Origin of the sequence: Plasticicumulans lactativorans, from assembly GCF_004341245.1 — a bacterium.
Classification (GTDB): Bacteria; Pseudomonadota; Gammaproteobacteria; order Competibacterales; family Competibacteraceae; genus Plasticicumulans_A; species Plasticicumulans_A lactativorans.
The window spans coordinates 1-207,207 of record NZ_SLWY01000009.1; the positions used below are offsets into that span (position 1 = coordinate 1).

Genomic DNA, 207,207 nt, shown 5'->3' on the forward strand with positions numbered 1-207,207 from the left:
AAGGGCTACCTGTACTTCGCGATGGCCTTCTCGGTGCTGGTGGAGGTGCTCAACCTCTGGGCCACCCAGAAGCGGCGCGCGGGACGGGCCGCCGCGCACGGGCAGGACGCGTGAAGGCGATCCCCGCCGGCGTCGCGCCGCCGCCGCCCGGGCACGCCTCGGCGGCCCGGCGCCTGCGCGGCATCGTGCTGATGTCGCTCGCGGTGCTCTGCTTCGCCGCGCTCGACGCGATGGCCAAGCTGCTGACCCGGCACTACCCGGTGGCCGCCGTGGTGTGGGCGCGCTACGCGGTGCACATGCTGCTGCTGCTGGTGATGTTCGGGCCGCGCCTGCGCGGGCGGCTGCTGCAGACCGCGCGCCCCGGCGCCCAGACCCTGCGTGCGCTGCTGCTGCTCGCCACCACGCTGCTGTTCGTCAGCGGCCTCGGTTACATCCCGCTCGCCGAGGCGACGGCGATCAACTACCTGACGCCGCTGATCGTCACCGGCCTGTCGGTGCCGCTGCTCGGCGAGCGCGTCGGCCGGCCGCAGTGGCTGGCGATGCTGGCGGGCTTCATCGGCGTGCTGGTGATCGTGCGCCCGGGCGGCGCGCTGATGACGCCGGCGGTGCTGCTGCCGTTCTCCGCGGCGATCTGCAACAGCCTCTACCAGATCGTCACGCGCAAGCTCAGCAGCACCGAGACCCCGGTGGTCACCAACTTCATCACCGGCCTGGTCGGCACCCTCGTGATGAGCGTGACGCTGCCGTGGAGCTGGCACACGCCGACGCTGCCGCACGCGCTGCTGATGGTCGGCGCCGGCGTCGCCGGGCTGTGCGGGCACTACCTGCTGACCAGGGCCTTCGAGTGCACCACGCCGGCGGTGGTGGCGCCGTTCAGCTACGGGCAGATCCTGTGGGCGGTGCTGCTCGGCTTCGCCGTCTTCGGCACGCTGCCGGACGCGGCCTCGTTCGCGGGCATCGGGATCATCGCCGCGAGCGGGCTGTACCTGGCGCGCCGCCACCGCGCGCAGGCGCGCAGCGAAGCCCGCCCACGCTAGCCGGCCACCGGAGTTGTCATGCTCGACGTCATCGCGGTCACCGCGCCGATCTTCATCATCATGGCCATCGGCTACGCCGCGGTGCGTGCCGACCTGCTCGCCAAGGCGGAGCTGCGCGCGCTCGGCAAGTTCGTCATCAACTTCGCGCTGCCGGCGCTGATCCTGAAGGCGTTGTCGCAGCGCCCGATCGCCGAGATCCTCAACGTGCCCTACCTCGCGGTCTACGCGCTGGGCTCGGTGACGGTGATGCTCGGCGGCGTCGCCGTCGCCTACTTCATCAGGCGCCGCAGCCTGCCGGTCAGCGCGCTGTACGGCACCGGCATGGCCTTCCCCAACAGCGGCTTCATCGGCTACCCGATCGTGCTGCAGGTGCTCGGGGCGCCGGGGCTGGTGGCGCTGACGCTGACGATGATCGTCGAGAACATGGTGCTGATGCCGCTGGCGATCCTGCTGATGGAAAGCCGCGCCGGCAGCGGCGACAAGGCCTACCGCGTGGCGCTGGCGGCCTTCGCGCGGCTGTTCCGCAGCCCGATCATCCTCGCCATCGTCGCCGGCTTCCTGCTCGCGAGCTTCGACCTGCACCCGCCGGCGCCGGTCGCGCGCGTCATCGACATGCTCGCCGCGGCATCCGGCGCGGTCGCGCTGTTCGTGATCGGCGGCAACCTGGTCGGGCTGGAGGTCAAGGGCATGTTCGGCGACGTCGCGCTGATCATGGTCGGCAAGCTGCTGCTGCACCCGCTGGCGGTGTTCGCGGCGCTGCAGCTGGTGCCGGCGTTCGACCCGACGCTGCAGCGCGCGGCGGTGATGTTCGCCTGCTCGCCGATGATGAGCATCTACCCCATCCTCGGGCAGAAATACGGCCAGGAGGGTTTCTGCTCGGCCGCGCTGATGGCGACCACGACGGCCTCGTTCGTGACCATCAGCAGCTTCCTGTGGCTGATCGAAGCGAGCGGGTACTTCGCCCGCTGACGGCCCGGCGGCACCCGCCGCGGACGTGCGCGGCGGGGCGGGCCTGGCGCCGCGCGCCGGTGCGCGGCGGCGGGACGGGCGCGTTCAGCCCGCCGCGGCGGCGTCGAGCTGCGCGAACACCGCTTCGGCCATGTGGAAGGTGGCGTTGGCGGCCGGCACCCCGCAGTAGATGGCGCTGTGCATCAGCAGCTCCTTGATCTCGTCGCGGGTCACGCCGTTGTTGGCGGCGGCGCGCAGGTGCATGCGCAGTTCATCCTCGCGGTTCATCGCGATCAGCATCGCGATGGTGATCAGGCTGCGCGTGTGGCGCGGCAGTCCCGGGCGGGTCCAGATCTCGCCCCAGGCGTGGCGCGTGATCTGCTCCTGGAACTCCTCGTTGAACGGGGTACGGTTGACCAGCGTGCGGTCGACGTGGGCATCGCCCAGTACGGCGCGGCGCACCTGCATGCCCTGCGCGTAACGTTCCTGCTCGTCCATGCGGGTCTCCTGGCGGTGGGGGTGGGGGGCGTGTGCTTGTGAGGCGCCCGTCCCCGCGGCCGGCCGGCCGCTGGAGTGGGGCGCGGAAGGCACTCTAGCGGCAGGAGGCGGGAAGCATCAAGGGCGATTATCGATTTATTGGCCGATAACCGCCCTTGATGCGGTTCAGTCGAGCCGGGCCAGCAGTGCGCGGGTCGCCGCGAGCGCGCGCCGCGCGCGTTCGAGCGCACCGACGCTGCGTGCCAGGCCGACGGTGGGGATCTCCACGCTGAGCGGCAGGTCGCGCGGCACGGCGCGCAGCAGGCCGAGCAGGTCGAGCCCGCCCTCGCCGGGAAAGCGCCGCTCGCCGCGGGCTTCGGTGAGGATCGCGTCGAGGTCCGCCGGCAGCTCGGCCGGGGCGTCGCAGAGCTGCAGGTAGCGCAACTGCCCGGGCGGGATCGCGGCGATGTCCTCGATGCGGCTGCGCGAGCGGCTGAAGTGCAGCGCGTCGATCAGCAGCCCGGCGTTGGCACGCTTGGCCGCCGTGACGATGCGCGTCGCCTGGCGCAGGTCGCGCGCGTCGGTCCACGGCATGAACTCCAGGCTGGGCGTCAGGCCGTAGGGCGCGGCGGCGTCGCAGAGCGCGGCGAAGCGCTCGATCAGGCGGGCCTCGTCGGGGTCGTTGCCGGCGACCAGCAGGCACTGCGCGCCGAACAGCGCCGAGGTTTCCAGCACCGGGCCGAAGTCGGCGACGCGCGTGTCCGGGCGCAGCCGCAGGATCTCGGTGTCGAACACCTTGACGCCGGTGTCGGCGAGGCGGGCGAGGGTTTCGCGGCGCAGCGGCGTGTCGTCGACGAAGGGGCGGTAGACCTCCTCCGGGGTGGCGGGGATCAGGCGCAGGCCGACGTGGCTGTATCCGGCCTCGGCGGCGCAGGTCACCATCTCCGGCGGGGTGAGTTCGAGCACCGTCAGGGCGGCGAGGGCGATCGGTCGGTTCATCGTCGGTTCTCCCCGGTCACTTCAGCGGCGAGAACGCCGTCGGCAGGCCGATCGTCGAGTGCATGGCGAGCAGCCGCGCCGGGCCGCCCTTGGGCGGCCACGCCCCCTGCGCGACCGAGTCGCTGCGCAGCTGCAGGCGCGCGTCGAGGCTCTGGTAGGGCCAGAGGTGGAAGATGCGCGGCGTGGTGCCGTCGAGCGCGTACATCGCGCCGAGCAGCGGCGAGAACGCGCTGCGCGGGCCGACCGCGTCGCGCCAGGCCTCGATCGTCGGCGCCAGCTCGCCGTGCTTGAGCTGGTAGCTGCGCAGCTCGTAGAAGCGGCCGTACTCGCCCGGCTGGATCGGCGGCATGAACGGGAACGGCGCGAAGGTCTCGATGCGCATGTCGCTCAGCAGCTCGGCGACGCCGAACGGGTCGGCGGCGAGCAGCACGCGCTCGCGCTCGGCATCGAGGGCGGCGGCGTCGGCGTAGCCGCGCAGGACCAGCACCTGGTTCAGCGTGCCGATGTCGGACGTCCAGCAGCCGAGCAAGGTGCCGCCGGCTTCGGGCGCCGTCAGCTGGTCGCGGAGGCGCGGCAGGGCCTGCGCCAGGGCGACGATGGGGAAGGTCAGGGTGATCAGTTCGTAGCGCTTCATCGGCAATCTCCTGCAGGGGGTGGTCGGGCTGGGCGCGCTCAGAGCGCCGCCTCGGGAATGGCTGCCCGCCCGGTGACGGACGGGATCGGCGCGGGTTCGGTCACGCCGGCGAGGTGGCGTCCGGCGATGTAGCCGAAGGTCAGCGCCGGGCCGAGGGTGATGCCGCCACTCGGGTAGTGGCCGGCCATCACGCTCGCCATGTCGTTGCCGACGGCGTAGAGCCCCGCGATCGGCGTGCCGCCGTCGCCGAGCACGCGCGCGGCGGCGTCGGTCTTCAGCCCGGCGAAGGTGCCGAGGCTCCCCGGCAGCAGCTTCACCGCGTAGAACGGGCCGCGTTCCAGCGGCGCCAGGCACGGGTTGGGCGTGTGTTCGGGGTCGGCCATGATGCGGTTGTAGGCCGTGCTGCCCTTGCCGAAGGCGGGGTCGCGGCCTTCGCGGGCGTGGTGGTTGTACTCCGCGACGGTGGTGGCGAGCCCGGCGGGGTCGATGCCGGCGCGCGCGGCCAGTCCTTCGAGGGTGGCGCCGCGCAGCAGGTAGCCCGAACGCAGGTAGGGGGCGAGCGGCACCGGGAAGGGCTTGGCGTAGCCCATGCCGTACTTGCGCAGGGTGCGGTGGTCGCAGATCAGCCAGGCGGCGACCTCGGCGCCGGGCGCGGTGGCGCGGAACATCGCCGCGCCGAAGTCGTGGTAGGACTCGCCTTCGTTGACGAAGCGCCGGCCGCCGGCGTTCACCGCGATGATGCCCGGCTTGGCGCGGTCGATCAGGTGCGGGAACACGCCGCGCGTGCCGTCGCCGCGGCGCACCTCCGACACCGGCGCCCACGCCGCGGGCTGGCCCACGCGGGTATCGACGCGCGCGCCGGCCGCCTCGCCGAGGCGCAGGCCGTCGCCGGTGTTGTCGACCGGCGCCGCCGTCCAGTGCTCGCGCCCGCTCGGGGTCTGCGGGTAGAGCTGCCGGCGCCGCTCGATGTCGTGCGGGAAGCCGCCGCAGGCGAGCACCACGCCACGCCGCGCGGTGATGCGCCGCTCGCCGTCGGCGCCGGCGACGATGGCGCCGCGCACCACGCCGTCCTCGATCAGCAGTTGCCGCGCCGGCGTCGCCAGCAGCGTGCGCACGCCGAGATCGTTGGCCGACTTGAGCAGGCGCGCGGCCAGCGCGTTGCCGTTGACCAGGTGCCGGTTGCGGCCGTGGCGCAGCACGTCGAGCAGGTGCCGCGCGAGGCGCCCGGCGACGTACAGCGCCGAACGCAGCGAGCGCGTGACCTTGAAGAAGTGCTGCAGGTCGGCGCCGGCCGACAGGCCCATGCCGAGGAAGGTCATCTCCGGCAGCGGCCGGCGCAGCCGCGCGAGGTCGGCACCGAGCGCGCGGCCGTCGAAGGGGGCGGCGCACAGCGGCCGGCCGATGCCGCAGCCCGCCGACTGCGGGTGGAAGTCCGGCGTGGCGGTGCCGGGCACGAAGGCGATCGACGTCTCGCGCTCGAAGAACGCCACCATGCGCGGGCCGTTGCTGAGGAAGGCCTCGACCAGTTCGGCGTCGAAGTGCTCGCCGAGTTCGTGGCGCAGGTACTCGCGCGCGGCGTCGACGTCGTCCTGCACGCCGGCGCGGCGCGCCACCGGGTTGCCCGGGATCCACGACCAGCCACCCGACACCGCGGTGGTCCCGCCGAACACCGGCGCCTTCTCGATCACCAGCACGTCGAGTCCGTGGTGGCGCGCGGTGATCGCCGCGGCCATGCCGCCGGCGCCGGAGCCGATCACCAGCACATCACATTCGATCGCAGCACTCGTCATCGTCGGTCCCGTCCCGCGGCGTGTTGTTAACGTTGTTCAATATTGGAACAACATTCAAAATAACGCAAGCGCCGGATGCCGGTGCGGGCTCGCGCGGTGCCGAGCGGCCGCGCACCCGCGATCCGCGGCGACGCGCGGACTAGCCTTGCAGCGGGTTCTGCCAGCGCGCGGGCCGACACAAAGGCATCGCGCACACAAGGCGCGTGGGGGGGCCAGCAGCGGATTGCGGCTCGTGCTGGTCATGTGAATGCGCAGTTTGTGCGATTAAAGAACATAAAGTCGCTAATCGAACTTGACGCTCAGATTAGCTCAGGTAAATTTCCCCCTTAGAAGTTCTATTATCAATCATAAGTGCGCTAATCGCACACAGGAGGAGAAGATGAGCCACCGCTTTCCTGCCCAGGTGACCTTCGGCCGCCTGCTCGCCACCGCGACGCACACCGCCACCCGCACGTTGCCGCGCTGACGCCCTGCCCCGTGCGGGCGGGTGTACACGGCCCGCCCGCATGGGGCGCAAAGAAAACTCAAGGGGAGCGCCGCTCGCGCGAACGGCCAGGGGCACCCCGAGCGATACCGCATCCGGCCCGCACCCAGGTGCGCGGACCGACCCGAAACCACCCGAGGGAGAGTCATGAAGAGAATCGTCGACGGGTACTTCAACCTGCTGAAATTCATCATCGCCGCCTGCCTGGCGATGATGGTGATCCTGGTGTTCGGCAACGTCGTGCTGCGTTATGCCTTCAACACCGGCATTTCCGTTTCCGAAGAACTGTCGCGCTGGTTCTTCGTCTGGCTGACCTTCCTCGGCGCCATCATCGGCCTGCGCGAGTACGGCCACCTCGGCGTCGACATGCTGGTGTCGCGGCTGGCGCCGACCGGCAAGAAGGCCTGCCTGATCGCCAGCCAGCTGCTGATGCTCTACGCGACCTGGCTGTTCCTGCAGGGCAGCTGGCAGCAGACCGTGATCAACCTCGACGTCATGGCCCCCGCGTCCGGGCTGTCGATGGGCATCTTCTACGGCGTCGGCGTCGTCTTCAGCGTTTCCGCCGGCCTGATCCTGTTCTATGACCTCTACCGCGTGGTGTCCGGCAAGCTCAGCGAGGCCGAGCTGGTGATGGTCAAGGAGTCCGAGGAGCTGGCCGAGGTCGAGGAACTGCAGAAGGAACTCGACGAGCAGGAACGCCACGCCCACGCCACCGATTCGCGCCGTTAAGCACGACCGCCCAGGAATCCGCCCATGACCATTCTCGTCTTTCTCGGGTCCCTGCTCGGGGCCATGGCGATCGGCATGCCGATCGCGTACGCCCTGCTGCTCTGCGGCGTCGCGCTGATGGTTCAGCTCGACATGTTCGATGCGCAGATCATCGCGCAGAACCTGATCAACGGTGCCGACAGCTTTCCGCTGATGGCCGTGCCCTTCTTCATGCTCGCCGGCGAAATCATGAACACCGGCGGCCTGTCCAAGCGCATCGTGCACCTCGCGCTGACCATGGTCGGCCACATCAAGGGCGGCCTCGGCTACGTCGCCATTCTCGCCGCCGTGGTGCTGGCGAGCCTGTCGGGCTCGGCGGTCGCCGACGCCGCCGCGCTGTCGGCGCTGCTGGTGCCGATGATGGTCAAGGCCGGCCACAACCGCGCGAGCTCCGCCGGCCTGATCGCCTCGGCCGGCATCATCGGCCCGATCATCCCGCCCAGCATCGGCTTCATCGTCTTCGGCGTGGCGAGCGGGCTGTCGATCTCCAAGCTGTTCCTGGCCGGCATCTTCCCCGGCGTGCTGATCGGCATGGGCCTGTGCGCCGCCTGGTGGTGGGTGTCGCGCAAGGAGGACCTGGAAACCCCGCCGCGCAAGTCACCCAAGGAGGTGTTCCAGGCCTTCGTCGACGGCATCTGGGCGCTGATGCTGCCGGGCATCATCATCTTCGGCCTCAAGCTCGGCGTGTTCACGCCCACCGAGGCCGGCGTGGTCGCCGCGGTGTACTCGCTGTTCGTCGCCACCTTCATCTACCGCGAACTGAAGCCGTCCGCGATCTACGCGGTGTTCGTCACCGCCGCCAAGACCACCGCCGTGGTGATGTTCCTGGTGGCCGCCTCGCTGGTGTCGGCGTGGCTGATCACCGTCGCCGACCTGCCCGGCCAGGTGGTCGAGCTGCTGGCGCCGTTCATGGGCAATCAGACGCTGCTGATGCTGATGATCATGCTGCTGGTGGTCGTCGTGGGTACCGCGATGGACATGACCCCGACCATCCTGATCCTCACGCCGGTGCTGATGCCGGTGGTCAAGGAAGCCGGCATCGACCCGATCTACTTCGGCGTGCTGTTCATCATCAACAACGCGATCGGCCTGATCACGCCGCCGGTGGGCACCGTGCTCAACGTGGTGGCGGGGGTCTCCAAGGTCAGCATGGACGACGTCATGAAGGGGGTGTGGCCGTTCATGCTCGCCGAGCTGATCGTGCTCGGCCTGCTGGTCCTGTTCCCCGCGCTGGTGATCGTGCCGGCCCGCTGGTTCGGCGGCTGAGGAAGCGTCTCATCGGCCCGCCGCGCCTGGTGCACGCGGCGGGTGTCTCGCAGCAGGGCGGCGTCCTGGGCGTCGCCGGCACCGCCGTACCCCGCGGTACCGGCATCCGGCCTCGCGGCCGTGGTGCCAGGCACCGTGCCGGACCAAAAACACAACGCCCAGACATCCACCGGGCACTGACGGAGAATCGACCATGAAGAACCTCAAGACCTGCATCGGCACCCTGGCCGCGGGCCTGCTGCTGGCCGTGGGCGTCAGCCACGCGGCGATCAACGAACGCAACTTCAAGCTCGCGCTGGTCGTCGACAAGGGCACCGCGCAGTACGACGGCGTCGAGAAGTTCGCCAGCCTGGTCAAGGAGAAGAGCGGCGGCAAGCTGAACGTCAAGCTGTTCCCGGGCGGCACGCTCGGCGGCGACCTGCAGGTGCTGTCCTCGCTGCAGGGCGGAACCATCGAGATGACGCTGACCAACGCGAGCCTGCTGCAGGGCCTGAGCAAGCCGATGGCGGTCTACGACCTGCCCTTCCTGTTCAACACCGCCAAGGAGGCCGACGCCATCGTCGACGGGCCGATCGGCCAGAAGCTGCTCGCGCCGCTGCCGGAGAAGGGCGTGGTCGGGCTCGCCTACTGGGAGCTGGGCTTCCGCCAGGTCCACAACAGCAAGCACCCGATCAACAAGGTCGAGGACTTCGCGGGGCTGAAGATCCGTGTGATCCAGACGCCGATCTACATCGACTTCATGAACACGATGGGCGCCAACGCGGTGCCGCTGCCCTTCCCCGAGGTCTACACCGCGCTCGAAACCAAGACCGTCGACGGCGCGACCAACCCGACGATCACCATGGTGGTGCAGAAGTTCTACGAGGTGCAGAAGTACCTGTCGCTCACCAACCACATGTACAACCCGCAGTTGCTGATGATCAGCAAGAAGACCTGGGACAAGCTGAACGACGAGGAGAAGAAGGTCATCCAGGACGCCGCCAACGAGGCGCGTGACTACCAGCGCCAGGTGTCGCGCAAGAAGGCGGCGGAGTCGCTGGAGGAGCTGAAGAAGCACGTCACCGTCAACGAGGTGGCGCCGGCCGAGATCGCCCGCATGCGCGAGAAGGCCCAGCCGGTGATCGACAAGTACAGCAAGGAAGTCGGCGAGGACCTGGTCAAGGAGATCAACGCCGCGCTCGAGAAGATGCGCGCGGCCAAGTGATGCCGGGCCGCCGCCCCGCCGGGGGCGGCGGCACCGCGGACGGCCCCCGCGGCCATCGACGCAGACCCGGGGCCCGCACCGACGCTTTCGGTGCGGGCGCCCCGCTCAGGAGACAGCAGCACATGAAAACACTCGGCACCCTGTTGGCGGCCGGGCTCGTCGCCCTCGCGCCGATGGCGGCGTGGTCGCAGCAGCCCCCCGTCAAGATCGTCGACATCGTGGAGCTCTCGGGCGACGGCAAGGTCGCCGGCACCCGCTTCAACGACGGCGTGCTCCTCGCGGTCAAGGAGATCAACGCCGCCGGCGGCATCCTCGGGCGCAGGCTGGAGGTGCAGACCTTCGACACCCAGAGCAAGCCTGAACTGGCGAGCGCGTTCGCGCGCCAGGCCGCGGCGGGCGACACCTACGCGGTGATGGGGCCGGTGTTCTCCGGTTCCATCCTCGAAAGCATGAAGGAAACGCAGCGCGCCGAGATCCCCAACTTCATCGGCGGCGAGGCCGACGAGATCACCGCGCAGGGCAACCCCTACGTGTTCCGCACCTCGCTGCGCCAGTCCGACTCGATGCCCAAGCTCGCGCGCTACATGCGCCAGGGCCTGCGCGCGAAGACGGCGGCGATGGTGTGGGTCGACAGCGCCTTCGGCCGCGGCGGCCACGAGGCGATGAGCAAGGCCCTGGCCGCGGAAGGCATCAGGCTGGTGGCCGACATCGTCACCCAGCCGCGGCAGAGCGACTTCGCCGACGCCGCCGCCAAGGTGAAGGCCGCCAATGCCGACGCGACCTTCGTCTACCTCACCGAGGACGAGTCCGCCGACTTCCTGCGCGCGCTCAGGCGCCAGGACTACCAGCGCTGGGTGGTGGGCGAGACCACGCTGATCGGGCAGAGCGTGCTCACCCGTGCGGGCGAGGCCGCGAACGGCATCCGCGGCCACGTCGGCCTCACCCCGCACGCGCTGTCGCCGACCATCCGCGCCTTCGACAACGCCTTCCTGCGCGAATACGGCTACCGCAGCGACCACAACGGCATGAAGGGCTACACCGCCGTGTACGTGCTGAAGGCGGTCACCGAGAAGATCGGCAGCTTCGACCGCAAGGCCTTCGCCGCGGCGATGAAGAACCTCACGCTCAGCGCCAAGGACCACCCCGGCGTGCTGATCGACGTGAAGTACGACGACAAGGGCGATCTCGCCCGCACCAGCTACATCGTGCGGATCAGCGGCGGCCGCCACGAGTTCATCGCGACGCTGCCGGCCGGGAACGCCGCGCAGCCCTGAGCCACCCCACGCCGGCCGGCCGCGTCGCGGCCGCGCCGCATCCGCCATCGCGCACGACGGAGGAACCCATGTACACCCACATCCTGCTGCCCACCGACGGCTCCGAGCGCTCGGAACGGGCGATCAGCACCGGCATCGAGCTGGCCAGGCGCCTCGGCGCGCGCGTCACCGGCCTGTACGTGCAGGCCGAGAGCCGCATCGCCGGCGGCCTCAACAAGTCGATGATCCCCGAGACCGAAGAGCACACCAACGCGCTCGCGCAGACCTTCCTCGCCCCGATCAGCGCCGCGGCGCAGGCCGCCGGCGTGGCCTGCGAGTGCTTCTACGTCCACGGCGAAACCCCGCACGAGGAGATCATCCGCGCTGCGGAAAGCCGCGGCTGCGACCTCATCGTGATGGCCTCGCACGGCCGGCGCGGCCTCGCCAGCCTGCTGGTCGGCAGCGAGACCCAGCACGTGCTGACCCTCTGCAAGGTGCCGGTGCTGGTCTGCCGCTGAGCGCGGCGGCGGCTCAGGCCGACGGCGGCTGGCGCGGGCCGGCCGCGGCGCGGCTGAACAGCGGCGAGGCGCCGCTGGCGGCGGCGAGTTCGTCGGCGACGGCGATGAGCGTCGGGCCGAGCGCGAGCATGCGCTCCTCGGTGAGGCGCACGTGCGGACCGGCGATGCTGAGGGTGCCGATGGCGGGCTGGCCGGGGCGGCGCACCGGCGCGGACATCGCCGCCATGCCGGGGGCGAAGGTCTCGCGGGTCAGGCTGAAGCCGCGCGCGCGCGCCGCGTGCAGGTGTTCGAGCAACTGCGCCACGGTGACCGGGGCGTTGACGCCGAACTGCTCGCGGCTGCCGAAGCCCTGGCGGGCGACGAGTTCGAGGGCCTGCTCGTCGGACAGCGTCATCAGCCAGGCGTGGCCGGAGGCGGAACAGGACAGCGGCGCCTCGGTGCCCATGTCCGGGTCGTAGCGCAGGCCGCTGCGCGCGCCCTGCGCCTTGGCGACGAAGGTCAGCGTGTCGCCGTCGATGACGGCGAGACGCACCAGCTCGCCGGAGGCCTCGGCGAGGCGTTCGAGCAGGGGCTGGGCGATGTCGACCACGCCGGAGCGCGACAGGAAGCTCAGCCCCAGCGAGACCAGCTTGGTGGTCAGCACGTAGTCGCCCTGCGCACGCAGCTGGCGCACGTAGCCGTGCTGGGCGAGTTCGGCGAGCAGGCGGTGCGCGGCGCTGCGGGGGATGTCGAGGTCGTCGGCGAGGCTGGCGAGCGGCAGGCCCTGGGGATGGGCGGCGAGGTGCTCGAGGATGCCGAGGGTGCGTCCGAGAATGCCGTTCATGGTAGGTGGCCCGGGAGTGGATGACGGGGGCGGGCGGCGGGCCGCTCCGAAGCGGAGCAGAAATACCCGAATCGGACCCGCTTGTCTGCCGCCGCCGCTCCCCGCCGCCGCGGCTAAACGGTCACCGTGAAGGCCCCGGCGAAGCCCGGGCGTTCGCGCGGATAGCCGTGCGGGTTGGCGACGACGCGGGTGCCGCCGACCGCGTAGTCGCAGGCGCAGTGGCTGTGCCCGTGTACCCACAGCGTCACCCGCACGCCGTCGAGGCAGGCACCGAGATCCGAGGCGAAGGCGGCGGAGACCGGGTCGTCGGCGTAGCGCGGTTCGAGCGAGGCCGGGTGCGGCGCGTGGTGCGTCAGCACCACGGTCGGCCCCGGCTGCGCCCGCGCGAGCCGCCCGGTGAGCCAGGCGCGGCTGCGCTGGTGCCAGCGCACGGTGTCGCCCGCGCGCAGGCTGCGCCGGCCGACGCGGATGCAGCGGTAGTCGGGCATGCAGGCGGTGGCGGCCGCCTGCGCCGGGGCCGGCGCGCCGAACAGCGCGAAGTCGGTCCACAGCGTCGCGCCGAGGAAGCGCACGCCGCCGATGCGTACCGCGCTGTCGTCGAGCAGCGTCACGCCGAGGGCGGCGGCACGCGCACGCAGGTGCGCGCGGATGCGCGCGTGCGTCCATCCCGGCGCCGGGGCGTAGAACTCGTGGTTGCCGGGCACGTAGAGCACCGGCAGCCCGGCGGGCAGCAGCGGCGCCAGCGCATCGAGCGCGTGCGGGCCGTCGGCGACGTCACCGGCGACCAGCAGCAGGTCGGCATCGCTGTGCGCGGCGTACGCGCCGAGCTCGGCGGCGCGCGCCGGAGGGTGGTGGTCCAGATGCAGGTCGCTCCACACCAGGAGCTTCATCGCGCCCGGCCTCCCGCCGTCGTGCGGCCGCGCGCGATCACGGCTGCGGTGGCGCGCGTTCCCGGCTCAGGCGGCCGGGGTGACGCGGTAGAGCTGGGAGAGGTAGGCGCGCGCGCTCGCCTCCCAGCCGAAGCGCGCGGCGGCGGCGGCGTCGCGCAGTGCCTGCCAGCGCGCGGCGTCGCGGTGCCAGTCGAGCGCGCGCTTCAGCGTGGCGACCAGCGCGTCGGCCTGCTGCGCCGGGCTGTCGCCGCTGAAGGCGAAGCCGGTCACGCCGTCCTCGACGGTGTCGCGCAGCCCGCCGACCGCGTGCACCAGGCACGGCTGGCCGGCGCGCATCGCCAGCATCTGGCTGATGCCGCAGGGTTCGAACGAGCTCGGCATCAGGAACAGGTCGCCGCCGGCGTAGAGCTGCGCCGACAGCGCGTCGGAGTAGCCGCGCAGGAAGGCGAAGTTGGCGTGGCGCGCGCTGGTCGCGGTCAGCCAGGCCTCGAGCGCCGGGTCGCCGCTGCCGAGCGCGAGCAGCACGCCGGCGTCGCCGAGGGCGTCGAGCAGCGCCACCAGCGCCGGGCGGCCGTCGCTGCCGGGCTGGCGCAGCAGGCGCACCTTCTGGTCGGTGACGCGCCCGACGCTGGTCAGCACGAGCGGCGGGCGCTGCGCGCGCGCGCGCCACTCGGCGAGCCGCGCCTGGGCGACGAAGTGCGCGCTCGGCACGCCCGGCGCCGCGGCCGCCCAGCCGAGCACGCAGTCGTGCGCGGCGCCGAGCAGCTGCGCCCAGCCCGGCGCCGGCGGCGGAGCGTCCGGATACTCGCAGCCGTTGAGGATGCCGAACAGCCGCCCCTGGGCCTCGGCGTGGCGCAGGTCGCCTTCGAGGCCCTCGCCGCCGTAGCGCCCGCGGTTGTCGACCTCGCTGGGTTCGAGGATCTCGCGGGCGTAGCTCGGCGACACCGCGTGCACCGCATCGGCGAGGCGGATCGCCGCCGCCAGCGGGTTCACGCACTCGGGCCAGCGCGGATCGGCGAGCAGCCCGTGCTCGTAGCCGAGCCCCGGGTACCACGCGGCGAGCGAGGAGGGGTGGCCGCCGAGCGGGCGCACCCCCTGCAGCGCCAGGTTGTGCAGGCTGAGCACGCAGCGCAGCCCCTGCAGCGGGGCGTAGGCGGGGTGGAAGCGGCGCAGGATGGCGAGGAAGGCCGCGTGCCAGTCGTGCAGGTGCAGCACGTCGACGCGGCCGAAGCGCCCGTCGAGCAGCGCGCGCCCGGCGGCGGCGCAGAACAGCGCGAAGCGCGTCGCATCGCTCGCGAACGGCGCATCCGGCGGGTCGTCGCAGTAGATGCGCCCGCCGGCGTCGAAGCGCGGGTGCTCGATCACGCAGTGGCGCACGCCGGGGTGCGCCCGCCGCCCCGGCACCTCGAACAGCATCACGCTGTGCGGGCTGCCGCCGAAGTCCACTGCCTGCGGGCCCAGGCACTGCGCCCCCGGCACCGTGGCGAGGAAGCCGTAGCCCGGCGTGAGCACGGTGACGGTGCAGCCGAGCGCGGCGAGCGCCGGTGCGATGTCGCGCACTACGTCGCCGATGCCGCCGACCTTGCCGCCGGGCAGGGCGTCGTTCTCGGCGGCGAGCATCAGGATGTGCGGGCCCTGGTTCATGGCGTCGGATGTCCTTGGCGGGGGAGGGGCGGCGCGGCGCCGCGGTCTAGACGTGCGGGAAGTCGGGGTTCCACGCGACTTCCCAGAGGAAGCCGTCGGGGTCGGCGAAGTAGCCCGTGTAGCCGCCCCAGAAGGCGGGCTGGCCGGGCTTGACGATGCGCCCGCCGGCGGCGGCGACCTCGGCGAGCAGCGCGTCGACCGCGGCCGCGGAGCGCACGTTGTGCGCGAGCGTGAAGCCGGCGAAGCCGCTGCCGGCCGCCGGCACGCCGGCATCGGCGGCGAGCTCGGCGCGCGGGAACAGGCTGAGCCAGGTCTTGCCGAGCTCGAAGAAGGCCACGCCCGCGCCGTCGGGCAGCGCGATGCGCGGCAGCTTCAGCACCTGCTCGTAGAAGGCCGTCGCGCGCGCCAGGTCACCGACGCCGAGCGTGACGAAGCTGAGCCGGGGCTCCATGCGCGTGCGCTCAGGTGATCACGTCGGCGCGTTCGCGCCCGGTGCGCGCGCGGATGCCGGCCAGCTCGCCGGCGAGCGTGACCAGGTCGGCCAGCGCCTCCTGCGGATCGAGGCCGTGGCGGGCGACGTCGGGCTCGTGGCGCTCGATGTACACGCGCAGCGTCGCCCCCTCGGTGCCGGTGCCCGACAGCCGGTAGACGATGCGCGCGCCGCTGGCGAAGCCGACGCGCACGCCCTGCGCGCTGGAGCGGCTGCCGTCGACCGGGTCGGTGTAGGCGAAGTCGTCGCCGAGCACCACGGTGTCGCCGCCGAAGCCCTGCCCGACCAGCGTCGGCACGCTCGCGCGCAGGTGCGCCATCAGCTCGGCGGCGGCGGCGCTGTCGATGCCCTCGTAGTCGTGGCGGGTGTAGACGTGGCGGCCGAAGCGCGCCCAGTGCGCGCGCACGATGTCGCCCACCGACTCGCCGCGCGCGGCGAGGATGTTGAGCCAGAACAGCACCGCCCACAGGCCGTCCTTCTCGCGCACGTGGTCCGAGCCGGTGCCGAAGGACTCCTCGCCGCACAGCGTGATGCGGCCGGCGTCGAGCAGGTTGCCGAAGAACTTCCAGCCGGTCGGGGTCTCGTAGCAGGGCACGCCGAGCGCCTTGGCGACCGCGTCCGCGGCCTGGCTGGTCGGCATCGAGCGGGCGATGCCGCGGATGCCGTCGCGATAGCCGGGCACCAGCGTGGCGTTGGCGGCGAGCACCGCGAGGCTGTCCGACGGCGTCACGTAGAAGTGGCGGCCGAGGATCATGTTGCGGTCGCCGTCGCCGTCCGAGGCGGCACCGAGGTCGGGCGCGGCGGCGCCGAAGAGCTTCTCGACCAGGTCGTGCGCGTGCACCAGGTTGGGGTCGGGGTGGCCGCCGCCGAAGTCCTCGAGCGGCACGCCGTTCATCACGCTGCCGGCGGGCGCACCGAGGCGCTCCTCGAGGATCGCCTTGGCGTAGGGGCCGGTCACCGCGTGCATGGCGTCGAAGGCGAGCGTGAGCTTGCCGCTGGCGATGCGCGCGGCGATCAGGTCGAAGTCGAACAGCGACTCCATCAGCGCCGCGTAGTCGGCGACCGGGTCGATGACCTCGACGCTCATCTCGCCGAGGCGGTGGCTGCCGAGGCGGTCGAGGTCGATGTCGGCGGTGTCGAGGATGCGGTAGGCGTCGATCGTCTGCGTGCGTGCGTGGATCGCCTCGGTGATCTTCTCCGGCGCCGGGCCGCCGTTGCCGATGTTGTACTTGATGCCGAAGTCGGCGTCGGGCCCGCCCGGGTTGTGGCTGGCCGACATCACCAGACCGCCGAAGGCGCCGCTGCGGCGGATCACGCACGACACCGCGGGCGTCGACAGCAGCGCCCCGCGCCCCACCAGCACGCGGCCGAACCCGTTCGCCGCCGCCATGCGCAGGATGGTCTGCGCGGCGGCGCGGTTGTGGTAGCGGCCGTCGCCGCCGAGCACCAGCGTGGTGCCGGCGGCACCTTCGAGGGTGTCGAACACGCTCTGCACGAAGTTCTCGAGGTAGTGCGGCTGCTGGAACTCGCGCACCTTCTTGCGCAGGCCCGAGGTGCCGGGTTTCTGCCCGGCGAAGGGAGTGGTGGGGACGGTGCGGATGGTCATGGGGGCTCCACGTTGCCTGATGCCGGTCGGGGAAGATGGAGGTGCCGGGTCAGGCGCCGTGGGTGTGTGCCAGGCCGAGCATCTCCGGCACCACCAGGATGACGCCCGCGTCGGTGACGCGGAAGCGCGCGCGGTCGGCTTCGGGGTCCTCGCCGATGACCATGCCCGGCGGGATCACGCAGCCGCGGTCGAGCACCGCGCGCCTGATGCGCGCACCGGCGCCGATCTGGGTGTTCGGCAGCACTACGGAGTCCTCGACCAGCGCGTGCTCGTGGACCCTGACGTTCGAGAACAGCACCGAGTGGCGCACCGTGGCCCCCGAGATCACGCAGCCGCCCGACACCAGCGAATTCAGCGCCACGCCCCGGCGGTCGTCCTCATCGAACACGAACTTCGCTGGCGGCAGCTGCACCTGGTAGGTGCGGATCGGCCAGTCGAGGTCGTACATGTTCAGTTCCGGCGTCACCGAGGCGAGTTCGAGGTTCGCCTCCCAGAACGCGTCGACGGTGCCGACGTCGCGCCAGTAGCCCTGCTTGCCGGTTTCGAGGTCGCGGAACGGGTAGGCGTACACCTTCCGCGACTCGATGATCGACGGGATGATGTCCTTGCCGAAGTCGTGGCTCGACTCCGGGTTGGCGGCGTCGGCCTCCAGCTGCGAGAACAGGAACTCGGCGTTGAACACGTAGTTGCCCATCGACGCCAGCGCCACGTCGGTGCGCCCCGGCACCGGCTGCGGGTCGGCGGGCTTCTCGTTGAAGGCGACCACGCGGTTGCTCTCGTCGACGCTCATCACGCCGAAGCCGCGGGCGTCGGCGAGCGGCACCTCCAGGCAGGACACGGTCATGTCGGCACCGCGCTCGACGTGCGCGGCGATCATCGGGCCGTAGTCCATCTTGTAGATGTGGTCGCCCGACAGCACCAGCACGTACTGCGGCGCGCGTTCGCGCAGGATGTCGAGGTTCTGGTAGATCGCGTCGGCGGTGCCGGCGTACCAGTCGTCGGAGGTGCGCTGCGAGGCCGGCAGGATCTCGACGAAGCCGCCGAGTTCGGGCGACAGCACGTGGCCCCAGCCGGCGGTCAGGTGGCGGATCAGCGAGTGCGCCTTGTACTGCGTGAGGATGCCGATGCGGTTGATGCCGGAGTTGACGCAGTTCGACAGCGGGAAATCGATGATGCGGAACTTGCCGCCGAAGTAGACGGCCGGCTTGGCCCGCCACTGCGTGAGTTCGTACAGACGCGAGCCGCGCCCACCGGCGAGCACCAGCGCGAGGGTCTCGCGCGTGAGCCGACTGACGAATCTGTGGTGTGCCTGTGCACTCATTGGTGTTCTCCCTTTGTGCTTCTCGTGGTGGGGCCGGATGCGTGGACATCGCGCTGCAGCACGCGCACCGAGCGTGCCGCCAGCGCCACCGCGCCGTGCGCCGGCGCCGGATCGGCACCGGGTTCGGCGCTGTCGAAAGCGCAGCTCCAGCCGCCGTCGGCTTCCGCCGGCAGCCGGAAGTCGCACGCGGCACCGGCGTTGAACAGCAGTACGAGTTCGCTGCCGTCGTCGCCCGCGCCGAGCCACAGCCCGAGCGCACGGGCCGCCGGCTGGTGCCAGTCGGCGTGGGTCATGTCGTGGCCCGACGGCGCGAGCCAGCGCAGCTGGCCGGGGCCCGGCCGCTGCGGCGCCCGCACCCCGTGCAGGTAGCGCGCGCCGCGCAGCGCCGCGCAGTCGCGGCGCAGCGCGACCAGGCGGCGCAGCGCGGCGGTGAAGGCGGCCTCGGCCTCGGCGCGCGTCCAGTCGAGCCAGGTGGTGGCGTTGTCCTGGCAGTAGGCGTTGTTGTTGCCGCCCTGGCTGTGGCCGAACTCGTCGCCGGCGAGCAGCATCGGCGTGCCCTGCGCCAGCAGCAGCGTGGCGAGCAGGTTGAGGCGGGTGCGCAGGCGCGCGGCGTCGACCGCGGGGTCGTCGCTCGGGCCCTCGACGCCGTGGTTGTCGCTGAGGTTGTCGCTGTGGCCGTCGCGGCCGTCCTCGCCGTTGGCGAGGTTGTGGCGGGTGGCGTAGCTGACCAGGTCGGCGAGCGTGAAGCCGTCGTGGCTGGTGACGAAGTTCACGCTCGCCGACGGCGCCCGCCCGGCCGCCTGGAAGCTCTCCGACGAGCCGTGCAGGCGCTGCGCGAGCTCGGCGAGCAGGCCGGGGTCGCCGCGCCAGTAGCGGCGCACGCAGTCGCGGTAGCGGTCGTTCCACTCGCGCCAGCCGGGCGGGAACTGGCCGAGCCGGTAGCCGCCCGGGCCGATGTCCCAGGGCTCGGCGATCAGCTTGAGGCGGCCGAGCAGCGGGTCCTGCGCGAGCACGTCGAGCAGGCCGGCGCCGGCGTCGAAGCCGTGGTCCTCGCGCGCCAGCACGGTGGCGAGGTCGAAGCGGAAGCCGTCGACGCCGAAGCTTTCCGCCCAGTGGCGCAGGCTGTCGGCGGCGAGCTGCACCACGCGCGGGTGCGAGAAGTTCAGCGTGTTGCCGCAGCCGGTGTCGTTGACGTAGTAGCGGCCCTCGCCCTGCAGGCGGTAGTAGCTGCGGTTGTCGATGCCGCGGAACAGGCAGGTCGGCCCGAGTTCGTCGCTCTCGGCGGTGTGGTTGTAGACCACGTCGAGGATCACCTCGATGCCCGCCTCGTGCAGCGCGCGCACCATCGCCCGCAGCGAGGTCGCCGTGCCGTAGTCGAGGTGCGGCGCGAAGAAGCCGAAGGTGTTGTAGCCCCAGTAGTTGACCAGCCCGCGGCGCAGCAGCGCGCGCTCGTGGGTGTAGGCGTGCACCGGCAGCAGCTCCACCGCGGTCACGCCGAGCGCGCGCAGCCAGTCGATCACCGCCGCGTGCGCCAGGCCCTCGAAGCGCCCGCGCGCGGCCTGCGGCAGCGCCGGGTGGCGCAGCGTGAAGCCGCGCACGTGCGCCTCGTAGAGCAGCGTGTCGGCCCATGGCGTGCGCGGGCGGGTGTCGGCGGCCGGCGCCTCGGGCGCGCACACCACGGCCTTCGGCGTGAAGGGCGCGCTGTCGCGGCGGTCGAAGCCGAGGTCGGCCGCCGGATCACCGGGGGTGTAGCCGCAGTGCTCGTCGCGCAGCAGCAGCGGGCCGTCGAAGGCGCGCGCGTAGGGGTCGAGCAGCAGCTTGTGCGGGTTGCAGCGCAGCCCGTGCGCCGGCTGGTAGGGTCCGTGGACGCGGTAGCCGTAGCGTGCCCCGGCGGCGAGCCCCGGCACCTGGCCGTGCCAGACGCCGTCGCTCGGCCCGGCGAGCGCGAAGCGTGCGGTCTCGCGTTCGCCCTGCGCATCGAACAGGCACAGCTCGACGCGTTCGGCGACCGCCGAGTACAGCGCGAAGTTGACCCCGTGCGCGTCGGGGGTGGCGCCCAGCGGCCAGGGGCTGCCGGGCTCGGGGACGGGGACGGGCGGCATGCGTCAGAGGTCCGCGACGAACACCACCGTCGCCAGCGGTGGCACCGTGATCGCCAGCGACTGCGGGTGACCGTGCATCGGCTCGGGCTCGCTGTGGACGCCGCCGCCGTTGCCCTGGCCGCTGCCGCCGTAGTCGGCCGCGTCGGTGTTCAGGCGCTCGCGCCAGCGGCCGGCGTGCGGCACGCCGATGCGGTAGCCGTGGTGGGTGTTCGGCGTGAAGTTGCTGACCACCAGCACCGGCGCGCTGCCGTCCGGGCCGAGGCGCAGCCAGGCGTAGATCGACTGCGCGGCGTTGTCGGCGCTCACCCAGGCGAAGCCCGCGGGCTCGCAGTCGAGCGCGTGCAGCGCCGGCAGCTCGCGGTAGAGGTGGTTGAGGTCGCGCACCAGGCGCTGCACGCCGGCGTGCCAGGGGCTGTCGAGCAGGTGCCAGTCGAGGCTGGCCTCGAAGTTCCACTCGCGGCCCTGGGCGAACTCGCAGCCCATGAACAGGAGCTTCTTGCCCGGGTGCGCCCACATGAAGCCGAAGTACGCGCGCAGGTTGGCGAACTGCTGCCAGGTGTCGCCCGGCATGCGCGCCAGCAGCGAGCCCTTGCCGTGCACGACCTCGTCGTGCGACAGCGGCAGCACGAAGTTCTCGCTGAAGGCGTAGAGCAGCCCGAAGGTCATCTCGTGGTGGTGATGGCTGCGGTAGATCGGATCGCGGCCCATGTAGGCGAGCGTGTCGTGCATCCAGCCCATGTTCCACTTGTAGCCGAAGCCGAGCCCGCCGGCCTCGATCGGCTGCGACACCGCCGGCCAGGCGGTGGATTCCTCGGCGATGGTCATGCAGCCGGGGTGCTGGCCGTAGACCTCGGTGTTGGCGCACTTGAGGAACTCGATGGCCTCCAGGTTCTGGTTGCCGCCGTAGCGGTTCGGCACCCATTCGCCGGCCTTGCGCGAGTAGTCGAGGTAGAGCATCGAGGCCACCGCGTCGACGCGCAGGCCGTCGATGTGGTAGCGCTCCAGCCAGAACAGCGCGTTGCCGACCAGGAAGTTGACGACCTCGGTGCGGCCGAAGTTGTAGATCAGCGTGTTCCAGTCGGGGTGGAAGCCCTGGCGCGGATCGGCGTGCTCGTAGAGGTTGGTGCCGTCGAACTGCGCGAGGCCGTGGGCATCGCTCGGGAAATGCGCCGGCACCCAGTCGAGGATCACGCCGATGCCGGCGCGGTGGCAGCGCTCGACCAGGTACTGGAAGTCCTCGGGGCTGCCGTGGCGGCAGGTCGGCGCGAACAGGCCGAGCGGCTGGTAGCCCCAGGAGCCGTCGAAGGGGTGCTCGGAGACCGGCAGCAGTTCGAGGTGCGTGAAGCCCATGTCGAGCAGGTAGGGCACCAGCGCGTCGGCGAGGTCGCGGTAGCCGAGCGGGCGCTCCGGGTGCTCGGGGCTGCGCCGCCACGAGCCCAGGTGCACCTCGTAGATGCTGACCGGCGCGTCGCGCCGCTGGCGTTCGGTGCGGCCGGCCATCCACTCGGCGTCGTCCCAGGCGTGGTGGTCGGTCCGGCGTACCACCGAGGCGGTCTGCGGGCGCAGTTCGCCGGCGAAACCGAAGGGGTCGGCCTTCAGTGGCAGCAGTCCACCGTGGGCGCCGACCAGCTCGTATTTGTAGACGGCGCCCTCGCCGATGCCGGGCACGAAGATCTCCCAGCAGCCGATGCCGGGATGCCGGCGCATCGGATGCAGGCGGCCGTCCCAGTGGTTGAAGTCGCCCACCACCGACACCCGCTGCGCGTTCGGCGCCCACACGCCGAAGCGCACGCCGCTGACGCCCCCGCACTCGACCACGTGCGCCCCGAGCAGCTCCCAGGCGCGCCAGTGCCGGCCCTCGCCGAGCAGGTGCAGATCGAGTTCGCCGAAGGTGGACGGGAAGCGGAAGGCGTCGTCGACGTCGCGCTCGCCGCCGGCATCGCGCACGCGCAGGCGGTAGTCGAAGCGCTGCTTGCGCCGCGGCAGCGCGCCGGCGAAGAAACCGGCATCGTCGACGCACGGCAGCCAGCCCAGCAGGCGCCCGGTCGAGGTCTGCACCACGCCGACGGCTTCCGCGCCGGGGCGGAAGGCGCGCACGACGATCCTGCCGTCCGCGGTGGCGTGCATGCCGAGCACGGCGAACGGGTCCGGCGCGCGCCCATCGACGATCGCCCGGATGGTTTCGGCGGACGGAACGATGCTCATCATGGGTTCCTCATGCTGTTCTGGTCCGACGCGCGCACGCCTCCCGCGGGCGCGCGGGACGGCTGGCGTGCAAGGTTACATCACATTTCGAAATGTTCGTTCCGTATAATGCAAGCGCGTCCGCCGATGTCAACCGCGCTTTGCTTTCGCCGCGGGGCTGTGGATGAATCCGCAGACACTGAAGAGGCCGGCAACGGGTGCAACCCGACACAGGGTTCCCGATGGCGCCGCCCACCGTCGAATCCGCAGGAGGATCACCCTTGACTCCACGCCCGATCGATTCGATGCGCCTGCGCGAGATCTGCGATCAGGTCGAAAACCTGATGCTGCAGCGCCAGGACGCCGTCACCGGCCTGCTGCCCGCCAGCACCGCCGTCACCAGCCACGGTGACTACACCGACGCCTGGGTGCGCGACAACGTCTACTCGATCCTCTGCGTCTGGGGTTGCGGGCTCGCGCTGCGCCGCCACTGCCGCGGCGACGCGCGCGCGTACCTGTTCGAACAGAGCGTCGTGAAGACCATGCGCGGCCTGCTGACGGCGATGATGCGCCAGGCGCACAAGGTCGAGCGCTTCAAGCACACCCTGCACCCCCACGATGCGCTGCACGCCAAGTATGGCAGCCGCACCGGCGACCCGGTGGTCGCCGACGACGGCTGGGGGCACCTGCAGCTCGACGCCACCTCGGTGTTCCTGCTGATGCTCGCGCAGATGACCGCCTCGGGGCTGCGCATCGTCTTCACCCGCGACGAGGTCGACTTCGTCCAGGGGCTGGTGCACTACATCGCGCTCGCCCACCGCACCCCCGACTACGGCATCTGGGAGCGCGGCGACAAGACCAACACCGGCGACCCGGAGATCAACGCCAGCTCGGTCGGCATGGCCAAGGCCGCGCTGGAGGCGCTGCGCGGCTTCGACCTGTTCGGCGCCGAGGGCGGCCCGGAGTCGGTGCTGCACGTGTCGGCCGACGACATCGCGCGCATGCGCAACCTGCTCGAGGCGACGCTGCCGCGCGAGTCGCGCTCGAAGGAGGTCGACGCCGCGCTGCTCAGCGTGATCGGCTATCCCGCCTACGCGGTCGAGGACGTCGACCTGGTCGAGCGCACCCTCGCCGAGATCGTCACCAAGCTGCAGGGCCGCTACGGCTGCAAGCGCTTCCTGCGCGACGGCCACCAGACCGTGCTCGAGGACCCCGGCCGCCTGCACTACGAGAGCGGCGAGCTGGCGCGCTTTGAGGGCATCGAGTCGGAGTGGCCGCTGTTCTTCACCTACCTGATGCTCGACGGGCTGGTGCGCGGGCGCGAGCAGCAGGCGCAGAACTACGCCGGGCGGCTCGCCGGGCTGTGCGTCGAGCGCGACGGCCTGCGCCTGCTACCCGAGCTCTACTACGTGCCGCACGCCGCGGTGGAGGCCGAGAAGGCCCGCCCCGGCTCGCAGAAGCGGCTGCCCAACGACAACGTGCCGCTGTACTGGGCGCAGAGCCTGTACTGGCTCGCCACGCTGCTCGACGAGGGCTGGCTGCACCCCTCCGACATCGACCCGCTGGCGCGGCGCGAGCGCATCGGCCACCGGCGCGAGTGCCTGGTGCAAGTGGTGCTGGTGGCGGCGAGCCGCGAGGTGCAGGCGACGCTGTCCGCCGCCGGGGTGCCGGCGCAGACCGCGGCCGAGATCGCCCCGGTCAGCGTGCGCCACGCCGACGACCTCACCCGCGCGCTCGCCCGCGTCGGGCGCAACGCCAAGCTCGGCCTCTCCGGCCGGCCGCGGCGCGGCGTCGGCACCCTGGTGACCTGCCAGGTGTTCACGCTGGGGGGCGAGACCGTCGTGTTCCTGCCGCAGTTCATGGCGCCGCAGGACTTCTACCTGAGCCTCGACAACCGCCTGCTGGTGGAGCGCTGCAAGGCCGAGTTCCGCCACGTGCGCCGGCACTGGGACCAGCCCGGCCAGCCGGTGTTCACGCTGCGCATCACCCCGGCGATGCTCGCCGGCGAGGGGGCCGACGAGCTGCTCGGTTTCCTGCGCGAGCTGTGCGCCGGCAATTGCGAGGGCCTGCCGGTGCGGGTGCGCCCGCTGTCGATGCTGCTCGCCAGCGCCGGGCGCAAGGATCTCGGCAGCCTGAACTTCGAGCGCCCGGCGCTCGATGTCGAGGCTGCCCGCGCCGAGGCGGCCGATGACGACGAGGCCGCGAGCCATCCGCTCGACGTCGGCACGATACAGCGCCTGGGTGAGCGCACCGACGACGAGCTGCTCGCCACGCTCGCTGCCAGCCGCAACCTCCACGAGCGCGTGGCGGTGCTCGAAACGCTGGTGCGCCGCCACGGCCCGGAGCACCCGCTGCCCGCCGGCGGCACGCTGCGCGGCGCGCTCGCCCGCGCCTACGCGCTCGCCGCCGAGGCGCGGCACTGGGGGCTGCTGCGCCGCTGTGCCGGCCTGCTCGATCGCCACGACCCCAAGTTCGAGGACGCCGTCGCCAACATCGTCGGCCACCGCAAGCAGCTCGCGCTGGGGCGTGCGTTCAGCGCCGAGTCGGTGGTGGCGAGCGCGCTGCCCAACCACGAGCTGATGGCGAAGCTGCGCCAGCTCGGCGGCGACGACCCGGCCGGGCGCATGCTGCTGCAGGAGATCGTGCTGTTCCTCGCCATGCTGCTGAAGGCCGACCCCGAGTCGTTCCGCCACACGCTGACGCTGCGCGCCTGGCAGCTGCTGCTGCTGATCGTCGGCCAGCACGCCTGGGAGGCCAAGGTGTCGCAGGCCGAGGCCTACCAGCAGGTGCAGGCGCTGAGCCCGTCGAAGCTGATGGCGCGGCTGCAGGCCGTGGTGCACACGCCCGACGACTCGGTCGGGCGCCTGGAGCGGCTCGAAGCGCTGCGCCGCGAGGACGCCGCCGGCACGCTGGCGGCCCCCGGCGCCGGCGGCTATGCCGCCGCGGCGGCGGTGCCCGGCGATGGTGCCGAGGCCGCCGCGGAGGTGGACTGGCTGGCCCGGCGCCAGCGCAGCGGCGTGCTCACGCGGCTGCCGCCGAGCTTCTACGAGCAGGTCTGGGAGGTCCTCGCGCACTGCGGCGGGCTGGTGATCGGCGAGCGCCTCGACATCGCGCGGCGCCTCGACAGCGCCAGCCTGCGCGCCGACATGACCGCCGCCGAGACCAACTTCGCGCTGACCGTCGAGCGCCTGCTCGGCGACATCCACAGCCCCGAGTACCGCCAGCTCTGCATCGAGGCGCTGCTGACGCTGGCCGAGATCTGCGTCGCCAACCCGGGGCTGCACGTGGCCGACGCGATCGTCCTCGACGTGCTGATCGGCCACGCGGTGCGCCTCGCCTGGATCGGCAGCGACGCGACGCGCGCCGCGCGCTACGACACCGAGCGCACGCAGGCCTGGGAGGCCTTCTACGCGAGCCCGCCCGAGGCGGTGCGCACCGCCTTCATCGCCGCCTTCGTCCACCTGCTCGGCGAAGCCCCGCTGCCGCCGGCGGCTGCGCCGGCCGAAGCGGCGGCGGCGTCCGCCCCGGCGTGAGCGGCGCGCTCAGGGCTCGATGCGGGTACCGAGCACGGCGAGGAACTGCGCGAGCCAGGCCGGGTGCGCCGGCCACGCCGGGGCGGTGACCAGCCGGCCGTCGGTGACGGCGCCGTCGATCGCGATGTCGGCGTACTCGGCACCGGCCAGGCGCACTTCGGGCGCGCACGCCGGGTAGGCCGACACGCGCCGGCCGGCGATCACCCCGGCGGCGGCGAGCAGTTGCGCCCCGTGGCAGATCGCCGCGATCGGCTTGTCGGCGGCGGCGAAGTCGCGCACCAGCGCGAGCACCGCCGGGTTCAGGCGCAGGTACTCGGGGGCGCGGCCGCCGGCGATCACCAGCGCATCGTAGGCGCCGGCCGCGGCCTGTTCGAAGTCGGCGTTGAGCGTGAAGCGGTGGCCGGGCTTCTCGCTGTAGGTCTGGTCGCCCTCGAAGTCGTGGATCGCGGTCTTCACGGTGTCGCCCGGGCGCTTGCCGGGGCACACCGCGTGCACGCTGTGGCCGACCATCGCCAGCGCCTGGAACGGCACCATGATCTCGTAGTCCTCGCCGAAATCGCCGACCAGCAGCAGGATCTTCTTCGCAGACATCGCGTTACCTCGGGATGCAGGGGGCGGCGCGGCCGCCCCGTGGGGGGAAAGCCGTGGCGGCTTCAGCCGCCGGCCTCGGCGGCCTGCCGGCGGCGCGCCAGCACGCGCGTGCGCCACTCGTGCAGCACCGCGCCCGCCACCGTCAGCGCGATCAGGATCAGCCCCAGCGCGTTGACCGCGGGGGTGACCCCGGTGCGCACCTTCGAGGCGATGTAGATCGTCAGCGTGGTGTCGAGCCCGCGCACGAACAGCGTCGTGTTGTAGTTCTCGAAGCTCTGCAGGAAGGCCAGGAAGGCCGCCGCGCCGAGCGCCGGGGCAAGGAAGGGTAGGGTGATGCGGCGCAGCACCTGGGCCTGGCTCGCGCCGAGGTCGAGCGCGGCCTCCTCCAGGCTCGGGTCGAAGCGCTCCAGCCGCGCCTGCACCAGCAGCATCACGTAGGCGCTGATGAAGCTCGCCTGCGCGATCACCGTCAGCAGCGCGCCGCCACCGAGGCCGAAGCGCTCGCGCCAGAAGATCAGCGTGGCGATGCCGATGATCACCCCCGGCGTCAGCAGCGGCGACACCATCACCGCGTAGACGAAGCCGCGCGCGCGCGGCGCCAGCGCGGCGAGCAGCAGCGCCGCGGCGAGCCCCACCGGCAGCGCCAGCACGACCACGCCGGCGCCGACCAGCAGGCTGGTGGCGAGCGCCTGCCACAGCTGCGCGTCGCCGGCGAGCGCGTCGAACCACTTCAGCGTGAACGCGCGCCACGGCACCACCGTCGGGAAGCGGCTGTCGTTGAAGGTGGCCGCGGCCATGATCGCGAGCGGCGCGAACAGGTAGGCGAAGAACACGAGCAGGTAGGCGCGCAGCGCCCAGCGCGGCAGGCGTTCGCGGTTCATCGCGCCAGCTCGCCCAGGCGCACGCGGAACAGCCGCAGCATCAGCACGATGAAGCCCACGCACAGCAGCAGCAGGATGAAGGCGTAGGCCGCGCCCTGGTGCCAGTCGCCGCCCTCGAAGAACCAGTTGTAGATGATCTCGGTGAACCAGCGACTCTTCGGCGAGCCGAGCAGCGCCGGCACCGCGTAGCTGCCGGCGGCGAGCATGAACACCATGATGCAGCCGGTGGCGATGCCCGGCTTGGCGTGCGGCAGCACGATGCGCCAGTGGATGCGCCACCACGACGCGCCGAGGTCGCGCGCGGCCTCGACCTGGTGCGGGTCCAGGCTCTCGATGGCGTGGTAGAGCGGGAACACCATGAACAGCAGGTAGGCGTAGACCATGCCGAGCATCACCCCGGCGTTGCCGTCGAGGAAGCGCACCGGCGCGTCGACGAGGCCGAGCGCGAGCAGCAGCGCGTTCAGCGGGCCGCTCCACGAGAGCAGGATGAACCACGCGAAGGTGCGCAGGATCTCGTTGATCCAGAACGGGACCACCAGCAACAGCAGGAGCCGGCGGGCGCGCCCGGCGCGGGCCAGGCGGGCGACGTGGAAGGCGACCGGGTAGCAGACGACGAAGGTGGTCAGCGTCACCGCGGCGGAGGCGAGGAGCGTCTTGACGAAGATGCCGAAGTGCACCGGGTTGCGCCACAGCGTGGCGTAGTTGGCGAGCGTGTAGACGTCCTGCGCGCCGCCGCGCTCGGCCGGCAGCAGGTTGGGGCGCAGCGAGAAGTCGAGCATCAGCAGTTGCGGCAGCAGCACCTGCACCACCACCCAGAAGGTGCTGAGCAGCACGATGAGGCCGGCGAGCGGCCAGCCGTAGCGGCGCGCCAGAGCCCTCACGGCGCCAGCACCGTGGCGTCGGCGGCGGCGAAGCCGACGGCGAGCGCGCTGTCCGCGGCGAGCGCCGGCAGCTCGCCGAGGTTGCCGAGCGCGAGCGTCAGCGGCGTGCCGTCGGCGCCGGCGGCGCCCACCTGCACGCTGGCGCCCTCGAAGCTGCGCGTGCGCACGCGCAGCTCCAGGCGGTTGTCGCAGGCGCCTGCGGGGTCGGGGCGCAGGCGCTCGGGGCGCACGAACAGCGCCGCGCGACTGCCCGCGGCGAGCGCCGCCGGGCAGCGCCCGACCAGCGGGCCGAGGGCGGTGTCGAGCAGCGCGCGGCCGTCGGCGCAGTGGCGCACGGTGCCGTCGATGCGGTTGTTCTCGCCGACGAAGCTCGCGACGAAGGGCGTGGCCGGGTCGGCGTAGACCACCTCGGGCGCGGCCACCTGCTGCAGCACGCCGGCGTTCATCACGCCGACGCGGTCGGACATCGCCAGCGCCTCGCCCTGGTCGTGGGTGATGTAGACGAAGGTCACCCCGGTGCGCCGCTGCAGCGCGCGCAGCTCGGCGCGCAGGTGCTGGCGCAGCTTGAGGTCGAGCGCCGACAGCGGCTCGTCGAGCAGCAGCACCGCGGGCTCGACGGCGAGCGCGCGGGCGATGGCGACGCGCTGGCGCTGGCCGCCCGACAGCTCGGCGACGCGCTTGTCGCCCTGGCCGGGCAGGGCGATCAGCTCCAGCAGCGCCTCGGCGCGTCGCCGCCGCGTGGTGCGGTCGACGCCGCGCACCTCCAGGCCGAAGGCGATGTTGTCGGCGACGCTCATCAGCGGGAACAGCGCGAGGTTCTGGAAGATCATCGCCGTCGGCCGCCGGTTCGGGCCGATGCCGTGCATGTCGCGCCCGCCGATGCGGATCCGCCCGGCGGCGGGCTCGATGAAGCCCGCGATCAGCCGCAGCAGCGTGGTCTTGCCGCAGCCCGACGGGCCGAGGAAGGAGAAGAACTCGCCGGCGCGGATGTCGAGCGCGACGTCGCGCACCGCGACGAAGTCGTCGAAGCGGTGGCTGACGTGGTCGAGCTCGACGTTCTGGCTCATGCGGGCGCGGCGGCGCGGGGCACCGTTCAGGCCGCGAGGTAGCGGTCCTGGTACTCGTTGCGCAGCTTCACGTACCAGGCCTCCTGCACCGGCCACCACCACAGCCTGTCGAGCGCGTCGCCGGGGTAGGCGGCGGCGAAGAAGCGTCGGGCGGCCTCGGGCAGGTGCGCGTCGGCCCCCCTGGCCACTGAGTTGGAGGCGCGCGCGGCGGCGAAGGCGGCGCCGTTGGCCGGGTCGAGGAACCAGTTGATCCAGGCGTAGGCCTGGGCGACGTTCTTCGCCTTCTTCGGGATGCAGAAGCCCTCCATCCAGGCGAACGCGCCCTCGGCCGGCGCCAGGTAGCCGATGTCGCGCCCGTCGGCGATCAGCGCCGCGGCGGTCTCGTCCCAGTTCTGGCCGATCACGCAGCCGTTGGTGACGAAGGCGGCGGTGGCCTCGTTGCCGTTGGACCAGAACTGCCCCACCGAGGGCTTGTTGGCGATCGCGACCTTGAGGATCGCATCCCAGATCGCCTTCATCCGCACCGGGTCGCGGAAGCCGTCGCTGAACGGGTGCGGCAGGCGGCCCTGGGCGTCGAGCCAGCGGCCGATGCCGGCGAGGCCGGAGTGCCCGCGCACCGTCACCCGGCCGCGGTACTCGGGCTTCCACAGCTCGCCGAGCGAGGCGCCGTAGCTGAGCGGGGCGGCCTTGCGGTCGAACAGCAGCGCCTCGGTGCCCCAGTGCACCGGCACCAGGTAGCGCGCGCCGCTGCCCACGCCGGCCTTGCCGGCGGAGCCCGCCAGCGGCCCGGCGAGCACCTTGTCGAGCGCCGCCTCGCGCTCGTCGATGGGGCGCACCAGGTCGAGCTCGACGTAGTTCGGCACGCGGTCGAGCGTCGGCATGATCACGTCGAAGCCTTCGCCCTGCACCGCCTTGAGCTGGTTGAGCAGCTCGTCGTTGGTGCCGTAGGGGGTGTAGCGGGCGGTGATGCCGGTGTCCTGGCGGAACTTCGCGAGGAGCTCGTCGGTGAAGTAGCCGGCCCAGCCGAACACCCGCACCTCGCCGGAACTGGCGTGCGCCTCGCGCACCACCCAGGGGCCGAGGGCGGCGACGGCGCCCGCCGCCAGCCCCGCCTTGAGGAAGGTCCGCCGATCGATACCACTGCGTCGTAGCTGTTGCATGGGGCCTCCGAAGGATGGGGGGCGGCGGGGTCGAACCGCCGCGTGCGGCGACGGATAGCACGCGGCGATGACGCGCCGGTGAAGCCGCCGCAAACATAGCCCATGCACGCAGCGCTGCCGCGGCTCCTGCGCCGTACCGGCGATATGCACGCATGTATCGGATTCGGAAAGCGGAACGGTTAAACTCGGAGTAAACCGCCGCGCACCGCCACGAGTCCCCTCATGTACCCGCGTCTGCTGCCTTCCCTAGTCGTACTCGCTGCTTCCGTGTTCTGTGCCTCCGGCGCCCGCGCCGACGACCGTGAGGTGGTGCAGCGCGAATTCGATCGCCTGAGTGCCCTCAACGCCCCCGAACCGGCCACCCCCGGCGCCTGGAAGCCGCATTCCGGCCCCAGGGCCGCGCAGCAGTTGTACGAGCGCCTGAACGAGATGGGCTATGCGCCGGCCGGCGCCGACGATGCGTCGGTCGCCGCCGCGCTGCGCACCTTCCAGCGCGCGCACGGCCTCGCCGAGAGCGGCGTGCTCAACGCCGCGACGCGCGCGCAACTCGTGCGCGACCGCGCCTCGCGCCTCGCGCGGCTGCGCCAGCGCCTCGACGCCGACGCCGCGCGGCCGGTCGACTGGAGCGCCGAGCGCCTGGTGGTGGTGAACGTGCCGGCCTACGAACTGCGCGCCTTCGACCTCGGCCAGGTGTTCCTGCAGTCACCGGTGGTGGTCGGCCGGCCCACGCGGCCGACCCCCGAGATGGCCGTGAACATGCGCGCGATCAAGTACAACCCCACCTGGACGCCGCCGCCGACGATCCTCAAGGAGGACCTGATCCCGCTGCTCGGCCGCGACCCCGGCGCGATCGGCCGGCGCGGCCTGGTGGTGCTCGACAGCCGCGGCCGCCAGATCGACCCCGCCGGGCTCGGCGCGATGAGCCCGCGCGGCTTCCACGCCGCCGGCTACAAGCTGTACCAGCCGGCCGGCGAGCGCAACGCGCTGGGCCGGCTCAAGTTCGAGATCACCAGCACCGACAGCGTCTACCTGCACGACACCAACCACCGCAACGACTTCGGCAAGCCGGTGCGGGCGCTGTCCTCGGGCTGCGTGCGCGTGCAGCGCTACCTGCCGCTCGCCGCGTGGCTGATGCAGCGCGACGAAGCCGCGATCGAGGAGCGCATCCGCCGCGGCCGCACCGTGGTCGAGCCTGCGCCGCAGATCCCGGTGTACCTGGTGTACTGGCTCGCCGACGTGCGCGAGGGGCACGTGGTCTACTACCCCGACATCTACGGCCGGCTCGATCGCGCCGAGCCGCCGCCGGCCGCGCCGCCGCGTCCGGCCGAACCGGGCGTCGTGGCGACGCAGGTCGCGAGCACCGCCGAGCCGCCGCCGGCGGGCGCGGTCGAACGTCCGGCCTTCGGCGGCACGGCGGTGCGCAGCGCGCTCGACTGGAGCGGCGTGCCGCCGGCCGCCGGCCTGCCGCAACTGCACTGAGCCGCCGTCCACCCCCGCCGCAGGAGCCCGCGATGAGCCTCGACGTCACTGCGCTGGTCCGTTTCGAAGGCGCCGCCACGCCGGCCGAGCATTCCACGGTCGCCGCCGAGCGGCGCGTGCGCGGCAGCGGTGCACAGGCGGTGTGGAACCACTACGCCGACGCCTCCGGGCAGTTCTTCGCCGGCGTCTGGCAGGGCGAGGTCGGCGCCTGGCGCGTGCACTACACCGAGCACGAGTTCTGCCACCTGCTCGAAGGCCGCGTGGCGCTGCACGACGAGGCCGGCGGCAGCGCGACCTTCGCCGCCGGCGACAGCTTCGTGATCCCGGCGGGCTTCAGCGGCACCTGGGAGGTGCTCGAACCGGCCCGCAAGCTCTACGCGATCTTCGAGCCGAAGGCAGGCTGAGGGCATCGAACTTTTCCGCCGCCGCGGCGTCTCATCATACGAGTGCAATTGCTGCGCTTGCCTGTCCCCTCTCCCTGGGCAGGCTCGACCCGGCCCCCTGCCGGGCCAGTTAACCCCGGAGCCCCCCCTTCCGGGGTTTTTTTATGCCCGCGGCAGCCGGTCGCTTGAAATGATGCGCCGCCGCACCCACAACTGCAGTCTGCGCGCGCCGTCCCCGGGCCGCTGCCATCGAGCCGGCGGCGCGCTTTCCGGCCCATTGGGCAGACGCGAGAGGCACCCCCCGCAATGGAACAGTTCCACGGCACCACGATCCTCGGCGTGCGGCGCGACGGCAAGGTCGTGATCGGCGGCGACGGCCAGGTCACGCTCGGCAACACGGTGATGAAGGGCAACGCGCGCAAGGTGCGCCGGCTCTACCAGAACAAGGTCATCGTCGGCTTCGCCGGCGGTACCGCTGACGCCTTCACGCTGTTCGAGCGCTTCGAGACCAAGCTCGAAAAGCACGGCGGCAACCTCACCCGCGCGGCGGTCGAACTGGCCAAGGACTGGCGCACCGACCGCCTGCTGCGCCGGCTCGAAGCACTGCTGATCGTCGCCGACGCGCAATCGATGCTGATCATCTCCGGCAACGGCGACGTCATCGAGCCCGAACGCGACGTCGTCGCGATCGGCTCCGGCGGCGCCTACGCGCAGGCCGCGGCCTGGGCCCTGCTCGACCACTCCACGCTGGATGCCCGCGCGATCGTCGAGAAGTCGCTGGCGATCGCCGCCGACATCTGCATCTACACGAATTCGAACCTGACCATCGAGGAGCTGTGAGGCTCGGCCCCTCCCCGGATACCGCCACGATGACCGAAATGACCCCCCGCGAAATCGTTCAGGAACTCGACCGCCACATCGTCGGGCAGGACGCCGCCAAGCGCGCCGTCGCCATCGCCCTGCGCAACCGCTGGCGGCGCATGCAGGTCGACCCCGCGCTGCGCGGCGAGATCACGCCCAAGAACATCCTGATGATCGGCCCGACCGGCGTCGGCAAGACCGAGATCGCGCGCCGCCTCGCGGCGCTCGCCAAGGCGCCGTTCATCAAGGTGGAGGCGACCAAGTTCACCGAGGTCGGCTACGTCGGCCGCGACGTCGAGACCATCGTCCGCGACCTCGTCGACAACGCGATGAAGATGGCGCGCGAGGGCGAGCTGCACAAGGTGCGTGCGCGCGCCGAGGAGGCCGCGCTCGACCGCGTGCTCGACGCGCTGATCCCGCGCCCGCGCCCGATCGGCTTCGGCAACGAGCCGGCGGCGCCCGACACCTCGGTGGCGCGCCAGAAGATGCGCGAGAAGGTGCTGCGCGGCGAGCTCGACGACAAGGAGATCGAGATCGAACTGTCGGCGCAGCCGCCCGGCGTCGAGATCATGGCGCCGCCCGGCATGGAGGAGATGACCAGCCAGCTGCAGGGGCTGTTCGCCAACCTCGCCCAGGGCCGCACCAAGTCGCGCCGGATGAAGATCGTCGATGCGCTCAAGGTGCTGCGCGAGGAGGAGGCCGCGCGCCTGGTCAACCCCGAGGACCTCAAGCAGAAGGCGCTGGAGGCGGTCGAGCAGAACGGCATCGTCTTCATCGACGAGATCGACAAGGTCTGCCGGCGCGGCGAGTACAGCGGCGCCGACGTCTCCCGCGAGGGCGTGCAGCGCGACCTGCTGCCGCTGGTCGAGGGCTGCACCGTCAGCACCAAGCACGGCACGGTGAAGACCGACCACATCCTGTTCATCGCCTCGGGCGCCTTCCACCTGGCCAAGCCCTCGGACCTGATCCCCGAACTGCAGGGGCGGCTGCCGATCCGCGTCGAGCTCGATGCGCTGACCAGCGAGGACTTCGTGCGCATCCTCACCGAGCCGCACGCGGCGCTGACCCAGCAGTACGCCGCGCTGCTCGCCACCGAGGGCGTCAGCCTCAGCTTCGCCGCCGACGGCGTGCGCCGCCTCGCCGAGATCGCCTTCCAGGTCAACGAGCGCACCGAGAACATCGGCGCGCGGCGCCTGCACACGGTGCTCGAACGGCTGCTGGAGGTGATCTCCTTCGAAGCCGCCGACCGCTCCGGCAGCGTGCTGACGATCGACGCCGCCTACGTCGACGCCCAGCTCGGCAGCCTGGTGCAGGACGAGGACCTCAGCCGCTTCATCCTCTGAGCCGCGGCGCGCGGCGCAGAGCCTCAAGCGAGGGCCACCGGCCCTCCCCGCAGGCTGTGGCGCCGCGCGCGGCGCCGGTGCGGTCTACGCTGCGAGGGGGGCGACCGGGAGGCCGGTCGACGCTCCTGAGCTGCGAGGGTTCCGCCGTGCATCTCCGACCGCTGCTGCACCTGCTCGAACAGCACGCCGAGGCGCTCGTCGGCGCGTGGCGCGAGGCCGTCGGGCGCAGTCCGCAGACCGGCTGCCTGCACCCCGCGGCGGCCGGGGCGCTGGCGCAACGGCTGGGGGCGGTGTACGCGCAGCTCGCCGACGAGCTCGGGCGCGGCGCCGACCCCGCGTGCGCGGCGGCCTGGTGGGCGCTCGGCGCGGCGCAGCGGCGTGCCGGGGTGCCGGTGGCGACGCTGGTGCATGCGCTGACGCTCGCCCGCGCCCTGCTGGTCCGCTGGGTGCGTCGCAACGACCTGGTCGACACCGTGTTCGAGGCCGACGAGCGTGACGAGGCGATCGGACTGATCGACGGCTACTTCGACGCCGCGCTGTACCGCGCGGTCAGCGGCTGGGAAGAGGGGGCGGCCGCATGAGCGACGCCCCCGACGCCGCCGCGCTGTTCGAAGGCTACGACGGCCTGCCGCTCGCCGCGGACGCCCGCGAGGCGCTGCGCTACGCGGCGTGGGTCGGTGCGCTCGGCGGCCTCGACGCCCACGTGCACTTCACCGCGCTGCTGCTCGGCCTCGCCTTCGCGCGCACGCCGCTCGGCGTGTCGCTCGAACGCTACCTGGAGCGCTGCAAGCCGGGCCTGCCGGCGCTGTTCGAGCGCCTGCGCCTCGCCGGCGGGCGCGCCGGCGAGGTGGAGAAGGCCTACGACAGCGGCGCCTGGCCGCCCGGCGGCAAGGCGCCGTACTCGGCCTCGGCGCAGGCGGTGCTCGCCGCCGCCGCGCAGGCCGCGCGCGAGGACGACCACCCGGTGATCGGCGCGTGGCAACTGCTGCGCGCCTTCGCGCTGCCGCACGCCGGGCACGAGCGCGACCTGCTCGCCTGGGGCATCGACCGCGAGGAACTGCTCGCGCTGCTGCGCGCAGCGCCCGCCGCCGCCCCGGCGGCGGGCACCGGAGTGCCCGAAGGCGGAGAGGACGCGCCCGCCTACGTGCACTCCGGTGCCGACATCGAGTCGGTGTTGCGCGCGCCCGACCTGCCGTCGGCCCCGGCCGGGCCGCTCGGTGCGCGCTGGAGCGACGAGGCGCGCCACGTGCTGCGCGCGACGCTGGCGCTCGCGCTGCCGCGCGAGTCGCCGCGACTCGCCGCCACCAAGCGGGCCGACGCGGCCACTGCGCCGACGGCCACCCCGGCGGCCACGCCGGTGATGGCGCTGCTGTGCCTGGCCGAATCGGGCTTCGCCGCGCCGCCCTTCGCCTTCGGCGCGGCCTTGCGCGAGGAGCTCGCGCGGCGCCCGCGCTACGCCGCGGAACTCGACCAGCTGCGGCTGCGCGCCGCGGCGTACGCGCCGCCGGCGTTCCCGTCGCCGCCGTTTACCGCCGGCGAGACGCTGCCGGGCGCCGACGCCGAGCTGCAGGCGGTGCTCGCGCGCGCGGTCGAGCTCGCCGCCGCGGCGCCGCACGCCGATGGCACGGTCGGCCCCGAACACCTGGCGATCGCGCTGGCGACGGCGCCCGGCTTCGCCGCGCTCGCCGAACGGCTGGAACTGCGCCCGGCGGAGTTCCGCAAGCGCCTGTACCGCCTGCTGCGGCGCGCGCCGCGGCCGCTCGCACGCGAGCGCCTCGCCGCCTGGCTGCTCGACGAGCGCCCGGCGGCGCCGGTGCGCTACTGCGCCGACCGCGTCGACCACGTCAGCGCCGACGACGACCGCCTCGACGTGCTGCGCTTCGCGCGTGCCTTCGCCGCCACCGCCGCGGCGCGCGCGGTCGAGCCACCGCTGTCGATCGCGGTGTTCGGCGACTGGGGTTCGGGCAAGAGCACCTTCATGCACCTGCTCGAAGGCGAGCTCGCCGCCTTCGCCGCGCGCGGTCGCGGCGGCGAGCTCGCCTACTGCGGCCACGTCGTGCCGGTGTGGTTCAACGCCTGGCACTACGCCGACGCCAACCTGTGGGCGAGCCTGGTGTTCACGCTGTTCGAGGAGCTCGACCACCACGTCGGCGGCCGCCAGGCCGATGCCGACGCGGCGACGCGCGCCGACTTCGGCCGGCTGCTGCAGACCTTCGAGGTCGCCGGCGTACTGCAGGCCGAGGCCGAGGTGGCGCAGGCGCTGGCGGCGGCGCGCGTCGACTCGGCCCAGGCCGGGCTCGCCGAGGCCGAGCGGACCGCCCGCGCGCGCGCGCAGGCGTTCGAGCAGCTGGCGCGCGACGGCGCCGTCGTCGCCTTCCGCCAGGCACTCGGCGGCAGCGACGACGTCGCGCGCGTGGCCGCGGCGGCCGATGCGCTCGGCCTCGGCGGGCTGGCGCAGGCGGTGCGCAGCGGGCAGGCGACGCACGCCGAGGTGCAGGTGCTGCTCGACGAGGCGCGTGCCGCGCAGTTGCGCGCGCGCGGCGCGCTCGACTGGCTGCTGCGCGCGCCGCTGCGCGCACGCGAATGGGCGCTGCTGGTCCTCGGCGTGCTGGCGCTCGGGGCCGGCGGCTACGGGCTCTACCGCGTGCTCGCCTTCGATCCGACGCTCGCGCGCTTCACCACGGCCTTCGGCGAGGTCGCCGCGGCGCTGGTGCTCGGCGTCGGCTGGGCGCGCGACAAGCTGGCGACGGTCGGGCGCGCGCTCGATGCGCTCGACGGCCTGCGCCAGCAGGTTGCCGCGCGCATCGAACAGCGCGTGCGCAGCGATGCCGCGGTGCAGGCCGCGCAGTGCGAGCTCGACGCCGCGCGGCTCGCCGTCGAGGCCGCGCGCGCACGCGTCGCCGAGGCCGAAGCCGAGCGCCAGCGCGCCGCGCAGGCGCTGAAGGCGGGGCTGCGCGCGGTGCGCCTGGCGCAGTTCATCCAGCAGCGGCTCGATGCGCAGGACTACGAGAAGCAGCTCGGGCTGATCTCGACCATCCGCCGCGACCTGACCCTGCTCGGCGCCTTCCTCAACCCGCCCGGGGCCCGGGCCAGCGCCGAGGAGCAGAACGCGCGCGCGCGGCTGCAGGCGGCCGGCATCGCGGTCGAGTCGCGGCCGGTCGACCGCATCGTGCTGTTCATCGACGACCTCGACCGCTGCCCGCCGGAGCGCGTGGTGCAGGTGCTCGAAGCCATCCACCTGCTGCTCGCGCTGCCGCTGTTCGTGGTCGTCGTCGGCGTGGACATGCGCTGGGTGGTCAACGCGCTGCACCAGCGCTTCGCCGACCAGCTCGACAGCAGCGGCGACGGCGGCAGCGAGCGGGCGAGCGCGCTCGACTACCTGGAGAAGATCTTCCAGCTCGCCTTCTGGCTGCCGCCGCTGGATGCCGGTGGCGGCGAGGAGATGCTCGACGGCCTGCTGCGGCCGTGGAGCGCGCCGGCGGCGGGCGATGCCGCCGTGCCCGCCGCGGCCGCGCCACCGGGCGTGGCGGCCGGGGCGCCGGCGGCGGCCATCACCACGGACGGCACCGCGACCGCGCCGTCCGCCGCAGCGGACGCGGCGGGGGCAGCCGGCGCCGGCGCTACGCCGTCCGGTGGCGCGGCGACGCCGGCAGCGGCGGCCGACGGGGCGACGGTGGTCACCGACCTGTCGGCCGCGGAGGAGGGCTTCATGCGCCTGCTCGCGCAGTGCGGCGCGCTGGGGCGCTCGCCGCGGCGGCTCAAGCGCTTCGTCAACACCTACCGGGTGCTGCGCGCGGCGGTGCGCGAGGACGAGCGCGAGCGCTTCTTCGGCGAACTGCCGGGGGCCGGGCACCGCCAGGCGCTGTGCCTGCTCGCCGCGAACATCGGCGCGCCGCAGTCCGCCGACGCGCTGTTCCACCTGCTGCGCGCGGGTTCGGCGGGCCTCGCCGAGGCGGTCGACGCGCTCGGCCCCGAGGCGCCCGCGGTGCTCGACCGCATCGCCTCGGCCTGGGCCGGCGGCGGCGCCACGCCGGTGCCGGCCTACCCGTGGCCGGAGATGGTCGAGCGCATCGCGCGCTTCGGCTTCCGCAGCGGCACCTGAGCCGCGCCCGCGGCTCAGCTCCAGGCGTCGAGGACGGCGTTGCGCACCGCCGCCACCGCGAGTGACAGGCGGTTTTCCGGCGGCGCGACCCAGCAGATCCAGGTGTGGCCGCGCCAGCCGTCCCAGATCGCCAGCTCGCCGTTGCGCTGTGCCTGCAGGGCCTGGTCGAGGCGGACGATGCCGAGGCCGAGGCCGCTGGCGACCATGCTGCGCACCCCGCCTTCGGTGTCGGCGATCGCCCCCGGCTGGTAGGGGCGACCGGCGGCGGCGAACAGGGCGTCGAGCTGGCTGCGCAGCACGCAGGTGGGCGGCGTGCCGACCCATGGCAGGCGCGTCAGCGCATCCAGCGTCGGGTCGGGGTAGGCCGTGGCGAGCGCCGGCGGCAGCGCGACGACGGTGTCGAGCGCGCCCAGGCGGACGATCTCCAGGCCGTCGACGGCCGCCGCGTCGGTCATGATGTAGGCGCAGTCGAGGCTGCCCTGCTGCACTGCCTGCAGCGTCGCCGCCGACAGCCCCTGCTGCATCTGCAGCGTGACCTGCGGATGCCGCTCGGCGAGCCTGACGAAGACCTCGCCGAGGCGCAGCGCCACCGGGTCGCTGACCGTGCCGAAGCGCACGACGCCCTGCGCCGCGCCGCGGATCTGCGCGGCGGTCGAGCGCAGGCGCGTGGCCGAGGCCAGCGTGCGCTGCGCCTCCTCGAGCAGGCGCGTGCCGGCCTCCGTCAGCACCATGCCGCGGGCGCTGCGGCTGAAGAGCTTGACCCCGAGTTCGTCCTCGAGCGCCTTGATCTGGGCGCTGGCCGCCGGCGGGCTGGTGAACACGCGCTCGGCGGCGCGCGTCAGGCTGTGCTCCTCGGCGACGGCGACGAAGGTCTTGAGTTGATAGAGTTCCATGGCCGCCAGTGTGCGACGGCAGCCGCACGCTGTCAGTTCGGAAAAACCGAGCGCCCGCTCCAAAGATACGAATGGTCCGCCGACCCGCCGGCGACGACGATTGCACCATCGTCATCCCGCTGGAGGGTCACGCCATGCCCGCACCGTCCCGCCCGCTCGGCATCGCCGCGCTGCTCGTCGCCACCTCGGCCTGGGGCAGCCTGTTCCTGGTCAGCAAGGACCTGCTCGCCCACCTCGACCCGGCGTGGTTCACGCTGCTGCGCTACACCATCGCCACGCTCACGTTCGCCCTGCTGCTGGCGCGCCGCGGCGCGCTGCCCTGGGCCCGGCTGCGGGCGCACCTGCGGCCGCTCGCGCTGTACGGTTTCGTCGGCTACGGCGTCTTCAGCATGCTGCTGCTCCACGGCCTGCGCCACACGCTGCCCGCGCACGGCGCGGTGATCATGGCGACGATGCCGCTCACCACCCAGCTGCTGCGCTGGCGGATCGACGGCATCCGCCCGTCGCGCACGCTGCTGCTGAGCGCGCTGCTGGCGCTGTGCGGCGTGGCGGTCGTCGCCGGGCTGTTCGCCGGTGCCGCCGGGGGCGGGCTGGCGACGCTCGCGGGGGACCTGACGATCCTCGCCGGCACGCTGGGCTGGGTCTGGTACACGCGCGGCAGCGCGGCGCTGCCGGCGTTCGACGCGCTCGAATACACCACGCTGACCGCGCTCGCGGCATGGCCGCTGCTGTTGCTCGCGACGCTGCTGGGCACCGCGGCGGGCATCGCCGGCGCGCCGACGACGGCCACCCTCGGCGCGGCCTGGCCGGCGCTGCTGTACATCGGGCTGGTGCCGACGGTGATCGCGATCGTGAGCTTCAACGTCGGCGTGCGCGCGCTCGGGGCGGTGACGGGCACCGCGTTCATCAACGTCGTGCCGCTGTCGGCGCTGGCGATGAGCGTGGCGCGCGGCGCGACGCCGGCGCCGCACGAACTGCTCGGCACGGCGATCGTGATCGGCGCGCTGCTGCTGCACACCGCGCTGCAGTTGCGCCGCCCGCCGGCGGTCGTGCCGCTCGCGCCGGCGTCGCGTTCCTGCCCGGCCTGAGCGGGCGCCGCGGCGGCCGTTCAGATGCCCCAGTGCAGCCCTGCCAGCACCAGCGCGGCGAGGAACACGGTTTCGGCGACCAGCGCGGCGATCGGCCGCCAGCCGACCAGCGCCAGGCGCTTCAGCGAGGTCCTGATGCCGAGCGCCGCGATCGCCGCGACCAGGCAGGCGCGCGACAGCTCGCCGAGCCCGCCGGCGATGCGCGCCGGGATCAGCCCCAGGCTGTTGACGACGACCAGCGCGACGAAGGCGAGCAGGAAGCCGGGCAGCAGCGGCGCCCGGTGCCCGCCGCCGGCGTGCCGCTGCCGGAACAGCCAGCTCACGCCGACCACCACCGGCACCAGCAGCGACACCCGCAGCAGCTTGACCACGGTGGCGATGTCGCCGGTCTCCGGCGCGAGCAGGTAGCCCGCGCCGACCACCTGGGCGACGTCGTGGATGGTGCCGCCGAGGAAGATGCCGGCCTCGACGTGGCCGAGGTCGAAGGCGCGCGTGACCATCGGGTAGATGATCATCGCCAGCGTCGACAGCGTGGTCACGCCGACCACGGTCAGCAGCGTGTCGCGCTCGCTGTCCGCGTGGCGCGGCAGCACCGCCGCGATCGCCAGCGCCGCCGACGCGCCGCAGATCGCCACGGCGCCGCCGGTGAGCAGGCCGAGTTCGCGGCGCAGGCCGAGCAGCCGCGCCACCAGCCAGCCGACGGCGAGGGTCGCGAGCACCGAGGCGACCGTCATCAGCAGGGTGCCGGCGCCGAGCGAGCCGATCTGGCCCAGCGTGATGCGCGCGCCGAGCAGGGCGACGCCGAAGCGCAGCACGCTGCGCGAGGCGAACTCCACGCCGGCGACGCAGCGCCCCTCCTCCGACAGGAAGTGGAAGGCCATGCCGAGCAGCAGCGCGTAGAGCAGCGTCGGCCCGCCGTAGTGATCGGCGATGAAGGCCGCGGCCATGCCGATGGTGCCGCTGGCCAGCAGCCCGGGGACGAGCGCGGCAGGGCGCCCGAGCAGCGGGGCCAGCGGGGAGGGGGCCGGGGTGGCCGGGGTCTGCGTCGGTTGCGTCATCGCCGTCGTCCGGGGGGCTGGCGCTGCGGGGAAGCGACAGAAACCACAAACGCCGGGGTGTGCGCCAGTACCCATCGGCGCACGCCGGCCGGACCCATGGCGGCGGCGTCCGCCGCGGAGGGTCGGGGCGATGCCGCGCCCGCCGGCGCCTGCTCCGGGCCGGGACGCCCCGGGGCCTCGCACGGGCGGCGTGCTGCGGCGCGGCTTTCCGCCCGCGGGCGGCTGTGCCTACACTGGCGCCGCTCGACGGGGTGCCCTGCGAGGGGGCCGAGAGGCGCACGCGCCAACCCGCTGAACCTGATCCGGGTCGTGCCGGCGTAGGGATCGACCGCTCGCGGCGCCGGCTGCACGAAGGAAACCGCCATGCGTCGTCTGCTCACTTGCCTCGCCCTGCTGCTGTGCGCCTGCGTCGCGCGCGCCGAGCCACCGGTGCTCACCGTGTACACCTACGGCTCGTTCGTCTCCGACTGGGGACCGGGGCCGGCGATCCGCCGCGCCTTCGAGGCCGATTGCGGCTGCCGCGTCGAGTACGTCGCGGTCGACGACGGCGTGGCGCTGCTGTCGCGGCTGCGCCTGGAGGGCGCGCGCAGCAAGGCCGACGTGGTGCTCGGGCTCGACGCGAGCCTGCTCGCCCCGGCGCGCGACAGCGGGCTGTTCGCGCCGCACCGCCAGGACCTCACGCACCTGCGCCTGCCGATCGCCTGGACCGACGACACCTTCCTGCCGTTCGACTACGGCTGGTTCGCCTTCGTCTACGACCGCACCCGGCTCGCCAACCCGCCGACCAGCCTGCACGAGCTGGTCGATGGCGACTGGCAGCTGCTGATCGAGGACCCGCGCAGCAGCACGCCGGGGCTCGGCCTGCTGCTGTGGCTGCGGCAGGTCTACGGCGACGCCGCGCCGCAGGCCTGGGCCAAGCTCAAGCCACGCATCGTCACCGTCACCCGCGGCTGGTCGGAGGCCTACGGCCTGTTCCTCAAGGGCGAGGCGCCGCTGGTGCTGTCCTACACCACCTCGCCGGCCTACCACCTGATCGCCGAGGGCAAGGACCAGTACGCCGCGGCGCTGTTCCGCGAGGGCCATTACCTGCAGGTGGAGCTCGCCGCGCGCCTCGCCGCGGCGCCGCAGCCGGCGCTGGCCGAGCGCTTCCTCGCCTTCGTGCTGACCCCCGGCTTCCAGGCCGCGATCCCCACCGGCAACTGGATGTACCCGGTGATCGAGCTGCCCGACGGCCTGCCGGCGGGCTTCGCCGCGCAGCCGCAGCCGCTGCAGTCCCTGCTCTACGCCCCCGACGCGCTCGCCGCCGGGCGCCGCGCCTGGCTCGACGAGTGGCTGGAGGTGCTCGGCCGATGAGCCTGCGCCTCGCCGCCGGCACGGGCGCGGCGGCGGTGGTGCTGCTGCCCTGCGGCGGCGCGCTGCTGGCGCTGCTCGGCGCCGGCGACGGCGCGCTGGGGGCGCTCGCCGAGCCGCGGCTGCTGCGCATCGCCGGCTTCACGCTGGGGCAGGCGGCGCTGTCGACGCTGCTCGCGGTGGGCTTGGCGCTGCCGGTGGCACGGGCGCTGGCGCGGCGCGCGGCGTTCCCGGGGCGGGCGGCGCTGCTCGCGCTGTTCGGCCTGCCGCTGGTGATGCCGACGATCATCGCGGTGTTCGGGCTGATCGAGGTGTACGGGCGCGCGGGCTGGGTGGCGCGGCTCGCCGCCGCCGCCGGCCGGCCCGGCTTCGGCTTTCCCTACGGCCTCGCCGGCATCCTGCTCGGCCACGTGTTCTTCAACCTGCCGCTCGCGGTGCGCCTGCTGCTGCCGCAGTGGCAGGCGGTGCCGGGCGAGGTCTGGCGCCTCGCCGCGCAGCTCGGCATGGGCCCGGGCGCGGTGTGGCGGCTGATCGAGTGGCCGCTGCTGGCGCGCGCGCTGCCGGGCGTGGCGCTGCTGGTGTTCGTGCTCTGCTGCACCAGCTTCGCGGTGGTGCTGGCGCTCGGCGGCGGGCCGGCGGCGGCGACGCTGGAGGTGGCGATCTACCAGGCGCTGCGCTTCGACTTCGAGCCGGCGCGGGCGGCGGCGCTCGCGCTCGCGCAGCTCGCACTGTGCCTGGGGCTCGCGGCGCTCGCCGCGCGTGCCGGGCGCCCGCTCGCGCTCGGCGGCGGCGAGCTGCGCGCCTACCCGCGCCCGGACGCCGCCGGGCGCCTCGCCGCTGCGCTCGACGGCATCTGCATCGCCGCCGCGGCGCTGTTCGTCGGCCTGCCGGTGGCGGCGCTCGCCGCCGCGGCGCTGCGCGTGCCGGCCGAACTGCTCGCCGATGCGCGGCTGTGGCGCGCCGCCGGCCTGAGCCTCGCGCTCGCGCTCGGCGCCGGCCTCGCCGCGCTGCTGCTCGGCTGGAGCCTGCTGCTCGCCGCGCGCGACCTGCGCCTGCGGCGCGGGCGGCCGCGCGTGGCGGCGGCGTTCGAGGGCGTCGGCCTCGCCGGGCTGGCGACACCGCCGCTGGTGCTCGGCACCGGGCTGTTCATGTGGCTCGCGCCGCACGTCGACGTGTTCGTGGTGGCGCCCGCGCTGCTGCCGCTGCTCGGCGCGCTGCTCGGCCTGCCCTACGTGCTGCGCGTGCTCGGCCCGCCCTGCGAGCGCGTGGCGGCGCACTACGACCGCCTCTGCGCGAGCCTCGGTGTCACCGGCTGGCAGCGCGCGCGGCTGGTCGAGTGGCCGCTGCTGCGGCGCCCGGTGGCGCAGGCGCTGGCGCTCGCCTGCGCGCTCGCCGCCGGCGACCTCGGCGCGGTCGCGCTGTTCGGCTCGCCGGCGACGACCACGCTGCCGCTGCTCCTGTACCAGCAGCTCGGCGCCTACCGCATGGACGCCGCCGCGCTCAGCGCGGCGCTGCTGCTGGCGCTGTGCCTCGCGCTCTACCACGGCATCGAGCGCGTGCTGGGAGGCGGCGATGCGCGTTGAGCTGGAGGCGCTGCGCTTTCGCTACGCGGCGCTGGAGATGTGCTTCGACCTCTCGGTGGCCACGGGCGAGTGCCTGGCGCTGCTCGGGCCGAGCGGCGCCGGCAAGAGCACGCTGCTCGGTCTGATCGCCGGCTTCGAGCGCGCGCTGTCGGGGTGCGTGCGCTTCGACGGCGTCGACGTCACGCAGGTGCCGCCGGCGCTGCGCCCGGTCAGCACGGTGTTCCAGGAGCACAACCTGTTCCCGCACCTGAGCGTCGCCGACAACGTCGGCCTGGGGCTGCACCCGGGGCTGCGGCTGGACCGCGCGCAGCACGCCGAGGTGGCGGCGGCGCTGGCGCGTGTCGGCCTCGACGGTCTCGGCGCGCGGCTGCCGGCGCAGCTCTCCGGCGGGCAGCGCTCGCGCGTCGCGCTCGCCCGCGTGCTGGTGCGCCGTCGTCCGCTGCTGCTGCTCGACGAGGCCTTCGCCGCGCTCGGTCCGGCGCTGCGCAACGAGATGCTCGACCTCGTCGACGCGCTGCGCCGCGACCGCGGGCTGACGGTGCTGATGGTCAGCCACCACCCGGACGACGCCCTGCGCATCGCCGCCCGCACCGCCTTCGTCCATGCCGGCCACGTGCTGCAGGTCGGCGCGACCGCCGCCGTGCTCGGCGCTGCCGCCTGCCCGCCGCTGCGCGCCTACCTCGGTACGGTGGAGGGTACCGCCACCGGCTAGGCCGGCCGCGTGCGCCGCGCCTACAATCGGCGCGCGGCACTTTCCGGGAGACGGAGCATGAGCACAGTCAGGCGCAAGGCGTACTTCGTGTCGGACCGCACCGGCATCACCGCCGAGGCGCTGGGGCACAGCCTGCTGACGCAGTTCGAGGCGGTGCCGTTCGAGAAGGAGGCGGTGCGCTTCGTCGACACGCCGGAGCGCGCCGAGGCGCTGCGCGAGCGCATCAACCGCGCCGCCGAGGAGACCGGGCTGCGGCCGCTGGTGTTCAGCACGCTGATCCAGCCGGAGACGCGCGACGTGGTGCGCGCGGCGAACTGCCTGTTCATCGACTTCTTCGATGCGCTGATCCCCGGCATCGAGGCCGAGCTGGGGGTGCGCTCCTCGCACGCGACCGGCCGCTCGCACGGCCTCACCGACATCGAGGAGTACTCGATGCGCATCGACGCGGTGAACTTCTCGCTGAGCCACGACGACGGCAGCACGGTGAGCCACCTGAACGAGGCCGACGTCATCCTGGTCGGCATCTCGCGCACCGGCAAGACGCCGACCTGCCTGTACCTGTCGCTGCACTACGGCATCCGTGCGGCGAACTTCCCGATGACCGAGGACGACCTCGAGCACATGAAGCTGCCGAGGAGCCTCGAACCGCACCAGGGCAAGCTGTTCGGGCTGACCACCGATCCGCAGCGCCTGGCGCAGATCCGCCAGGAGCGCATGCCGAACAGCAAGTACGCCTCGCTCGAACAGTGCGACTACGAGACGCGCCAGGCCGAGGCGCTGTTCCGCAAGCGTGGCATTCCCTATCTGCGCACGACGATGAAGTCGGTCGAGGAGATCGCCACCACGATCATCGACATGGCCGGACTGGAGCGGCGCAAGCTCAAGCACCAGCGCCCGCACCTGCACACCTGAAGCGTGTGGCGGCTGCGTTCGGTTCCCAATCACCGGCGCATCAGGCACGATAGGCCGCCTCCCCAGCGGGGGGCATACATGACGACAACGACTCGAGGGGGGTCGGCTCGCCGTCTTCAGCAAGGCTCGCCGCGCCTGGCACCGGTGCGCGACGAATCCTGCATGCACTGACCGTTGCAACACCTGCAGTCGCAATCTTTAGGAGCCCAGCCACATGAAGAACCCAGTTCGCGTTGCCATCACCGGCGCCGCCGGCAACATCGGTTACGCCATGGCCTTTCGCATCGCCGCCGGCGACATGCTGGGCCCCGATCAACCGGTGATCCTGCACCTGCTGGAAATCACCCCGGCGCTGCCCGCGCTGCAGGGGGTGGTGATGGAGCTCAACGACTGCGCGTTCCCGTTGCTCGCCGGTGTGGTCGCCACCGACGATCTCAGCGTCGCCTTCAAGGACGTCAACTTCGCGCTGCTGGTCGGCGCCCGCCCGCGTGGCCCCGGCATGGAGCGCAAGGACCTGCTGACCGCCAACGGCGCCATCTTCGGCCCCCAGGGCAAGGCGATCAACGACCACGCCGCGCGCGACGTGCGCGTGCTGGTGGTGGGCAACCCGGCCAACACCAATTCGCTGATCGCCCAGTGCAACGCGCCGGACCTCGATCCGCGGCAGTTCACCGCGATGGTGCGCCTGGACCACAACCGCGCGCTGTCGCAGCTCGCCGAGAAGACCGGCGTGCACTACAACCACATCCGCAAGATGACCATCTGGGGCAACCATTCCAGCACCCAGTATCCGGACATCTCGCAGGCCACCGTCGACGGCAAGCCGGCCGCCTCGCTGGTCGACACCGAGTGGTACCGCAGCACCTTCATCCCCGAGGTGCAGCAGCGCGGCGCGGCGATCATCAAGGCGCGCGGCGCGTCGTCGGCGGCCTCGGCGGCCTCGGCGGCGATCGACCACATGCGTTCGTGGGCGCTCGGCACGCCCGACGGCGACTGGGTGTCGATGGCGATCCCGTCGGACGGCTCGTACGGCATCGCCCCGGGCGTGATGTACGGCTACCCGTGCGTCTGCAAGGGCGGCAAGTACGAGATCGTGCAGGGCCTGCCGGTCGACGAGTTCAGCCGCCAGAAGATGGACGCGACCGACGCCGAGCTGCGCGAGGAGCGCGCGGCGGTGGAGCACCTGCTGGGCTGACCGGCACGGCCGGCATCGTGAACGGAAGGGGCGCTGCGGCGCCCCTTCTGCTTTTCGGGGGTCGGGTAGCGGTCTTCCGTGCACGTCAATCGGTGCCGGTCCCTATCCAGTTGATTGGCATTTCTCATATGACGAATGCGTCATGATTGAGTAGTCTTATTCACGCAGCGCGAAGTCTGATTTCGCGTCACGAAAAAACAGCCGGCCGGACGGCGTGTCGGCGGAGCGGAAAATCGTCGGAGGAGGAGCAGAGATGACGTACGAGTCGTTTCATCGTCGGTCGATCGACGACGCCGAAGGCTTCTGGGCCGAGCAGGCGGAACTGATCCACTGGCACCAGCGCCCGCAGCAGATCCTCGACTACTCCCGGCCGCCGTTGCGCAAGTGGTTCGTCGGCGGCGAAACCAACCTCTGCTACAACGCGGTCGACCGTCATCTCGCGACCCGTGCCGACCAGCCCGCGCTGGTCTACCTCTCGACCGAAACCGGGGAGACCCGCAGCTACTCGTTCGCCGAACTGCACCGCGAGGTCAACCGCGCCGCGGCGATCCTGGCCGCGCTCGGCGTCGGCAAGGGCGACCGCGTCGTCATCTACATGCCGATGATCGCCGAGGCGATCGTCGCGATGCTCGCCTGCGCCCGCCTCGGTGCGGTGCACTCGGTGGTGTTCGGCGGCTTCGCCGCGCACAACCTCGCGGTGCGCATCGACGACGCGCAGCCGAAGCTGCTGATCACCGCCGACGCCGGCATGCGCAACGGCAAGCCGGTGCCGTACAAGCACCTGGTCGACGAGGCCTGCCGCGTCGCCAAACACCCGCCGGCGCACGTGCTGATCGTCGACCGCGGGCTCGATCAGGCCATGCCGCGCACCCCGGGCCGCGATCTCGACTACGCCGCGCTGCGCGCGCAGCACCTCGACGCCGAGGTGCCGGTGACCTGGGTCGAGTCCAACGCGCCGAGCTACATCCTCTACACCTCGGGCACCACCGGCACGCCGAAGGGCGTGCAGCGCGACACCGGCGGCTACTGCGTCGCGCTCGCCGCGTCGATGAAGTACGTCTACGACGCCCGCCCCGGCGAGACCATGTTCACCACCTCCGACATCGGCTGGGTGGTCGGCCACAGCTACATCGTCTACGGCCCGCTGATCCACGGCATGACCACGATCTGCTACGAGGGGCTGCCGACCCGCCCCGACGCCGGCATCTGGTGGAAGATCGTCGAGGAGTACAAGGTCACGACGATGTTCAGTTCGCCCACCGCGGTGCGCGTGCTGAAGAAGCAGGACCCGGAGTACCTGCGCCAGTACGACCTCTCCAGCCTGCGCTACCTGTTCCTCGCCGGCGAGCCGCTCGACGAGCCGACCTCGCGCTGGATCTCCGACGCCCTCGGCGTGCCGGTGGTGGACCACTACTGGCAGACCGAGACCGGCTGGGCGATGTTGACCTACCTGCCGGGCGTCGAGCTCAAGCCCAACCGCTTCGGCTCGCCGGGCTTTCCGAACTACGGCTTCAACATCCGCGTGATCAACGAGGCCACCGGCGCCGACGCCGCGCCGAACGAGAAGGGCGTGCTGGTCGTGGTGCCGCCGCTGCCGCCGGGCTGCCTCTCCACCGTGTGGGGCAACGACGACCGCTTCGTGAAGAGCTACTTCAGCCAGTTCAAGGAGTTGCTGTACACCTCGTCGGACTGGGCGGTGCGCGACGACGACGGCTACTTCTTCATCCTCGGGCGCACCGACGACGTCATCAACGTCGCCGGGCACCGCCTCGGCACCCGCGAGATCGAGGAGGCGGTGCAGGCCCACGCGGCCGTCGCCGAGGTCGCCGTGGTCGGCATCGCCGATCCGCTGAAGGGCCAGGAGGCGGTCGTGTTCGCCACGCTGAAGGACCCGAACCTCGTCGCCGAGGAGGCCGGCCGTGCCCGGCTCGAAAAGGAGGTGCTGGCCAAGGTGGTCGAGCTGCTCGGCCCGGTGGCGCGCCCCAAGCACGCCTACTTCGTCAACGCCCTGCCCAAGACGCGTTCGGGCAAGCTGCTGCGCCGCTCGATCCAGGCGCTCGCGGAGGGCCGTGACCCGGGCGATCTGTCGACGCTCGACGATCCGAATTCACTCGAAGAAGTGCGGCGCGCGGTGGGCTCCACGGGGCACTGACCACCGGCGACTCGCATCGGGGGGGACGCGCCGGCCATGACCGGTGCGCATGAGCGGGACCGCGCCGGATACAGCCGATTCCAACGGCGCGCGAGACCCGCAACCGGGCCGGCCGAAACAGGGGCGGGCGGTTCCGGGGGGTTGCCGGGCGCGGGGGGCGCGCACGGTGGCTGGTGGGGGCCCCCGTCGGAGGCGACGGGGGCCGCCTTTTCCACGGCTCAGCAGGGCGCGCGCCGCGCGTCCGGAGTTTTCGAGGTGCTGCGCATGAGTGACATCAGATCCGCCGGGGCCCGCTTTCGCGCGGCCGTGCAGGCCGAGCGTCCGCTGCAGGTGGTGGGGACGGTCAACGCCTATTTCGCGCGTATGGCCGAGCGCACCGGTTACCGTGCCCTGTACCTGTCGGGCGGGGGCGTCGCCGCGTATTCCTGCGGCATTCCGGATCTCGGCATCACCACGATGGAAGACGTGCTGATCGACGCGCGCCGCATCACCGACGTCACCGACCTGCCGCTGCTGGTCGACATCGACACCGGTTGGGGTGGCGCCTTCAACATCGCCCGCAGCGTGCGCGAGATGATCCGCGCCGGCGTCGCCGCGGTGCACATCGAGGACCAGGTGGCGCAGAAGCGCTGCGGCCACCGGCCGAACAAGGCGATCGTGTCGCAGGCCGAGATGGTCGATCGCATCAAGGCCGCGGTCGATGCCCGCAGCGACCGCGACTTCGTGATCATGGCGCGCACCGACGCGCTCGCCGTCGAGGGCCTGCAGTCGGCGATCGACCGCGCCTGCGCCTGCGTCGAGGCCGGTGCCGACATGATCTTCCCCGAGGCCATCACCGAGCTGGCGATGTACCGGCAGTTCAGCGAGGCGGTACGGGTGCCGGTGCTCGCCAACATCACCGAGTTCGGCGCCACTCCGATGTACACCACCGGGGAGCTGGGCGCGCACGGCGTCGCGCTGGTGCTCTACCCGCTGACGGCGATCCGCGCGGGGGCGAAGGCGGCGCTCAACGCCTACCAGGTGCTGCGCCGTGACGGCACCCAGCAGGCGGTGCTCGACACCCTGCAGACCCGCGCCGAGCTGTACGACTACCTGGGTTATCACGCGTACGAGCAGAAGCTCGATGCGCTGTTCGCGAAGGAGGAACGCTGAGATGAGCGAGATCGTCGAGCCCGTGCTGCCGAAGGCGAAGAAGTCCGTCGCGCTGTCGGGCATCACCGCCGGCAACACCGCGCTGTGCACCGTGGGGCGCAGCGGCAACGACCTGCATTACCGTGGCTACGACATCCTCGACATCGCCGACCGCTGCGAATTCGAGGAGGTCGCCCACCTGCTGATCCACGGCAAGCTGCCGACGGCGAGCGAGCTCAAGGCCTACAAGGCCAAGCTGAAGGCGCTGCGCGGCCTGCCCAACCCGGTCAAGGCGGTGCTGGAGCAGATCCCGGCCGCCGCGCACCCGATGGACGTGATGCGCACCGGCGTGTCGACGCTCGGCTGCGTGCTGCCGGAGAAGGACGACCACAACACCGCCGGCGCGCGCGACATCGCCGACCGCCTGGTGGCCTCGCTCGGCTCGATGCTGCTGTACTGGTACCACTACAGCCACAACGGCAAGCGCATCGAGGTCGAGACCGACGACGACTCCGTCGGCGGCCACTTCCTGCACCTGCTGCACGGCACGGCACCGAGCGCGCTGTGGGTGCGGGCGATGCACACCTCGCTGATTCTCTACGCCGAGCACGAGTTCAACGCGAGCACCTTCACCGGGCGCGTGATCGCCGGCACCGCCTCCGACATCTACTCGTCGATCACCGGTGCGATCGGTGCGCTGCGCGGGCCCAAGCACGGCGGTGCCAACGAGGTCGCTTTCGACATCCAGAGCCGCTACGACAACCCGGACGAGGCCGCCGCCGACATCCGCCGCCGCGTCGAGGCCAAGGAAGTGATCATCGGCTTCGGCCACCCGGTCTACACGATCGCCGATCCGCGCAACAAGGTGATCAAGGAGGTCGCGCGCCGCCTCGCCGCGGACGCCGGCAACTTCAAGCTGTTCAACATCGCCGAGCGCCTCGAAACCGTGATGGACGAGGCGAAGAAGATGTTCGCCAACCTCGACTGGTTCTCGGCGGTGTCCTACCACCTGATGGGGGTGCCGACGGCGATGTTCACGCCGCTGTTCGTGATCGCGCGCACCACCGGCTGGAGCGCCCACGTCATCGAGCAGCGCCAGGACGGCAAGATCATCCGCCCGAGCGCCAACTACGTCGGCCCCGAGGACCAGGTCTTCGTGCCGATCACCGAACGCCGCTGAACGCCCGCACGACCACCGCGAACCACGAGGAAACCGCATGTCTTCCCATGACTTCCGCGACGCCAAGCGCCCCGATTACGACTCGGTGATCCAGGACATCGCCGACTATGTGCTGAACCACCGCATCGACTCGGCGCTGGCGCTCGACACCGCGCGCAACTGCCTGATCGACACGCTCGGCTGCGGCCTCGAAGCGCTGTCCTACCCGGCCTGCACCAAGCTGATGGGCCCGATCGTTCCCGGCACCGTGGTGCCGAACGGCGCCAAGGTGCCGGGCACGCAGTTCCAGCTCGACCCGGTGCAGGCGGCGTTCAACATCGGTGCGATGATCCGCTGGCTCGACTTCAACGACACCTGGCTCGCCGCCGAGTGGGGGCACCCGTCGGACAACCTGGGCGGCATCCTCGCCACCGCCGACTGGCTGTCGCGCAACCGTGTCGCCCAGGGCAAAGCGCCGCTGACGATGCGCGCGGTGCTCGGAGGCATGATCAAGGCGCACGAGATCCAGGGCTGCATCGCGCTGGAGAACAGCTTCAACAAGGTCGGGCTCGACCACGTGCTGCTGGTCAAGCTGGCGTCGGCGGCGGTGTGCTGCGCGCTGATGGGCGGCAACCGCGAGGAGGTGATGGCGGCGATCTCGCAGGCGCTGGTCGACGGCCAGGCGCTGCGCACCTACCGCCACGCCCCCAACGCCGGCAGCCGCAAGAGCTGGGCGGCGGGCGACGCCACCTCGCGCGCGGTGCGGCTGGCGCTGTTCTCGATGAAGGGCGAAATGGGCATCCCCGGCGTGCTGTCGGCGAAGACCTGGGGCTTCTACGACGTGCTGTTCAAGGGCAACCCGTTCAGCTTCCAGCGCCCGTACGGCTCGTACGTGATGGAGAACGTGCTGTTCAAGATCAGCTTCCCGGCCGAGTTCCACAGCCAGACCGGCGTCGAGGCGGCGATGACGCTGCACCGGCAGCTCACCGGGATGGGCCGCAGCGCGGCCGACATCCGCAAGGTGACGATCCGCACCCACGAGGCGTGCATCCGCATCATCGACAAGAAGGGGCCGCTGGCGAACCCCGCCGACCGTGACCACTGCATCCAGTACATGGTCGCCGTGCCGCTGCTGTTCGGCCGCCTGACCGCCGCCGACTACGAGGACAACGTCGCCGCCGATCCGCGCATCGATGCGCTGCGCGAGAAGATCGTCTGCGTCGAGGACCCGCAGTTCACCGCCGACTACCACGACCCCGAGAAGCGTTCGATCGCCAACGCGCTCACCGTCGAACTCGCCGACGGCACGCGGCTGCCCGAGGTCGTCGTCGAGTACCCGATCGGCCACAAGCGCCGGCGCGCCGAGGGCATCCCGCTGCTGGTCGAGAAGTTCAAGGTCAACCTCGCGCGGCGCTTCCCGGCCCGGCAGCAGGCCGCGATCCTCGCCGCCTCGCTGGATCAGGCTACGCTCGAAGCGATGCCGGTCAACGAGTACGTCGACCTCTATGTGATCTGACCGCGCTCCTCCCGTGCGCACGGCCGGCGCGGATTCGCCGGCACGGCGCGCGGCTTAGGGCCGCGACGGTGTGAACCGTCGCGGCCGTTTCCTTTTCGGCCCGCGGCGGGCTCAGCTCGCGGTCGCGACCGGGGGGAAGGCGAGGTGGGCGTTGATCGCCGCCGCCGCCTGCGGGCGCCCGAAGTGGAAGCCCTGCGCATGGGTGCAGCCGAGCGCCACCAGGCGTTCGGCCTGCTGCGGCTGCTCCACCCCTTCGGCGGTGACCCCCAGGCCCAGGCTGTGGGCGAGGCCGATGATCGCCGCGACGATGGCCTCGTCCTGCGGGGTGTTGCCGGCGAGGTCGCGCACGAAGGAGCGGTCGATCTTCAGCGTGTCGACCGCGAAGCGCTTGAGGTAGCCGAGGTTGGAGTAGCCGGTGCCGAAGTCGTCGATGGCGAGGCGCACGCCCAGCGCCTTCAGGCGGTCGATGGTCGTCACCGTGGCCTCGGACTCGCCCATCAGGATGCTCTCGGTCAGCTCGATCTCCAGCCAGATGGGCGCGAGCCCGCTCGCCGCGATCGCCGCGTCCACCCGCTCGACCAGGTCGGCCTGGCGGAACTGCGCCGCCGACATGTTCACCGCCACCGGCACGCGGGGGAAGCCGGTGTCCTGCCACTCGCGGTTCTGCCGGCAGGCCTCGCGGATCACCCAGTCGCCGATCGGCACGATCAGCCCGGTCTCCTCGGCCACCGGCACGAAGCGCCCGGGCGCGACCAGGCCCCAGTCCGGGTGCTGCCAGCGCAGCAGCGCCTCGAAGCCGGTCAGCCCGCCGTCGACCAGGCTCACCTGCGGCTGGTAGTGGAGCACGAACTCGCCGCGCTCGAGCGCCCGCCGCAGGCCGTTCTCGAGCGCGAGGCGCTCGGAGGCGCGGCGGTCGAGGTCGCGGGTGAAGAAGCGGTAGCCGTCGCGCCCCGACTCCTTGGCGAGGTGCATCGCCATGTCGGCGTTGCGCAGCAGCGTCTCGACGTCGGTGCCGTCGTCGGGGAACAGCGCCACGCCGACGCTGCACGAGGGGCGTAGTTCCTCGTGGTCGAGCGTGAGCGGCGTGGCCAGCATCGCGCGCAGCTTCTCGGCGACCAGGCCGGCCTGCTCGGGCGAGCGGATGTCGTTGACCAGCACCACGAATTCGTCGGCGGCGATGCGGCAGACGGTGTCGCCGGCACGCAGCGTCCCGCGCAGGCGGTTGGCGAGCACGCGCAGCAGGCGGTCGCCGGCGGCCCGACCCAGCGAGTCGTTGACCAGCTTGAAGCGGTCGATGTCGATGTAGAGCACCGCGAGCCCGCGGCCGTGGCGGCGCGCCATCGCCAGCGCCTGGCGCAGGCGGTCGTTGAGCAGCGAGCGGTTGGGGAGGTCGGTGAGCGGATCGTGGCTGCTCAGGTAGGCGGCGCGCTCCTCGGCCTGGCGCCGCGCGGTGACGTCGTTCAGCAGCACCAGCAGCCCCGGGCGGCCCTCGAAGACGATCGCGTGGGCGTGGACCTCGAAGGCGAGCGCCCGCCCGCCGGCGACCTCGGGCTGCCACGGCAGCGGCGCCGTCGTGGTCGCCTCCGGGCCGCAGTGGGCGAGGTGTTCGAGCAGCGGGCGCAGCGACGCCGGCGCGCAGAGTTCGTGCAGGGTCGCGGCGAGGAAGGCGTCGCGCGTGCGGCCGAAGGCGTTCACGGCCGCCGTGTTGACCATCAGGAAGGCGAGGCTGGCGGGGTCGAGGACCCACATCGGCGTCGGGTTGGCATCGAACAGCTGGCGGTAGCGCGCCTCGCTCTCGCGCAGCGCCGCCTCGGTGCTGGCGCGGGCGTTCTCGCGCGCCAGGTTCTCCAGCGCGAAACCGATGTCGTCGGCCATCTCGCTGAGCAGCAGCAGCATGTCGCGGTCGAAGAAGCCGACGCTGCCGGCGTAGAGCGTGAACACGGCGACCACCGTGCCGCCCACGTGCACCGGCACCGACGCCGTCGAGCGGATGCGGTGCTCGCGCGCGCGCGCGTGCCAGGGGGCGGTGCGCGGGTCGCCCAGGTAGTCGTCGATCACCACCGTCTCGCCGCTGCGCAGCGCGGTCGCGCTCGGGCCGCGCCCGCGCGGCTGCGTCGGGTCGAGCGGCAGGCGCTCCTGCCCGGCGATGAAGGCCGCTTCCGTGCCCCAGGTGGCGGCGATCTCGATGTGCTCGCCGCGCGCATCGGGCACGCCGATCCACGCCGCCGGCAGCTCGCCCAGCTCCACCGCGAGGCGGCAGATGCGCTCGAACAGCGCGCGCCGGTCGCGCAGCAGCATGATCGCCTGGTTGGATTCGCTCAGCGTCGCGTACAGCCGCGACAGGCGGCGCAGGTGCGCGTTGCGCTCGTCGAGGGTGTCGAACAGCGCGTCGAGCGCCGCGGCGACCGTGGCGATCTCGTCGTCGCCGCCGAGGCGGGTGCGGACCCCGCCATCGCCGTGGGCGCGCCGCTCCAGCGCGCGCTGCAGCGTGTCGAGCGGGTGCAGCACGCGGCGCGTGAGCAGCCGGTAGTACACCGCCAGCAGCAGCACGGTGCCGAGGACGAGCACCGCGGCGATCTGCAGCACGGTGGTGCGCACCATCGCGCGCTGCGCGGTGGCGTCGAGGCGCAGCGCCACCGCGGCGGCCATGAGCCCGGCGCCGCGCGCGAGGTCGAGCGGGCTGGCCACGCACAGCGCGGCCGCGGTGGCGTCGCTGCAGTCGCTCGCGCCGTCGCCGTCGCCGTCGACGAGGCGGGCGAGTTCGGGCAGCGCCGCGACCTCGCGGTCGCGCCAGGCGGGGCGCGAACTGGCGATGACCCGTGCGGGTTCGTGCGCGCTCACGGCGACCCAGTCGATGTCGGCGCTGCTGCCGAGGGCGGCGACCAGGAGCTGCAGGCGATCGGCCGGCTCCAGGTTGGCGCTGGCATGGTCGACGATCTCGACCATCGCCCGCGCGCGTGCCAGCAACTGGGCGTCGAGTTCCTTGCAGACGACGATGGACACCACCGCGAGCACGGCGAGCGAGACCAGTGTGCCGAGGGCGAGCAGCGGCAGGACCAGCCGGGTGCGCAGCGAACCGCGCGCGTTGGCCAGCGGCGTCATACGGGTCGGCATCCTTGCAGCGGGAGGGGCGGGGCGTCGCCGGCGCGCGGCACCGCGGAGCGGCAGGGGCGGGTGCGGTGGCGTGGCCGGGCGGAGGCGCCGGGAAGCGCCCGGCAGGGCGCGCGTGGAACGGTGCAGGCCATCGCCGCCGCGGGTGGCGGGCCGCAGGCCGCCAGCGCGAGTTCGGCGACCAGGGCCGTGATCACGGACATCGTTTGCGGACGGCGCATCGCGTCGATGGGGTTCCTGCCGAACGGGGCGCGCTTCCAGGGCGCCCGCGGATGATACGGGTCGACGCCACATCGTGAAAGGATTCGGCGCGCCGTCCGCATGGCGGAAGGCTGCGCGGCCTCAGCCGCCGGCGTCGTCGATCAGGCGGTAGCCCACGCCGGGCTCGGTGCGCAGCCAGCGCGGGCGCACCGGATCGGGCTCCAGCCGGTGGCGCAGTTCGTGGATGGCGATACGCACGTAGTCGGGGCTCGCGTCGCTGGCCTCGCCCCAGACCTCGCGCAGCAGTTGCGCGTGGGTGACGACGCGCCCGGCGTGGCGCGCCAGCACCGCCAGCACGCGGTACTGGCGCGGGCTCAGGTGCAGCGGGACGCCGTCGCGCGTCACCGCGCGGCTGTGCAGGTCGATGCGCAGTCCCGCGTTCGCGTACACGCTGGCGGGCGCGGCCTCGCGGTCGCCGTGGCGCAGCGCCACGCGGATGCGCGCCGCGAGCTCGGGGACACCGAACGGTTTGCCGAGGTAGTCGTCGGCGCCGGCGTCGAGCCCGCGCACCTTGTCGGCCTCCTGCCCGCGCGCCGACAGCACGATCACCGGCACCGTGCTCCATTCGCGCAGGCGCGCGAGCACCTCCAGCCCGTCGATGTCGGGCAGGCCGAGGTCGAGCAGGATCACGTCGGGTGCGGCGCTGGCGGCCAGCGCGAGGCCGTCGGCGCCGTTCGCGGCCTCGACCACGTGCAGTTGCTGCGCGCCCAGCGCGGCGCGCAGGAAGCGGCGGATCGGCAGTTCGTCCTCGATCACCAGCACGGTGCGGCGCGGTTCATCCATCGTCGCGGTCTCCGGGCGCCGCGGCGGTGGCCGCGAGCGGCAGCGTGAAGCGGAACCGCGCGCCGCCGCCGGGGCGGTTCAGCGCGCGGATCTGGCCGCCGTGCAGCTCGACGATGCCGCGGCAGATCGCCAGCCCCAGGCCGACCCCGCTCGGCTGGCCGCTGCCGGCGCTGCGCCAGAACTTGTCGAAGACGCGCTCCAGCTCGGTGCTCGGCAGGCCCGGGCCGCGGTCGGCGACCTCGATCACCACCTGCCCGGGTTCGGCGTGCGCCTCGACCTCGATCGCGCTGTCGGGCGGGGTGTAGCGCAGCGCGTTCTCGAGCAGGTTGACCAGCACCTGTTCGACCAGCAGCGCGTCCATCGGCACCAGCGGCAGATCGGCGGCGATGCGGGTCTGCACCTCGCGGCCGTCGAGCGCGCGGACCAGGCGCGCCAGCGCCGCGCCGATCACCGCTTCGAGGTCGTGCGGCTCCTTCGCGGCGGCGAGCGTGCCGGCTTCGAGCCGGGTCGCCTGCAGCAGGTTGGCGATCAGCCGCGACAGGCGTTCGGCCTCGCTGTGGATGTTCAGCGCGAGTTCGCGCTGCACCGCGGCGTCGAGCGTGGGGCCGAGTTCGGCCAGGCTGCTCGCCGAGCCGATGATCGCCGCCAGCGGCGTGCGCAGGTCGTGCGACACCGAGGACAGCAGCGAGCTGCGCAGGCGCTCGGTCTCGATCTGCACCTGCGCCTGCCGCGCCTGTTCCTGCAGGCGGTCGACCTCGAGCGCCAGCGCGGTCTGGTTGGCGAAGGCTTCGAGCAGCAGCAACTGCTCGGGCAGCACCAGCCGCTGCGGGTCGGCGGGCTTCACCCGCAGCGCGCCCACCGCGCCGCGCTTGCCGGCGAGCGGCACGTAGACGGCGTCGACGAAGGGCAGGGTCTGGGTGCCGAGGCCGGCCATGCGGCCAAGGTCATAGACCCACTGCGCGACGCTCTGTTCCTTGGCGTTCATCGTGAACTCGGCGTGGAAGCCCGCGCGCACCAGCAGCCGCCCGTCCGCCTGCGGCAGCAGCGCCAGCACCTGGGCCTCGAACACCTCGCCGATGTGGCGCACCGCCACCGTCAGCAGCTCGTCGACACCGCGGCAGGTGGCGAGGGCCTTGGAGTGCGCGTGCAGCGCCGCGGTGCGGCGCTCGCGCAGGCGCGCGTGGGCGAGCTGTTCGCGTGACTGCACGGTGAGCTGGCTGATGATCAGGCCGACCAGCAGCATCACCACGAAGATCACCAGGTACTGCGTGTCGCTGACGGCGAAGGTCAGGTGCGGCGGCACGAAGAAGAAGTCGAAGGCGAGCACCGCCGCGACTGCGGCGAAGATCGCCGGTTCGCGCTCGCCACGCCGCGCCACCAGCACCACGCCGAGCAGGTACACCATGATCAGGTTGGCGAGCTCGAAGAACGGCGCCATCGCGAAGCACACCAGCGTGGCGGCCGCCACCCCCAGCGCGGCGATGCCGTAGCCGCGCCAGGGCGTCGGCGCCGCAGGGGCGGGACTGGTGGCGGACGCGGGGGCGTCGGCGGCGGCGGGCACGGCGTGGATCTCGATGTCGCCGCTCGCGCGCAGCAGCGCGTCGACCAAGCTGCGGTGCAGGCGTGCGCGCCAGCGCGTCCGGTGCGGCTTGCCGACGACGATGCGGGTGACGTTGCGCGCGCGCGCCCAGGCCAGCACCTCGTCGGCGACCGACAGCCCCGACACCGTCACGGTTTCGCCGCCGAGCTGCTCGGCGAGACGCAGCGCGTCGACCACGGTGCTGCGCTGCGCCGCCGGCAGGCGCACGTGGGCGGGGGTCTCGACGTGGATCGCCGACCACTCGGCCTTGAGCTGTGCGGCGAGCCGGCGCGCCGCGCGCACCGTGCGCAGGCCGCCCGCGCCGGGGCCGATGCAGGCCAGCACGCGCTCGCCGCTGCGCCAGATGGCGTCGGGCGCCTCGCCCTCCTTCAGCGTCAGCACCTGCTCGTTGACCTTGGCGGCGACGCTGCGCAGCGCGAGCTCGCGCAGCGCGCTCAGGTTGGCCTCGCGGAAGAAGTGCTCGCGGGCGAGCTCGGCCTGTGCCGGCAGGTACACCTTGCCCTCGCGCAGCCGCACGATCAGCTCCTCGGGCGGCAGGTCGACCAGCTCGACCGCATCGGCGCGTTCCAGCACCGCGTCGGGTACGGTCTCGCGCACGACGATGCCGGTGATGCCGGCGACCACGTCGTTGAGGCTCTCCAGGTGCTGGACGTTGAGCGTGGTGTAGACGTCGATGCCGCGCGCCAGCAGCTCCTGCACGTCCTGCCAGCGCTTGGCGTGGCGCGAGCCCGGCGCGTTGCTGTGCGCGAGCTCGTCGACCAGCAGCAGTTCCGGGCGGCGCGCGAGCGCGCCGTCGAGGTCGAACTCGGTGAGCGCCTGGCCGCGGTAGTCGAGGCTCTGGCGCGGCAGCAGCTCCAGGTCGGCGAGCAGCGCCTCGGTTTCGACCCGGCCGTGGCACTCGACCACGCCGGCGACCACGTCGGTGCCGGCGGCGCGCTGCACGCGCGCGGCTTCGAGCATCGCGTAGGTCTTGCCCACCCCCGGCGCGGCGCCGAGGAAGACCTTGAGGTGGCCGCCGCGCTGGCGGCGCTCCTCCTGCTGTGCCAGTGCGAGCAGCGCGTCGGGGTCGGGGCGGCGCTCGTCCAGGCTCACGCGGCGCGCCCGCGGGCCGGCGCCGCCGTCACGGCTGCAGCCCGTCCAGCGCCAGGTTCAGCGCGAGCACGTTCACCCGCGCCTCGCCGAGCACGCCGAGCACGCGCGGCTCGGTGTGCGCGGCGACCAGCGCCTGCAGCTGCTGCGGCGCGAGCCCGCGCGCGCGCGCCACGCGCTCGACCTGGTAGTCGGCGGCGGCCGGCGAGATGTGCGGGTCGAGGCCGCTCGCCGAGGCGGTGACGAGGTCGACCGGGATCGGCCGCGGGTTGCCGGGGTCGGCGTCGCGCAGTGCCTGCACCCGCGCCGCCACCGCCGCGGCCAGCGCCGGGTTGCTCGGTGCGAGGTTGGAGCCGCCCGAGGCCGCGGCGTTGTACGGGAAGGGCGCGGTCGCCGAGGGGCGTGACCAGAAGTGCCCGGGGTCGGTGAAGGCCTGGCCGAGCAGTTGCGAGCCGCGCACGTGCTCCTGCACGACGATCAGGCTGCCGCCGGCCTGGTGCGGGAACAGGAGCTGCGCGAGCGCGGTCACCGCGAGCGGGTAGACGAGCCCGGTGAGCAGCGTCAGCCCCGCCAGGGCGACGATCGCGGGACGGCAGGCGCACAGCCAGGTACGGAGCATCGGGGGCCTCCTTTTATATAAGGTGTGTGCTCAGACCAGGCCGAGCCCGGTCAGCACGAGATCGATCGCCTTGATGCCGACGAACGGCACCGCGAGCCCGCCGAGCCCGTAGATCAGCAGGTTGGTGCGCAGCATCTGCGAGGCGCCGGTAGGTTTGTAGCTCACGCCGCGCAGCGCCAGCGGGATCAGCGCGACGATCACCAGCGCGTTGAAGATCACCGCCGACATCAGCGCGCTGCGCGGCGAGGCGAGGGCCATCACGTTCAGTGCATCGAGCGCCGGGTAGGTCGCGGCGAAGGCCGCCGGGATGATCGCGAAGTACTTGGCGACGTCGTTGGCGAGGCTGAAGGTGGTCAGCGCGCCGCGCGTCATCAGCAACTGCTTGCCGATCTCGACGATCTCGATCAGCTTGGTCGGGTTGGAGTCGAGGTCGACCATGTTGCCGGCTTCCTTCGCCGCCTGGGTGCCGCTGTTCATGGCCACCGCGACGTCGGCCTGCGCCAGCGCCGGCGCGTCGTTGGTGCCGTCGCCGGTCATCGCCACCAGCCGCCCTTCCTGCTGCAGCTGGCGGATCAGCGCGAGCTTGTCCTCGGGCCTGGCCTCGGCGAGGAAGTCGTCGACGCCGGCTTCGGCGGCGATCGCCGCGGCGGTCAGCGCGTTGTCGCCGGTGATCATCACGGTGCGGATGCCCATGCGCCGCAGCTCGGCGAAGCGCTCGCGGATGCCGCCCTTGACGATGTCCTTGAGGCGGACCACGCCGAGCACCTCGCCGCCGTCGGCGCCGCGCTCGGCGACGATCAGCGGCGTCGCCCCCTGGCGCGAGATGGCATCGGCCGCGTCGCGCACCAGCGGGGCGAGGCCGCGGCCCTGCGCGCGCAGCCAGCGCTCGATCGCCTCGACCGAGCCCTTGCGGATCTGCCGGCCGGGGAGGTCGACGCCGCTCATGCTGGTCTGCGCGGTGAAGGGCACGAAGTGCGCGTCGAGCTCGTGGATCTCGCGCCCGCGCAGCCCGTAGCGCTCCTTGGCGAGCACCACGATGGAGCGGCCCTCGGGGGTCTCGTCGGCGAGCGAGGCGAGCTGCGCGGCATCGGCCAGGCGCTCGGTGCCGACGCCGGGGGCCGGCACGAACTCGGTCGCCTGGCGGTTGCCGAGCGTGATCGTGCCGGTCTTGTCGAGCAGCAGCACGTCGACGTCGCCCGCCGCCTCGACCGCGCGCCCGGAGGTGGCGATCACGTTGGCCTGGATCATCCGGTCCATGCCGGCGATGCCGATCGCCGACAGCAGCCCACCGATCGTGGTCGGCGCGAGGCAGACGAACAGCGCGATCAGCACCGTCAGCGGCACCACCTGGCCGCTGCCGCTGGCCTCGACCGCGTAGCGCGAGTACGGCAGCAGCGTGGCGGTGACCAGCAGGAAGATCAGCGTCAGCGAGGCGAGCAGGATGGCCAGCGCGATCTCGTTGGGGGTCTTCTGTCGCTTCGCCCCCTCGACCAGCCCGATCATGCGGTCGAGGAAGCTCTCGCCGGGGTTGGCGGTGATGCGCACGACCAGCCAGTCGGACAGCACCGTGGTGCCGCCGGTCACCGCGCTGCGGTCGCCGCCGCTCTCGCGCACCACCGGCGCGCTCTCGCCGGTGATCGCCGATTCGTTGACCGAGGCGATGCCCTCGATCACCTCGCCGTCGCCGGGGATGATCTCGCCGGCCTCGACCAGCACCACGTCGCCGCTGCGCAGGCGGTCGGAGGGCACGGCTTCCTGCGGCGCACCGCGCTGCGGCGCCTGCAGCCGCCGCGCGCGGGCGTGGGTGCGGGTGCGGCGCAGGCTCTCGGCCTGCGCCTTGCCGCGGCCCTCGGCCATCGCTTCGGCGAAGTTCGCGAACAGCACCGTGAACCATAGCCACAGCGTCACCGCGAGGATGAAGCCCGCCGGGGCCTCGCCGGCGCCGCTGAGCGCCTGCAGGAACAGCAGCGTGGTGAGGGCGCTGCCGACGTACACCGTGAACATCACCGGGTTGCGCAGCTGGTGGCGCGGGTGGAGCTTCTTCAGCGCGTCGACCAGGGCCTGGCGTACCAGCGCCGCATCGAAGCGCGGGTGGGGTTTGCGGGACATCGTGGCGGCCCTCAGTGCGCGGCGAGCTGGAGCTGCTCGACCAGCGGGCCGAGCGCGAGCACCGGGAAGAAGGTCAGCGCGCCGACGATCACCACGGTGCCGATCAGGAACCCGACGAACAGCGGGGTGTGCGTCGGCAGCGTGCCGGGGCCGGCCGGCACGGTCTTCTTCGCGGCGAGGCTGCCGGCGATCGCCAGCACCGGCACGATCGTGCCGAAGCGCCCGAGCAGCATCACCGCGGCGCCGAGCAGGTTGTAGAACGGCGTGTTGGCGTTGAGGCCGGCGAAGGCGCTGCCGTTGTTGTTGCCCATCGAGGTGAAGGCGTAGAGCACCTGGGCGAAGCCGTGCGCGCCGGGGTTGGAGAGCGAGGCGAGCGCCGCCGGGGTGACCGCGGCGACGGCCGTCGGCAGCAGCACCACGGCCGGCATCAGCAGCACCACGATCGCCGCCATCTTCATCTCGAAGGGCTCGATCTTCTTGCCCAGGTACTCCGGCGTGCGCCCCACCATCAGCCCGGCGACGAACACCGCGACGATCACGAACACCAGCATGCCGTACATGCCGGCACCGACGCCGCCGAGGATGGTCTCGGAGAACTGCATCAGCGCGAGCGGCACCAGCCCGCCGAGCGGCGTGAAGGAGTCGTGCATGCCGTTCACGGCGCCGCACGAGGTGGCGGTGGTGGTGACGGCGAACAGCGCCGAGCGGGCGATGCCGAAGCGCACCTCCTTGCCTTCGAGGTTGCCGCCGGGGCTGGCGTCGCCCGCCTGCTGGTCGACGCCGAGCGCGGCGATGCGCGGGTTGCCGGCGCTCTCGGCGGCGTAGGCCGCGAACAGCGCGACCGCCAGCACGATCAGCATCGCCGCGAGGATCGCCCAGCCCTGCCGGCGATCGCCGGTCACGCGCCCGAACAGCAGCGCGCACGCGGCCGGGAGCGCGGTCTGCGCCAGTACCAGCAGGAAGTCGGTGAGCGCGGTGGGGTTCTCGTAGGGGTGTGAGGCATTGGCGTTGAAGAAGCCGCCGCCGTTGGTGCCGAGGTGCTTGATCGCGAGCTGCGAGGCGACCGGGCCGAGCGCGATCACCTGCCCGGTGAGCGGCTGGCCGCTGGCGCTGTCGACCGTCGGCTCCAGCAGCGTGGCGGTGACGTAGGGGGCGAAGGTCTGCACCACGCCCTGGGCGGCGAGCGCCAGCGCGAGCACGAACGCCAGCGGCAGCAGCACGTAGAGCGTCGCGCGCGTCAGGTCCACCCAGAAGTTGCCGAGGGTGGCGGTCTCGCGCCGGCTGAAACCGCGGAACAGCGCCAGCATCACCGCCAGCCCGACCGCCGCCGACAGGAAGTTCTGCACCGCGAGGCCGAGCATCTGCGTCAGATAGCTCAGCGTCGACTCGCCGCCGTAGCCCTGCCAGTTGGTGTTGGTGACGAAGCTCACTGCGGTGTTGAGCGCCGAGTCCGCCGCCACCGCGCCAAAGCCCTGCGGGTTCAGCGGCAGCGCGCCCTGCAGCTCCTGCAGCGCGAACACGGCGAGCACGCTGAAGGCCGAGAACACCAGCACGGCGGCCGCGTAGCCGCGCCAGTCCTGCTCGGCGTCCGCCGCCGTGCCGAGCAGCCGGTAGAACGCCCGTTCCAGCGGCCCGAACGCCCGTTCGAGCGGGCCGGCGCGGCCGTCGCCGACGCGTTCCAGCCAGGCGGCGAGCGGTACCGCCACCAGCACCAGGGTGACGAGGTAGAGGCTGATCTGGGCGATGCCGTTGGCCGTCATGACGGGCACCTCAGAAGCGTTCGGGCCACAGAAGCGCCGCCAGCAGGAAGCCGGCGAGCGCGACCGCCACCACCGCGGCGAGCAGATGCAGGACAGCCATGGACGATCTCCGCTATCAGGTTGGTGCGGAGCGCCTCCGCGGGTTCGCCCGGCGCCCTGCCGGACGGCGCAAACCCGCCCGTCCGGGCGCGGTGTCGTTGCCTGGCATCGTCGTCGCAGCCGCCGTTAAGGTTCCGTAAACACGGGCGCCCGGGGCGGCCGTGATACACTCCGCCCGCTTCGCCAGCCTGCGCGGAATCGCCCGCCCCGCCATGACCACCGAACACGCCATCGCCGACGGTCTGCAGCAACTCGGTTTCGCGTTGCCGCCCGCGCTACCCGCGCGTCTGGCCGCCTACCTGCGGCTGCTGGAGCAGTGGAACCGCGCTTACAATCTGACCGCCGTGCGCGAGCCCGCGCAGATGGTGCCGCGCCACCTCCTCGACAGCCTGAGCGTGCTGCCCTGGCTACGCGGCGCGTCGCTGCTCGACGTCGGCAGCGGCGCCGGCCTGCCCGGCATCCCGCTGGCGCTCGCGCGCCCGGACCTGGCGGTCACGCTGCTCGACGGCAACGGCAAGCGCAGCCGCTTCATGACCCAGGCGGTGCTCGAACTCGGGCTCGACAACGTCACGGTGGTGCAGGCGCGGGTCGAAGACTGGCGTGCACCCGCGCCCTTCGCCTGCGTGATCTCGCGTGCCTTCGCGGCGCTGGCGGAATTCGTCGAGGCCGCCGGGCGGCAGTGCGCGGCCGACGGCCGCCTGCTCGCGATGAAGGGTCAGCTGGCGGCCGACGAACTCGCGGCCGTGCCCGCCGCCTGGCGCATCGCCGGCGTGCACCGGCTCACCGTGCCCGGACTCGAAGGCGAGCAGCGTCATCTCGTCGAACTCGTGGCCACGCGGCCTGCCGCCGCGGCGGCGCCCTGACTCAACAGCGAACGGTTGCCGTCATGGCCAAGATCATCGCGCTAGCGAACCAGAAGGGTGGGGTCGGCAAGACCACCACCGCCGTCAACCTCGCCGCCTGCCTCGCGCTGGCGCGCAAGAAGGTCCTGCTGGTCGACCTCGACCCGCAGGGCAATGCCACCATGGGCTGCGGCGTCGACAAGCACGCCATGTACCGCACCAGCTACGACGTGCTCCTCGGCGAGGCCGGCATCGCCGAGGCCGTGCAGCGCGGCGTGCCCGATCGCCTGCAGGTGCTGCCGGCGAACACCGACCTCGCGGCCGCCGAGGTCGCGCTGCTGAACGCCGAGCGCGCGCAGTACCGCCTCGCCGAGGCGCTGGCGCCGGTGGCCGCCACCTACGACTTCATCTTCATCGACTGCCCGCCGTCGCTCAGCATGCTGACGGTCAACGCGCTCGCGGCGGCCGAGACCCTCATCATCCCGATGCAGTGCGAGTACTACGCGCTGGAGGGGCTGACGGCGCTGCTCGACACCGTCGAGCGCGTGCGCCGCACCGTGAACCCGGCGCTGCGCATCGAGGGGCTGCTGCGCACGATGTTCGACAACCGCAACCGGCTCGCCAACGAGGTGTCGCAGCAGCTGCTCGATCACTTCGGCGACACCGTGTTCGAGACCGCCATCCCGCGCAACGTGCGCCTCGCCGAGGCGCCGAGCTACGGGCAGCCGGTGATCATCTACGACCCGTCCTCGCGTGGCGCCGAGAGCTACCAGGCGCTCGCGCGCGAGATGCTGCGCCGCACGCGCCGCGCGGCCGGCGCCCGCGCCCCGGTGTGAAGGAGAGAGCAGCGATGGCGATACGCAAGGGCGGCCTGGGGCGTGGTCTCGATGCGCTGCTCGGCAGCAGCAGTGCCAGTGCCGTGGTGCCGGCGACCGGCGATGGCGTGCTCAAGCAGTTGCCGGTGGAGCTGATCGAGCGCGGGCGCTACCAGCCGCGCGTCGACATGCGCGCCGAGACCTTGCAGGAGCTGGCCGACTCGATCCGCGCCCAGGGCGTGGTGCAGCCCGTCGTCGTGCGGGGGCTGCCCGGCGGGCGCTACGAGTTGATCGCGGGCGAGCGCCGCTGGCGCGCCGCGCAACTCGCCGGCCTGGCCGAGGTGCCGGCGCTGGTGCGCGACGTGCCCGACCAGGCCGTCGTGGCGATCGCGCTGATCGAGAACATCCAGCGCGAGGCGCTGAACCCGCTGGAGGAAGCCGCGGCCCTGCAGCGGCTGATCGAGGAGTTCGACCTCACCCACCAGGGCGCCGCCGAGGCGATCGGTCGTTCCCGCACCGCCGTCACCAATCTGCTGCGCCTGCTCGATCTCAGCGCCGAGGTGCAGAAACTGGTCCAGGAACGCAAGCTCGAAATGGGGCATGCGCGTGCCTTGCTGCCGTTGCCGGCGGCGCTGCAACTCGAAGCCGCACGCCAGGTTTGCCTGCGTGGACTCTCGGTGCGCGAAACCGAAGTTCTCGCGCGCCGGCTGGCGCAGGGCGGCGCGGCGCCGGTGGCGCCGAAGAGCCTTCCTGATCCTGACATCAACCGTTTGCAGGACGATCTCGCGCAGCGCCTGGGGGCGCGTGTGCAAGTGCAGCACGGCGCCGGCGGCCGCGGGCGATTGGTGATTCATTACAATGATTTGGATGAACTCGACGGGATACTCAAGCATCTCCATTGACGCTTTTGGCGATTAAGTTGCCGATTGACCGTCCAGATACTCATTTCTATAATGCGCCGCGCGCTGCGGGTGCTCGCCCAAGCACGAGATTACGATCCGAGATTGCAGTTTTAGCATGCAGAACGGTCGCAATTCGTGGGTAGAGCGGCTTCCTGTGAATAACGACACGAATGCGGTCATGGGTGCAATTAAGGCAGCGCGCCGAGTCTTGGTTTTCCAGTTGTTGGTTACGCTGTCGGCGGTGGTGGCTGCTGGGTTCGTCGCGGGGCCCAGGGCGGCGCTGTCGGCCGGCGTGGGTGGGGGAATCAGCGTCGTGGTGACGGCGGTGTTCGCGGGCCTGGCCCTCGCCGCCGGTCCCGGAGCGACGGCGGCAAGGGTGGCGCGGGCGCTGTATCTCGGCGAGGTGGTGAAGTTCCTGCTGACGATCGCGCTGTTCGCCGTCGCCTTCGTCCTGATCGATGTGTCGTTCGTACCCCTCATCCTCACGTATGCAGCGACGCTGATGGTGTACTGGTTGGCCCTTCTTCTTACCTTGGATGCTCGGTGAAGACGCTATGAGTGCTGGTGCAGGTCCCCAAACGGCTTCCGAATACATCGTTCATCACCTGACCCCGCTGAGCGTCGGCCACGGTTTCTGGTCCGTCCATCTCGACACCCTGCTGTTCGGCGGCGGTCTTGGCGCCCTGTTCGCCTGGCTGTTCTACAAGGCGGCGGCCAACGCCACCTCGGACGTGCCCGGCCCCCTGCAGAACTTCTGCGAGATCCTCGTCGAGTTCGTCGACGGTCAGGTCAAGGATTCCTTCCACGGCCACAACCCCCTGATCGCGCCGCTGGCACTGACGATCTTCGTCTGGGTGTGGCTGTGGAATTTCATGGACCTGATTCCGGTCGACCTGCTGCCGGCGCTCGCCAGTGTCTTCGGTGTGCATTATCTGCGCGTCGTGCCGTCGACCGATCTGAATTCGACGTTCGCGCTGTCGATCAGTGTTTTGTTTCTGGTTTATTACTACAGCATCAAGGTCAAGGGTGGCAGCGGTTTTGCGCACGAGGTGTTGGGGCACCCGTTCGGTATCAAGGCGGCGCCTGCTAACCTGCTGCTCCGAATCGTCGAGGACCTGGCCAAGCCGATCTCGCTGGCTCTGCGTCTGTTCGGCAACATGTACGCCGGTGAGCTGATCTTCATCCTGATCGCTCTCTTGCCCTGGTGGGTACAGCCCCTCCTGAGCTGGCCGTGGGCGGTGTTCCATATCCTGGTCATCACCCTGCAGGCGTTCATCTTCATGACCCTGACCATCGTCTACCTGAGCATGGCGCACGAGGATCACTGATCCCCGGCGCCACCCCGTCGTCCGGTAGGTCTGTTTCGCTTCACCTGTCGTCCAACCTCAATCCGACTTGAAAATCTGGAGGAATCATGGAAATCGCCAAGCTCGTTGCTGACGTCCAGGGCATGACCGTCATTGCCGTGGCTCTGATCCTGGGTCTCGGTGCGCTCGGCACCGCCATCGGCTTCGCCCTGCTCGGTGGCAAGTTCCTGGAGGGCGCCGCGCGCCAGCCCGAGATGATCCCGACGCTGCAGGTGAAGATGTTCATCGTCGCCGGCCTGCTCGACGCCGTGACGATGATCGGTGTCGGTATCGCGCTGTTCTTCACCTTCGCCAACCCCTTCCTCGGCCCGGTCCAGGCGCTCGTCAAGTAAGTGTGCCGGGCTCGCCGGGCAACCACGGCTAACGTGTTTACGGGGGTACTAGCGTGAATATCAATGCCACTCTGATCGGGCAGATGATCACGTTCGGCCTTCTGGTGTGGTTCACGATGAACTTTGTATGGCCGCCGCTGATCAAGGCCATGCAGGATCGCCAGAAGCGCATTGCCGAAGGCTTGGCGTCAGCGGAACGCGGCGTCCACGAGCAGGAGCTGGCCAGGGCCAGGGCTGCCGAGATGCTCAAGGATGCCAAGCAGCAGGCCGCCGAGATCATCGCCCAGGCGCAGCGGCGGGCCGTCGAGCTCGTCGAACAGTCCAAGACCGAGGCCCGTGCGGAGGGCGAGCGCCAGCTCCACGCCGCCCGTGCGGAGATCGAGCTTGAGGTCAACCGGGCGCGCGAGCACCTGCGCACCGAGGTGGCGGGTATCGCCGTCGCCGGCGCGAGCAAGATCCTGAAGCGTGAAATCGACGCCAAGGCGAATGCCCAGTTGCTCGACGACTTGGTGTCGCAGCTCTAATCCGGACAGGACCATCCCATGGCTGAAACGACAACAGTAGCTCGGCCCTACGCCCGGGCCGCTTTCGAGTACGCCCAGAGCAAGAAGGGCGGCTTGAAGAAGTGGTCGGAGGCGCTGTCGGCGGCTGCCACGATCGCGTCGGATGCCGGCATGCAGGCTCTGCTCGCGAGCCCCACCCTTTCCGCCGCCGACAAGACGTCGCTGCTCGTCGACCTGTGCCGCGCTGCCGCTGGCGACAAGGCCATTTCCGATGAGTTCTGCAACTTCGTCCGCTTGCTGGCCGACAACGGCCGCCTGCGCAGCCTGGTGGACATCGCGGCGCTCTACGAGGTGTTCCGCTCGGAGGCCGAGAAGACGATCCATGCCGAAGTCATCTCCGCCTTCGAGGTCGACGACGAGCAGAAGGCGCGGATCGTCACCGCACTCAAGAAGCGCTTCAACCGCGACGTCGCACTCGAATGTCGCGTCGATCAGTCGCTGATCGGTGGCGCGGTCATCCGGGCCGGGGACGTGGTCATCGACGGTTCAGTGGGGGGCCAGTTGGCCAAGTTCGCCACCGCCCTGCGCCAGTAAGGGGAAAATAGGCTCATGCAACTCAATCCATCCGAAATCAGCGAACTGATCCGCAGCCGCATCGAGAAGTTCGAGGCGGTCGCCGAGGCGCGTACCGAAGGGACCATCGTCAGCCTGACCGACGGCATCGCCCGCATCCACGGCCTGCAGGACGTGATGCAGGGTGAAATGATCGAGTTCCCCGGCGAGGTCTTCGGCCTTGCGCTGAACCTGGAACGCGACTCGGTCGGCGCGGTCATCCTCGGGGCCTACGAAGGCCTGTCCGAGGGCGACAAGTGCCACTGCACCGGCCGCATCCTCGAAGTGCCGGTCGGGACGGAACTGCTCGGGCGCGTGGTCAACGCCCTCGGCGCGCCGATCGACGGCAAGGGGCCGATCAACGCCGCGCTCAGCTCGCCGATCGAGAAGGTCGCGCCGGGCGTGATCGAGCGCCAGTCGGTGGCGCAGCCGGTGCAGACCGGCCTGAAGGCGATCGACGCGATGGTGCCGATCGGCCGCGGCCAGCGCGAACTGATCATCGGCGATCGCCAGACCGGCAAGACCGCCGTCGCGATCGACGCGATCATCAACCAGAAGGGCACCGGCATTAAGTGCGTGTACGTCGCGATCGGTCAGAAGAACTCGACCATCGCGAACATCGTGCGCAAGCTCGAGGAGCACGGTGCACTCGATCACACCATCGTCGTCGCCGCCGGCGCCTCGGACTCGGCTGCGATGCAGTACATCGCGGCCTACTCCGGCTGCGCGATGGGCGAGTACTTCCGCGATCGCGGCGAGGATGCGCTGATCGTCTACGACGATCTGACCAAGCAGGCCTGGGCCTATCGTCAGATCTCGCTGCTGCTGCGCCGTCCGCCGGGTCGCGAAGCCTACCCCGGTGACGTGTTCTACCTGCACTCGCGTCTGCTCGAACGCGCCGCGCGCATCAACGCCGACGAGGTCGCCCGGCTGACCAACGGCGAGGTCACCGGCAAGACCGGCTCGCTGACGGCGCTGCCGATCATCGAGACGCAGGCGGGCGACGTGTCGGCCTTCGTGCCCACCAACGTGATCTCGATCACCGACGGCCAGATCTTCCTGGAGACCGACCTGTTCAACTCCGGCATCCGGCCCGCGATCAACGCCGGTATCTCGGTGTCGCGCGTCGGTGGTGCGGCGCAGACCAAGGCCATCAAGAAGCTCGGCGGCGGCGTGCGTCTGGCGCTTGCGCAGTACCGTGAACTGGCGGCCTTCGCGCAGTTCGCCTCGGACCTCGACGAGACCACCCGCAAGCAGCTCGAACGCGGCCAGCGCGTCACCGAGCTGATGAAGCAGAAGCAGTACTCGCCGATGTCCGTCGGTGAGATGGCGCTGTCGCTGTTCGCGGCCGACAAGGGCTATCTGGACGACATCCCGCTGAGCAAGATCGGTGACTTCGAGAAGGCACTGATCGCCTACATGAACGGCGCGTACGGCGAGCTGATGAAGCAGATCAACGAGACGGGCGACTACAGCGGCGAGATCGAGGCGACCTTCACCAAGGGCGTCGAGGATTTCAAGGCCAACCACGTCTGGTAAGCGGGTGTCAGCATGGCCGGTGCCAAAGAGATTCGAACGAAGATCAAGAGTATCAAGAGTACTCAGAAGATTACCCGCGCCATGCAGATGGTCGCGGCGAGCAAGATGCGCAAGGCGCAGGACCGCATGCTCGCGGCCCGGCCTTATGCCGAGAAGATTCGGACCGTCATCTCGCACCTGGCCCATGCCTACACCGAGTACCGCCCGCCGGCGCTGAGCGACCGTCCGGTCACCAAGCGTGTCGGCTACATCGTGATCTCCACCGATCGCGGGCTCTGCGGTGGCCTGAACACCAACATGTTCAAGGCCACCGTGCAGTCGATGCGCGAGTGGCAGGCGCAGGGCGTCGAGAGCGTCATGTGCACGGTCGGCGGCAAGGCGAGCGTGTTCTTCCGGCGGCTCGGCATCAAGATCCTGGCGCAGACCACGCATCTGGGTGACGCGCCGCACTTCGAGGACCTGGTCGGCTCCGTCAAGGTGATGTTCGACCAGTTCGCCGCCGGCGAGATCGACCGCATCTACCTCGTGCACAACGTCTTCGTGAACACGATGACGCAGAAGCCGAGCGTCGAGGTGCTGCTGCCGATCACGGCGCGTGTCGAGAAGGTCGATGCGCCGCACCGCTGGGACTATCTGTACGAGCCCGACGCGACCGTGCTGCTCGACACCCTGCTGATCCGCTACGTCGAATCACTGGTGTACCAGGGCCTGGTCGAGAACGTCGCCTGCGAGATGGCGTCACGCATGATCGCCATGAAGAGTGCCACCGACAACGCCGGCACGATCATCAGCGAGCTGCAACTGGTCTACAACAAGGCCCGCCAGGCGGCGATCACGCAGGAACTTTCCGAGATCGTGGCAGGTGCCGCGGCGGTCTAGGTCGCCGTTTTCGAGAGTTTAAGGGGAACCCTCAATGAGTTCTGGAAACATCGTGCAAGTCATCGGCGCCGTGGTCGACGTCGAGTTCCCGCGCGGGTCGGTACCGAAGGTCTACGACGCGCTGAAGATCGAAGGCAGCGGCCTGACCCTGGAAGTCCAGCAGCAGCTCGGCGACGGCGTCGTCCGCACCATCGCCCTCGGCACCTCCGAGGGCCTGCGCCGCGGCGTGGTCGTCAACAACACCGGTGCGGCGCTGTCGGTGCCGGTCGGCAAGGCGACGCTGGGCCGCATCATGAACGTGCTCGGCGAGCCGATCGACCACAAGGGTCCGGTCGGTGCCGACGATCACTGGGTCATCCACCGCAAGGCGCCGGCCTACGAGGAGCAGTCGGGTTCCACCGAACTGCTCGAAACCGGCATCAAGGTCATCGATCTGCTCTGCCCCTTCGCCAAGGGCGGCAAGGTCGGCCTGTTCGGCGGCGCCGGCGTCGGCAAGACCGTGAACATGATGGAGCTGATCCGCAACATCGCGATCGAGCACTCCGGTTACTCGGTGTTCGCCGGCGTGGGCGAGCGTACCCGCGAGGGTAACGACTTCTACCACGAGATGACCGAGTCGAACGTGCTCGACAAGGTGGCGCTGGTCTACGGCCAGATGAACGAGCCGCCGGGCAACCGCCTGCGCGTGGCGCTGACCGGCCTGACGATGGCGGAGTTCTTCCGCGACGAAGGCCGCGACGTGCTGCTGTTCATCGACAACATCTACCGCTACACGCTGGCGGGTACCGAGGTGTCGGCGCTGCTCGGCCGCATGCCCTCGGCGGTGGGTTACCAGCCGACGCTGGCCGAGGAGATGGGCGTGCTGCAGGAGCGCATCACCTCGACCACCAAGGGTTCGATCACCTCGATCCAGGCCGTGTACGTGCCCGCGGACGACCTGACCGACCCGTCGCCGGCGACGACCTTCTCGCACCTCGACGCCACGGTCGTGCTGTCGCGCGACATCGCGGCGCTCGGCATCTACCCCGCGGTGGACCCGCTCGACTCGACCTCGCGGCAGCTCGACCCGCTGGTCATCGGCGAGGATCACTACAACACCGCGCGTGCGGTGCAGGGCATCCTGCAGCGCTACAAGGAGCTGAAGGACATCATCGCGATTCTCGGCATGGACGAACTGTCCGACGAGGACCGCCTGGTGGTGTACCGCGCCCGCAAGATCCAGCGCTTCCTGTCGCAGCCCTTCTTCGTCGCCGAAGTGTTCACCGGCTCGTCGGGCAAGTACGTGTCGCTGAAGGACACCATCGCCGGCTTCAAGGGCATCCTGAACGGCGAGTACGATCACCTGCCCGAGCAGGCGTTCTACATGGTCGGCGGGATCGACGAAGTCGTCGAGAAGGCGTCCAAGCTCTGATGACGTCCAGACCCCGCGCCGCGCGCGGCGCGGGGTCCCGTTACCGACCGATCAAGAGGTAAGACGTCATGGCGATGACGCTGCATGTCGACATCGTGAGTGCCGAGAAGCAGATCTTCTCCGGTACCGCGGAGATGGTGAGCGCCACCGGCGAACTGGGCGAGCTGGGCATCCTGCCGCGCCACAGCCAGATGCTGACGCGGCTGCGGCCCGGCCAGGTGCGCGTCAAGCTGCTGCACGGCGAGGAGCAGGTGTTCTACGTCTCCGGCGGCCTGCTGGAGGTGCAGCCGCACGTGGTGACGGTGCTCGCCGACACCGCCGAGCGTGCCGCCGACCTCGACGAGGCCGCCGCGCTCGAAGCCAAGCGCCGCGCCGAGGACACGATGCGCAACAAGGTCGACGAGATCAGCTACGCGCGTGCCCAGGCCGAACTGGTCGAGGCGATGGCGCAGCTCCAGGCGATCGAGAAGCTGCGCAGGATGCGCAGGTAAGCACTACCGAGGCCGTGCCCCGCACGGCCTTTCGTTTTGGATGGCTTCCGCGGCGCCGTTCCGGTGCCGCAACGGGCGGTCGCCTGCAGGCGCTCGCCGTGTCCCGCGACCGGGCCGTGGCGCCGGCAGGACCGCCCCTCCCGCATCCGGAGGTTGCCCGGGACATGAACCTGTCCGTCGTCATCCTTGCCGCCGGCAAGGGCAAGCGCATGGTGTCCGATCTGCCCAAGGTGCTGCACCCGGTGGGTGGCCGGCCGATGCTCGCGCACGTGCTCGACACCGCCCGCCGCCTCGGCGCCCGCAGCCGGCACGTGGTCTACGGCCACGGCGGCGAGCAGGTGCTGCAGGCGTTCGCCGCGGCCGGCGACGTCGTCTGGTGCGAGCAGGCCGAGCAGCTCGGCACCGGTCACGCGGTGGCGCAGGCGCTGCCGGGGATCGATGACGCCGCCGTCGTGCTGGTGCTCTACGGCGACGTGCCGCTGCCCCGGCTGGAGACGCTGACGCCGCTGGTCGAGCGCGCCGGCGCCGGCGCGCTCGCGCTGCTCACCGTCGAGCTGCCCGATCCCACCGGCTATGGCCGCATCGTCCGCGACGCCGCCGGGCGCGTGCAGCACATCGTCGAGGAAAAGGACGCCGACGCCGCGCAGAAGCGCATCCGCGAAGGCAACACCGGGATCCTCGCGGTCAACGCCGGGCGCCTGCGCGCCTGGGTGGCGCGGCTCGGCAACGCCAATGCCCAAGGCGAGTACTACCTCACCGACGTGATCGCGATGGCGGTGGCCGACGGGGTGGCGGTCGAGGCGGTGCTCTGCACCGACCCGCTGGAGGTGTCCGGCGTCAACAACCGCCGCCAGCTCGCCGAGCTCGAGCGCGCCTGGCAGCGCCGCCAGACCGACGCGCTGATGGACGGCGGCGCCACGCTGTTCGATCCGGCGCGCGTCGACGTGCGCGGCGAGGTCAGCACCGGGCGCGACTGCACCATCGACGTCAACGTGGTGCTGGCGGGGCGGGTGCGCCTCGGCGACCGCGTGCGCATCGGCCCGAACTGCGTGATCCGCGATGCCGAGATCGCCGACGACGTCGAGGTCTTCGCCAACAGCGTGATCGAGGAGGCGGTGATCGGCCGCGCCGCGCGCATCGGCCCGTACGCGCGGCTGCGCCCCGGTGCCGTGCTCGCCGCCGATACCCATGTCGGCAACTTCGTCGAGATCAAGAAGGCGAGCATCGGCCGCGGCTCCAAGGTGAACCACCTGAGCTACATCGGCGACGCCGAGATCGGCACCGACGTCAACGTCGGCGCCGGCACCATCACCTGCAACTACGACGGCGTGAACAAGCACACCACGGTGATCGACGACGGCGCCTTCATCGGCTCCAACTCGGCGCTGGTCGCACCGGTGCGCATCGGCGCCGGGGCGACGGTCGGCGCCGGCTCGGTGATCGGCAAGGACGTGCCCGACGGCGTGCTGGCGCTGACCCGCGCGCGCCAGCGCGTGGTCAGCGACTGGGAACGGCCGCAGAAGTCGGCCGAGTAGCGCGCGTCGCGGCGCGCGGCCAACACCGGGAGCTTCTCCGATGGGCGCACTGGTATTCGGTCTGCTGCTGTTCCTGGGCACGCACTCGCTGCGCATCGTCGCCGAGGACTGGCGCGCGCGGCAGCTCGCGCGGCTCGGCCCCCGGCGCTGGCAGGGCCTGTTCGCGCTGGTGGCGGCGCTGGGCTTCGTGCTGCTGGTCTGGGGCTACGGGCAGACGCGGCTCGACGGCGTCGCGCTGTGGCAGCCGCCGCTGTGGACACGCCACCTCGCGGCGCTGCTGATGCTGCCGGCGCTGATCCTGGTCGCCGCGGCCTACGGGCCGGCCAACCGCATCCGCGCGGCGCTGGGCCACCCGATGCTGGCGGGGGTCAAGCTCTGGGCCTTCGCCCACCTGCTCGCCAACGGCCGGCTCGGCGACGTGCTGCTGTTCGGCGCCTTCCTGCTCTGGGCGGTGCTGGACTTCCGTGCCGCGCGCCAGCGCGACCGCCGCGCCGGCGTGATGCCGGCGGCCGGCTCGGTCGCCGCCACCGTGCTCGCGGTCGCCGCCGGCGCCGGCGTCTGGCTCGCCTTCGCGAGCTTCCTGCACCGCTGGCTGATCGGCGTGCCGGTGTTCGGCTGAGCGGCCGCCCGGCACGCCGTCGGCGGCGTCACTTCACCTCGATCGTGATGGTCTGCGCCCATTCCGGGCCGTAGGACTTGTGCTCGCCATCGGCGAACTGCAGCGTCAGCAGGTGGCGGCCCGGGGCGAGCGTCAGGGTGGTCTCGGTCTGCCCCTTGCCGAAGTGCAGGTGCTGCGGGTCGGCCGGGATCACCTGCCCCTTCGGTACCGGGCCGCCGTTGATGATCAGGTGGTGATGACCGGTGCCGGGCGTCATGTCGCCCGCCATCTTGATGGTCATGCCGTCGACGGCCATCACCACCTTGACCTCCTGGCCGACGCTGGCGCCATCCTTGGGCTCGACGAAACTCACGCCGGCCGTGGCGGCGAAGCTCAGGGCCGACAGCAGCAGGCCGCCGAGCATTGCGGATACCTTCATGTTGATCTCCTGGACGGGTGACGGGGGCGCCCGGGCGTGCCGGGCGCACGGGTGGGGCGGCGGCGCCGTGCCGCCACCCGGTGCCGGGGCGGGCCCCGGCCGGGTAAGAGCCGCCGGTGGTGCCGAGGTTCAGTCTTCGAGCGTGAAGCCGACCTTGATGGTGACCTGCCAGTGGGCGACCTTGCCGTCCTGGATGTAGCCGCGGGTCTCGACGACCTCGAACCAGTGCAGGTTGTTCAGCGTCTTCGCGGCCTTGCCGATGGCGTTCTGGATCGCCTCCTCGATGGAGATCGGCGACGAGCCCGTGAGTTCGATCTTCTTGTATACGTGGTTGCTCATGGATGGTTCTCCGGCTGGCGGGCCCGTGACAGACGGTCGCGCACCGGGGCGGGCCCGCGCCGGTGCGGGGGTTCGCGGCCGGTGCGGCGGCCGGGCGTGGTGCGTACGCCTGCCCGCTGCCGCATCCGGGCGCGTCCCCCGGCACCAGCATAGACCGCCGCGCGGCGACGGCCCGCGCGCCCGGTACAATCGCCGCTCATGGACATCACCCCGATCCTCGAACACCTCAACGACGCGCAGCGCGCGGCGGTCACCGCGCCGCCCGGCCCGCTGCGCGTGCTCGCCGGCGCCGGCTCCGGCAAGACCCGCGTGCTGGTGCAGCGCATCGCCTGGCTGCTGACGGTGGAGCAGGCCAACCCGTGGAGCATCCTGGCGGTGACCTTCACCAACAAGGCCGCCGCCGAGATGCGCGCGCGCATCGAGCAACTGCTCGAATTCCGCGCCAGCGGCCTGTGGATCGGCACCTTCCACGGCATCGCCCACCGCCTGCTGCGCTACCACTGGCGCGAGGCGCGCCTGTCGCAGCACTTCCAGATCCTCGATGCCGACGACCAGGTGCGCCTGGTGCGCCGGGTGCTGCGCGGGCTCGAACTCGACGAGAAGACCTGGGCGCCGAAGCAGGCGGTGTGGCGGATCAACGCCTGGAAGGACGACGGCCTGCGCGCCGCGCACATCGATGACCGCGACGACCCGTTGCTGCGCACGCACGTGCGCATCTACGCCGCCTACGAGGCCGCCTGCGAGCGCAACGGCGTGGTCGACTTCGGCGAGCTGCTGCTGCGCACGGTCGAACTGCTGCGCGACGACGCCACTCTCGGCGAGCACTACCGCGCGCGCTTCCGCCACGTGCTGGTCGACGAGTTCCAGGACACCAACCAGGTCCAGTACGCCTTCCTCAAGCTCATCACCGGCCAGCGCGGCGACGTCTTCGTCGTCGGCGACGACGACCAGGCGATCTACGGCTGGCGCGGCGCGCGCATCGAGAACATCCAGCGCTTCGAGCAGGACTTCCCCGGCGCGCTGACGCTGCGCCTGGAACAGAACTACCGCTCCACCGCGGTGATCCTCGACGCCGCCAACGCGCTGATCGCGCACAACCGCGGCCGCCTCGGCAAGCGCCTGTGGACCGACGGCAGCCGCGGCGAGCCGATCGACGTCTACGCCGCCTACAACGACTACGACGAGGCGCGCTTCGTCGTCGAGCGCATCCAGCGCTGGGTGGAGGAGGGCGGGCGGCGCGCCGAGTGCGCCGTCCTCTACCGCTCCAACGCCCAGTCGCGCGTGTTCGAGGAAAGCCTGATCGCCGCCGCGCTGCCGTACCGCGTCTACGGCGGCCTGCGCTTCTTCGAGCGCGCCGAGATCAAGGACGCGCTCGCCTACCTGCGCCTGCTCGCCAACCGCGACGACGACGCCTCGTTCGAGCGCGTCGTCAACACCCCCACCCGCGGCATCGGCGAGCGCACGCTCGACGAGCTGCGCGGCGTCGCGCGCGAACGCAGCGTGGCGCTGTGGCAGGCCGCCGAGCGCCTGCTCGCCGAGCGCCGCCTGGCCGCGCGCGCCGCCAACGCCCTCGCCGCCTTCCTCGCGCTGGTCGAGCGCCTCGCGCGCGATACCGCCGAGCGGCCGCTGTCGGCGGTCACCGCGCACGTGATCGAGCACGCCGGCCTGCTCGCGCACGTGCGCAAGGACAAGGACGGTAAGGGCGAGGACCGCGCCGAGAACCTCGAAGAGCTGGTCAACGCCGCGCGCGCCTTCGAGACCCTGCCCGAGGAGCTCGAAGGCATGCGCCCGCTCGACGCCTTCCTCGCCCATGCCGCGCTCGAAGCCGGCGAGGGCCAGGCCGAGGCCTGGGAGGACTGCGTGCAACTGATGAGCCTGCACAGCGCCAAGGGGCTCGAATTCCCGCAGGTGTTCATCGCCGGCTTCGAGGAGGATCTGTTCCCGCACTACCTGTCGAGCCAGGACCCCGAGAAGCTCGAAGAGGAGCGCCGCCTCGCCTACGTCGGCCTGACCCGCGCGCAGCGCCACCTCACGCTGTCCTTCGCCGAGCGCCGGCGCCTGCACGGGCAGGAGATCTACCCGCGCCCGTCGCGCTTCCTGCGCGAGATCCCCGCCGAGCTGACCCGCGACGTGCGCGCCCGCGCCACCGTGTCGCGGCCGCTGTACAACCCCGGCCCGCTGGTGCAGGCCGAGAGCGACACCGGCCTGCAGCTCGGCGGCCGCGTGCGCCACCCGAGCTTCGGCGAGGGCGTGGTGCTCGCGCTCGAAGGCGCCGGCGCCCACGCACGCGTGCAGGTCAACTTCAAGGCCGCCGGCGCCAAGTGGCTGGTGGCCGCCTACGCGAAGCTGGAGAAGGTCTAGCCGCCCGGCCCCCTTTCACCCCAGGGGTACTCGGGCAGGTCGGCCGGGTGCCACCAGCGGGCGATGGCGGTCAACCGTGTGCCGTTACAGCGCCTGGCGCCCGTCGCTGCTGAAGTAGCGCAGGCGGTAGGCGCGCCAGGGGGCGTCGGCGCCGCGGCGGCAGGCGCCGTAGCGGAACGGCGGCGGCTGGCCCGGCAGGGTGTGGCGCAGGTCGGTGAACCACGCGCAGGTCTCGTCGCCGTCGGTGTCGAGGCGGTACAGCGCCGGCCACTGCGCGAAGTGGCGCAGGCCGGCGAGCGCCGGCGATGCCCAGGCGTCGGCGGCGAGCGCGCGTGTGCCGGCGTCGCGGCCGAAGCGCGTGTACGGCTGCCAGTCGAGGCCATCGGCGGCGTGGTAGCCGCGCGCGTCGAAGCCGGCGAGCACGGGCCACGGCCACGGCGGCGGCCACAGCGTCAGGTGGGCGTAGCGACCCTGGGTGCCGTCGACGTCGACCAGCAGCAGCCAGTGGAACGGCGACAGCGGCTGCGGCAGCGCCTGCACGCGCCGCACGCCGCTGCCGTCGACGAGCGCCAGTGCGCGTTCGCGCAACTGCACCTGCAGCACCAGCAGCGCGCCGAGCGCGAGCACGGCCGCGCCCAGCGCCGCGCGCGGCCGGCGCCGGGCGGGCAGGCAGGCGAGGCCGACGATCAGCGCCGCCCAGGGGTTGACGTCGAACGACCAGCCGAGCGCCCACGGCTGCGTCGACAGCGGCCACAGGCACTGCGTGCCGTAGACGGTGATGAGGTCGCCGGCGATGTGCGCGGTGATCCCCAGCGCGCAGGGGCCGACCAGCCGGCGCCACGGCGCGTGCAGCAGCCGTGCGAGCGGCAGCGCGAGCAGCGCCGCCCACAGCGGCAGCATCAGCAGCGAATGCGTGGCGCCGCGGTGGGCGTTGAGGAACAGCGACGGGGCGAGCCAGAACAGCAGGTAGTCGAGGTCGGGGAAGGCCGCCGCCAGCAGCGCCGCGGTGGTGCGGGCGCGGCCGTGCCTGGCGTGTGGCCAGGCGGCGCGGGCGAGCAGCGCGCCGCTCAGGGCATGGGTGACGAGGTCCACCGCGTCAGTGCCGCGCCGGCGGCGGCGCGAAGCCGGGCAGCCGCAGCGCGAGCCATTCGGCCTGGCCGAGCAGGTGGTCGAGCCGCTGGCGGGTGCGCGTCGAGCCGGGCGAGTCGTCGCCCATCCAGTGCACGAAGGTCGCCAGGTAGATGCCGGTCAGCACCGATTCGGCCAGCGCGCGGCGCAGCCCGGCGTCGCGCAGCCCGGCCGCCTCGCGCAGCCACTGCACGGTGCGGCTGATGCGCATCACCGCTGGCACCTGGATGTGCACGTGGCCGGGTTCGAGCTTGGCGAGGATCATCTGCCGCGTCACCCGCCGGTGCGCGGCGAGCGCGTCGAGCCAGGTCATGATCGCGCGGTGCAGGCGCGCCCGCGTCGGCAGGCTGCGGAACTCGGCGCTGGCGGCGTCGAGCAGCATCGCGCGGTCGGCGCGGTCGAACCACGGATCGGTGAGGTCTTCCTTCTCGCGGAGGTGGACGCGCAGGTCTTCGAGCGTCAGCCCGGCGGCGGCGGCGACCTCGTGCAGCCGCACCTGCTCCCACGAACTGCGCTCGGCGCAGTCCAGCGCGGCATCGAGGATCTGCTGCAGGGCGGGATCGGTCGGCATCGGCGGCAGCCCTCCCCGGTCGGCGGGAATGCCCCCGGAGTATAGGTGCCGGCAGCGCGGCGCCGGCGTCCACCCCGCGGCCCGGGTTGCGGGCCGGCCCCGTATCGAGCCGGGCCGGTGGGGGCGGCGAGCAGGCCCGCCCGGTCCTGAATCGAGTCCGCGGGGTTGGCAGCCGAACCGGTTAGGTTCTGGACGAGGCCAGCAGGGTCGACGACCGAACCTGTTCGCCTTCGGACGGGGCCCGGGCGGTCGGCGACCCCATCGCCGCGCCTTGACCGGCGACCGGACGCCGCCGCATCGTGGCGCGGTTTCCGGGCACGGGGTGGAACATGGGCCTGATGGGGTTCGTTGCGGTCGGTGTCGGTGCCGCGCTCGGCGCCTGGCTGCGCTGGTGGCTGGGCCTGCGGCTCAATCCGCTGTTCGCGACGCTGCCGCTCGGCACGCTCGCCGCAAACCTGGCCGGCGGCTACCTGATGGGGCTCGCCCTCGGCGGCTTCGGCCACTGGCAGGCGCTGCCGCCGGAGTGGCGGCTGTTCGTCGCGACCGGCTTCCTCGGCGGCCTGACGACCTTCTCCACCTTTTCCGCCGAGGTCGTCACCCTGCTGCTGCGCGGCGAGGCCGCCTGGGCGGCGCTCGCCGTGCTCGCCCACGGCGGCGGCTCCTTCGTGCTGACCTGGCTGGGCATCCTCACCGTCAACCTGCTGCTGCAGGCGCTGCGTGGCGCCTGAGCGCGAGGGGTCGCACATGAACGACAAGGTGCACGCGGGCGTCTGCCTGAGCCTGTACATGGCCGAGAACCGCCGCCACCACGGCCGCCTGCTCTACGAGTGGCTGCTCGGCGAGGCGCAGCGCCTCGGCATCGAGGGCGGCGGGGTGTTCCGCGCGATCGAGGGCTACAGCCGCCGCCACGGGCTGCGCGCCGCGCACTTCTTCGAGCTCGCCGGCGACAACCCGGTGTGCGTGGCCTTCTACCTGAGTGCCGACGAGGAGAGCCGCCTGCGCGCGCGGCTCGCCGAGGAGGACCTCAACCTGTTCTTCGCCCGCTGGCCGGTCGAGTTCGGGGTGCTGAACCGGGCCGACGCCTGAGCGGTGGCGACCCGCGGGGCGCCCGCCGAGCCCCCCGGGGCTATGCTTTGTGACGGAAGGTGACGACGCGGGAGGGGGCGATGGGTGGTGAAACCTCGCACGACGGGCTGGGGGCCGGCGATGCCCTGATCATCGTCGACGTGCAGAACGACTTCCTGCCCGGGGGCGCGCTCGCCGTCCCGCACGGCGACGAGGTCGTGGCCCCGCTCAACGCCTGGGCGCGGCGCTTCCACGCGCGCGGCCTGCCGGTGTATGCCACCCGCGACTGGCACCCGCCGGACCACTGCTCGTTCGCCGCCGCCGGCGGCCCGTGGCCGCCGCACTGCATCGCCGGCAGCGCGGGCGCCGACCTCGCCGCCGGCCTCGCCCTGCCGCCGGGCACCGAGGTGATTCCCAAGGCCACCACCGCCGAGCGCGACGCCTACTCGGGCTTCGCCGGCACCGACCTCGCCGGGCGCCTGCGCGGGCGCGGGGTCGGGCGCGTGTTCGTCGGCGGGCTCGCGACCGACTACTGCGTGCTCAACACCGTGCTGGACGCCCGCGCGGCGGGCTTCGCCTGCGTGCTGCTGCTCGACGCCGTGCGCGCGGTCGAGCTCAGCCCCGGCGACGGCGCGGCGGCGATCGCGCGCATGCAGGCGGCGGGTGCGGTCACGGCGTGGCTGGACGACGGGCCGCGATGAGCGACGCGCCGCTGCTGCTGACCGACCTGTACCAGCTGACGATGCTGCAGGCGTATTACGACCGCGGCATGACGGCGCCGGCGGTGTTCGAGTTCTTCGTGCGCAAGCTGCCGCAGCCGCGCAACTTCCTGCTGGCCGCGGGGCTCGAGCAGGTGCTCGACTTCCTCGGGCGGGCCCGTTTCACCGACGCCGAACTCGACTGGCTGGCCGCGAGTGGCCGCCTGCACCCGCGCTGCATCGAGGCGCTGGCGGGCTGGCGCTTCACCGGCGACGTCGACGCGATGGCCGAGGGCACGCCGTTCTTCCCCGACGAGCCCATCCTGCGCATCACCGCGCCGCTGCCCGAGGCCCAGCTGGTGGAGACACGGGTGATCAACCTGCTGCAGTTCCAGAGCATGGTCGCTGCCAAGGCCGCGCGCTGTGCGCTCGCGGCGCAGGGGCGCCTGCTGGTCGACTTCGGGCTGCGCCGCGCCCACGGCGCCGAAGCCGGGCTGCTGTCGGCGCGCGCGAGCTACCTGGCCGGCTTCGGCGGCAGCGCCACGGTGCTCGCGGGCATGCGCTGGGGCATCCCGCTCTACGGCACCATGGCCCACTCCTACGTGCAGGCACACGACAGCGAGCTCGACGCCTTCGAGCACTTCGCGCGCTCCCATCCCGGTGGTACGACGCTGCTGATCGATACCTACGACACCGAGGCCGCGGCCCGTCACCTCCTCGGCCTGGTGCAGCGCCTGGCCACGGAGGGGATCCCGGTCGGCGCGGTGCGTCTGGACAGCGGCGACCTCGGGGAGCACGCGCGCCGGGTGCGCGCCATCCTCGACGGCGGCGGCCTGACGCAGGTGCGGATCTTCGCCAGCGGCAATCTCGACGAGTACGAGATCGCCCGGCTGATGGCCGAGGGCGCGCCGATCGACGGCTTCGGCGTCGGCACGCGCATGAACACCTCGGCCGACAAGCCCTACCTCGACTGCGCCTACAAGCTGCAGGAATACGCCGGCCGGCCGCGGCGCAAGCGCTCCGAGGGCAAGGCCACCTGGCCCGGGCGCAAGCAGGTGTTCCGCCGCTACGGTGCCGACGGCGTGATGCTCGGCGATACGCTGACCGTGCTCGGCGACGAGCCGCTCGGCGAACCCCTGCTGCAGCCGGTGATGCGCGGCGGCAGGCGGCTGGCGCCGTCGCCCGCGCTCGCCGAGGTGCGCGCGCACGCGCTGCGGGCGATCGCGCGGCTGCCGCCCGCGTTGCGCGGGCTGGAGCCGGCCGCGGCCTACCCGGTGACGGTCACCGACGCGCTGCACGACCTCTGCCGCGTCGCCGACAGCGCCGCCGGCTGACGGCGGCCGCGCATCGCCCCGGCGGCTCGCCGCCGCCACGTCGTCGAAATCCCCCCACCCGCACGGTGCCCGCCATGAATGCCGATCCCTACGATCTCGAGCGCTTCGTTGCCGCGCAGGCCCCGGTCTACGCGCGGGTGACCGAGGAACTGCGCCGCGGCGCCAAGGCCAGCCACTGGATGTGGTTCGTGTTCCCGCAGCGCCAGGGGCTCGGCTACAGCGCGATGGCGCAACGCTACGGCATCGGCTCGCTGGCCGAGGCCCGCGCCTACTGGCAGCACCCGGTGCTCGGGCCGCGCCTGAAGGCGTGCGTCGAACTCGTGCTCGCCGTCGAGGGGCGGAGCGCGCGGCAGATCTTCGGCTCGCCCGACGACCTCAAGCTCCGCTCGTCGCTGACGCTGTTCGAACAGGTCGCGCCGCAGGAGCCGCTGTTCGGCCAGGCGCTCGACCGCTACTTCGATGGCGAGCGCGACGCGCGCACCCTGGCGCTGCCGTGACCGGCTGCCGCCGGCGCAAAAAAAATGGCCGGGATGGAAGTCCCGGCCAAACCACCAGAGGAGAGGAGAAACATCCGAAGATGTTGCGGTGCACAATAGCGCGCATGACGCACTGCAGCAAGCTAGGGTTTATAGCGCGGGCGATGAGAAAAATTCAGGCGACGGTCAGCGACCGGCGCATACCGCCGGTCGGCGGGTGCGGGCGGACACCCGGCCGCGGCTGGGCGGACACGGGCGCATCCGCCGCGGGGCGACAGCCGCGGGAAAGGTGCAGGCGAGGGAAGGCGCAGGCCGACGCGGCCGTGTTCCCCCGGTCGCGCGAAGGGCGATGCCGGGAGGCCGTCAGGGGTCAGGCGGGAGAAGCGGGGGAGGGGAAGATGGTGGGCCGTGTAGGACTCGAACCTACAACCAATTGATTAAGAGTCAACTGCTCTACCAATTGAGCTAACGGCCCAGCGCGGGCGCGGATTAGACACCAGTCGTGCCGCCCTGTAAACCCGGGGCGTGCACGGCGCGGATGTTGCACGGTACGTCGATGGGTCCGATGCCTTGGCTCGCATGAGGTGGCGCTTCAGTGTTTTGCAAGGTTGCGAAGCGCTTGCCGGCAAGGTGTTTGGCGCCCACCACGGGCGGGTCGGGCCTGATTGACGGCGACGGCACGGGTTGGGTGGCGGGTATTCGTTCAAACATTGTGAACGATGGTTTCGCACCAATTCGGCTCATCGCGCACCATAATCAAGCGCCGACTACACGTAGCGGCGGTACGGAGGAGTGTGGAGCCATGTTGACCGAACAGGAATGTATCGACCTTTGTGAGTTGAGCGAGGAGGAGATCCGCGCGATCGCCGAGCATGAACACGTGCCGGAGGTGGTGGCGGCCGAACTCGGACAGTGCCTGGTGCAGACCCATGCGGGCCAGTGGCTGATCAAGCGCTACATCATGGAGGACATCGAGCAGGCCCAGGCCGCAGGCCGTACCGAGAAGGCGCAGCAACTCGAAGGGGTGCTCGAACGCTTCGATGCCACCCATCCCACCTACAACCTGCGCCCCGCCAAGGCCGTGCGCCCGAAGCGCCTGCCCCAGGCGATGCGCCGTTATTGAGGCGGTCCGGAGCCGGTGGCGGTGATCCGCGCGACCTGCCTGCAAGGGGCCACGACCGGGGCGGGTGGTGCGCGCCGCCGGCCGGCGTGGCGCGGGTTCAGCGTGCGGCCCGCAGCGACACGCGGGTTTCTCCCGGTATTTCGATGACACCGTCGAGCCGCCAGTCGGCGGCTCCGGCCTGGACCGACCAGTGCCCCGCCGCCAGGGCCGGCAGGTTCACGGTATAGACCCCCGGCGCGCTGCGGCGTGCATCCACTTCCCTGTCCAGCCCGGCGCGGGTCGCGTGCAGCAGTTGCAGCCGCACGGTGTCGGGCAGCGCCGCGCCGCTCGCGGCCTTCAGCACCAGTTCCGCCGTGCCGCCGCCACCGGCCAGGCGCAGCTCGCCTTCGAGTCCCAGCGCCTGCGCGGCGAGGCTGCGCTCGTAGCGGCGGTTGATCGCGAGCCCCTCCTTGTAATAGTCGTCGACGACCAGGCCGTCGGGTGCGCGCAGCGCCAGGTACGCGGTGACGAGGCTGGCGACGACCGCGGTGGCCGGCAGGGCGATCAGCACCCAGGGCCAGAACTGGCGATACCAGCGCGGTTCGATGGCGGGGGAACGTAGATCGGGCAGCGACGACATGGGGTTTCTCCGGGGGTTAGCGCCGCGCCGGACCGAGGAAGCGGCCGGTGGTGGCGGTGCGCAGATCGGGGGTGTCGAGCGCGCGCAACTCGAAGCGGATGTCGCTCGAGGCGGCGGGCAGGTCCTGCGGATCGGCGCTCACCCGCACCGGCAGCGTCAGCACCTCGCCGGCGGCGACCGCGATGGCGTCGGCCGCGGCGTCCAGGCGCATGCCCGGGGCGCCGTGCACGGCGAGCGCGAAGCGGTGCGGGTGCTCGTCCATGTTCAGGATCTTCAGCGTGTAGACGTTCTCGGCCAGGCCGTCGTCGGTCATGCGGTAGAGCGCGTTGCGGTCGCGGATCACGTCGAGCTGCAGCGGCGTGCGCACCGAGATCGCGTAGACCAGGCCACCCGTCAGCGCGAGCAGCAGCGCGGCGTACACCAGCATGCGCGGGCGGATCACGTGCGGCTGGTGGTGCAGCAGGGCGTTCTCGGTGGTGTAGCGCACCAGTCCACGCGGCGAACCGATCTTGTCCATGACCTCGTCGCAGGCGTCGACGCAGGCGGCGCAGCCGATGCACTGGTATTGCAGCCCGTTGCGGATGTCGATGCCGGTGGGGCAGACCTGCACGCACAGCGTGCAGTCGATGCAGTCGCCGAGGCCGCGCGTGCGCGGGTCGACGCCGCGCTTGCGCGAGCCGCGCGGCTCGCCGCGCTCGGCGTCGTAGGAGATCACCAGCGTGTTCTTGTCGAACATCGCGCTCTGGAAGCGCGCGTACGGGCACATGTACAGGCACACCTGCTCGCGCATGAAGCCGGCGTTGCCCCAGGTGGCGAAGCTGTAGAAGACGATCCAGAACAGCTCCCACGGGCCGAGCGCGAACCCCGCCAGGCGCACGCCGAGCTCGCGGATCGGGGTGAAGAAGCCGACGAAGGTGAACCCCGTCCACGCCGCGAACAGCAGCCAGAGCGCGTGCTTGCCCGCTTTCAGGCGCAGCTTGCGGGCGTCCCAGGGGGCCTTGTCGAGCTTCATCCGCGCGCCGCGGTCGCCTTCCACCCAGCGCTCGATCCACATGAAGGTCTCGGTCCACACCGTCTGCGGGCAGGCGTAGCCGCACCACAGCCGCCCGGCGAGCGCGGTGAAGAAGAACAGGCTGAAGGCGGCGATGATCAGCAGCAGCGCGAGGAAGAAGAAGTCCTGCGGCCAGAACGCCAGGCCGAGGATGTAGAACTTGCGCGCCGGCAGGTCGAACAGCACCGCCTGGCGGCCGCCCCAGTCGAGCCACGGCGTCAGGTAGTAGAGCCCGAGCAGCGCGAGCACCGCGAACACGCGCAGGCGGGCGAAGCGGCCGTGGGCTTCGCGCGGGTAGATCTTCGCCGGCTTGACGTAGAACGTGCCGGCGGGCTCGGAAGCGTTGGGGGCGGTCATCGCGGGGATGCTCCGGGGTTCGGCAGGTTCGCAGTGTGCGCGGCGCGGGCGCGCCCGGCATTGCGGACGGTCAATCGCGGGGGATGTTGCCCGGCGGCGGGCGCGCTTCAGTCGAGGTCGAGATCGCGCGGCTCGACGATCACCGGCACGTGCACCGGGCGCTGGAAGTAGAGCGTCAGCATCGACGAGGCGAGGTTCATGGTCCACAGCACGAAGAAGCCGACGGTGTAGGCGGCGGTGCGCTCGAGGTGTTCGATGCCCATGCACGCGGCGATCGCCTGCGGATCGAACACCGTGAAGAGGACGACGGTGGCGGCGCTCGCGAGCAGGAACGACGGCCAGAGGACGGAAACGGCGTGCTGGACCTTGCTGATGGTCATGTGGCGTGAGCCCCGGATGGCGGTGGGCAGGGCGGCGAAAACCGTGCCCCGACCCGGGCCGCGCGGGCCCGGACCGGACGCGCGCGAGCGGCGCGGGCGGCGCCGCTCGCGGCGGGTGCTACGGCTTGCCCTGCGACAGACTGTAGACGTAGGCGGCGAGCAGGCGGACCTTCTCGGCACCGAGGAACTCCCGGTGCGCGGGCATCTGGCCCTGGCGCCCCTCGGCGATGGTCTTGATGACGGTCTTCAGCGAGCCGCCGTAGAGCCAGACGTTGTCGGTCAGGTTGGGCGCGCCGAGCAGCGGATTGCCCTTGCCCTCGGCACCGTGGCAGGCCGCGCAGGTCTGGGCGAACACCGCCTTGCCGGCTTCGGCCTTGGCGGCATCGACGCCGTCCCTGCGCCCGGCGAGGGTCAGCACGTAGTGCGCGACCTCCTCGACCTTCTGGTCGCCGAGCGCCTTCCACGCCGGCATCATGCCGGCGCGACCGCCGAGGATGCTCGCCTCGATCTGCGCCGGCTCGCCGCCCCACAGCCAGTCGTTGTCGGCGAGGTTGGGGAAGCCGGGCGCGCCGTGGGCATCCGAGCCGTGGCAGCTCGAACAGTAGGTGGCGAACAGGCGCTGGCCCATCTTCACCGCCTGCGGGTCGCGGGCCGCGGCGGGAATCTCCATCGCCGCGTACTTCGCATACAGCGGGCCGTACTTGGCGTTGGCCTCGGCGACCTCCTCGTTCCACTGGCCCTGCTGGCTCCAGCCGAGCAGCCCGCCGAGGCTGCCGAGGCCGGGGTAGAGCACCACGTACAGGCCGGTGAAGACGATGGTCAGGTAGAACATCCACAGCCACCAGCGCGGCATGGGATTGTTGAGTTCCTTGAGGTCGCCGTCCCAGACGTGGCCGGTGGCTTCGCCCTGGGCGACCTCGCCGGCCTTGGGCTTGCTGGTCCAGCGGATCAGCCACCACATGGCGAGCGTGTTGCCGACCACGATCAGGATGATGAACAGGCTGATGGTCAGACTCATGGTGAATTCTCCTCAGCGCCGCGGGGCCGCCGACGACGCGCGCGCACGTTCCTCGTCGGCGAAGGGCAGGGCGGCGGCTTCGTCGAAGCGCCGGCGGCTGCGCGCGCTCCACGCCCACAGCACGATGCCGACGAAGCTCACGAACATGAGCACGGTGAACACGCTGCGTATCGTCGTCAGGAGGTCCACGGCGCTTACCTCTTGTTGCTGATCACGGTGCCGAGGTTCTGCAGGTACGCGACCAGCGCGTCCAGCTCGCTCCTGCCGGCGACGGCGGCCTTGGCGCCGGCGATGTCGGCGTCGCTGTAGGGCACGCCGAGGGTGCGCAGCGCCGCGAGCTTGCGCCCGGTCAGGTCGCCGTCGAGGAGGTTGCGGGCGAGCCAGGGGAAGCCCGGCATGTTCGACTCGGGCACGACGTCGCGCGGGTTGATCAGGTGCACGCGCTGCCAGTCGTCGGAGTAGCGGCCGCCGACGCGGGCGAGGTCCGGGCCGGTGCGCTTGGAGCCCCACTGGAACGGGTGGTCGTAGACGAACTCCCCGGCCACCGAGTAGTGGCCGTAGCGCTCGGTTTCGGCGCGGAACGGCCGCACCATCTGCGAGTGGCAGGTGTAGCAGCCTTCGCGGACGTAGATGTCACGGCCTTCGAGCTGCAGCGCGGTGAGTGGCTTGAGGCCGGCGACGGGCTCGGTCGTGTCCTTGATGAAGAACAGCGGCACGATCTCCGCGAGGCCGCCGAAGGCGACGACGACGATGATCAGGATGGCCATCAGGCCGATGTTGCGTTCGACCTTCTCGTGGCCGGTCGGGACGTGGGTGTCTTGAGCCATGATCGGGTCTCCTCAGGCGGCCTGCGGCGCGGTGGCGGCTACCGGCTTCTCGGCGCCGGAGAGCGTCTTCCAGACATTCCAGGCCATCACCACCATGCCCAGCAGGAACACCAGGCCGCCGAGGAAGCGCACCTCGTAGTACGGGTACATGCGCGCCAGCACCTCGACGAAGCTGTAGGTCAGCGTGCCGTCCTCGTTCACCGCCCGCCACATCAGGCCCTGCATGACGCCGGCGATCCACATCGAGGCGATGTACAGCACGATGCCGATGGTCGAGGTCCAGAAGTGCACCTCGATCAGCCGGGTGCTCCAGATCTGGCGGTTGAACAGCGCCGGGATCAGCGCGTAGACGCAGCCGATCGACACCAGCGCCACCCAGCCGAGCGCGCCGGAGTGGACGTGGCCGATGGTCCAGTCGGTGTAGTGGGAGAGGGCGTTGACCGTCTTGATCGACATCATCGGCCCTTCGAAGGTCGACATGCCGTAGAACGACAGCGAGACGATCATGAAGCGCAGGATCGGGTCGGTGCGCAGCTTATGCCAGGCACCCGAGAGCGTCATGATGCCGTTGATCATCCCGCCCCAGCTCGGCGCGAGCAGCATCAGCGAGAACAGCATGCCGAGCGACTGCGTCCAGTCGGGCAGCGCGGTGTAATGCAGGTGGTGCGGACCGGCCCACATGTACAGCGAGATCAGCGCCCAGAAGTGCACCACCGACAGCCGGTACGAATACACCGGGCGGCCGGCCTGCTTGGGCACGAAGTAGTACATCATCCCGAGGAAGCCGGCAGTCAGGAAGAAGCCCACCGCGTTGTGGCCGTACCACCACTGCACCATGGCGTCGATCGCGCCCGGGTAGACCGAGTACGACTTGGTCAGGCTCACCGGCAGCGCGGCACTGTTGACGATGTGCAGGATCGCCACGGTCAGGATGAAGGCGCCGTAGAACCAGTTCGCCACGTAGATGTGCGGCGTGCGGCGCTTGACGAGGGTGCCGAAGAACAGGATGGCGTAGGCCACCCAGACCACCGCGATCAGGATGTCGATCGGCCATTCGAGCTCGGCGTACTCCTTGCTCGTGGTGATGCCGAAGGGCAGCGTCAGCGCCGCCAGCACGATCACGAGCTGCCAGCCCCAGAACACGAAGGCGGCGAGGCCGTCGGAGATCAGGCGCGTCTGGCAGGTGCGCTGCACCACGTACAGCGAGGTCGCGAACAGCGCGCAGCCGCCGAAGGCGAAGATCACCGCGTTGGTGTGCAGCGGACGCAGGCGGCTGTAGGTGAGGAAGGGGACATCGAAGTTCAGCGCCGGCCAGACCAGTTGCGCGGCGATCAGCACACCGACGGCCATGCCGACGATGCCCCATACCACCGTCATGATCGTGAACTGGCGCACCACTGTGTAGTTGTACGTCGCTGCTGCATCCATAGCGCTACCTCGAATCGCGGGAAGCCAAAACGGGGGGGATGCACGCGCGCGGGCATGGCCGCGCGCGCCCGGAGGTCGGATGCGGGACGAAGGCGATGCGCATGTGTCCCCCTTCTCGGTCGGTTTGAAGGAACCGGCCGAACTATGGGGGGCAGGGGTGAAGCGCAGAAATGACGGGGGTCAACTTCCCCGTTGGTAGTACGACCGTTCAGCCGCTCGCGGAGGAACGCCGCGCGGCAAGGCTCGTCACCCGCGCGGCTGGCAGGAGCTGCTGCCGGTGGCGAGCGCGCGCAGGTCTTCGAGCCGCTCGATGCGGATGTGCTTGTTGTTGGCGGTCACCAGGCCGAGCTGCTGGAAGCGCGTGAACAGCCGGCTGACGGTTTCGACGGCGAGCCCCAGGTAGTTGCCGATGTCGTTGCGCGACATGCTCAGGTGGAACTCGCGCGCCGAGAAGCCGCGTTGCTGCAGGCGGTTGGACAGGCTGATCAGCAGCGCGGCGAGCCGCTCCTCGGCCGACTTCTTGCCGAGCAGCGTGAGCAGTTCGTCATCGGAGTGGATCTCGCGGCTCATGATGCGGATCAGCTGGCGGCCGAGGGAGGGGATCACCGCCGAGAGCTCCTCGAGGTGATCGAAGGGGATCTCGCACAGGCTGGTGGTTTCGAGCACCTTGGCGCTCGACGGGTGGGTGCCGGTGTGGATGGCGTCGAGGCCGATCAGTTCGCCCGGCAGATGAAAGCCGGTGACCTGCTCGCCGCCGCCCTCGGTGGTGGTGTAGGTCTTCACCGAGCCGGCGCGGATCGCATAGACCGCCCGGAACTCGTCACCGAGGCGGAACACGTGGTCGCCACGCGACGACGGGCGACGACGCTTGACGATGCGGTCGAGGCGATCGACGTCGTCCAGTCCGATGCCGACCGGCAGGCAGAGCTCGTGCAGGCTGCAGTTGCCGCAGGCCAGCCTGAGCTTGGCGAGGCTGATCGGCGTAGGCGAACAATCGGTCATGGCGGATTCCGGACGACGCGGCGCAGGCCATTGCAGCAGAATCATTGACCCCACGCAATGAAAGTGACGTGCACGGCAACTGCCGTCAGCGTGCGCGGGCGGTTTAATCCGGGGGGGGCGCACGCTATTCTACCCTTTCCGCAGTCGCTCGCCCCGAGACGCCCTCCATGCCTTCCCGTAACGCCGAGGTTCAACGCGATACCCTCGAAACGCAGATCCGCATCGCCGTCGACCTCGACGGGGCCGGGACCGGCCGCTTCGACACCGGCGTGCCCTTCCTCGACCACATGCTCGACCAGGTCGCCCGCCACGGCATGATCGACATCACCGCCGACGCGCGCGCCGACCTGCACATCGACGACCACCACGCGGTCGAGGACATCGGCATCACCTTCGGCCAGGCGGTGCGCCAGGCGCTCGGCAACAAGCAGGGCATCCGCCGCTACGGGCACGCCTACGTGCCGCTCGACGAAGCCCTGTCGCGCGTCGTCGTCGACTTCTCCGGACGTCCCGGGCTCGAATACCACGTCGAGTACCCGCGGGCGCGGATCGGACGGTTCGACGTCGACCTGCTGCGCGAGTTCTTCCAGGGCTTCGTCAACCACGCGCAGGTCACGCTGCACATCGACAACCTGCGCGGGCGCAACGCCCACCACATCGCCGAGACCATCTTCAAGGCCTTCGGCCGGGCGCTGCGCATGGCGATGGAGCCCGACCCGCGCATGCAGGGCATCACGCCCTCCACCAAGGGCTCCCTCTGACGGGGCCGGCGGGAGCACGCTGATGTCGCGAATCGCTGTCATCGACTACGGCATGGGCAACCTGCACTCCGTGGTCAAGGCGCTGGAGCACGTCGCGCCCGCCGCGCAGGTGACGCTCGCGCGCGATGCGCAGGCGCTGCGGGCCGCCGATCGCGTGGTGTTCCCCGGGCAGGGCGCGATCGGCCACTGCATGCACGAACTCGCCCGCCTCGACCTCGTCGAGCCCCTGCGCGCGGCGGCACGCAGCAAGCCGTTCCTCGGCATGTGCCTGGGGCCGCAGGCGCTGATGGACTTCAGCGAGGAGAACGGCGGCGTCGCCGCGCTCGGCGTGTTCGCCGGGCGCGTCGTGCGCTTCGACGAACACCTGACCGACGCCGCGAGCGGCGCCCGCCTGAAGATTCCGCACATGGGCTGGAACCAGGTGTGGCAGACGCGCCCCCATGCGCTCTGGGACGGCATCGCCTCGGGCAGCCGTTTCTATTTCGTCCACAGTTACTATCTGCAGCCAGCCGATGCCGCGGTCGTGGTCGGCGAAACTTCCTACGGCATCGACTTCGCCACGGCCATCGCGCGCGACAACCTCTTCGCGGTGCAGTTCCACCCGGAGAAGAGCGCCCGCGCCGGGCTGCGTCTGCTCGCCAATTTCGTTGCCTGGAATCCCGCCTAGGCACGTCACCCGCGATTCGCATCGCCAAGAGGGGCTTTCGAGGACATCGTATGCTGCTGATTCCGGCCATCGATCTGAAGGACGGCAAGTGCGTCCGGCTGCGCCAGGGACGGATGGAGGACTCCACCGTGTTTTCCGACGACCCCGTGGCGATGGCCGAGCGTTGGGTCGAGGCCGGTGCGCGTCGCCTGCATCTGGTCGATCTCAACGGCGCCTTCGCCGGCAAGCCGCAGAACGCCGACGTGGTCCGCCGCATCGCCGCGGCCTGCCCGGGGGTGCCGATCCAGGTCGGCGGCGGCATCCGCACCGAGGAGACCATCGAGACCTACCTCGATGCCGGCGTGCAGTTCGTCATCATCGGCACCAAGGCCGTGCAGGAGCCGCATTTCGTCAGCGACATCTGCCTGAACTTCCCGGGGCACGTGATCGTCGGGCTCGATGCGCGCGACGGCCGGGTCGCAATCGACGGCTGGAGCAAGCTGTCCAGGCACGACGTCGTCGACCTCGCGCAGCGCTTCGAGCGCGACGGCGTGGAGGCGATCGTGTACACCGACATCGGCCGCGACGGCATGCTGCAGGGCGTCAACGTCGACGCCACCGTGAAGCTCGCGCGGGCGGTGTCGATCCCGGTGATCGCCTCGGGCGGCGTCACCGACATGAACGACGTGCGGGCGCTGTGTGCGGCGCGGGGCGAGGGCATCTCCGGGGTGATCCTCGGGCGCGCGCTGTACGAGGGCACGCTCGATCTCGGCGAAGCCCAGCGCTACGTCGACGACCTGGCCTGAGCGCCGCCGCGGAGCCACCATGGGACTCGCCAAACGCATCATCCCCTGCCTCGACGTCGACGCCGGCCGCGTGGTCAAGGGCGTCAACTTCGTCGACATCCGCGATGCCGGCGATCCGGTCGAGATCGCGCGCCGCTACGACGACGAGGGCGCCGACGAGCTGACCTTCCTCGACATCACCGCCAGTTCCGACGCGCGCGAAACGCTCGTGCACGTGGTCGAGCAGGTCGCCGGCGAAGTGTTCATCCCGCTCACCGTCGGCGGCGGCATCCGCAGCGTCGCCGACGTGCGCCGCATGCTCAACGCCGGTGCCGACAAGGTCTCGATCAACACCGCCGCGGTGCAGCGCCCCGAGCTGGTACGCGAGGCCGCCGAGCATTTCGGCAACCAGTGCATCGTCGTCGCGGTCGACGCCAAGCGCGTGAGCGCCGCCGGCGAGCCGGCGCGCTGGGAGGTGTTCACGCACGGCGGGCGTCGCACGACCGGGCTCGACGCCATCGCCTGGGCGCGGCTCATGGCGGAGTACGGCGCCGGCGAGATCCTGCTGACCAGCATGGACCGCGACGGCACGCGGATCGGCTTCGACCTCGAGCTGACCCGCGCGGTGAGCGATGCCGTCAGCGTGCCGGTGATCGCCTCGGGCGGCGTGGGCACGCTCGATCACCTCGCCGACGGCGTGCTGCTCGGCGGCGCCGACGCGGTGCTCGCCGCGAGCATCTTCCACTTCGGCGAGTTCACCATCGAGCAGGCCAAGCGCCACCTGCAGGCGCGCGGCGTCGAGGTGCGCCTGTGAGCCTCGCCGGCGGCATCGGCGCGGCGGCGCTCGACGCCATCCGCTGGAACGCGGACGGGCTCGTGCCGGTGATCGCCCAGGAGAGCGGCAGCGGTGAGGTGCTGATGTTCGCGTGGATGAACCGCGAGGCGCTGCGCCTCACCGTCGAGCGCGGCGAGGCAGTGTACTGGTCGCGCTCGCGCGGCCGGCTGTGGCACAAGGGCGAGCGCTCGGGCCACGTGCAGAAGGTGCTCGACATCCGCCTCGACTGCGACGCCGACGTGCTGCTGATCGAGATCGAACAAATCGGCGGCGTCGCCTGTCACACCGGGCGCCATCGCTGCTTCTTCAACCGCCTGCAGGACGGGGGCTGGGCGGTGGTCGAACCGGTCCTGAAGGACCCCGACGCGATCTACGGCGCATGAGCGTACTGCGCGAAGACGACATCCTCGCCCAGCTCGCCGCGGTGCTGGAGGCGCGCAAGGCGGCCACCGCCGACGCCTCCTACGTCGCCAAGCTGTACGCCAAGGGGCTGGACGCGATCCTCAAGAAGGTCGGCGAGGAAGCCACCGAAACCGTGCTCGCCGCGAAGGACGGCGACCCCGAGCACCTGGTCTACGAGGTCGCCGACCTCTGGTTCCACACGCTGGTACTGCTCGCGCACCAGGGACTGGGGCCGGAGGCGGTCCTCACCGAACTGCAGCGCCGCTTCGGGCTCTCCGGGCTGGCCGAAAAGGCCGCCCGCGGCGGCGAGCGCTGATCCGTCGGCGCGGGGGTGTTCCCCGCTGCGCCGACGCTCCAACCTTCCATACAGGGTGATGCTCATGGGCTTCGGAAGTATCTGGCACTGGCTGATCGTTCTGCTGATCGTGCTGCTCGTCTTCGGCGCCAAGCGCCTGCGCAACGTCGGCTCCGACCTGGGCGCCGCGGTGAAGGGCTTCCGCGACGCGATGAAGGAAGGAGAAGGCACCACAGAGGAGACCGGCGGCGAACGCAAGCTCGCCCAGTCGGAGCAGGGACGCGTGATCGAGGGCGAGGCCAGTCGCGACAGCGAAAAGCCGCGCACCTGACACCTGGCGGCTGCCGCAGATGTTCGAGATCGGTTTCTGGGAGCTGGTGCTGATCGCCCTGGTCGCGCTGATCGTGATCGGGCCGGAGCGCCTGCCCGAGGTGGCGCGCACCGCGGGGCGCTGGATCGCGCGCGCGCGCAGCATCGTGTCGAACGTGCGCGCCGAGGTCGAGCGCGAATTCAAGGTCGACGAACTCAAGCGCTCGCTGATCCACGAGGAGACCGCCGACCAGTTCAGGCGCCTGCACGACCAGATCCGCGGTCTCGAAACCGAACTGCGCAACGTCGCGCAGCCGCCCGCCGCGGCCGAAACCCCGCCCGTCGCCGAGCCCGACGCGCGCATGCCGGCACCCGCGCCGGCCGAGGCGCCGCCCGTGGTGCCACCTGCGGCGCCGGTGACGCCGGCGCCCGTTGCGGCGGCGGCACCGGCGGAGTCGTCGAAACAGACCTGAGCACGCCGTGAACGACGTCGAACAACCCTTGCTGAGCCACCTGATCGAGCTGCGCGATCGCCTGCTGCGGGCCTGCGCCGGCGTGTTCGTGGTGCTGCTGTGCCTGCTGCCGTTCGCCAACCAGATCTACAGCCGCTTCGCCCAGCCGCTGCTCGTGCACATGCCGGCTTCGACCAGCATGATCGCGATCGACGTCATCTCGCCGTTCCTGACGCCGCTCAAGCTCTGCCTGGTGCTGGCGATCTTCATCGCGATGCCGTGGGTGCTCTACCAAGCGTGGGCGTTCGTGGCGCCCGGCCTGTACCAGCGCGAGAAGGCCCTGGCGCTGCCGCTGCTCGCCGCGAGCTCGGCGTTGTTCTACCTCGGCATGGCGTTCGCCTACTACGTGATCCTGCCGGTGTTCTTTGCCTTCCTCACGCAGACCGCGCCGCAGGGCGTGGCGGTGATGACCGACATCAACCACTACCTCGACTTCGTGCTGACGATCTTCTTCGCCTTCGGTGTCTGCTTCGAGGTGCCGGTGGCGACCGTGCTGATGGTGCTGATCGGTGTCACCACCCCCGATGCGCTGGCGCGCAAGCGACCTTACGTCATCGTCGGCGCCTTCGTCGTCGGTGCGGTGCTGACCCCCCCCGACGTCATCTCGCAGACCCTGCTCGCGGTGCCGATGTGGCTGCTGTTCGAGCTCGGCATCGTCTGTGCGCGCCTGCTGGCGCGGCGCGCGCAGGCGCGCGAACCCGAGAGCGAAACGCACTGAGGACGACGCGGGCGCTGCGTCCATAAACGCAAACGGCGGGATGCCCTCCCGCCGTTTTCCGTTTTCGGCCTTCGCCCGGACGAAGACCGCCCCTTCCCCGCGTACGTTCCGCCCCTGCGTCAGGCGACCCGGCGCTCGAGGGCTGCGGCGCCCTGCCCGCGGCCGGCCGGCGGTGTTCCGCCGGCGGGTGCGCAGTCGGTGTCTCCGGCCGACGCGTCGTCCTCCATGCGCTGCGGTCCGACGGCGCCGGCGACGAAGGCCTTGCCTTCGAAGTAGCGCAGCAGCGGGCACTTCTGGCCGACGGCGCAATGGTGTTCCTTGGCGCATTCGACCTGCGTGCAGTCCAGCAGCACGTATTCGTTGCAGACCGGACAGCGTTCAAACGGGGAGTCGAAGGTGATCATGGCCGCTCTCCTCAATGCTCGGTGATCAAAGGGTTTGCCGTTCCTCTGACGGCCTCTGTGTAACTTTGTGCCACGATTCGGGAAGGTTTTCATTGACCGGCGTCATGTCCGGCCGGGCCCGCGCGCGTTCAGCGCTGGCCGGCGGCGTGCAGGTCGGCGGGGGTGAAGCGCAGCGTCGTGCCCAGCGGCGCGAGCGGCCGCAGCAGTTCGGCGTCCTCGAAGGCGGTGATGGTCACGCGGTAGTCGGCGTCGGCGCTGAGGCGGGCCTGCGGGCAGGCGAAGCTCTGCCGGCTCTGCGGCGCCAGTTCACGCACCTGCAGGCAGTCGTGCTCGCCGCCCGGGGTCTGGAAGCGTACCGACAGCCACAGCGTGCGCGTCGCCGCGCTCGCCAGGGTCAGGCCGATCTCGGCGCGACCGCTGCGGGCGGCGAGCAGGCCGGCGTGCTCGATCTGCACCGGGCTCGCGGCCGCGGCCGGCGTCGGCGTGCCCCAGCCCCAGGGCAGCCACGAGCAGCCGCCCAGGCTCAGGGCCAGCGCGAGGCCGGCGGCCCGCGGTGGGCGTCGCGCGCCGCGCGGGCGCTGGAAGGGGTGCTGCATCGCGGCCTCCTCGGTGGGCGAGCGCGCACTATAGCGCGCGGCACCCGGCGTGCTGCCGGGTGCCGGCCGCCGACGGCCTTACAGCTTCGGGCGACGGTCGATGACGCGCTTGGCCTTGCCGACCGAGCGCTCCAGCGTGCCGACGTCGACGATGTGGATGCGCGTCGAGATGCCGATGTACGACTTGATGTGCCCGGCCAGCACCTTCTTGAGCTGCTCGGCCTCGCGGTCGGTGAGGTGCGCGACCAGTTCCTGGCGCGGCTCGACCAGCACGTCGAGGCGGTCGAGGTTGCCGTCGCGGCTGACCTCCAGCTGGTAGTGCGGCGACAGCTGCGGCACCTTGAGGATCTGCTCCTCGATCTGCGTCGGGAACACGTTCACGCCGCGGATGATCAGCATGTCGTCGGAGCGGCCGGTGATCTTGTCCATGCGCCGCATCGGCCGCGCGGTGCCCGGCAGCAGGCGGGTGAGGTCGCGCGTGCGGTAGCGGATCACCGGCAGCGCCTCCTTGCTGAGCGAGGTGAACACCAGCTCGCCGTACTCGCCGTCGGGCAGCACCTCGCCGGTCTCGGGGTTGATGATCTCCGGCAGGAAGTGGTCCTCCCAGATGTGCGGGCCGTCCTTGTACTCGATGCACTCGCTGGCCACGCCCGGCCCCATCACCTCCGACAGCCCGTAGATGTCGACCGCGTCGATGCCGAAGCGGGTCTCGATGGTCTCGCGCATCGCCCCGGTCCACGGCTCGGCGCCGAAGATGCCCAGGCGCAGCGAGGTTTCGCGCGGATCGATGTCCTGGCGCTCGAACTCGTCGGCGATGGTCAGCATGTACGACGGCGTGACCATGATGATGTCGGGCTTGAAGTCCTGGATCAGCTGCACCTGCTTCTCGGTCTGCCCGCCGGACATCGGGATCACCGTGCAGCCGAGGCGCTCGGCGCCGTAGTGCGCGCCGAGGCCGCCGGTGAACAGGCCGTAGCCGTAGGCGATGTGCACCTTGTCGCGGCGCGAGCCACCGGCGGCGCGGATCGAGCGCGCGACCAGGTCGGCCCAGTGATTGATGTCGTTCTGCGTGTAGCCGACCACCGTGGGCTTGCCGGTGGTGCCGCTCGACGCGTGCACGCGCACCACCTGCTCCATCGGCACCGCGAACATGCCGAAGGGGTAGGTTTCGCGCAGGTCGGACTTGGTGGTGAACGGGAACCGGCTCAGGTCGGCGAGCGACTTCAGGTCGTCCGGGTGCACCCCGGCGGCCTGGCACTTGGCGCGGTAGTGCGGCACGTTGTCGTAGGTGTGGCGCACCGACCACTTCAGGCGTTCGAGCTGCGTGGCGCGCAGCTCGTCGATGCTCGCGCGCTCCAGCGGGTCGAGTTCTTCGCGGCGGGGGGCGGTGTTGTACTTGCTCATCGGGCTCTCTCCTCCAGGGTCAGGCGGGGTGCCCGCGGCCGCGGTGGCGGCCGGGGCGTATCGGTCGGGGGCGTCTCGGCGCCCGCTGGGTTTGCGTGCGGCAGCCCGCCGCGCGCCTCGGGTGCTCAGACGCGCTCGATCACCAGCGCGATGCCCTGGCCGACGCCGATGCACATCGTGCACAGCGCATAGCGGCCGCCGCGGCGGTGCAGCTCGTACATCGCCGTGGTCACCAGGCGCGCGCCGCTCATGCCGAGCGGGTGGCCCATCGCGATGGCGCCGCCGTTCGGGTTGACGTGCGCGGCGTCGTCCGCCAGGCCGAGGTCGCGGGTGACGGCGAGCGCCTGCGCGGCGAAGGCCTCGTTGAGCTCGATCACGTCCATCTGCGCGAGCGTCAGGCCGGTCAGCGCCAGCACCTTGCGCGTCGCCGGCGCCGGGCCGAAGCCCATGATCCGCGGCGCCAGGCCGGCGGTGGCCATGCCCACCACGCGCGCGCGCGGGGTCAGGCCGTGGCGTGCGGCGGCGGCCTCGCTCGCCAGCAGCAGCGCGCAGGCGCCGTCGTTGACGCCCGAGGCGTTGCCGGCGGTGACGGTCTTGTCGGGGCCGTTGACGCCCTTGAGCTTGGCCAGCATCTCCGGCGTGGTGTCGGGGCGCGGGTGCTCGTCGGTGGTGAAGCGCCGCGGCGCGCCCTTCTTCTGCGCGATCTCGACCGTCACCAGCTCGTCGGCGAAGCGCCCGGCGGTGTGGGCCGCGGCCCAGCGCTGCTGGCTGCGCAGCGCGAAGGCGTCCTGGTCGGCGCGGGCGATGCCGAACTGTTCGGCGACGTTGTCGGCGGTCTGCGGCATCGAGTCGACGCCGTACTGTGCTTTCATCAGCGGGTTGACGAAGCGCCAGCCGATCGTGGTGTCGAAGACCTCGGCCTTGCGCGAGAAGGCGCTGTCGGCCTTGCCCATCACGAAGGGCGCGCGGCTCATGCTCTCGACGCCGCCGGCGAGCATCAGCTCGGCCTCGCCGGCCTTGATCGTGCGCGCGGCCAGGCCGACGGCATCCATGCCCGAACCGCACAGGCGGTTGACGGTGGTGCCGGGCACCTCGACCGGCAGCCCGGCGAGCAGCGCGCTCATGCGCGCGACGTTGCGGTTGTCGTCGCCGGCCTGGTTGGCGCAGCCGTAGATGACGTCGGCCACCGCGGCCCAGTCGACGCGGGGGTTGCGCGCCATCAGCGCGCGCAGCGGCACGGCGCCGAGGTCGTCGGCGCGCACCGTGGCGAGCGCGCCGGCGTAGCGGCCGATCGGGGTGCGCACGGCGTCACAGAGATAGGCGTGGGTCATGATTCGATTTCCTGGCCGGGCAGCACTTCGCCCTTGATGCGGTAGGAGTTGCCGCGGAACAGCGCGATCAGCGTGCCGTCCTGGTTGCTGACGGCGACGTCGTAGACACCGGTGCGCCCGGCGAGCACGCGCTCCTCGGCGGCCGCCGTCAGCGTGTCGCCGAGCCGCCCGGGGGCGGCGAAGTCGATCGTGCAGCCCGAGGCCACGGTGGCCTGGTTGCGGCCGTTGCAGGCGTAGGCGAAGGCGGTGTCGGCGAGCGTGAAGATCATCCCGCCGTGGCAGATGTCGTGGCCGTTCACCATGTCCTTGCGCACCGGCATGGTCATCCGCGCGTAGCCGGGGCGGACCTCGGCGAGGCGGATCTCGTGCGCCTGCGCGCACCAGTCGCGTGCGTGCATGGCTTCGGCGCAGGCCTCGGCGAGGCGCTGGGCGTCGCTGACGGGGCGTGGATCAGTCATGGAACCTCCGCTTGGCATAGACGTGGCGCCGCAGCAGCGGCGAGGCGCGGTAGCGGTCCTCGCCGTAGCTCGCGGCCAAGTTGTCGAGCACGGTGAGCACCTCGGGCAGGCCGATCGCGTCGGCCCAGGCGAGCGGTCCGCGCGGATAGTTCACGCCGCCCTGCATCGCCACATCGACCGCCGCCGCCGAGCACACGCCCTGGTTGACGGCGTCGGCGCCCTCGTTGGCGAGCATCGCGACGGTGCGCATCACCGCCAGGCCGGGCACGTCGGTGAGGCGCGAGGTGGCGATGCCGGCGGCGCGCAGCAGCCCGGCGGCGAGCAGGATCGCCCCCGGCGCGGCCTGCTCGGCGGCGGCGAGCGCAAGCCGCGGCGTGCTGGCGAAGTCGAGCGCGAGGTCGAACAGCACCAGCTCGCCGAGGTCATCGGCCCAGGCGCGCTCGGTGGCGCTGCGCCCGTCGGTGAGGGCGAGGGTGACGCCGTCGGCGACGATGAGCCCGCTGCCCTCGCCATGGGTGACGACGACGCCGCCGGCGCGCAGGCGCTCGATGAGCGGCTCGGCGACGCCGAGCGGCCCGGCGATGTGCACCGCCTGCGGCGCCGGCCCGGGGGCGAGCGTGGCCGGCGTGTGCGCCGGGGCGCCCTCGGCGTAGTCGTAGAAGCCGCGCCCGCTCTTGCGCCCGAGGTAGCCGGCGGCGACCAGCTCCTGCTGGATCAGGCTCGGGGTGAAGCGCGGGTCGTTGAAGTAGGCCGCGAACACCGAGCTCGTCACCGCGAAGTTGACGTCGTGGCCGATCAGGTCCATCAGCTCGAACGGCCCCATGCGGAAGCCCCCGGCCTCGCGCAGCAGCGCGTCGAGCGTGGCGACGTCGGCCGCGCCCTCGCCGAGCAGGCGCAGGCCCTCGGCGTAGTAGGGGCGCGCCACGCGGTTGACGATGAAGCCCGGCGTCGACTTCGCGTGCACCGGCGCCTTGCCCCAGGCCTCGCAGGTGGCGTGGACGCGCGCCGCCACCTCGGCCGAGGTGGCGAGCCCCGACACCACCTCGACCAGCTTCATCAGCGGCGCCGGATTGAAGAAGTGCATGCCCGCGAGCCGCCCCGGCCGCCCGAGCTTGGCGGCGATCGCCGTCACCGAGATCGACGAGGTGTTGGTGGCGAGGATGGCGTCGGCGGCGACGAGGGCTTCGAGCCGCGCGAACAGCTCGCGCTTGACGTCGAGGTTCTCGACGATCGCCTCGATCACCAGCCCGGCCGGCGCGAGTTCCTCGAGCGTGGCGGCCGCGCGCAGGCGCCCGCGGATGTCGGCGAGCGCGTCGGCGCCGAGGCGGCCCTTGTCGACCAGCTTGCCGAGCGTGCGCAGGATGCCCTGCACCCCGCGCTCGGCGGCACCGGCGGCAGCGTCGTAGAGCAGCACCGGGTGCCCGGCCTGCGCGGCGACCTGCGCGATGCCCGCGCCCATGGTGCCGGCGCCGATCACGGCGACGGTGGCGGAAGTCGGCAGCGCCCCCATCTCAGCGCCCCTTGAACTGCGGCGCGCGCTTCTGCATGAACGCCGCCACGCCTTCGCGGTAGTCCTCGGTGCGCCCGGCGATGCGCTGGAAGTCGCGTTCCAGGTCGAGCTGCTGGTCGAGCGTGTGGGTGGCCGAGGAGACCAGCGCGCGCTTGATCAGCGCGAGTCCGGCGGTCGGCTGGGTGGCGAGGTGCGCGGCGGCGGCCTGCGCCGTCGGCAGCAGCTCGGCGTCGTCCACGCACTTCCAGATCATCCCCCAGGCCTCGGCCTGCTCGGCGCCGATCTTGTCGCCGAGCATGGTGAGCGCGGTCGCGCGGGCCGTACCCACCAGCCGCGGCAGGAACCAGGTGCCGCCCGAATCGGGTACCAGGCCGAGCTTGCAGAAGGCCTGGATGAAGCTCGCCGAGCGCGCGGCGAAGACGATGTCGCAGGCCAGCGCGAGGTTGGCGCCGGCGCCGGCGGCGACGCCGTTGACCGCGCAGATCACCGGCAGCTCGAGCGTGCGCAGCGTGCGGATCAGCGGGTTGTAGCCGCGCTCGATCGACAGCCCGAGGTCCGGCATCGCGGCATCGGCGGCGACGTTGCGGTCCGACAGGTCCTGGCCGGCGCAGAAGCCGCGCCCGGCGCCGGTGATCAGCAGCGCGCGCGCGCCGCCGCGGACCACCTGCTTCAGGGCGTCGCGGATCTCCTCGTGCATCTGCGCGTTGAAGCTGTTGAGGCGATCGGGACGGTTCAGGGTCAGCGTCGCGACGGCGTCTTCGAGCGTGAACAGGATGGTTTCGTAGCTCATCGGCTCAGCGTCCTTTGAATTCGGGTTGACGTTTCTCGACGAAGGCGGCGATGCCCTCGCGGCGGTCCTCGGTGGCGGCGAGCAGGGCGAAGGCCTTGCGCTCGGCGTCCAGCGCGCTTTCGAGGCTGAGCTCGAAAGCCTTCAGCACGCACTCCTTGGCGAGGCGTACGGCGATCGGGGGTTTGGCGGCGATGCCGCGGGCGATCGCCAGCGCCCGCTCCTGGGTGAGTTCGGGCACCGTGACCTCGGCGACGAGGCCGGCGGCGAGCGCGGTGCGGGCGTCGATGGACTCGCCGGTGAGCACGAGCTTCATCGCCAGCGGCTTGCCCACCGCGCGCACCAGGCGCTGCGTGCCGCCGGCGCCGGGGATGATGCCGAGGTTGATCTCGGGCTGGCCGAAGCGTGCGTTGTCACCGGCGACGATGATGTCGGCCAGCATCGCCAGCTCGCAGCCGCCGCCGAGGGCGAAGCCGTTGACCGCGGCGACGATCGGCTTGGGGAAGCGGCGGATCGCCGCCCAGTAGCCGGGGCGGCAGTCATTGAGCACACCGACCACGTCGAGCGCGGCCATCTCCTTGATGTCGGCGCCGGCGGCGAACACCTTCGGGCCGCCGCCGAGCACCACGCAGCGCACGTCGTCGTCGCCGGCGGCCGCGTCGAGCGTCGCGGCCAGCTCGGCCAGCAGCGCGTTGCGCAGCGCGTTGAGCGCGTCGGGGCGGTTCAGGGTGATCGCCAGCACGCCCGGGCTCGGGCGATCGACGACGATGTCGCTGGGGCTGGTCATGCAGCGTCCTCCTCAGGTGCCTGTCTGCTCTCGTTTTGATACATGAGCAGGCTTTGTAGTGAATCTGTTTGTTATCCATCCGTGGCGTGCCGGCGGTGCCTGCCCGGCGGTTCCGGCGCTGGCGATCGTGGTGCCGTAGCGGCCTGTCATGCCGCGCTGTCTGGCGCGTGATCACCGCTTTTACGCCCTTGGCGGTAGTCGACGAGCGCCGGCGCCTACCTCTGCTTCATCCCTGTTGCCTCGTAAAGAGATACACTGTTGTCGTGTAAGTCTTCACTTTGAGTATCACAAAGTTTGCGGTATCTTGTTGCGCCAAGTCAATCGTGGTGATTGACAGGCCGGTGTCACCCCGCGTCGTCGCCGTCGACGCAGAGGGGCGAGCGCGCGACTACCTTGGAAACGAGCGTAGTCCCGTGCAGGAGGGATGGCGTTGCGCCGTTCCGGCATCGGATGAGCAGCGGCCCCGGTGCGCCCGCGTGCGGCCCACAAGGGGTATCGACGACGACACGCGGCCAGCGGCCGCCGGGGCCGTGGCCCCAGACCAGCAGAGCACCAGCCCAAGGGGAGCAACACCGATGAGTCACCCATTGTTCGAACGCCACCGTGCCACCCTCGACGCCGCCCTCGTCGCCATCCGCGAGCGTGGCTACTGGAGCGCCTACCCGGAGATGCCGTCGCCGCGCGCCTACGGCGAGACCGCCGCGGCCGACGGCCAGGCGGCGTTCGAGGCGCACCTGAACACCGCCTTCGAGCTCGACCAGCCCGGCACCGTCGGCCGCGTCGGCCGCGAGCGTTCGCCGTTCGGCTTCGACCTCGGCATCACCTACCCGCGGGCCGACGTCGACGTGCTGCTGCCGGCGATGCAGGCGGCGATGCCGGCGTGGCGGCGCCTCGGCGCCGAGGGCCGTGCCGGCGTGTGCCTGGAGATCCTCGCGCGCCTCAACCGCAAGAGCTTCGAGATCGCCCACGCGGTGCAGCACACCACCGGGCAGGCGTTCATGATGGCGTTCCAGGCCGGCGCCCCCCACGCGCAGGAGCGCGGGCTCGAAGCCGTGGCCTACGCCTACCGGGCGATGACCGAACAGGTGCCGTCGGCGCTGTGGGAGAAGCCGCAGGGCAAGCAGGACCCGCTGCGCATGGAGAAGACCTACACGGTGATGCCGCGCGGCGTCGGGCTGGTGATCGGCTGCTGCACCTTCCCGACCTGGAACGGCTACCCGGGGCTGTTCGCCAGCCTGGTCACCGGCAACGCCGTGCTGCTCAAGCCGCACGCCGGCGCGGTGCTGCCGATGGCGATCACCGCGCGCGTCTGCCGCGAGGTGCTGGCCGAGCAGGGGCTCGACCCCAACCTGGTCGCGCTCGCCGTCAACGAGCCCGGCAGCCCGCTGGCGAGCACGCTGGCGCTGCGCCCCGAGGTGCGCATCATCGACTTCACCGGCTCGACCGCGAACGGTGACTGGCTGGAGCGCAACGCCACGCAGGCGGTCGTCTACACCGAGAAGGCCGGCGTCAACTCGGTGGTGATCGATTCCACCAACGACTTCAAGGGCCTGGTGCGCAACCTCGCGTTCTCGCTGGCGCTGTACTCGGGGCAGATGTGCACCGCGCCGCAGAACCTCTACATCCCGCGTGACGGCATCGACACCGAGGACGGCCACAAGCGCTTCGACGAGGTCGCGCAGGCGCTCGCCGCCGGCGTCGACAAGCTGCTCGGCGACACCGCGCGCGCGGTCGAGGTGCTCGGCGCGATCCAGAACGAGGGCGTGGTGCGGCGGCTCGAATCGGCCGCCGAGCTCGGCCGCGTGGTGCTGGCCTCGCGGGCCATCGAGCACCCGCAGTTCCCCGCCGCGACGGTGCGCACCCCGGTGCTGCTCGCGCTCGACGCCGCGCGCGACGAGGCGGTGTTCACCCACGAGCACTTCGGTCCGATCGCCTTCTGCATCGCCACCGACGGCACCGCGCAGTCGATCGAGCTCTGCAAGCGCGTGATCCAGCAGCACGGCGCGATCACCGCGGCGGTGTACGCGGCCGACGCTGCCGTCATCGAGGCGATGCGCGAGGCGATGCTCGACGCCGGCGTGGCGCTGTCGGAAAACCTCACCGGCGGCGTGTTCGTCAACCAGTCGGCGGCGTACTCGGACTTCCACGCCACCGGTGCCAACCCGGCCGCGAACGCCGCGCTGACCGACAGCGCCTTCGTCGCCAACCGCTTCCGCGTGGTGCAGTCGCGCCGCCACGTCTGAGGCCCGGCCGTCCGCTGCGGGGGAGGAGCCCCCCGCAGCGCACCACCCGCGAGGACAGCCCCATGCCCTGCTACGAAATCGACGGCATCCGCCCGGTGGTCGATCCCACCGCCTACGTCCACCCGACCGCGGTGCTGATCGGCGACGTCATCGTCGGTCCGCACTGCTACATCGGCCCGGCCGCCTGCCTGCGCGGCGACTTCGGTCGCCTGGTGCTGGAGGCGGGCGCCAACCTGCAGGACACCTGCGTGATGCACGGCTTCCCCGGCACCGACACGGTGATCGAGGTCGACGGCCACGTCGGCCACGGCGCCGTGCTGCACGGCTGCCGCATCGGCCGCAACGCGATGGTCGGCATGAACGCCGTGGTGATGGACGGCGCCGAGGTCGGCGAGTGCGCGATCGTCGCCGCGATGGCCTTCGTCAAAGCGCAGATGCGCATCCCGCCGCGCAGCCTCGCCGTCGGCAGCCCGGCGCGGGTGCTGCGCGAGCTCTCCGAGCAGGAGATCGCGTGGAAGACCGAGGGCACCGCCACCTACCACACGCTCGCGGTGCGCAGCCTCGCCACGCTGCACGAGTGCGCGCCGCTGGCCGCGGCCGACGCCGCGCGGCTCGCGCAGCACATGCCGGTGGGCGAGATCGACCCGCTGTACAAGACCAAACAGAAGTTCGGGGATTGAGATGGCTTACGAAACCCTGCTCGTCGACGTGCGCCCCGGCGGCGTCGGCCTGATCACGCTGAACCGCCCGCAGGCGCTCAACGCGCTGTCGGCGCAGCTGGTGCGCGAACTCGGCGCGGCGCTGCTGGCGCTCGAGGCCGACGCCGACGTCGGCGCCATCGTCATCACCGGCGGCACCCGCGTGTTCGCCGCCGGCGCCGACATCAAGGACATGGAGGGCAAGGCCTACGTCGACCTGTTCCTCGCCGACTTCCCGCACGTGCGCGGCGACGTCTGGACCGCGCTCGACGTGGTGCGCAAGCCGGTGATCGCCGCGGTGGCGGGCTTCGCCCTCGGCGGCGGCTGCGAGCTGGCGATGGCCTGCGACTTCATCCTCGCCGCCGACACCGCGAAGTTCGGCCAGCCCGAGATCGCCATCGGCACGCTGCCCGGCGCCGGCGGCACGCAGCGCCTGACGCGCCTGGTCGGCAAGAGCAAGGCGATGGAGATGTGCCTGACCGGGCGCACCATGGACGCCCGCGAGGCCGAGCGCAGCGGGCTGGTCAGCCGCGTGGTGGTGCCCGAGCTGCTGATCGAGGAGGCGGTGAGCACCGCGACGAAGATCGCCGCGCTGTCGCGCCCGGTGGTCTGGGCGGTCAAGGAGGCGGTCAACGTCGCCTACGAGGGCAGCCTCGCCGAGGGCCGGCGCTTCGAGCGGCGCGCGTTCGAGGCCACCTTCGCGCTGCAGGACTGCGTCGAGGGCATGCAGGCCTTCGTCGACAAGCGCAAGCCGGTGTTCCGCCACCGCTGAGCCGTCGCCCCGGCGATGCGGCGCGCGGCCGGGGGCGTGCGCCGCGCGGACTCATAACGACAGGGCCCCGGCCCGCCGCCATCGGGAGAAGCCTTATGAACCATCCGTTGCCGCCCGCGCGGCTGCGGGCGCTCGCGTTCGCGCTGTGCGCCGCCTGTTTCACCCCCGCCCACGCCGCCGACGAGGCGGTCACGCTCAAGCGCGACCGCTGGGGCGTGCCGCACGTATACGCCGACAGCACCTTCGGCCTGTTCTACGGCTACGGCTACGCGGTCGCCCAGGACCGCCTGTTCCAGATGGAGATGGCGCGACGCAGCACCCAGGGGCGCGTGGCCGAGGTGCTCGGCGCGACGTTCGTCGACTACGACCGCAAGACCCGCGCGAACTACGACCCGGCGGCGATCGCCGCGCAGCTCGCCGCGCTGCCCGCCGACGACCGCGCGATCCTCGACGGCTACGCCGCCGGCTTCAACGCCTGGCTGCAGCAGGTCGCCGCCAGGCCCGACACGCTGCTGCCGCGGCCCTTCACCGAGTTCGGCTTCACGCCGCAGCCGTGGACCGCCTTCGACGTGGCGATGGTGTTCATCGGCACCATGGGCAACCGCTTCGGCGACTTCAACACCGAGATCGAGAACCAGGCGCTGCTCAACGCGCTGGTCGCCCGGCACGGCGAGGCCGCCGGCCGCGCGCTGTTCGACCTGCTGCTGCCGCCGGACACCGCCGGCGCGCCGACCACGATCCCCGCCGCCGACTGGAACGCCCGCGCACCGGCGCGCGCGGCGGCGGCGCTCGCGCCGGTCTCGGCCAAGGTGCTCGCCGACATCCGCCGCGTGCCGCTCGGGCGCGACGGCGCGGTGCGCGACCTGCCGCCCGCCGCGGCGCAGGCCTGGCTCGACAGCGAGTTCGCCGCCTGGGGGCTGAGCGGCAGCGCCGGCTACCCGAGCACCAGCAACATGCTGGTGCTCGGCCCGCAGCACGTCGCCGGCGCCCGCGCCATCCTCAACAACGGCCCGCAGTTCGGCTGGTTCAACCCCGCCTACACGTATTCGGTCGGCCTGCACGGTGCCGGCTTCGACATCGTCGGCAACACCGCCTTCGCCTACCCGGCGGTGATGTTCGGCCACAACGGCCGCATCGCCTGGGGCAGCACCTGGGGCGCGGTCGACAACGTCGACATCTACCGCGAGACGCTGAACCCCGCCGATCCGCGCGAGTACCGCCTCAACGGCATCTGGGTGCCGATGGAGGCGCGCCGCGAGACCCTCCGCGTCAAGGGCGGCGAGGCGGTGAGCTTCGAGGTGCTGAAGACCGTGCACGGGCTGGTGACGGCGCTCGACGAGGGCGCCGGCGTCGCCTACGCCAAGCGCCGCGCCTGGGCCGGGCACGAGCTCGACACCCTGCTCGGCTGGCTGCGCCAGGGCCAGGCGCGCAACTGGGACGAATGGAAGGCGCAGGTCGCGCGCATCGGCTTCAACATCAACGTCTACTACGCCGACGCCGACGGCAACATCGGCTACGCCCTCGGCGGCCATTACCCCGAACGCCGCCACGACGGCCGCCTGCCGGCGCCCGGCGACGGCAGCGCCGAGTGGCTGCGGCTGCGGCCCTTCGCCGAGAACCCGCAGGTGTTCAACCCGAGTTCGGGCTACATCGCCAACTGGAACAACAAGCCCGGCGACGCCCCGCTCGGCACCGGGCTGTACTACTACGCCTGGACCCGCGCCGACCGCGTCGAGGCGCTCACCGACCTGGTCGCCGCCACCCCGCGCCTCGACGCCGACGCCTCCTGGCGCCTGATGATGGACGCCGCGCTGGTCGACGTGAACGCCAAGTACCTGGTGCCCGAGGCCCTCACCGCCACCGCCGCGCTGCCGGCCGACGACCGCCTGCGCCGCGCCGCCGGGCTGCTCGCCGGCTGGGACCGCGTCAGCCGCGACGCCGACCGCGACGGCCGCTACGACGGCGCCGCCCCGGCGATCATGCAGACCTGGCTGCCGCTGCTGCTCGCGCGGGTGTTCGCCGACGACGTGCCGGCCGAGTTCCTCAAGTGGTACGCCTCGGCCGGCTACCCGAGCCCCGAGTCGCCGATGCGCGGCAGCCTCAACCTGCAGATCGGCACCAAGGTGCTGGTCGAGGCGCTGCTGGCGAAGCGCGCCGGCACCGCGCAGCCCTACGACCTATTCAACGGCGTCGACCCGGCCGTGCTGCTGCGCGAGACGCTCGCCGCCGCGCTCGACCAGCTCGAACGCACGCAGGGCCCGGAGCCGGCGAAGTGGTCGCTGCCGACCGTGCCGCAGGTGTTCTTCGCCAACAACTTCATGGGCGTCCCGCAGGCGCCGGCCGGCGAGGAGCGGCGCACCCGCATCGCCCAGAACCGCGGCACCGAGAACAACCGCGTGGTGTTCGGCAGCGACGGCCGCGTGCAGGCCGTCGAGGTGGTCGCACCCGGCCAGAGCGGCTTCATCGCCCCCGACGGCAGCCGCTCGCCGCACTACGAGGACCAGCTCGGGCTCTACGAGGACGAGGGCCACAAGCCGGTGTGGTTCGACGCCGCCGACGTCGACGCCCACCTGGAGTCGCAGACGATGCTGCCGCTCCCGCGCTGACGCCGCACCGCCCCCGGGGCACGGCAGGTGCGGCGGGGGCGGGCGCCACGGCGGCGCCGGGGGGCGCTGGGCTAATGCAGGCGGTAGACGGTCGCCTGCCAGCCCGCCAGCGACACCGACGCCTGCCCGTTCGCGGTGCTCGCGCCGGCGCCGTTGTCGATGAGCGTGTCGGCGATGCGGATGTCGGGCGGCAGCGCGTAGGTGACGGGCTCGCGGCCGAAGTTGATCAGCACCAGGTAGCGCTCGTCGTCGAGGGTGCGGGTGTAGGCGAAGACGCGGGGATGCTCCGGGTCGATGTCCGCGTAGGCGCCGTACACCAGCGCCGGGGTCCGGTGGCGCAGCTCGATCAGCCGGCGGTGGTGGTGGTACACCGAGTCGGGCTCGCCGAGCTGCGCGGCGGCGTTGATCTCGCGGTGGTTGGGGTTCACTGCCAGCCACGGCGTGCCGGTGGTGAAGCCGCCGTGGGCGTCGGCGCTCCACTGCATCGGCGTGCGCGCATGGTCGCGGCTGGTCTGGCGCAGGTGCGCCAGCAGCTCGGCGGCCGGCACCCGGCCGGTCTCGACCAGCGTGCGCCACAGGCCTTTGACCTCGACGTCGTCGTACTGCTCGATGCGCTCGAACGGGTAGTTGGTCATGCCGAGCTCATCGCCCTGGTAGAGGAAGGGCGTGGCGCGCTGCGTGAGCATCAGCGTGGCCAGCGCCTTCGCCGAGCGTGCGTGCCAGGCCGGGTCATCGTCGCCGAAGTGCGAGACCGCGCGCGGATTGTCGTGGTTGCACAGGAAGCTGGTGTTCCAGCCGTGCGCGCCGGCGGTGCGGTCGATCGTCGTGTAGGTCGCCTTCAACTGCGGCAGGGTCCAGTCGGTCTTGCGCCAGTTGTCGCGGTCCAGGCGCACGATGTCGAAGTGGAAGATCATGCTCAGTTCGCCGCGGCGCGCGTCGGTGAACAGTGGCGCCTGCTCGAAGTCCACGCCGAAGGCCTCGCCGACCGACATCGCGTCGTAGGGCGCCAGCACCTCGCGGTGCATCGTCTGCAGGTACTCGTGGATTCGCGGGCCGCTGGCGTAGACGAATTCGGGGTGGTCGATCTGCTCCGGCGCCAGGTCGGGCAGCCCCGGCTGCTTCGAGATGAACGGGATGACGTCCATGCGAAAGCCGGACACACCCTTGTCGAGCCAGAAGCGCATCAGGTCGAAGACCTCGGCGCGGACCTCGGGGTTCTCCCAGTTCAGGTCCGGCTGCTTCTCGGCGAAATAGTGCAGGTAGTACTGGCCGGTGGAGTCGTCGCGCTTCCAGGCCGGGCCGCCGAAGAACGACGGGTAGTTGTTCGGCGGCCGTTCACCGGCCTCGCCCCGCCCGTCGCGCCAGATGTAGTAATCGCGCTTCGGGTTGTCGCGGCTGCCGCGGCTTTCGACGAACCAGGCGTGCTCGTCGCTGGTGTGGTTGACCACCAGGTCGATGATGAGCCGCATGCCGCGTGCCTTCATGCCGGCCAGCATGCGGTCGAAGTCGGCCATCGTGCCGAATTCGCTCATCACCTTGCGGTAGTCGCGGATGTCGTAGCCGTTGTCGGCGTTGGGGCTGTCGAAGTGCGGGCTGAGCCAGATCACGTCGACGCCGAGCGTCTTCAGGTAGTCGAGCCTGGCGGTGATGCCCGGCAGGTCGCCGATGCCGTCGCCGTTCGAGTCGCTGAACGAGCGCGGATAGATCTGGTAGACGACGGCCTGCTTCCACCAAGCCGTTTCGCGAACGTCGGCCATCCTGTGATCTCCGTCGGGTTTGTCGTTGGGATTCGATCGTCGTGTCCCGATCCGCGACCGCGGCGCATGCCGGCGCTGCCGCGGACCGCCGCCCATTGTGGGCGGCGCATCGTTTCCCGCGCATTTTCCGGCAGCACTCCCGGTGGCATGCCGGCGGATCGCGGATGACACTGAAGCCGACGGCCGGGCGCCCGCCCCCCGTTCCGAGCCTCCCTGGCACGGACAAGCCTTCAGCCCCCAGGTAGTGGAGAAACCCTGATGAGCAGGCTCACCTTTCCCAAGCCCGTGCCGACGGCCCTCGCGGTCGGGCTCGCGCTGCTGATCTGGTTCGTCATTCCGGTGCCGGACCAGGTCACGCCTGAGGCCTGGCACATGCTGGCGCTGTTCACCGGCAGCATCGCCGCCATCATCGGCAAGGCGCTGCCGATCGGCGCGGTGTCCATGGTGGCCATCGCGCTGGTCGCGATCACCGAGGTGACCCGCCCGGGCAACCCCGAGGGGGCGCTGGCCGATGCCTTGAGCGGGTTTTCCAATCCGCTGATCTGGCTGATCGGGATCGCCGTGATGATCGCCGTGGCGCTGGTCAAGACCGGGCTGGGCACGCGGATCGGCTACCACTTCATTGCCTTGTTCGGCAGGAAGACGATCGGCATCGCCTACGGCCTGGTGCTGTCCGAACTGGTCATCGCACCGGTCACGCCGAGCAACACGGCGCGTGGCGGCGCCATCATCCACCCCATCATGCGTTCGATTGCCGACGGCTTCGGTTCGAGCCCCGAGCTGGGCACGCAGAACAGGATGGGGCGCTACCTGGCGCTGGTGAACTACAACGCCAATCCGATCACCTCGGCGATGTTCGTCACCGCCACCGCGCCCAATCCGCTGATCGTGGCGCTGATCGCCAAGGCCACCAACCCTTCGCTCTCGATCACCTGGGGCCAGTGGGCACTGGCCGCCCTGCTGCCCTGCCTGTGCATGCTGGTGCTGATGCCGCTGGTGCTCTACGTCCTGTTTCCGCCCGAAGTCAGGGATACGCCGGATGCCAAGGGCATGGCCGAGGCCCGCTTGAACACGATGGGGCCGATGAGCACTGCGGAATTCGTCACCCTGGGCGTGCTGGCGCTGATGCTGCTGATGTGGGCGGGGGTTCCCGCGATGCTCCTCGGCCCCGCGGCGGAACTCAACGCCACCACCACCGCGATGGTCGGCCTGTCGCTGCTGCTGCTCACCGGGGTGCTGGAGTGGGAGGACATCCTCAAGGCCAGGAGCGCCTGGGACACCCTGATCTGGTTTGCCGCGCTGGTGATGATGGCCACGTTCCTGGGCAAGCTCGGGCTGGTCGGCTGGTTTTCGCTGTCGATCCAGAATGCGATCAATTACCTGAACCTGGGCTGGGTCAGTGCCACGATCCTGCTGGTGCTGGTCTACTTCTATTCCCACTATTTCTTCGCCAGCACCACGGCGCACATCACGGCGATGTTCGGCGCCTTCTTCGCCGCCGGCACGGCCCTGGGCGCACCGCCGGCACCGCTGGCCCTGCTGCTGGCATTTGCGTCCTCGCTGATGATGTCGCTGACGCATTACGGCACCGGCACCGCCCCGATCATCTTCGGCTCGGGCTACACCACCCTCAATGAATGGTGGGCGGCCGGGGCGGTGATGAGCGTGGTCAATCTGCTGATCCTGGTGGGGGTGGGCGCCATCTGGTGGAAGCTGCTCGGATATATCTGAGATCGGGCAAGCGGCGTTTGCGCGGCAGGACTGCGTCGCGGACAGGCCGGCGTGCATCGCAGCGCGAGCCCGCGGCTGACATGCCGCCGTCGTGGTCATCCAGGGTGATCACGACGGCGGTGGATGCAGCAGCGTCGAAATTCACCACGGCCTGCCTGCCGTGGGTGTCGTGCGGACGCTTCGGCGGCGCCCGATGCGCCTTGACGATCAGTGCCTGCGGCGCCGCATCCCGTACACCCACGACAGGCCGCTGAGCATCAGCAGCAGCGACGCGGGCTCGGGGACCTCGTTCACGAACACGGCGTTCCCCATCAGGACGCCGACGTTGCCCACGGGCATCGCCGCTGCCGCCCGGACCTGATACTTGAACAGGTCAAGGTCATGGGCGAGCGAAAACGCCGAGGTCGCCGTATCGAACTGCAGTTCACCCAATAACTTGTCGGCGATGTAGGTGCTGGCCTCGCTCGCGCTGGAGAACGCGAGGCTGTTCGTGAGCGGATCGAGAAACAGCAGGTTACCGCTGTTCAGCAGTTCCTCGTTGAGGTCGAGCAGTGCCCCCATCGAGCCGTCGGGGTTGAACGTCATGCCCAGGCGAAACAGCAGCGGATGACCGTCGCTGTCCAGGCCAATGGCGCCCGGAACAGCGCCGGCGATATCGGTGCCGACCTCCAGGACCGAAGAAGCGATATCGCCGGTGATCGAGTCGGGCTCGAACACGACGTTGAAATCGCTGGCCTTCAATGACACGTCGCCCTCCAGGAAGTCGTCGGCCTGGATGTCGTTGAATGACATCGGGTCCCGTACCAGCGACGCCGCCCTCGCCTCCGGCGCCCGCACGAAATCGCGGATCGTCGGATCGAAGCGCGAGCCGCTCTTGTCCACGGTGGCATAGGAGCCGGCCGCCGAAACGCGGATGCGGTTATTGCCGAGATCGGTGAAGGTGATCTTGGCCTGCGCCTCGGCCGATGACGAGAAGGGACCGAACGTCGGATTGACGATGGTCCTGGATCGGCGCACGGGCCCCGCGATGGCCGGATCGTGCAGGATCAGTTCGCCATTGGGCCCCGTTTCCGACTTGGGTTCGGTATCGTAACTTTTGCCCGCCGGTGGTTTCTGCTCGACGGAATAACCGCCAATCAGTTTGATGCCCTGGCTGGGTACGCGCGGATTGATCGGGTTGTAAGCCCGAGCCGTCGACTTGAGGGGAAAGAACGTCCGGAAGAACGGATCGGACTGGCTCGGAAAGTGGGCCACGGCGATCGGCGTGGGAAGCGCGCCCGCAACCTCCGCCACGGCATGCAGGTCGAACGTTCCGCCTCCACCCGTGCGCGTTACACCGTTCGGGGACGCCACGCTGTTGGTCACCGTGGCGCCACCTCCGGAGAAGAGGTTGACGGCCTGAACGTCGCTGACGACGAGAACCCCTCCGAGCAGCGAGGCCAGCGTCGTCGCGATTCCTCTGGATAGCCATCCTGGTTTCCGGTCGGGAAATACCACATCGGGTGCAATCTGCATGGCCCTTTCTTCCTCCACATGACCGGTAGCAAGAACCCGTGCACCCCGCACACGGGGGTATCGCCAAAGCGCTCAGATGGCAATCTCATGCGCGTGGACACACGATCCGTATCGCGAGCGGGGGGGATTCGTGCGGGCCGTTCATGACGCAAAATTTGCACCATGATGCAAAATCATTTCGCGAGCAACGAGTTGAAAAGTACAAAACGGGCAGGGCCAAAAAAATGTAAAAACTATTGACGGATTGGGTCGGTGAGAAGTCTCTCCGCCAACTGAAAACCGTCGCTGGTCGGGAGCAGGGCATCAAATAGAGGGCGTGAGAGGAGCGGCGGATGGCGTCATTTCGTGCGGCAGAGCAATGAAATGCGGTGCGGGCCCGGAAAGCGTCTGAAGCATAATGCCGCTGGCGATGCGCAGTGATGGCAGCGCTGCTGACCGTCAGCGTGTCGGTGAAACGACATTACGGAAAAGATGAGCCTGCGCCACGGCAAAAGCCGCAGGTTTTCGGTCATGCCTCGACGGTGACTGATTCGATTGCATTACCGGTCAACAAGCGAGCGGTGTTCATTGTGTCGGACAATCCGGAATGGGCAATTGCCGAAACGGAATGCCCGGCACGCATGCCTTGCGTTGCCCGATCGGATGCGTCACAGCGATACGGCCGGGCGTCGCCCATCGGGAGCGTTGCGGCCCCGGAACCGTGATGGCCGGCTTACCGGTTCGTTGAGGTCGCGGCGGGGGGGACGCCGGCGGCCGGCCGCCGGTTCAGGATCACCAGCGCGATGCCGCCGAGGATCGCGGCGGAGGCGAGCAGCAGGCGCAGCGTCAGCGGCTCGCCGAGGAAGATGATGCCGCCGACGGCGGCGATCACCGGCACGCTGAGCTGCACGGTGGCGGCGCTGGTGGCCTTCAGCGCCGGCAGCGCGGTGTACCAGATCGCGTAGCCGACCCCCGAGGCGAGCGCGCCCGAAGCCACCGCGTAGCCGACGCCGGCGCCGTCCAGCGAGCGGTGCGCCCAGGTCAGCGCGCTCAGGGCGATGCCGATCGGTACCGCGCGCAGGAAGTTCCCCGCGGTGACGTGGGTGGGGTCACCGGCGCCGCGCCCGCGCAGCGAGTACACGCCCCAGGCCACGCCGGCGCCGAGCATCAGCAGCGCACCGGCGAGCGGCGGGGCCGACAGGCCGGGCAGCAGCAGCGCCACCAGCCCGGCGCCGGCGAGCCCGAGCCCGCCGAGCTGCGCCGTGCCCAGGCGCTCGCCGCGCCACAGGCCGTAGCCGATCATCGTCGCCTGCACCGCGCCGAACAGCAGCAGCGCGCCACTCGCCGCGGGCAGGCTCACGTAGGCGTAGGAAAAACCGGCCGCGTAGGCGAACAGCGCGAGCGCCGACGGCCAGTTGCCCGCGCCGTGTGCGCCCCGGTGCAGCCGTGCCGCCAGCGCGAGCACGAGCGCCCCCGCGAGCAGCCGGATCGTCGTGAAGCTCGCCGCGTCGATGGCGGTCGCCTTCAGCGCGACCCGGCACAGCAGCGAGTTGCCGGCGAAGGCGATCATCGCGAGGGTGGTCAGGACGGCGATGCGGGCCGGGGACATCGGCAGCACTCCTCACGAAACCGGCGGGCGACGTTGGGTGGCGTGCCCGGTACCCGCCCTCATGGGCGTGCCTGCAGGCGGTTCCACTCCAGCGTGCGGGACCGCCAGTGAGCCTCGATCTGCTGCGTGAAGTCGGTCCGGACCAGCTTCGCCCGCTGCAGCAGCCAGTCGTCGTCCTCCACCCGCACCACCACCCCTTCCATCGGGCCGTCGCGAAACCGGCTCGGCTGCGAGCGCAGCAGTTCCTGCAGGCCGGCGCTGCTGGTGCGCCCCCGCGCGACGGCCGGTACCACCGCCACGCGCAGCCCCTGCGCCCAGGCATCGCGCCGGCGGGTGCTCCAGAAGCGGCCGGCGCGCCGGTCGTAGACATCGAACAGCAGCCACCAGTCGGGCAGGGCGGCGTAGTCGAGCGAGTGACGGGCCGCGCACCACTCGCCGAAGGCGATCAGGTGCTCGCCCAGCGCATCGAACAGCGCGTCCTCGCGCCGGGCCAGCCATTCGCCCAGGCGCGCGAACTGGCCGGCGTAGGGAGGGTGCAGGTACTGCCCACGGTTCTGCGCGCGCAGCGTCCCTTCGCGGGAAACGGAAACGCCGAGGTTCGCGCCGTCGAGCTTCTCTTCCACCACCACCGGCCCCTGCAGCAGGTCCCGGACCTCGGCGGGCGACAGCACCTTGTCGTCGCGCGGCGTGCCGCGGCCGAGCCAGGCCAGGTGCGGGGTGTGGGGGAAACGGAAAAAATCGGTCATGCGCTGCCCTTCTTGCTCAGCCATTTTGCGCGCAACCATTCTTCGAGCAGATGTTCCACCTGCAGCCCCGCCTTCCCGAGGGCATCGCCGCAGCCCAGCCAGTCGGTGTCGCAGGCGTTGGTGAGCCGACAGGCATGTCCGGCGTCCTGCGCGGCCAGCGCTGCCGCCACCATCTTGCGATCGGCACGATCCGTGACTGCGGCTGCCAGTTCGTCCGCAAGGATCGCGTGGCCATTCTCGTCCATGCTCAGGCCGACCCACACCACCTCGTTGCGGTCTCGCTTGGTCATCAGCGCCAGCCAGCCGTAATCCTGCTCCGTCAGCTTGTGGAGATACTCGCCGCAGAGGCGCCAACCCCAATCCAGCACCACCGATCGCTCGGGGTCCTGCTCGAATGCTTCCAGCCAGCGCAGTACCCGCTCCCGCAGCGCCGCTTCCTGAATCGGCGTGGCATCGGGCCGGAAGGGCGAACCGTCATCGGCAGCGCTGGCAACGATCAGCACGTTCGTATCCACCACCCGGGCATCAGCCATAGGGGTGATCCCGCATGCGCTGGGCGCGTGCCTGTGCCTGCGCGCGGGCTTCACCGACGCTGTCGCCGAAGAAATGAGGCGGCCAGTTGCTGACGGTGCCGAAGTCGTCCACGGCGAGGGGGCGCAACCGGGCGGTGGCCTCGTCACGTTCGACGAAGTACAGCGCGCACTGGTCGGGCTGCGTCCGCTGTTGTGCGATCAGCGTCTGCATGCGGCGGAAAACATGCTCCGAATGAGTTTCGACGATGAACTGGATGCCGCGTTTCTGGCTGACTTCCACGAACAGTTCCGCCAGCACGGCTTGTGCCAAGGGGTGCAAATGGATTTCTGGTTCTTCCAGGATCACCGTGCTGCCCGGCGGTGCGAAATGGGCTACGGTGAGCACGGGCAATACCTGCGAAATGCCGATTCCCACATCGCGCAGGTTGGCCTGCACGCCGTCCTTATGGACCACCACTTCGTAACGGGTGGAGCGCCCCACTTGGCGCACCTCCAGATGGTCCGCGATTTTCATACACGTCAGCCACCTGGAGACACCTGCCACGATCTCGCCCTGCCCGCCATTTTTCGTCAGCGCACTGGCGAGCAGTACGTCGATGGCTTTGTGTCCGTCGCTGCCGATTTCGCCGGGGTTCGATTTGTTCCACACGTAATCGCGTTCCGGCTTGCGGCGCAGCGGACCGAGATACACCACGTTCTCCAGCTCACGGCGGATCGCAAGGCTCAAATCCTGCGCCAGTGCGCCCTCCGCTCCCAATTGGACGATGGCCTCGGCCGAAAGCGCGATGGAGCGCTCCGGCGCGAAGTCGCGGCTTTTACCCCGCGGCTGAGCCTCGTCGTCGACGAACAGCGAATACGCGCCCTTTTCCCGCCGCACCGCGCGCAGGCGCCGACCGTCGGTGAGCAGTTCCAGTTCCTGCACCGCCACCGCGCCGCTGGAGGTTTTCCCGTAACTGCAGTGAAAGTGACCGTCCTGGATGCGTTCCCCCGCCGGCCGCCGGAACGCGAACGCCAGCTCGAATCGGCGTGGATCGGTGCAGCCGATCGTCAACACATCGTCGAAGTCGCCGAAGTTGAAATAATCGTTGAGTTCGTCACCCCCCAGATTCAGATGAATCGTCCGGTCGGGGGACTGCACCGTCTGCTTCAGCAGCAGCAGGCTCTGGATCAGCGAAGACTTGCCCGAGGAGTTGGTGCCCAACAGCATCGTCACCGGCCGCAAGGTGACCTCTCCGGTGTCGCGCCAGGCCTTGAAGTTCTTCAGTTGCAGGCTGGTCAGCATCGGCCGTTCTCCATCTGATGGGCATGGTTTCCGCTTAGCCGATCCCACGCTTCCAGCACCAGCCGCCGGGTGCGGTATTCGCCGAACGTGCGGCGCTCGTTGTTCTTGAGCACGCGGAAGGTCTCGGAAGGGTAGTTCTCGCCCATCACGTCGGCGGGGTCGAGGATGTAGCGCAGCTCGTCGCGGCTCAGGCCGTAGAGGCGGGCGTAGTAGGCATCGAGTTCGGCACGCAGTCGGGCGCGGCGCTCGGAGTCCCACGGGAAGGGCGGGCCCTCGAAGCCGAGGTCTTCCGCCCAGGGCCGGAGATCGTGGGCGGTGTAGGTGAGTTCGAGCACGCGGGGGACGATGAACGCGAGGTCGGTTTCGGTGTAGCGGTCGGGGGGGAGTATGGGGAGCTGCTTGAGATAAAAATATGTGAGAGATGTTCCACCGACTTTCTGTCGAGCAGCGTAGTCGAGCGTCAATGAATTGAGACTCCCATAAAGCGCGGCTACATGCTGCACGGATGGCGCTGCGTTGCAGAACATGAGCGGCATCTTGTGCCCCACGCCCACCCTCGGCACCACCGACGCGATCACCGTGCGTTCGTCCGTCGATCGGCAAATGTCCCGCCAGCCCATCAGCCAACCGCGTTGCCAGTGCTTGTCGGCGAGGCGCTGGTTCACCTCGGCGGCGCTCACCCAGTAACGCGGGGTGGCGGTGAAATCGGGCTGCCGTTTCTCGTCGACCGTCACGTCGCGACTCACCCTGTCCGCCCCGTAGGTCGCCCAGCGGTGGTCGAACTGGTGAATCATCTTGGCTTCAAAAAGCGGAAGCCGGTCGGGGGCGGGGGTGTCGTGGAACAGGTGGCTGTCGTTGGACATATGGATCATGGCCATGAAGCGAATGTTCCACGGATTTCGCTCCGGTGGCCCTTCGGCAATGAGCACCGGCGCGGCGCGGTAGAGTTTCTTGGTCAGTTCGGCGTCTTGTTCAGTCCGAAAGATCGGACACGTAAGGGTATTAGGATTGACCTTGCCCATGTCTTCCGCCGTCATTCGTATTCTGCGCCGCGCGTCCTGCATTTCGGAAACGGTGTACGCAAACCAACAAAACTCCATTTGCTGAACTGGCGTAATGGAGCCGGCAATCGTCATCAAGCCAAATGTCACTGTATGTTCAACAGGTTTAGGGAATAGGAAGCGCTCGTTCTTGAATCCGTAGTAGCTTTCAAGACGCCCAGTTGAAACGAGATATTGAAAGAATTGTTTCGTTGTATCGTCCGTGGCAATGCCGGTCGGCACGATGAAGCCCGCCCGCCCGGTCGCGTTCACCAGTTGGGCGAAGGTTTCCGCAAACAGCGCATAGGTGTTCACGTCGCCCACGCCGGTCAGCGGGTAGCGCCCGGCATCGTGGGCGAACAGGCTCGCGGCTTCGGCGTTGCGCCGTGCCGACAGGAACTCGGCGTACAACGCTTGTTCTGCCGTATTCGGCGGTGTCAGCCCCTGCGCCGACTCCCGTTCCGGATAGAGGGCGTGCAGCAGCATGCCCTCGGCCAACAGACCGATGCGCCGTCCCCGTTCGGCCTTGTGCGGCGCTTCGGCCACCAGCGGACTGCGAGAGGCGAAAAACTCCTCCTCCTGCAGTTTGATGCGTTCCCACGGCGGATTGCCGAGCAGCACGTCGAAGCCGCCGGTTCTCACCCCCGGCCCCTCGCCTGCAGGTGGGCGAGGGGGGAAAACCTGCGGGAATGCCAGGTGCCAGTGCAGGGCCTGCGCCGCGCGGGCGGCTTCGTGCGCCGCGTCCGCCACGCCCGGCCGGGGGGCGCCGTCATTCAGCGTGAGCCAGAGGTCCTGGCTGGTCGGCACGCGCGGCGCGTGTTCGGGCGTCTTCGGCAGCACGAAGGCGGCGACGAACAGGTCGGCCGCGAGCTGCGCGCGCGAGGCGGCGATGTTCGCTTCGTGCTCGCGGTGGGCGGCGCGCTTGGCTTCGAGCGCTTCGAGGGTGTCGTCGGGCATCGCCTCCAGCGCACGGCCGTCCAGGTCCACCCGCAACTCCAGGCCCGGCAGGTAGCGGGAGCGCGCCTTCGCCCTGGCGATCGCTTTCAGCGCGTCGCGGTTGGCTTTCTTGAGCGCCCTGGCGACGTCCCTGTCGTCGCCGGAGAGCGCGTTGAACGCCTTGTCGGGGATGCCGTTCTCCAGGATGGCGGGGTCGAGCACGCCGAGCAGCGCATCGCCGCAGCGCAGGTGATGGTCGAGAAAGCTCAGCGGCCGGTCGGGCGTGTAGGCCTCCAGCCACAACGCGGTGCGGGCGAGTTCGACCGCCAGCGGGTTCTTGTCGACGCCGTAGAGGCAACGGGCCACCACGGCGCGCAGCGCGCGACGGACGTCCTCGGGCAGCGGGTTGCCGTCGGGCGCGTCGAGCCGGGCGATGTCCTCGGCGAGGCGGCGGGCGGCGGCGAGCAGGAAGTGACCGGAGCCGCAGGCCGGGTCGCAGACGGTGAGGTCGAGCAGCGCCTTGACCGGCTCCTGCGGATGGGCCGCCACGGTCTGGGCGATGACCGGTTCCAGCGCGCTCTTGACGAGTTCCTGCACCAGGCCGTCGGGCGTGTAGTAGGAGCCGGTGAGCTTGCGCGCATTGCCCTTGGACGAAGCGGCACCCTCACCCCCGGCCCGGCTCCCGGTGGGAGAGGGGAGATCGTCTGTCTCGTCGCCGACGAAGCCGAAGCGGCGCGCGCCGCCGGTGAGCGTGAGCACCGGCACCAGCTCCAGCAGGCTTTCGTAGACGCTGCCGAGCTCCTCGGAGCCCATGTCTCGGTAGTTGACTCGTGAGAGCGCCGCGCCGTCGCGGAAGAAACACAGGCTGAACAACGCCGATAGCAGCGCCTGGTTTTCCAGTTGCGCGGCGTCGAGGTCAGGGCACTGCGTGGCGTCGAACAGCCCGCCGAGGGCCGGCAGGCCGAGCGCCGGCTGGCCGCAGCCGAGGCCGGCGAAGGTGATGATGAGGGCCTGCCACAGGTCGGCGTGGCGGTCGTAGCCGCGGCGGCGGGCGGCGAGCTGGCGCAGGCGCTGCAGGCTGTAGCCGGCGAGGTAGCGGGCTTTGGCCTCGGTGCCGGCATCGGGCGCGAAGACGAGTTCGCGGTCCTCGATGGTGGCGAGGAAGATCAGGCGGTAGACCAGCCGCAGCAGTTGCTCGAAGCAGGCGCGGGCGTCGAGCTCACCGGCCTCGATGCGGCGGCGCAGCGCGGTGTTGCCGGAGTGGGCGAGAAAGCCGGTGCCGAGGCTGCGCAGCGCCTCGGTGACGCCGACCCGCAGGCGCTCGCGGGCGCGGATGCCGTCCTCCTGCGCGGTGTTGTGCCAGCGCTCCAGCGGGCAATCGGCGGGGTCGGCCTCAGCCCCGGCCCCTCTCGCGCCCGCGGGAGCGGGGAGAAACCGGCTGGCATGGGCGAGCAGCCACAGCGCGGCGAAGTCGGGGTACAGCTCCTCGGTGAAGAGGGTTTCGAGGTCGGCTTCGAGGTAGGCCGGGCGGGTCAGGCTGGGGTTGTCGCGCAGCACGCGCAGCCTGAGGCCGTTGCTGACCAGCGCCCATCGGCACGCCGGGCTGGCGTTCAGGAACTCCTGGGCGAGCAGGAAGGGCGAGCGGCGGTGTCCGCCGTCGCCGTGGCGGCTGCCCGGCTGGTCCAGCCCCTGATCGTGGGCCGCGAACACCAGCGGCACGCGACCATCGCCTGCGGCAAAGCCGATGGGGAAGCTGCGTTCGCCGAGCGTGAGCTGGCCGATGGCTTTCAGGTCGGTGAATCCGAGCACCTGGCGGCAGAAGGGTTCGAGAAACTCGCGCACGGTGAGGGTGTACGCGTCGACGTCGGTCCGTTGCCGCCGGATGCCGAAGTCCCGCCAGAGGTTCTGGGCGATCTTCCAGTAGCGGCCGATCTCGTCGCGCAGCTTGAGGCCGCGGGGGACGTCGTAATCGGCGTCATGCTGCTCCGCGGCTTCGAGGTGGGCGACCTTGTCGAGGAAATCGGGTGCGAGCAGCCCGCCTTCGAGGCGCAGGGCGGTGAAGGCGAGTTCCCGGTGCGAACGGCGGGCCATGTGGTCTTCCCTTTTTCTTGTGCGGGTCGAAGCCGAGCCGGTGGCTCAGGGCGTGTCCAGGTAGATGTCCACGGTGGCGGTGGTCCAGGTCGGCACCCCGGTGCCGAAAAAATCCTGGTCTTCGGTCCAGATCGGGCAATTCATCAACAGGGCGGCGGCCAGCGCCGGCCAGTCCCGTTCGTCGCGCCGGCCGATGCGGGCGCGGGCCTCGGTTTCGACGAGCGCGAGTTCTTCCTGGCCGACCAGTTGGATGGCGCTCATCACCGTGTCCAGCGACGCTTTCCAGATCGATTCCGGAATGCCGCGCCGGGGGGCCAGTTGCGCCAGGTAGCGACGGGCTTCCTCGAAGTTCGCTTCGGCCACGTAAAACGCCACCTGTTCGCTGGCCGCGGCGATCCGTTGCCGAACGCGTTGCCCGAAGACTGCACGAATCAGGATGTTGGCATCGATGACCAAGCGCTTACCCTGCATCTTGCATTCTGCGCCAGGCGGTGAAGTCGGCCGCCAGTTCCTCCTCGGTAATGCCGAGGCGGGTCATCTCCTCCTGCATCCGGCGGCCGGCTTCGAGCAGAGCGTCGCGCTCCGATTGGTTGGGGCGCTTCGGCACCGGGATGTAGAAACCGATGGTCTGGCCGTGGCGGGTGATCTCGATGGGGACCGAGGATTCGAGGTATTCCGCCAGCTTCTCGCGCAGTTCACGCATCCCGATTCGCAGGCTCATGGCAGGTGCTCAAGCAGTTGTGTACGCAATTATTAGCACACACGCCTCATCAGGCGGGCAGCAGCACGAACACGCCCATCACGTCGACCGGCAGGCTGGCGGTGACGCGGTATTCGCCCCGGCCCTGCGCGGCTTCGCGCACGCGGCGGTGATCATCGAGCAGTTGCCGGGCGCGTTCGTGCGCCAGTGCTTCGAGCATCGGTTGCAGGTCCGGCAGTTGGTCGAGCGCGCGCCGGACGTGCTGGTCGCGCAGCGGCGGCGGCATGTTGCGCGCGGCTTCGGCAACCATCAGCGCGCGCGCGGTGGCATCGTCGAGCGGCGTGGCGGACTGGCCGGCCGGCACTCCGAGGGTCAGCGCTTCTTCACACAGCAGCAGGCGGGAGCGGCCGCGATGCACCACGGTGAGCTGATGGCGCAGGCGGACGAGCAGCACGGTGGTGCGGGTGTCGACCGCTGCCGTGAAGAGGGCGCCGGTGCGGGCGGCCAGCTCGGGTGCCCCCGCATCGTTGCCGCCATCGGCGTCGAGGGCGGTTTCCAGCAGGTGGTCCGCCAGCACCGCCACCAGCGGGTGCGTGCGGTGGATGAAGGTCGCGCCGGACGCCGGCGGCTGGTGGAAGTCGATGCGCAGCGTGCCGCTCAGGCCCTCGCCCACGAGCCGTTCGCGTACCGCGGCCGGCAGCCCGGAGGCATGGAGCTTCCAGTGGGTGACGCCGGCCCGGGTGGTGGCTTCCAGCGGCGCCCCGAGTTGCGTGGCGGCCCGTCTGACGAAGCGCTCGACCTCGGCTTCGCCGCCGAGCACGGCCAGCGTCTTGCGCCATTCGGGCAGCACGTCCTCGGGCTTCAGGCGGCGCTGGGCGAACAGCGTGCGGTTCTTCGCCGCCTTCTCGCGGGCCGACTGCCAGGCGGTGGCGATGGCCTGTTCGGGCTCGCCGAAGTCCAGGGCGATCTGCGGGGCCATCGCCCCGGTTTGCCCCTTGCGCAGCAGTACCGCACCGACCAGGGCCTGGGTCAGTTTGCCGGTGTCGTCGGGCATCGGTACCAGTACGCCGAGTTCCTTGCGGATGCTCTCGGCCTTGCGCAGGATCACCTGCAGCACCGCACCGTCGACCGGGTTGTCCTGGCCGAACAGCATGGTGGTGCGTACCTCGCGCGCCTCCTGGCCGAAGCGGTCGACACGGCCTTCGCGCTGTTCGTGGCGGGTCGGGTTCCAGGACAGGTCGTAATGGACCACGGCGGTGAACAGGTTCTGCAGATTGATGCCTTCGGAGAGGCAATCGGTGGCGACCAGGATGCGTCGCTCGCTGTCACCCATCGCCTCGACCTCGGCTTCGCGTTCCGCCGAGGCGAGCGCGCCCGTCACCGGCACGACCCGGTGGTCCGGGAAGGCGGCGCGCACGTGCTCCGCCACGTAGTGCGCGGTGGCGATGTAGCGGCAGAAGACCACCGGCTGGAAGCCGGCGCCGGTGAGTTCCTGCAGGTGCTCGACGAGGCGTCTGAGCTTGGGATCGCGGGCGGTGCCGGCAAGCCCCTCGGCGCGGTCGATCAGGTCGGTCAGGCGCGCGCCGTCCTCGGTGCGGGCACCGGGCTCGATGTCCTGGGTGGAGAGATCGTCTTCGCTGCCGTCGAGTACGCGCTCGCGGCCCTGCGCGTCGGCCTCCTCCAGCGCGAGCGCCGCGTCGTCGCCGGCTGCCGCGAAGTCGCCGCCGGCGAGGCGCGTGCGCAGCGCGTTCACCGCTGCGGCGGGTGATGACGAGATGCAGCGCAGCAGCGCGAGCGCCGCCCACCAGCTCATGCGCTGCTGCAGGAGGGCCTGGCCTTCGGCACGGGCGACGAGTTCGCGGGCGTAATCGAGCACGTCGTCGAAGAGCCGCCCCCAGTCGCCGGTGAGCCGGTAGGTGATCTCGGTGCTCAGCCGCTCGGGGAAGACCTGACGGTCCTGCCATTCGTCGATGTCCGGCCGGCGGCGCTGCACGAAATGGCCGGCGAGCTGCTCGCGCAGCGGCTTGCGGCCATCGGACGGGATGTCCTTGAGGTCGCGGAACTCGGGCTTGAGCAGGCCGAGCAGGTTGTAGAAGGCGTCCTCGTCGCCGGAGTGCGGCGTGGCGGTGAGCAGCACCAGGTGTCGTGTGGCGTCCTCGGCCAATCCCTTGAGCAGGGCGTAGCGCTGCTGACGCCCCTGGCCGCTGTGGGTGCAGGTGTGGGCCTCGTCGACGATGACGCATTCCGGGCATGCGCGCTGGAATTCGTCGCGCCTGCGATCCGATTTGATGTAGTCCAGGCTCACCACGGTGAAGGGGTGGGCTTCGAAGATCGACTGGTTGGCGGGCAGGCCGCGCTCGAGGCGGCCGGCCGTCGTGCTGCGCACGACCACCGCATCGATGTGGAAGCGCTCCTTCAGTTCGCGTTGCCACTGTTCGCAAAGGTGCGGCGGACAGAGGACGGCGAGGCGCGAAATCTCGCCGCGGTCGAGCAGTTCGCGGACGATGAGCGCGGCCTCGATGGTTTTGCCGATGCCGACGTCGTCGGCGATCAGCAGGCGCACCACGTCCTGCTTCAACGCCATCAGCAGCGGAACGAGCTGGTAGGCGCGTGGTTCGACCGCGATGTTGCCGAAGCTGCGGAAAGGGCCGGCACCGCTGCGCAGCTTCAGTTGCAGTGCGTCGCCGAGCAGTTGCCCGGCGGCGAAGTTCGAGGCCTGCCCGACCGTCGGCCAGGGGAAGGTCGCAGGGCCGACCGGGCCAGGCTCGATGGGCAGGTAGATGAGCGTGGCATCTCCTTCGGTGGCGCCGAGCGGGCGCAGATGCAGGGTGTCGTCCGAGGACTGCGGCAGCACGATCCATTCGCGACCGCGGGCGGAAACGAGACTGCCAGGCTGAAACGAAACGGTGAGCGTCATGGTCGCGTGTTTCCGGTGCCGAACAGGGCCGCGTGAGCCTCGAAGACCGCCGGCCAGGCGGCGGTTTCCCTGGAAAAACGGACGACGTAGAACCCACCGGCATCGAGGCAGGCGTCGATGGCCGCATCCCTGCGCGCCTGTTCGGCTGCATCGTGATGCGGACCGTCGATGAAGACGGCGGCGTTCCAGTCGTCGTAGAAGTAATCCGCGCACGTGGTGCAGCGCTCGATGACGTGCTGGCCGCGATCCGGCAGGCGGTAGCCGTGCGCCTGCACGTAAGCGAGCCAGGCCCGTTCCAGCGAGCTTGCGGCGAGGCGTTCCAGTTCGCCCCGCTGCTGCGCCGGGTCGCGGCCGAAGCTGCCGACTTCACCGCGTGCACGCGCCAGCCGGCACAGGATATCGAGCACTCGGCCCTGGTTGTCCTTGTCCTGGCGATCGATGTGGAGGTGGTCGGGCTGGTTGTAGTACGAGAGCAGGCACCTGTAGCAGCCGGCCTCGCAGATGGGATGGCCGTCGGCGTCGGTTTCCTCGGTCAGCGTACTGCCATCCCCGAGCCCGTCGCCCGGTAGCCTGAAGTGCATGATGGATAGCGCTTCGGCCGCGACCCGGGCCAGCGCCGCCGGTTCGGTGGCGATGCGGGTGAGCACGCCGGCGCCGCCTTCGGCCGATTCGTAGAACAGGATGGAGCGGCGCAGGTCGGCCTTGGGTAGCGGTTCGGCCATCAGTTCGGTTTCTTCGAGCTGGTAGAGCGCCTCGATGCCGCGCTTGAGCGCGTACTGCAGGGTCGCCATCGTCTTGATGTCGAGTTCTTCGGGCGGACGCACGATCAGCACGTTACGGCGATCCTCCACATAGGGGACGATGCGCTGCGGTGGTGTCTTGTCGGGCGGTGCGTCGGGGTCGGGTTCGCCGGTTTCCTCGCTGCCCCCCATCCAGTGACCGGTGACGGGGTTGATCATGAAGCCCTGCAGGCTCTTTTCCTTGCGGCGGCGCCAGCCCAGGTTCATGCGCCAGACGGTGGCGGTGGGGCCGTATTGCAGTTCCAGCACCTGGCCGTCGGCGTCGTCCAGCACGCTGCGCATCACCTGCAGCTTGCCTTCCTGTTCGCCGAACTGGAGGGTGGTCTGCATCTCGTAGCCCTGGCGCACCCGCTCTTCCTCGTTGGCGGTGATGCGCTCGGAGCGCTTGGTCGAGACGTTTTCGATGCGGTAGAGGTTCTGCACCGGGACGGCGTCGGCCAGCGCTGCACTGCACGACATGCAGCGTTCGGCGTCGCGCTGGCTGCGAAAGTGGCCGTAGCCGCAGGCCGGGCAGATGCGCGCTACGTCGGTGGTGAGCCTGGCACCGACCGATACCTGGTCTTCGGCCCCCACCGAGAGCATGGCGCGGGTGACGCGGTACTGGCTGCCTTCGTGATAGATGAGGCTGTACGGTCCGAATTCGGCGAGCGCGAGGAAACGCGGGCGCGACAGGAAGTTTTCCCGACCGATCCTGCCCTTGCGTGCGGGGATGTAGGCCATCAGCGGCAGGCGCGGGAAGTTGTAGCCGGGCAGGAAGCCCTGACTCGCCAGGTAGCGGTAAGTGTAGAAGTCCGAATTTGCCGAACCGGACTCCTGCAGCAGCAGGGATTGCTGGCGGAAGGCCTCGTCGTGGCGTTGCTTGGCATCGCGCCGGTCGCGTTCGCTCGCCGCCGGATTGTTCATGACCTTCTGGTTGATCGCCATCTGCCGCTTGGTGGCGGCGAAGAGGTCGCGCCAGCGATCGAGTGCACGGTCGAAGGATGCGAAGGCGCGCCGGAAGATCTGCTCGGCGAAACGCTCGTCGTACCACGGTGCCTGGTCGGCGGTAAGTTCGTCGCGGAGCATCGCCAGTACGCGCAGGCCCCGTTCGTGGGCGCGCCGCTGCGGCGCATCGGCGTCCATCTGGGTGCGATGTGCCTCGGTGAGCGGGGCCGCGGGATCGTTCATGTCGAGCAGCCCGCGCACGCTGTTGTCGAGCTTCTTGCCGGTTTCGGCCAGCCAGAGGGCGTGCAGGTGGCTCTGGATGAGCTCCCGGTTGGCAAGGTCGAGCGTCGGCGGGTTGACCTGGCCGTGCACCATCCGCGCCGGATCACGAAAGAAGTACTGGTCGTGAGGTGACTGCGCTGCACAGTACGTGATCACGAGCGCCGGCTGGCCGGCACGGCCGGCGCGGCCGCTGCGCTGGGCATAGTTTGCCGGCGTGGGGGGGACGTTGCGCAGATAGACCGTGTTCAGCGAGGCGATGTCCACCCCCAGCTCCATCGTCGGCGAGCAGAACAGGACCGGCAGCCACTCCAGCGGTTTCCCCTTGGCCTGCAGCCACTCTGCGCGATCCTTGGCGGAAAAGCGGAAGCGTGCCTCACGTTCCAGGCGGTCGTCCTGTTCGACCTGCGCGGTGTGCTCGCGGGCCTCGAACTCGAACAACCGATGGACCGGATTGGCCAGCATGGCGGCGACGTTGCCGTAGAGGTTGCGGAAAAAGACGTTGTCGTCCGAGCCCTTCCGGCTCTTGCCGTCGCCGAGCGTCCACAGCAGCCCCGTGCCGTTGAGCCGGTAACCGGGCATGCCGAACTCGGTTTCCTCGGCAACCACTAGCCCGTAAGACTTCGCCGCCCGCAACAGGGCCTTGACGATGTCCTCGTACTGCTCGTCCTTGATCTCGACGGCATGCGGATTGTCAGCGCCGTCCGCTTCGCGCCAGGTGCCGGGTTTCTTGATTTCCCGGCCGAGCTTGGAGCGTGCGCTGCCGGAGACGAGGTATTCGACGTTGCGGCGGTCTTCGTCGCGGGGCCTGCCGGTGGTGATGAACCAGTTCGCCGCAACGGGCGTTTCGTCTTCGGTGAAGCCCCAGGGTTCGCGCAGGTTCGCGTAGCTGGAGGTCTTGAGCTTGTCGAGCTCGGCGCGGTCGAGGTAGCGCGAGGCCAGGCACAAGCCCTGGCGCATGGCGTCGAACAGCATGACTAGCAGACGTTTGCGTACGTCGGGGGAGGCGTGCTGCAGCGCAAGAGGGGCGTCCTGCCATTCGTGCGCGTCGGCGGCGAGATCGTCGAGATCCTGGTAGCCGATGCACACCAGGCCGAGCTGTTCGAGGTTGGGGTTGTTGAAGCGCCAGCCACGGCGCAGATCGAAGTACACCCGGTAGCCCAGGATCGCCCGCATGAAGTCCTGTACCTGGCGCCGGGCATTCCCCTTGACGTCGGGCTCCTGCATGTACTCCGCGCGTACGCCGGGGTCGTCGCGGTTGAAGCCGAGGGCCCGGAAGACGGCATCGGGGACGTCGCTTTCGGTCAGGCTGCCGCCCGCGTTGTCCACTGCCGCGAGCAGGGCGGCGCGTTGCAGCAGCACTTGCAGGAAGTCGTTGAAATGTCCGACCTGCAGGGAAGCGTCCTGGCGGTTGTCGGTAAAACCGAGAACCTTCTTCGCCTCGTCCCCGAGCTGCCTGTCTTCCTCATACAGGTAACGCAAGGCCGACAGCGTGAGCATGGTCGTGGCGGAACTCCGGCCTTCGCCCGAGAGCCCCCTGAGTCGCAACGACTCCTTGCCGGACACCTGGTGGACGACCCCGCAGCGCAGGCAGAAGCCGAAGCGCCCCGGAATGTACCAGCCGGGGGTGCCGTCCGCGGCATGACGACCTTCCGCGTCGACGCGCACGCAGGATGGCTGGCGTTTCCGGTAATTCGCTTTCAGCTTGAGATCGCCGTTCTGTTTCCGTTCGAGCCAGGGTTCCGGATAACGGTCGAGCGTGTCGTTCCAGACGCCGCCGGCGTCGGGCATGAAGTAGCCACTCTTGACGTCCTCGTCGTCGTGGCTGCGCTCTTCGATATCACGCGGATTGAAGGTGCGGCCGTCCGGGCCTTGTTCGTCCCAGACCGGTATGTATTCCTGCCCGCATTCACGGCAGAAGTGCAGGGCAAACAGGCGACGGCTGCGATCACCGGGCACGAACTGACTGCCCTCCAGGGTCAGGAAGCGTCGTCCCTCGGCTTCCAGTGTCCCGTACACCTTGCTCCCGCCGGAAATGAACTGATGCAACTTGAAGGCGAAGAGGCTGCGGCCGCCCGCGTCGAGCGATTTGTCGGTCGTCCGGTAGGCGAGCAGCAGGAATTCGGCGAGGGCCTTGCGGGCCGCCGCCTGTTCGACCCCCGCATCGGCCGCGAGACGCGAACTCGCGTCGTCGAGCGTCATGGGCCGTGCCCGGCGCCATTTCGCCTCGTCGAGGGACAGGCCGAGCGTCAGTTCGATCCAGATCGCCAGGGGGTGCCGTGCGAGTTCCTCGAACGATGCCTGCGCGGGCACCCCGGCATGAATCGCCGGCCCGATCTGCGCGGACACGTGCGCGATCAGCAGGTGCTCCGGCGTCACCCGCCGCAGCGTTTCGGTGATGACGTGGGTGGCGGCGATGTGTGTTCCGAAAAGCCGACTCGCGACTTCGGCGACTTTTTCGTTTCTTTCCCGTTCGGAGCCCTCGGTGGCCATGGTGGCGGATGTGCCGATGCATTGCAGGTCATCGGCCAGGGCCTCGCGCACGCGCCGCACCAGCAAGGCGACATCGGCGCCTTGCCGGCCCCGGTAGGTGTGGAGTTCGTCGAGCACCAGAAAGCGCAAGCCCTTGGCGTTGCGGATGACCGCCTTGTCCTTGTCGTCCTGACGGGTCATCAGGAGTTCGAGCATCATGAAATTGGTCAGCAGGATGTCCGGCGGGTTGGCCGCCAGCCGCTGGCGCTCGTCATCGCTTTCCTGGCCGGTGTAGCGACCGTAGCTCACGGGAGGATGGTCGCCGTACCCGGAAAGGAACTTGCCGAGCTCTTCGAGCTGGCTGTTGGCGAGTGCATTCATCGGGTAGATGACGATGGCGCGGGTGCGCGGCGACTTGTCGATCGCCTTGGCCTTGAGGATCGCATCGACGATCGGGATGAAATAGGCGAGCGATTTTCCCGAGCCCGTCCCGGTGGTCAGCACGTAGCTTGCACCGCGCTGGGCGAGGCCGATCGCTTCTTCCTGATGCTTGAACAGCGTCAGTGACGTGCCCGGGTTCGAGGAGGTCTTACCGGCGCGGAAGATTCGTGCGCATTCCGGATGCAACGCGCCATCGGTGAGCAGATGTTCGACACGGCGACCAGCCTGGAAATTCGGATTGATCTGCACCAGCGGCGCCGGCCAATAGCGTTCGGAGCCGTATTCACCGTCGACGAACGCCTTGATGTCGGCAGCGCAAATGCGCGTGAAACTGCGCGTGAACGCGGCGTAGTCGGAGACGAGTTTCTCTCGGAAGGCAAACACATCCATCGGCGATGGGCTCCATGGCGATCGACGTATGCGGGAAGGCGGAGGCAGCGCGCGAATTCTGCCGCTTATTGATCAACTGCCGATTGGCAAAAATAGCGGTCGACACGGAAAAATCACAATCGCTGCGTGCCGGACGGCATTCCCTGCACGGCGCACCACCGCGGGTGTCGCCTGAAGGAACCCTCACCCCTGCCCCCGAGGGAGAGGGGTTGTCGTGCGAAGGGGAGGGGCGCTCGGGGCGCGGGTCGGGCGGGGATTTTCCCGCTGCCGCCCTGGCATCGTCGTGGCGCCCGGCCATACTTGCCCGCGGGCGGCGCCGGAGAGCCTCCCGAGGGGCAGGACACCCGGCGCATGGACCCACTGTTCGTCAAGGAACCGTCCTGGAGGACACACCGATGGAAAACCGCATTTCCGCCGAGTTGACCGACGAAGCCGTAGCCGCCGTGCTGGCCGCATTCGACACCATCGAGCAGCACCTGCCCTTCCTGCTGTCGCTCACCGCCGAGGAAAGCCGCCGCCTGCCGCGCATGGGCGACCGCAACACGCCCTTCGTGCAGGAAACGCTGCAGGTCGCGCACCTCGCCGCCGAGCACCTGCCGCGGCGCTTCGACCTCGCCGAGGTCGACCGCGACCTCGCGCTGTACCGGCGTTTCGCGCCGCTGTGCAAGCGCATGGAGAGCCTCGGCGAGCGCATGCAGGACACCCGCGACGTGCTCTCGTCGGACCTCTACCTCGCCTGCCTCGAAGCCTACCGCTACCTCAAGGCCGCCGACCGCGCCGAGGGCCTGGAGACGCTGCTCGACCGCGTCGGGCGGCGCTTCGCCGGTCAGGGCCGCCGCGCCGCCGCCGACCCGACCCGTCCGTGAGGAGGTCGTCCCGTGGGGGGGGCCGGCGTGGGATGGCACATCGCCGGTCCCCCACGGGGCGCACTTGGGTCGCCACCGACCTGGGTAGGTCGAAAACCTAACTGAGTCGGTCGCCGACCCCATCGGGTAGGTCGAAAACCTAACGGGGCTCGTCGCCAACCGAACCGAGTCGGTCGGAAATCCAACCGGGTTCGGTCGGCGACCGAACCGACTCGGTCGCGAGGCGAACCGGTTGGGTCGGAAACTGGATCGAGTCCGTCGCCGATCGAACCGGGTCGGTCAGAAACCGAATTGAGTCGGTCGCAATCCGAACCGGGTGGATAGAGAGCCGAACCGGCGGCTCGGCGTGGCATGCCGGACCGCCGCGGCTGCCGGGACCGCGACGCGGGTCACGCCGGGTGATGTCGCGGCCGGCGAGGGCGATCGGCGCAAGCTCACCTCCCTGCGCGGCGTTGCGCCTCGCGTCGCGGCTTACTGCCGCGGCGGCCGGACCAGCTTGGCCTCGATGGTCTTGTCGTCCTTGGCGGCGCCCTTGGCGGTGAAGTCGGCGCCTTCGGCGGTCGCGGTGTAGGTGGTGGTCAGGCCGCTCGCATGCTCGCAGCGCAGCGAGGCGCCGGCGGCGACGCAGTTCGGCGTGCTCGGTGCTTCGTCGCGGAAGGCGTATTTCACCATCGGTGCGGACGAGCCGGCGCGGTTGATCAGCACGCGCACGCCCTGCACGGCGCCGGTGCCGACCCAGGGGCCTTCGAGCTTGGCGAGCGCGACCGGATCGGGGACGTTGCTGGCGCTGCCGACGGCGGACGGGCCGCCGCCGGTGCCGCAGGCGGCGAGCCCGAGCAGCAGCGGGGAGGCGACGAGGAGGCTGCGGACGTGGCGCTTCATGGGGCGGCTCCGGTTTCAGCGGCGTTCGGTGACTTCGATCAGGTGCCAGCCGAACTGCGTCTGCACCGGACCGAGCACCTTGCCGACTTCGCCGCTGAACACGGCGTCGTCGAAAGGCTTGACCATCATCCCGGGGCCGAATTCCCCGAGGTCGCCGCCCTTGCGGCCCGACGGGCAGCTCGAGTGCTGGCGCGCCAGTTCGGCGAAGTCGGCGCCGGCCTCGATCTTCGACTTCAGGTCCAGGCAGGCCTGTTCGGAACTCACCAGGATGTGACGGGCGCGGGCCTTGGCCATGCGGGCTACCTTTGGTTGGGGCGGGCGACTGCCCGCGGACGCGCAAGCTTAGCCGCTCCGCACCGCGGCGAGAATGCCCGGCGCCGGACCACCCGCTACCGAGGAGAGCGCATGACGACCCCCGATCCCCAGCAGTTGCTGGCGCAACTGCGTCGCCCCGGCCTGCCGCCGGTGGAGCGCTGGAACCCGCCGCTGTCGGGTGCGATGGACCTGCGCATCGCCCGCGACGGCAGCTGGTGGCACGCGGGCCGGCGCATCGAGCGCGAGGCGCTGGTGCGGCTGTTCGCCAGCATCCTGCGCTGCGACGAGGACGGCGCGCACTACCTGGTGACGCCGGTCGAGAAGTGGCGCATCGAGGTCGACGACGCCCCCTTCGTGGCGGTGCTGATGCACGTCGAGGGCAGCGGGCGCGAACAGCGGCTGCGCTTCGTCACCAACCTCGGCGACGAGGTGCAGGCCGGCGCGGCGCACCCGCTCGGCGTCGAGTACCGCGGCGACGAGCCCGCCCCCTACGTGCACGTGCGCGGCCGGCTGCGCGCGCTGCTCGCGCGCGCGGTGTTCGTCGAGCTCGCCGCGCACGCCGAGCCCGGCGAGGTCGACGGGCGCGCGGTGTTCGGAGTGTGGAGCGACGGCGCCTACTTCGTGCTCGGCCCGGCGGACTGAGCGGGGCCGGCGATGGACGCGAAGGGTGTGATCCTGGCACTGGTGCTGCTGGTGCTCGCTGCCGGCAATGCCGTCGGCTGGTTCCACAGCGTCGCGCTGGTGCGCGAGGCGCGCGAGGCCGAGGCGCACGCGCGCGCGGCGCAGGCCGCGCGGCTGGCCGCCGAGCACGAGCAGGCGGCGCTGGCGCAGCGGCTGGCCGAGGCGCAGGCCGACGCCGAGAAGCTGCGGGGGCGCACCGCCGAACTCGAGGAGGTGCTGCGCACGCGCTCGCAACTGCCGGAGTGGGAGACCTACACCGACCCGGTGCTGCGCGAGCTGGTCGCGCAGCACGCGCTGCGCATCAGGCAGGCGGTGGAGGCGCGCTGGCAGGCGCCGCCGAGCACGCCGCGCGACCGCGCCTGCACGCTCGCGATCAAGCTCGGTCCGGGCGGCGCGGTGGCCGAGGTAGTGGTGGCGAAGAGCAGCGGCGAGGCGCTGTTCGACGCCTCGGCGGTCACCGCGGTGAAGAAGGCCTCGCCGCTGCCGCTGCCGGCCGACCCCGCGGTGGCCGAGCGCTTCCGCCAGTTCCGCTTCGAGTTCCGGCCCGAGTGAGCGCCGTCAGCCGTCGCTGCCGAAACGCACGGGGGCGTAGAGCGCCTCCAGGGCCACGCTGAAGGCGAGGCTCGGCAACTCCACCGTGTCGCCCGCCGCGTAGGGCCACAGCACCCAGTGGTCGCTCGCATCGCGCCGGAACACGTCCACGCGCGGGCGTTCGCTGTCGATCAGCACGTATTCGCGCAGGCTGGGCAGCGCCCGGTAGGCGGCGAACCTGGCGCCGGCGTCGTAGCCGGCGGTCGATGGCGACAGCACTTCGACGATCAGCACGGGGGCGCGGATCAACTGCCGCTCGCGCAGGTCTTCCGGTGCGCAGGTCACCGCGAGGTCCGGGTAGAAGAAGGCGTCGGCCGCCTCGACCCGCACCTTCACGTCCGCCATGAACACCTGGCAGGGCGAGCCCTGCAGATGGGCCAGCAGCCGGGCGGCGAGGCCGAGCGCAAGCCGGTTGTGATCGAGCGAGGTGCCGGTCATCGCGAAGATGTCACCGGCGAGGTATTCGTGCCGGGTCGGCTGCTGTGCCTCCCAGGCGAGATAGCCGTCGGGGGTGAAGCGGATCTGTTCGGCGCTCGAAGGCATGGCGTGGGCTCCGGGGATGCCCGCCGATGATAACCCCGCATCGCCGGCGTGCGCCGTTTCCCGCCCGGCCGCGCGGGGCTTTAGACTCCGTGCATCGGCAATGGCAAGGAGTAGTGCGATGGTCATCAGTGGTTCGGCGGTGGTGGTGCTGGCGCTCGTGGTGCTGGCGCTGGCGCTGATCTTCCTCGGCGTGCAGTCGGTGCCGCAGGGCATGGAGTACACGATCGAGCGTTTCGGCGCGTACACGCGCACGCTCAAGCCCGGCCTCAACTTCATCGTGCCGGTGGTGGAGCGCGTCGGGCGCAGGCTCAGCCTGATGGAGACGGTGCTCGACGTGCCCTCGCAGGAGATCATCACCAAGGACAACGCGATGGTGACGGTCGACGGCGTGGTGTTCTACCAGGTCGTCGATGCCGCCAGCGCGGCCTACGAGGTCAACAACCTCGAACTGGCGACCCTGAACCTGGTGATGACCAACATCCGCACGGTGATGGGCTCGATGGACCTCGACGAACTGCTGTCCAAGCGCGACGAGATCAACGTGCGCCTGCTCGGCGTGGTCGACGAGGCGACGGCGCCGTGGGGGATCAAGGTCACCCGCATCGAGATCAAGGACATCGCCCCGCCCGCCGACCTGATCGATTCGATGGGGCGGCAGATGAAGGCCGAGCGCGACAAGCGCGCCGCGATCCTCGAAGCCGAAGGCAAGCGCCAGGCCGAGATCCTGCGCGCCGAGGGCCTCAAGCAGGCGGCGATCCTCGAAGCCGAGGGGCGCAAGGAGGCGGCATTCCGCGATGCCGACGCGCGCGAGCGCCTGGCGCAGGCCGAGGCGCGTGCCACGGTGATGGTGTCGCAGGCGATCGCGCAGGGCGACGCCCGCGCGATCAACTACTTCATCGCGCAGAAGTACGTCGACGCGCTCGGCGCGCTCGCCGCCTCGCCGAACCAGAAGACCCTGGTGCTGCCGCTCGACACCACCGGCGTGATGGGCTCGATCGCCGGCATCGCCGAGCTCGCGCAGGAGGCGCTCGGCCGCGGCGCGCAGCGCCATGGCTGAGTGGTTGCCGAGCTTCGACTACTGGCAGTGGTGGCTGCTGGGCGTCGGCCTGATGGTGGTCGAGGTGCTGGCGCCGGGCTTCTACTTCCTCTGGCTCGGCGTCGCGGCGCTGCTGGTGGGGGTGATCGCCTGGATCGTGCCGGCGCTCGGCGCGAGCGGACAGTGGCTGCTGTTCGCGGTGCTCGCGGTGGCCTCGGTCGCCGGCTGGTACGCCTGGGCGCGCCGCCACCCGGCGCAGGTGGAGGGCGGCGGCCCCAACCGCCGCACCGCACGCTACATCGGCCGCGTGCTGACGCTCGAAACCGCGATCGTCAACGGCGAGGGGCGCGCGCGCGTCGGCGACTCGGTGTGGAAGGTGCGCGGCCCCGACGCCCCGGCCGGCAGCCGCGTGCGCGTGGTCGCCGCCAGCGGCGTGATCCTCGAGGTCGAGCGCGCCGACTGAGGCGGCGCGGGCGGGGCGGTCGCGGGGGGCGGTGTCACCCGCGTACAATCGCGGCGTCATCAGGCCGTCATCGGGAATTCCGCGTGAACCACCCCACCGCCGTCGCCATCACCGACGCCGACGCCGGCGTCCTCAGCTACCTCGACTTCGAGCACGGCATCAGCACCATCGATACCGGCTTCGAGCGTCCGCAGTTCGCCGCCAGCCACCTGATCGTCGAGCACGGGCGCGCCGCCTTCATCGACGTCGGCACCAACCACTCGGTGTCGGCGCTGCTCGGCGTGCTCGCGCACAAGGGCCTGACGCCCGAGGCGGTCGACCACGTGATCGTCACCCACGTGCACCTCGACCACGCCGGCGGCGCCGGCGCGCTGATGCAGCATCTGCCGAACGCGCGCCTGGTGGTGCACCCGCGCGGCGCGCGCCACATGATCGACCCCACCGCGCTGGTGGCCGGCGCCACCGCGGTGTACGGCGCCGAGACGGTGCGCCGCAGCTACGGCGAGCTGGTGCCGGTGCCCGCCGCGCGCGTCGTCGAGGCGCCCGAGGGCCACCTCGTCGACCTCGCCGGGCGCGCGCTCGTGTGCCTCGACACCCCCGGCCACGCCCGCCACCACCTCTGCGTGTGGGACGCACGTGCGCGCGCCTTCTTCACCGGCGACACCTTCGGCCTGTCGTACCGCGAGTTCGACAGCGCGCGCGGCGCCTTCGCGATCCCCACCAGCACGCCGGTGCAGTTCGAGCCCGAGGCGATGAAGGCCTCGATCGCGCGCATGCTCGGCTACGACCCGCAGGCGATGTTCCTCACCCACTACTCGCGGGTGACCGACGTGGCGCGGCTCGCCGCCGAGCTCTGCGAGCAGATCGACGCCTTCGTCGCCCTCGCGTACGCGGTGGGCACGCCGCCCGACCGCCACGAAAAGCTGATGGCCGGGCTCGATGAGCTGTTCCTGCGCCGCGCCCGCGCGCACGGCTGCACGCTGGAGACGGCGCGCATCCGCGAACTGCTCGCGCTCGACATCGAACTCGACGCCCAGGGCCTGGCGATCTGGTTCGACAAGCACGCCGCGGCGGCGTGAGTTCAGTCGGCGAGGCCGTCATGCACGAACTCGAGCACGCCCCGCTCGGCCGCCCGGTCGCCTACGTCAGCGAGTACGATCCCGGGCTGCTGTTCCCGATCGCGCGCGCGCCGCAGCGCGAGGCGCTCGGCATCGGCACGCCGCTGCCGTTCCACGGCGTCGACCTGTGGACGGCGTACGAGCTGTCGTGGCTCGCGCCCTCGGGCAAGCCGCAGGTGGCGCTGGCGCGCATCGCGGTGCCGGCGGGCTCGCCGTGCATCGTCGAGTCGAAGTCGCTGAAGCTCTACCTGAATTCCTTCAACCAGACGCGCCTCGACGGCCCTGCCGAGCTGCGCGCGCGGCTCGAACGCGACCTCGGCGCGGGCTTCGGCGCGCCGGTGGCGGTGGAGCTGGTCGGCCCGGAGCGCTTCGCCGACGAGCGCCTGGCCGAACTCGACGGCGACTGCCTCGACGGGCTCGACATCGTCACCGACACCTACACCCCGGAGCCGGGCTTCCTCGGTGCCGCGGCAGGCGCCGCGCCGGTGCGCGAGGTGCTGGTCTCGCACCTGCTGAAATCGAACTGCAGGGTCACCGGCCAGCCCGACTGGGCGAGCGTGCAGATCGCCTACGCCGGGCCGCCGATCGACCACGCCGGCCTGCTCAGGTACCTGATCTCGTTCCGCAACCACAACGAGTTCCACGAGCCCTGCGTGGAGCGGATCTTCATCGACGTGCTGCGCCGCTGCGCGCCGACGCAGCTCAGCGTGTACGCGCGCTACACGCGCCGCGGCGGGCTCGACATCAACCCGTTCCGCTCGACCGATGCCGGCGCGCAGCCGCCGCGGGTGCGCTGCGCCCGGCAGTGAGCCGGCGCCGCCTTCAGGCGGCGCGGTGGCGGCCGAGGTCGGCGAGGGGGTGGCGGTCGTGGCGCGCCAGCGCCACGCCGGTGGCGTCGAACAGCTGGCACACCGCCCCGTCCACCGCGATCGCCACGCGATCGTCCACCCCGGTGCGGCTGTTGCCGTCCACCTGCAGCGTCAGCGTCTCGCCGTTGACGTCCACGTACAGGAACGTCGACCCGCCCAGGCGCTCGACCACCAGCACCTGACCGTTCAGCGTGCCGCTGCCCGCGCGCTCGCCCTCGACCAGGTGCTCGGGGCGTACGCCGAGCGTCAGCGCCTGCCCCGGCTGCACCCCGGCCGCCTCCACCGGCACCGTCACCCGGCTGCCCCCGGGCAGCTCCACGCTGACCCCCTGCGCGCCGAGCGCGCGCACCGTGCACGCCAGGAAGTTCATCTTCGGCGAGCCGATGAAGCCGGCGACGAAGCGGTTGCGCGGGTGGTGGTACAGCTCCAGCGGCGAGCCGACCTGCTCGACCACCCCGCCCTGCAGCACCACGATCTTGTCGGCCATGGTCATCGCCTCGACCTGGTCGTGGGTGACGTAGACCATCGTCGCCCCCAGGCGCTCGTGCATGCGCGCGATCTCGATGCGCATCTGCACGCGCAGCGAGGCGTCGAGGTTCGACAGCGGCTCGTCGAACAGGAACACCTTCGGCTCGCGCACGATCGCGCGGCCGATCGCCACGCGCTGGCGCTGGCCGCCGGAGAGCGCCGCGGGCTTGCGCTCGAGCAACTGGTCGAGGTGCAGCAGCTGGGCGGCGCGGTCGACCTTGGCCTTGATCTGCGCCTCGGGCACCTTGGCCAGGCGCAGCGCGAAGCCCATGTTGTCGCGCACCGACATGTGCGGGTACAGCGCGTAGCTCTGGAACACCATCGCGATGCCGCGCTCGGCCGGGGGGGTGTCGTTGACGCGCGTGCCGCCGATGGCGAGGTCGCCCTCGCTGATCTCCTCCAGCCCCGCGATCATGCGCAGCAGCGTCGACTTGCCGCAGCCCGACGGGCCGACGAAGACCACGAACTCGCCGTGCGCGATGTCCAGGTCCACCCCCTTGATGATGTGCACGCCACCGTAACGCTTGTGGATGTTGCGCAGAGTCAGTGCAGCCATGGTGTTCTCCTCAATCCTCTGATCAGGTTCTGGAATTCGGGGTCGTGCCGCCGGCGGGCGCCGGCGGCGCGGGGGATGGGTCAGTCGAGGCCGACGCGCCAGGCGCGGGCCTCGGCCAGGGCCGCGGCGTCGGTGGCGAGCCGGATCGAGCGCACGCCCTGCTCGCTCGCGAGGCGCTTGGTGATGCACCAGCGGCCGTCGTCGGCGTACACCTCGATCACGCCGACATCGACGAACACCTGCACGCTCGACAGCGACACCGGCGCGGTGCCGTAGCGCGGGTGCTCGGCGCCGTCCGGCGTCGCGTAATGCAGGCGCAGTTCGCTGCCGTCGTAGCTGAGCGCCAGCGTGAGCTCCGGATGCTCGAAGTCGAGGCGGAACGGCACGCCGGGCCGCTGCCAGCGCAACTGCAGTTCGGCGGTGCCGTCGTCCAGCGCGAAGCCGTCGGCGAAGGCGCCGGCTTCGTCCGCCAGCACGGCCTGGCGCAGCGTCCGCGTCTCGGGGATCGGCGGCGTCGCCAGCGCGCCGTCGCGCCACACCAGCGCGCGCGGCAGCGTCATCGCGGTCGGGAAGTTGCCCTCGGTCCTGTGCACGTCGCGCCAGTTGGCGGCCCAGGCGAGGCCGCGCGGGCCGTGCGGCGACGGGTAGGCCTGGAAGGCGTAGCAGTCGGTGCCGATGTCGAGTTCCTGCGCCACCACCGGCTCGAAGCGGTGGCCGTCGAAGCGCCCGACGAGCGCGGTGGTGAGGTTGCGCCGCCCGGTCGCCGGGTCGCGCGACTTCAGCAGCCCGTAGATCAGCACCCACAGGCCCTGGCCGGCACCGTCGAGGGCGATCATGCAGGGGCACTCCGCCGGGCCGCTGCCGAAGCTCGCGTCGCGGTGGATCACGTCGACGAAGCGCCAGCCGGAGGCACCGGTCGGGTCGGCGGTGGTGTACAGCAGCACGGCGCTGCCGGCCTCGTCGCGGCTGCCGAGCAGCAGCTTCAGCTCGCCGTCCGGCCCCTTGAACACGTAGGGGTCGCGGAAATCCGGCTGCAACTGCCGGCCCTGCGGGCGGGCGTCGATGATCGGCGTCGCCGCGCCGGCGACCACGCCGTCGGCGGACACCGCGGTCATCTGCCATTCCCATTCGGGCAGGCGCTCGTCGGCCCGGTCGGTGTAGAACACGCGCAGGCCCCGGCCGTCGGCGAGCGGCAGCGCGGTGCCCGAGAAGGCGCCGCCGACCAGCTCGTGCCGCCGCACGCGGCCGTCGTCCGGGAACAGGAACACCGGCAGGTGGGTCCAGCGCAGCATGTCGGTGCTGATCGTGTGGCCCCAGTGCATGCTCCCCCAGCGCTGCCGGTGCGGGTAGTGCTGGTAGAACAGGTGGACGGTGTCACCGGCCTGGCACAGGCCGTTGGGGTCGTTCATCCAGCCGAACGGCGGGCAGAAGTGGAAGCGCGGGCCGGCCGGCGACAGCCGCGCGGCCTCGCTGGTCCACAGCACCTCGATGCCGCGCTCGCGCACCGTGTCGGGCCGGTAGGCGTAGGCGACCGACATCTCGCAGTCGGCGGCATCCCAGGCCAGGCGGTAGCGGCCGTCGGCCGGCGCCGTCCAGGCGTGGAACACCGGGTCGTCGCTCGCGCCCGAGCGCAGCGTCACCGGCTGTGCGCCGTCCCGGTGGATGCGCACGCCGTTCTCGTGCTGCGCGTCGCGGGGGCGGAACCACAGGTGCAGCACGTCCCCGGCGTGGAAATCGATGTTCAATTCGGTACTCACGGGTTTCATCCTTTGACGGCGCCAGCGAACGAGTTCATGAACCACTTCTGGAAGAACAGGTAGAACACCAGGACCGGCACCATCATCAGCACCGAGGCCGCCATCGCGGTGTTCCAGAACACCGTGTCCTGGCCGAAGAAGCCGGCGATCGCCACCGAAATCGGCCGGGCGTAATCGCTCTGGGTCACCAGCATCGGCCACAGGTACTGGTTCCACATGTCGATGCCGAGCAGGATCGTCACGGTCGCCATCACCGGCAGGCTCAGCGGCACGAAGATCGACCAGTAGATGCGGAACAGCGAGGCGCCATCCATGCGCGCGGCTTCGACGATGTCCTTCGGGACCTGCTTGAAGAACTGGTAGAACAGGAAGATGTAGATCGGGCTCGCCATCCACGGCAGGATCTGCGCCGAGAAGCCGTCCGACATGCCGAGCTTGTTGACCAGCACCAGGAGCGGCATGACGATCGATTCCTGCGGAATGATGTAGAGCGCGATCAGCACCGAGAGGATCACCGCGCGTCCGCGCATCTGCCCCCAGGCGAGCACGAACGCCGCCATCGAATTGATCAGCAGGCCGCCGGTCACCGTGGTCAGCAGGATGAAGACCGAATTGACCAGGTAGCGGCCGAAGGGCAGCGCGCCGTCGAAGCTCAGGATCTCCCGGTAATTGTTGAGCGTCGGGTCGTCGACCCAGAACGCCCGCATGCTGCCCATGTCGGCGAGGATCGCGAAGCGGTCGGGCTTGAGGCTCGCGACCACCAGGATGATCAGCGGCGACACCACGACGATCGCGATGATGGTCAGACTCACCAACTGGACGATTTCCAGCCTCGACAGGCGCCGCCAGCCGAACTTCTGCAGAAGCGTGCTCGCGCTCATGACGCGTCCCTCATCAGCCGCCGCTGTACCAGCGATACGGCGAGAACGATGACGAAGAGGATGATCGACACCGCCGAGGCGTAGCCGACCTTCTGTTCGACGAAGCCGGAGTGGATCATGTAATGGACGACGGTATCGGTGCGGCCGTCGGGCCCGCCCTGGGTCAGGATGTTGACCTGGGTGAAGAGCTTGAACGCCTGGATCGTGGTGATCAGGATCACGAACACGTGGGTCTGCTTCAGGCCGGGCATGGTGATGTGCCAGAAGCGCTGCCAGGCGTTGGCGCCGTCGATCTTGGCGGCGTCGTAGAGCTCGGGCGAGATGTTCTGCAGCCCGGCCAGGTAGACGATCATCTGGAAGCCGTAGGCCTGCCACGCCGAGAGCAGCACCAGGGCGGGCATCGACCACGCGGAATCACCCAGCCAGTCGACCGGCCCGGCGAGGCCGAAGGTGAGGCCCTGCAGCAGGCTGTTCAGCGGCCCGGTCGGGAACTGGTAGAGCGTCGACCAGATCACGCAGACGATCACCATCGACGAGATCGCCGGCAGGAACAGCAGGCTGCGGAACAGGTTGCGGAACGGCAGCTTCTGGTTGATCAGCACCGCCGTGAGCAGCGCGAAGCCGCACTGGATCGGCAGCACCATCAGCGTGAAGCGGATGACGTTCCACAGCGAATTCCAGAACGACGGATCGCTCAGCACCCGCTGGAAGTTCTGCAGCCCGATGAAGCTCGCCGGCACCGGCCGCGGTACCAGGCGCTCGTTGGTCAGCGAAAACCAGAACGACAGCAGGAACGGGACGACGAGAAAGATCGCGAGCAGCACCAGGGCCGGCATCAGCATGCCGAGTTCCTGGCGGAACTCGCGGTTCGCGATGCGCAGCTTGGTGCGCTTGTCGGTGGTGGGCAAAGCCATTTCGCTCATCTTGCAAATCCTCGCCTGATGGCTGTTGGCGGATGGACGGCGTCAGGCGCCGTCCATCCGGGCGCGCTGGGCGCGGATCATTTGGTGCCGAAGGGCGGATACCCGGCGTTGTCCTCGATCTCCTCGTCGATCTTGCGGGCCGCCTTGTTCAGCGCCTTCTTCGGATCGCCGCCGTTGAAGATCGTGTCCATCGCTTCCATGAAGGCGACGGTGATGGTCGGGTACGCCGGGTGCGGCGGACGGGCCACGGCGGTCTTGTCGGCCTGGTCGAAGGCGACCGCCATCGCACCGCCCGGCGCGTACAGCGGCGAGGACGCGGCGAAGGACTTCAGCCCCGGGTAGGCGCTCTGGGAGCGGGCCTGGTCACGCAGCGTCTTGCTGGCCAGGAAGTAGCTGAGGAACTTGCCGGCCGCCTCGGGGTTCTTGGCCGCCGAGGTGATCGCCCAGATCCAGGTGCCGTTGGGGCTGACCGCCTTGTCGCCGAACTTCGGCAGCGGCATCACGACGATGTTGTCGCCCATCGTCTTCTGCGCCTCGGCGTAGAACCAGTGGCCGCCCATCGCCAGCGCGGCGGGGTTGCCCGCCGCATAGAACTGGTTGGTGCCGGCGGACTGCGGCACCACCATGCCGGCCTTGGCCCAGTCCTGCAGCATCTTGGTCGCCTTGACGCAGGGCTCGCTGTCCAGCGTGCCGGTGGCCTTCCAGGTCTTGCGGTCGATCAGGTCGCAGCCCATCGACTGCAGCACGGTCGAGAACGCGTAGGTCACCCACTCGCTCTTGATGCCGTAGCCGCGGAACAGGTCCAGCGGCCACTTCACGCCGTCGACCTTGGCGAGCTTGGCCATCACCGCCTCCAGCTCCTCGCGCGTCCAGGCGTCGTCGACGCCGGTGGGGATACGGGCGCCGATCTGCTCCAGGTACTTGCGGTTGCCGTAGAGCACGATCGAGCTGTCGGCCAGGCCGATGGCGTAGAGCTTGTTGTCGATGGGGTAGGTGCCCTGCGCGACGTTCGAGGCGGTCATGTCGGCGAGGATCGCCGGGTCGATGTACGGCGAGATCGGCACCACGTACTTCGACCAGGCGTAGTTGGCGAGGAACGGGGCGTCGAGCTCGATGATGTCGGGCAGTTGCTTGGCGGTGATCGCCGCGCCCAGCTTCTCGTTGTACGAATCGTGCGGGGCGTAGATCAGCTCGACCTCGTAGTCGGGGTTCGCGGCCTCGAATTCCGCGGCGACCTGCTTGTAGGTCTGTACCCAGTCGGCGGTGCCCTGGTGCATCATCGTGATCTTGGTCTTCGCCTCGGCAGGCAGCGTGGCGGCGGTAGCGGCAGCCAGCGCCGCAACGATGAGTAACCGTTTACCCAAAAAGCCGGACTTCAGCATCTGTCATCTCCTTCACTGCGGTGGGTTATGCGTTCCGCGCTAGACCGAGCGGCGCTCGACGAGGCGGAACGGGACTTCAAGGACACCTTCCGGGGTCTCGGTGAGCCCGAGCAGGATGTCCGCGGCAAGCTGGCCCATTTCGCGATGCGGCAAGGCCATCGTAGTCAACGGCGGATCAAGGCGCGAGGCGATGTCCACCTGATTGTCGAAGCTGGCGATCGCGACGTCGTCGGGGATGCGCGCCCCCAGCCGCCGCAGCGCGTTGTAGGCCTCCAGCGCGATGCGGTCGTTGCCGCAGAGGATGGCGTCCGGCGCGTCGGCGCCGGCGAGCCAGGCGCCGATGCGCGCCTGCACCAGGCTCTCGGCCTTGTCGCTGTAGAAGCCGCCGCTGACGGCGGCGCCGATCCGCTCCTCGACGACCGGGAGGTCGTGTGCGCGCAGCGCCTGGCGGAAACCCGCCTCGCGCAGCTCGCCCGCGAGCAGGCCCGGCAGGTTCAGGAACGCCGGGCGCCGGCGCCCGTGCCGGAGCAGGTAATCGGTGATGGTGAACGCGGCGTCCCGCTCGGCGGGCACCAGCGCCGCGCGCGCCGCATCGCGGCTGCGGCAGTTGATCAGCAGCCCGACCGCGCGGTCGGCGGCCTCGGGCAGGTCGACGAACTTGTGGTACATCGTCGCGTAGGCGATCGCCCGCGGGCGGAAGCGCTCGACTTCCGCGATGGTGGCCGCCGCATCGCGCGCGGCGCTGACCGTCGTCACGAACACCGACATCTGCTGCTTGCTGGCCTCGCCGTCGAGGCCACGGATGATGTGGGTCGCGAACGGTGAGGTGATGACGCCGTCGGCCACCACGCCGATCAGCGGCAGCCAGCCCTGACGGATGCCGCGCGCCGGCAGGTTGGTCACGTAGCCGAGCTCGGTGGCGAGTGCCTGGATGCGTTCACGCGTGTCGGCGGCCATGCGGGCCGACCCGCCATGCAGGGCCCCCGAGACCGTCTTGACGGACACGCCGGCGGCACGGGCGATGTCTTCGAGCGAGACGCGCATGAACTTGAATGTCCGGTTGAGTTAACGTTTACCCATGATAGCAGGGACGACTCCCCTGTCAATGATCGTCTCGCGGACTCGCGGACTCGCGGACTCGCGGACTCGCGTGCCGCGGCAGGTGGCGGGGTGGTGCGGGTCAGGGGGCGGGCGCTGCGGTGGCCGGGGCGGTGCGTCTGGCGCAGGATAGCGCCTCCGTCCGCCACCGCCGCGAGGCCGTCCATGTCCGTACGCCCCATCGCTTCCAGCCTCGCCCTGCTGCTCGCGCTCACCGCGGCGTCGGCCGCCGAGTCGACCGACTGGGGCATCGTCGACGACAATGCTGCGCGATCGCCCGATGCGCGCATCGATGCCGAGTACGCGCGCGCGATCGAGCGCGTGGTCGGCATGGTCGGCGACCGCGACCTGGTCGCCCGCGTGCAGCGGCGCGGGCTGGCGGTGGTCAACGTCGCCTGGGAGGACACCGGCCGCGCGCAGGGCTCGGCGCTCGGCCCCAACATCACCGACCTGACGCTGCAGGTGCGCCGCCCCGACCCGCGGCGCGGCTGGCAGACGGCGCTGATGCCGGTGATCCGCCAGCCCAATTTCACCGACCGCACCGGTGACGTACCCGCCGGGCAGTTCTTCGTGCGCGTCGGCAACGAGCGTGGCGGGCCGCTGCGCTCGGTGCCGCTGCTCGACGTGCTGCGCGACCTGCGCGCCTGGGCGTCGGCGCCGGACAGCCTGCAGGGGGAGACCGACCTCACCGATGCGCGCGACACCCACCTGCTGGTGGCCGCGCAGGCGGTGTTCCTGCCGGTGCCCAGGCGCGGCGAGGCGACCTTCAACCCGGTGGTGTTCAACTACCAGTCGGCGCCGGGCTCGCCGGCGGTGCTGACGCTGCTGGTCACGCGCGAGGGCACCAGCATCAAGGTGATCGAGAACGCCGGCGAGGACAGCGCCTTCGGCCACGGCCAGGAGCTGTACTTCAACGATCACGGCAACCGCACCGCCTTCACCGCCGAGCGCCTGAGCGACGTCAGGGAGCGCATCGAGGCCCAGGGCGGGCCGCGCAGCGAAGGCGACCGCAGCGCGCTCGCCCGCGGCGCCGACATGCTGATGCTGGTGCAGGTGCCGCTGAAGCACCGCGATCGCGGCGTGCTGCCGGGGCTGCCGGTACCGATGGCGGCGATGCCCGCGCCGGCTCCCTCGTCGGCGGCGGCGGAGCGCGCGCGCAGCGACGTCGAGCAGGCCGTGCTCGGCCACGGTCCGCGCCTCGGCCCCTACCGCGAAGGCGTCGAGGCGCGCCTGGAGCGCGATCCGCGCTTCCCGATCCGCGTCACCGTGCAGTTCTACAAGGCCACCAGCAACGGCGTGGTCGCCGACGCCGATCTCGACGGCATCGAGCGCGCGCTGCGCGACGTCTACGACCACGCTGAGTTCATCGGCTCGCTGGTGGTGCCCGAAGGCGACCCGGTGCGCCCGACCGCGTGGCAGAAGCTGCCGCGCGAGTGGTGGAACTGGTAAGGCAGGGGGAGGGATGGCCGTCCATGGCACGCGCCGGCGGCGGGCACTGCCCCGGCCCGCAGGCGTTACGGCGTCCCGCCGTCCGATCCCGGAAAACGAACCGCCGCCCGCGGGCGGCGGTGCTTGGCTGCCGTCGTTGCGCGCCCCGGTCGGGGCGGCGGGCTCAGGCGAGCTGCGAGCCGGTGCCGCCGAGGTGCGCACGCATGTAGGCGAACTGCTGCGCCGGCGAGGCGATGTCGCGGGCGTAGCGCAGGCGGCGGCCGCTGGCGGCGGCGTCGGCCGCCTCGACCACTGCGGTGATTTCGGCGCGCTCGATGCCGATGTCGGCGAGGTTGCGGTCGCTGAGCGCGGCGAGCTGGCGCTTGGCGGCGCGGTTTTCGAAACGGTTATGGGCCAGGCTGAACAGTTGGATGAGCAGGAACATTTTGAATCACCTCTTACTGCGTGCTGCACGCCGGTGCAGCTTTGATGCGTTGCAGCATACTGCAGGCATCGGTTTTCGACGAATGAGTTATGTGCAAACGCAGCATGAGATTATCTATCTGACGATCCAGTGCCCTGGCGCGTGTGCGAAGGCGCCGGAACGGGGCCGGTGCACGCCGCCGCTCCGGCGCTTGCGCGCCGGCGGCGGCCGGGCAGGGGAGGCCCGGGTGCTCGCTGCCGGGCCCCTGCACGGCGGCTTGCACGGCCCGACGGCCGCCGCGGGTCACAGCGAGCGGTGGCTGTCGAAGCGTCGCGGGGCGCCGCTCAGCGGGTCGGTGAAACGCAGCGTGCGTGCCAGCAGCTTGAGCGGGCGGGCGGGATCGTCGGGTGCCGCGGGCAGCAGCTCGGGGTAGCAGCGGTCGTTGACGATGGGGATGCCGAGCGCGGCGAGGTGCACGCGCAACTGGTGCTTGCGGCCGGTGTGCGGTTCGAGCCGGTAGCGCGCGAGGCGGCCGTCGCCGTCGAGGCGGGTGATCAGGGTTTCGGCGTTCGGTGCGCCGTCGACCTCGCGCATGCGGAAGAAGGGCTCGCCGGGCGCGAGCCGGCTGCGGCGCAGCAGCGGCCACGCGAGGCCGGGGCGATCCGGGGCGAGGGCCTCGTAGACCTTGTGCACCCGCCGCTGCGGGAACAGTTCACTGTAGGCGGCGCGGCTCGCCGGGTTCACCGAGAACAGCACGAGCCCCGCGGTGTCGCGGTCGAGGCGGTGCAGCGGTGCCAGGTGTTCGAGCCCGGGCACCTGGCGCAGCCGCACCAGCAGGGTCTCGTGCAGGTAGGCCCCGGCCGGGATCACCGGCAGGAAGTGCGGCTTGTCGACCACCAGCAGATGCGCGTCGCGGTACAGCACCTCGACGGTGCCGGGGATCGGCGCCTCGGGCGGGAGCTCGCGGTAGTAGTACACGCGCAGCCCGCCGTGGTGGACGCTGTCGGGGCCGAGCGGCGTGCCGTGGCGGTCGACGACCTCGCCGCGCGCCATGCGCGCCGCCCAGTCGGCGCGCGCGATCGCCGGGAAGCGCGCCACCAGGCGTTCGAGCACGCGCGCTTCCGCGCCGTCCGCCAGCCACGTGCTGCTCGGCGCCACCCCCGCGCGCAGCGGCAGCGGTGCAGGGGGCGTGCTCATGCGCGCCGCTGCCGGCGGCGGCATGGCCGAAGCGGACGAGCGCATGCACACTGCGCTCGCCTCTGCGGCCGGTGGCGGGGGCGTGCCGGTGCACGCCCCGGGCGGTGGCCGGCGCGGGGCGCCCCTGCTGTGTGAACTCCCGGAGAGGTCGGCTGGAGCATCGTGAATCCCACCGTCATCGGTTTGATCGTGTTCGCCTGCGCCCTCGGCGGTGCGCTGGCCGGCAGCCGGCTGCGCCGCTGGCTGCCGGAGCATCATGTCAGCGACGATTCCCGCGACACCGTGAAGCTCGGCATCGGGCTCGTCGCCACGATGACCGCGCTGGTGCTCGGCCTGGTGACCGCGTCGGCGAAGAATTCCTTCGAGACGCTCGACTCCACCGTCAAGCACGCGGCGGCGGACCTGCTCGCGTTCGACCGCGCGCTGGCGCGCTACGGCCCGGAGGCGGCGCCGCTGCGCGAGGAGCTGAAGCGCGCCGTCGCGGTCAAGATCGAGATGACCTGGCCCAGCGACCCGGGCCGCGCGGCGCAGCTCGACCCGGTGGCGACGACCGCGATGGTCGAGACGCTGATGGAGCGGATCGCGGCGCTGACGCCGCACAGCGAATCGCAGCGGCGCCTGCAGGCGCGGGCGCTGGAGTTCGGCGAGGCGCTGCTGGGCGCGCGCTGGATCGTGGTGGCCGGCGCCGGCACCTCGGTCCCGCCGCCGTTTCTGGTGATCCTGGTGCTGTGGCTGACGATCACCTTCACCTGCTTCGGGCTGCTGGCCCCGCACAATCCCACCGTCATCGGGGTGCTGGTGGTGTGCGCCTTCTGCGTCGGTTCGGCGGTGTTCCTGATCCTGGAGATGGACCGGCCGTTCGACGGCCTGATCAAGGTCTCGGCCGAGCCGCTGCGCTACGCCTACGCCCGCCTGAACCGCTAGCCGTGCCCGCCGGCGGGGCTCAGGCGCAGGCGGCGGCGAAGGCCGCGGCGATCTCGGCGAACGGCAGGCGGCGGCCGATGACGACGAGGCGCGTGCCCGGCGGCTCGTCGGCGCGCCACGCGCTGCCGTAGTCGAAGCCGGCGATGCGGTGCACGCCCTGCACGATCAGGCGGCGCGGCTCGTCGCGGATCGCGAACACGCCCTTGTAGCGCAGCATGTCGTTGCCGCGGGTCTCGATCAATTGCTCCATGAAGGCGCCGATGCGGTCGAGGTCGACGGCGCCCGGGTGCTCGAACACCCGCGAGGCGATGTCGTCGTCGTGCGCCGGCGCGCGGCCGAGCGCCGCTGCGGCCGCGCCGGCGGGGCGCACGGCGAAGGCCGCGGGCGGCAGTTCGAGGCGCTCGTCGAGGTCGAAGGCGCCGATGTCGAGCCAGTCGCGCGGGTCGGCGCCGCCGTGGGGACTGGCGACGATCGGCGCGCGCGCGTTGATGCGGCGCAGGCGTGCGCACAGCGCGTCGACGGCCGCGGCGTCGACGCGGTCGGTCCGGCTCAGCAGCAGGCGGTCGGCGAAGCCGACCTGCGCGGCGGCGACGCGGTGCTCGTCGAGCTGCCGCGCGGCGTGCTCGGCGTCGACCAGCGTCACCACGGCGTCGAGGCGCAGGCGCTCGCGCAGCACCTCATCGACGAAGAAGGTCTGCGCCACCGGCGCCGGGTCGGCGAGGCCGGTGGTTTCGAGGATCAGGCGCTCGAAGGCGAGCGTGCCGGCGTCGCGCCGCGCCAGCAGGTCGGCGAGGGCGGCGCCGAGTTCGCCGCGCACGCTGCAGCAGACGCAGCCGCCGGCGAGTTCGACGACCTCGACGGCGCCGTCCACCAGCGCGCCGTCGATGCCGGTGGCGCCGAACTCGTTCTCGACGACGGCGATGCGCTCGTGTGGACGGGCGGCGAGCAGGCGGTTCAGCAGCGTGGTCTTGCCGGCGCCGAGGAAGCCGGTGAGGACGGTGACGGGAATCGGGTGCATGGGGGCGTCGGGGGTGGTGGCGTTATCGGTAGGGTGCTCGTTGGAAAGTACCCTCACCCCTGCCCCTCTCCCAGAGGGAGAGAGGGGTGGCGCTTCCTCCCCTCGCCCTCTGGGAGAGGGGTTGGGGGTGAGGGTGCCTTCCAGTACCAGTGCGATCTGCCCGCCCCCGGCTCCGGGGAGCGGGGGCGGGCGGGGCCGCTCAGCAGCAGCGGCCGGAGCCGCCCTTGCCGCCGTAGCGGGCATCCTGCCGCTCGCGGAAGAAGGCCTCGTAGCTCATCGGCTCGCGTTCCGGGTGGTTCAGCCGCATGTGCTGGACGTAGGTGTCGTAGTCGGGCATGCCGACCATCAGCCGCGCGGCCTGGCCGAGGTATTTCCCGGCCTTCGCCAGTTCCCGGAACATCTCAGGGCGTGGCCTCGGCGCGGGCCTCGGCCGGCAGCGGCTCGAAGGCGGTCTCGTTCGCCGTCGGGCGATGCGAGGCGCGCGCCTGCAGGCAGGCGCGCACGCCGTAGACCAGCACGCTGATCACCACGCCCATGAACAGCGCGCACAGCGCGGCGTCGAGGTAGTCGTTGAAGATCACGCGGCTCATCTCCCCCAGCGACTTGGCCGGCGCCAGCACCTTGCCGTTGGCGAGCGCATCGGAGTACTTGGCGGCGCGGGCGAGGAAGCTGATCTTCGGGTCGGCGTGGAAGATCTTCTGCCAGCCGGCGGTGAGGGTGCAGGTCAGCAGCCACAGCGTCGGCACCACGGTGACCCACGCCGCGCGCTCGCGCTTCATCTTGAACAGCACCACGGTGCACAGCGTCAGCGCGATCGCGGCCAGCATCTGGTTGGCGATGCCGAACAGCGGCCACAGCGTGTTGATGCCGCCGAGCGGGTCGACCACGCCCTGGTACAGGAAGTAGCCCCAGGCGGCGACGCACAGGCCGGTGGCGATCAGGCTGGCGAGCAGTGACTCGGTGCGCTTCAGCGCCGGCACGAAGGTGCCGAGCAGGTCCTGCAGCATGAAGCGTCCGGCGCGGGTGCCGGCGTCGACCGCGGTGAGGATGAACAGCGCCTCGAACAGGATCGCGAAGTGGTACCAGAAGGCCTGCATCGAATGGCCGCCGAACACCTGCGACAGGATCTGCGCCATGCCCACGGCGAGCGTCGGTGCGCCGCCGGCGCGCGAGATGATGCTGTGCTCGCCGACCGCCTGCGCGGTGCTGGTCAGCACCTCGGGGGTGATCATGAAGCCCCAGCCGTTGATCACCTGCGCGGCGCTTTCCGGCGTGGTGCCGAGCACCGCGGCCGGGCTGTTCATCGCGAAGTAGACGCCGGGCTCGATCACCGACGCGGCGGTGAGCGCCATGATGGCGACGAAGGACTCGGCCAGCATGCCGCCGTAGCCGATGAAGCGCGCCTGGGTTTCGTTTTCGAGCAGCTTCGGCGTGGTGCCGGAGGAGATCAGCGCGTGGAAGCCCGACACCGCGCCGCAGGCGATGGTGATGAACAGGAAGGGGAACAGGCTGCCCGACCACACCGGCCCGCTGCCGTCGATGAAGCGGGTCAGCGCCGGCATCTTCATCTGGGGCGCGACGATCACGATGCCGATCGCGAGGCCGACGATGGTGCCGATCTTCAGGAAGGTCGACAGGTAGTCGCGCGGCGCGAGCAGCAGCCACACCGGCAGCACCGAGGCGACGAAGCCGTAGCCGATCAGCATCCAGGTCAGCGACTTGCCGTCGAAGGTCAGCAGCGGGCCCCAGGTCGGGCTGGCCGCCACGTCACCGCCGTAGATGATCGCCGCCATCAGTACGACGAAGCCGATCACCGACACCTCGCCGATGCGCCCGGGGCGGATGTAGCGGGTGTAGATGCCCATGAAGATCGCCAGCGGGATCGTCGCGGCGACGGTGAAGGTGCCCCAGGGGCTCTCGGCGAGCGCCTTGACGACGATCAGCGCCAGCACCGCGAGGATGATCACCATGATCATGAAGGTGCCGAACAGCGCGATGACGCCCGGTATCAGGCCGAGTTCGGACTTCACCAGGTCGCCGAGCGAGCGGCCGTCGCGGCGCGTCGACACGAACAGCACCAGGAAGTCCTGCACCGCGCCGGCGAACACCACGCCGGCGAGGATCCACAGCGTGCCCGGCAGGTAGCCCATCTGCGCGGCGAGCACCGGGCCGACCAGCGGGCCGGCGCCGGCGATCGCGGCGAAGTGGTGGCCGAACAGCACGTAGCGGTTGGTCGGCACGTAGTCGAGGCCGTCGTTGTGGCGCCAGGCGGGCGTCATCCGCGTGGCGTCGAGGCCGGCGACCTCGCGCGCGAGGTAGAGGCTGTAGTAGCGGTAGGCGATCAGGTAGACCGAGACCGCCGCGACGACCAGCCACAGTGCGTTGATGGTTTCGCCGCGCGACAGCGCGACGACCCCGAGCGCACCGGCGCCGAGCGCGGCGAGCGCGGCCCAGCCGAAATGGGATGTGATGCGGTTCACGTGGAGCATCCTCCTGCCAACCGGATGGCGAATCCTGATGGCGACTATATTTCGTTATATGGAAAAACACTGCGCCTGTCGGCGTGTGGATTCTTAGCATGTGTATCCACCGCCACCATCCGCAAAACTACGTAAACTGCCGCCCCGTCCCCGCTTTCCGGCACCGCGATGGAACTCCGCCACAAGATCCTGCTGTTGTCGCTGGCTCCGCTGGTGCTGGTCGCGCTCGGCGTCGGCTGGGCGGTGCAGCACCAGGCGCAACAACTGCTGCGCGAAGCGAGTGCGGCCTTGCGCCCGGCGCTGATGGCGAGCAAGGAGGCGGAGCTGCGCCATTACGTCGGCCTGGCGCGCTCGGCGGTCGGCCGCCTCTACGACGCCGGCCGCGATGACGATGCCGCCAAGGCCGAGGCGCGCGCGCTGCTCGCCGCGCTCGACTACGGTGTCGACGGCTACTTCTTCCTCTACGACTTCGACGGCAACGTGCTGATGCACCCGCGCCAGCCCGAGCTGGTCGGGCGCAACCTGTGGGAGATGCGCGATCCGGCGGGGCGGGCGACGATCCAGCAGCTGATCGCCCGCGCGCGCGCCGGCGGCGGCACCGTCGAGTACCCGTGGCCGAAGCCGTCGAGCGGCGCGCCGGTCGCGCCCAAGCTCGGCTACGTGATCGCGCTGGAGCGCTGGCGCTGGATGCTCGGCACCGGGATCTACCTCGACGACGTGCAGGCCGCGCTCGCCGGCGTCGAGCAGGAGGTCGCGCACAGCGCCCGCACCACCCAGGCGACGATCGCCGCGATCGCGCTGTGCGGCGTGCTGGCGGTGGCCGGCAGCGGGGTCGCGCTCAACCTGAGCGAGCGCCGCCTCGCCGACGCGCGCCTGCGCGCGCTCGCCGAGCGCGTGGTGCAGTCGCAGGAGGAGGAGCGCACGCGCGTCGCCCGCGAGCTGCACGACGGCCTGAGCCAGCAACTGGTCGCCGTCAAGTTCGTGCTCGAATCGGCCGCGGCCAGGCTCGCCGATCCGGCGCAGCCGCGCACCGCCGCCGGTGCCCCGCTCGCCGGCGCGCTCGCCGGGCTGCAGGAGGCGCTCGCCGACCTGCGCGGCATCGCCCAGGCGCTGCGCCCGACGCTGCTCGACGACCTCGGCCTCGACGCCGCGCTCGAACGCCTCGGCCGCGACACCGCGGCGGCCTCGGGCCTCGCGGTCGAGGTGCACGCGGCGGGCGGTGCGGCGCTGCCCGACGCGGTCGCCGCGGCGCTGTTCCGCATCACCCAGGAGGCGGTCGCCAATGCCGTGCGCCACGCCGGCGCCCACCACCTCGTGCTCGAACTCGGCCCGCACCGCGGCGGGCTGTGCCTGCGCGTGCGGGACGACGGCTGCGGCTTCGACCCGGCGGTGATGCACGCCGGCGAGCGCAGCGGCCTCGGCCTGCGCAACATGCGCGAGCGGCTGGAGGCGCTCGGCGGCCGGCTCGAACTGCACACCGCACCGGGGCGCGGCTGCTGCATCGAGGGCTACGTCCCGCGCCGCGCGCTGCGCGCGCCCGGAGCGCCGGCATGACGGCCGCGCCGGTGCGCCTGCTGCTGGTCGACGACCACCCGCTGGTGCGCGACGGCCTGCGCGCGCGGCTCGAAGCCACCGCGCGCTTTCGCGTCGTCGCCGAGGCCGGCGACGCCGGGGCGGCGCTGCAGGCGGTGGTCGAGCACGCGCCCGACCTGGTGCTGATGGACATCGGCATGCGCGGCGTCAACGGCCTGGAGGCGACGCGCCGGCTGCTCGCCGCGCGCCCGGAACTGCCGGTGCTGATCCTGACGATGCACGAGGACCCGGGCTACGTCGCCGAGGCGGCGCGCGCCGGCGCCCGCGGCTACGTGCTGAAGGATGCCCCGGCCGAGGCCATCGTCGCGGCGATCGAGGCGGTGCTGGCCGGCGCCGGTTTCCAGGCTCCGGCCGGGCTCGACCGCGTCGCCGCGGTGGAACTGTCGCCGCGCGAACGCGAGATCGCCACGCTGGTCGCCCGCGGCCTGAGCAACCGCCAGATCGCCGCGCAGCTCAGCCTGAGCGCGCGCACCGTCGAAACCCACCGCCTCAACATCATGCGCAAGCTCGACCTCGACGGCGCCGCCGCGCTGGTGCGCTACGTGCTGGAGCGCGGCTGGAACTGAACCGGCGAGGCCCGGCGCGGCGCAGGCCGTCGCCTCAGCGCCTGTCCGCCTGGTCGACGAGCTGCACCCGCCTGCCGACCGTCAGCCGATCGGCGATGGCATTCCTCGCGGAGGGGGCCGAGCCCTGCGCCCGCGTCACGCCCCCGATGGATACCAGCGGGTCCAGGCGGCGAGCAGCACGCCGGCCGCCGCCAGCCACGCCAGCGTCGCCAGGCCGAGCGTGGGCGCCAGCGTCAGCCGCGGGCTGAGCGCGTAGACCGCCAGCAGGTAGATGGCGTAGGGGACGAGCGACCACAGCCCGAACAGCGCCGTGACCTGGAGATCGGCGGCGGAGCGTTCCGTGCCGACGATGTAGTGCGCGATCAGCGCGAAGGTGGGGAAGAGCGGCACCAGGCCCGCGATGAAGAAATTCCGGGACTTCGACAGCAGGGCGATGAGGAGCACCGCGACGGCCCCGAGCAGGCACTTCAGGATCAGCGAGAACACGTGGGACACCTTCGGTTGGCGGGGAAGCATCGAAGCCCGACGGAGCAGCGAGCCGACCGGCCCCGCCGGCGTGGCCTGCGCGGGCCGGCGGGGCTGGGTGCAAGCCTAGGACAAGGCGCAGCAAGGCCGGGGCTTCCGGCCGCCCCTCGCCAGGGGCGGGGCGGACACGGCCGGCGGCATACGCCTCGGCGACCAGTCTGCCGGAGGACATGGCGCATCTCGCCGCAGGGCGTCTCGAACGGGTGCTCGAAGACGGGTGCCCGATGTTTCCGGGTTATCACCTCTATTACCCGAGCCGCCGCCAGTCCTCACCGGCCTTCGCACTGCTGGTCGATGCGCTGCGTTACCACCGCCGCGCGTCATGAAGGCGCCTGCCGGCAGACGCTGGCCGGCGGGCTCGAAGGGGGCGGGGCCTGCCCGTTCGATGAGGGGATCAAGCGGTTTTGGTGCTTCGCCCGCGCGGGATACGGTGGCGTCGACGTCCTGACGGTTCGGCCCGCAGGTGCCGTGCGCTATTTCCAGAACTGCCACCACCTCCGTTCCGGGGCTGATGGTTCCAATGCCTGGAACCGGTCGTAATCGATGTGGGGGTCGTCTTCATCATGCTTGAATCCGACCAGCCGTTTGGCGCAGTCCAGTGGAATTTCGAAGTACCAGCCGACTTCGCGGTCTTCAGCCTGCAGGCGCTGCGTCTCGGCAACGCATTGCGCGAGGCATGCCGGCGGGCTGCCCTCGACGGCGAGATGGTTTTCGCCCATTTCGCTGCAGTGCTCGATGTGCCAGATACGCTGCCCGTCGCGCCAATGCTCGGCCGAGGCATACATGACGTGCTCCTCGATGGCGCAAGCGACGACCTCGGCGCCGGCGGAGAGCGCCGCGAGCGATGGCGCCGCGATGATCCGGTGGTTGCAGCGATGGGCAATCACCAGGTGCCAGGCATCGCCGAGCGTCTGCGCTGAAATCGCGGCCCGCGAAAACGCGTCATGGCGGTCGGTGGCGCGGAGAGAAAGCCGGGACGTCACGGCTTCGAACGGAAGCCCGCGACACGCCAGCCAGGAAAGCGAATAACCCATGTCACGACGCTCGACGTACAGGAGGGATGGGCGGGCACGGTGTGCCGGCCCCGCGTAACGGGACGCCGGACGCCAGGGCCTCACCCCGGCCCGCCGTCTACTGGCCCTGCACGTCCTTCCAGGCCTCGTACAGATCCTGCCCCGCATCGCGGGCGGGCACATAGGCCAGCTTCATTTCCCGCTGTTCGAGCGGCCGGGCCAGTTCCACATAGCCGCGCTCGGCCGACAGGTCATAGGGTGCACCGTCTTCGTTGGAATAGGCGTAATAGACCTGGCTCACCCCGGCGAGGTACATCGCGGTCAGGCACATGGGGCAGGGGTAACCGCTGGCATAGACGACGCTGCCGCTCAGGTCCGTGCTTCCCAGTGCCTTGCTGGCGGCGCGTACGGCCTGCATCTCCGCGTGCGCACTGGGATCGCAGGTGGCATCCACTTCGTTGACCGCGCGCGCCAGAACCTGGCCGTCCTTGACGAGCACGGCGCCGAAGGGCCACGTCTTGCGCTCACGCACGTTCGTCATGGCAAGGCGGATGGAGTCGACCAGATGGGCTTCGATCTCGGTGCTGGACATGCCGTTTCTCCCTTAGCGTTATATGAAATGGATTCTTTCGCCTTTGCCGCGCCGAAGGGGCGCCGCCGGTCCTCATCGGGATGAGGACCGGTTTTCAAGGAGAAGGAATCCGCGGCGGATGCTACTACTGTTGCCATCGATCTGGCCAAGCACGCATTCCGGCACGCACATCGCCGATGTGCCGTCGGACGTCCGGCGTTTGATATGTAACTCATTGAAGATCAATAGCTTGAGGTAATGGCGCAAACGCGGGTGGGCAATGGTGCCGGAGCACAGAACTCCACGGGCACCAACCTGCGCGGCGGGTGATCAGCCGGTATTCCTGATTTGTTCGGACTCGTGGAGGAACGGCAGAATACGCCGCTCTAACGTTGCGTGATCGCACAAGTGGTAGCCTTCGACCTCAGTCCAGCACACATTCGATGGTCCGAAGGCATTGCGGTATGCGGCCAGCAGATCGGCGCGGTAATACTCGAATTGGTTCGATGGCAGGAGGCAGCACAGGCGACCGACGCCGGCGCGCTTCATGTCCGCTATCCATTCATCCACGACAGACGCGGCGACGGTTCTGTCGGGATAACCCGGCCTCGGCGAGTCAAGCATTATCGCTTTACCCGAACTCGCCGCAGCAAATCTGATCTTAGGCATTCATGATCTATCCGGCTAACGTTCAAGCGTCAACTGCGGGACGGCCCGGCGCGGCCGTTGCCTTGCAACGGACGTAACGTAACGGGCCGGATCGTCTGCTGCACGCGATTGTTAGGCAGTTGTAAAGCCCGATCTAATCAGTAGATCACAATCCTCGGAGTCGAGGGCATGTGTCGGTGGACCATCTTTGATGATGTCGCCTTGGTTCAAGATTATGTCACTTCAATCGACCTTGGGGCATGGACCTCTAGCGGGGCACACCTCGCAGCGAGGCGTGACCCCGCAAATGTCACTGTAGGATATCCCATACTCGTCCTTGTCAGGGCTGCAATGAATGCGTATGAGTTTGTCAAGCACGCCCACGCTAGTCCCAAGATCATATTCGCGATAGCGTAGCCCGTTCAGGTGCGTGCTGCAAAGTGCTTTCAGCTCCCTCTCTCCTCGCCTGTCGCAGGTTAGGTGAACGCCCACGACGCGTCTCACAAATCGCTCCACATGAACGTCGACTGGCGCCTCGTCCAAGTACCCCGTCTGTTTCAGTAGGTTGGATCTTACTTTCGGTGCTCCCTTTCCGATCAAGGTGTGGCCGGTCCGCACTTGCTCCAACCAGCGCTTGACTGAGCCCGCATGGTCGATGTCTCGGAACGCCTTCGACACGAGCGCAGCCTTCTTCTCCCCAAAGCGGACGCCAGCCAGCGCTGTTCGAGCGGTGTAAGCGTTCTGCAGGCGCTTTATGTCTTGCAGAAGCCCCTTAGACTTCATGTCATGCGAACAACGTACTGCTAACGATCCAGGCATTTGAAAGTTGATTAGCAACTCCAATACTATGCGAAGCTGTTCCTCTTGATCCTCTCCGCTTATGACCGTGCGGTTCGTCTCGATCGCACGCAAGTTCCGCTCGAGGTCGGTGTCGTATTCGCGAAGCAGGATGCCTACAACGTCTCGAAACGCACTCATGGCTGCGCCTTCCCTTTTCAGGCTCGCTGATCTGACAGCCGAGCCGATCTGTCTAATTACAATTGTGTGACCTATCGGTCACCTAAACACGCCTACGATCTCAGAATATTCCACGAAAGGTAACGGTCGATCAGTTATTTAGCAAGTCTCCGTCCGGGAACTTTTCGTGTGTTATGCGGACCAGTACTTGCTGGCGCTACCTGATCAGGCGCCCGGTCGAGGCGCACGGTGCCTCCTGATATCCGGGTGGCGTCCTCCCGGTCGCAAGGTTACTCGCCGGCGCCGGGGGCGAAGGGCTGGACCTTGTCCTGTTCCGCGGGGTCGTTCCGCGCCACCACCGCGCGGGCGGGTTCGGTTGCGCTGAGGTTGATCGCTTCGTGTGGGATGCCCGGCGGAATGAACAGGAATTCGCCGGCGGTGCTGATCACCTCGTGCTCCAGCGCCGGCCCCCAGCGCGTGCAGACGGTGCCCTCCAGCACGTAGATGCCCGTCTCGTAGCCGACGTGCAGGTGCGGCTCCGAGCGGGCGCCGGGCGGAATCACCACCAGGTGCATCGACAGCCCCGTGGCGTTGACGGTCTGCCCCGAGATGCCGATGAAGTAGGGGAGGCGCTGCAGTGTCGCGACTTCGACATCGGGCCGAACGCTCTGGACCTTGGGAGTGGAATCGCTCATGGCGGCGCTCCTGTGTGAGCGGGGTGGGATGACGCCCGGTACCTTCATGCCAACGGCATGGGTGCCGTGGCGATGCGGGTCGCATGGGCGAATGCGCAAGTCACGACAGGTACATCAAGGGGCATTTCTCCGCGGCCCGTTCGGCGAACGCAGGATAAGGCAACATGAACTGCAGTTGCGGGTACTGCGGGTCGCGGTACATCAGGTGCAGCGTGTCGCCCAGGCCGATGCCATTGATGACGATCGCATGCCCGCCCGCCTCGAACTGCTGCACCGTGTACACGTCCAGCGCTGACGGCGTTCCGTTCGAGCTGTTGTACTCGACGGTATTCGTCCTGGCATGGGCGGTGTCGCCATGCGAGAAATGCCCGCTGCCCAACAGCAAGATGTTTTTGCCGATGGCGTCCACCATCAGGTTGGGGCTCAATGGATAGGGCCGAAAACCGTATTGCTGGAGCAGCGTTTCGTCTTCGAAATCGGTCAGCCCCATCAGGATCATCCGCGGCGCGGTGCGGCTGATGTAGGTGACGAACTGCTTGCTGATCGGGGGGATGGGGCTGATGTCGATGAAATCGTCCTCGCTGATGACCTTGATCAGGAACTTGTCCAGCACCTGCTTCCATTCCGTTTTGCTCGGGAACATCTCTTGCGTCGCCTGATGCAGCTTGTTCAGCAGCGTGTCGGGCAGGGGCGATGGCTTGTTCACCATCTGTTGCTGCAGGCCTTCCTCCCCCACCAGCCAGTCGATCCGGGTCTCGATCTTGCGCAGGCTTGAAATCCGTTTTTCGATCTCCCGGGCGCCTTGCAATTCCGTGGGCACATCGTGGAGGTTCGAATAGGTCCGTCCGTAGGATTCGCGGATCATGCGGGCTGCGTAATACCAGCAGGTGGGGCCCTTCTGGGGGTTGGCGATCACGCGCTGGCCGCCTTTGTCGGTCTTGGTCGTCGCTGTCGCCAATAGCTTGATCTGCATGATCGTTGTCCCTGTATGCGTTGAAGTTGCTACACGCCGAGCGCGAAGCCGACGGCGATGGCCGGCAGGTGCGAGGTGACGAGCAGGAGCTTTTTCATGGTGCGACCGACGGAGCAGGACGTGCGCGGGCCGGCGGCCCGTGGGGCCTCGGGGGTGATCGAAAAGTAGTTTCTGATCAGGTGGCTGGGAAGGGTGGGGGGCGGGGGAAAAAAGACACCCTCACCCCCGGCCCCTCTCCCGGAGGGAGAGGGGGGCAAGGGCGAGGGTGAGGCGGAGAGCGGTGGCGGAGCCGGCAGGCTCAGCCGGCGGCGCGAGCCGGGGTGCCGGTGGCGATGGCGACAGGGGCGGCGGGAGCGTCGTCCGCGGCGCTCATCGTCTGGTGGTGCGGCTGCGGGGCGAGGCCGGCCTTGAGGAACATGCACAGGCCGGCGATCGCCGCCGGCAGGCCGACGACGACGAACGCGGTCGGCAGGCCGAGGCCGCTGGCGAGCACGGCGCCGCCGACCATCGAGCCGATCACCGAGCCGCTGCGGCCGACGGCGTTGGCCCAGGCCACGCCGGTGGCGCGGTTGGCGGTCGGGTAGTAGCCGGCGGCGAGCACGTTGACGCCGACCTGCGCGCCGGCGAGGCAGAAGCCGGCACCGAACACCGCCGCACCGAGCAGCCACACCGAGCCGGTGGCGCTGCCGATCGCCGCGACGAACACCGCCGCCATCACGTAGCCGACGCCGAGCACGCGGTGCGGGTCGACGCGATCCATCAGCGCGCCGAGCAGCAGCGCACCGACGGTGCCGCCGATCTGCAGCAGCATGGTCATCAGCGCGGCGTGCTTCAGCGACAGCCCGGCGCCGTTGATCACCGTCGGCAGCCAGCTCGCCAGCAGGTAGAACACCAGCAGGCTCATGAAGAAGGCGAGCCACAGCAGCAGCGTGCCGCGCACCAGCTCGGGCGCGAACAACTGGCGCACCGGCGAGCCCTTGGGCTTGTGCACGCCGACGAACTGCGCGCCGGCGAGGTCGGCGTGCGGGGCGATGCGGGCGAGGATCGCCGCGATGCGCGCGGCCGGGGCGTTGCGCATCACCAGGAAGCGCACCGATTCCGGCAGCGCCCAGGCCAGCACCGGCAGCAGCACGACTGGCGCGATGCCGCCGAGCAGCAGCACCGAGGTCCAGCCGTAGTCGGCGACCAGGTGCGCGGCGGCCAGCCCGCCGAAGGCCGAGCCCAGCGTGAAGCCGCAGAACATCAGCGTGGTCAGGAACGAGCGCCGCCGCTCGGGGCAGTACTCCGAGGTCAGCGTGATCGCGTTCGGCATCGCGCCGCCGAGGCCCATGCCGGTCAGGAAGCGCAGCACGGTGAGTTCGGTGATCGAGGTGGACCAGGCCGAGGCGAGGCTCGCCAGGCCGAAGAAGGTCACGGTGATCAGCAGTGCGTACTTGCGGCCGATGCGGTCGGCCAGCGGGCCGAACACGAAGGCGCCGATCATCAGGCCGAACAGCCCGGCGCCGAACAGCGGCGCGAGCTCGGCCGGTGTGACCTGCCACTGCGCCTTGAGCGCCGGGGCGATGAAGCCGATCGCGCCGGTATCGAAGCCGTCGATGGCGACGATGATGAAGCACAGGGCGACGATCAGTGCCTGGAAACGCGATAGCGGATGGGCGTTGATGAAGTCCTGGACGTCGATGCTGCGGGTCATGACGGTTTTCTCCTCTGGTTATCGTAATCGGCGTCGTGGCGCCGGTTTCCCGTGGCGTGGCTGCCGGGCCGCGGCCGAAACCGGGCAGCAGCGGGCCGCGCGGTGCCGGACGGGCCACCGCGGGGACGGGTTTCGTGGTGTGTCGAGCCGTGCGGCCGTCGCCCCTTTCAGGGCGTCGGCTGGCGGCGGCGGGCCGTACCGGCCCTGCTCAGGCGCCCTGGCGCTTGACCAGGAACGGCCCCGATCCCTGGCAGGTCGGCATCAGCTTGATGCGGTTGACGTTGACGTGCGGCGGCAGCCCCAGCGCCCAGGCGACCGCCTCGGCGACGTCGTCGGCGGTCAGCGGCTGCGTACCCGCGTACACCTGCGCCGCCTTGTCGGCGTCGCCGTGGAAGCGCACCAGGCTGAACTCGGTGCCGCCGGCGAGGCCGGGCTCGACGTTGGTCACGCGCACCCCGGTGCCGGCCAGGTCGGCCTTGAGGTTGAGGCTGAACTGCCGGACGAAGGCCTTCGAGGCGCCGTAGACGTGCCCGCCGGGGTAGGGGTAGCTGCCGGCGGGGCTGCCGAGGTTGACGACGTGGCCGCGGTTGCGCTCGACCATGCCGGGCAGCAGGGCACGGGTCATGTGCATCAGCCCGCTGACGTTGGCCGCCACCATGCGGTCCCAGTCGTCGAGCCGCGCCTGGTAAGCCGGCTCCATGCCGAGCGCGAGGCCGGCGTTGTTGACCAGCACGTCGACCTCGCGCCAGCCGGGCGGCAGGCTGCCGGGCAGCGCCGCGACGGCGGCGGCATCGGTGACGTCGAGCGGCAGCGGCAGCAGCGCGTCGCCGAGTTCGTCGTGCAGGGCGGCGAGCCGTTCGGCGCGCCGCGCCGCGGCGATCACCCGGTAGCCGTCGCGCACGAGGCGCCGCGCGATCGCCGCGCCGAAGCCGGCGCTCGCGCCGGTGACCAGCGCGACGCGGCTCACGCCGCGTCTCCGATCGCCGAGGGGTGGCGGGCGAGCGGCGTGACGCTCAGTTCCATGTACGGGAACAGCGGCAGCGTCGACAGCAGTTCGTGCAGTTCGTCGTGGCTGTCGACGTCGAAGATGCTGACGTTGGCGTAGCAGCCGGCGACGCGCCACAGGTGGCGCCACTTGCCCTGGCGCTGCAGCTCCTGCGCACGCGCCTTCTCGGCGGCCTTGCGCCGCTCGAAGGTTTCCGGGTCCACGTCGTGCGGCACGCGCACATCCATCCGGACGCAATACAGCATGGGGGTGTCCTCCGTACTCAGGCGCGCGCGTAGCGGCGCAGCTTGTCTTCGTCGAGGGTGACGCCGAGCCCCGGCCCGCTCGGCAGGTGCACGTGGCAGTCGGCGTAGTGCAGCGGCTCGGTGACGAGGTCGTCGGTGAGGATCTGCGGGCCGAAGTGCTCGCAGCCCCAGGCGAGCTCGCGCAGGCCGGCGAACACCTGCAGGTGCGCGGCCGCACCGATCGAGCTCTCCAGCAGGCAGCCGCCGTAGAGGCCGATGCCGGCCGCCTCGGCGACCGCGGCGACCTTGCGCGTGCCGAGCAGGCCGCCGTGCTTGACGAGCTTCAGCGACACCGCGTCGGCCGCGCCGGCGTGGGCGACGGCGAGCATGTCGTGGGGGCTGAACACGCACTCGTCGGCCAGCAGCGGCACCGCCGAGCGCGCCCGCACCCGCGCCAGCCCCGCCAGGTTCCACGCCGGCACCGGCTGCTCGACCAGGCGCACGCCGATTTCGGCGAGCTCCGGCAGGCAGCGGTTGGCGATGGTTTCGTCCCAGGCCTGGTTGGCGTCGACGATCAGCCGCGCGCGCCCTTCGAGCGCGACGGCGAGCCGGCGCAGCCGGGCGAGGTCGGCTTCCGGCGCCTGCGCGCCGATCTTGACCTTGAAGGTGTCGTGCAGGCGCGCGGCGAGCTTCTGCCCGGCCTCCTCGATCTCCTGGCCGGCGTCGCCGGAGGCGAGCGTCCACAGCACCGGGATGCGCTCGCGCACCGTGCCGCCGAGCAGCGCCGCCGCCGGCACGCCGAGGGTGCGGCCGACGGCGTCGAACAGCGCGCTCTCCAGCGCGCCCTTGGCGGCGTTGTTGCGCTTCGCGGCGGCGTCGAGCAGTGCGCCGGCGCGCTCGAACTGGTCGGCGCGCGCGCCGATCAGCGCCGGCGCGAGGTGGGCGTCGAGGGTCGCCTTGATGCTCTCGACGCACTCCTCGCTCCAGCGCGGCCCGCCGAGCGTGGCGGCCTCGCCGATGCCTTCGACGCCGTTGTCGAGGCGCACGCGCACGATCACGTAGCTCTGCGCGCTGACCGACAGTGACGACAGCTTGTGGCGGCGCACCGTCGGCACGTCGACGATGTGGCTGCTGACCGCGCGCACCGTCAGGTCACGCGCCAGGTCCGCGGCGGGCCGCAGGGGGGGAAGGTTTGCGGACATGCGGGTATCTCCGGGCAGTCCGGCCGGGCGGGGGCGCCCGGCGCAGGGATCGATCGGCCGGCCGCCGTGCCGCGGTTGCGGGCACGGCGGCCGGACCAGGGCGCGGCTCAGCCCGCGAGCGGCTCCAGCACGATGTCGTAATCGACGACGAAGCGGGTGTCCGCGCCGGCCGGGGCCGGCTTGAAGTCGACGACCAGCGAGTTCTTCACCGCGAACACCGAGTCGCTGTCGAGGTACTGGTCGTCACGGTCGAAGATCTGCGTGACCAGCTCGTGGTAGCCGGCGGCGCGCACGCGGAAGTGGATGTGCGCGGGGCGGAAGGGGTGGCGGTCCATCATCTGCAGCAGCTCGCCGGCCGGGCCGTCGAAGGGGATCGGGTAGGCGATCGGGCGCAGCGCGCGGAAGGCGTAGTAGCCGTTCTCGTCGGTGCGGAACTGGCCGCGCAGGTTGAACTCGGGCTGGTCGGGGTCCTGCTGCTCGTAGAGCCCGTTCGGCGAGGTTTCCCAGACGGCGACCAGCGCGTCCTTGACCGGGCGGCCGTTGACGCCGAGCACGCGGCCCTGCACCAGCACGGAATCGCCTTCCTTGCCGCCCTGCACGATGCTGCTGCCGTTCGGCAGCAGCGGCGAGTTCTCGCGCCAGAACGGGCCGAGCACCGCGCTCTCGGTGGCGGCGCCGCGCTCGGCGCTGTGGTGGTCGAGGAAGTCGACCAGGCTCTCCAGCCCGAACACGTCGCTGGCGAGGATCGCCTCGTTGCGCTTGTCGTCCGACATCTGGCCGATGCGCACGACGAAGTCGCAGGCGGCGAGGTACTCGGGGGTGGTCAGCTTCACTTCGCGGGCGAAGTCATGCATGTGGCGGATCAGTGCCGTCATCAGTTCGCGCGTGCGCGGCGTGGTCTTGGGCCCGATCGCGCCGATGACGGTATCGGTGAAGGCTTCCATCGAAAGTTCGGCCATGATGTCTCTCCAGTTTTCAGGTGGTGGTGGGTCGGTTGGACACGGTTGGTGGTGGGGCGCCGGCCGCGGGGGCGGCCGGGCGCCGGTCGGGTGCGGGGCTCCGCCCCGCGGATTCAGCCGAGGTCGCCGCCCGCGACGGGCAGCACGACGCCGGTGAGGTACGAGGCCTCGTCGGACGCCAGGAACAGGATCGGGGCGGCCTGCTCCTCCAGCGTCCCGTAGCGCTTCATCAGCGAGGACTCGACGGTCTGGTCGACGATCTGCTGGTACCAGGCCTGTTCCTGTGCGCTCGGTTGTGCGGCGTTGCGCGGGATGCGCCGCGGCGGCGCCTCGGTGCCGCCGGGGGCGACGGCCACCACGCGGATGCCCTGCGCCGCGTACTCGAAGGCGAGGCAGGCGGTCAGCGCGTTGACCCCGCCCTTCGCCGCGCCGTAGGGCACGCGGTTGACGCCGCGGGTCGCCACCGAGGAAACGTTGACGATGACCCCGCGCTGCCGGGCGACCAGGTAGGGCAGTGCCGCGCGGCAGCCCCACAGCGTCGGGAACAGCGAGCGGCGCACCTCGGCCTCGATCTCGTGCTCGGCGTAGTGCTCGAATGGCTTCGCCCAGATCGTCCCGCCGACGTTGTTGATCAGGATGTCGATGTGGCCGAAGCGCGCATGGGCGCTCGCCAGCGCCTGGCAGGCGTCGTCGTAGCGTTCGAGGTCGGCGCTGATCGCGAGCGCCTCGCCGCCGGCGGCGACGATCTCGGCCTCGACCTCGGCGGTCAGTGCGGAACGGTCGACCAGCGCGAGCCGCGCGCCTTCGCGTGCCATCGCCACGGCCACGGTGCGGCCGATGCCCTGCGCCGCGCCGGTGACGACGGCGACCTTCCCGTTGAAACGTCCGGCGTGGACCATCACGGCCGCCCCCCGTGGCTCTCGCTGATCGCGGTGACCAGGCCGCTGGTGGCGAACTTCTCGAAGTAGAAGTTCGCCGGCTCGATGCCGTGGGTCTGCATGTGCTGGCGCACCGCGTCGACCATCGGCGGCGGACCGCACAGGTAGACGTCGACGTCACCGTCGTAGAGGTGACCGGCCTCGATGTAGCGCGTCACGTAGCCCTGGCGCGGGTAGGCGCTCGCCGGGTCGGCGACGCAGCAGGCGAAAGTGAAGTTGGCGATGCGCGCGGCGGCGGCTTCGAGCTTGTCGACCTCGACCAGGTCGGCATCGCTGGTGACGCCGTAGATCAGGTGGATCGGGTGGGCGCTGCCCTGCGCGGCGATCGTCTCCAGCATCGCCAGGAACGGCGCGAGCCCGGTGCCGCCGGCGAGGAACAGCAGCGGCCGCTTGATCTCGCGCAGGTAGAAGCTGCCGAGCGGACCGTTGAAGTCGATCTCGGCGCCGACCTCGGCACGCTCGCGCAGCCAGGTCGGCAGCAGCCCCGCCGTGGTGTTGCGCAGCAGGAACGACACCGCCGCCGCGTTCGGCCCGGAGCTGAACGAGTACGAGCGCCGCTGGTCGGTGCCGGGCACGCGGATGTTCACGTACTGGCCCGGCAGGAAGCCGAGCGCGGCGCGGTCCGCCAGCGTGATCGAGAAGGCGACGGCGGTCTCCGACAGCCGTTCGATCGCGCTGACGCGGCCCTTGTGGGTCGCCGCGCCGGTCTTGCAGACGTCGGAGGTGGCGGCGATGCGCACCACGCAATCCGACTGCGGCCGCATCTGGCAGGCGAGCACGTAACCCTCGGCCGCCTCGGCGTCGCTCAGCGCCTCGTCGATGTAACTGCCGCCGTCGTAGCGGCCCGATTCGCAGAAACCCTTGCAGGTGCCGCAGGCGCCATCACGGCAGTCCAGCGGAATGTTGATGCCGGCGCGATACGCGGCGTCGGCGACGGTGTCGCCGGACCGGCATTCGACGAAGCGGGTGACGCCGTCCTCGAAACTCAAGGCGATCTGATGGCTCATGGCTCTCTCTCCTCCGCGTGCTCCGCCCGTCAGATGTGGTAGATATCGACGACGTGGTGGATGCAGTCGTTCTTCAGCACGACCTTCTTGCTGCGAATCAGCGGCTGCGCGCCGGAGATGTCGAGCGTGTACCAGGACGTGCCGAAATAGGTGTCGACCGTCTTGTAGCGGTAATACAGGGTGAACCAGTTGAAGCGCACCTTGCAGGTGTCGGCATCCTGTTCGACGATCTCGACGTTGCTGATGTTGTGCGAGGTGCGCGGCTCCGGCAGGCTGGTCGCACCCGAACGCTCGGTCTTGATCCGGTAGACGCGGTCATTGAGCCCGTCCTTGCGGCCGTAATAGATCAGCGACACTTCGCGCTGCGGATCGACGGTCAGGCGATCGTCGTCATCCCACGCCGGCATCCAGAATTCGGCATCCGGCGCATACAGTTCCAGCCAGTTGTCCCATTCCTTGTCGTCGAGATGACGCGCCTCGCGGTGGAGGAATTCGCGTACGGTTTCGATGGCGATGCTCATGGTCTCACTCCCGCTCCTGTGCATGGGTTTCGGCCGCGACGGCCTTCTGCATCGTGTCGACCCAGTAACCGTGCTGGATCGGGTAGAGGCCTTCGTCCTCGGTGCGGGCGCCGCTCAGCACGGGGGCCAGGCCGATTTCCTGCGCGCGCTCGTCGGCGCCGTGTATCCAGTGCTTCGCGCCGCGGCACATGTCGTTCCATTTCGCCGCCTTGCCCATGTACCCCATCTGGCAGGAGCGGAATTCCTCCAGGTCGTCGGGCGTCGCCATGCCGGTCGCGTTGAAGAAGTCCTCGTACTGGCGGATGCGGCGTGCGCGCGCCTCGGCGCTCTCGTTCCTCGGTGCGATGCAGTAGATCGTGACCTCGGTCTTGTCCACCGAGATCGGCCGCAACTGCCTGATCTGCGAGCTGAACTGGTCCATCAGGTAGACGTTCGGGTAGAGGCAGAGGTTGCGCAGGTTGCCGATCATCCAGTCGGCCTTGGCGGCACCGAAGCGGGCGACGAGTTCGTCGCGGCGCTCGTACAGCGGGCGGTCCTGCGGGTTCGGCCACTGCATCCACAGCAGCATGTGGCCGTGCTCGAAGGCGTAGAAACCGCCCTGCTGCCGGGCCCAGGAGCTGGCATCCATCGCCTTGACGTCGTCGGCCGATTCGCCGGTCTTGCGCCGCGAGGTGGTGGCGACGTAATTCCAGTGCACCGAACTGACGTGGTAGCCGTCGGCGCCGTTTTCGGCCTGCAGCTTCCAGTTGCCGTCGAAGACATAGGTCGACGAGCCGCGCAGCACTTCGAGGCCGTCGGGGGCCTGGTCGACCATCATGTCGATGATCTTCGCGGCTTCGCCGAGGTGCTCGGCCAGCGGCAGCACGTCGGGATTCAGGCTGCCGAAGAGGAAGCCGCGATACGACTCGAAGCGCGCGATCCTGGTCAGGTCGTGCGAACCGTCACGGTTGAACGATTCGGGATAACCCGCACCATCCGGATCCTTGACCTTCAGAAGCTTGCCCGAATTGCTGAAGGTCCAGCCGTGGAACGGGCAGGTGTAGGTGGCCTTGTTGCCCTTCTTGAAACGGCACAGCATCGAGCCGCGATGGCTGCAGGCATTGATGAACGCATTCAGTTCGCCGTTCTTGTTGCGGGCGATGAAGATCGGCTGGCGGCCGATGTGGGTGGTCAGGTAGTCGTTGTTGTTCGGAAGCTGGCTCTCGTGCGCCAGGTAGATCCAGTTGCCCTCGAAAATGTGCTTCATCTCGAGTTCGAACAGTTCCGGATCGGTGAACATGTCGCGGCGCGCGCGATAGATGCCACGTTCGGTATCCTCGACCAGCGCGGTGCTGATGCGTTCGGCCAGTGTGTCGGTCATGCGGGTGATCTCCTCGTTTGGTGGGTCGAGTGACATGGCACGCTGATCGCCTGCTCGACTGCCATTTGATGCCGCCTAATTTAATTAATTAGTTCGGCTGGCTTTCGCTTTGAAGCGGTGGCGATTTCGTGAATTCATCTTCGTCGCCACGGCCTAATGGGTCAAAGACTGATTCGGTACGCTTCGATACTCTGGCGGTATCGGCAAAACCGTCGTGGCGGGTATGCACGTAATGGCGCGGTGCCGGCACGCATGCGCGGCGGCCGGCTACGGCGGGAATGGCGAGGCGGCGGGGAGGCTTCGGGGGTGTCGGGGCGTGTCGCCGTGCCGGGCGGGGGCCTATGCTTGTGCGACGGTCGCTCGGGTGTCGGGGCCGTCGTCAGGCGTGCCCAGGGGCACGCGTCCGCTCACGTACAGCAGGCGGAACCTCGTCGTGGAACTGCGTCATCTGCGTTACTTCGTGACCGTGGTCAGGGAAGGCGGCTTCACCCGTGCCGCGGAGAAGCTGCACATGGCGCAGCCGCCGCTGAGCCGGCAGATCCAGCAGCTGGAGGAGCAACTCGGCGTCGTCCTGCTCGACCGCCAGAGCCGCCCGCTGCAGCCCACCGAGGCCGGGCGCTTCTTCTACGAACAGGCGCTCAACGTGCTGGAGCGCGTGGCGGCGGTGGTCGCGATGACCAAGCGCTTCGGCCACGTCGAACGGCGCCGCTTCGGCATCGGCTTCGTCGGCTCGACGCTGTACGGCGCCCTGCCCAACCTGTTCCGCCGGTTTCGGGTGGCGTTTCCGGAGCTCATGGTCGAGTTGCTGGAGCTGAGCAGCATCGAGTAGGTGGCGGCGCTGAAGGACGGGCGGATCGACGTGGGCTTCGGCCGCATCGCCATCGACGACGCGGCGGTGACGCGCCGGCTGCTGCGCGAGGAGAACCTGCTGGCGGTGCTGCCGATCGGCCACCCGCTGTTCGACCGCGTGCGCCTGCAGATGGCCGACCTCACCGACGACGCGCTGATCATCTACCCGAAGACGCCGCGGCCGAGCTACGCCGACCAGGTGCTGACGCTCTACCGCGACTGCGGGCTGGAACCCGCCGCCGTGCACGAGGCGAGCGGCGTGCAGACCGCGCTCGGCCTGGTCGCGGCGGCGGAAGGCATCTGCATCGTCCCCGAGTCGGTGCAGCGGCTGCGCCGCGACGACGTCTTCTTCCGGCCGATCGACGACCCCCGCGCGGTGTCGCCGATCATCATGTACTGCCGCGCCGAGGGCGCCCCGCGCGAGGTCGATGCGATCCTCGACATGATTCGCCAGCACTACCGCGAGAACAACATCAGGAACGCGCTGTTCGGGTAGCAGCGATCCCTTCGGGCGTCCAATTAGTCAGCCAATGCTTTCAGCAGTGCGTCCCGGCCGTCCTGATAGAACTCGATATCGAGTTTGGTCGCCATCTCATCCGACAAGTCGAAAAGCTGCCTGCGGCAGGCCACGGGCAGTAGTAGCGATTTCGCACCCTTCTCGACTGCCAATTCAGCCAGGGTCACTGCGTTATGGATCGGCTCGATGGTGCCGCCCAGCGTGACCTCGCCGACGACCACCAGTCCACCACGCACTGATTTCTTCAGCAGCGCGCTGGACAGCGCGATCAGCGCCGCCACAGCCGTCTTGGAGCCTGACTTGGCAGCGTCAAATCCGCGGAGTTGCACCGAGAACTCATGCGCCCTAGGGTCTCGGTCGCCGACCAACCGCTGCGCCCGGGCATAGAGGTTCTGCTCGGCGCAGCGAATCGACTCCTTGAACGCCGCGGGAACAGGGTTGTTCAAGACCCGTACACCGCTACCAGGCCCTTCGGTGACTTCGAGTCGGAATAGACCAGGATGCTCGTCCTGGCCACCGGGGCTCAGTGTCCAAATCTGGCCGCACTCGAGCGGTTCGTCGCCGATGCCGTCCTGACTTTGCAGTTCGGGAGTCGAAACGAACTTCTCGACCCCTTCGGCGCCCATCGTGTAGCTGAAATGAGTGTTGCGGAACTCGGCAGCACCGATGCGCTTTTGTTGCTCCTTGACGCGGCGACGAACCTCAAGCGCCAGCCGAACGGCCCATTCTAGATCTTCATCGCTGATCGGTGCGTCAGGATGGGGATAGAGCAACTTCAACAGGCCACTGACCGTCTTGTTGACACCGTTCAGGTCTCGGCCGGACAACGCTCCGCCCCAGTAGACGCGCCCCTGTAGCGTGGAGACGCGGCTCTGGTTGCGCAGTTGCGTGAAGCACTCCGACAGGAAGTCGCTGACTAGGCCGAAGTGCTCGGTGAACAGGCCCGGGTTGAGCTTCGGGACGTCCCATCCAGGCAGGAAGCAGTGGATGCGGTCCATGAAGGCGGTGTCGTCCCGCATCTCCGGCGGCAGTGGTCCGAGCAGGTGGCCTATCCGTTGCTGGTGCTCCACATCGACATCGAAGTTGCCCACCAACACAATGGAGCCGTCGGCACGAATGCTTTCCTTGCCGCGGGAAAACTCGCCGCTCTCCATGTAGCCCTTCATGATGTTCACGCCGTCTCTCTGGTCGAAAGAGACGCCGGACACCTCATCGAAGCACACCACGTCGTATTGGCACACCAAGCCGCGTTGGCCAGTGGCGTTGTTGACGAACATGCGCGCGACGGTAGCTTTGCCGCCAGAAATCAGGTGCGCATAAGGCGACACCTGCTGGAACAGGTGCGATTTTCCAGTACCCCTCGGTCCTAACTCCACCAAGTTGTAGTTGCGCTCGACGAACGGGACCATGCGCAGTAGAAGTGCGTCCTTGGCCCGCTCGGGTAGCGTCGCCGGTTCAAATCCCACGCTGCGCAGTAGCAGGTCGCGCCACTCGGCCGTCTTGAAGCTCTCCCGGCCCGTGGCCAGCACGTCCAGCACCTCGCGCTTGGATAACTGGATGGCGCGCAGCGACTCCACGCCAAATGGTCGCCCCCCCTTTTCCTGGGCAATCGACGCGTCGTAGCCGAGGGTGACCTCGGCGTAAAAGCCGCCGGTCAGCATGCGCTCGTTGTCCTTGACCATCTCCGGCGTCAGCCGTACGTCGTTCAGCCGCAGGCTTGGCAGCGTGGCGATGTAGGAGTCGGTTTTCGAGTCGAGTCGTGCCGTAATAATGTCGATGATTTTCACGGGACCCGATTCGCGGGCTCGGGCCTTGAATAGCTCTTCCTCGCCGGCCTTGACCGTCCGTGAACTGAGTTGCCGCTGAACAATGTCAAGACCCTCCTGAATTTCAGTCTCGTCCGTGGTTGCGCAGTAACGGCCTAGCAGGAACTCCACGACGTAGGTGGGCACTGGGAACTGGTGGCTGAAGGTGCGCACCAGATCCTTGCGCACCACATAGCCTTCGAAGGCCGTGGTGGCTTTTCGGTCCAGGTCATCGAGTTGCATGTGTTCTACCTTTCCGCGGGCCGATGCCAGCCCGCTCTGCCGTTCTGTTGTTTGCGCTGCATAGGAGGTAGCGGGGTAACGGAGATAACGCAGACCCGTTACCCTCCCACTGTGGTGGGGGCCTTCCGCAAGACCTCGCCGCACGGCCCTAGCACCACCACCACGGCGGCCGACCCCATGTGCTCGTCATTCGCCACGGCAAGACTGGCTTTGCCCGATTCCACAGGTTTCGTGCTGGCGGCCAAGGATGTGGAAGCCAACGCGGGTTTGCTCCGAATGTCAGCTATGAGATCCCTCGCCGAAGACTCCACTTCGACGATGCAGCGCAGCCCCTTCCAGGTCACTGCCTTGATGACAACGTTGACCGATGGCGCTGCGGTTTCCGACACTTCCAGGCTCAGCACGGGCACCAGACATTCCTGCAAGCTGATGCCGCCATGCGCGTATTCGGTGCCTGCGGTGAAGCACGACACACCCGGCGCATAGATCACTTGCACGTCCTTGCACCAATCCCAGCCGAAGGTCAGTGGCGTTCCATAAGCCGTGTCCTTCAGCACCGCGCAGCGCCCCCACCGCGTCTCGGCCTGGCGCTTGGGCAACTCGCTCTTGGGCAGTCCCCCAGGAACGAGCAGCCATCCGTGGTCGGTCACAATGCGCACCTTGCGCCATCCTGCCTGGCAGAGTTCGTCAACGCGCTCCACCACTTGAGCCAGCTGGGCGTCTAAATCCCGCGCGAGGCGGATGCCATGTGCGTGGCCGTAGTGGTCCAGATCACCCGCCTCGGTCCACGCACGCCCCTTCGGGTCGCCGGACTCGTGCTTGTCCAGGGACTGGATGCCCTTCTCGTTCAGCAGCTTGCGGAAGTTGTAACCAGACAGCGGCTTGCCATCCGCTGTCACCCGAGGCTCGAACTCCACATCGCCCTGCGTCCCCGAGACCCACTTGGCGACTGGAGAACACCACGCCTTCCCTGAGGCGGTGACCGACGGCATGCTGGTCCAACAGGCCGAGGTTTTCACCTCGCCGAGTTCAGACAGCCGCGTGCTCAGGTGTGACGCGACGTCGTAGCGCAAGCCATCGACGAACAAGGTGCAGACGCCTGTTTCCTCGGCTGACATCTCGTCGGTCGCCGGCAGTGGAGGCAATCCCCCCGCTACCTTGGCAGCTTCCTGCAGGCGTTTGGCCGCCTCCGCAAGCCACGGCAGGTAGAGCGTTCGCAGCGCAGCCGAGATCGCGGCTATATCCGCCTTGGCATGCACGCAAGCCAGTGCACGCAAAGCAGCCTCATCCACCAGCCAGCCCGACTGCCGATAGCTGGTGGCCAACTCAGCGGGCGTTGTGCCAATTGGCGCGGTTGCGCTCAATTCGGCAACGCGTGCCAGGTGTGCCAACGCTGCGGCCAGCGGTGAGCGTCCCATCCGGTTCCATAGCCAAGCACGACGAACACCATGCTCCTTCTCGGCCGCCCGTACAGCCGCCCGCGCCTGGGGCGCTTCCATGGCCGCACAGGCGGACAGCGCGTAGCGCAAAGTGGACTCGCTCTGCTCGTTGGCTTGCGGGTAGCCCGAAAACTGGTCCAGATCAGGGAAGAGCCCCATCTGCGGTGGTTGAACCTTGGCCAGCAGGTCGAATACCTGCGGGAAGCTGGTGTAGGAATCCTTGTAAAGCTCAGCCACGGCAGCCCACTTGCCCCCGGCGTTGGCCAGCATCTCGGCTGCCACGAGCACACCGTCAGCGATGGGGTCAAAGCCAAAGTCCGCCTTGCAGCGCTTGGCAAACACATCCCATCGAACGCCGCCCCACTGGCTCCGCGCAGCGGCAGGGGCGTCCATCCACACCAGCAGGTCACGGGTGGGATTCGGCGCCATCAGGTTGAGGAGCCATTCGGCGTTGATTTGCCGCCCCTTCAGCTCATCAAGCGGCCGGTCCAACAGCACACCGGCTTCCAGCGCTTGGTTCAGTGCTTCCTGGGTCGCCTTGTCTTGCGCAACATCCAAGCCGAGACCTCCATTCTTGGACGACAGGTAAGCGCTGAGCGTCCAATCCTTGGAGTTGGCTTGGCTCCAGAACACCCCTCGGTATTGCAACTCGGCCAAGGGTTGAAGGTCCCGGGTACAACTCTCGATGGCTCGAAGTTCGGCCCTGCTTACCCCTGGCAGATACACCACCGGCAGGCCCGACAGTTTGGCCTCCGGCAGCACACCGACAATCATGCATTTGAGCCACACCGCCGGACCGGTCCATTCCTCGGGCTTATAGGGGCCGAGGGTGCATAGGCCAGGGAGGTGTTTCCTGAGCGCGGGGATGGCCGATCGCCACATGCCGTCTTTGTCCGTCCAGAGCACCGTGGCGGGCTTGACCTGCACAGAGCGATTGACCTTGGCCGCTTCGCTGACTGCACTCGAAAGATGCTGCGCGAGTGTGGTGATGCGCCCCATGGTCATTCACCTCAACTGAGCAGCGATGATTAAAGACCCAGCGTTGTATCTGCACGCCATCGCCCAGTTGACTGGACACGTCGTGCTCGACGCGGTGGTTGGCGGTGGCGGTGGTGGCCAAGACAGCGATGTTGCGGGGCAGCCGCGCCAACACCTGGCCGATGCGGCGGTAGTCGGGCCGGAAATCGTGCCCCCAGTCAGAGATGCAATGCGCCTCGTCGATCACCAACAGGCCAATGCGCGCGGCGATCGGCTGCAGCGTATGGGCCACGAAGTCATCATTCGCCAGGCGCTCAGGCGATATCAACAGCAGGTCAGCCTGATCAGCCAGTAAGCTTCGCCGGACGTCGTCCCACTCGTCCTGGTTGGTCGAATTGATCGTCAGCGCCCGCAGTTGCAGGCGCTGCGCGGCCTCGATCTGGTTGCGCATCAGCGCCAGCAGCGGCGAGATGATCAGCGTGACCCCGTGTCCTTGGGCGCGCATCAATTTGGCCGAAACGAAGTACACCATGCTCTTGCCCCAGCCCGTGCGCTGGACGCATAGCACCTTGCCCCGTTTGTTGACGATGTGATCGATGGCTTCCCACTGGCCGTCGCGGAAGTCTGCGCCGCCATGGCCCATGGCAACGCGCAACTGCTGCAGAGCTGCGTCGCGCTCGATCACGCCGCCCCTCCGGCGGGCTCGGCGACCGGCCTGCCCAACAACTGCTCGGCATAGCGCGCAAGCACGTGGCCGAACCCGTCCAGCTTGCCGTCGGCGCGGCGCTGACGGTAGGCCTGGGCCAGGCGTTCGAGCTCGTCGTCGGTTGCGGCTGCCATGAAGGCCTCATCGAACACCAGCTTCAGCACCTCTTCGCGTCGATTGCAGAGGAACTGAAGGTCGAGCTTGAGCAGCTTGATCATGTAGTCCGCAGCGGCATCCGCCGAGTCCTTTGCCTTGATCTCGCCGCTGCCGGCGACGTACAGAAACCTCTGTTCGCAGCCCTCGTCCAGCGGAGAGATGGCTCGTGCTTCGTCGAAATCGTGGCCCTTTGCGTGCCCGCAGTGCAGCGGCGCTCCGGGCTGAGTCTCCCGAATGCAGGATGCGAACAGGTTCGAGTACTCCAGCGCCAGGTCATCGTGGCCCTCCTGGGGCCGGAAGTGCTCGATGTGGCTGTCATCGCGATCGACCGATCGCCCGCAGTAGCAGCACACATGGCCTTGCTCTGCCAACAAGGCGTCGTGCAGGACGCGCTTCTGAGGGTTCTGCAGTGCGGCATAGGTGGGCTGCCAGTCGGCGTTGGCCTGGGCCTTCCAGGCCTCGAACGGCGCGGGCGACGCTTGTTTCGAGACTCGTTTCATCGGCCCAGCACCTCCTTTCGGCGCAACAGGGCTTCGGCGCCGGCAATCTCCGGAATGCCTGGGGCCTTCTTTTGCAGTTCAGCCAGCAATGCCTTGGCCTGCCCGAGGTTGCTGCGTTCGATGTTCTCGTAGATGGAGTTCAGCTGGTTCTCGACCGCCTCAGGCCGCGCCCGGGCATCCATCAGCTCTTCCAGAACCTGGCTGGAGTTGAGCCCGTAGCTGACTTGGGGGTGCGCCGACCCTTGGCCCTCGCGCAGAAGGAAGATCGACTCGGCAGCCAGTTCACCCAGCACCTGGGGCGAGTGCGTCGAGATGATGAACTGGCAGTTCGGAAACGTACGCTGCAGCTTGGCGACGATCTCGCGCTGCCAGCGCGGGTGCAGGTGCAGGTCGATCTCGTCGATCAGCGCCACGCCCTGGCCCGCATTCGGGTTGGCCAGGCTGGGGTTCAAGACGCTCAGGCGCCGCGCCATGTCGCCCACCAGCGCCAGCATGTTGCGCTCGCCGTCCGACAACTGCGCCACGTTCAGCTCGGTGCCTTGCTTCACCACCATCATGCGCAGCGGAGAGCGTCGGATGCGTAGGTCGCGGAAAGCCGTGAACGTGGCCACTGCCGCCCGCACAGCCTCCAGCGCGCGGTCGCGGAAGGTCGGTTCATCACGTCGCTGCTCGTTTTCGTGGTCTTCGCGGTTGCGAAACCAGATGAAGAAGCGCTTGAAGTCGGCGCCGCCGTGGTCCAGTGCATCTTGATACACCGAGTTGGGATTGTGGATGAGCTTCTCGCGAACGGGCATCGGCACTTTCAGCACCGCACGGTTCACGCCGTAGTAAACCGCCATGGGCAGGTCGTAGGGCTCCTGGCGCTCGGTCTCGACGTGCTTCCATTCGGCATCCAGCGCCTTGACCGCGGCGTTCAGTGCTTCCAGGTCGCTCTTGCGCTCAGGCTCGGCGTAGCTGCCCTTTCTCCGATTGGTCGCGATGGCCCACCTGACGGCTTGACCACGCACCTCGGCCACGATCTTGATGCGGGCGAACTCTGCACCGTGCCGAATGTCGTCATGCGCGATCGGCCGGGCGCGGAGGGGCTGCCCGTTGATGCGCCAGGTCAGCTGTGACAGTGCAATCGCCAGCGCGTCCAGCACCGTCGACTTGCCCACGCCGTTGACGCCGACGAACGCGGTGGTCTGCTGCGTGAAGTCCACCGCGAGATGCTGAAGTCCGCGGAAATCGGTCAGCTCGATGGAGCGTACCTTCATGGTGCTTTCCCGCGCGCCGCCCGCTTCTCGGCCAGCGTCAGATGGTGGTCGTTGATGCGGTCGCCCTTGAACACCTTGAACCAGGGCGCGCTTTCCACGTCTTTGCCGCGGTCCTTGTCCCAGGTGATGTTGAGCTTGGGCTTCTTGTTGTGGCGCAGCACCTCGGCGGTCATGAAGGGGCGGATGTTCAGCCGCACGCCGTCGTTGAGGTCGGGGTTCCAGCCGATGGGCTGCTCGGCCAGCGGCTTCCAGCGCACGAAGATGTCGTAGGGCTTCTCGCCTTCCAGGATCAGCTCAAGCCGGCGCTTCAGGTCAAGTGCTGCGGCCAGGCGGGTGGGGGCGCCGTCCACGCCGTTGCGCACGCCGTCTTCCTGGTCGCTGATCCAGCGGCCCAGGTACAGGTGGATCAGGCGTTCCAGGTTCTTGGCGTCGAGCTTGTGGTAGTTCACCAGCGCCGCGAAGCCGTCCTTCAGGCCGTCCCACACATGCCAGATGAAGGGGCGGTGGTGGAAGCGCTTGGCATGCTGCTCGAAGAACTTGTCGCGCAGCCACACGTCCAGGCCCTTGCCGGCGCAGTCGGCATCGGCCAGCAGCTTGTCGAGCACCGCGGGTTTCCAACTGCCGGGCTGCACGGTTTCCCAGGCGGCGATCAGCAGCTTGAGCAGGCGCTCGTGGGCCGGCGTTTCACCGCGCACCGAGGGCAGGCAGAGGATGCCGTCGTCGTCGGTGTGCTCGGCCAGCTGCTCGCAACGGGCGATCCAGGCGCGGGCCTCGTCGGCAAGTTCCATCGCCGCGTCGGTCTCGGCCGGCCAGCGGTAGCCGGCCAGGCGGGCGACGGCGACTTGCAGCGGGTCGGTGGAGGGTTGCGGGTGGCCGTGGAACAGCCATTGAGTGGGCAGATTGCAGTTCGGTGCCTTCAGGAGGCCTAGACCGCGCGCCTTTGCTTCCGCGCTCCACCTCGATAGGTCAAACGGCAATTGAAGCAGCACTCTGTTGGTAAGACTGAGTTTTGAATCCAGCTTGCGAACCTCCGAGACGAAGTCGTCCGAAGCGAGGAATGACCAGATTGCGGGTAGTAGTGACTCCTGGCCTCGTTTTGGTACAGCTACAGCGACGCTGTTGTGAAAGGCCTCACCGAAATACAGGCCCACGCGAAGGTTCTTGACGCGATTCACGGCAACTCCGCAGCGGCCCCAAGCTAGATTGCCGCTTTCGTGCATGTCATGAAGTTGACTTCGAGTCGCCTCGGCGTATCTGTGGAGGCTTCCGACTCCGCCTTCCCAAAGAAGGACGTCAGTACAGCCTTGGTCGACCGAGTCTGAGATCGGAGCTTTCAGCGGAAGCCAATCCCCGTGCAATGTGGGGAGCGGCAGTTCGAAGAAGCCCCGAGAGAAGCGCTCGATGTCGCCGGTGACCAGTCCCTGATAGGCCTCAATCCAGTTTCCCAACCTAGGCACCGACACACTCAGATCCTCGAAGGTGACCACGGCACGAGGATTTCTGAGCAGCGCGGTCTGCGAGACGCTTAGCAGTTCATCGCTTACAAGAGCACTTCTCTTCTCACTAGCGGTTTTGCTAGATGCGCAGTCAATGCCCCGGAGAATCGATGCGCCGGCGTGCTTCGATCTGGCTACCGAAAGGAGGATAACGTTGACCACCTCGCCCGAGATCGTTTCGAACGCACCTGCTCCCAGCCTAGCCATCAGAAGCCAGCCATTGGCTGAAAGCAGACTCACTCGCTGGCTCTCGCCTGTTGCTTGAAAGAGCCAGTTCTGCGGCATTACCACCTGTACTACACCGGTACGGTCATTCGCGAGTTCAATTCCTCGCTCAAGAAACATGTTCGCCAGGTCATTTCGTGACTCTGGGTAATGGGCATCCGCATAGTCTCGCAACTGAGGGTCTTGCTTACCTCGTGCAAGGTACGGCACGTTCGTCACAACGAGGTGATACCGATCGTCCAGGATTCGCGCCGCATCCAGTAGGTCCTTGGCCGTCAAGGCAAGATCCCAACTGTCGTCCTGCAACTCACTGACCTGCCCCCACAACGTCGTCGGCCGCTCCGTCGCCAATGCCCGCCCCAGCAGCTCCCGCAGCGTCTCGAAACTCGACGTCGCCAGGTCATTCTTCAAGCTCCGTGCCGGGTCCAGCAAGCTGCCCAGCAGCGGCGCCTGCGCAAAGCTCGCATGCAGCAGCCGCAGTTCCTGCCGCAGCAGTTGCGCATTCGGCGCATCGTCCGGCACCAGCGCCATCCAGTCCTCGGGCTTGGCCGCCACCTTGAGCCCGCAGCACGCAATCTGCGGCGCGGGCATGTCGGCGCGCACACCGAGCGGGTCGCCGTTCTCGTCCGGAAAGCGCCACGCCGCCAGCGCCAGCGCAAACACCGCAATCTCCACGCAGCGCGCGTCGATCTCCAGCCCGTGCAGGTTGTCAGCCAGCACGGCGTCCACCGCGTCCATCGCGCTTAAGGATTCGGCCTGCATGCGCATCGGCACCAGCATCAGGAAGGCCGCCACCAGGAAGTGGCCCGATCCGCAGCAGGGGTCCAGCAGCTTGAATTCGCTCAGGTGGTTGGGCCAGCCTTCGAACTTGCCTGCGGCGGGGATTGCCCTCACCCCCTGCCCCTCTCCCTCTGGGAGAGGGGAGTCGATGGTGCGCAGGTAGGTCAGCGGCACCGGGCAGGGCTGGCCGGGGTGGCGCGTCACCCACCAGGCGCCCAGCGAGTTGTGCAGCAGAAAGTCCACCATGTAGGGCTCGGTGAAGAGCTGGGTGACGGCAGGCAGCTCGTCGGCGCCGATCTTCACTTCCGAGGCGTTGACCTCGTCTTTCCGCTTGGCCTGCCAGAACTGGTAGACCCAGCCCAGGCTGTCGCTGGCCTGGAACACCTCGCTCGGCAAGGCGGCCAGCAGCCGCTCCAGCTCGCGTTGGTGCTCGGGCGCGAAAGCCAGCTCGAACACCGGGCTCTGCGGCTTGAACACCTGCGGCAGCATGCGGGCGGCCAGCTTGCCGGCCAGTTCCCAATGCGTCTTGGCGGCCAGCGCGCCCTGCAGCATCTCGGGGTGGTTGTCGACGATGTTGCGGCAGTCTTCCAGCGACACCGGCGCGCCGGGCTCCCACAGCAGCAGCCCGTTCTCGGCCAGGAAGCGCGCGAACAGCATGCGGTGCCAGTGCTCATAGGCCACTTCCCACACCAGGCGCTGCGTGCCTTGCTGGCCGTTGCCTTGCCGCGCATCGCCCAGTGCCTTGGCGTGCGCGCGCAGGCGGCGGCGCAGCGAGCGCAGGGTCTCGTCGGCCAGGTAGTCCGGCGGCTTGGCCTCGGCCACGGCCAGTTGCGCCAGCGCCGCGCCGGCTGCCTTTTCGGCCACGTCGCGGGCGGCCTTGACGGTGGCTTCCAGTTGGCTGCGCAGGGGCTTGGGCAGGGTTGCGGTCATGGCTGCACCTGCATGTGTTCGTCGCTCCAGGCCAGCACGGCGGCGACGATGGCCAGGGCCTGCGCTGCGGTCAGCAGCTCAGGGGCTTCATCGTCGTAGCGGTACTCGACGGCGTAGGGCGTGAGCAGGCGCAGGTCGGCTTCGGCCACGCTGGGCGGGTGCCCCGCGTCGGCCAACTGCCCGGCCAGCTCTTCCAGGTCGTGCGTGCGGCGGTACTCCAGTGCGTGCAGGCACATCGCCGCCTTCAGCGCTTTCTCGGCCGCTTGCTGGGCGTGGAAGAACGCCACCGCAATCCCGACACCCGGTGCGCCTAGCAAGGCCTGCAGCGCGGCCTGGTCGCGCCTTGCCAGGCGCAGAAGGCGCGCTGCCTCTTCACGCTGCGGCGTCATGCAGCACCTTGCCTTCCTTCTTGGCCCAGTAGGGCAGCGTGCCGGGCACCTGGCTGCGGCGGTCGAAGTCGGGCCGCGCGTACAGCAGCAGGTCCACGCCCACGCCGATGCGCCCCAGTGCGGCCTTCAGGCGCAGGTATTCCCCGGCCTTGTCGGGCAACTCCGACTCGATCACCACCAGGTCGAGATCTGAAGCCTCGGAGGCGTCACCTCGGGCGTAGGAGCCGAACACGATGACGGTGGCCGGGCGCGAAGCGGCCGACGCCAAGCGTTCGGCGGCGCGGGCGAGTTGTGCAGAGTCGAGCATGGTCAAGGGGCTCCTTCAAAGGCTGACCGGTCCGTGCAGCAGCTTGGCCGACACGAGCTGTTGCACCTCCGCCAGCCAGTCCTGTAACTCGTCGGCGTTGTTCAGCGTGCGCTTGGGCAGGCTTACGTGCACGACGTTGGGCTTGAGCAACTGCACCGCTGCCATGCGCGCGGCCTCGAAGCGGCTGGGCAGGGCGTCAGCCTTGGAAACCCAGTGGTCCAGGTCGCAGTCGTCCAGCGCATCCTGCAGTTGTTCGGGCGTGCCGAGGGGCGGGTCGGCCTGGGCGCTGAGGTGGTGGCGGCCGGTCAGGTCAGTGCGCTGGGCGTCGCTGAGCTTGTTCCACTCGGCCTGGCTCTGCAGCTGTTGTTGTTGCTGATCGAAGGCTTGCTTGTAGGCCGCCAGCTTGGCGTTGAGCGCCTGGCGCAGCAGGTCCACCACCTTGTCGAGCAGCGGGCGCACCGGGTCGGGTTCGGCCAGCAGGGTGCGCTGGGCTTCGATGGCCTGGGCTTCGGTCTTCAGTGCTGCATAGGGGCCCAGGGTCTTGGCGTGGCGCAGCAGGTCTTGCAACTGGTGCCACGCCGGCAGGCGCTTGGCGATGCCTTCGGCGGTCTGCACCCAGGCCTTGGACAGCGCGGTGATCTCATCGGCGCGGGTGTAGACCTCCAGCAACTGCGCGTTGCCTGATTGGCCTTCGATGGCTTCCACCACCGTGAGCTTGGGCGCTTCCGGCGCGGGTGCTGCGCCACCCGCCTTGGCCGCCTGCTCGCGCAAGCGCGCCAGCAGCGCGGGCAGCTTGGCCTGTTCTTCCTTGGGCTGGCAGGGAACGCCCACCGCGTCGAACAGTTGCCGGATCTTGATCAGCTGCATCGGTGTGATGTGGATGGACTCACGCCGGAAGCTGGCCTGGCTGAGCTTGGCGCGGTCCAGGCTCTTGGCATCCACCGGCTTGCTGCTGGCGTCGCTGGCCTTCAGGTGGCCGGCGGCCAGCAGTGCGTACAACGCACCGTCGATGGCGTCGCGCGGCCAGCCGAAGGGGGGGGCCTCGAACTGGTCGCGGACTTCGGCTCCTTTCTTGCCGGGGCCGATGTAGGCCAGCAGGCGCTGGCAGACGGGGTGCTTGTCGGCCTCTTGCACGTGGCCCACGGCCTTCAGCGCTTCGAGGTTGCCCTTGCGGGCTTCGTCGAGCACCTTGCTCCATTGGTCGTGGTCGGCGGTGTCAAACTGGCTGTAGAGGCGAATGGCCGAGGATTTGGCAACGCGGTTGATGCGGGTGGCCAGATCGTTGCCGTCCACGGCCTCCTGGCCACCCGCCTGGAACACGCGCACGCCGGCCAGGAGTTTGTCCAGCAACTCGGCCAGCTCCTTCTCGGCGGTGCGCTGGCGGCTCTCCATCGAGCGCTGGGCGTCGCGGCCTTCCTCTGTGGAGGGGCTGCCCTTCTTCTGCAGCGTGGTGCGTGCTGCCTCCAGCACCACGATGGCGTTGGTCAGCTCGGTCTTGTGCTGGGCCGGCAGGAAGGCGAAAAGCGTCGGGTTGTCGGCGCTCTTGGCTTTGGCCTCGGCGATGACGGACTTCTCTTCGGTCTGCCAGCCGTCCTGAATCCACAGGTAGAGGTTCTTGTCGTGGTCCTTGGGCAGGCTGTCGTCGTAGGTGGGCGAGAGCCGGCGCTCGACGTTGTCCTTGCCCTGCACGACGCGGACTTTCTTTAGCACTTCGCCAAAGCGGCCCTTCAGCAAATCGGCGCGCTTCTGTTCCACCCGCTGTGGCGCTGCCTTGAGTTCGGCCTCTTGCGCCCGGAACTCGTCATACCAGGCGCTGGACTCGCGCGTCTGCAGACGGTATTCGGTGCCGCTGCCGCCGGTCAGGGCCATCACCAAGCGGTCCTTGTTCTGCAGTTCGCCCAGCAGGTCAGGCAGTTTCTTGCGCAGCTCGGAGGAACCGGCGGACAGGTCGGTCACCAGCAGGTCGGCCAAAGCCTCTTCAGTCGCCTTCAAGCCGATGTCCAGCGCGGCATCGGTCGGCAGCTTGTTGATGAGGTAGATGAGTTTGAGAAGCTTGCCCTTGAGCTGGGCATGCTCGTCGCCCACCGCGAAGCGTTGGACGTTCTCGAACACCTCTTTGGGCAGTTGTGCCGTGGACACCAGGCTCGCGGCAATCTGGTCGTACAGGAAGTCGCCGGAGACCACATGGCCTAGCGGTGCCTCGGCCGTGGCCAACACGGCTTCATGTACCACGCGCAGTTGGCTGCGAAGCTGCGAGACCGTGCCGGTGGTGTCGATCGTGCGCAGCACCCGTTCCCAGAAGCGGCGGCGCACGGGCAGCAGCGGGTAGTCGCTGGTCATCACCGATTCATCGTCGGTGACGTGCTCGAGCTTGGTGCCGCGCAGGTGGCGCGAGATCTCGCCCAGGTTGGCGCGCCAGAGCTTTTCGACCTCGGGCTGCGCGCTGGGCTTCTTGGCCAGGATGATCTGGCGGGTGACGTTCTCGACGTCCCAGTCACCCAGCATCACCTGCACCGGAAAGCGGCCCATCAGCCGCTGCAGATTGGGCATGCCCGACAGGGCCGATTGCCCGGTGCCGACGAAGAGCAGCTTGCCGTTGAAGTGCTTGGAGAGGGTCTCGGTGACCTCCTGCACCTGGAAGGCCTTCTCGGCGTCGGCGCCGATGTACTGCTGCACTTCGTCCAGCACGACCAGCGTCAGCGGGAACTTGCTGCCCTCGGCCAGCGCGGCCTCAATCGCCGAGGTCATTTGCTCGCTGGTGACGTCGGTGACCTGGGGGAACTGTTCTTTAAGCAGCTTGCGGGCGTCGGCTTCGGTGTGGGCTAGATCAGGCCGCGCCTTCAGCAGTGCTTTGGCAAGGTGGCCGGACACGTACATGTGCGGCAGCTCTTGCGCCAGGGAGCGCCCGGCCGCCTTCAGCTCGGCTTGGACCGTGGGCAGGATGCCTTCGCGCTTCATCCACAGGACGAACCCGGCTTGGTTGTACTGCTCGGGCAGCCCCTTGGACTTGAACACGATGCCCAGCAGGGCCAGGCGCACCTTGTCGCCCGCACCAGCGCCCAGTTTGCCCGCCGCGGCGTGCAAGCCGCCGTGGCGCTTGCCGTGGGTGGAAAGTTCTTTGAGGTGCTCGCCCACCCCCATGGGCAGCTTGGCGATGCTTCGAGCCGCGGCACCATCGGCGAACTGATAATCCGTCCAAAGCGTGCGCAGCATCTTGGCCAAGTGTGACTTACCGCTGCCGTAGAAGCCCGAAATCCAGACGCCTGGTTGTTCGGTGCCGGCGTCCAGGTTCAACAGGAACTTGTCGAGAATGGTCTCCAGGCCCTTCTCGTACTGGCCATTGCAGACAAAGGACTCCAATTCGTAGCGCAGGATGGCCTGTGCCGCGTCGGAGTGGTCTTCAGACACTTCGGCCACGCCATTATTGACGAGGCGGTTTTCCTGGGGGGCCTTGTTGTAGATGTCCCTGTTCAGCATGGTGGTCTCAGTGAAGATTTTTGGGTTCGAGGTTCAGTCTTTGGCCAGCAGAGGCACGGCCAAGTAGTTCCAGCCGTCGCGCGCGTCCAGCAGGCGGTAGGTATGGTTCTCGGGGTGGTGCTCGCCGGGGAAGAACACCAGGAGCCTGCCTTCGACGGCTTCCTTGATGCCCTCAACTACCGATGACACGCGGGCCAGACCGAAAAGGGCGCCCACGCCAAGCAGAGCCACCACGGTGTCCGGGCCTGCTTCGGCGCTGATGCGAGCCTTTAGCGTGGCGTTGAGGTCGGCGATGAACTCTGTAAGTTCGCCGGTCTGGTAGCCAGCCAGGTCTTCCGGTGACTCGAAGTAGGCGTCGCGGTATTCCTGCGCGGCCATCCACTCCGGGAATGCGTTCGTCACGTCCAGCAGGAGCCATTGTTTGCCAGCCTGCTGCGTGGCCAGTGCGAACTCGTCGACATTCGCACGCAGTCGTAACTCGTCAGCCTTGTCGTAGACCGCGAAGATGACCCGCTGAATTGCAGCGAGGCTGGTCTGCCATGGCACGGTGAGGTGTTGGCGATACGCGGACACCAACTTGGCAACCTTAGACGACATGTGACGCCTCCTGTCGAATCCGTTCTTCTTCGGGCGTGAGGTAGTCGGGGAACCGCACTTCCTTCACGCCACCTGCATTCATGAAGACGAGGAGGCCACGATGAGACGCTGAGTTTGCAAGCGCCTCTAGCTCGTCAAGTGAATTACCTGTCAGGCTTATCCAGCCAGATGAAAAAAGACGTTGTCCGGTGCGTCCCTCGAGGTAGCCCAAAAACAGCAGTATCGCCATCACCTCGGGGCAAACCCACGGTATTGAGCGGATCTTCCGAACCCGTCCCGCTAGGATGCCAGCGGCCGTCCACGTGCCCGATACGTTCTGTGCGAAGGACTTCAATGAGGCCGGGCTGAAGCGGTCGGGATAGGATGAGCGGAGGAACGCCGTCACCGACTCACGGGTGACGATGGCACCTGGGGCATGAGCCAAGAAGAACGCCTGAGACCCTCTGAGCAAGGGGTCACGCGCCAGGGCGACCGAGAGTGCCAGCATCGGCTGAGCCGCCTCCTCCAACGGCCAAAGTCGGCGTAGCGCCCGAAAAATCGGGTTTGAAGGGTCCAAGCCATAGAGCGTAGTCAGGTGGCGCAGAGAAAGCTCCCGGGCCTTCTTGGTCGGTTTGCCCAGCAGATTCCCGTTCATTACAGCCGCGGCGTAGTTCGCACGCGTCGCGTCAGTTGGCACGTGCGCTAACAGGATGCGCAACTCGTCGAGCATCATGGTCCGCGCCGCGTGCGGGCCGTTGATGCCGAAACGAAAGCCGAGCTGTGCCAGCAATTTTTCCTGTTGGTCAATCACGGTGTTTTTTGGAATTCCCGGGTTTCATCGCGCGTCTACACTCTCGCTTTTTTATTTTTGCCGATGCTTCGGGGTGCCTCAGCGGTCGGCAAGCTTGATTTATGTCGTCCGCGCGCGCCAGTGTCGGCAGGGTGGCATCCGAGGTTCGCCGTGCGCCCGGCACGGCTACGCTGTGGCAGGCGCGGCCGGGGCGAGGGGCCACCGGCTGCGCCGCACCGCTCCATTCCGCCTTCCGGAGGATTGCCCTTGATCGTCACCACCGAGTATGTCGACATCCCCGCCGGCGAGCGCCGCATGCGCAGCTTCGTCGCGATGCCCAAGGCGGCGGGGACGTACCCGGGCATCGTCTTCTACTCCGACATCTTCCAGCTCACCGGGCCGATGCTGCGCGCCAGCGTGCGCCTGGCCGGCTACGGCTTCGTCGTCGCGGCGCCGGAGATCTACCACCGCATCGAGCCGGCCGGCCTGGTGATCCCGTTCGACGATGCCGGGCGCACCCGCGGGCTGGAGGATGCGCTGAAGACGCCGGTCGCCGATTTCGACGCCGACTGCCGCCACGCGCTCGACTACCTGGCCACGCACCCGTCGGTGCGCGCCGGCTGCCTGGGGGCGGCGGGGTTCTGCATCGGCGGCCACCTGTCCTTCCGCGCCGCGCTGCAGCCCGACGTCAGGGCGACGGTGTGCTTCTATGGCACCGGCATCCACAACGGCAAGCTCGGCCGCGACGCCGACGCCGGTTCGCTGCAGCGCGCCGGCGAGATCCGCGGCCCGCTGCTGCTGGTGTGGGGGACGCATGATCCGCACATCCCCGAGGACGGGCGCGCGAGCATCGAAGCCGCGCTGCGCGCGAGCGGCACGACGTTCTCGCAGCGGCTGTACCCGGCCGAGCACGCCTTCATGCGCGACGAGGGGCCGCGTTACGACCCCGAAGCGACCGACCAGGCGTTCGCCGACATGGTGGCGTTCTTCCGCGCCGCGTTCTGAGCGGCGCGACAGCCGGACGCGTGACGGGGCGTCGCGTTCACGCGGCGGATTCGGCGCGATGCGCCACGCGGCCGTAGAGCGCGCGCAGCAGCGCGGCGCGCAGGCGCGGCGTGAACGGACGCTCGACCCAATGGTGGGTGGCGGCGGCGAGGCCCAGCAGCAGCGCGCAAACCGCGGCGAGCAGCAGGACGGGCGGCAGGTGCGGGTAGCCGACGCTGAGCAGCGCCTTGCCGATCTGCGTGTGCAGCAGGTAGAGCGGATAGGTCAGCGTGCCGAGGAACGCGAAACGCTGGAAACAGTCGGGGATGCGGCGCGCGGCGATCAGCAGGAACACGCCGAAGAACGCCGTGATCGTGACGAACACCACCGCGGGCTCGAACGTGACCCCGGTCAGGTGCTGTTTGAGCAGCCCGAACCAGTAGCCGTGGCGCAGCGCGTGCACCCAGCACACGCCGAAGACGGCGAGCCGGTAGAGGCTCATGCCGCGGGCGCGGATCAGGTAGCAGATCGCCCCGGCGACGAAGTACTGCGCCCAGTCCTGGATCAGCACACGCTGCAGCCAGGCCGGATGCGGTAACTGGTCCATCAGCACGCAGGCGGCGATCCAGCCGCCGAGCAGCCACTCGATGTGCTTGGTCTGGCTGCACAGCAGCACGACGAACATCAGCAGGTAGAAGCGCAGTTCGACCGCGAGGGTCCAGTAGACGCCGTCGACGTTCGGGAAGCCGAGGAACTCCTGGAACATCGTCAGGTTGACCAGGAAATCGGTCACGCCGACCGACTGGTAGTCGGGTATCGGCCATGGCCATACCAGCACGAAGGTGAAGGTCACGCACAGGGCGAACCAGTAGGTCGGCAGCAAGCGCGTTGCCCGTGACACCACGAACGCGCGCGGCCCGCGCCCGAGAGCGGTCAGCAGGATCACGAAGCCGCTGACCATGAAGAACAGGTCGACACCGAGGTAGCCGTACTTGGCGAAGGGCGCCAGCGCGGGGTAGGCGAGGTAGCCCGAGGCGTGTTCGATCCAGAAGCGGAACGCGAGGTGATAGAGCATCACCGCCGCCGCGGCGAGAAAGCGCAGGACGTCGATTTCGTGGAAGCGTTCGTTCGGGGGCATCGGGCGTCACCTGTCTGACGGGAGCGGGAGGGCGAGCAGCATTCGGTACGGCCAGTTGCCGTCGGGGCGCCACTGGCAGCGCGCGCACCCGTCGAGCATGCTCCTTCCGCGCCGTCCGCCAGCCACGTGCTGCTCGGCGCCACCCCCGCGCGCAGCGGCAGCGGGCTCATTCGCGCGGCTGCAGCTGCCAGCCGCGCTCGGTCTTGTGGAAGGTCAGCTTCTCCTGCTGGCGCAGGCGCTGCCCGGCGCGGAAGTCGCCGTAGCGGGCGCCGAGCAGCACGGTGCCGAGGCCGGCGGCGAGCGGGTTGTGGGCGTCCCTGACGCCGGCGGTGACCCCGCTGAGCGACTTCTGGAACACCAGGTCGTATTCGACGTCGGCCTGGTAGACGTTGGACGAGGCCTCGAAGCCGTTGGTCTTGACCACGTTCTCGACCGTGAACAGGCCGCCGGCGTCGCGGGTCAGCGCCTCGACGAGCTGGGTCCTGATCAGCGCGTCGTCGGGGCGGCTGGAGCAGGCCGCGAGCACGGCGAAGAGGGCGAGGGCGGGCAGGCGCTTCAGCATCGGGCGGGTTCCGTCGGCGGGCGGGCGGGGGGCGCGTGCGGGCAGCCTAAACGGGTACCCGGTGGAGCGTCGAGCCGCCGCCGGCCTCAGCGCATCGTCACCAGCTCCTCGGCGCTGGTCGGGTGGATGGCGACGGTGTCGTCGAAGTCGCGCTTGGTCGCGCCCATGCGCACCGCCACGGCGAAGCCCTGCAGCATCTCGTCGACGCCGTCACCGATCGCGTGCACGCCGATCACGCGCCGCTGCGGGCCGAGGCAGACGAGCTTCATCGCGGTCTCGCGCGGGTGCGCGCTGAACGCGCGCAGCATCGGCGTGAAGCGCGTGGTGAAGACCTGCACCGCGTCGCCGTGCGCGGCGCGCGCCTGCGCCTCGGTGAGGCCGACGGTGCCGATCGGCGGGTGGCTGAACACCACGGTGGCGATGTTCGCATAGTCGAGGTGGCGTTCGGGCTGGCCGCCGAACAGGCGGTCGGCGAGGCGACGGCCGGCGGCGATGGCGACCGGGGTGAGCGCGGCGCGGCCGGTGACGTCGCCGAGCGCGTATACGCCGGGCACGTTGGTGTTCTGGTAGTCGTCGACCGGCATCGTGCCGTCGGGCGCGACGTGCACGCCGGCGGCGGCGAGGTCGAGCCCCGCGGTGTTCGGCGCACGTCCCACCGCCCACAGCAGGCAGTCGACCTCGAGCGCCGCGCCGTCGCTGCGCTCGACGCGCAGGCTGCCGTCGGGCAGGCGTTCGAGGCGCGTCGGCCGGGTGCGGGTGAGCACCTCGATGCCGTCGGCGCGCAGCGCCGCCAGCAGGCTCTCGCGGATCAGCGCGTCGAACTCGCGCAGCGGCTCGTCCTTGCGCAGCAGCAGCGAGGTGCGGGCGCCGAGCGCGCGCAGCATGCCGGCGAGCTCGACCGCGATGTAGCCGGCGCCGACCACCGCCACGCGCCGCGGCAGTGCCTCCAGCTCGAAGAAGCCATCGGAGGTGATGCCGAGTTCGGCGCCGGCCACCGCCGGCACCTGCGCCCGCCCGCCGGTGGCGATGGCGATGTGCGGGGCGCCGAGGCGCCGGCCGTCGACCTCCACGGTGTGCGCGTCGACGCAGCGCGCGTGGCCGCGCAGCAGCGTCACCCCGGTGCGTTCGAGGTAGCCCGCGTACCAGTCGTTGATGCCGTGCACGTAGCCGTCGCGGGCGCGCTTGAGCGCGCCCCAGTCGTGGCCGCGCAGCTCGACGTCGAAGCCGTAGCCGGCGGCCTCGGCGAGCGCGTGCGCGTGGTGGGCGGCGAACCACATCACCTTCTTCGGCACGCAGCCGACGTTGACGCAGGTGCCGCCGAGGCGGCCGGACTCGATCACCGCGCAGCGCGCACCGTAGCTCGCCGCGCGTTCGACCACCGAGAGCCCGCCGCTGCCGGCGCCGATGGCGATCAGGTCGTACTGGTCCATGCCGAATCCCCCCGCTGACTGGTCCGCGCCGCAGGATAGCAGCCCGGCGCCCGCGGCCGCTCAGGCCGTCGCCGGCAGCAGGCCGTGCCGCTCCAGCGCGGCGAGGTCGCGGGCGGTCGCGCCGGCGAGCGCGCGCGCGGCGGCGAGCGCCGCGGCGACGCCGGCACCGGCACCGGTGTCGCGGGCCGCCAGCGCGCGCACCCAGGCGGCGCCGAGCGCGGCCTCGCTCGGGACTTCCTCGATCGCGCCGGCGTCGCGCAGCGCCACGTACACCGGGTAGCTCGGGTAGAGCGGCTCCCAGCCCGGCGTGACCTGCACCGGCCGGCCGACCGCGAGCGGTTCGAGCACGTTGTGGTTGAGGCCGACGTAGCAGACGTGGCCGATGCGGTAGAAGTCGGCGAGCTCGCCGAAGGTGTCGAGCACCAGCACCTGCGCGTCGTGCCAGGCACCGGGATGGCGCCCGCTGCGCCAGGCGGCGCTGAGGCCGCGCGCGGCGAGCAGTTCGGCGAGGGTGGCCATGCGCTCGGGCTTTTCCGGATGGCGCGGGGTGAGCACCAGCAGCGCCTGCGGGTGCGCCGCCAGCACCGTGGCGTGGGCGTCGAGCACCGCCTGCTGCTCGGCGACGTTGGTCACGCAGCCGGTGACGATGCAGGGCCGCCCGCTCGCGGCGATGGCGTCGAGCAGCGCCGCGCGTTCGGCCGGTGGCGTGCGCGGCGCGGTGGTCAGGGCGTCGAACTTGATGTTGCCGGTCACCTCCACGCGCGCCGGGTCGGCGCCGGCGGCGAGCAGGCGCTCGCGCACCGCGGCGTTCTGCACCAGGCAGAGGTCGAGCAGGCGCGGGTAGGCGGTGCCGAACCAGTCGCGCTCGATCGCGTCCATGCGGCACGACGGGCCGGCGCCGTAGAGCCAGCCGTTCACCAGCACCCGCGGCGCACCGGCGCGCGCGGCGGCGAGCGGCAGCGCGAACGGGAAGCGGCAGGGCGCGTCGTGCAGCAGGCCGGGGATCTCGGCGATCAGCAGCAGCGCGGGCGGGCAGCGTGCGGCGAGCGCGGCGTAGTCGAGCGGCGCGGCGATGTCGACGATCTCCACCTCGTGCCCGCCGAGGCGTCCGAGGTAGGCCGTGCGGTACAGCGTGTGGTCGGTCAGCAAGAGCAGCGGCGGTGCGCCGAGGCGCGCGAGCAGGGCGTCGAGGAAGGGGTGGATGGCGTTGAGCTCGCCGATCGTCGACACGTACAGCCACAGCCAGCGTGCACCGGGGCGGGGGGTGGGCAGCGGCGCGGCGGCGGCCGGCGCGGCGCGCAGCGCGGCGAGGCGTTCGAGCGTGCGGAAGGTCTGCCAGCGCAGCGTGCCGGCGAGGCCGAGGGGGGCGAGGGCGTGCATGATGGGGCGGGCTCCCGGCCGAAGGCGATGGGCGCGCAGTGTAGGGCCTGCCGCCGCGGCCGTGCCGCGCCGGGCGCTTGGAATGCGCCGGGCGCGACCCTATCGTAACCACATGTCACGTCGCCCCCCCCGGAACACCGCCATGAGCAACCCGCTACTCGCGATCGAAGCCCTGCCGCGCTATGCCGCGATCCTCCCCGAGCACGTCGAGCCCGCCGTCGATCAGGTGCTCGCCGACAACCGCGCGGCGATCGAGGCCCTGCTCGCCGGCGGCGGCCCCTACACCTGGGGCAGCCTCGCCGCGCCGCTCGAAGACCTGCAGGACCGGCTCAACCGCGTCTGGGGCCCCGTCGGCCACCTCAACGCGGTGATGAACTCCGAGGCCCTGCGCGCCGCGTACAACGCCTGCCTGCCCAAGCTGTCGGCCTTCTACACCTGGTACAACCAGCACGAGGCGCTGTTCCACGCCTTCGAGGCGCTCGCCGCGGGGCCGGACTACGCCGGGCTCGAGCCGGCGCAGCGCAAGGTGATCGACGACGCGCTGCGCGATTTCCGCCTCTCCGGGATCGCCCTGCCGCCCGCGCAGAAGGCGCGCTACGGCGAGATCATGCAGGAGCTGTCGCAGCTCGGGGCCAAGTTCTCCGAGAACGTGCTCGACGCCACCCAGGCCTTCCGCAAGCACGTCACCGAGCCGGGCGTGCTCGCCGGGCTGCCCGAGTCGGCGCTCGCGCTGGCGCGGCAGAGTGCGCAGCAGGCCGGGCTCGACGGCTGGCTGCTGACGCTGGAGTTCCCGTCGTACCTGCCGGCGATGAACTACGCCGACGACCGCGCGCTGCGCGCCGAACTGTACGCGGCCTATGCCACGCGCGCCTCCGACCAGGGGCCGCACGCGGGGCGGTGGGACAACACCGCGGTGGTCGCGCGCATCCTCGAACTGCGCCACGAACTGGCCGGGCTGCTGGGCTTTCCCGACTACGCGGAGTACTCGCTCGCGACCAAGATGGCCGACAGCGCGCAGCAGGTGCTCGACTTCCTGCGCGACCTCAACCGCCGCGCGCGGCCGCAGGCGCAGCGCGAGTTCGCCGAGCTGTGCACCTTCGCGCGCGAGCACGGCGGCAGCGGCGAGGTGCAGGCCTGGGACGTCGGCTACCACGGCGAGAAGCTGCGCGAGCACCGCTACGCGATCTCCGAGGAGGAGCTGCGGCCGTACTTCCCGGCGACGCGCGTGGTGCCGGGGCTGTTCGCGGTGGTCGAGCGCCTCTACGGCGTCGGCATCCGCGACAACCCGGCGGTCGAGGTGTGGCACCCGGACGTGCGCGCCTACGACATCGTCGATGCCGACGGCAGCCTGCGCGCACAGTTCTACCTCGACCTCTACGCGCGGCCGAACAAGCGCGGCGGCGCCTGGATGGACAGCGCCGTGGCGCGCCGGCGCACCGCCGCCGGGGTGCAGGTTCCGGTCGCCTACATGGTCTGCAACTTCACCCCGCCGGTGGGCGGGGCGCCCGCGCTGTTCACCCACGGCGAGGTCGAGACGCTGTTCCACGAGTTCGGCCACGGCCTGCACCACATGCTGACGCGCGTCGACTACGCGCCGGTGTCGGGCATCAACGGCGTCGAATGGGACGCCGTCGAGCTGCCCAGCCAGTTCATGGAGAACTGGTGCTGGGAGCGCGAGGCACTCGACCTGATCGCCGGCCACTGGCAGAGCGGCGAGCGCATCCCCGACGCGCTCTACGCGCGGATGATCGCGGCGAAGAACTTCCAGTCGGCGATGCAGACGGTGCGGCAGATCGAGTTCGGGCTGTTCGACCTGCGCCTGCACCGCGAGTACGCGCCGGCGCAGGGCCCGCGCGTGCTCGAGCTGCTCGACGAGGTGCGCGCCGAGGTGGCGGTGGTGATCCCGCCTGCGTTCAACCGCTACCCGATGAGCTTCTCGCACATCTTCTCGGGCGGGTATGCGGCCGGCTACTACAGCTACAAGTGGGCCGAGGTGCTCTCGGCCGATGCCTTCAGTGCCTTCGAGGAGGCCGGCGTGTTCGATCGCGCCACCGGCGAGCGCTTCCTGAAGAGCGTGCTGGAGGTGGGCGGCTCGCGTCCGGCGCTGGTCAACTTCACCGAGTTCCGCGGTCGCGAGCCGCGCATCGACGCACTGCTGCGCCACAGCGGCATCGCCGCCTGAGGGCCGGCGGCGCGCGCCTCAGGCAAGCGGGTAGGCCCCCGGCCGGTAGCCGGGGCTCGCCGCCTCGACCTCTGCCACCGAGGCGTCGAGGCGCTCGCCGCCGTGCGCGCTGGCGCAGGCGCCGCGGGTGAACGGCGCGTGCGTGCGGGCATAGGCGCCCTTGAGGAAATGCGCGTACGAGTCGGTGGGGCGAACGGCGTAGTTCGCCGCGCCGAGCGCCGGCGGCGGGGCGAGCGCGAGGCCGGCGGCTGCGGCCTCCTGCATCATCCACGCGAGCGTGATGTCGGCGAGGCGCCGTTCCTGGTAGCCCCCGCCGACATCCGCGTGCGCGCCGACGAACCAGCGCTGTTCGAGGTTCGCCGCCGGCGTGGACGGATTCCACAGCTTGGCGGCGTAGGTCGCGCGGTGCTCGTCGAGCGCCAGCGCGTGGCGCACCGTGTCGATGTGCGCGAGCACCCAGTCGTCGTTCAGCCCGAACGCCGCGGCGTTGAGGTCGGACAGCACCTCCAGCGGGAAGCCGAGCGCGCCGACCGTGTCCCACACGCCGAGGAAGCGCAGGCGCGGGCGTTCGGTGCTGTAGAGATCGCGGAAGTCGCGCGCCTCGCGGCCGTCACCGCCGCGGTTGCCCCACTGGCGGAAGACGTCGTAGGCGGCATCGAGCTGGCCGATCGTCGCCGGGCCGAGCAGGCCGGCGGTGGCGATCATCGTCGCCAGGCTGCGCGCGGTGTAGGCGCCGCGGCTGAAGCCGAACAGCCAGATGGCGTCGCCGGGGCGCCAGGCGCGGACCAGGAACTCGTAGCCCTGGCGCACGTTCACCGACAGCCCGAGCCCGGTGAGGCCCCCCAGCAGGTGGCCGACGGTCTGGCTGCCGACGCCGGGGTCGTACCACTTCAGGCCCTGGCCCGGCGCCGTGGCCTTGAGCACCTCGGCGACCGGGAGGGCGCGGTCGACGGGGTCGGCGTCGACCGCCTCGTACAGGTGCGCCACGTTGGTGCGGAAGTGGCCGAGGGCGGGGTCTTCGTCGGGCGTGTTCCAGGTGCCGTCGAAGCACAGGACGAGGTCGCGGGGCATGGGCGTTCTCCGGAATGGGGGCGCGGCGTCACCCCATCGGCATAGCCGCCGCCGCGCCAAACGCAAGGCCGCCCCGCGCGGTCGCGCTCACACGCCGTGCGCGTGGATGGTGTCGGCGCCGGCGATCTGCGGCAGCGCGGCGAGCGCGAGCTCGTCGGCGCGGGCCTCTTCGAGCAGCCATTCGCGGAAGGCCCTGACCTTGGCGCGCTCGGCGGTGTGCGCCGGGCACACGATCCAGTAGCCGAACTCCAGCGGCGCCACCAGCTTGAACGGGATCACCAGGCGTCCGGCGTGGATGTCGGGCAGCGCCAGCACCGGCAGACCGAGCGCCACGCCCTGGCCGTCGATCGCGGCCTCGATCGCCAGCGAGGCGTGGTTGAAGCGCGGCCCGCGGGCGGGGTCGACGCCCTCCACGTTGGCGACGCGCAGCCACTGCACCCAGTGCGACTCGGTCTCGAAGCCGTAGGGCGTCTCGTCGTGCAGCAGCGTGTGGTAGCGCAGGTCGTCGGGCGTCAGCAGCGGGTGCTCACCGGTCAGCAGCTGCGGACTGCACAGCGGCGTGACCTGCACCGAGAACAGCTTGGTGACGTGGTACTCGGGGTAGTGGCCGGTGCCGAAGCGGATCGCGACGTCGACGTCCTCGCGGCGGAAATCCATCGGATCGGTGGCGGAGGCGCGCTCGCCGGCGCGGCGCACGTCGAGCAGGTCGTTGCTCGCCGCGATGCGCATCTCGATCTCCGGGTGCCGGCTCATGAAGTTGTCGAGCCGCGGCACCAGCCACTTCACCGCGAACGACGGCGTCAGGCTCACCGTGAGGATGCCGGTCTCGTCCTGCGCGCGCGCGAGTTCGACGGCCTCGGCGAGGCAGTCGAAGCCCTGGCGCAGCAGCGGCAGGCAGGCGTGGGCGACCTCGGTGAGCGCCAGTGCACGGTTCATGCGCCGGAACAGCTGCACGCCGAGGTGCTCTTCGAGCGACTTGATCTGGTGGCTGATCGCCGCCGGGGTGACGAAGAGCTCCTCGGCGGCCTTGCTGAAGCTCAGGTGGCGCGCCGCGGCCTCGAAGGCGCGCAGTGCATTAAGGGGAGGAAGGCGGTAAGCCATGGCAGCCTCGAATGAATCCAGTTCATGTTGCAGTGAACAATAAATCAATTGAGAACGGCCGACACGGCACCCACAATCTGCACCGTATTGGAACGGCGACGCACTCAAAAAGTGCGCTCATCGTTAAGTGGATGTCCCGCTGAAGGCCCGCCCTGAATGTCTTGCCCAAAAAATGGGCAGTCGGCGGCAGGGCGCAACCGAGGGACATCCGAGGCAACCTACAGGTAGACATCATGTTCAAGTCGTTCGATCTCAATCCGGCTAGCAGTCATCTCGTCAACGCGGTCAGCTCGACCGGGTTGTTCATTCCCCAGGGCATGAGCCGCTTCGATACCGAAGTGCGGCAGTCGCTCGTCGCCCGTCTCGGCCGCTGGCTGCAGCGTCGCCAGCAGCGCCTGGAACTCGCGCGCCTCGACGACCGCATGCTCTCCGACATCGGCCTGAGCCGTGCCGATGCCCTGGCCGAGGCCCTCAAGCCGTGCTGGCGTGACTGAGCGTGCGCCGCGTTCGCGGCCCCTCGTCTCCACGCCATCGGCCGAGACCTGAACGCGCCCTCCGGGGCGCGTTCTGCTTTTCGGCATGCGGCGGCGTTTCCTGGCAATGCACGGCCCATGCCCTGGTGATCCAGGCGCTATGTTGCAGTGAACAAAAGCCTTTTGTCGCGCTTTGTTGCGTTGCAGCAAAATCGATTCATCCGGATGACGCAACAGGGGCCGGCGTGCGCGCGGGGCCCGGTGCTGCGCCGTGGTGATGCGGCCGGTGACGACCATCGCACCGATGCCGGCACGTGGCGTATTCCTGGCGGCGGGGCGGCTGGATGGCGGGGCGAACGCGTACGGCGGCGCGACCGGATGCCGTCCGGGCCGCGCACCTTAGAGGATCGGCTGGTGGAATCCCAGCGGGCAGGGTGGTCCCGATGCCCGGCGGTGCGCCGCCGCCGCCGATGGCTCACGGGGCAGGGTGGACCCGCGCGGTTGCCGCGGAGGATGGCCGCGGGCGGGCGACAGGGCGCGCCGTTGCCGATGGGCGGTGCGGCGGAGGCAGCCGGTGCGGAGGAGCGACTGGCCGCGCCCTCGCCGGGGCGCGGCCGGCTGCCGCGTCAATAGGCGACCGTGAAGCGCTGCCGGCGGTGGGCCGGCCGCTCCAGTTCGTCGAGCATCGCCACCGCGTAGTCTTCGAGCGAGATCGCGCTGTTGCCGGCGGCGTCGGTGAGCAGCCGGTCCCGGCCGAGCCGGAACGTCCCGGTGCGCCGGCCCGGGGCGATCGAGGCGGCCGGCGACAGCATCGTCCAGTCCAGGTCTTCGAGGCCCCTCAGCAGTTCGAGGGCATCGCGGGCGCCTTCGGCCGAGGCCTTCCACTGCGCGGGAAAGTCGGGGCTGTCGATCAGCAACCGCCCGGGCTCCGTTTCGAGGCTGCCCGCGCCGCCGACCACCAGCAGTCGGGGGACCCCGGCGGCCTGCACGGCACGCACGATGCTCCGGATGCCCTGCCGGTAGTAGTCCCGCACGTCCGCCTGCGCGTGGCCGCTGAAGGCGCTGAGCACGGCGTCATGACCGCGCAGCTGCCCGGCCAGCGCGTCCGCGTCGGGCACGTCCGCTTTAAGCGCGGTCAGCCGCGGCTCCGGTGCGAGTCTGTCGGGCCGGGTCACGAGTGCGGTGACCGCGTGCCCACGCGCGAGGGACTCGGCGCGCAGGGCCGAGCCGATGAAGCCGCTGGCCCCGATGATGGCAACTTTCATGTGCTGTTCTCCGAAAGGTGTGGATGTCGGTATCGCCATGCAAGCGCTTGCACGGGCGGCATCATCGGGCGCCCCATTGTTTGTAAAAAGGTGCACAATTGAAATTCATTGGAATTGATCCAGGAACAATCTGGGCATGGCGGACGCTGCGGCGGAAGATCTGAACCACATCCGCATCTTCGTGGCGGTCGCCGAGGCGGGCAGCTTCACGGCCGCCGCGGAACGCCTGGGGCTGGCGAAGGCGCAGGTGAGCCTGCAGGTCGCCCGGCTGGAGACGGCCCTCGGCGAGCGCCTGTTCAACCGCACCACGCGCAGGGTCGGCCTGACCGACGCCGGGCAGCGGCTGCTGGACGCCTGCGCGCCCCTGCTGCACGGGCTGCTCGCGGCGCTGGGCAGCGTCGGCGCCGGGGCGCCCGTCCTCAGCGGCCGGCTGCGGGTGAGCGCCACGGTGGACCACACCGTGCAGTTCCTGGCCGGGGTCGTCGCCGACTTCGCCGCGCAGCATCCGGCGCTGGAGATCGAACTGCGCTCGAGCGACCGGCTCGCCGACCTGGTCACGGAAGGGATCGACGTCGCGATCCGGATGGGCTGGCTGCGGGATTCGAGCCTCAGGGCCACGCCGCTCGGCGCGTTCGAGCAGGGCGTGGTGGCCGCGCCCGGCTACCTCGCGCAGCACGGCACGCCGGCGCATCCCGGCGAACTGGCCGCGCACCGCTGGATCGCCCTGACGCTGCTGCAGGCGCCGCTGACCTGGACCTTCACCCCCGCGGCCGGCGATGCGGTGACGGTGCGGATGCGCGCACGCCTGCGCACCGATTCGCCCGTCGCCTTGCGTGCCCTGCTCGTCGGTGGCGCCGGAGTCTCGGTCGTGAGCCTGCTGCAGGCGGCGGACGAACTGCGCGACGGCCGGCTGGTGCGGGTGCTGCCCGACTGGCGGCTGCCGCGCGGCGGCATCTTCGCCGTCTACCCGCCGGGGCGGCATCGCCCCGCCGCGGCGCGGGCGTTCGTCGCGTTCGTGCGCGAGCGGCTGTCGGGCGGGCCGCAGGACGGCGCGCCGTGAACGCGCGGCGGGTCAATCCTCGCCGCGGCGCAGCCCGTACTTCTTCAGCTTGTCGTAGAGCGTCTTGCGTGGCAGGCCGAGCGCCTCGCAGGCGGCCCCGACGCTGCCCTTGTGGCGTTCGAGCTCCTGCACGATCACCGCGCGCTCGAACGCCGCCACCTGCTCGGGCAGCGACAGCGTCGCGCCGCTGCCCGGCTGGTAGCCGTTGTCGACGAGCTGCCCGAGCACGAAGCGGTCGGCGGCGTTGGCGAGTTCACGCACGTTGCCGGGCCAGCGCTCGGCGAGCAGCCCGGCGAGCACCTCGGCGCTGATCGGTGGCGCCGGGCGGCGGTAGCGCTCGGCGGCGCGCAGCACGAAATGCTGGAACAGCGGGGCGATGTCCTCGCGCCGGTCGCGCAGCGGCGGGATCGTCAGCTTGATCACGTTCAGGCGGTAGTAGAGGTCGGCGCGGAAGCGCCCGGCATCGGCCTCGGTGCGCAGGTCGACCTTGGTTGCCGCGACCACGCGGATGTCGAAGGGGATCGCGCGGTTCGAGCCCAGCCGCTCGGCGCAGCGGTCCTGCAGCGCGCGCAGCACCTTCACCTGCAGGTTGAGCGGCATGCTCTCGATCTCGTCGAGGAACACGGTGCCGCCGTGCGCGTACTCCAGCTTGCCGATGCGCTTGCTCGACGCGCCGGTGAAGGCGCCGGCCTCGTGGCCGAACAGCTCGCTCTCGAAGATCGTCTCCGGGATCGCGCCGCAGTTGAGGGCGACGAAGGGCGCGTCGCGCCGGCTGCTCGCCCGGTGCAGGCTGCGCGCCACCACCTCCTTGCCGGCGCCGGTTTCGCCCTCGATCAGGATGTCGGCGCCGCTGTCGGCGAGGTCGGCGATCGCCGCGCGCAGGCGCACGATCGCCGGGCTGCGCCCGAGCAGCAGGATCTCGCTCGTGCGGCTCGCCTCGATCTCGGCGCGCAGGCGGCGGTTCTCGAGGGTCAGCGCACGCATCGCCAGCGCACGGCGCACGGTGTCGAGCAGGGTGTCGCGGCGATAGGGCTTTTCGAGGAAGTCGTAGGCGCCGTCGCGCATCGCCTGCACCGCGGTGGCGATGTCGCCGTGGCCGGTGACCAGCACCAGCGGCAGCTCGGCGTCGAACGCACGCACCCGCGCGAGCAGTGCGAGGCCGTCGAGGCCGGGCATGCGGATGTCGCTGACGACGATCCCCGGCCAGTCGCGGTCGAGCTGTTCGAGCGCCGCCTCGGCCGAGGTACAGGGGCGCACCGTCAGGCCCTCCAGCTCCAGCGTCTGCGCGCCCATCGCGAGCACGTGGGGTTCGTCGTCGACCAGCAGGATGGGGCCGGAGGCGTTCATCGGTGGGTTCCTCGCGTGCGGCGGGTCGGGGGCCGGGTGCGGTGCGCTGCCGCAGCGGCGGACGGCCTCATGGCGGCGGTGCCTGCGGCAGGTCGATGGTGAACAGCGCACCGCCGTCGGGGTGGTGCGTGGCGCGCAGCGTGCCGCCGAAGGCGTCGACGATGCCGTAGGAGATCGACAGCCCCAGCCCCAGCCCCTCACCGACCGGCTTGGTGGTGAAGAAGGGGTCGAACAGGCGTTCGAGGGCGTCGGGCGCGATGCCCGGCCCGGTGTCGCGCACGCCGATACGCGCGCGCGCGCCGTCGGCGTCGAGGGTGAGTTCGATGCGCCGCTCGGTGGCGTCGCGCAGGACGTCGCAGGCGTTCTTCAGCAGGTTGACCAGCACCTGTTCGAGCCGGATCGCGTTGCCGCGCAGCCACACCGGCTGCGGCGGCCGCGTGACCGTGAGTGCCACCTGGTCCTCGCGCAGGCGCGGCTCGATCAGCGCGATCGCGTTGGTGATCGAGCGGCCGAGTTCGACCGCCTCGACCTCGTCGCCGGTCTTGCGGGCGAAGCCGCGCAGCTGGCCGGTGAGCACGCTCATGCGGTCGGTGAGTTCGACCACGGTGGCGAGGTTGGTGCGCGCCTCGGCGTAGCGCTCGCGCTCGAGCAGCACCACGGCGTTGTCGGCGTAGCCGCGGATCGCCGCCAGCGGCTGGTTGAGCTCATGCACGAGGCCCGCCGACAACTGCCCCAGCGCGGCCAGCTTGCTCGCCTGGATCAGGTCGTTCTGGGCCCGCTGCAATTCGCGGGTGCGCTCGGCGACGCGCACTTCGAGCTCGTCACGCGCGCGGCGCAGCGTCTCCTCGACGCGTGCCTGGTAGTGCAGGCGGTCGCGCAGGCGGTGCCGGCGCTGGCGCCAGAAGAGGCCGAGCGAGAGCGCCACGGCAAGCGCCGAGCCGACGCCGAGCAGCGTGTAGCGCACGCGTTCGTCGACCGGCGCGAGCGGCGCCAGCACGTGCACGTGCCAGCCGGCCTCGTTCACCTGGCTGGTCTCGACCAGGTACCCGGTGGTGACGGTCGATCGGCGGCCGTCCGCCTCGGCGCGCGTCTCGCGCAGGCTGATGCTGCGCAGGGCACCGTCCAGCCAGCGCCCGTCGGCCAGCGGCAGCGGCTCCAGCGGCTGGTCGACGTACTGCCGCGCTGCCTCGATGCGCTCGCGCGCCGCGCGGCTCAGCGGCTGCAGCGTGCGGTAGCGCAGGTCCGCGCGGTTGGTGATGAACACCACGCCCTCGGCGTCGGTGACGATCACCGGCATGGCCGTCTGCGACCAGGAGTTCTCCACCCGGTCGCGGTCGATCTTCACCACGCACACACCAATCACCTGGCCGCGGTGGCGCACCGGGTACGAAAAGTAGAAGCCCGGCCGGTTCGAGGTGGTGCCGAGTGCGAAGTAGAGCCCGCTGCCCCCCGCGAGCGCGTTCTGGAAGTAGGGCCGGAAGCCGAAGTTCATGCCCACGAAGCTGACCGGCGTATCAGCGTTGCTGGCTGCGATGGTGAGCCCATCGGCTGCGATCACGTAGGTATCGGTAGCCTGCGCGGTGGTGTTGAATGCGCTCAGGCGCTGGTTCAGCGCCGCCCGCAGCGCGACGTCGTCGGGGGCGAGCAGGGCGCGGGTGACGCGCTCCTCCTGCGCCAGCAGGCGCGGCAGCACCGCGTAGGTTTCGAGCAGGCCCTGCAGGCTCGTGCCGTAGCGTTCGAGCGCGCGCTGGGCGTCCTCGCGCACCGTCGCGAGCGCCGCGGCGCGGCTGATCGCTGCGGCCTGCCACAGCACGCCGGCGAAGGCGAGCGCGAGCAGCACGCTGAGGGCGTAGGCGTGGCGGCGCTTCACCGGGCGAGCCCCGGCGCGAGCAGCAGCGCCAGCAGCGGCAGGGTGAGCATCGCCGCCGCCGTCTGCACGGTGACGATGGCCGCGGCGAGCGGGGCGTCACCGCCCATCTGCCGCGCCAGCACGTAGGCCGACGGCGCACCCGGCAGCGCCGCGAACAGCGTCAGCACGGCGCGCTCGAGCGGGGCGAGGCCGGCGACGGCGCTGCCCGCCCACACCAGTAGCGGCAGCCCCACCAGCTTGAGCGCCACCGCGGCACCGACCGCCGCGGCGCGGCCGCCGACGGCGGTGAGGCGCAGGCCCGCGCCCATCGTCAGCAGGCCGAGCGGCAGTGCGGCGCGGGAGAGGATGTCGAGCAGCCCGGCGCTGCCCCACGGCAGCCCCAGTTGCCCCAGGTTCAGCACGAGGCCGAGCGCGCAGGCGACGATCAGCGGGTTGCGCAGCACGGCGGCGGCGAGGTGCCACGGCGCCACGCGCCCCTGCGCGTGGGTGATCACCGCCACGCACAGCAGGTTGACCAGCGGCACCATGATCGCCAGCGCGAGCGCGGCGAGCGGCGCGCCCGCGCGCCCGAACAGCGCCGGCGTCGCGGCGAGGCCGACGTAGGTGTTGAGGCGGATCACCCCCTGGTAGACCGAGCCGAAGCCGGCACCGTCGGCGGCGAGCCACGGCCGCAGCGCGTAGGCGAGCGCGGTCATCAGCAGCTGGCTCACGACGATCACCGCGATGAGCGGGGCGAAGGCGTAGCCACCGAGGTCGGCGAGCGCGAGTTCCTTCAACAGCAGCGCCGGCAGCAGCAGGTAGTAGGCGAGCCGCTCGGCCGGCGGCCAGAACGCCGAGCCGGGGAAGTCGGCGCGGCGCAGCGCCTGGCCCAGCAGGATCAGGGCGAAGATCGGGCCGAGCGCAGCCGTGGCGGTGGCGAAGGACTGGGCGAGGTTCATCGCGGCAGCCTACTACAGGCACCGGCGCGAACGTCGCATTGCGCGAAGGCTTGCGTATGTCGCAATCTGGCTTGCGCCGGATGGCTGTCTATAGTTACCCGGACGTTGGGCCTGGGCCTCGTTTTTTCATAATACGGAATAACAGCGAAATCGATGGAACTCCACATTGTGGAATTTTGAAGTCATGAAGTTTTACCATTCGGCCGCCGCAGTTCCGCAGCCCTGAACACGAAGGGTTGTAGTCGGCCGATGTTGCGCTGGCGACATTTCATCTACCAAGGGAAGCCGTTCACGTGCACGCACCCGCGGGTGCGGCAGGTCAGCGGCGTTCGACAAGCCCACGCTCATGAGGTCAGTCATGGCTAGTGACAATTACAACGACATCGACCCGCAGGAAACCGCCGAGTGGCTGGCGGCGCTCGATGCGGTGGTGCAAACCGGCGGCAGCGAGCGCGCGCACTTTCTGATCGAGCAGTTGATCGAGAAGGCGCGGCTGAAGGGGGTGACGCTGCCCTACAGCGCCACCACGCCGTACGTGAGAACACGGTGCCGCTGGCGCAGCAGGCGCGCATTCCGGGTGACCAGGCGCTGGAGCACCGCATCCGCTCGTACACGCGCTGGAACGCCATGGCGA

Annotated in this window: 181 protein-coding genes, 1 tRNA gene, 5 pseudogenes and 1 riboswitch; of the genes and pseudogenes, 79 read left to right on the forward strand and 108 right to left on the reverse strand. The window is 70.3% G+C overall.

Annotation, left to right across the window (positions count from 1 at the left end; genetic code table 11):
• The 3 genes and pseudogenes from EV699_RS20510 to EV699_RS08785 all read left to right on the forward strand — a co-directional run.
• Positions 1–114, forward strand: a pseudogene (locus EV699_RS20510) (TerC family protein); the annotation flags it as partial.
• A gap of 5 nt (positions 115–119) precedes the next feature.
• On the forward strand, positions 120–1,037 hold the full coding sequence (locus EV699_RS08780; RefSeq protein WP_279389405.1) for a DMT family transporter: 918 nt from the start codon (positions 120–122) through the stop codon (positions 1,035–1,037).
• A gap of 18 nt (positions 1,038–1,055) precedes the next feature.
• Positions 1,056–2,006, forward strand: coding sequence for an AEC family transporter (locus EV699_RS08785; RefSeq protein WP_132541693.1), 951 nt, complete (start codon positions 1,056–1,058; stop codon positions 2,004–2,006).
• An 84-nt stretch (positions 2,007–2,090) separates the two neighbouring features.
• On the opposite strand, the gene pcaC is transcribed toward EV699_RS08785, so the two are convergent.
• The 4 genes from pcaC to EV699_RS08805 all read right to left on the reverse strand — a co-directional run bounded on the left by pcaC (position 2,091) and on the right by EV699_RS08805 (position 5,885).
• Positions 2,091–2,483: a 4-carboxymuconolactone decarboxylase gene (pcaC, locus tag EV699_RS08790; protein ID WP_132541696.1), complete on the reverse strand. Its 393-nt coding sequence runs from the start codon at positions 2,481–2,483 to the stop codon at positions 2,091–2,093.
• A gap of 165 nt (positions 2,484–2,648) precedes the next feature.
• Positions 2,649–3,461 (reverse strand): sugar phosphate isomerase/epimerase family protein, encoded by an 813-nt coding sequence (locus EV699_RS08795; RefSeq protein ID WP_132541699.1) that lies wholly within the window; start codon positions 3,459–3,461, stop codon positions 2,649–2,651.
• Between the two features lie 16 nt (positions 3,462–3,477).
• Positions 3,478–4,095 (reverse strand): NIPSNAP family protein, encoded by a 618-nt coding sequence (locus EV699_RS08800; RefSeq protein WP_132541702.1) that lies wholly within the window; start codon positions 4,093–4,095, stop codon positions 3,478–3,480.
• Between the two features lie 38 nt (positions 4,096–4,133).
• A complete protein-coding gene (locus tag EV699_RS08805) occupies positions 4,134–5,885 on the reverse strand; it encodes an FAD-dependent oxidoreductase (protein ID WP_132541705.1) in 1,752 nt (583 codons plus the stop codon).
• A 631-nt stretch (positions 5,886–6,516) separates the two neighbouring features.
• On the opposite strand from EV699_RS08805, the gene EV699_RS08810 reads away from it, so the two are divergent.
• From EV699_RS08810 to EV699_RS08830, 5 genes are all read left to right on the forward strand, one after another.
• Positions 6,517–7,098, forward strand: coding sequence for a TRAP transporter small permease (locus tag EV699_RS08810; RefSeq protein ID WP_132541708.1), 582 nt, complete (start codon positions 6,517–6,519; stop codon positions 7,096–7,098).
• Positions 7,099–7,122: 24 nt separating this feature from the next.
• On the forward strand, positions 7,123–8,403 hold the full coding sequence (locus EV699_RS08815; RefSeq protein WP_132541711.1) for a TRAP transporter large permease subunit: 1,281 nt from the start codon (positions 7,123–7,125) through the stop codon (positions 8,401–8,403).
• Between the two features lie 193 nt (positions 8,404–8,596).
• Positions 8,597–9,607, forward strand: a complete 1,011-nt coding sequence (locus EV699_RS08820) for a TRAP transporter substrate-binding protein (RefSeq protein ID WP_132541714.1) — start codon at positions 8,597–8,599, stop codon at positions 9,605–9,607.
• 122 nt (positions 9,608–9,729) lie between these two features.
• On the forward strand, positions 9,730–10,881 hold the full coding sequence (locus tag EV699_RS08825; protein WP_132541717.1) for an ABC transporter substrate-binding protein: 1,152 nt from the start codon (positions 9,730–9,732) through the stop codon (positions 10,879–10,881).
• Between the two features lie 68 nt (positions 10,882–10,949).
• A complete protein-coding gene (locus tag EV699_RS08830) occupies positions 10,950–11,378 on the forward strand; it encodes a universal stress protein (RefSeq protein WP_132541719.1) in 429 nt (142 codons plus the stop codon).
• A gap of 13 nt (positions 11,379–11,391) precedes the next feature.
• Here the strand turns inward: EV699_RS08830 and EV699_RS08835 are convergent, their stop codons facing one another.
• The 8 genes from EV699_RS08835 to glgB form a co-directional block, all read right to left on the reverse strand.
• A complete protein-coding gene (locus EV699_RS08835) occupies positions 11,392–12,201 on the reverse strand; it encodes an IclR family transcriptional regulator (protein ID WP_132541722.1) in 810 nt (269 codons plus the stop codon).
• 113 nt (positions 12,202–12,314) lie between these two features.
• Positions 12,315–13,091: a metallophosphoesterase gene (locus tag EV699_RS08840; RefSeq protein WP_132541725.1), complete on the reverse strand. Its 777-nt coding sequence runs from the start codon at positions 13,089–13,091 to the stop codon at positions 12,315–12,317.
• Between the two features lie 66 nt (positions 13,092–13,157).
• Positions 13,158–14,735, reverse strand: a complete 1,578-nt coding sequence (locus EV699_RS08845; protein ID WP_243662608.1) for a glycogen synthase — start codon at positions 14,733–14,735, stop codon at positions 13,158–13,160.
• A 46-nt stretch (positions 14,736–14,781) separates the two neighbouring features.
• Positions 14,782–15,186, reverse strand: coding sequence for a VOC family protein (locus EV699_RS08850; protein ID WP_132541728.1), 405 nt, complete (start codon positions 15,184–15,186; stop codon positions 14,782–14,784).
• Between the two features lie 10 nt (positions 15,187–15,196).
• On the reverse strand, positions 15,197–16,831 hold the full coding sequence (locus EV699_RS08855; RefSeq protein ID WP_132541731.1) for an alpha-D-glucose phosphate-specific phosphoglucomutase: 1,635 nt from the start codon (positions 16,829–16,831) through the stop codon (positions 15,197–15,199).
• Between the two features lie 49 nt (positions 16,832–16,880).
• On the reverse strand, positions 16,881–18,152 hold the full coding sequence (gene glgC / locus EV699_RS08860) for a glucose-1-phosphate adenylyltransferase (protein ID WP_132541734.1): 1,272 nt from the start codon (positions 18,150–18,152) through the stop codon (positions 16,881–16,883).
• Positions 18,149–20,254 (reverse strand): glycogen debranching protein GlgX, encoded by a 2,106-nt coding sequence (gene glgX, locus EV699_RS08865; RefSeq protein WP_132541737.1) that lies wholly within the window; start codon positions 20,252–20,254, stop codon positions 18,149–18,151. Before glgX ends, glgC begins: the two co-directional genes overlap by 4 nt.
• 3 nt (positions 20,255–20,257) lie before the next feature.
• Entirely contained in the window at positions 20,258–22,459 is a 2,202-nt protein-coding gene (glgB, locus tag EV699_RS08870; RefSeq protein ID WP_132541740.1) for a 1,4-alpha-glucan branching protein GlgB, read from the reverse strand.
• A 260-nt stretch (positions 22,460–22,719) separates the two neighbouring features.
• On the opposite strand from glgB, the gene EV699_RS08875 reads away from it, so the two are divergent.
• On the forward strand, positions 22,720–25,971 hold the full coding sequence (locus tag EV699_RS08875; protein WP_243662609.1) for a phosphorylase b kinase regulatory subunit alpha/beta: 3,252 nt from the start codon (positions 22,720–22,722) through the stop codon (positions 25,969–25,971).
• 9 nt (positions 25,972–25,980) lie between these two features.
• Here EV699_RS08875 and EV699_RS08880 read toward each other — a convergent pair whose 3' ends face one another.
• From EV699_RS08880 to EV699_RS08900, 5 genes are all read right to left on the reverse strand, one after another.
• Positions 25,981–26,562 (reverse strand): DJ-1/PfpI family protein, encoded by a 582-nt coding sequence (locus EV699_RS08880; RefSeq protein WP_132541743.1) that lies wholly within the window; start codon positions 26,560–26,562, stop codon positions 25,981–25,983.
• Between the two features lie 62 nt (positions 26,563–26,624).
• Positions 26,625–27,443 carry an ABC transporter permease gene (locus tag EV699_RS08885; RefSeq protein WP_132541746.1) on the reverse strand — a complete coding sequence of 273 codons (819 nt, stop codon included), beginning with the start codon at positions 27,441–27,443 and terminating at the stop codon, positions 26,625–26,627.
• Positions 27,440–28,324, reverse strand: a complete 885-nt coding sequence (locus tag EV699_RS08890) for an ABC transporter permease (protein ID WP_132541749.1) — start codon at positions 28,322–28,324, stop codon at positions 27,440–27,442. The genes EV699_RS08885 and EV699_RS08890 overlap by 4 nt, the downstream gene beginning before the upstream one ends.
• Positions 28,321–29,391 (reverse strand): ABC transporter ATP-binding protein, encoded by a 1,071-nt coding sequence (locus tag EV699_RS08895; protein WP_132541752.1) that lies wholly within the window; start codon positions 29,389–29,391, stop codon positions 28,321–28,323. The genes EV699_RS08890 and EV699_RS08895 overlap by 4 nt, the downstream gene beginning before the upstream one ends.
• A 26-nt stretch (positions 29,392–29,417) precedes the next feature.
• Positions 29,418–30,551: an extracellular solute-binding protein gene (locus EV699_RS08900; RefSeq protein WP_132541755.1), complete on the reverse strand. Its 1,134-nt coding sequence runs from the start codon at positions 30,549–30,551 to the stop codon at positions 29,418–29,420.
• Positions 30,552–30,773: 222 nt separating this feature from the next.
• Here EV699_RS08900 and EV699_RS08905 point away from each other — a divergent pair, with 222 nt between their 5' ends.
• The 6 genes from EV699_RS08905 (at position 30,774) to EV699_RS08930 (ending at position 38,719) form a co-directional block, all read left to right on the forward strand.
• Complete coding sequence (locus EV699_RS08905; protein ID WP_132541758.1) at positions 30,774–32,030, forward strand: L,D-transpeptidase family protein; 1,257 nt, start codon at positions 30,774–30,776, stop codon at positions 32,028–32,030.
• A 32-nt stretch (positions 32,031–32,062) separates the two neighbouring features.
• The gene (locus EV699_RS08910; RefSeq protein WP_132541761.1) at positions 32,063–32,434 is read left to right on the forward strand and encodes a cupin domain-containing protein; all 372 of its coding nucleotides are present in this window, start codon (positions 32,063–32,065) and stop codon (positions 32,432–32,434) included.
• A gap of 285 nt (positions 32,435–32,719) precedes the next feature.
• On the forward strand, positions 32,720–33,253 hold the full coding sequence (hslV, locus tag EV699_RS08915; RefSeq protein WP_132541764.1) for an ATP-dependent protease subunit HslV: 534 nt from the start codon (positions 32,720–32,722) through the stop codon (positions 33,251–33,253).
• A gap of 29 nt (positions 33,254–33,282) precedes the next feature.
• The gene (gene hslU / locus EV699_RS08920; protein WP_132541767.1) at positions 33,283–34,617 is read left to right on the forward strand and encodes an ATP-dependent protease ATPase subunit HslU; all 1,335 of its coding nucleotides are present in this window, start codon (positions 33,283–33,285) and stop codon (positions 34,615–34,617) included.
• A 146-nt stretch (positions 34,618–34,763) separates the two neighbouring features.
• Complete coding sequence (locus EV699_RS08925; protein WP_132541770.1) at positions 34,764–35,198, forward strand: hypothetical protein; 435 nt, start codon at positions 34,764–34,766, stop codon at positions 35,196–35,198.
• On the forward strand, positions 35,195–38,719 hold the full coding sequence (locus tag EV699_RS08930) for a P-loop NTPase fold protein (protein ID WP_132541773.1): 3,525 nt from the start codon (positions 35,195–35,197) through the stop codon (positions 38,717–38,719). Before EV699_RS08925 ends, EV699_RS08930 begins: the two co-directional genes overlap by 4 nt.
• 14 nt (positions 38,720–38,733) lie before the next feature.
• Here the strand turns inward: EV699_RS08930 and EV699_RS08935 are convergent, their stop codons facing one another.
• Positions 38,734–39,612: a LysR family transcriptional regulator gene (locus tag EV699_RS08935; RefSeq protein WP_132541776.1), complete on the reverse strand. Its 879-nt coding sequence runs from the start codon at positions 39,610–39,612 to the stop codon at positions 38,734–38,736.
• 134 nt (positions 39,613–39,746) lie between these two features.
• On the opposite strand from EV699_RS08935, the gene EV699_RS08940 reads away from it, so the two are divergent.
• Positions 39,747–40,700 carry a DMT family transporter gene (locus EV699_RS08940; protein ID WP_132541779.1) on the forward strand — a complete coding sequence of 318 codons (954 nt, stop codon included), beginning with the start codon at positions 39,747–39,749 and terminating at the stop codon, positions 40,698–40,700.
• Between the two features lie 20 nt (positions 40,701–40,720).
• Here EV699_RS08940 and EV699_RS08945 read toward each other — a convergent pair whose 3' ends face one another.
• The gene (locus EV699_RS08945) at positions 40,721–41,758 is read right to left on the reverse strand and encodes a YeiH family protein (protein WP_132541782.1); all 1,038 of its coding nucleotides are present in this window, start codon (positions 41,756–41,758) and stop codon (positions 40,721–40,723) included.
• A 243-nt stretch (positions 41,759–42,001) separates the two neighbouring features.
• Positions 42,002–42,086, forward strand: a riboswitch (TPP riboswitch).
• A 35-nt stretch (positions 42,087–42,121) separates the two neighbouring features.
• Between EV699_RS08945 and thiB the strand changes: the two genes are divergently transcribed.
• The 9 genes from thiB (at position 42,122) to EV699_RS08990 (ending at position 53,468) form a co-directional block, all read left to right on the forward strand.
• Positions 42,122–43,111, forward strand: coding sequence for a thiamine ABC transporter substrate binding subunit (gene thiB / locus EV699_RS08950; protein ID WP_132541785.1), 990 nt, complete (start codon positions 42,122–42,124; stop codon positions 43,109–43,111).
• Positions 43,108–44,691, forward strand: a complete 1,584-nt coding sequence (gene thiP / locus EV699_RS08955) for a thiamine/thiamine pyrophosphate ABC transporter permease (RefSeq protein WP_132541788.1) — start codon at positions 43,108–43,110, stop codon at positions 44,689–44,691. Before thiB ends, thiP begins: the two co-directional genes overlap by 4 nt.
• Positions 44,681–45,403 (forward strand): thiamine ABC transporter ATP-binding protein, encoded by a 723-nt coding sequence (thiQ, locus tag EV699_RS08960; RefSeq protein ID WP_132541791.1) that lies wholly within the window; start codon positions 44,681–44,683, stop codon positions 45,401–45,403. Before thiP ends, thiQ begins: the two co-directional genes overlap by 11 nt.
• 57 nt (positions 45,404–45,460) lie before the next feature.
• Positions 45,461–46,315, forward strand: coding sequence for a posphoenolpyruvate synthetase regulatory kinase/phosphorylase PpsR (gene ppsR, locus EV699_RS08965; RefSeq protein ID WP_132541794.1), 855 nt, complete (start codon positions 45,461–45,463; stop codon positions 46,313–46,315).
• A 214-nt stretch (positions 46,316–46,529) separates the two neighbouring features.
• Positions 46,530–47,510 (forward strand): malate dehydrogenase, encoded by a 981-nt coding sequence (locus EV699_RS08970; protein WP_132541797.1) that lies wholly within the window; start codon positions 46,530–46,532, stop codon positions 47,508–47,510.
• A 253-nt stretch (positions 47,511–47,763) separates the two neighbouring features.
• Positions 47,764–49,662 carry a propionate--CoA ligase gene (prpE, locus tag EV699_RS08975; protein ID WP_132541800.1) on the forward strand — a complete coding sequence of 633 codons (1,899 nt, stop codon included), beginning with the start codon at positions 47,764–47,766 and terminating at the stop codon, positions 49,660–49,662.
• 264 nt (positions 49,663–49,926) lie between these two features.
• Entirely contained in the window at positions 49,927–50,814 is an 888-nt protein-coding gene (prpB, locus tag EV699_RS08980; protein ID WP_132541803.1) for a methylisocitrate lyase, read from the forward strand.
• A gap of 1 nt (position 50,815) precedes the next feature.
• Positions 50,816–51,973, forward strand: a complete 1,158-nt coding sequence (gene prpC / locus EV699_RS08985) for a bifunctional 2-methylcitrate synthase/citrate synthase (RefSeq protein WP_132541806.1) — start codon at positions 50,816–50,818, stop codon at positions 51,971–51,973.
• Positions 51,974–52,010: 37 nt separating this feature from the next.
• On the forward strand, positions 52,011–53,468 hold the full coding sequence (locus EV699_RS08990; protein ID WP_132541809.1) for a bifunctional 2-methylcitrate dehydratase/aconitate hydratase: 1,458 nt from the start codon (positions 52,011–52,013) through the stop codon (positions 53,466–53,468).
• 111 nt (positions 53,469–53,579) lie between these two features.
• Here EV699_RS08990 and EV699_RS08995 read toward each other — a convergent pair whose 3' ends face one another.
• From EV699_RS08995 to kdpF, 7 genes are all read right to left on the reverse strand, one after another.
• Positions 53,580–56,570, reverse strand: a complete 2,991-nt coding sequence (locus tag EV699_RS08995) for an EAL domain-containing protein (protein WP_132541812.1) — start codon at positions 56,568–56,570, stop codon at positions 53,580–53,582.
• A gap of 351 nt (positions 56,571–56,921) precedes the next feature.
• On the reverse strand, positions 56,922–57,623 hold the full coding sequence (locus tag EV699_RS09000; protein WP_132541815.1) for a response regulator: 702 nt from the start codon (positions 57,621–57,623) through the stop codon (positions 56,922–56,924).
• Positions 57,616–60,315: a sensor histidine kinase gene (locus EV699_RS09005; protein ID WP_341540220.1), complete on the reverse strand. Its 2,700-nt coding sequence runs from the start codon at positions 60,313–60,315 to the stop codon at positions 57,616–57,618. The genes EV699_RS09000 and EV699_RS09005 overlap by 8 nt, the downstream gene beginning before the upstream one ends.
• 28 nt (positions 60,316–60,343) lie before the next feature.
• Positions 60,344–60,931, reverse strand: coding sequence for a potassium-transporting ATPase subunit KdpC (kdpC, locus tag EV699_RS09010; RefSeq protein ID WP_132541818.1), 588 nt, complete (start codon positions 60,929–60,931; stop codon positions 60,344–60,346).
• Positions 60,932–60,961: 30 nt separating this feature from the next.
• A complete protein-coding gene (gene kdpB, locus EV699_RS09015; RefSeq protein ID WP_132541821.1) occupies positions 60,962–63,040 on the reverse strand; it encodes a potassium-transporting ATPase subunit KdpB in 2,079 nt (692 codons plus the stop codon).
• An 11-nt stretch (positions 63,041–63,051) separates the two neighbouring features.
• Complete coding sequence (gene kdpA / locus EV699_RS09020; protein WP_132541824.1) at positions 63,052–64,800, reverse strand: potassium-transporting ATPase subunit KdpA; 1,749 nt, start codon at positions 64,798–64,800, stop codon at positions 63,052–63,054.
• A 10-nt stretch (positions 64,801–64,810) separates the two neighbouring features.
• Positions 64,811–64,900 carry a K(+)-transporting ATPase subunit F gene (gene kdpF / locus EV699_RS09025; RefSeq protein ID WP_132541827.1) on the reverse strand — a complete coding sequence of 30 codons (90 nt, stop codon included), beginning with the start codon at positions 64,898–64,900 and terminating at the stop codon, positions 64,811–64,813.
• 211 nt (positions 64,901–65,111) lie between these two features.
• Here kdpF and rsmG point away from each other — a divergent pair, with 211 nt between their 5' ends.
• The 14 genes from rsmG (at position 65,112) to EV699_RS09095 (ending at position 76,746) form a co-directional block, all read left to right on the forward strand.
• Positions 65,112–65,762: a 16S rRNA (guanine(527)-N(7))-methyltransferase RsmG gene (rsmG, locus tag EV699_RS09030; RefSeq protein ID WP_132541830.1), complete on the forward strand. Its 651-nt coding sequence runs from the start codon at positions 65,112–65,114 to the stop codon at positions 65,760–65,762.
• Positions 65,763–65,785: 23 nt separating this feature from the next.
• On the forward strand, positions 65,786–66,577 hold the full coding sequence (locus EV699_RS09035) for a ParA family protein (RefSeq protein ID WP_132541833.1): 792 nt from the start codon (positions 65,786–65,788) through the stop codon (positions 66,575–66,577).
• Between the two features lie 14 nt (positions 66,578–66,591).
• A complete protein-coding gene (locus tag EV699_RS09040) occupies positions 66,592–67,458 on the forward strand; it encodes a ParB/RepB/Spo0J family partition protein (RefSeq protein WP_132541836.1) in 867 nt (288 codons plus the stop codon).
• 115 nt (positions 67,459–67,573) lie between these two features.
• Positions 67,574–68,005 carry an ATP synthase subunit I gene (locus EV699_RS09045; protein WP_132541839.1) on the forward strand — a complete coding sequence of 144 codons (432 nt, stop codon included), beginning with the start codon at positions 67,574–67,576 and terminating at the stop codon, positions 68,003–68,005.
• A 7-nt stretch (positions 68,006–68,012) separates the two neighbouring features.
• Positions 68,013–68,786 carry a F0F1 ATP synthase subunit A gene (gene atpB / locus EV699_RS09050; RefSeq protein WP_132541842.1) on the forward strand — a complete coding sequence of 258 codons (774 nt, stop codon included), beginning with the start codon at positions 68,013–68,015 and terminating at the stop codon, positions 68,784–68,786.
• Positions 68,787–68,872: 86 nt separating this feature from the next.
• A complete protein-coding gene (gene atpE, locus EV699_RS09055) occupies positions 68,873–69,157 on the forward strand; it encodes a F0F1 ATP synthase subunit C (RefSeq protein WP_132541844.1) in 285 nt (94 codons plus the stop codon).
• 53 nt (positions 69,158–69,210) lie between these two features.
• Entirely contained in the window at positions 69,211–69,681 is a 471-nt protein-coding gene (locus EV699_RS09060; RefSeq protein WP_132541846.1) for a F0F1 ATP synthase subunit B, read from the forward strand.
• 18 nt (positions 69,682–69,699) lie between these two features.
• Positions 69,700–70,254, forward strand: coding sequence for a F0F1 ATP synthase subunit delta (locus EV699_RS09065; protein ID WP_132541848.1), 555 nt, complete (start codon positions 69,700–69,702; stop codon positions 70,252–70,254).
• 15 nt (positions 70,255–70,269) lie between these two features.
• Positions 70,270–71,811, forward strand: a complete 1,542-nt coding sequence (gene atpA / locus EV699_RS09070) for a F0F1 ATP synthase subunit alpha (protein WP_132541850.1) — start codon at positions 70,270–70,272, stop codon at positions 71,809–71,811.
• Positions 71,812–71,823: 12 nt separating this feature from the next.
• Positions 71,824–72,690, forward strand: coding sequence for a F0F1 ATP synthase subunit gamma (gene atpG, locus EV699_RS09075; protein WP_132541852.1), 867 nt, complete (start codon positions 71,824–71,826; stop codon positions 72,688–72,690).
• Between the two features lie 34 nt (positions 72,691–72,724).
• Positions 72,725–74,101 carry a F0F1 ATP synthase subunit beta gene (gene atpD, locus EV699_RS09080; RefSeq protein WP_132541854.1) on the forward strand — a complete coding sequence of 459 codons (1,377 nt, stop codon included), beginning with the start codon at positions 72,725–72,727 and terminating at the stop codon, positions 74,099–74,101.
• Positions 74,102–74,169: 68 nt separating this feature from the next.
• Positions 74,170–74,592, forward strand: a complete 423-nt coding sequence (locus EV699_RS09085) for a F0F1 ATP synthase subunit epsilon (protein ID WP_132541856.1) — start codon at positions 74,170–74,172, stop codon at positions 74,590–74,592.
• Between the two features lie 164 nt (positions 74,593–74,756).
• Positions 74,757–76,127 carry a bifunctional UDP-N-acetylglucosamine diphosphorylase/glucosamine-1-phosphate N-acetyltransferase GlmU gene (gene glmU, locus EV699_RS09090; protein ID WP_132541858.1) on the forward strand — a complete coding sequence of 457 codons (1,371 nt, stop codon included), beginning with the start codon at positions 74,757–74,759 and terminating at the stop codon, positions 76,125–76,127.
• Between the two features lie 40 nt (positions 76,128–76,167).
• The gene (locus EV699_RS09095; protein WP_132541861.1) at positions 76,168–76,746 is read left to right on the forward strand and encodes an NnrU family protein; all 579 of its coding nucleotides are present in this window, start codon (positions 76,168–76,170) and stop codon (positions 76,744–76,746) included.
• Positions 76,747–76,774: 28 nt separating this feature from the next.
• On the opposite strand, the gene EV699_RS09100 is transcribed toward EV699_RS09095, so the two are convergent.
• Positions 76,775–77,164 (reverse strand): DUF4399 domain-containing protein, encoded by a 390-nt coding sequence (locus tag EV699_RS09100; RefSeq protein ID WP_132541863.1) that lies wholly within the window; start codon positions 77,162–77,164, stop codon positions 76,775–76,777.
• Between the two features lie 129 nt (positions 77,165–77,293).
• A complete protein-coding gene (locus EV699_RS09105; protein WP_132541865.1) occupies positions 77,294–77,503 on the reverse strand; it encodes a dodecin in 210 nt (69 codons plus the stop codon).
• A gap of 198 nt (positions 77,504–77,701) precedes the next feature.
• On the opposite strand from EV699_RS09105, the gene uvrD reads away from it, so the two are divergent.
• Positions 77,702–79,864 carry a DNA helicase II gene (uvrD, locus tag EV699_RS09110; protein WP_132541867.1) on the forward strand — a complete coding sequence of 721 codons (2,163 nt, stop codon included), beginning with the start codon at positions 77,702–77,704 and terminating at the stop codon, positions 79,862–79,864.
• 84 nt (positions 79,865–79,948) lie between these two features.
• Here uvrD and EV699_RS09115 read toward each other — a convergent pair whose 3' ends face one another.
• Both EV699_RS09115 and EV699_RS09120 read right to left on the reverse strand, forming a co-directional pair.
• Positions 79,949–80,956 carry a metal-dependent hydrolase gene (locus EV699_RS09115; RefSeq protein WP_132541870.1) on the reverse strand — a complete coding sequence of 336 codons (1,008 nt, stop codon included), beginning with the start codon at positions 80,954–80,956 and terminating at the stop codon, positions 79,949–79,951.
• A 4-nt stretch (positions 80,957–80,960) separates the two neighbouring features.
• Positions 80,961–81,563 (reverse strand): TetR/AcrR family transcriptional regulator, encoded by a 603-nt coding sequence (locus tag EV699_RS09120; RefSeq protein ID WP_132541872.1) that lies wholly within the window; start codon positions 81,561–81,563, stop codon positions 80,961–80,963.
• Between the two features lie 329 nt (positions 81,564–81,892).
• Between EV699_RS09120 and crcB the strand changes: the two genes are divergently transcribed.
• From crcB to EV699_RS09145, 5 genes are all read left to right on the forward strand, one after another.
• Positions 81,893–82,291, forward strand: coding sequence for a fluoride efflux transporter CrcB (gene crcB / locus EV699_RS09125; RefSeq protein WP_132541874.1), 399 nt, complete (start codon positions 81,893–81,895; stop codon positions 82,289–82,291).
• Positions 82,292–82,307: 16 nt separating this feature from the next.
• On the forward strand, positions 82,308–82,649 hold the full coding sequence (locus EV699_RS09130; RefSeq protein WP_132541876.1) for a DUF190 domain-containing protein: 342 nt from the start codon (positions 82,308–82,310) through the stop codon (positions 82,647–82,649).
• Positions 82,650–82,729: 80 nt separating this feature from the next.
• Positions 82,730–83,329: an isochorismatase family protein gene (locus tag EV699_RS09135; RefSeq protein ID WP_132541878.1), complete on the forward strand. Its 600-nt coding sequence runs from the start codon at positions 82,730–82,732 to the stop codon at positions 83,327–83,329.
• The gene (locus EV699_RS09140) at positions 83,326–84,660 is read left to right on the forward strand and encodes a nicotinate phosphoribosyltransferase (protein WP_132541880.1); all 1,335 of its coding nucleotides are present in this window, start codon (positions 83,326–83,328) and stop codon (positions 84,658–84,660) included. The genes EV699_RS09135 and EV699_RS09140 overlap by 4 nt, the downstream gene beginning before the upstream one ends.
• A gap of 74 nt (positions 84,661–84,734) precedes the next feature.
• Entirely contained in the window at positions 84,735–85,157 is a 423-nt protein-coding gene (locus EV699_RS09145; protein WP_132541882.1) for a DUF1810 domain-containing protein, read from the forward strand.
• Between the two features lie 378 nt (positions 85,158–85,535).
• Here EV699_RS09145 and EV699_RS09150 read toward each other — a convergent pair.
• Positions 85,536–85,611 (reverse strand) — tRNA-Lys (locus tag EV699_RS09150).
• A gap of 327 nt (positions 85,612–85,938) precedes the next feature.
• Here EV699_RS09150 and EV699_RS09155 point away from each other — a divergent pair.
• Entirely contained in the window at positions 85,939–86,259 is a 321-nt protein-coding gene (locus tag EV699_RS09155) for a hypothetical protein (protein WP_207923003.1), read from the forward strand.
• 97 nt (positions 86,260–86,356) lie between these two features.
• Here the strand turns inward: EV699_RS09155 and EV699_RS09160 are convergent, their stop codons facing one another.
• The 8 genes from EV699_RS09160 to fnr form a co-directional block, all read right to left on the reverse strand.
• On the reverse strand, positions 86,357–86,878 hold the full coding sequence (locus EV699_RS09160; protein WP_132541884.1) for a FixH family protein: 522 nt from the start codon (positions 86,876–86,878) through the stop codon (positions 86,357–86,359).
• 16 nt (positions 86,879–86,894) lie between these two features.
• Complete coding sequence (gene ccoG, locus EV699_RS09165; RefSeq protein WP_132541886.1) at positions 86,895–88,286, reverse strand: cytochrome c oxidase accessory protein CcoG; 1,392 nt, start codon at positions 88,284–88,286, stop codon at positions 86,895–86,897.
• 107 nt (positions 88,287–88,393) lie between these two features.
• Positions 88,394–88,666 carry a hypothetical protein gene (locus EV699_RS09170; protein ID WP_132541888.1) on the reverse strand — a complete coding sequence of 91 codons (273 nt, stop codon included), beginning with the start codon at positions 88,664–88,666 and terminating at the stop codon, positions 88,394–88,396.
• A gap of 118 nt (positions 88,667–88,784) precedes the next feature.
• Positions 88,785–89,684, reverse strand: coding sequence for a cytochrome-c oxidase, cbb3-type subunit III (gene ccoP / locus EV699_RS09175; protein ID WP_132541890.1), 900 nt, complete (start codon positions 89,682–89,684; stop codon positions 88,785–88,787).
• A gap of 12 nt (positions 89,685–89,696) precedes the next feature.
• Positions 89,697–89,873, reverse strand: coding sequence for a cbb3-type cytochrome oxidase subunit 3 (locus EV699_RS09180; protein ID WP_132541892.1), 177 nt, complete (start codon positions 89,871–89,873; stop codon positions 89,697–89,699).
• A gap of 5 nt (positions 89,874–89,878) precedes the next feature.
• Positions 89,879–90,511 (reverse strand): cytochrome-c oxidase, cbb3-type subunit II, encoded by a 633-nt coding sequence (gene ccoO, locus EV699_RS09185; RefSeq protein ID WP_132541894.1) that lies wholly within the window; start codon positions 90,509–90,511, stop codon positions 89,879–89,881.
• Positions 90,512–90,523: 12 nt separating this feature from the next.
• A complete protein-coding gene (ccoN, locus tag EV699_RS09190; protein ID WP_132541896.1) occupies positions 90,524–91,939 on the reverse strand; it encodes a cytochrome-c oxidase, cbb3-type subunit I in 1,416 nt (471 codons plus the stop codon).
• A gap of 246 nt (positions 91,940–92,185) precedes the next feature.
• Positions 92,186–92,941 carry a fumarate/nitrate reduction transcriptional regulator Fnr gene (gene fnr / locus EV699_RS09195; RefSeq protein ID WP_132541898.1) on the reverse strand — a complete coding sequence of 252 codons (756 nt, stop codon included), beginning with the start codon at positions 92,939–92,941 and terminating at the stop codon, positions 92,186–92,188.
• 167 nt (positions 92,942–93,108) lie between these two features.
• Here fnr and hisB point away from each other — a divergent pair, with 167 nt between their 5' ends.
• The 9 genes from hisB to tatC all read left to right on the forward strand — a co-directional run bounded on the left by hisB (position 93,109) and on the right by tatC (position 98,204).
• Positions 93,109–93,702, forward strand: coding sequence for an imidazoleglycerol-phosphate dehydratase HisB (hisB, locus tag EV699_RS09200; RefSeq protein ID WP_132541900.1), 594 nt, complete (start codon positions 93,109–93,111; stop codon positions 93,700–93,702).
• Between the two features lie 22 nt (positions 93,703–93,724).
• Positions 93,725–94,369: an imidazole glycerol phosphate synthase subunit HisH gene (gene hisH, locus EV699_RS09205; RefSeq protein ID WP_132541902.1), complete on the forward strand. Its 645-nt coding sequence runs from the start codon at positions 93,725–93,727 to the stop codon at positions 94,367–94,369.
• Between the two features lie 50 nt (positions 94,370–94,419).
• Positions 94,420–95,154, forward strand: coding sequence for a 1-(5-phosphoribosyl)-5-[(5-phosphoribosylamino)methylideneamino]imidazole-4-carboxamide isomerase (gene hisA, locus EV699_RS09210; RefSeq protein ID WP_132541904.1), 735 nt, complete (start codon positions 94,420–94,422; stop codon positions 95,152–95,154).
• Positions 95,155–95,173: 19 nt separating this feature from the next.
• Positions 95,174–95,947 carry an imidazole glycerol phosphate synthase subunit HisF gene (hisF, locus tag EV699_RS09215; protein ID WP_132541906.1) on the forward strand — a complete coding sequence of 258 codons (774 nt, stop codon included), beginning with the start codon at positions 95,174–95,176 and terminating at the stop codon, positions 95,945–95,947.
• 14 nt (positions 95,948–95,961) lie between these two features.
• On the forward strand, positions 95,962–96,351 hold the full coding sequence (hisI, locus tag EV699_RS09220; protein WP_132542091.1) for a phosphoribosyl-AMP cyclohydrolase: 390 nt from the start codon (positions 95,962–95,964) through the stop codon (positions 96,349–96,351).
• The gene (locus tag EV699_RS09225) at positions 96,348–96,686 is read left to right on the forward strand and encodes a phosphoribosyl-ATP diphosphatase (RefSeq protein ID WP_132541908.1); all 339 of its coding nucleotides are present in this window, start codon (positions 96,348–96,350) and stop codon (positions 96,684–96,686) included. Before hisI ends, EV699_RS09225 begins: the two co-directional genes overlap by 4 nt.
• A 64-nt stretch (positions 96,687–96,750) precedes the next feature.
• The gene (tatA, locus tag EV699_RS09230; protein ID WP_132541910.1) at positions 96,751–96,996 is read left to right on the forward strand and encodes a Sec-independent protein translocase subunit TatA; all 246 of its coding nucleotides are present in this window, start codon (positions 96,751–96,753) and stop codon (positions 96,994–96,996) included.
• 19 nt (positions 96,997–97,015) lie between these two features.
• Positions 97,016–97,447, forward strand: coding sequence for a Sec-independent protein translocase protein TatB (gene tatB, locus EV699_RS09235; protein ID WP_132541912.1), 432 nt, complete (start codon positions 97,016–97,018; stop codon positions 97,445–97,447).
• A gap of 7 nt (positions 97,448–97,454) precedes the next feature.
• Positions 97,455–98,204 carry a twin-arginine translocase subunit TatC gene (gene tatC / locus EV699_RS09240; RefSeq protein WP_132541914.1) on the forward strand — a complete coding sequence of 250 codons (750 nt, stop codon included), beginning with the start codon at positions 97,455–97,457 and terminating at the stop codon, positions 98,202–98,204.
• A gap of 119 nt (positions 98,205–98,323) precedes the next feature.
• On the opposite strand, the gene EV699_RS20095 is transcribed toward tatC, so the two are convergent.
• The 8 genes from EV699_RS20095 to paaF all read right to left on the reverse strand — a co-directional run bounded on the left by EV699_RS20095 (position 98,324) and on the right by paaF (position 105,481).
• The gene (locus EV699_RS20095) at positions 98,324–98,608 is read right to left on the reverse strand and encodes a hypothetical protein (RefSeq protein WP_207923004.1); all 285 of its coding nucleotides are present in this window, start codon (positions 98,606–98,608) and stop codon (positions 98,324–98,326) included.
• A 128-nt stretch (positions 98,609–98,736) separates the two neighbouring features.
• Positions 98,737–99,204 carry a hypothetical protein gene (locus EV699_RS09250; protein WP_132541916.1) on the reverse strand — a complete coding sequence of 156 codons (468 nt, stop codon included), beginning with the start codon at positions 99,202–99,204 and terminating at the stop codon, positions 98,737–98,739.
• A gap of 78 nt (positions 99,205–99,282) precedes the next feature.
• Entirely contained in the window at positions 99,283–100,608 is a 1,326-nt protein-coding gene (gene paaK, locus EV699_RS09255; RefSeq protein ID WP_132541918.1) for a phenylacetate--CoA ligase PaaK, read from the reverse strand.
• Between the two features lie 125 nt (positions 100,609–100,733).
• Positions 100,734–101,939, reverse strand: a complete 1,206-nt coding sequence (pcaF, locus tag EV699_RS09260; protein ID WP_132541920.1) for a 3-oxoadipyl-CoA thiolase — start codon at positions 101,937–101,939, stop codon at positions 100,734–100,736.
• On the reverse strand, positions 101,936–102,397 hold the full coding sequence (paaI, locus tag EV699_RS09265; RefSeq protein WP_132541922.1) for a hydroxyphenylacetyl-CoA thioesterase PaaI: 462 nt from the start codon (positions 102,395–102,397) through the stop codon (positions 101,936–101,938). Before paaI ends, pcaF begins: the two co-directional genes overlap by 4 nt.
• Complete coding sequence (gene paaH, locus EV699_RS09270; RefSeq protein WP_132541924.1) at positions 102,390–103,907, reverse strand: 3-hydroxyacyl-CoA dehydrogenase PaaH; 1,518 nt, start codon at positions 103,905–103,907, stop codon at positions 102,390–102,392. The genes paaI and paaH overlap by 8 nt, the downstream gene beginning before the upstream one ends.
• A 1-nt stretch (position 103,908) precedes the next feature.
• Positions 103,909–104,697: a 2-(1,2-epoxy-1,2-dihydrophenyl)acetyl-CoA isomerase PaaG gene (paaG, locus tag EV699_RS09275; protein WP_132541926.1), complete on the reverse strand. Its 789-nt coding sequence runs from the start codon at positions 104,695–104,697 to the stop codon at positions 103,909–103,911.
• A gap of 4 nt (positions 104,698–104,701) precedes the next feature.
• Positions 104,702–105,481: a 2,3-dehydroadipyl-CoA hydratase PaaF gene (paaF, locus tag EV699_RS09280; protein WP_132541928.1), complete on the reverse strand. Its 780-nt coding sequence runs from the start codon at positions 105,479–105,481 to the stop codon at positions 104,702–104,704.
• A 575-nt stretch (positions 105,482–106,056) separates the two neighbouring features.
• Here paaF and paaN point away from each other — a divergent pair.
• The 4 genes from paaN to EV699_RS09300 all read left to right on the forward strand — a co-directional run bounded on the left by paaN (position 106,057) and on the right by EV699_RS09300 (position 111,800).
• Positions 106,057–107,724 (forward strand): phenylacetic acid degradation protein PaaN, encoded by a 1,668-nt coding sequence (gene paaN, locus EV699_RS09285; RefSeq protein ID WP_132541930.1) that lies wholly within the window; start codon positions 106,057–106,059, stop codon positions 107,722–107,724.
• A gap of 62 nt (positions 107,725–107,786) precedes the next feature.
• Entirely contained in the window at positions 107,787–108,404 is a 618-nt protein-coding gene (locus EV699_RS09290) for an acyltransferase (RefSeq protein WP_132541932.1), read from the forward strand.
• 1 nt (position 108,405) lies between these two features.
• Entirely contained in the window at positions 108,406–109,194 is a 789-nt protein-coding gene (locus tag EV699_RS09295) for an enoyl-CoA hydratase-related protein (protein WP_132541934.1), read from the forward strand.
• Between the two features lie 95 nt (positions 109,195–109,289).
• The gene (locus tag EV699_RS09300) at positions 109,290–111,800 is read left to right on the forward strand and encodes a penicillin acylase family protein (RefSeq protein WP_132541936.1); all 2,511 of its coding nucleotides are present in this window, start codon (positions 109,290–109,292) and stop codon (positions 111,798–111,800) included.
• A gap of 71 nt (positions 111,801–111,871) precedes the next feature.
• Here the strand turns inward: EV699_RS09300 and EV699_RS09305 are convergent, their stop codons facing one another.
• A complete protein-coding gene (locus EV699_RS09305; RefSeq protein WP_243662610.1) occupies positions 111,872–113,557 on the reverse strand; it encodes an alpha-glucosidase in 1,686 nt (561 codons plus the stop codon).
• A gap of 258 nt (positions 113,558–113,815) precedes the next feature.
• Between EV699_RS09305 and EV699_RS09310 the strand changes: the two genes are divergently transcribed.
• A complete protein-coding gene (locus tag EV699_RS09310; protein ID WP_132541940.1) occupies positions 113,816–115,288 on the forward strand; it encodes a DASS family sodium-coupled anion symporter in 1,473 nt (490 codons plus the stop codon).
• Between the two features lie 207 nt (positions 115,289–115,495).
• On the opposite strand, the gene EV699_RS09315 is transcribed toward EV699_RS09310, so the two are convergent.
• Entirely contained in the window at positions 115,496–116,803 is a 1,308-nt protein-coding gene (locus tag EV699_RS09315) for a PEP-CTERM sorting domain-containing protein (protein WP_132541942.1), read from the reverse strand.
• A 419-nt stretch (positions 116,804–117,222) separates the two neighbouring features.
• On the opposite strand from EV699_RS09315, the gene EV699_RS09320 reads away from it, so the two are divergent.
• Complete coding sequence (locus tag EV699_RS09320) at positions 117,223–117,507, forward strand: hypothetical protein (protein WP_132541944.1); 285 nt, start codon at positions 117,223–117,225, stop codon at positions 117,505–117,507.
• 8 nt (positions 117,508–117,515) lie between these two features.
• Here EV699_RS09320 and EV699_RS09325 read toward each other — a convergent pair whose 3' ends face one another.
• The 9 genes from EV699_RS09325 to EV699_RS09365 are packed head-to-tail and all read right to left on the reverse strand — an operon-like array spanning position 117,516 to position 133,942.
• Positions 117,516–118,391 carry a DMT family transporter gene (locus EV699_RS09325; protein ID WP_132541946.1) on the reverse strand — a complete coding sequence of 292 codons (876 nt, stop codon included), beginning with the start codon at positions 118,389–118,391 and terminating at the stop codon, positions 117,516–117,518.
• A 59-nt stretch (positions 118,392–118,450) separates the two neighbouring features.
• Positions 118,451–119,137: an RNA ligase family protein gene (locus EV699_RS09330; protein WP_132541948.1), complete on the reverse strand. Its 687-nt coding sequence runs from the start codon at positions 119,135–119,137 to the stop codon at positions 118,451–118,453.
• The gene (locus EV699_RS09335; protein WP_132541950.1) at positions 119,134–119,670 is read right to left on the reverse strand and encodes a hypothetical protein; all 537 of its coding nucleotides are present in this window, start codon (positions 119,668–119,670) and stop codon (positions 119,134–119,136) included. Before EV699_RS09335 ends, EV699_RS09330 begins: the two co-directional genes overlap by 4 nt.
• Positions 119,663–120,952, reverse strand: coding sequence for an AAA family ATPase (locus tag EV699_RS09340; protein ID WP_132541952.1), 1,290 nt, complete (start codon positions 120,950–120,952; stop codon positions 119,663–119,665). Before EV699_RS09340 ends, EV699_RS09335 begins: the two co-directional genes overlap by 8 nt.
• On the reverse strand, positions 120,946–125,019 hold the full coding sequence (locus EV699_RS09345) for an Eco57I restriction-modification methylase domain-containing protein (RefSeq protein ID WP_132541954.1): 4,074 nt from the start codon (positions 125,017–125,019) through the stop codon (positions 120,946–120,948). Before EV699_RS09345 ends, EV699_RS09340 begins: the two co-directional genes overlap by 7 nt.
• Before the next feature lie 45 nt (positions 125,020–125,064).
• A complete protein-coding gene (locus EV699_RS09350) occupies positions 125,065–125,475 on the reverse strand; it encodes a PIN domain-containing protein (RefSeq protein WP_243662611.1) in 411 nt (136 codons plus the stop codon).
• A 4-nt stretch (positions 125,476–125,479) separates the two neighbouring features.
• On the reverse strand, positions 125,480–125,740 hold the full coding sequence (locus EV699_RS09355) for a prevent-host-death protein (protein WP_132541958.1): 261 nt from the start codon (positions 125,738–125,740) through the stop codon (positions 125,480–125,482).
• 49 nt (positions 125,741–125,789) lie between these two features.
• A complete protein-coding gene (locus tag EV699_RS09360; RefSeq protein WP_132541960.1) occupies positions 125,790–128,636 on the reverse strand; it encodes a helicase-related protein in 2,847 nt (948 codons plus the stop codon).
• Positions 128,633–133,942, reverse strand: a complete 5,310-nt coding sequence (locus EV699_RS09365) for a DEAD/DEAH box helicase (RefSeq protein WP_132541962.1) — start codon at positions 133,940–133,942, stop codon at positions 128,633–128,635. Before EV699_RS09365 ends, EV699_RS09360 begins: the two co-directional genes overlap by 4 nt.
• A gap of 395 nt (positions 133,943–134,337) precedes the next feature.
• On the opposite strand from EV699_RS09365, the gene EV699_RS09370 reads away from it, so the two are divergent.
• On the forward strand, positions 134,338–134,808 hold the full coding sequence (locus EV699_RS09370) for a hypothetical protein (RefSeq protein WP_132541964.1): 471 nt from the start codon (positions 134,338–134,340) through the stop codon (positions 134,806–134,808).
• 471 nt (positions 134,809–135,279) lie between these two features.
• Here the strand turns inward: EV699_RS09370 and EV699_RS09375 are convergent, their stop codons facing one another.
• Together EV699_RS09375 and EV699_RS09380 are read right to left on the reverse strand one after the other, a co-directional pair.
• Positions 135,280–135,690, reverse strand: a complete 411-nt coding sequence (locus EV699_RS09375) for a hypothetical protein (RefSeq protein ID WP_132541966.1) — start codon at positions 135,688–135,690, stop codon at positions 135,280–135,282.
• A 15-nt stretch (positions 135,691–135,705) separates the two neighbouring features.
• A complete protein-coding gene (locus EV699_RS09380) occupies positions 135,706–135,984 on the reverse strand; it encodes a peptidylprolyl isomerase (protein WP_132541968.1) in 279 nt (92 codons plus the stop codon).
• Positions 135,985–136,095: 111 nt separating this feature from the next.
• Here EV699_RS09380 and EV699_RS09385 point away from each other — a divergent pair, with 111 nt between their 5' ends.
• Both EV699_RS09385 and tolA read left to right on the forward strand, forming a co-directional pair.
• Positions 136,096–136,647 carry a DUF1285 domain-containing protein gene (locus tag EV699_RS09385; protein ID WP_132541970.1) on the forward strand — a complete coding sequence of 184 codons (552 nt, stop codon included), beginning with the start codon at positions 136,096–136,098 and terminating at the stop codon, positions 136,645–136,647.
• 12 nt (positions 136,648–136,659) lie between these two features.
• Entirely contained in the window at positions 136,660–137,238 is a 579-nt protein-coding gene (tolA, locus tag EV699_RS09390) for a cell envelope integrity protein TolA (protein WP_132541972.1), read from the forward strand.
• Positions 137,239–137,244: 6 nt separating this feature from the next.
• Here the strand turns inward: tolA and EV699_RS09395 are convergent, their stop codons facing one another.
• Entirely contained in the window at positions 137,245–137,820 is a 576-nt protein-coding gene (locus EV699_RS09395) for a Uma2 family endonuclease (protein WP_132541974.1), read from the reverse strand.
• A gap of 118 nt (positions 137,821–137,938) precedes the next feature.
• Here EV699_RS09395 and EV699_RS09400 point away from each other — a divergent pair, with 118 nt between their 5' ends.
• From EV699_RS09400 to queF, 4 genes are all read left to right on the forward strand, one after another.
• Positions 137,939–138,877, forward strand: coding sequence for an SPFH domain-containing protein (locus EV699_RS09400; protein WP_207923005.1), 939 nt, complete (start codon positions 137,939–137,941; stop codon positions 138,875–138,877).
• Entirely contained in the window at positions 138,870–139,319 is a 450-nt protein-coding gene (locus EV699_RS09405; RefSeq protein WP_132541976.1) for an NfeD family protein, read from the forward strand. The genes EV699_RS09400 and EV699_RS09405 overlap by 8 nt, the downstream gene beginning before the upstream one ends.
• A 158-nt stretch (positions 139,320–139,477) precedes the next feature.
• Complete coding sequence (locus EV699_RS09410; RefSeq protein ID WP_165904085.1) at positions 139,478–140,398, forward strand: MBL fold metallo-hydrolase; 921 nt, start codon at positions 139,478–139,480, stop codon at positions 140,396–140,398.
• A gap of 20 nt (positions 140,399–140,418) precedes the next feature.
• Positions 140,419–141,246 carry an NADPH-dependent 7-cyano-7-deazaguanine reductase QueF gene (gene queF, locus EV699_RS09415; RefSeq protein WP_132541978.1) on the forward strand — a complete coding sequence of 276 codons (828 nt, stop codon included), beginning with the start codon at positions 140,419–140,421 and terminating at the stop codon, positions 141,244–141,246.
• A 13-nt stretch (positions 141,247–141,259) separates the two neighbouring features.
• On the opposite strand, the gene EV699_RS09420 is transcribed toward queF, so the two are convergent.
• From EV699_RS09420 to EV699_RS09445, 6 genes are all read right to left on the reverse strand, one after another.
• Positions 141,260–142,390 (reverse strand): ABC transporter ATP-binding protein, encoded by a 1,131-nt coding sequence (locus EV699_RS09420; RefSeq protein ID WP_132541980.1) that lies wholly within the window; start codon positions 142,388–142,390, stop codon positions 141,260–141,262.
• Positions 142,391–142,470: 80 nt separating this feature from the next.
• Positions 142,471–144,147, reverse strand: coding sequence for a GH32 C-terminal domain-containing protein (locus EV699_RS09425; RefSeq protein ID WP_165904084.1), 1,677 nt, complete (start codon positions 144,145–144,147; stop codon positions 142,471–142,473).
• Between the two features lie 5 nt (positions 144,148–144,152).
• A complete protein-coding gene (locus tag EV699_RS09430) occupies positions 144,153–145,028 on the reverse strand; it encodes a carbohydrate ABC transporter permease (RefSeq protein ID WP_132541984.1) in 876 nt (291 codons plus the stop codon).
• Positions 145,025–145,942 carry a carbohydrate ABC transporter permease gene (locus EV699_RS09435; protein WP_243662616.1) on the reverse strand — a complete coding sequence of 306 codons (918 nt, stop codon included), beginning with the start codon at positions 145,940–145,942 and terminating at the stop codon, positions 145,025–145,027. The genes EV699_RS09430 and EV699_RS09435 overlap by 4 nt, the downstream gene beginning before the upstream one ends.
• 86 nt (positions 145,943–146,028) lie before the next feature.
• Positions 146,029–147,315, reverse strand: coding sequence for an ABC transporter substrate-binding protein (locus tag EV699_RS09440; RefSeq protein ID WP_424450027.1), 1,287 nt, complete (start codon positions 147,313–147,315; stop codon positions 146,029–146,031).
• 57 nt (positions 147,316–147,372) lie between these two features.
• A complete protein-coding gene (locus EV699_RS09445; protein ID WP_132541990.1) occupies positions 147,373–148,377 on the reverse strand; it encodes a LacI family DNA-binding transcriptional regulator in 1,005 nt (334 codons plus the stop codon).
• Positions 148,378–148,596: 219 nt separating this feature from the next.
• Here EV699_RS09445 and EV699_RS09450 point away from each other — a divergent pair, with 219 nt between their 5' ends.
• Entirely contained in the window at positions 148,597–149,880 is a 1,284-nt protein-coding gene (locus EV699_RS09450) for a hypothetical protein (protein WP_132541992.1), read from the forward strand.
• A 163-nt stretch (positions 149,881–150,043) separates the two neighbouring features.
• Here EV699_RS09450 and EV699_RS09455 read toward each other — a convergent pair whose 3' ends face one another.
• Together EV699_RS09455 and EV699_RS09460 are read right to left on the reverse strand one after the other, a co-directional pair.
• Positions 150,044–150,304, reverse strand: coding sequence for a YjiS-like domain-containing protein (locus tag EV699_RS09455; protein ID WP_132541994.1), 261 nt, complete (start codon positions 150,302–150,304; stop codon positions 150,044–150,046).
• A gap of 282 nt (positions 150,305–150,586) precedes the next feature.
• Positions 150,587–151,480: a pseudouridine synthase gene (locus tag EV699_RS09460; RefSeq protein WP_132541996.1), complete on the reverse strand. Its 894-nt coding sequence runs from the start codon at positions 151,478–151,480 to the stop codon at positions 150,587–150,589.
• A 162-nt stretch (positions 151,481–151,642) separates the two neighbouring features.
• Between EV699_RS09460 and EV699_RS09465 the strand changes: the two genes are divergently transcribed.
• The gene (locus EV699_RS09465) at positions 151,643–152,404 is read left to right on the forward strand and encodes a bestrophin-like domain (protein ID WP_132541998.1); all 762 of its coding nucleotides are present in this window, start codon (positions 151,643–151,645) and stop codon (positions 152,402–152,404) included.
• 19 nt (positions 152,405–152,423) lie between these two features.
• Here EV699_RS09465 and EV699_RS09470 read toward each other — a convergent pair whose 3' ends face one another.
• From EV699_RS09470 to EV699_RS09480, 3 genes are all read right to left on the reverse strand, one after another.
• Positions 152,424–153,422: a CobW family GTP-binding protein gene (locus EV699_RS09470; RefSeq protein WP_132542000.1), complete on the reverse strand. Its 999-nt coding sequence runs from the start codon at positions 153,420–153,422 to the stop codon at positions 152,424–152,426.
• A 199-nt stretch (positions 153,423–153,621) separates the two neighbouring features.
• A complete protein-coding gene (locus EV699_RS09475) occupies positions 153,622–153,822 on the reverse strand; it encodes a YbdD/YjiX family protein (RefSeq protein ID WP_132542002.1) in 201 nt (66 codons plus the stop codon).
• A 1-nt stretch (position 153,823) separates the two neighbouring features.
• Positions 153,824–155,902: a carbon starvation CstA family protein gene (locus tag EV699_RS09480; protein WP_243662612.1), complete on the reverse strand. Its 2,079-nt coding sequence runs from the start codon at positions 155,900–155,902 to the stop codon at positions 153,824–153,826.
• Positions 155,903–156,070: 168 nt separating this feature from the next.
• Between EV699_RS09480 and EV699_RS09485 the strand changes: the two genes are divergently transcribed.
• Entirely contained in the window at positions 156,071–157,456 is a 1,386-nt protein-coding gene (locus tag EV699_RS09485; protein ID WP_132542006.1) for a cache domain-containing protein, read from the forward strand.
• Positions 157,453–158,061 carry a response regulator gene (locus EV699_RS09490; protein WP_132542008.1) on the forward strand — a complete coding sequence of 203 codons (609 nt, stop codon included), beginning with the start codon at positions 157,453–157,455 and terminating at the stop codon, positions 158,059–158,061. The genes EV699_RS09485 and EV699_RS09490 overlap by 4 nt, the downstream gene beginning before the upstream one ends.
• Before the next feature lie 135 nt (positions 158,062–158,196).
• Here the strand turns inward: EV699_RS09490 and EV699_RS09495 are convergent, their stop codons facing one another.
• Entirely contained in the window at positions 158,197–158,577 is a 381-nt protein-coding gene (locus EV699_RS09495; RefSeq protein ID WP_424450026.1) for a GlpM family protein, read from the reverse strand.
• 167 nt (positions 158,578–158,744) lie between these two features.
• Here EV699_RS09495 and EV699_RS09500 point away from each other — a divergent pair.
• Positions 158,745–158,912 (forward strand): annotated as a pseudogene (locus tag EV699_RS09500) (LysR family transcriptional regulator); the annotation flags it as partial.
• A gap of 147 nt (positions 158,913–159,059) precedes the next feature.
• Here the strand turns inward: EV699_RS09500 and EV699_RS09505 are convergent.
• From EV699_RS09505 to benA, 14 genes are all read right to left on the reverse strand, one after another.
• Complete coding sequence (locus EV699_RS09505) at positions 159,060–159,620, reverse strand: hypothetical protein (RefSeq protein ID WP_132542012.1); 561 nt, start codon at positions 159,618–159,620, stop codon at positions 159,060–159,062.
• A 97-nt stretch (positions 159,621–159,717) separates the two neighbouring features.
• Positions 159,718–160,191, reverse strand: coding sequence for a nucleoside deaminase (locus tag EV699_RS09510; RefSeq protein ID WP_132542014.1), 474 nt, complete (start codon positions 160,189–160,191; stop codon positions 159,718–159,720).
• Positions 160,192–160,500: 309 nt separating this feature from the next.
• The gene (locus EV699_RS09515; RefSeq protein WP_132542016.1) at positions 160,501–160,839 is read right to left on the reverse strand and encodes a hypothetical protein; all 339 of its coding nucleotides are present in this window, start codon (positions 160,837–160,839) and stop codon (positions 160,501–160,503) included.
• A gap of 1,226 nt (positions 160,840–162,065) precedes the next feature.
• The gene (locus EV699_RS09520) at positions 162,066–162,470 is read right to left on the reverse strand and encodes a cupin domain-containing protein (protein WP_132542018.1); all 405 of its coding nucleotides are present in this window, start codon (positions 162,468–162,470) and stop codon (positions 162,066–162,068) included.
• A gap of 100 nt (positions 162,471–162,570) precedes the next feature.
• Complete coding sequence (locus EV699_RS09525) at positions 162,571–163,443, reverse strand: hypothetical protein (RefSeq protein WP_132542020.1); 873 nt, start codon at positions 163,441–163,443, stop codon at positions 162,571–162,573.
• 298 nt (positions 163,444–163,741) lie between these two features.
• Positions 163,742–165,136: an MFS transporter gene (locus EV699_RS09530; protein ID WP_132542022.1), complete on the reverse strand. Its 1,395-nt coding sequence runs from the start codon at positions 165,134–165,136 to the stop codon at positions 163,742–163,744.
• 208 nt (positions 165,137–165,344) lie between these two features.
• Complete coding sequence (locus tag EV699_RS09535; RefSeq protein WP_132542024.1) at positions 165,345–166,103, reverse strand: SDR family NAD(P)-dependent oxidoreductase; 759 nt, start codon at positions 166,101–166,103, stop codon at positions 165,345–165,347.
• Entirely contained in the window at positions 166,100–166,387 is a 288-nt protein-coding gene (gene catC, locus EV699_RS09540) for a muconolactone Delta-isomerase (protein WP_132542026.1), read from the reverse strand. The genes EV699_RS09535 and catC overlap by 4 nt, the downstream gene beginning before the upstream one ends.
• A gap of 17 nt (positions 166,388–166,404) precedes the next feature.
• Positions 166,405–167,568, reverse strand: a complete 1,164-nt coding sequence (locus EV699_RS09545; RefSeq protein ID WP_132542028.1) for a muconate/chloromuconate family cycloisomerase — start codon at positions 167,566–167,568, stop codon at positions 166,405–166,407.
• A gap of 107 nt (positions 167,569–167,675) precedes the next feature.
• On the reverse strand, positions 167,676–168,527 hold the full coding sequence (locus EV699_RS09550; RefSeq protein ID WP_132542030.1) for an intradiol ring-cleavage dioxygenase: 852 nt from the start codon (positions 168,525–168,527) through the stop codon (positions 167,676–167,678).
• Positions 168,528–168,640: 113 nt separating this feature from the next.
• On the reverse strand, positions 168,641–169,426 hold the full coding sequence (locus EV699_RS09555; protein WP_132542097.1) for a 1,6-dihydroxycyclohexa-2,4-diene-1-carboxylate dehydrogenase: 786 nt from the start codon (positions 169,424–169,426) through the stop codon (positions 168,641–168,643).
• Positions 169,426–170,472, reverse strand: a complete 1,047-nt coding sequence (benC, locus tag EV699_RS09560) for a benzoate 1,2-dioxygenase electron transfer component BenC (protein WP_132542032.1) — start codon at positions 170,470–170,472, stop codon at positions 169,426–169,428. Before benC ends, EV699_RS09555 begins: the two co-directional genes overlap by 1 nt.
• A 29-nt stretch (positions 170,473–170,501) precedes the next feature.
• Positions 170,502–170,993 carry a benzoate 1,2-dioxygenase small subunit gene (benB, locus tag EV699_RS09565; protein WP_132542034.1) on the reverse strand — a complete coding sequence of 164 codons (492 nt, stop codon included), beginning with the start codon at positions 170,991–170,993 and terminating at the stop codon, positions 170,502–170,504.
• 4 nt (positions 170,994–170,997) lie between these two features.
• On the reverse strand, positions 170,998–172,353 hold the full coding sequence (benA, locus tag EV699_RS09570) for a benzoate 1,2-dioxygenase large subunit (protein WP_132542036.1): 1,356 nt from the start codon (positions 172,351–172,353) through the stop codon (positions 170,998–171,000).
• Between the two features lie 433 nt (positions 172,354–172,786).
• On the opposite strand from benA, the pseudogene EV699_RS09575 reads away from it, so the two are divergent.
• Positions 172,787–173,698 (forward strand): annotated as a pseudogene (locus EV699_RS09575) (LysR family transcriptional regulator).
• A gap of 23 nt (positions 173,699–173,721) precedes the next feature.
• On the opposite strand, the gene brxL reads toward EV699_RS09575, so the two are convergent.
• The 11 genes and pseudogenes from brxL to EV699_RS09630 all read right to left on the reverse strand — a co-directional run bounded on the left by brxL (position 173,722) and on the right by EV699_RS09630 (position 189,793).
• Positions 173,722–175,767: a protease Lon-related BREX system protein BrxL gene (gene brxL / locus EV699_RS09580; RefSeq protein ID WP_132542038.1), complete on the reverse strand. Its 2,046-nt coding sequence runs from the start codon at positions 175,765–175,767 to the stop codon at positions 173,722–173,724.
• Between the two features lie 98 nt (positions 175,768–175,865).
• A complete protein-coding gene (gene pglZ, locus EV699_RS09585) occupies positions 175,866–178,205 on the reverse strand; it encodes a BREX-1 system phosphatase PglZ type B (RefSeq protein WP_132542040.1) in 2,340 nt (779 codons plus the stop codon).
• Between the two features lie 40 nt (positions 178,206–178,245).
• Positions 178,246–178,866 (reverse strand): annotated as a pseudogene (locus EV699_RS09590) (DEAD/DEAH box helicase); the annotation flags it as partial.
• Positions 178,866–179,546 (reverse strand): retron system putative HNH endonuclease, encoded by a 681-nt coding sequence (locus tag EV699_RS09595; RefSeq protein ID WP_132542042.1) that lies wholly within the window; start codon positions 179,544–179,546, stop codon positions 178,866–178,868. The pseudogene EV699_RS09590 and the gene EV699_RS09595, both read right to left, overlap by 1 nt.
• A complete protein-coding gene (locus tag EV699_RS09600; RefSeq protein WP_132542045.1) occupies positions 179,543–180,802 on the reverse strand; it encodes an AAA family ATPase in 1,260 nt (419 codons plus the stop codon). Before EV699_RS09600 ends, EV699_RS09595 begins: the two co-directional genes overlap by 4 nt.
• The gene (locus EV699_RS09605; protein ID WP_132542047.1) at positions 180,799–184,233 is read right to left on the reverse strand and encodes an Eco57I restriction-modification methylase domain-containing protein; all 3,435 of its coding nucleotides are present in this window, start codon (positions 184,231–184,233) and stop codon (positions 180,799–180,801) included. The genes EV699_RS09600 and EV699_RS09605 overlap by 4 nt, the downstream gene beginning before the upstream one ends.
• Positions 184,230–184,622, reverse strand: coding sequence for a HEPN domain-containing protein (locus EV699_RS09610; protein ID WP_132542049.1), 393 nt, complete (start codon positions 184,620–184,622; stop codon positions 184,230–184,232). The genes EV699_RS09605 and EV699_RS09610 overlap by 4 nt, the downstream gene beginning before the upstream one ends.
• Positions 184,606–184,929: a nucleotidyltransferase domain-containing protein gene (locus EV699_RS09615; protein WP_132542051.1), complete on the reverse strand. Its 324-nt coding sequence runs from the start codon at positions 184,927–184,929 to the stop codon at positions 184,606–184,608. The genes EV699_RS09610 and EV699_RS09615 overlap by 17 nt, the downstream gene beginning before the upstream one ends.
• Positions 184,930–184,944: 15 nt before the next feature.
• Complete coding sequence (brxC, locus tag EV699_RS09620) at positions 184,945–188,406, reverse strand: BREX system P-loop protein BrxC (protein WP_132542053.1); 3,462 nt, start codon at positions 188,404–188,406, stop codon at positions 184,945–184,947.
• Between the two features lie 33 nt (positions 188,407–188,439).
• Positions 188,440–189,003, reverse strand: coding sequence for a BREX protein BrxB domain-containing protein (locus EV699_RS09625; RefSeq protein ID WP_132542055.1), 564 nt, complete (start codon positions 189,001–189,003; stop codon positions 188,440–188,442).
• Positions 188,993–189,793, reverse strand: a complete 801-nt coding sequence (locus EV699_RS09630) for a hypothetical protein (protein WP_243662613.1) — start codon at positions 189,791–189,793, stop codon at positions 188,993–188,995. Before EV699_RS09630 ends, EV699_RS09625 begins: the two co-directional genes overlap by 11 nt.
• Positions 189,794–190,039: 246 nt before the next feature.
• Here EV699_RS09630 and EV699_RS09635 point away from each other — a divergent pair, with 246 nt between their 5' ends.
• A complete protein-coding gene (locus EV699_RS09635) occupies positions 190,040–190,777 on the forward strand; it encodes a dienelactone hydrolase family protein (protein ID WP_243662614.1) in 738 nt (245 codons plus the stop codon).
• Positions 190,778–190,814: 37 nt separating this feature from the next.
• Here EV699_RS09635 and EV699_RS09640 read toward each other — a convergent pair whose 3' ends face one another.
• From EV699_RS09640 to EV699_RS09655, 4 genes are all read right to left on the reverse strand, one after another.
• Positions 190,815–191,894, reverse strand: a complete 1,080-nt coding sequence (locus EV699_RS09640; RefSeq protein ID WP_132542056.1) for an acyltransferase family protein — start codon at positions 191,892–191,894, stop codon at positions 190,815–190,817.
• A 166-nt stretch (positions 191,895–192,060) separates the two neighbouring features.
• Positions 192,061–192,456, reverse strand: coding sequence for a hypothetical protein (locus EV699_RS09645; RefSeq protein WP_132542058.1), 396 nt, complete (start codon positions 192,454–192,456; stop codon positions 192,061–192,063).
• An 86-nt stretch (positions 192,457–192,542) separates the two neighbouring features.
• Positions 192,543–193,886 (reverse strand): glutathione-disulfide reductase, encoded by a 1,344-nt coding sequence (gorA, locus tag EV699_RS09650; protein ID WP_132542060.1) that lies wholly within the window; start codon positions 193,884–193,886, stop codon positions 192,543–192,545.
• Between the two features lie 60 nt (positions 193,887–193,946).
• On the reverse strand, positions 193,947–195,266 hold the full coding sequence (locus EV699_RS09655; protein WP_132542062.1) for a 3-deoxy-D-manno-octulosonic acid transferase: 1,320 nt from the start codon (positions 195,264–195,266) through the stop codon (positions 193,947–193,949).
• Positions 195,267–195,408: 142 nt separating this feature from the next.
• Here EV699_RS09655 and prlC point away from each other — a divergent pair, with 142 nt between their 5' ends.
• Complete coding sequence (gene prlC, locus EV699_RS09660; protein WP_132542064.1) at positions 195,409–197,448, forward strand: oligopeptidase A; 2,040 nt, start codon at positions 195,409–195,411, stop codon at positions 197,446–197,448.
• Positions 197,449–197,466: 18 nt separating this feature from the next.
• Here prlC and EV699_RS09665 read toward each other — a convergent pair whose 3' ends face one another.
• Entirely contained in the window at positions 197,467–198,519 is a 1,053-nt protein-coding gene (locus tag EV699_RS09665) for a DUF2235 domain-containing protein (protein ID WP_132542066.1), read from the reverse strand.
• An 87-nt stretch (positions 198,520–198,606) separates the two neighbouring features.
• Positions 198,607–199,620: a transcriptional regulator GcvA gene (locus tag EV699_RS09670; protein WP_132542068.1), complete on the reverse strand. Its 1,014-nt coding sequence runs from the start codon at positions 199,618–199,620 to the stop codon at positions 198,607–198,609.
• 233 nt (positions 199,621–199,853) lie between these two features.
• On the opposite strand from EV699_RS09670, the gene EV699_RS09675 reads away from it, so the two are divergent.
• Positions 199,854–200,114 carry a DUF1127 domain-containing protein gene (locus EV699_RS09675; RefSeq protein ID WP_243662615.1) on the forward strand — a complete coding sequence of 87 codons (261 nt, stop codon included), beginning with the start codon at positions 199,854–199,856 and terminating at the stop codon, positions 200,112–200,114.
• 605 nt (positions 200,115–200,719) lie between these two features.
• On the opposite strand, the gene EV699_RS09680 is transcribed toward EV699_RS09675, so the two are convergent.
• Positions 200,720–201,358 (reverse strand): NAD(P)-dependent oxidoreductase, encoded by a 639-nt coding sequence (locus EV699_RS09680; protein ID WP_132542070.1) that lies wholly within the window; start codon positions 201,356–201,358, stop codon positions 200,720–200,722.
• Between the two features lie 136 nt (positions 201,359–201,494).
• Here EV699_RS09680 and EV699_RS09685 point away from each other — a divergent pair, with 136 nt between their 5' ends.
• Complete coding sequence (locus tag EV699_RS09685) at positions 201,495–202,418, forward strand: LysR family transcriptional regulator (RefSeq protein ID WP_132542072.1); 924 nt, start codon at positions 201,495–201,497, stop codon at positions 202,416–202,418.
• A gap of 12 nt (positions 202,419–202,430) precedes the next feature.
• Here the strand turns inward: EV699_RS09685 and EV699_RS09690 are convergent, their stop codons facing one another.
• From EV699_RS09690 to EV699_RS09700, 3 genes are all read right to left on the reverse strand, one after another.
• On the reverse strand, positions 202,431–203,765 hold the full coding sequence (locus EV699_RS09690) for a sigma-54-dependent transcriptional regulator (protein WP_132542074.1): 1,335 nt from the start codon (positions 203,763–203,765) through the stop codon (positions 202,431–202,433).
• A 67-nt stretch (positions 203,766–203,832) separates the two neighbouring features.
• Entirely contained in the window at positions 203,833–205,635 is a 1,803-nt protein-coding gene (locus EV699_RS09695) for a sensor histidine kinase (RefSeq protein ID WP_132542076.1), read from the reverse strand.
• Positions 205,632–206,573 (reverse strand): AEC family transporter, encoded by a 942-nt coding sequence (locus EV699_RS09700; RefSeq protein ID WP_132542078.1) that lies wholly within the window; start codon positions 206,571–206,573, stop codon positions 205,632–205,634. Before EV699_RS09700 ends, EV699_RS09695 begins: the two co-directional genes overlap by 4 nt.
• A gap of 358 nt (positions 206,574–206,931) precedes the next feature.
• Here EV699_RS09700 and aceE point away from each other — a divergent pair.
• Positions 206,932–207,207, forward strand: a pseudogene (gene aceE, locus EV699_RS09705) (pyruvate dehydrogenase (acetyl-transferring), homodimeric type); the annotation flags it as partial.

Excerpts from the sequence above, each read along its gene's own strand:
- EV699_RS09105 (WP_132541865.1), bottom strand. The coding sequence starts at position 77,503 with ATGAGCAACCACGTATACAAGAAGATCGAACTCACGGGCTCGTCGCCG.
- EV699_RS09405 (WP_132541976.1), top strand. The coding sequence starts at position 138,870 with ATGGCTGAGTGGTTGCCGAGCTTCGACTACTGGCAGTGGTGGCTGCTG.
- atpB (WP_132541842.1), top strand. The coding sequence starts at position 68,013 with ATGAGTGCTGGTGCAGGTCCCCAAACGGCTTCCGAATACATCGTTCAT.
- tolA (WP_132541972.1), top strand. The coding sequence starts at position 136,660 with ATGGACGCGAAGGGTGTGATCCTGGCACTGGTGCTGCTGGTGCTCGCT.
- EV699_RS09375 (WP_132541966.1), bottom strand. The coding sequence starts at position 135,690 with ATGAAGCGCCACGTCCGCAGCCTCCTCGTCGCCTCCCCGCTGCTGCTC.
- EV699_RS08810 (WP_132541708.1), top strand. The coding sequence starts at position 6,517 with ATGAAGAGAATCGTCGACGGGTACTTCAACCTGCTGAAATTCATCATC.
- EV699_RS09295 (WP_132541934.1), top strand. The coding sequence starts at position 108,406 with ATGGCTTACGAAACCCTGCTCGTCGACGTGCGCCCCGGCGGCGTCGGC.
- paaH (WP_132541924.1), bottom strand. The coding sequence starts at position 103,907 with ATGGGGGCGCTGCCGACTTCCGCCACCGTCGCCGTGATCGGCGCCGGC.
- EV699_RS08815 (WP_132541711.1), top strand. The coding sequence starts at position 7,123 with ATGACCATTCTCGTCTTTCTCGGGTCCCTGCTCGGGGCCATGGCGATC.
- EV699_RS08930 (WP_132541773.1), top strand. The coding sequence starts at position 35,195 with ATGAGCGACGCCCCCGACGCCGCCGCGCTGTTCGAAGGCTACGACGGC.
- kdpB (WP_132541821.1), bottom strand. The coding sequence starts at position 63,040 with ATGTCCCGCAAACCCCACCCGCGCTTCGATGCGGCGCTGGTACGCCAG.
- EV699_RS08830 (WP_132541719.1), top strand. The coding sequence starts at position 10,950 with ATGTACACCCACATCCTGCTGCCCACCGACGGCTCCGAGCGCTCGGAA.
- EV699_RS09665 (WP_132542066.1), bottom strand. The coding sequence starts at position 198,519 with ATGCCCCGCGACCTCGTCCTGTGCTTCGACGGCACCTGGAACACGCCC.
- gorA (WP_132542060.1), bottom strand. The coding sequence starts at position 193,886 with ATGGACCAGTACGACCTGATCGCCATCGGCGCCGGCAGCGGCGGGCTC.
- paaK (WP_132541918.1), bottom strand. The coding sequence starts at position 100,608 with ATGAGCAAGTACAACACCGCCCCCCGCCGCGAAGAACTCGACCCGCTG.
- EV699_RS09360 (WP_132541960.1), bottom strand. The coding sequence starts at position 128,636 with ATGACGCTCACCGTTTCGTTTCAGCCTGGCAGTCTCGTTTCCGCCCGC.
- atpG (WP_132541852.1), top strand. The coding sequence starts at position 71,824 with ATGGCCGGTGCCAAAGAGATTCGAACGAAGATCAAGAGTATCAAGAGT.
- EV699_RS08805 (WP_132541705.1), bottom strand. The coding sequence starts at position 5,885 with ATGACGAGTGCTGCGATCGAATGTGATGTGCTGGTGATCGGCTCCGGC.
- paaN (WP_132541930.1), top strand. The coding sequence starts at position 106,057 with ATGAGTCACCCATTGTTCGAACGCCACCGTGCCACCCTCGACGCCGCC.
- EV699_RS09085 (WP_132541856.1), top strand. The coding sequence starts at position 74,170 with ATGGCGATGACGCTGCATGTCGACATCGTGAGTGCCGAGAAGCAGATC.
- EV699_RS08855 (WP_132541731.1), bottom strand. The coding sequence starts at position 16,831 with ATGACCATCCGCACCGTCCCCACCACTCCCTTCGCCGGGCAGAAACCC.
- queF (WP_132541978.1), top strand. The coding sequence starts at position 140,419 with ATGCACGAACTCGAGCACGCCCCGCTCGGCCGCCCGGTCGCCTACGTC.
- EV699_RS08970 (WP_132541797.1), top strand. The coding sequence starts at position 46,530 with ATGAAGAACCCAGTTCGCGTTGCCATCACCGGCGCCGCCGGCAACATC.
- EV699_RS09520 (WP_132542018.1), bottom strand. The coding sequence starts at position 162,470 with ATGAGCGATTCCACTCCCAAGGTCCAGAGCGTTCGGCCCGATGTCGAA.
- EV699_RS09395 (WP_132541974.1), bottom strand. The coding sequence starts at position 137,820 with ATGCCTTCGAGCGCCGAACAGATCCGCTTCACCCCCGACGGCTATCTC.
- EV699_RS09305 (WP_243662610.1), bottom strand. The coding sequence starts at position 113,557 with ATGGCCGACGTTCGCGAAACGGCTTGGTGGAAGCAGGCCGTCGTCTAC.
- EV699_RS08785 (WP_132541693.1), top strand. The coding sequence starts at position 1,056 with ATGCTCGACGTCATCGCGGTCACCGCGCCGATCTTCATCATCATGGCC.
- thiP (WP_132541788.1), top strand. The coding sequence starts at position 43,108 with ATGAGCCTGCGCCTCGCCGCCGGCACGGGCGCGGCGGCGGTGGTGCTG.
- EV699_RS09330 (WP_132541948.1), bottom strand. The coding sequence starts at position 119,137 with ATGACCGATTTTTTCCGTTTCCCCCACACCCCGCACCTGGCCTGGCTC.
- EV699_RS09385 (WP_132541970.1), top strand. The coding sequence starts at position 136,096 with ATGACGACCCCCGATCCCCAGCAGTTGCTGGCGCAACTGCGTCGCCCC.
- benC (WP_132542032.1), bottom strand. The coding sequence starts at position 170,472 with ATGAGCCATCAGATCGCCTTGAGTTTCGAGGACGGCGTCACCCGCTTC.
- EV699_RS09690 (WP_132542074.1), bottom strand. The coding sequence starts at position 203,765 with ATGAACGCCTCCGGCCCCATCCTGCTGGTCGACGACGAACCCCACGTG.
- EV699_RS09435 (WP_243662616.1), bottom strand. The coding sequence starts at position 145,942 with ATGGCTTTGCCCACCACCGACAAGCGCACCAAGCTGCGCATCGCGAAC.
- EV699_RS08990 (WP_132541809.1), top strand. The coding sequence starts at position 52,011 with ATGTCTTCCCATGACTTCCGCGACGCCAAGCGCCCCGATTACGACTCG.
- EV699_RS09645 (WP_132542058.1), bottom strand. The coding sequence starts at position 192,456 with ATGCTGAAGCGCCTGCCCGCCCTCGCCCTCTTCGCCGTGCTCGCGGCC.
- EV699_RS09700 (WP_132542078.1), bottom strand. The coding sequence starts at position 206,573 with ATGAACCTCGCCCAGTCCTTCGCCACCGCCACGGCTGCGCTCGGCCCG.
- EV699_RS09530 (WP_132542022.1), bottom strand. The coding sequence starts at position 165,136 with ATGACCCGCAGCATCGACGTCCAGGACTTCATCAACGCCCATCCGCTA.
- hslV (WP_132541764.1), top strand. The coding sequence starts at position 32,720 with ATGGAACAGTTCCACGGCACCACGATCCTCGGCGTGCGGCGCGACGGC.
- EV699_RS08795 (WP_132541699.1), bottom strand. The coding sequence starts at position 3,461 with ATGAACCGACCGATCGCCCTCGCCGCCCTGACGGTGCTCGAACTCACC.
- EV699_RS09550 (WP_132542030.1), bottom strand. The coding sequence starts at position 168,527 with ATGGCCGAACTTTCGATGGAAGCCTTCACCGATACCGTCATCGGCGCG.
- EV699_RS09345 (WP_132541954.1), bottom strand. The coding sequence starts at position 125,019 with ATGGCCCGCCGTTCGCACCGGGAACTCGCCTTCACCGCCCTGCGCCTC.
- EV699_RS09420 (WP_132541980.1), bottom strand. The coding sequence starts at position 142,390 with ATGGCTGCACTGACTCTGCGCAACATCCACAAGCGTTACGGTGGCGTG.
- hisA (WP_132541904.1), top strand. The coding sequence starts at position 94,420 with ATGCTGCTGATTCCGGCCATCGATCTGAAGGACGGCAAGTGCGTCCGG.
- EV699_RS09450 (WP_132541992.1), top strand. The coding sequence starts at position 148,597 with ATGTCCGTACGCCCCATCGCTTCCAGCCTCGCCCTGCTGCTCGCGCTC.
- EV699_RS08910 (WP_132541761.1), top strand. The coding sequence starts at position 32,063 with ATGAGCCTCGACGTCACTGCGCTGGTCCGTTTCGAAGGCGCCGCCACG.
- EV699_RS08800 (WP_132541702.1), bottom strand. The coding sequence starts at position 4,095 with ATGAAGCGCTACGAACTGATCACCCTGACCTTCCCCATCGTCGCCCTG.
- brxC (WP_132542053.1), bottom strand. The coding sequence starts at position 188,406 with ATGCTGAACAGGGACATCTACAACAAGGCCCCCCAGGAAAACCGCCTC.
- kdpF (WP_132541827.1), bottom strand. The coding sequence starts at position 64,900 with ATGGCTGTCCTGCATCTGCTCGCCGCGGTGGTGGCGGTCGCGCTCGCC.
- prpC (WP_132541806.1), top strand. The coding sequence starts at position 50,816 with ATGAGCGAGATCGTCGAGCCCGTGCTGCCGAAGGCGAAGAAGTCCGTC.
- EV699_RS09615 (WP_132542051.1), bottom strand. The coding sequence starts at position 184,929 with ATGCTCGACTCTGCACAACTCGCCCGCGCCGCCGAACGCTTGGCGTCG.
- EV699_RS09400 (WP_207923005.1), top strand. The coding sequence starts at position 137,939 with ATGGTCATCAGTGGTTCGGCGGTGGTGGTGCTGGCGCTCGTGGTGCTG.
- glmU (WP_132541858.1), top strand. The coding sequence starts at position 74,757 with ATGAACCTGTCCGTCGTCATCCTTGCCGCCGGCAAGGGCAAGCGCATG.
- pcaC (WP_132541696.1), bottom strand. The coding sequence starts at position 2,483 with ATGGACGAGCAGGAACGTTACGCGCAGGGCATGCAGGTGCGCCGCGCC.
- EV699_RS08905 (WP_132541758.1), top strand. The coding sequence starts at position 30,774 with ATGTACCCGCGTCTGCTGCCTTCCCTAGTCGTACTCGCTGCTTCCGTG.
- EV699_RS09355 (WP_132541958.1), bottom strand. The coding sequence starts at position 125,740 with ATGAGCCTGCGAATCGGGATGCGTGAACTGCGCGAGAAGCTGGCGGAA.
- benA (WP_132542036.1), bottom strand. The coding sequence starts at position 172,353 with ATGACCGACACACTGGCCGAACGCATCAGCACCGCGCTGGTCGAGGAT.
- EV699_RS09545 (WP_132542028.1), bottom strand. The coding sequence starts at position 167,568 with ATGTCCGCAAACCTTCCCCCCCTGCGGCCCGCCGCGGACCTGGCGCGT.
- EV699_RS09325 (WP_132541946.1), bottom strand. The coding sequence starts at position 118,391 with ATGTCCCCGGCCCGCATCGCCGTCCTGACCACCCTCGCGATGATCGCC.
- EV699_RS09445 (WP_132541990.1), bottom strand. The coding sequence starts at position 148,377 with ATGCGCGTCTCGCTCGAAGACATCGCCCGTGCCGCCGGCGTGTCCGTC.
- atpE (WP_132541844.1), top strand. The coding sequence starts at position 68,873 with ATGGAAATCGCCAAGCTCGTTGCTGACGTCCAGGGCATGACCGTCATT.
- brxL (WP_132542038.1), bottom strand. The coding sequence starts at position 175,767 with ATGCAACTCGATGACCTGGACCGAAAAGCCACCACGGCCTTCGAAGGC.
- benB (WP_132542034.1), bottom strand. The coding sequence starts at position 170,993 with ATGAGCATCGCCATCGAAACCGTACGCGAATTCCTCCACCGCGAGGCG.
- EV699_RS09675 (WP_243662615.1), top strand. The coding sequence starts at position 199,854 with ATGTTCAAGTCGTTCGATCTCAATCCGGCTAGCAGTCATCTCGTCAAC.
- EV699_RS08840 (WP_132541725.1), bottom strand. The coding sequence starts at position 13,091 with ATGAAGCTCCTGGTGTGGAGCGACCTGCATCTGGACCACCACCCTCCG.
- EV699_RS08895 (WP_132541752.1), bottom strand. The coding sequence starts at position 29,391 with ATGAGCCAGAACGTCGAGCTCGACCACGTCAGCCACCGCTTCGACGAC.
- EV699_RS09340 (WP_132541952.1), bottom strand. The coding sequence starts at position 120,952 with ATGCTGACCAGCCTGCAACTGAAGAACTTCAAGGCCTGGCGCGACACC.
- EV699_RS09225 (WP_132541908.1), top strand. The coding sequence starts at position 96,348 with ATGAGCGTACTGCGCGAAGACGACATCCTCGCCCAGCTCGCCGCGGTG.
- EV699_RS08885 (WP_132541746.1), bottom strand. The coding sequence starts at position 27,443 with ATGAACCGCGAACGCCTGCCGCGCTGGGCGCTGCGCGCCTACCTGCTC.
- EV699_RS09525 (WP_132542020.1), bottom strand. The coding sequence starts at position 163,443 with ATGCAGATCAAGCTATTGGCGACAGCGACGACCAAGACCGACAAAGGC.
- ppsR (WP_132541794.1), top strand. The coding sequence starts at position 45,461 with ATGAGCACAGTCAGGCGCAAGGCGTACTTCGTGTCGGACCGCACCGGC.
- hisB (WP_132541900.1), top strand. The coding sequence starts at position 93,109 with ATGCCTTCCCGTAACGCCGAGGTTCAACGCGATACCCTCGAAACGCAG.
- prlC (WP_132542064.1), top strand. The coding sequence starts at position 195,409 with ATGAGCAACCCGCTACTCGCGATCGAAGCCCTGCCGCGCTATGCCGCG.
- prpB (WP_132541803.1), top strand. The coding sequence starts at position 49,927 with ATGAGTGACATCAGATCCGCCGGGGCCCGCTTTCGCGCGGCCGTGCAG.
- ccoN (WP_132541896.1), bottom strand. The coding sequence starts at position 91,939 with ATGGATGCAGCAGCGACGTACAACTACACAGTGGTGCGCCAGTTCACG.
- ccoO (WP_132541894.1), bottom strand. The coding sequence starts at position 90,511 with ATGGCTCAAGACACCCACGTCCCGACCGGCCACGAGAAGGTCGAACGC.
- tatA (WP_132541910.1), top strand. The coding sequence starts at position 96,751 with ATGGGCTTCGGAAGTATCTGGCACTGGCTGATCGTTCTGCTGATCGTG.
- EV699_RS09145 (WP_132541882.1), top strand. The coding sequence starts at position 84,735 with ATGAATGCCGATCCCTACGATCTCGAGCGCTTCGTTGCCGCGCAGGCC.
- EV699_RS09100 (WP_132541863.1), bottom strand. The coding sequence starts at position 77,164 with ATGAAGGTATCCGCAATGCTCGGCGGCCTGCTGCTGTCGGCCCTGAGC.
- EV699_RS09170 (WP_132541888.1), bottom strand. The coding sequence starts at position 88,666 with ATGACCATCAGCAAGGTCCAGCACGCCGTTTCCGTCCTCTGGCCGTCG.
- EV699_RS09035 (WP_132541833.1), top strand. The coding sequence starts at position 65,786 with ATGGCCAAGATCATCGCGCTAGCGAACCAGAAGGGTGGGGTCGGCAAG.
- hslU (WP_132541767.1), top strand. The coding sequence starts at position 33,283 with ATGACCGAAATGACCCCCCGCGAAATCGTTCAGGAACTCGACCGCCAC.
- EV699_RS09475 (WP_132542002.1), bottom strand. The coding sequence starts at position 153,822 with ATGTTCCGGGAACTGGCGAAGGCCGGGAAATACCTCGGCCAGGCCGCG.
- EV699_RS09490 (WP_132542008.1), top strand. The coding sequence starts at position 157,453 with ATGACGGCCGCGCCGGTGCGCCTGCTGCTGGTCGACGACCACCCGCTG.
- EV699_RS09290 (WP_132541932.1), top strand. The coding sequence starts at position 107,787 with ATGCCCTGCTACGAAATCGACGGCATCCGCCCGGTGGTCGATCCCACC.
- EV699_RS09315 (WP_132541942.1), bottom strand. The coding sequence starts at position 116,803 with ATGCAGATTGCACCCGATGTGGTATTTCCCGACCGGAAACCAGGATGG.
- EV699_RS09380 (WP_132541968.1), bottom strand. The coding sequence starts at position 135,984 with ATGGCCAAGGCCCGCGCCCGTCACATCCTGGTGAGTTCCGAACAGGCC.
- EV699_RS09320 (WP_132541944.1), top strand. The coding sequence starts at position 117,223 with ATGGCAGCGCTGCTGACCGTCAGCGTGTCGGTGAAACGACATTACGGA.
- EV699_RS08825 (WP_132541717.1), top strand. The coding sequence starts at position 9,730 with ATGAAAACACTCGGCACCCTGTTGGCGGCCGGGCTCGTCGCCCTCGCG.
- EV699_RS09460 (WP_132541996.1), bottom strand. The coding sequence starts at position 151,480 with ATGAGCACGCCCCCTGCACCGCTGCCGCTGCGCGCGGGGGTGGCGCCG.
- crcB (WP_132541874.1), top strand. The coding sequence starts at position 81,893 with ATGGGCCTGATGGGGTTCGTTGCGGTCGGTGTCGGTGCCGCGCTCGGC.
- EV699_RS09135 (WP_132541878.1), top strand. The coding sequence starts at position 82,730 with ATGGGTGGTGAAACCTCGCACGACGGGCTGGGGGCCGGCGATGCCCTG.
- EV699_RS08820 (WP_132541714.1), top strand. The coding sequence starts at position 8,597 with ATGAAGAACCTCAAGACCTGCATCGGCACCCTGGCCGCGGGCCTGCTG.
- EV699_RS09300 (WP_132541936.1), top strand. The coding sequence starts at position 109,290 with ATGAACCATCCGTTGCCGCCCGCGCGGCTGCGGGCGCTCGCGTTCGCG.
- EV699_RS08900 (WP_132541755.1), bottom strand. The coding sequence starts at position 30,551 with ATGCAACAGCTACGACGCAGTGGTATCGATCGGCGGACCTTCCTCAAG.
- EV699_RS08935 (WP_132541776.1), bottom strand. The coding sequence starts at position 39,612 with ATGGAACTCTATCAACTCAAGACCTTCGTCGCCGTCGCCGAGGAGCAC.
- EV699_RS09335 (WP_132541950.1), bottom strand. The coding sequence starts at position 119,670 with ATGGCTGATGCCCGGGTGGTGGATACGAACGTGCTGATCGTTGCCAGC.
- EV699_RS09040 (WP_132541836.1), top strand. The coding sequence starts at position 66,592 with ATGGCGATACGCAAGGGCGGCCTGGGGCGTGGTCTCGATGCGCTGCTC.
- EV699_RS08945 (WP_132541782.1), bottom strand. The coding sequence starts at position 41,758 with ATGACGCAACCGACGCAGACCCCGGCCACCCCGGCCCCCTCCCCGCTG.
- EV699_RS09680 (WP_132542070.1), bottom strand. The coding sequence starts at position 201,358 with ATGAAAGTTGCCATCATCGGGGCCAGCGGCTTCATCGGCTCGGCCCTG.
- EV699_RS09310 (WP_132541940.1), top strand. The coding sequence starts at position 113,816 with ATGAGCAGGCTCACCTTTCCCAAGCCCGTGCCGACGGCCCTCGCGGTC.
- EV699_RS09120 (WP_132541872.1), bottom strand. The coding sequence starts at position 81,563 with ATGCCGACCGATCCCGCCCTGCAGCAGATCCTCGATGCCGCGCTGGAC.
- glgC (WP_132541734.1), bottom strand. The coding sequence starts at position 18,152 with ATGAGTGCACAGGCACACCACAGATTCGTCAGTCGGCTCACGCGCGAG.
- prpE (WP_132541800.1), top strand. The coding sequence starts at position 47,764 with ATGACGTACGAGTCGTTTCATCGTCGGTCGATCGACGACGCCGAAGGC.
- fnr (WP_132541898.1), bottom strand. The coding sequence starts at position 92,941 with ATGACCGATTGTTCGCCTACGCCGATCAGCCTCGCCAAGCTCAGGCTG.
- EV699_RS09430 (WP_132541984.1), bottom strand. The coding sequence starts at position 145,028 with ATGAGCGCGAGCACGCTTCTGCAGAAGTTCGGCTGGCGGCGCCTGTCG.
- EV699_RS09155 (WP_207923003.1), top strand. The coding sequence starts at position 85,939 with ATGTTGACCGAACAGGAATGTATCGACCTTTGTGAGTTGAGCGAGGAG.
- EV699_RS20095 (WP_207923004.1), bottom strand. The coding sequence starts at position 98,608 with ATGATCACCTTCGACTCCCCGTTTGAACGCTGTCCGGTCTGCAACGAA.
- EV699_RS09065 (WP_132541848.1), top strand. The coding sequence starts at position 69,700 with ATGGCTGAAACGACAACAGTAGCTCGGCCCTACGCCCGGGCCGCTTTC.
- EV699_RS09610 (WP_132542049.1), bottom strand. The coding sequence starts at position 184,622 with ATGACGCCGCAGCGTGAAGAGGCAGCGCGCCTTCTGCGCCTGGCAAGG.
- paaI (WP_132541922.1), bottom strand. The coding sequence starts at position 102,397 with ATGACTGATCCACGCCCCGTCAGCGACGCCCAGCGCCTCGCCGAGGCC.
- EV699_RS09600 (WP_132542045.1), bottom strand. The coding sequence starts at position 180,802 with ATGAAGGTACGCTCCATCGAGCTGACCGATTTCCGCGGACTTCAGCAT.
- EV699_RS09555 (WP_132542097.1), bottom strand. The coding sequence starts at position 169,426 with ATGGTCCACGCCGGACGTTTCAACGGGAAGGTCGCCGTCGTCACCGGC.
- atpD (WP_132541854.1), top strand. The coding sequence starts at position 72,725 with ATGAGTTCTGGAAACATCGTGCAAGTCATCGGCGCCGTGGTCGACGTC.
- ccoP (WP_132541890.1), bottom strand. The coding sequence starts at position 89,684 with ATGAGTCTGACCATCAGCCTGTTCATCATCCTGATCGTGGTCGGCAAC.
- EV699_RS08995 (WP_132541812.1), bottom strand. The coding sequence starts at position 56,570 with ATGACGCCGCTGGCCAACGCGCGCGGTTCGCTGCGCACCCGGCTGGTC.
- pglZ (WP_132542040.1), bottom strand. The coding sequence starts at position 178,205 with ATGGGGCGCATCACCACACTCGCGCAGCATCTTTCGAGTGCAGTCAGC.
- EV699_RS09455 (WP_132541994.1), bottom strand. The coding sequence starts at position 150,304 with ATGTTCCTGCTCATCCAACTGTTCAGCCTGGCCCATAACCGTTTCGAA.
- ccoG (WP_132541886.1), bottom strand. The coding sequence starts at position 88,286 with ATGACCGCCCCCAACGCTTCCGAGCCCGCCGGCACGTTCTACGTCAAG.
- tatB (WP_132541912.1), top strand. The coding sequence starts at position 97,016 with ATGTTCGAGATCGGTTTCTGGGAGCTGGTGCTGATCGCCCTGGTCGCG.
- hisH (WP_132541902.1), top strand. The coding sequence starts at position 93,725 with ATGTCGCGAATCGCTGTCATCGACTACGGCATGGGCAACCTGCACTCC.
- pcaF (WP_132541920.1), bottom strand. The coding sequence starts at position 101,939 with ATGACCCACGCCTATCTCTGTGACGCCGTGCGCACCCCGATCGGCCGC.
- EV699_RS09670 (WP_132542068.1), bottom strand. The coding sequence starts at position 199,620 with ATGGCTTACCGCCTTCCTCCCCTTAATGCACTGCGCGCCTTCGAGGCC.
- EV699_RS09485 (WP_132542006.1), top strand. The coding sequence starts at position 156,071 with ATGGAACTCCGCCACAAGATCCTGCTGTTGTCGCTGGCTCCGCTGGTG.
- EV699_RS09160 (WP_132541884.1), bottom strand. The coding sequence starts at position 86,878 with ATGTCGTCGCTGCCCGATCTACGTTCCCCCGCCATCGAACCGCGCTGG.
- hisF (WP_132541906.1), top strand. The coding sequence starts at position 95,174 with ATGGGACTCGCCAAACGCATCATCCCCTGCCTCGACGTCGACGCCGGC.
- glgX (WP_132541737.1), bottom strand. The coding sequence starts at position 20,254 with ATGCCGCCCGTCCCCGTCCCCGAGCCCGGCAGCCCCTGGCCGCTGGGC.
- EV699_RS09505 (WP_132542012.1), bottom strand. The coding sequence starts at position 159,620 with ATGGGTTATTCGCTTTCCTGGCTGGCGTGTCGCGGGCTTCCGTTCGAA.
- EV699_RS08835 (WP_132541722.1), bottom strand. The coding sequence starts at position 12,201 with ATGAACGGCATTCTCGGACGCACCCTCGGCATCCTCGAGCACCTCGCC.
- EV699_RS09045 (WP_132541839.1), top strand. The coding sequence starts at position 67,574 with ATGCAGAACGGTCGCAATTCGTGGGTAGAGCGGCTTCCTGTGAATAAC.
- thiB (WP_132541785.1), top strand. The coding sequence starts at position 42,122 with ATGCGTCGTCTGCTCACTTGCCTCGCCCTGCTGCTGTGCGCCTGCGTC.
- EV699_RS09625 (WP_132542055.1), bottom strand. The coding sequence starts at position 189,003 with ATGTCGTCTAAGGTTGCCAAGTTGGTGTCCGCGTATCGCCAACACCTC.
- EV699_RS09250 (WP_132541916.1), bottom strand. The coding sequence starts at position 99,204 with ATGCAGCACCCCTTCCAGCGCCCGCGCGGCGCGCGACGCCCACCGCGG.
- EV699_RS09470 (WP_132542000.1), bottom strand. The coding sequence starts at position 153,422 with ATGCACCCGATTCCCGTCACCGTCCTCACCGGCTTCCTCGGCGCCGGC.
- glgB (WP_132541740.1), bottom strand. The coding sequence starts at position 22,459 with ATGAGCATCGTTCCGTCCGCCGAAACCATCCGGGCGATCGTCGATGGG.
- EV699_RS08880 (WP_132541743.1), bottom strand. The coding sequence starts at position 26,562 with ATGTCTGCGAAGAAGATCCTGCTGCTGGTCGGCGATTTCGGCGAGGAC.
- EV699_RS09640 (WP_132542056.1), bottom strand. The coding sequence starts at position 191,894 with ATGCCCCCGAACGAACGCTTCCACGAAATCGACGTCCTGCGCTTTCTC.
- EV699_RS08845 (WP_243662608.1), bottom strand. The coding sequence starts at position 14,735 with ATGAACCAGGGCCCGCACATCCTGATGCTCGCCGCCGAGAACGACGCC.
- EV699_RS09510 (WP_132542014.1), bottom strand. The coding sequence starts at position 160,191 with ATGTCCAGCACCGAGATCGAAGCCCATCTGGTCGACTCCATCCGCCTT.
- thiQ (WP_132541791.1), top strand. The coding sequence starts at position 44,681 with ATGCGCGTTGAGCTGGAGGCGCTGCGCTTTCGCTACGCGGCGCTGGAG.
- kdpA (WP_132541824.1), bottom strand. The coding sequence starts at position 64,800 with ATGACGGCCAACGGCATCGCCCAGATCAGCCTCTACCTCGTCACCCTG.
- EV699_RS09365 (WP_132541962.1), bottom strand. The coding sequence starts at position 133,942 with ATGGATGTGTTTGCCTTCCGAGAGAAACTCGTCTCCGACTACGCCGCG.
- paaF (WP_132541928.1), bottom strand. The coding sequence starts at position 105,481 with ATGACCAGCCCCAGCGACATCGTCGTCGATCGCCCGAGCCCGGGCGTG.
- EV699_RS09140 (WP_132541880.1), top strand. The coding sequence starts at position 83,326 with ATGAGCGACGCGCCGCTGCTGCTGACCGACCTGTACCAGCTGACGATG.
- EV699_RS09605 (WP_132542047.1), bottom strand. The coding sequence starts at position 184,233 with ATGACCGCAACCCTGCCCAAGCCCCTGCGCAGCCAACTGGAAGCCACC.
- EV699_RS09370 (WP_132541964.1), top strand. The coding sequence starts at position 134,338 with ATGGAAAACCGCATTTCCGCCGAGTTGACCGACGAAGCCGTAGCCGCC.
- EV699_RS08850 (WP_132541728.1), bottom strand. The coding sequence starts at position 15,186 with ATGGAGCCCCGGCTCAGCTTCGTCACGCTCGGCGTCGGTGACCTGGCG.
- paaG (WP_132541926.1), bottom strand. The coding sequence starts at position 104,697 with ATGAGCTACGAAACCATCCTGTTCACGCTCGAAGACGCCGTCGCGACG.
- EV699_RS09595 (WP_132542042.1), bottom strand. The coding sequence starts at position 179,546 with ATGAAACGAGTCTCGAAACAAGCGTCGCCCGCGCCGTTCGAGGCCTGG.
- EV699_RS08940 (WP_132541779.1), top strand. The coding sequence starts at position 39,747 with ATGCCCGCACCGTCCCGCCCGCTCGGCATCGCCGCGCTGCTCGTCGCC.
- EV699_RS09095 (WP_132541861.1), top strand. The coding sequence starts at position 76,168 with ATGGGCGCACTGGTATTCGGTCTGCTGCTGTTCCTGGGCACGCACTCG.
- catC (WP_132542026.1), bottom strand. The coding sequence starts at position 166,387 with ATGCTGTATTGCGTCCGGATGGATGTGCGCGTGCCGCACGACGTGGAC.
- EV699_RS09655 (WP_132542062.1), bottom strand. The coding sequence starts at position 195,266 with ATGCACGCCCTCGCCCCCCTCGGCCTCGCCGGCACGCTGCGCTGGCAG.
- EV699_RS09130 (WP_132541876.1), top strand. The coding sequence starts at position 82,308 with ATGAACGACAAGGTGCACGCGGGCGTCTGCCTGAGCCTGTACATGGCC.
- uvrD (WP_132541867.1), top strand. The coding sequence starts at position 77,702 with ATGGACATCACCCCGATCCTCGAACACCTCAACGACGCGCAGCGCGCG.
- rsmG (WP_132541830.1), top strand. The coding sequence starts at position 65,112 with ATGACCACCGAACACGCCATCGCCGACGGTCTGCAGCAACTCGGTTTC.
- EV699_RS09000 (WP_132541815.1), bottom strand. The coding sequence starts at position 57,623 with ATGGATGAACCGCGCCGCACCGTGCTGGTGATCGAGGACGAACTGCCG.
- kdpC (WP_132541818.1), bottom strand. The coding sequence starts at position 60,931 with ATGCTCCGTACCTGGCTGTGCGCCTGCCGTCCCGCGATCGTCGCCCTG.
- atpA (WP_132541850.1), top strand. The coding sequence starts at position 70,270 with ATGCAACTCAATCCATCCGAAATCAGCGAACTGATCCGCAGCCGCATC.
- EV699_RS09515 (WP_132542016.1), bottom strand. The coding sequence starts at position 160,839 with ATGCCTAAGATCAGATTTGCTGCGGCGAGTTCGGGTAAAGCGATAATG.
- EV699_RS09495 (WP_424450026.1), bottom strand. The coding sequence starts at position 158,577 with ATGCTTCCCCGCCAACCGAAGGTGTCCCACGTGTTCTCGCTGATCCTG.
- EV699_RS09685 (WP_132542072.1), top strand. The coding sequence starts at position 201,495 with ATGGCGGACGCTGCGGCGGAAGATCTGAACCACATCCGCATCTTCGTG.